Origin of the sequence: Mesorhizobium sp. CA12 (assembly GCF_020165255.1) — a bacterium.
GTDB lineage: Bacteria > Pseudomonadota > Alphaproteobacteria > Rhizobiales > Rhizobiaceae > Mesorhizobium.
On record NZ_JAIUHT010000012.1, the window covers coordinates 1 to 205211 of the forward strand.

The following is a 205211-nucleotide window of genomic DNA, read 5'->3' on the forward strand; positions in this document are numbered from 1 at the left end:
TCGGCATCGAAGAAGGAGCCACCGAAGCCCCACAGATAGGCCGCCCAGACATAGACGCCCTGGATGCCCTGCTGGCCGCGCATGGTGATGCCAGCGATCTGCTTGTTCGTCTTTTCCGAGATGGTTTTCGCGGCGTTCTCAATGTCCTCGAAGGACTTGGGCGCGGCCAGCCCGTATTGCTCGAACAGGTCCGTGCGGTACATGACGAAGGTGCTCTCGCCATAGACCGGCAGGCCATAGACCTTGCCGTCCAGCACATTGGTGTTGAAGTAGCCGGGCACGAAATCGGACTTGTCGAAATTTTCTTTGTGCTTGGCCAGGAAATCGTCGAGCGGCACGATGTAGCCGGATTTCACGAACCCCGGCAGATAGATGATGTTGTTCTGGACGACGTCGTAGCGGCCCGACTTGGAGGAGAACTCGAGCAGCTCCTTGGCGGTGATGTCCTGCTCGGGCACGACCTCGATCGCGACGTCGATGCCAGTCTTGTCCTTAAATTCGGGCACCATCTTCTGGATGGCGTCGGTGGTCGGATGACCCTCGAGCAGCACCGATATCTGAACGCCGTTGAACGGCTTTTCTTCGGCGGAGGCCGGCGCGGCCAGCGACAGCGCGGCGGCGGCCGCGCCAAGCATAAGTAGATTGCGCCTGTTCAGCATGTTTCGTCTCCCATTCTTGGGCCGTCTGGCCTCGTTGCAACAGCGCTGTTCGTTTGATTGTCTTCAACCGAGGCGCACGATTTCGCCGCTCTCCGCCGACTGCATCATGGCAAGGGTGAGTTCGAGCGAACGAAGGGCTTCCCGGCCGGTGGCGATCGGCATCGCCGCGCCGTCCAGCCAGTCGATGAGGCCGCTGAGCTGGCGCGCGAGGTCGCCGTCGACGCGGCCGTTGAGCAAAGGCCAATGCTGGGTGTCGATCTCGCGGGACCCCTCATTGCTAGCGAAATAGAGCCCGCTGTCGCCGCACTGGACCTCGAAGGATCCATCTGTGCCGAGAAGTTCCATGCGCGCGTCGATCATGTGGCGCGCGCCGGACGGCAGCGACCAGGCGCTCTCGAAATTGACGACAGTTCCACCGGAAAAGCGCACGATCGCCGTGATACTGTCCTGCGTGCCGGAGGCGCCAAGCAGCTTGTCGGTCTGCTGCGCATAAACCGAGACCGGCTGCTGGTCCTCCAGAATCCACAGCACCATGTCGACGTCGTGGACGGTGACATGCAGCGCCAGCGGCAGCTTGCCGCCATAGCGCTTCGGGCCTTCGGTGCGGGCGCTGTTGCGCCTAGCATAGATGTGGATTGGCTCACCGATCTTGCCCGATGTCATCAGCTCCTTGGCGGCGCCGTAGCGCGGATCGAAACGCAGCAGGTAGCCGACGCCGAGCTTTACGCCCGCCGCCTCGCAGGCGGCGATGATCGTCTTGGCCTCGTCTATCCTGGACGAGATCGGTTTCTCGACGAAGACGTTGATGCCGGCTTCGGCGACCGCAACCGCCGGCCCCAGATGTAGATTGTCTGGCGTGCAGATAGAGACGAGGTCGAGATCGCGCTCCGAGCCGAGCAATGCCTGATGACTGTCGTAGACTTTGCAGCCCGGCGCCTTGGCTGCCACGGCTTCGGCCAGCGCGCGGTTGGGATCGACGATGGCCGCGAGCTCGGAGCCCACCATGTTGGCAAAGATGCCGGCATGCATAGAGCCCATGAAGCCTGCACCGATGACGGCCACGCGACGGCGCTTGATCATGATGGATTCCTTTTCAGTTGCGGACGGGCGTTCCAGGCGGCGACCTCGTTGGCGAAGCGGCGGGTGATGGCGTCGGGCCGTGTGATCGCGCCGCCGACGACGATGAAACGGGCGCCGAGCTCGAAGCAGCGGGTTGCCTCTTCGGGCGTCCAGATGCGACCCTCGGCGACAAAGGGAAGGCCGGCGCGGGCGAATTCCTCCATCAGGTCGAAGGCGGGGCCGCGCTGCTCCCTAGAGTAATCCGTGTAGCCGGCCATGGTGGTGCTGATGAGGTCGGCGCCGGCATCGAGCGCGCGCCTGCCTTCGTCGAGCGTGGCGACATCGCCCATCGACAGACGCCCTTTCGCGGCGATGGCTGAGAACATCGCCGTCAGCTCGGCCGGTCGCGGCCGACGGGTTGCGTCGATCGCGACGATGTCGGCCCCGGCGTCGATGACGGCGGCGACGTCGTCGAGCGTCGGCGTGATGTAGACCTCGGTGTCGTCGCGCCTGGCCTTGATCAAGCCGATCAGCGGCACCTCGACCGCATCTCGAGCGGCGACGATGTTGGCCGTGCCCTCAATGCGCACGCCGGTGGCGCCGCCCAACAGGACGGAGCGCGCCATGGCGGCGATGTGGCCGGGAGCGTCGAGCGGCAGGCCAGGCTCGGCCTGGCATGACACAACCAGCGTTCCATCGAGTGTGGCGAGCAAATCGCCCTGCTTGGCCTGCACCGGGTCTTCTCCTGGAAGAGCATCACCGCTCTAACCAAGCGCAGATGAAAGTTTTTGTCAATAAGCTATTTTTGATGAAAATTTTCGTCAGAGCTCTTTGGTCGTGCCAGCATAGCTGCGCCAAGCAGGCCGGCATCGGCGCCAGCCCGCGCGGCAACAATGGGGCGCCGATAAACGCGCGGCAGATCGAGCGAGCGCACCTGCAGCGCCTCGATGAAGCCGCCGGCGAGGCCGACTCCACCACCGACAGCAAAGCAGTCGATATCGACGGAGGCCGCCAGGTCGGCAAAGGCGTCGACCAGCGCGACGACCGCGCCGGCGATAATTTCCGCGGCAATGCCGCTGCCTTCTTTCGCCGCCGCAAACAGCTCCGGCGTCGTAACCTTGCGGCCAAGGCGCGCGCTGCCCGCCCGCGCCAGCGCTGTACCCGAGGCGACCGTCTCCAGGCAGCCGCGCCTGCCGCAGCCGCAGAGGATACCGCCGGGCTCGGAGCGTGTGTGCCCGACATGGCCGGCAAGCCCGTTGGCGCCGCTTTGCAGCCGGCCGTCTATCACCAGGCCGCAGCCGATGCCGGTCGATACAGTGAAAAAGGCGAAATTGCGAAAACCCGTGCCGGCGCCGAGCGTGAACTCGGCCCAGGCGGCCGCTTGCGCGTCGTTAATGACGAGCGGCGGCATGCCGAAGGCCCGTTCGATCGCCGAAGCCAGCGGGTAGCCGTCCTCGATCGGGAGGGTCTGAGGGTTGAGCGCGGTCAGTGCGCCGTAGCGCACAATGCCTGTGGTGGCTACGGCGACCGCACCGAAGCCGCCGTCCGGCGCCAGCTCGGCGATGGCTGCGATGAGATCGTCGCCTTTGCCGGTGCGCGGCGTCGGTGCCTGCCGCCGGTTGGCGATCCTGTCGCCGCTCACCTCGGCGATGGCTATCTTGGTACCGCCGACATCGATGGCGAGCACCGGCAAATCAGAAGCTGCGGTCACTCACGACCTCCGCCGTGCGGCTGAGCTGGACCAGCCGCTTCGGATCCTGCCTCGTCATCTCGGCGACCAGTGCGTCAACGATGAGCAATTGACTGATCTTCGACGGGAAGGCGCCGCCGGTGAGCGGCGTCTCCGGCCAGGAGGCTATTAAAGCCAGGTTACAGACGGCGATCAGCGGGCTCTTCGAGCGATTGGAGATACCGATGACGAAGGCGCCCTTGGAGCGGGCAAGCTCTGCCACGCGCACGGCGTCGATGGTCGAGCCAGAGCTGGATATCACCACCTGAACAGTTCCGTGCTGCGCGGTTCCCGCTGCCATCATCGCCAGATGCGCGTCGCCCAAGGCGCGGCTGAATTTGCCGATGCGGGTCATCTTGTAGGCGAGATACTGTGCCGTGACGGCGGAGGCGGCGATCCCGAAACACTCGACCACGGAAGCATCGAGGAGCTTTCGCGAAGCGGTAGCCACGTCTTCCCGGACGATCAGTTGCTCGGTCTCGCGCAGCGAGGTGATCGCGGTATCGACCAGCCGCTGGATGTCGTCGGACGGCGAGCCGTTGTCCCGGGCCCGCTCGTCGGTCGCGAGTTCCTTCGCCAGCGCCAGCTTGAAGTCCTGAAAGCCGGAGAAGCCCTGGTCGCGGCAGAAGCGCATGACGCTCGCCTCGGACGATCCCGATGTCTCGGCAAGCTCGGTGATGCTCTGGCGCAAGGTGGTGTCGGGCTGCGCCAGCACCGCCTCGGCGACGCGCGCCAGCGCCGGCGTCATATCGCCCGCCGCTGCTCTCAGCGAGGCTATCAGCGCGTGTGTCATGCGAGACCCCTCAGAAGATTCTCGGTGCGAGCAGGATCCTGGCCGAACCATGCTCAAAAATGCTCAGCCACCCAGGGCGGCGGTCCAGCGAACAGCTGATCACAGCGACGTATGTCAGCCGAGTCGCCTGCAACGAGGCCATACTGCGCCAATTTCGAGGCACTGCGAAAGCCCGTGAAGAGCTGGACGAAGGCCGGCGCATCCATGCGCACGGCCGGGCCACATAAATCAGCCCCCTCGCGCACTTCGGCGGCGCCTTCGCGAATTTCGATTTCGAGCGATATATCGCCGATGCGCAGCGCGAGCTTTGCCTCGTCGACATGGTAGCCGCGCTGGCGCAAGGCCGTCGCTGGATCGAGCACCCGCAACAACCATTCCTCCTGGCGCGCAAGGCGCCAGCCTTTGTCCGGTATCGCCGCCACTAGATCGTCTTGTGGCGCGCCATGCCAGCGAACCGCCGGATAGACCGAGCGGAAGCGGGCAAGAAAGGAAAGCAAGCCTTGTGCCGCCTCGGGCGAAGCGGCGGACCAGTCCCGTACCGTCAGGCAAGTTTTGTCAGCCATGTCGAGTATCAGATAGGCGGCCTCGCCTTCGGCGAGATAGGCGGCGAGCGAATCTGTTGGGGCACGCCGCAACTCGTTCCAATGCGCGGCAGCGCGTGCAAGCAACCCGGATTCGCCAAGTGTCTTTGCGACATAGGCGCCGGCCAGGCGCGAATCGTCGAGTTCGATGCGATCGAAGGCGAGCCGGCTCGCGGAAGGTAGTGCCGCTGTTGCCGCCTCATAGACGATCTCGTGCCCGGCAAGCTCGAAGCCGGCCTTGCGGTAGACCGGCCGCGTTGAGGCAAAGAGAGTGGCGATCGCGGCGCCCTGGCTCCTCGCCTCATCGCAGAGAGCATCCACAAAAGGCACGGCAAGGCCCTCTCCGCGCCGTTCCGGCGCGATCGCCACGTGTACGATGTTGGCCGCGCGCACGGGCTTGCCGTGGAAAATATGCGCAGTCTGCAGCAGACCCGCGCATAGGACCGGACAACCGTCCTCGCCGCGACTGAGCCGCAGCGCCTCGACCCCAATATTGGCGATGTATTCTTGCGACCTCGCCTTGCTGAAACCGAAGGCCCAACTCAGCAGGCGAGCGACGTCGGCGAGATCCTTGGTGGTCGCCATTTCGGTTGCGAAGTTTTTTTTCATGTCCGTTCCGTCTATGACGCTTTTCATCATAGCGAATAATCGCGGGCGCGCAATGGCGGCGATCCAATAGGCAGATTTGCGTGGTCGGCGGAATCTTTGTTGGCCACCTTTCGACACGAAATGGTGGCCAGCGGTAACGGCTTCCAACAGAAACAAGCACTTACCTTTAAAGGCGGGGTAAGTCGCTCACTGTGCTCAGTGCTTGGGTGTCTTCAACTTGCCGGTCCCGAGCTGATCCGAGCCGATATCAGTCTACCGATCCATGGCTTCCAGCAGATAAGCTCCCAGGATGAATGCGGTTTGGGAATCCGGCGGCCTCGAGCAGGACACGTACTGAAAGCGGACTTTGTCAAGCTAATGCTTGACCTACAGAATGGCGCCTTCCGCCGCTAGAAGCTCAGCGGGCGCTTCTCGACGACGCTGTGGTTGAATTGTCGACAACGACGTCAATGGTGTCGCGCACACGGCGCGCTACAAGTTTGATTGTAGATCCGTCCGGTGCCGGCTTTTAGGCCGAAAGCCGACCGGCAGCTTGAGCCCATGAATCTTCAAGAATGGACATTCAGCTGGCCCGGAGGATCGCCATCTGGACGTTTTCAGGAAGCGGCGCGCAAACTCTCGATATCCCTTACGATTTGACGATCTCCGTCACGCAATGGACGTAGTCCATCCGGTGGCCTTCGGGGGCGCGCGCTACGTCGGCTTCATAAGCGCCGTAAAGATCGTCGACGATTGCGGCACGGTCATTGGCGGGACGCGAGGGATCGAGCGCGTTCGCAAAAACGGTTTCCGACCAGGAGCGGAGCGTCGGCACATAGGCCCTGGCAAAATCCTGCGCGTTGCCATGGACCCGGAAGGCCTCGGCATAGGGGCACGGCGTCACCATGGTGAAGATGTTTTCCAGCCTCAGCCCGGCCTGCGACACCGGCGAAACGGGATCGCGAAAGGGTGCTGCGAACTCGTCCGGCGTCTTGTAGAATTGCTGGAACGTCGCGTTGACATATTCCGTCTCGCTGATCCGCCCCGCCGCAAGCAGATCGCGCCAATGGCGCGCGAAGCTGTCGAACATGTCGACCCCTGTCGTATGCCCGAGATAGCGCCCTTCCTCGTCGACGCAGAAATTGGCCAGCGCCAGCCGGCCGCCGGGCCTCAGCTCGCGGGCCCTCGCCAGCAGGATCATCTCCCAATCGCGCAGCCCCTGGGCGCGAAACTGCGCCCGCTCGGCTTCCGTCGCGCCGACCGCCTGGACATGGTCGGCGATCATGCAGGGCCGCTTGCTGATCCAGTGCATCGCCGTGGCGGAAAAGCCGAACGACAGCGAATTGTCCGGCAGGATCTGGCGGTAGAAGCTGGTGCCGCTGCCGAAGATGTAGAGGCCGGGCGTCTCCGCCAGCGGAACCTCGGTGGAGGTTCCCAACAGTCCTTGGCTCAGCCGGAACAGGGTCGAGAAATCATTATGGGGCAGGTCGGTATAGGTGATCGATATCGCCCGATCCGGTTCCCTCTCCCGAACGGCGCCAACCAGCCGCCGCATCATGTCCATCGAGGTGCCGCCGTCGGCCGCGCCGAAATCGGCGACGGCGAATGGCTGGCCATCGGCCAGCCGAGGCATCCCGGCGACTGCCTTGACGACGAGATCGCCGACCTTGTCGATGACGTATTTGGCGCCGACGGTGTTGGCCGAGTAGTAGCCCGCCCCACGCATGGCGATCTTCTGGCCGTCGGCTGCACTCATTTTCTTCTCCCCTTGTTGTTATTCATCGTCCACCCGGCCTCCGCCAGCTCCGCGCATGCGCGATCGCTCGCTTTCCGGCACATAGGTTCTGACAGCGAAGGAATTGAGCGCGGCAAGCGTCCGCTCGTCGATCGCGCCGCGCCGGCCTGTGGCCGGCCGCTCGATTTCGGCGCGATGTTCGATGACGACGTCGGCGCGCTTCGCCAGCCCCGCAGGTCGCGCGACGCGCATGGCCGAGCGGCGCAGCATGGCGTCGAGCCAGACCGGCAGACCGACACCAATGATCGCCAGCGGCAGCGCGCTCGCCGGAAGCGGATCGTCGAGCAGCAGGGCCGCGGTTCGGATCGGACAGAGTGGCATTTCGGCAGATTTGTCGGCATTGCCTTTTCGCCAGCGCGCAGCGCGGGCAGGGTCGGGCACCGCGAAGGACTGCGTGTTTTCGGCAAGGCTCAGCATGGCCATGCCCCAATTGTCGTCCTCGACCGCGAGCCGGCGCGCCGCGCGCCCGATATCCTCGGCCAGTCCCCAGGAAAATCCCGCACCCCGCGCCGTCTTGGCGCTGAGCGTCTCCACCTCGTTGAGCGACAGGTCGATCACGCGGCTTCTCCAGCCGATGCGGCGCTGGCGACCTCCTCGATCAGGGGCTCGCCGCTGAACAGCGCGATCCGCAGCCAGCGGTCCGAGCGGGGATCGAAGCTGCGCGCGCCGAAGAACGCCAGCTTGGCGCGCAATATGTCGACGGGCCGCAAATCGGCGCCGATCAGATTATCGTGAATCTCGGCATAGGGGAATTTCGCAACGATCTGGGTGCGCCGCACCGCATGGCGCCATTCGGGCCGGCGCAGCAGGAATTCCGCGACACTGGCCGAGGCCGGCTCCTGCGCCAGCGCGGCCGCCAGACCGAGCGCGTCGCGCGCGGTGGCCAAAGGCTGTTCGAACTCGGCGCCGTCCTCCTCGAACCGCTCGCCGAGCCGGGGCTCGAGCTTCTCCGCCGATACATACCAGAAGCGCGCATTAGCGGAGGGCTCTGTGAAGTCGATTGCCCCCGCCCATGAATAGCAGTCGAGAAGCGCCTGGCGCAGCGAGCCGCAGTCCATGGCGCCGTCGATGGCATGGCCGGGCGTCTCGTCGGCTTTCATCGTGTCGCCGAGCTCGTCGACCAAGGCGCCATGCGGCTCGAGGACCAGGGAGACGCAAGCCTCCTGCCCTTCCAGGGAGAACTGCTCTTCCGCGAAGCGATAGACCGCATCCCACGGCCGCGGCTTCGCCAGGAGCCGGTCGAGATTTTCGGCCAGCGTGTCGAGATCGGCGGCTAGGGACCGGGTGGCGGCGGCCTGGCGGTCGTCGTCGCTGTGCCAGCGACCAACGCGCTGCGCCAGGTCGGCGAGCGCCTGCGCGAAAATTCTGCGTTCCGCCACGGCGGCCTGCGGTTCGGCGCGCACCCGCGCCAGAGCGGTTTCGCGGGCCAGAAACCAGCTATGCGTCAGCAGCGGGTGGCGCACGAGGAAGGGCGCCATGCCGAGTCCCGTCGCGTTGCCGACCCCGAGCGCCCGGCGCAATTCCGGCGCCAGTCTTGCCGCGCCGGCCGGATTGCGGCGACGGGCGATGTGATCGACCAGATCGAGCGTGAAGGATCGGATCAACCAGACGGTGAGCATCTCGGCCTGGAAAGACCCGGCAAGTTCCGGACGCGCGGCGATCTCGTCGCGGTCGGCGATGCCGAACTTGCCGTTGCCGTAGACTGCCGTGGTGCGTAGCAGATAGCCGACGCCAAGCAGTTGCTCCTCGTCAGGCTGCCGTCCCTGAGCCAGCGTTGAAGCCACGTCTTCGAACAGCCGCACGCTCTTGTTGGCGCGCGCCAGCACCAGCTCGCTTCTGGTGTATCGGCCCGCCTCCTGCAGCGGAGCGTTCGCCTCCAGCCGCGCGATTTCGGCGGCATCCGGCAATCCGTCGTAAAGAACGTAGCTCGTATCCCAAGCCTGCGCGATCACCCGGTCGGACCGCTTCTCGTCGTCAAGCGGCGTCGAGAACGCGACCAGGCTGTAGGTTCTTGCCGGCGTCTCGACGGCATACACCGCGCGTCCAAATCCGTTGTCGTCGAGGTCGAACAGGTGCTTGCGCACACGCCATTTCTCACTGGTGGCACGGCGGATCAATTGGCGCAGGAAACTGAGACGCGTCGGATGCGCCGCGCCAAGCCGCTGCAGTCGCATGACGATTTCCGGCGGGCGCAGCGGAATCGCCGTCATGCGGCGGTCCCGGCCAGCCTTTCAAGCGCGGCGAGCGCTTCGGCCGCCACCTCGATGCCGTCTCTGCTGTTTTGTTCGCGCGCGCCGAAGCGCCTTGTGCCCGGAAGCCTCGTATCGCCGACGAAGGCGCTGGCGATGGTTTCCAGGTTGCCCGAGAACGCCCCGGCCGACGTTGCGTCGGGCGACACCGCCAAAAAGAACTGCCCGGTTCCGGGCGGACCTCCGGCGGTGCCGGAGAGGGGGCTGGCGACAAGCCCGGGGTTCGCCCCCGTCAGGCATGCGGCGAAGATCTCCACCAAGAGCGCCGAGCCGACGCCCTTGTAGCCACCCGCCGGCGCCATCGTGCCCTTCAACGCTTCGCCGGCATCGGTCGTCGTATCGCCGCTTGCGTCGAAGGCCCAGCCGGGTGGGATCGGCTCACCCGCGCGGGCGCGCTTCATGACTTCGCTCTTGGCGACGACACTGGCGCTCTGGTCGATGACGAAGCGCGCCCCGCCCTGCCCGTCCGGGACAGCTAGCGACCAGGGATTGGTGCCGAGGGCCGCCTTGCGGCCGCCCCAGGGTGCGATTGAGGCCGGCGCGTTGGTGAAGCCTAGCCCGACCAGGCCGGCTTGGGCGATCCGCTCGGTGTGATAGCCGAGCGCGCCGCAATTATAGGAGTTGCGGATGGCGAGCGCCGCCACACCTTGCGATCGCGCCGCTTCGATCAGGGCCGGCAGGCCGAGGGCGATGGCCGCATGCGCAAAGCCGTTGGCGGCATCGACGGCGACGACCGCCGGAGTCGGCCGCGTCAGGCGTGGTTCGGCCTGCCCCAGCACCTTGCCGCAGATCAGGTGTTCGCAATAGGTCGATAGATACATGAGCCCATGCGATTTCAGGCCGTCGCGTTCGGCCGCGGCGATGCCGGCGGCCAGCGCCTCGGCCTGCCGCTCGCTTGCGCCGTGCCGCATCAGCGCAGCGCGCGCGAGCGTTTCGATGCGGGCTTGGGTCAGGCGTGTCATCCCCTCACCCACCGATCATGCCGCGGCATAGCCGAACTCCCCTTCGCTCGCCCGCGTCTGCAGGCGGATGCATTCGATGAAGCGCAGCGACGCCGGCTGCAGGTTCCGGCCCTTCTTGGCGATCCAGCCGACGGTGCGGCTCGAACGCGAATCGGCAAGCGGCAGGAAGCGCACGTCGTGGCTCGATTTCCAGCGGCAGAGCCGGGGCAGGATGGTGACGCCGAGCCCGGCCTCCACCATCGCCAGATTGGAGCTCACATTGGTCGCGGTGAGCTTGGAGCCGGCGGCAAGCGCTTCGGTCTCGGCAAGCCCCAGTGCCGCGGCCGCGCCATTGCGGATGAAGCTCTCGCCGTCGAGCTCAGCCCATTTCAACGGGCGCTTCGATCTTGCCAGGGGATGGTCGGCCGGGCAGACGAAATCGAGCGGCTCATGGAACAGCGGCTCGAAACGAAGCTGTGGCCGCCTGATCGCAAGCACGCACAAGCCCACCTCCACCATGCCGTTCTCGACCGCCTCGACGATAGCGCTGGAATCGCTGTCTCGGACATGAATGTCGAACTGGCCGCCCTCGGCGCGGAGCTTGGCGATGGCGCGAGGCAGCAAGGTCACCGCGACCGAAGGCACGCTGGCCACCTCGCAGCGCCCCTGCCGGTCCGCCGCGTAGCTGGTCATTGCCAGACAGGCGCGGTCGTAGTGGGCGATCATCGCGCGCGCCTCGTCGAGCACCACACGGCCGACAGGCGAGAGCGCGCCCTTGCGTTCGCTCTCGAACAGCGGTGCGCCGATATCGTCCTCCAGTTGCTTCAGGGTCATCGACACGGCCGAGGGCGTGCGGCCGATCTGGTCGGCGGCGGCGCGCACGCCGCCGGTCTCATAGACCGCGACGAAGCTGCGCATGCCGGTCAGGCTGATGGTTTTGGTCACTGTTAAGCTTGCCTGAACATTTGTGCCAAAAATTGAGCTTGATTGAAGTTCACCGCATTGGTTAGGTCGTTGTCAACCCAATTGATGCAGGTCGAACAGGATGCTGAGCGGTCAGAACTTCGTTGCAGGCGAGTGGCGCGACGGTGCCGACTGGGTCGAGGATATCAATCCGTCCGACGTGACCGATGTTGTCGGGCGTTTCGCGCAGGCACGGCCGTCCGACATCCATGACGCCGTCGCGGCGGCGCAAGGCGCGCAACGGAAATGGGCGGCGGCCGGGCTGGAAGCGCGAGCCGCCGTTCTGGACGCCATCGGACGCGAGTTGATGGCGCGCTCGAAGGAGCTTGGCGAGTTGCTGTCGCGCGAGGAGGGCAAGACCCTTCCCGAGGGCGTCGGCGAGGTCTATCGCGCCGGCCAGTTCTTCACCTATTTCGCCGCGGAGGCCTTGCGCAATCTGGGTTCCTCGTCCGATTCCGTCAGGGCCGGCGTCGATGTGCTGATCGAGCGCGAGCCGCTTGGGGTCGTCGCGATCATTTCGCCCTGGAATTTCCCCATCGCCACCGCGTCCTGGAAGATCGCGCCGGCGCTAGCCTTCGGCAATGCCGTTATCTGGAAGCCGGCCAGCGTCACGCCGGCCAGCGCCTGGGCGCTCACCGAGATCATCAGCCGGCAGGCGATCCCGAAGGGCCTGTTCAACCTGGTGATGGGTTCAGGATCGACGATCGGCCGTGAGCTTGCCGCCAATGCCGACATACAAGGGCTGAGCTTCACCGGCTCCGGCGCCATCGGCTCCGGCATCGCCGCGCTCGCCGCCGCGCGCTTCGTGAAGCTGCAGCTCGAAATGGGGTCGAAGAATCCATTTGTGATCATGGACGATGCAGACCTCGATCGCGCCGTCGACCTTGCCGTGAACGGCGCCTTCGGCGGCACCGGTCAGAAATGCACGGCCTCGTCCCGCCTGATCGTCCACCGGCCGGTGCATGACGCCTTCGTCGAGAAGCTGCTGGCGAAAACAAAGGCCCTGAAGGTCGGCCATGCGCTCGAGGCCGGCGTCCAGATGGGGCCGGTCGTCAGCGCCGAGCAGCTCTCGGCCAATCTCGATTATGTGACGCTCGGCATCAGCGAGGGCGCCGAGCTAGCGACCGGCGGCGAGGCGCTCGATCTGGCGCATCGCGGCCACTACATGGCGCCCGCAGTGTTCCTCAACGGCCGTTCGCGCATGCGCATCAACCAGGAGGAGATGTTCGCGCCGATCACCTGCGTGATGACCGCCGACGATCTCGACGAGGCGATCTTTCTTGCCAACGATACGCCCTATGGGCTGACGGCCGGCATCGCCACACGCTCGCTGGCGCGCGCCACGAAGTTCCGCCACGCCTCGCGCTCTGGCTGCGTCATGGTCAACCTGGCGACCGCCGGCACCGACTATCACGTGCCGTTCGGCGGCGTCCGCGCCTCGAGCTACGGGCCGCGCGAGCAAGGCCGCGCCGCGGTCGAGTTCTACACCCAGGTCAAAACGTCCTACATCCACGCGGGCGCGCCCGAATGACCAGCGACGCGCCGCAGGTGCTCATCGACGGGTTGCAACACTGCAAGTGGTCGCGCGCAATCTTCGAGGAGATGCGCCGGGGCGGACTGACCGCGGTCCACGCCACTGTCGGCTATCACGAAGGCTTTCGCGAGACGGTGCGCCATCTCGTCGATTGGCGCACTTGGCTTCGCGATAATGAGGACCTGATCCTCCTGGCGCGCGATGCGGGCGACATCGAGGAGGCGCGGGCCTCGAACCGGACGGCGATCCTGCTTGGCCTGCAGAACCCGATGCCGATCGAGGACGACATCGGCCTGATCGAGATGCTTTTCGATCTCGGCATCCGCTTCATGCAGCTCACCTACAACAACCAGTCGCTGCTCGGCTGCGGCTGGATGGAAAAGGAGGACAGCGGCCTGACGCGGATGGGGCGCGAGGTGATCGCCGAGATGAACCGGCTCGGCATGATCATCGATCTGTCCCACGCCGGCGAGCGGACCGCGCTGGAGACGATCGCGCTCTCCGAGCAGCCGGTGGTCGTCAGCCACGCCAATCCACGCTGGCTGCGCGACAGCAACCGCAATGTCTCCAAGGCCCTCTTGCAGGCATTGCGCGCAAAGGAGGGGCTGCTCGGCCTTTCGCTCTACCCGCTGCACCTTCCGAACGGCTCGGACACGACGTTGGAGCAGTTCGGGAAAATGGCTGCGGAAGCGGCCGGGATCATGGGACCTGACCATCTCGGCATCGGCTCGGATCTCTGCCAGGACCAGCCCGACAGCGTGGTGCGCTGGATGCGCGAAGGCCGCTGGACCCGCGAGACACAGGCGGCGGCAAGTTTCCCGCAGCAGCCATCCTGGTTCAGATCGAGCCTCGATTTCCCGAAGTTGGCGCAAGGCCTTTCCTCGGCGGGGTTCGGTGCGGCCGAAACCGCGCTTGTTCTTGGCGGCGCCTGGCATCGCTTCCTCGAGGCCAGTCTGCCTTCGACCCGAGATTCGCAAGCCACCAGCAGGTAGATTTGCCCCGCATGATGGCGCTGTGGCCTTGAAGATGAAACCGCCTTCAGGTGTCACTGGACGCCGCCATCCTTGCGCAGGCGAAGTCTGCTTTTAAGAAGCGGCAAAAGTCACCTCGATGATCGAGATGGGTCGCAAAACTGCCGTTCGCGTCGCAGGTAGCTTGCGTGTCAGACTCTCCCGGTCCTACCGGTCTTCGCAGCACCAAGACAGACCCATCACGCCCGACACTGTAGAAAACATTGTACGCTCTCCGAGTGGGGGGAAAGGCGGTAGTGCTCTCCCGACTCGAACCCCTGATCACGTTCGTAATGTATGAGGCACTTTGGGCGCCATCCAGTGGCGCATCGGGGCGCAGCGTGGGGCCGGCAAACTCGCTATCGTACTGATGGCCGACCGGGCCCAACATGTGCGGCGGCTTCGGAACCTTGCGATCAGAAAAAGCGCTGTGGGATCGCGTGCGCCGCCGAAGGGTTTGGCAAAGCAAAGGCGGAGTGGCTGGCCCGGTCTGGTCGGCAACGCCGTAATGGTTTGGAACCGGCGGTTCGCCGCGGAGTTAGCTTGTACCCGTCAAGGGTGATTTCACCCAACCGGAAGAACTCCGATGGCAACAAGCAAGAAAGCCGCTGCCGCTGATAAGGGTCTCGCGGACCTTCGGCAAGTTGGCACGGTCAGGCGGGACATAAGCCGCTAGACATGGACAGCTGAGATGGTGGCCGAGCTGACTCCAGAGCAGTCGAAGGCCGCGCGAGCCCTGCTTAACTGGTCACAAGTCCGTCTGAGTGCCAAGTGCAATCTGAGTGAGGGCACGATACGCGATTTTGAGAATGGTATTAGGACGCCGCGCCCGTTGAAGGTCGCAGCCATCCGTCAAGCATTCGAATCGGCGGGCGTGGTATTCGTCTCAGGCGCGAGTCCTATCCTGAGTAAATGACTTCCATGGAAATCCGCGCATTAAAAAACCCGCCGGCCGGAAGTAGCGGGCTTATCCAGTTCGCCTGAGCTTGGATAGATCAGGGCGGAGGCGGCGGCACAGGTGGACCGCGACGATTGCGGAAAGCTTCGCCTTGCGAGCCAGCGTCGGCTGCTCGTAAGTCTTCTTCATGAGAATTCCCCCGGTTTCGATTGATCCCTCAAACACGATGACACTGTCCCGTGCCTTCTCTGGTTGCCAAGCTGCGAGAAACAAAGTTGCACCGGATGGTTTGGGCCTGTCGACCAAGGGCAGAGCATCATCACGACCTATTATTTCGACGTCGACAACAGCTAATTCATCTCCGACGTAGATGGTGTCAATCTCCCGCGGCAAGGAAGGAGCCGTGCGGGTTGCCGGCGAGATGATAAACGAGAGCAAACATTCTTTCTGGAAGTATACGAAGCCTCGGATCATGAAAGTGACGGATGATGAAAATCATCTCCTGTTCACGCTTCAGGTCGCGGCGAAAGTCCCATCGGGGAATGCGCTCTACATACCGCAAACGGAGGCTGTGCACGGCTAGGCCGCCGTCCGACAAAAAGCCCGCCGGCCAGAGCCAGCGGGCAGTACTGGAGTAGCCTGGGGGCGCGAAGTGGCAACCTGCGCGGCAGGCTACTCGGGAACAGCGCAAATGCCCGAGCTGTTCCCCCGACACCTGTGTCTTGCCCGTCAGTCGTAACACGCGTCGGACAGACGTCTTATCGGCCAACTCATAAGTCCCGACGACGCAACATACTCCGCAGATCTTCATTTGGGAGTGCTGGCGAGCATAGTCCCTTCATCGCCAGTTCATGGATGCCCACCATTATCTGCGATGATGGTGGGCATCCATCAGCCTAAAGGTGCCGGATTGCCGATTCCTCAAGAACTTAACGACGAATATCTCACCTTTGAGTGCCCACGGTGCGAACGCCCCATCGTTCGAAAAGGCACGTGGTTTAAAACCATATCCTCATTCAAATGCCCGTCCTGCAACGCGGCGCTGAGGCTTGGATACCCCGAAAAGCTGCACCTGTTTGAGAAGCACAAGCGTCTGACCGGGGGACCTCACGAACCGGCGAACCCGCCTGCCTGAACCAAGCCGTGGCTAGCCGTACGACCTGTATGGATCGCATCGCACGCCAATCTTGCTCCATTGATCGATTATCAAGCTCTCAAATGGGCTGCTTCTTCGAATAGGGCAAAGACCTTAGACTGAGGTAGGGGCGACCGAACAGCCAACCCTGTCGGTACAGCCATTCTCCCTGATCAACTGATACTGTTCCTCAGTTTCGACGCCCTCGGCTGTCGTGGTCATGCCGAGAGTGGCCCCAAGTTCGGCGACGGCCTTGACGATCGCCCGGCTTTCGCTGCTTTCACAAATCAGGCTGACAAAGCTACGATCGATCTTGATGCGGTCGAAAGGGAAAGAGCGCAGATAGGTTAGGCCGAAGCCTATTGTTCGCCTGAAGGCATTCATCCGCGATCCCCTACCAATCGGCAGAGGTTAGTGTTGTCCGGCTTAGGAACCGCTAATGATCCACCGAGATGGATTTCTAATCTAACAAAAATAGGACCTTTACTCGCCGCAGTCACTGGGTGCGAACGGCCGGTAACGGCTGCAAATAGCAGCGCTTATCTTTAAAGGCGGGCTAACTCCCTCCGCCCGCTCGCCGCACTGTCGGAGGCTATCGAACGAAACCGACCGCCGGCTCTAACTATTGATTTCCTGCCCGACAGCTCAATTGGCACCACCGCAGGCGTGAATGATCCGTGTCATGCCACCACCAAGTTTTGGCGCATGCTCCTTCGGCATTTGCGGCAGCGAACCTTCCGCACGAGGGCAGACACAATCCAGAAACATTCAGGAAAAACTGCAGAAATCATTCAAGCGTATCATGCTCTGGAGGGATCAGTTCATCGGCTGCAGCAGTGCTGCACTTGCTCGGGTTTGCGACAAGCGATGCACAGAATCTCGATCAACTTGATGGGTGCGTTGCTCAGCTTGTCGCTCGCTACGGCAGCGACCGGACCCTCCACCTCAAAGGCGGCGCCGCTCACCCGGACCGAGCGTTGCACCATTCTCAGCCGTCAAGTCGACGAAGCCCTCAAAACGCATGCCGCGGCAACGCAGGTCACCGCGGCGAAAGCTCTTCAGAGAAAGGGAAACCGGTACTGCGCCAAGAAGAAGGAGGCGCAGGGAATCCGGATGCTCGCGAAAGCTTTGAAGCTGCTTGGAGTAACACCCATCGATCCTGATGGGTGACGCTCAACCCCCGACTTGCCAAACAAGGAATAGACACATGAAAAAGTCTCTTCTGTCTGCCGTCGGTCTTGCATTCGCGCTCGCCGTCTCGATGCCAGTTCTCAGCCCTAACGACGCCGCCGCGGCTACGAAGCCAGCGCCAGCAGCGACGGCCGCAACTGGCTCTGCACCCGCTTCGGATGCTATGACCATGAAGAAGGCTAAGAAGCACGTAACGAAGGCCTGCAAGGCGACCAAGAAGCACAAATGCCCGGTGAAGCACAGGAGGAGCGCCGCGAAGAAGGCCTATTAAGGTGTGAAGTATTGCAAAGAAGGCCGTCCACCTCCGCATATACCGGGATGGCCTTTTTTGCTCCCGCCTGCGACTGAGTGGGCGCAACGACCGGCTCTTCGTGCCGGCCCGCTCTTTTCGTCATGGACAGCAGCAGGCTCGTTACGCGCCCTTTGCGGCGTCCTCGATCAACCTGACCACGAAGTTGCGGCATCTCTGGCCCGGACTTATCCCCTATATTTCCAACCTCCTCCGCCCCATTGCGGGTACAGAAACGGACACCTCCCCGCTCAACTGCGCGCTGACTGTGAATGTCCCAAAAACGTATCAGAACTACTCCAATTTTTAGGCTGCCATGTTCAGCCTATGTCGTCGCGAATGCATGCCTTCATACGTCCAGGAGCTATCTCCCGTAGCCGTGGCACGGCGCCGGCACAGGCAGCCATCGCTGCGGGACAGCGCGTTCTGAAAACACATCCCGACGGCGGATTGGCGGGACTTGGGATGTCGCCTTTCAGTATCTGCCGTTGCTTCCTGGCGAACGCATCTGGCGATGGGACGGCCGACAGCAATGCCCGTGTGTAGGGATGCCCAGGCCGGACATAGAGATCGGTCGCGGGCGCGACTTCCATGATGCGTCCGAGATAGAGAACGATGACCGTGTCGCAGATATATTCGACAACGGCGAGGTCATGCGAAATGAACAGCATGGTGAGGCCAAGCCGGACCTGGAGATCGCGAAGAAGATTGATCACCTGGGCCTGAATAGACACGTCGAGTGCCGAGACCGGTTCGTCCGCGACGATAAACTCGGGCTCCAGCATAAGGGCTCGCGCGATGCCGATGCGCTGGCGCTGGCCGCCCGAGAATTCATGCGCGTATCGGTCATAGGCATCGACCGGCAGTTCGACGGTGGCGAGCGCCTTTTCGGCGCGGGCGCGGCGCTCGGGCCGACTACCGATGCCCTGGATATCCAGGCCCTCGGTGAGGATCTGGCCGATAGTCATGCGCGGCGACAGGCTGGCGAAGGGATCCTGGAAGATATACTGCATGTTGCGCCGTTGACGTCGAAGCTCCCTTGCCCCGAGCTTGACGATGTCCTTGCCGTCGAAGCGTATCTCGCCTGAGGTCGGCTCGATCAGCCGCAACACGGAACGGCCAATTGTCGTCTTGCCGGAACCGGATTCGCCGACCAGCCCGACCACCTGACCACGTGGAATGTCGAATGAAATATCCTGCAGTGCCTTGACCACAGGTCCGCGCGAGAACGCTGTCGGCGGGAAATGCTTGGTCAGGTTGCGAACGGACAGATAAGGAGCCGGCGCGCTCATAGCTCCTCCCAGCGGATGCAGCGGCTCGTCTGTGTCGGCGATACCTGCAACAGCGGCGGCACGGCGGCGCGGCAGGAGTCGATCGCCATCGGGCACCTTGGAGCAAAAGAACAGCCTCCGGGCAGCATGGCCAGCGAGGGGACATTGCCGGCAATCGTCGGCAGCGGTGTGCCGGCCGCCTTCAGCACCGTTGCTTGGCCAAGTCGCGGTGCCGATCGCATCAGGCCTGTCGTGTAAGGATGGCGCGGCCGGGCAAAGACTTCGCCAACCGGGCCGGTCTCGACGATGCGGCCGGCATACATGACGGCCACGCGGTCGGCGATTTCCGCAACAACGCCAAGATTGTGGGTGACGAAGAGGATGCCCATGCCGCGTTCCGCCTGAAGAGTGGCAAGCAGATCGAGGATCTGCGCCTGGATCGTCACGTCAAGCGCCGTCGTCGGTTCGTCGGCAATCAGCAATGTCGGGTTGCATGCGAGCGCCATGGCAATGGTGGCCCGCTGACGCATGCCGCCCGAGAGTTCGTGCGGGTATTGTTTCGCGCGCCGCGCGGGGTCCGGGATGCCGACCTGCATCAGCAAGCGCACCGCTTCGGCTGCCGCCTCGCGATGCGATTTGCCAAGATGGATGCGCATCGGCTCGGCGATCTGCTCGCCGATAGTGTAAACCGGGTTCAGGCTGGTCATCGGCTCCTGAAACACCATGCCGATATCGTTGCCGCGCACGCGGCGCAGTTGCTCCGCGTCCAGCCCGGTCAGCTCGGTGACGGAACCGTCGCGTCGTCTGATCGAGATATGGCCGTGAGCGATATGGCCGATCTTCGGCGCCAGGAGCCCCATGATGGAGAGGCTGGTGACTGACTTGCCCGAACCGGACTCGCCGACCAGCGCCACGGTCTCGCCGGAGCCGATCTCGAGATCAACGTCCTGTACGGCCGCAATGTCGCGCCCCGCAATGCGAAACACGGCACGCAATCCGGCAATCTGGAGGATCGGCGCTTCCATGATCAGCCAAGCAGGCCGGCGTCGCGCAGGATCGCGTCGACCTTGGCGGTTTCCTCGGCGTTGAGATCGCGCTGCGGGCGGGCCATCCTGTTGGTGGCGATGATGCCGAGGCTGCGCATGGCGGTCTTGAAGGAGCCGACGCCGGCTGAACCGGCACTGGTGCGCCCGAGCGCGATCCAGACGATCTCGAACAGCTTCAGCAGGCGTTCCTGCTCGACGCGGGCCTCGGCATGCTTGCCGGCCTGCATCAGGTTCCACATCTTGACGTAGCCGTGCGGGTCGACATTGGCGATGCCCGGCACAACACCATGCGCACCCATGGCGAGAGCAGTATCGACCATGATCTCGGAGCCGGTCATGCCGAAGAAGCCGGCATCGCCGGCCATGTCTTTCAGTACATAACGCAGATTGCCATCGTCGCCGCTGGAATCTTTCAGGCCGGCCACGGTGCCTTCCTTGGCAAGCGTCACCGTCGTCTTGCGATCGAGCTTGATATGGACGCAGACCGGGATGTCATAGGCAATGATCGGGATGTCGATCGCATCCTTGATATAGCGGAAATGATCGATGATCTCCGGCTGGCTGGTGCGCGTGTAAAAGGGCGCGGTGACCACGATTGCGTCGGCCCCGGCCGATCTGGCGATCTTCGAATGGTTGATGACACGGTCGGTGGTCGGATCGATGACGCCGGCGAAGATCGGAACGCGACCGTTGTTGACCTTCACTGCGTGCTCGATGATCGCCTTGCGCCCGGCTTGGTCGTGGAAAACCACCTCGCTGGTCGAGCCAAGCACGAACAGTCCGTGGACGCCGCCGTCGAGCAGGTTCTCCAGCGTCCGGGTGAACGACGGAAAGTCGATGCTGTAGTCGTTGTTGAGGGGGGTAACGACTGGCGGCACGACGCCGGTAAAAAGTGGCATTTTGAAACCTTCAGTTGAGATCGGATCGGGGATCGAAAGCGTCACGCAGCCCATCGCCAATGAAATTGATGGCGAGGACCGTGAGTACGAGGGCGGCACCGGGGAACATCCACTGCCAGGGGTATTGTTCGAGAACGACGGTGGAGCGGGCAAGATTGAGCATATTGCCCCAGCTCGCTTCGGGTGGTGCGATGCCGAGGCCGAGGAAAGAGAGGCCAGCTTCCAACAGGATCGCGTTGGCGATCTGCAAAGTTGCGTAGACGACGAGGATGTCCATGCAATTGGGCAGGCCGTGGCGAAACAGGAGATGCGGCAGCCCTGCCCCCATGCCGCGCGCGGCAACGACGAAATCGCGCTCGCGCAGTTCGAGGAGGCGGGCCCTGACCATGCGCGACAGAACCGGCCACGATAGCAGCGAGATGACGAGGATTGTCGGCGCGATGCCGGTGCCGGCGATCGAGGCAAGAACCAGCAAGAAGATGACTGGCGGCAAGGTCATGGCGAGATCGACGAAGCGCATCGCGGTTGCATCAACGATGCGGCCGCCGAAGCTCGCGATAGCACCGATGAGGAAGCCAATAACGGTGGAGATCGCGACCGAGCAGACGGCAACCAGCAGCGAGATGCGACCACCCTGCAGAAGCCGCGCGAAAACGTCCCGCCCGACACCGTCGCTGCCGAGCCAATGGGTGGCGGACGGTCCCTTGTTCATGGCCTTCAGGTCGATGGCGTTAGGAGCGTATGGCCACCACCAGTGGTAGGTCATGACCGCTATCAGTACGGGGATCACGATGACCAGACCGGCCCGCGCGGCGCGGTTCTCGATGAAGCGGCCGAGTGCGCGGCGCAATGGACCTTTGGTGCGCTGCATGGGTGGTTCGATCTCGGCAATCGTCATCACCCCACCTGGATGCGCGGGTCGACAAAGGCGTAGACAACATCGGTGAGAATGTTGACCAGAATGACGCAGACACCGATCACCAGCGTGGCACCCATGATGACGGGATAGTCACGCGTGCCGACGGCATTGACCAGCAGCAAGCCCATGCCTGGCCAGTTGAAGACGCTCTCCAGGAAGATCGCGCCGCCGATCGCGATGCCAATGGTCGACCCGATCAGCGTGATGACCGGCAAGAGCGCGTTGCGGGTGGCGTGCTTGATGATCACCCAGAACTCTCGCACGCCTTTGGCCCGGGCGGTTCGGACATAATCCTGGTTGAGCACTTCGAGCAGCGAAGCGCGCATATAACGCATGATCAGCGCCGCGTGGCCGATCGACAGCAGGCATGCCGGCAGAATTAGATGGGCAAGCACATCGGAGATCGAGAATGGCGCGCCCGCGGTCTGCATGCCGCCTGACGGCGCCCAGCGCAGCAGAACCGAGAAAAAATAGAGGCCAAGCAGAGCGGTCAGGAAGGCCGGACTCGATATGCCGATGAACGACAGCACGGACATCGCAATGTCGGGCCAGGCGTTGCGGCGCACTGCGCTGTAGATACCGGTCGTAATACCGACGACAATGGCGATCGCCAGCCCCGTGCCCATCAGGAGAGCCGTGGGTCCGATGCGCTCCATCACCAGCGGCAACACCCGCACGCCGTTGCGCTGGATCGAATAGCCGAAATCCCCCGACAGAGCCGCACGCACCCAGCCGAAATACTGAAGCGGCAGCGGCCGATCGAGACCGAGGCGATCGCGCAGGGTCTCGAGATCGGAAGCCGACATCGGCACGGAAGGATTGATATATGCGTCGATCGGATCGCCAGGCGACAGGCGCAACAAGATGAAGATGAGGAGGCTCAAGGCAACCAGCATCAACAGTCCTGTGGCGCAGCGGCGGGCTATGAAGCTCAGCATTGGCTTTCCGCAAGTGGATGGTGTGGGCCGAATCCCAGAGGAAACCGGCCCTTGTGGCGGGCCGGGAGACCCGCCTGCTCACTGAATGTCCCACGCCTCGGGATGAGCGGCGTAAGGACCGCCGGCGGGCGCAGGCGTCCAGACGAAATCCTTCAGCTTATTGGAGGCAACGCCGTAGCGATTGGCCACCCACAGCGTTGCCCACGGAAGGTCCTTGTTCATGACCTTGCAAACATCCCGCCAAGCGGCATCGAGCTTCGATGCATCGGTTTCACCGAGCGCCTTGTCTAAAGCCGCGCTCAGGTCGTCGAACTTGATGCGCATGGTGTTGAAGCCGGCAGGCGGAATCTGCGACTTGTTCAGGCCCGGATTGATGCCAGCCGGGTTCGGGCCATTCTGCAGGCCGGCATAGACCATGGGAAATGCGTTCCAGTCCGGCGTGCCTCCCTTGTAGACGATGCCATTGTAGGTCGGCGTGTCGACGACGCGCGGCACGACGTTAATGCCGACCTGCGACAGCATGGACTGGATGGCTGCCATGACATTGGCAGCCTGCGGAGAGCCGTAATAGGTCAGCAAAGTAATGGGCTTGTCGCCGTTGACCTTGTCCCAGCCCGCCTCTGCCAACAGCGCTTTGGCCTTGGCCGGGTCGTAGGCGTAGGTTTCCAGCCCTTCGGGCACCAGTTGCGGCGCCACAAAGCCGCAGTTGGCTGGTTTGGCTGCTCCGCCATAGAGGCTCTCTATGATCGCGTTACGGTCGATGGCGTACATGATTGCCTGACGAACCTTGAGATCCTTGAACAGGTCGACCTGCTGGTTGAGACCGATATAGTTGACCACGTAGGAGCCGCCTTCGATCACCTTGAAGTTGGAATCGGTCTTGAACGACGCCGTGTCGTCAGGCTCGACATAGGTGAATTGGATCTCACCAGCACGCAGCGCCGCGACCGCCGCGGCCGGGCTCTCGAAATAGCGGTTAATCAGCACGTCGACTTTCGGCTTGCCGCCACGATAATCGTCATCCGCGGCCAGTTCGACATATTGGTCGGTGACGTATTTCTTGAACTTGAACGGACCTGTGCCGACCGGATTGGTCGACCACCAGGTGCTGGTTGCCAGCGACTCCGGCGGCATTCCGGCAAGAGAATGCTCCGGCAGGATCAGCACCTGCGAAAGAATGGACAGGAAGGAGGCGTTCGGCTTCGACAGCTTGATGATTACGGTGCTGTCGTCGGGCGCCTCGACCGAAGCGATATCGCCGAGACGTGCCGCGAACAGGCTGCCGGAAGCTTTGTTCTTGGCAAGATCGATGGTGAATTTCACGTCCTTCGACGTGAACGGCTTGCCGTCGTGCCAGCTCTCCTTGACCAGGTTGAACGTATAGGTCAGCTGGTCGGCGCTCACCGTGTAGTTCTTGGCCAGGTCGCCTTCGAGTTGGGTCAGCCCTGCATTCCAGATGACCAGCGGTTCAAAATAGGTGCTGAGCCAGGTGAAGCCGCCAGTCGCGACTAGCGGGTTGAAGTTCTTGGGGAAGCCGCCGGGACCGACGTCGAAACCACCCGCAATGGTCTTTGGACTTTGCGCCTGCACGATGGTCGGCAGGCCGGTGCCGAACAGCAACGCGGCAGCGATGGCTATCGTCTTGATGCGCATGGTTTCCTCCCTTGGCATTTTTCAGGTTGTGCGGTTTTTGGCGATAACTTGCTGGATACCTCTGTAGTGATCGTCGAGCCGGCTACGTGCCCGGTCAACATCCTTGGCGGCGACCGCCTCGACGATTTCATGATGATCGCGCCAGGTGGCGAGCGGCGTCGGATTGTCGAGATTGGTGAAATCCGAGGCCTTGTTGAACGCCACCCAAAAGATATCGATCAATGCGCTGAGCATGTGGTTGTTCTGGCAGCGGAACAGCATCTGATGGAATTGCTGGTCCTCTTCGGCAAAGCTCTCGCTGCGCTCCGCGCGCTGGCGCATGCTTTCGGTCAACCGGCGAAGCTCGTCGATGTCTTCGGCGCTGATCATCTCGATGGTCTTGGAGATCAGCCCCGTCTCAAGCACACGCCGAATCTCGCGCAGTTCCTCGACGTCGCGCAGCGAGTCCTGCAGGCCATAAGCCAGATTGTCGAGTAGTGGCTTGAAGGAGAATTCCTTGACGAACACGCCAATGCCACGACGCGTCTCCAGGATGCCGATCGATTCCAGCGCCTTGATCGCTTCGCGGACCGAATTGCGGCCAACGCCGAGCCGCTGCGCCAGGAAGGTCTCCGGGGGCAACGGGTCGCCTGCCTTGAGCCTGTTCGCCTCGATATAATTCCGCAGGCTCTCCTGGACGGTCACATGCAAAAGCGGTGGTCGGCTAAGCGGTTCGATCGACTTCAATACCGGCATCTTGTTTCCCGTTTCCACTGCTGTCCGACGCCGATAACCACTTCGCTTGAGAGGCTGGCGACTTGTCCTATAACGACTTGTAGGATATCCTGCAAGTGCAGGAGGAAATATCAGGAGATGAAAGTCGTTTTGGCCGGCATTAGCCATTGGCACGCCGACTTGCATCTCGATGCGGCGCGCGATGCCGGCGCTGAAATCATCGGCGTGTGGGATGAGGACGAGGCGCATGCAAGGGGCTTTGCAGCGCGCAACTCGCTGAGCGCGATTGCTGCATTCAAAGACGTTCTTGCAACACCTGCGGATCTGATCTTGCTGATGGGACATCCTTCGAACGTGCCGGCCAGGGCGCGCAGGATAATCGAAGCCGGCGTCCCGCTTATCCTCGAGAAGCCGGCAGCGACCGGCACGGCGCCGTTGATGCAACTGAGAGACCTAGCCCATCAACGAAATGCCTTCGTCGGCGTGCCTTTGCCCAATCGCTTTGGCCCGGCGGTGATCGCCTTTGAGAGTCTGCGAAGGGAAGGCCGCGCCGGCCAAGTCGCGCACGGCCATTTCCGCGTCGTCAACGGGCCGCCCGAGCGTTATGCCGCCGATGGTGTCGGCTGGGTGGTCGATCCCGCGATTGGCGGAGGCGGCGCATTGCGCAATCTGGGCATCCACGGTGTCGATGCAGCGCTGAGCCTGGCCAGTGGAGAGCTCCATCTCAAAGCTGTATCGATAGGAAACCGCATCCACAGGGCTTCGGTTGAGGACTACGCATTGCTGGTGCTCGAGGACAATGCCGGCGCGGTGTTCACCATTGAGGCGGGCTATACCTTCGCTTCAATGCTCCCTGGCGGGGATTTCGAATGGCGCATCGTCTCCGCCAACGCCACGCTCATCGACCGTGGCGACAAGGCGACCTGCGCAACTCTCGACGACGCTGCGGTTGTGGACCTGCCGGTCGAACTGCCGGCTACTCGCTACCGCCTCAGCATGCGCGACACATTCGAACGGTTGCGGCGAAACGCTGCGCCGGCAATCTCCATAGACGACTATGTTGCGGCGATGTCGCTGATCGACGCCGCATATCAGAAGGCAGGACGATGATTGCACTAGGCATTATCGGCGCGGGCGATTTTGGCGCCGCGCATGCACGCGCAATCAAGGAGGTCGACGGCATCCGCCTCGTCGCAGCCTGCCGTGGAAACGCGACGGCGCTGGCGGCTTTCACGGCCGAATATGGCGGCAAGGGCTACACCGACTGGCGCGAACTTCTCGAAGACAGCGGCGTCGATGCCGTCGTTATCGCTGCCCCGCACGCGCTGCATGCCGAAATGGCGATCGGCGCGGCCAAGGCCGGCAAGCACATTCTGCTCGAAAAGCCGATGGCGCGAACTGTAGCCGAATGCGATGCAATCAATGCGGCTGTGGCGCAGAGCGGCGTCAAGCTGATGGTCGCCCACCTCCTGCATTTCTCGAAACCTTGCATGGCAGCCAAGAAGGTCATCGAGGCAGGCGAGATCGGACGGCCGCTGATCGCGTCGAGCTGGATGATCAAGCTCTGGATGGAGCACAACCGGCGCGACTGGCACCTGCGCAACGCTACCGGTGGCGGCATGCTGATGACGGCCGGCATTCACGCGCTCGACCGTCTCGTCTGGCTGATGGATGACGAAGTCATCTCGGTGAGCGCCATGCTCGGCGCAAAATTCCATCAACAGGAAGCGGATGACACGTCGATGCTGGCGCTGCGTTTCAAACGTGGCGGCCTGGGCCAGGTGCAGAGTATTGGCTATCGCAACGGTGCGGTCGGCTTTGCGATGGATCTCGTCTGCGAGCGCGGCACGCTACGCATCGACATGGATCGCGGCACGATGATTGGTCGCGATACCGTGTGGACCGACCTGCCGGATTCGTTCGAGCCCGCCTGGATGCACAATGCGGTGAAACGCGAATGGGCAGCGTTGCGCGACGCTATCGTCGACGACAAGCCGGTACCAGTGACGGGCGCCTATGGGCGCAACCTCATCGGCATCATCGAGGCAGCCCACGCCTCGGACAAATCCCGCCGCGAGGAAACAATCGCTGATGCCGGCTGACATAGATACGATTGCCGAGGCCATCGCCGAGGCTCACAGAAACCCGCGTCGACGCGTACCGGGGTCGCGTTTGGTCGACCTGACGCGCGGCGATGCGATGGCCGTTCAAGGCGCGGTGTTGAAGCAGCTCCGGGAGCGCGAGCTCATCGGCTCTCGCATCGACGACCGGACCAAAGCCGGCCCGTTCGGGCCGCTGGCCGACAATATGATCACAGGCGGTTACGTCATCGGCAGGCAGACACCAGTGCAAGCGCCGAAGGTCGACGGGATGGCGATCACGCTTTCCAGCGACGGAGCGATCAGCCAGCGCGAGACCGCCAAATACCCGTTTGGCGACGCCCTTTCTTCCATCATCGCTTTCGCCGGAATGGCCGACGATCATTTCGGCAGCTTCAAAAAAGGCATGGTGATCACCACCGGATCGTTGTCGCCGCTGCTGATCGCTCCAAGGAGGGGTCGCATAGAGGTCAATCTTGGAGACTTCATGCCGCTCTCCTTCACGCTGCGCTAGTCGGACCATGAGTGATCATCTCTCCGCCCTCCCCGAACACGCGCCGCGCGGCATCTGGGGCGCGGTGATGCTGGCCGTGGGCCTGGATGGCAATATCGACTGGAGCGCCACGCAAGAAACCGTCGCGCGGCTCTGCGCATCCGGCGTTCACGGCGTCTATTCCAACGGCACGGCATGTGAATTCCATTGCCAGACTGAAGCAGAATTCGACCGGCTGAGCGAGATGGTGGCGGCAGTCGCCAGTGCCGCGAGAATCCCATTCCAGATCGGCATCAGCCAGTCCAATCCGCGAGTTGCATGCGAGCGATTGAAGCGGGTTGCGGGATTGGGACTCTCGGGAGTGCAATTCACCTTGCCGGACTGGTGGCCACCAAGCGACGAAGAAGTGCTGCGTTTCGTCTCGGGCTTGGCCGAGGCAGCGCCAAGCACTCCTCTGGTGCTCTATAACCCGCCGCACGCCAAGCGGCGGCTGACTCTAGAAAGTATTGCCGCATTGGGCACCGCGGTACCCTCGCTTGTCGGGGCAAAACTCCCCGGCGGTGACGCCAGCTGGTACGCCGGCATGCGGCGCGAACTGTCGGGCCTTTCGGTGTTCGTGCCAGGCCACACGCTGGCAACCGGTTACGCGAACGGTGCGCATGGCAGCTATTCGAACATCGCCTGCCTTAGCCCGAAAGGCGCACTGCAGTGGTGGGCGCAGATACGAGCCGGGGAACAAGCGGCCTTCGAGATACAAGCACGCGTACAGGCCTTTCTCGCGGACCACGTCCTACCATTTCGGGCACGCTACGCCGTCAGCGACGCCGCCCTCGACAAGGCAATGGCGGCAGCCGGCAGTTGGAGTTCGATCAGGGCCCAGCTATTGTGGCCCTATTCTTCGGTCCCCGACGAGGACATCCCACCGCTGGCGACGGCGGCACGCGTTGCCTTCCCTGGATGGTTCTAGCATGGCGCGCTTGCCGAATGGTACTGACGGGGAGACTTTGGCGATATGGGGCAGCTGCGGCTGCTTTTCGTACTCGGGCGCTATGCGCGATCAGGAAAGTCGGCGTGACGATCGCGATGTTTTCCTTGCCGGCCTTCAACGCCACCGACTCTGCGCCGACACGGTTTTGGTCGGCTCGGCTTTCGGTCGCGGTGAAACCGCCGCCTGGCGGCGTCCATCGGGCTGAGCGGTCATGTTCGTGGGGTTCGAGAGTTCACCATGGAATGCACGGAGGAATCGCGCGCGACAACGCCGCGCGCGGCGCTGCCATGGCCCGCGTAGCCGCTAGTTATGCGGAGCGGCCACTTGCATCGGCTCATCAGGCCATGGTCTCGTTGGAATTGCGTCAGCTGACCAGTGTCCCATTTTGTCCATGAGCACCCTCAATTCGGGCTGAGGCGCGACCCAGAAAGTTCGAAAGCTTCCAAGAACCCCAGGCAAATGGATGCCGCCTCGGACATTGATCTCACGGCTATCGCCGTGAACGTCCGCGATGGAGCGGCCAATATCGCCGGCAAAAGAGCGTCCGAATTGGACTATCGGCGGCTCCGTCGTGGGAAACGAAAAAAGAAGAGAAGCAGAACTTTCGCGTGCGATTTGAACAGGACGCTGGGCGACCGAAACCGAGCGCCAGGTCGATCGCGGTGAGACCCCGACCAAGTCCGCATAGCTCGCCTGAAAATGTTCGGCGAACTCATCGACCTTCATATCGACGACATGCGCGATGTGGGCAAGTCCCCTCGCCGCTCCAAGGCCGCAGCCCTGGATATGCGCCGATGTGGATTTCAGCCTCGTCCAACCATACCCGAGGCACGCCATGTGCCAGGAGATCCTTGCGCAACCGGCGCACGAACGGTTTGTCGATACCGGTATGGCGAGAAAAAGACCGTGATAGTTGTCGTTAGCAGGGTCCGCTTTCTCACGCCAGGCTATCGCGCACAAGCTGGGTCTGAGCCTCTTGTGAAGCGGCAGCGTCAGCAGCCAGCCCGTCGTCGCCCCGAAGCTTACCTTGCCGCCCAGGCTTAGCCTTCGGGCGTCGCAGCGATCGAGGCATAGCCTTCGCCAGGAATCCTTCAATTGCAGCCGGCCGATCCTATTCGCGATCGCATGCCGCGCAAGTGATATCGCCCCGCCTCAAGCGATACCGGCAGCAATCGCGATGAAATGCTGTCGATGCCGGTAGCACTGTCCAGCTTACTGCAGCTTGGCCTGCAGGGCATTGACATCGTCGGTGGTCATTTCACCATCGGTGGTCACTTTGCCGTCGACAATCTTCCACAACCGGAACGGACCGGTGATGTCGCCGAATTTGTCGAAGACGACCGGACCGATGACGCCTTCATAGCGGATCGGTTTGCCGTCCTTGATCAGGCCGAGTGCCTTGGCGAACTCCTCCTTCCCGGCAAAGATCGGCGTGCCGGCCGGGTCGACCGCCTTGTATATGGCATCCCTGATCTTGGCCGGATCCTCTGAGCCGGCTATGGCAATGGCAAGGCCAACGATGGCGCCGGCGTCATAGGAGCGGTCGGCCGCCGGATTCGAGGGCTCGATACCGGAGAACGCCTTGTAGTTCTTGGTGAAATACTCGGTCGATGCGGTCGGGCTGGTGCCGGACGATGTGCCATAGGCATCCTTCAAATAGTCGGCACCGACCGACTCGATGAAGTCAGGGCTGTTCATGCCGTCATTGAGCAGAAATTTCTGCACGCCCCCTTGCGATATCCAGGTGCGGGCGATGGTGGCGCCATCGACCGGCGTGCTGACGAGATAAAGTCCGTCCGGCTCGCCTCCCATCGCTGCCGTCACTTCCGAGGCATAGCTCGACTGCTTCTCATTGTAGGGCGTGTCGGAAACGATGGTGCCGCCGAGCGCTTTATAGGCGCGCGAGAATTCGGCCACCATGTTGACGCCGAAATCGTTGTTGACGTGAATGATCGCCAGCTTTTTGAAGCCCCTGTCGAGGGCGTATTTGGCCGCGGCCACGCCCTGCAGCGCGTCCGAGGTGATGGTGCGGAAGAAGATGCCGTTGGTCTTGCCCTCGCGGCCGAGTGCCGTCAGCGTCGGCGAGGACGAAGCCGGCGAGACCTGGACGATCTTGGCCGGCGCGGTGACCGAGGTCAGGATCGGGATCGACACCGAGGAGATGATGCCGCCGATAATGGCCGGCACCTTCTTGACCTGTACCAGCTGGGTCGCGGCATCGACCGCGATGTTGCCCTGGCTCTGGCTGTCGCGCGTGTCGGTGACGAGATCGCAGCCGCGCACGCCACCGGCGTCGTTGATGTCGCGGAAGGCCATTTCGACAGACTTGGCGCCGGCCTGGCCGTATTCGCCGGCGGGACCGGTCAGTTCCATGACGAGGCCGACGGTGATCTTGCAATCGGCGGCCTGCGCGGCGCTGGCAATCGTGACGAGAGCGAGCGCGGTGGTGAGTTGGAGTATCGTCCTTCTCATTGTTGTTCCCCTTTAGTTACACGAACTGGTTTGACGTCTCGAAAGTGTCAGTGTTCCGGCACCTGCAGCCAGGTTTCATGCAGATGCCGCCATTGGACGCCATTGGGCGCCGATGAACTAGCAGTGAAGACGGCACTCGACTGGCGGCGGCTGTGCTTGCCGCCACGCAACTGCGCCTCGACATAGAGGATGACGATCGTGTCGCGGGCCTGCCAGCCGGGCTTGATGTCCTCGATCGAGATGGCGAAGCCATCGTCGCATGTGGCGCGGCTGGAGCGGACATGCTCAACGACGGCCTTACGGTCGAGGATTTGGCCGGTTGGTGCGATCATCGTCAAGCCTTCCCCCATGGCGGCTTCGAAGCGGCCGAAATGCACTCTATCGGCGCGCGCAGCAACGAACCAGTCGGCGAAGAAGCGATGCAGGTCGACGACTTCGGCACTAGCCCGCGAAAACAGCTTTCCGTCCATCGTTTTCAAACCCGGCCCGCGTTGAGATTGTAGTGCATGATCGAGCCGTGGCGGCCGTGGCGGTCACGCTCCAGCGCGTAGACATCGCCCTCGAGGCCGGCGCCTTGCGCGATGACGGCAGCGATCCGTGCGCGGTCGTCGGCATCGAGCTCGATGTCCATGATGTTCGCATTTGCCAATGCATGCGCCTGGTTGCGGGCACCGACGATCACGGCGGCCACTCGCGGCTGCTCCAGCACCCATGCGCTGGCGATGGTGGCAATGTCGGCCCGATGGCGATCAGCGACGGACTTGAGCGCCCGCAGCATTTGCTGGAACAGATCCCAGCCGCCGAAATCATCGATAATCAGCTTGTATTTGACCAGCGAGCGGTTTTCGAGCGGCGTGGTGGGTTCGGCCACGCCAAGCCATTTCTCGCTGAGGAAGCCACCGGCCACCGAGCCGTAGCAGAGGAAGCTGACGCCGTTTGTCTTCGCAACTGCGGCGAGGCTGTGCGCAGGCCGCTGGTCGAGCACCGAATATTGCAGCTGCTGGCTGACCACCGGGATGCCGGCGGCCAGGATTTCAGCGAGCCGGGGCGTGTCGAAATTGGTGGTGCCGAGATTGTGCACCTTACCCTCGCATCGAAGCTCGTCCAGCCAACCCATCGCTTCCAAGTAACGAGGCTGCGCATAGTCCCACCAGTGGAACTGCACGAGATCAAGCCGCTCGGTCTTCAGCCTGAGCAGCGACTGGTCCACGATGCCCCTGATATAGTTGCGGCTGATGGTGGCCAGCCGCTCGAGGTCGGGCACTAGCTTGGTGTGCACCTTCATCCTGGCCGCCGCATCGAGGCCGCGCTCATCGGCCAGCCGCAGGCGGGCGGCGCCGATCAGCTCCTCGACGCCGGTGTAGATGTCGGCGCAGTCATAGGTCCAGATGCCGGCATCGAAGGTAGCGATGAGGTCGGCCACCGCCTGGTTGCCGTCGATGGCGCCATGGCCGCCGGCGAGTTGCCACCCACCGCGAATGACGCGCGAGATCTTGTAGCCTAGGCCGAGCTCGAAGGTCTTAGCACTCATCCCTCGTTATTCTCCTTCGGCAGCGGCTCGGCCGTGGTTTCGGCATGGCTGAATCGCCGCTTGGCCAGCCTGACGATCCTGAGCCGACTGGAGCAATTGGGGTCGGGACAAGCGATCTCGGCGTCCGAGGTCATCCAGTCATTCTTCTGGGTCGGGCGCTGCTTTGCCGCAAGCAGCGGCAGCACGGCGGCAAGCGAATAGATCGAAAAGCCTTGCCCTGCCGGCATCGACAGCGTTTCGCCCTTGAGCTCGAAATAGTCGCCGGCCTTGGCGCCGCAATAAATCGGCTTGCCTTCGGGGACGATCGCCTCGACGCGAAGATCGAAGAGCTCGAAGCTGTCGTCGGTCATGTCAGGCCTCCACCACGGTGAAGCTGATATCGCAGGCGCCGTTGCGGCGGATCGCCCCGCATGCGGCGGCGAACTGATCGCTCTCTTCGGCGCGCACCTGCGCCACCACGCTGCCGGCCAGCCAGCCGATCGGGAACAGAAGCCGCGCCCCTTGCCCGTAAAACAGGCCGATGTCGAAGATGGCATTGGGGTTGCCACCCCACATGTGCGGCGGCACGTAGGACAAGACGATATCGCCGGGCTGCGGCGTCAGCGTCGCGTTCTCCGCCGGCAGCGGCCGGGCATAGGCTTGGCCTTCGAGGTCGGCTGATGGAAGCGGACAGGAAATTTCAGGTCCAGTCCACATGGCGTGGATGCCTGGGACGACGCGTGGCGTGGCGAGATACGCGGTGAGAAAAGCGGCGTTTTCCGGCGCCTTCTCGGGCAGTAACAGCGCCGTGACGGCAAGCTTCGAGCGTGGCTCGGTGATCTGGATAAAGGTCATGTCTGATCTTTCCCAGCCGCGGATTGCAGCTTGCTGCGCAAGAAGGTGAAGGGCCGGCTGATGTCGGCGACCAGCGCGTCGCGCGCCGCCCGTGCGTCCTGCGTGGCCAGCGCCTCGACAATGCGGCGGTGATACTGGGCGGTGTCGACCTCACCGGCTTCCGAAAAGGCGTAGATGGCGACGCGGATGCATGGCCCCGATTGCAGCCACAGGCTCTCGATCATCGGGATCAGTACGGCCGAGCCACAGGAGCGGTAAATCTCGAAATGAAAGCTCTGGTTGAGCGTCACTTCGCGGTCGACATCTTTCTTGTGCTTCAGCGCCCGCATCTCATCCCATTCGCCGAGAATGGTTTCGATTGTGGAGATCTGGCGCGGCACCATGCGAGCGGCGGCAAGCGCTATCGCCTCGCCTTCGATCAGGATGCGGGCTCGCAAGAGATCGTCGAGGCGATCCAGCGTGATCGGCGGCACGCGCACCGAACGGTTGGGCAACGCCTCCAGCGCCTTTTCCGTGATCAGCCGCCCGAGGGCCTCGCGCACCGGCATCGTCGAGGTGACCAGCGCATCGGCCAGACCGCGGATGGTCAGCACCTGGCTTGGTTCGAACAGGCCGCCAATCAAGGCCCGTCGCAGTTCGGAATAGACGCGATCCTGCACCGTTTCGCGGCCCACCGGCGCAAGCTGGGCCGCGATCGCCTCGTTGTTCCTTTCGATGGCAGTCTTGTGCATGGAATTCCGCTCTGGGCCCGGTTTTCGGCTTGCGGAGGAAATTAAAGCCGAATAGCGTGATCAAAGCAAGTGTGATCACAAATCAAAATCGGGGGCGACGACGCGCGTCTTCGGCCAGAGGGTTTGATGAGCGAGGCAACCAGACGGCAGGGGCGGGAGAGCCGTGCGCCGGTCCTGACGGCAAGGAACGTCGTCAGGCGGTTCGGCGGTCTCGTCGCCGTCAACGATGTCTCCTTTAATGTCAACGCCGGAGAAATCCTTGGCCTGATTGGACCGAACGGTGCCGGCAAGACGACCATGTTCGATCTGCTGGCCGGCAGCATATTGCCGAACAGCGGCGATATCTTTCTCAACGGCACGCGCATCTCCGGTGAAGCCGCTCACCTGCGCATCGGGAGAGGGCTCGGCCGCACTTTTCAGATTCCACGACCGCTGCCCAATCTGACGCTGATCGAAAATATCTTGCTGGCAGCGCAGGGACAGACCGGTGAACGGCTGCTCGCCAACTTCGTCACGCCTTGGCGAGTGGCGGCGCAGGAAAGAGCCGCCCGGACAAAGGCGCTCGAACTGCTGGAGCTCGTCGCCCTCACCCACCTCGCGTATGAGCCCGCGCGCGTGCTGTCCGGCGGCCAGCGCAAGCTGCTCGAACTCGCCCGTGTCATGATGGCCGACCCGGCGATCATCCTGCTCGATGAACCGGCGGCCGGCGTCAACGCGACGCTCCTGGAGGTCATCATCGATCGGATCCACGACATCAATGCGCGAGGCATCACCTTCCTGCTGATCGAACACAATATCGACATGGTGGCGCGGCTCTGCCACCGCGTCCTGGTAATGGCGAGCGGTCAGTTGCTCAGCGAGGGCACGGCGGAAGCAGTCGCGCGCGATCCGCGCGTCATCGAAGCCTATCTGGGAGGCGCCGCATGAGCGAGACCGTCCTCGATGTCCGCAATCTCGAAGCCAGCTATGAACCCGGCATGCCGATCGTGCGCGGCGCTTCGCTCACGGTCGGCAAGGGTGAGATCGTCGTCGTCCTCGGGCCCAACGGCGCCGGCAAGTCCACCTTCATCAAGGCGATCGCCGGCCTCGTCCCGATTACCGGCGGCACGGTTTTCCTGGACGGGAAGAACATCACCGCAGCACCCGCCCACACCATGGTGCGGCTTGGCCTTGCCTTCGTGCCGCAGACCGAAAACATCTTTCCGCTGATGTCGGTCGAGGACAATCTCAAAGTAGCCTGCGGCATCCTCGAGCGGCGGGAAATCCCCGCCCGCATCGAGGAGATGTATGCCGCCTTCCCCGACCTCGTCCGCCAGCGCCGCACCGCCGCCGGCAATCTGTCCGGCGGGCAACGGCAGATGCTCGCCGTCGCGAGGGCGCTGATCGTCCACCCCAAGGTACTGGTGCTGGACGAACCGTCGGCCGGCTTGTCGCCAAAATTCGTGTCGGTCGTGTTCGAGATGCTGGCCGGCATCCGCAGATCCGGCGTCACCGTTCTGTTGGTCGAGCAGAACGCCAAGGCAGCGCTTGCCATCGGCGACCGCGCTTATGTCCTAGTCGAGGGCAAGGACCGGCATGAGGGCGTCGCCTCCGAATTGTGGAGCGATCCTGTCGTTGCCGAACTCTATCTCGGCCAGCGCTCCCAACATCACAAGGGAGGCGCGGCATGAGCCTGCAATTCATCGTCGACGGATTGCTGACCGGCTCCATGATCGGCCTCGGCGCCATTGGCGTGACGCTCACCTATTCTATCCTGCGTTTCTCCAACTTCGCCCATGGCGACTTCATGGCCTGGGGAACCTATGCGACGCTGGCCGTGGTCAGCGCCATCGGCGCGACCTTCGGCAAGGTGGCGCCGATCGGGCCACTGTCCTTCGGCTGGTCGCTGCTTGTCGCCCTGGTCGTCGGCATGGCGTTCACTGCCCTGCTGGCGCTCCTGCTCGACAAGGTGCTGTTCTCGCGGCTGCGCTCGCAAGGCCAGGCAATCATCGTCGTGATGGCGAGCTTCGGCGCCTCCATGGCGCTGCGCAGCCTGTTGGAGTTCACCTTCACCTCACGGCCGACCTATTTCAGCCGCGCGATCCAGATCGCCATGCCGATCGGCTTCGGCATCCGCATCACGCCTGACCAGATCGCCTTGCTGCTGCTGACCGCCGTGCTCGTGCTCGGCGTGCATCTGCTGATGACTCGCACGCAGACCGGCCGCTCGATGCAGGCGCTAAGCCAGAACGCGGCGCTGGCCCGCATTGTCGGCATCAACGTCGCCAAGGTGGTGCGCGTCACCTGGATCGTCGGCGGCTCGCTTGCCTGCGTGGCCGGCGTGATGATTGGCATTCTGGTGCAGATCCGACCGTTCATGGGCTTCGACATGCTGCTGCCGATGTTCGCCGCCGCCATTCTTGGCGGCATCGGAAGCATCCCGGGCGCGGTAGTCGGTGGCGTGATCATCGGGCTCGCCGAAGCCGGCGCGGTGCAGTTGATCGGTGCCGAATGGCGCGCCGCCGTCTCCTTCATCATCCTGATGGCGGTGCTGTTCGTGCGGCCGATCGGCCTTTTCGGAGTTGGGGAAAGATGATCGATCTCATCGGCTATGGCGCCTTCTTCCTGAGCACGGCGCTGATCTTCTCGCTGGTCACGCTGGGGCTCAATTTGCAGTGGGGGCTGACGGGCCTATTCAACGTCGGCCTCGCCGGGTTCGTCGCCATCGGCGCCTACACATCGGCGCTGCTGACGACACCGGACGACCCCGCGCGCCTTGGCGGTTTCGGCCTGCCGATCCTTGCCGGCTGGGCCGGCGCCATGGTGGTGGGCGGCGTTGCCGCAGCCCTTACCGGCATAGCGACGCTGCGTCTGCGGTCCGACTATCTAGCGATCACCACGTTCGGTGTCGCGGTGGTCGTGCAACTGGTCGCACTCAACGCGCAGAAGCTGAGCGGCGGGCCGTTCGGCATCGGTTTCATCCCGCGTCCCTTCGGCAGCCTCGCCGAAACTCCGCTGCTGTTCAATCTGTCGAACCTTGCTGTCGTCTCGGCTGTCACGCTGATCACCTATCTGGCCCTGGAGCATCTGTCACGCAGCCCATGGGGCCGTGCGCTCAAGGCGCTGCGGGAGGACGAACGAGCGGCGATTTCGCTCGGCAAGAGCGCGAGCTTCTACCGCGTCCAGGCCTTCGCCGTCGGCGGCGCTATCATGGCGCTGGCCGGCGCACTTCAGGCGCATTTCACCGGCTTCATCGCGCCGGACAATTACCTGCCGATCCTGACCTTCCAGGTCTGGGTGATGCTGATCGTCGGCGGCTCGGGCAGCAATCTCGGTGGCGTCATCGGCAGCATCTTGGTCTGGGCGATCTGGGCTGGATCAGGCACGCTGACCAGCTTTCTCTTTCCGCCGGAGCAGCAGGCTCGCGCCGCCTCGCTGCAGATCGTCGCCATCGGCGTCATGCTCTGCGTCATCTTGCTGGTCCGGCCGAACGGACTGTTCGGCGACAGGCCAAAGCGGCCGCGCTTCGGCAAACGGGCGAAGCTGGCCGCTGCCAAGAGCGGCTCTGGCTCATGAATGCCGCGATCCGGCAGGACGCACGTGGCACTTCGCTCTGGCATGCCGTCAGCCGCAGTCATCGCGAGCGGCCTCCCCTGCATGGCGAGATCGATACCGACCTCGCCATTGTCGGCGGTGGTTTCTCCGGCCTTTCGACTGCGCTGCACGCCGCCGGGAAAGGACTTTCCGTGGCCGTTCTCGAAGCCGAAATCATTGCCTGGGGCGCGACCGGCCGGAATGCCGGTTTCGTCGTGCCGAACTTCGCCAAACTGGATCCGGACAGCATCCTTGCATATCTCGGCCCCAAACGAGGCGAGAGGCTGATCGATTTCGCCGCCAGCAGTGCCGACCTCGTGTTCGGCCTGATCCGACAGCATCGTATCGACTGCGACGCGGTGCAGAACGGATGGATCCAGCCGGCGCATTCGCCGGCCGCCCTGGAGAAGGTTAAATCCCGTGCCGGACAATGGTCGCGGCGCGGCCGACCCGCCGTCACCCTGGACCGGCGGGAAGTCGAAGCGCTGACCGGCGCGCGCGGCTATTTCGGTGGATGGATGGATCATTCAGGCGGTGTGCTCAATCCCGTCGCCTATGCACGCGGATTGGCCGACGCGGCGGGAAGCGCCGGCGCGCGGATTTTCGAACGGACGCGTGTCACGTCGGTTGATCGAAGGGCCGATGGCTGGGCGCTTAAAACGCCAACCGGCACGGTGCGCGCGGCCAGGGTGCTGATCGCCACCAATGCCTATGGCGGATCGCTCAATCCGTCGCTTGAGCGGACTTATTTCCCGCTGAAAGTTTTCCAGATCGCGACGCGGCCCCTGCCGCGCGACATCCGCGCGCGTCTGCTTCCCGGTGGGCAAGGCGTCGGCGACACCAGACGCAATCTCTTCACCTTCCGCTTCGATGCCGACAACCGGCTGATCAGCGGCGGAATGCATATTCTGGGCGCCGGCGCCGATACGCGTGTGCCGCAAACGATCTGGCGGCGGCTCTCTACGCATCTGGATCTGCCCGATCTGCCCCCGCTCGCCTATGGCTGGTCGGGGATAGCTGCCGTCGAACCGGATTTCCTGCCGCACCTCCTGGACCTCGGCCCCGGCCTGATCGCCGGCCGTGCCTGCAACGGACGCGGCATCGCCATGACGACGGCGATGGGCAAGGTACTGGCCGATTGGGGCGCTGGAACCGACGCCCGCGACCTGCAGCTGCCTTTCGCGCCGCCGGCGCGGATCCCGTTCCACGCCCTGCTGCGGCATGCGCCCAAAATGCTGCTCGGCTGGAGCATGCTGCGCGACCGGATGGACGAGAAGGCCTAGACCGAACCGTGCCTGCCGCGGGACCAATGCGCTTGCCGCGGTCGTGTGTTGCGCCGGCACGCCCTTGGCCGCGACCGCCGCTGGCGACAGCTGCGCGGTCGAAGGAAGGCGAACGCGCCAAAAGTTTGATGCCTCATAAATTATCCAAAAGCCGTGTCTATTATCCCATACTGTCCCTAAGCACCCGCAATTCGGGCCGAGGCGCGACCCAGAAAGCTCGAAAAGCTTCCAAGAACCCAGGAAAATTGGACGCCGCATCGGACACTAAGGCCCACGGATACCGCAGCGAACGTCCGCGATAGTGCGGCCAACATCGTCAGCAGAAGGGCGTCCTAATAGGGCTGTCGGCGGCTCCGTCGTGAGAACGAAAAAAGAAGAGAAGCAGAACTTTCGTGTGCGATTTTTGCACACGACCTCCGGTAACTACTTGATATTAAGTGTTTATCTGCCCAATCCATCATGGGCGCAACGGCCATCCTATGCTCTTGATTTTTCAGCATTTTTCTTTAGTATCAAACCGTTAGATGGTGCCGAGTGCACACGAATTTACGCCAGAATACGACCCTTTTCGCCAGGTTTCGATCTCTCAGTGCACAGGGAGCGCACACGAAAAAATGGCCACCTACACAAAGCTCTCGTCCGGTTCCTGGCGCGTGCAAGTCCGTCGCAAAGGTCGCTACGCGAGCGAGACATTCCTGCGCCGTGACGACGCACGGCGCTGGGCAACCGAAACCGAGCGCCAAGTTGATCGCGGTGAGACGCCGACCAAGTCCCGTATAGCGCGCCTGAAAACTTTCGGCGAACTCATTGACCTTCATATCGACGACATGTGCGATGTAGGCAAGTCCCCTCGCCGCTCCAAGGCTGCGGCCCTCGCGATGCTGAAAAGAGATCTGGGGAAGTGCCACGTCGCGGCGCTCGATCGCGAACGGCTCATTCGTTTTGGTCGTGACCGGGCCGCGCAAGGTGCTGGACCGATGACTCTCGGCATTGACATCGGCTTTATAAAGCTTGTCCTGTCTCATGCTGCGGCCGTCCATGGCCTACCGGTCAAGGTCGAACCCGTGGATCTCGCGCGCATCGCACTTAAGCGCCTCGGCCTTGTCGGCAAGGGATGTGAGCGCGACAGGCGGCCTACCCAGGATGAACTCGACAGGCTCATCGCCCACTTCAATTCAAACCCTTTGCAGATAGCGCCCGTCGGTCGCATCATACGTTTTGCCGTCGCTACGGCCATGCGGCAGGAGGAGATCTGCAAAGCGCGTTGGTCTGACGTCGATTCTCGCACGCGGATGCTTCTCATCCGCGACCGGAAAGACCCGCGCAACAAGAATGGCAATAATCAGCGCATACCGCTATTCGCGGCAACTGGGTACGACGCATGGGCCATCCTTGAGGAACAGCGCGCAAAGCGAAGCAATGACGATGATCGAATTTTCCCATTCAATCACAAATCAGTCGGGACCGCCTTCCGTCGGGGATGCGCTGTCCTGAGCATCCACGACCTCCATTTCCATGACTTGCGTCATGAGGGCACAAGCCGCCTTTTCGAGGCGGGTTTCACGATTGAACAAGTAGCACTGGTTACCGGGCACAAGGACTGGAAGATGTTGAAACGATACACCCATTTGAAGCCTGAAATGCTTCACAATATTCCCACAGCGAGGATGGCGTAGCCCGCGAGACCTGGTCACCTTTTATGGTGTTCGGACGTTGTTGTAAGCAAGCCTGTCGGCGTCCAGGACCGTTTCCGAGGCCGGCGTCAAATGATACCCGGCTAGCAAATCTTCGCCGCAAGCCGGGGAGTTAAGCCGGCGAAGGACACGGGTAAAAAGCGTTCTCCGCGATAACGCTGAGCGGCCTCCTTGACTGTTAGGCCCCGACTCGTCCTGGCCCACCGAGCAGAGTGTCGCAGCCGCTCCCGCTGTTCATTTACTCATAGCGCCAGATCACTCGCTCCCCCTAACGGATATCCACCAGGCGACGGAAACTGAAGGTTGATCTCAGATTCATGCAGGACGCGGAACCAATTTCGCTTATCGAAGTTAGCAAGCGCTGCTTACGGGGACTCACGCGATGCTCCTTGCCCTGGACGATGCGATCTCGATGGCTGTTTTGGCCGGCAGAGCCACGGATGCGGAAATCTTCGGAGTGATCGACCTCACCAGCAAAATTGAAGCCCGGATCGGCGCCATCAGCTTAGGGCGCGCCATCCAGTTTGTCGCCAATGCCTCGGTGCTTGGATACGACGTTCGCGGTGCAATGGTCTTATATGGGGAACCAGGAGCGCCAAGCTTGAGGATATGGGACTGCGAACACCTTTGGGCGCAATATGGTGGCGCACTTCTCCAGCCATAGCGCGAGGCGGCCTGGAGGACTGGCAACAGCTCTCGCAGAGCTGATCTTACGATCAATGGGAACGAGCGCCAGGGAGGTCTTTAGAAGCGTTATCTCGGCCTGTGCGCCCGGCTGGCCAACGCGCGGTCCTTGGGATCTCAGCCCATAAGCAGCCCGAAGTACCCCCTTGCAAAGCAGTGCTGCTGCTACCGTCCAAAAGCCGGCAATCCACACTGATCTCGTGGCAGCGAAAACCCACGCTGCCACAACTCTGGGTGTCGCGAGCACGTCATTACAAAATACGCAAAAAAATATCTTCACTACCTATTTGGCGGCCGCCCCTGTGGGCTCGCAGCCGCCACCGATCGAAACCCGACGGTGCGCGCTTGGAGCTGTCGCATCATCGAGTGGTTCCAAAGACAGGGTCGGCAACGCTCGCGAGAGCCGCAATGTTATCAATCATGGCTAGAACCGCCTGCGGCTTGCTTTGATGCACCATATGTCCGGCATCCAGGACGATATCCAGCAGCGAGTGGCTTATCTCGGCGTGTAGCCGCAGCGCTTCGGCCTTAGCATCGAACGTCCGAGCGGGCGTCCAGCCAATTCCCGTCTCGCAACGAGATTGTTGTAGAGCGCCAACCCAGCGGTTGCCGCCGGCTTGTTCTGGTCACATCGCGGGTTGACATTCGTGGCTCGCTCGCCATGCTGCATTGCAGCATGAATAATAGCCTTACCGCGTCATCACGCATCGAGTGCCTGGATGGCCTTCGCGCCGCCGCCGCGCTGTGGGTGCTGGTCGGTCACTGTCTGCTGTTGACCGGCTGGCATATTCCGGTGCTTGGCGACCCTGCGCTCGGCGTCGATCTCTTCATCATGCTGTCCGGATTTCTGATGGTGTTTCACTATCAGTTGCGCCAGGCCAAGGAGCCCTGGCAACGGCCTGAGACCTGGCTGAAATTCTGGACGCGGCGTTATTTTCGTATCGCGCCGCTGTTCTACGTCATGTTGCTCTTCGCGCTGGCGCTGGGGCCTTATCTCTATGAATCGCGAATAGTCATCGATGCCTTCCTGCAGCGCGCGCCACAGGCGCCCGAGCGGTTTCTCGACGGCAGCCTGAAGAACATCGCCGCCCACCTGACATTTCTGTTCGGCCTGTCACCGAACTTTGCCTACCGGACGCCGCTGCCGGATTGGAGCCTTGGCCTGGAAATGCAGTTCTACGCAGTCTTCCCGGCGCTGATGCTTTTGGTGCGCCGCTTCGACTGGATATGGAGCGCCATACTCGTGGCGGCGATCGGCAGCCTGGCTGTGATGATCCTCAAGTCGCTGTCGATCCATTTCCCGATGCCGTCCTTCCTGCCGCTGAAGATCCAGGTGTTTCTTTGCGGCATGCTGCTGGCGGGCGTCCTGGCACAAAGCCGACCGAGGCCACTGCTGCATCTGGCCCTGGCCATGGCGCTTGCTGCGATTCCCTTTGGCGACGGCTACGGGCTTTCGAAATTCCTGATACGCGAAGTGCTGGTGCTGGGCTTCTTTGCCCTTGTCCTCTACCGCATGCTGCCCGGCTTGGCGGGCGTCGTGGCGAAAAAGGTCGCCGTGGCGCTGGGCCGCGGTGTCTTTCATGTTCTGGGCGAGCTGTCCTACAGCATTTATCTCATCCACCTGCTGGTGCTGCAGCCCGTCGCGGCATTCGTCATTGCCCGCTATGGCGATGGCCTTGCCGCGCCGTTGCGCCTCGCCATCGTGCTGGCGATCGTGCTGCCGGTGGTCTGCCTTCTGTCCTTCGTCACCTACAGGGTCATCGAAATGCCTGGCCAGCAACTCGGGCGCACGGTCTTGCGCTGGTTCCCCCGGAGGAAGCCGGTGCTGAAGCCGAGCCCCGCTGAATGATCAAGCCCGGCATTCGGGTGGACTTCCTCCCGCCGATCGAAGTCAGCGGGAAGAATCCAGATAATCAATAATTGCCGTTGTAGTACCGGTCGTCGCAGGGCGCGGTATAGATGCGGCCGTAGCGGTCCTGATAGCGGCAGAGCTGGCCGCCGCGCGGCTCGGTCGGCGTGGTGGCGCTGCCGACAACCGCCCCGAGCAGGGCACCGCTTGCAGCACCGATGACAGTGCTCTTGGTGTTGCCGCCGATCGCCTGGCCGACCAGCGCGCCGCCGGCGCCGCCGAGCAATGCGCCGGTGGTGGCACGCTGCTGGCCTTCGGTCTGCGTCTCGCAGCCAGCGAGCGCCGCGGCCATTAGTACCGCGAGAATGGCCTTCTTGATAAACATCACTCGAACTCCTCTGAAGCCCCGAGGACTGACAGGCTGGGGCGAACAAAACCCCGAGTGCGGTCGCATTGCGGCGGAACGGCGGCAGACCCCGCTCACGAAGTGAATCACAGTTTCCCGCCGGTTGAACGCCATGGTTGCCAAATGGGAAAGTTATGCGGGCGATGGTGACCAGCCGCGCGTTCAGTGGATCTTCAAGCGCACCAATATGGAAGCTTGGCTGCGATGGTCCGGATTTGCCTCGATGTGCTCGAGCGACGTAGGTTGCGGAACCGCTATGCCGTCCTCGATCATTCCTACGACGTGAAAGGCCAGGGCTTCCTCGGCCAGCTCGCGCGCCTCGTCAACAGTGGCGCCGGCCGTGATCAGCCCGGGAAAGTCGGGAAATGACACGCCGTAGTCGCTGTCGCCTTCCTGATGGACCAGCCCGACATGTTGCTGCATCTCAGTTTCCCTTGCTCGAGGGCGATCGACCGCTAGTTTAAATTGCCGGCACCAAGGTGCAAGGCGATGGACAAGTTTGCAGAGGGTGGCAATCCGCCTGCGGGGAGGCGAAGGGTTCGCGCTGCGCAATACCTGCGTATGTCGACTGAGTATCAGGCCTACTCGATCGAAAATCAGCGGGATGCCATCCGCGACTATGCGGACCTCATGGGCTACGACATCGTCGCCACCTACGAGGACGCAGGCCGCAGTGGGCTCAACCTCGAAGGCCGTCCCGGCCTTCAGCAGTTGCTGGCCGATGTCGAAATCGGGAGAGCCGATTTCGAGACCATCGTGGTGTACGACGTAAGCCGATGGGGACGATTCCAGAATATCGATGAGAGCGCTGCATACGAGTATCGATGTCAAATGGCAGGTGTGCGGATCGAGTTCTGCGCCGAACAGTTCGCAAATGACGGCAGCATCGGATCCGATGTGCTCAAGGCGATCAAGCGCAGCATGGCTGCTGAGCACAGTAGAATGCTGTCGCAGAAAGTCTTCATTGGCCAGGCGAGGCTAATCCGGATGGGCTTTCGACAGGGCGGCAAGGCAGGGTTTGGCCTGCGGCGCCTGCTTGTCGATCAACATGGGCGTCCCAAAGGCGTCCTGTCGTCCTACGAGTACAAGAACCTGCAGACGGATCGCATCGTTCTGATCCACGGACCGCCTGACGAGGTCGCGACTGTACGATGGATCTTCAACCACTTTGTCAGAACAAAAAAATCACAGCTGGAGATTGCCCGAACGCTCAACAAGCGCGGCCTGCTGACCGACCTGGAGCGCCCCTGGACGCGAGAATCTGTCCACTCGCTGCTGACCAACGAGAACTACATTGGCAACAGCGTCTGGAACAGGGGCTCGACCAGGCTCAAGAGCCATCGGGTCCACAATCCTCCCGAACAGTGGCTTCGGGTGGAGAACGTCCTAGAGCCGATCGTCGATCGCAAGCTATTCAGGCGCGCACAGATTTTGCTCAAGACTATCCACCGCCACATGTCCGATCAGGAGATGTTGGTCGCCCTCGAGGCGCTGCTGGCACGCCGTGGTGCCCTATCCACCTTCATCATCGACGCCGCACCCGATTGCCCGCCCGCCCAACGATACTCGTGGCGTTTTGGAACCCTCGTCAAAGCCTATGAGCTGATCGGATACCAGGCGCCCAAGAACTACCGCTACATCTACGTCAACCGACGACTGGACACAGTGAAGCTGCAGGCGATTCAGGAGTTCTTGGCCGCAGTCGAGGCGCGAGGCGCGGTTGCGGCCTATGACGCGGAGACAGGCGTCGTGCAGATCAACGAGGAGCTTATTGTGGCGATCGCAATAGCGCGCTGCAGAGCCTCCTACTTCGGTTATCCAAGATGGTTTGTGAAGGCTGATCGGCAACCGTTGCCGGACATCTATGTCCTGATCCGGATGAATCCCGGCGACCTCACCATTCGAGACTACCTGATTGCTCCGGCCCGTGAGATCGCCGGCAAGCGTGATCTGCACGCCCACAACGGAGCGCTTCTGGATTCCTATGTTTTCCCCACATTGATGCCGCTGCTTGCTCTGGCGGAGCGGGTCGCTGTCGAGAGCGCAACATGAGGTCGAAGCGGCTGAGCCGGGAAGCTGCCCACAAGATTCTCCTCAACAACGGCCGCCGACATGTCGGGGCGTTGGCCTCCGATCAGCTACGCCCGAAGATGCGCCGTTCCACTCCCGAGTTCCTTAGGATTTACGACGCCGAGTGCAGGCGCAAGCGTGCCTTCATCGCAGAGGTGGAAGAACTGGAGCAACGTTTGGACAGGATCGCCGTGGCGGTACGCCTGATAGCAGGCGACGGGCAGTTCCGCGACCTGTTGGCATCCGAAGGCCTTGCTACGATGCCAAATACATTGGCGCGGAGAATCAGCGGCACGCCGCCTGCGCAGACCTCATCGCAACTCATCTCTTCCGACGCCAATCCGATTTCAGCCGGCGAGATCTGCCCGGAGGTCCTCGATCTGCTGAGGGACTGCAGCGGGCCGGCAGGGCTTTTCGCGTTGCTGCGGACGGTGCTTCCGGTCCGGCAAATAGAGATTGCGCGCTCAATGATTGCCAGGGGGCCGGTCAGTCTCAACTACGTGAAGATGCTCGTCGCCCTCACGCAACGGTCGCTCCTGGTTGAAGATTTCCGTCCGCAACCTGAGCTCGCCAGCCTTTCCGAAGACCGGAGGGGAGAAATGGAGTGCGAGTTGGCCAACCTTAGCCGCGCATTTTTGAATGCGCTCGACCGGCGCGGGCCAGCGAGCCTGGAACTCGTCGCCGCCTGCCGCTATTTTGACCGGCTGATGGATAATTCCAGAGTGGTGCGGTATCTGGCACGCAATTTCCCTGGTCGTTTCGAAGAGTTTCATAACTTGACGGTTCTCAAATAGATTTTACTCGTCGCGCCAAATCACACGCCTTTCCCATCGTATTTCCTTCAGGCGCCGGAAACGGATGCTCACAAGCTCCTGTCGGTAGGGATGGAAGAGTTCCGCCGACATCCACTCCCGCTTGCCGCAGGCCTGACAACGTACCCTTTCTCGCACCTGGTTTATGGTGACATTGCCGATCACCTCGCGGAGCTCGATCGGTTTGTAATGGCGTGTGATATGGCAATGGCCGCAGGAGATGCGCGCGATCTGCCCTGCCTCATGGGCATGCATCAGCGTCCAAGCCTGGCCTCGTGGCCACTTTTCGGGTTGTTCCGGCATCCTCTGAAATGAGGAACATATTCCCATGCAGTCAAGGTGCGTCTTGACTCTTTGTTCTCTTTTCGTTCACTGTTTGCGAAAGGAGACAGAACCATGAAACCGATACGTGCGACCGAAGCCGAGCAGCCCGAAATCTACGCAACCGTCAGGCGCGAAATGCCTGCCATCCACCGAGCAGCTCAAAAGATGGCAAAGCACCTGCGTGGACTGTCAGATGTCAGCCAGAAGCAGGCGATTACAGAACTCACGGCCGCCTGGATCATGGCGATCTACCCCGACAGCCTTAACCTGGCGATATCGCTTTCGGATGCGATGCGCGACCAGACCGACATCGATTTGCAGCAAGCCTTTGAAACCAGGCGACGGAAATTGAGCAATTAATGGTTGCCCGCAGCCGTAGCATTCCGCCGCCAACGATGATCGATCGCGATATGCCGCACCAGGTGGCGCTGCCCGACGACATGTGCACGGCACACAACTTCACGCTGATCCGGCGGTTTCTTGAGGAGCAAGGGCTATCTTGCCGGACGCGATCCGTGATCGCGATCTGGAAGACGGCAAGCAGGAGCAATGGCGACTGCATTGTTTCGCTGATCGCGATGCCGCCGCCGCATTCCTTGACCACTTCGGCGGGATCATGTTCGATCCCAAGCGCGACAGGGAGAATGGACGCGCACGTGGCGCCTGGCGTCGCAAGGGCGTCTATCAGCGGATTTTCGACATTGGACCGCTCAGTGTGCCGGAGCCTCTCCGCAACTGAACTCAGGCGCGCTCTGGCCGTACCGTTTCAACGGACAACGATCCCGCCGGCGAGGGTCGCAACAACTCTCTCTCCGGTCTCGACAAATCAAGCCACGCTGACCAGTTTTCGGGCTGAAGAACGACCACCTGGCGATTGTGATATGGCGAGACATCCGGCCCGGGATCGGTCGTCAACATGGTGAAGGTGGGCGGCTTGTTGCCGGCCGCTTCCCGCCAGAGCCCGGCGATAGCCAGGAAAGGAGCGCCGTTCAGAGTGAAGCGGTGTTTCGCCTTCGGGTATTTGGTGCCAGTGAATTCGAAGAACGCCGAGGCCGGGACCAGACAGCGTTTGCTGTCGGCGAAACGACGTCCTTCCGATCGGAAGTTGAACACCGGTCCTCCCTTCGGGCCGGCCGGCGGAAACCCAAACGTCATCGACGCAAGTTCAACTCCGTCTCCGGCAGCGAGCATGATCGGCGCCGGATCATTGATGCGGATATCATCAGCTTGGGGAAGATCGAGTTCAGTTTGATGAGCCGGGATCTTCAGCGCCAGCGAAGCCATCGTCCGGCAATATTCGGCCCAAGCGACATGCTGCTCATAGTCGTTGCACATGCTGTCCCCACAAAAGCAATACGAACGGGGCCGTCCGTTGCCATGCTAGGCGGATTTTCGCGCGGGCTTTGCGTTTGCCCGCCCCTTGATACCCTCCGCAGCGAGGCTCTTCTTCAGCACTGCAGCCAGGTCCACCACGTTCTCCCTGGGTTTCGGCGCCGGCTTGGGCGGCTTCTTGCCCTTGCGCTTGGCGTCGATCATGGCGATCAGCGCATCCTCATAGGTATCTTCGAATTTCGAGGGGTCGAACTTTGTTGCCTTCTTGTCGATCAGCAGCCCGGCAATTTCGAGCAGATCCTTGTCGTATTTGGGGCTTTTCACGTCGTCGAAGATGCTCTTTTCTGAAATCATCTCGTTGTGGGTTCGTAACTCGGTCAAAAGCATTCCTTTGCCGAAGGGCTGGATAATGACTTCCCTGCCCCGCTGGTACAGCACAACACAAGATCGCGCCGCGACCCGCTTCTTGGCCATTGCTTCTCGCAGCACCGAAAACGTCTCAACAGCGGCGCCATCGGCCGGGATGACGTAATAGGGCTTTTCCAGATACCTCGTGTCGATCTCATCGATCGCGACGAAGCCCTCAATGTCGAGCGTATGCTGCGACGTGAGCTTCAGCTTTTTGATCTCGTCCGGCTCGATTTCGAGGAAGTCGCCCTTCTCAACCTCGTAGCCCTTGATCTGATCTTCTGAAGGAACGACGTCGCCGGTACCTTCATCGATATAGGCGCTCTTGACCGGCAGGCCGTTTTCGCGGTTCAGAATCTTGAAATGGACCTTCCCCGCCTCAGTGGTTGCTCCCACCAGCTTTACGCTGCATGCGACCGATCCGAATTTCAGGAAACCTTTCCAAACCGCGCGCGGCGCTGCCATGTTTCATCCTCCGTTAGGTGAAGAAACACTGGCACCCGCGGGGGGGTTCCGACTTCGTTCAGTTTCCTAGAAATCGATAAGCTTTTTGAGCCTGCCACCCGCGAGGGACGAAGGGCAAGCTCTCGGACTGTGGGCAGCCCGAGAATAACGCGCCATCTGGCGAGGGTGCGTCACCCGACAAGGAAGGCTGCCAGACGCCTTACGTTCCATCATCGCGTAAGCCCTGTAATGGCGCCTGTCGCAGGTAGTCTTCGCCGCGCATGTGTTTCACTCGCCCTATTAGGACCGGCCGAACTTATTGCGTGGCGGGCCGGTTCGGCGAATCGTACTCGTCGACAGCGCTTGGTCGGTTCCCGGAGGTCCCTGTACTTGCCCCGCAACGCCAGCAAGATTGAAGACGCGTGCGCGATGACGATCGGCGGTGATATACAGCAGCAGGAAGAAGATCGGTCGCCAAAGCTCTCACGGCTAGTGCTTTGCAGTCACTCAGGTTGGCTGTGGCGCGCGAGGAATTGGTGCACGAGTTTCGGCAGGTGGGTTTCAGCCACTCCGCCATCGCCTCTTCTTCCCGCAAGATGCCCTCGCAGACCCGCTGCGTCTCGATATCGCCCGCCTCCTCGGCCGTCGCACTCAGGATTCGATAGCTCGCGATCTCCATGTGCTCGAACGTGTAGCTTGCGAGAGCGCCTTTCAGGACTTCGTCGCCGACAAAGAAGCCGCTCAGTCCCTGGGCGGTCGCGAGCATCTTGGCGCCTGCGTCCTTCGCAACGATGTGCTTTCGCCCATACGTTCGAGGCACTCGCTGACGCGTTTGGCCTGCCGACGGGTTTCCTCCAGATGAAGCGAGAACCTGTCACGCAATTCGGGGTAGTTTTGGAGCCGGCTAACCTGGGTGCTGATCATCGTTTCGGCCTGCTCTTCCATGACGCTGACCTGCGGGAACTGGGGCGTCAGACCTATCGCGATTGGGACATCACGGACGCCGATCTGCGACAGAAATGGAAGAAGGGCGACAAATCGGAGTTCTATCCATACGGGGACAATTCAATCTCAATGGACGAGCTCATGCTACAGATGGCGGGAGCAGTCGATCAATTCGCGGGCAGAGCTGAGACTGAGTGAGCATCCGATTGTGCCGCCCGCCCGGAGGGCGATTCATCGTCGGTGGGTAGGCCCGTGGGCCGGTAAAGCTCATTTGGCAGGATTCGCGATCGCCAGTCCCCCAATGCACAAAAGATCCGCGGCCTCCTGTGAACGGCGGATCGCCCTCTCTCAGCGAATTTGCAGAACTCTCAAGCACACTACCAATGCACGCGCTTCGGTGATCGGCCTGCCCCCGCGCGTTGCCACTGCGCACCCAGGCTACTCCAGCACCTGCCCATCGGCTTTGACCGGCGGGCTTTTTCTTTTGTTGACATGGGACGCAACCAAAGGCGAGTTTGACGGCGTTTGAGGGATCATCCGATTTTGAGAGGGTCTCGTGCCAATTCATCAAAGAGCCCGAGAAGCTGGCATCTTCAGTTCTTCGGACCTAGCGCTGCTCGGTCGCGTGTTCGACAAATTGAAGGTCGAACATCAGTCCCCCGAGCGACGCGAAGCCCTCGCATCTCGCCTTCTGGCCAACTACCTGGCAGGGATCAGGGACGAGGCGGAACTGCTGTCAGTGTCAAAACAGCCGCTCGGTCGCTAGATGATACTCCTCACGTTACGGCCGGACAGGTATTGGCGATGAATCTTCTGCTTTTTCTCAAGCAAATGTACGCTGGGACCGGCTCGCATAATCCTGTGTCATGCGCGAGCCGGGCTTTTGGAATTCCTAAGGACGCCAGCTAGAGCCGCCCACCCGGGAAATTCCCCTCGTTAATGCTCCCGAGCTACAGCCCATTAGTCAAAACTGCATTAGAAAGAGCTTTGTGCGGGGTTCCTGGGCTCGGGCGGACCATCCGGGAAAGGAGAGCGTAAGCAGTTTGAGGGAAGATGGCCTCGGCTTCGGTCGGCGGGCTTTTTTCACTTTCTGTTACGCATAATCTAAACCCGAAACCTTGCCGCTCACAATCAGTTCGGCGCGATGCATGGGGTCTCCCATGGGTCATGGAAGAGCGACAAGAAAGATCTTGGTCCGGCGGCTAGTTAAGGAGACGGGGGTTCCGAAGAACAAACCCGAGAGCTCATCAAGATGATCGGCACTGGCTGGGCATCGCTCCTGCGAGAAGCGCGCGCTTTCTGCAGCGAAAGTAGCGATCCCGCGGAACATTCCCGCCAACTCGATGTTCGATAGCCGCGGCGCATGCCCCTCCCAGCATTTTACCGCGTCGCGTCGGGTTTCGGCAATTTTCCCGACATGAGCCCGCATCGCCCTCCCCCCGGTGCGGGCTCTTTCATTGCTGCACACGCAGTTCCGTCACGAGCGCTTCAAGAGCTTTAATGTTCTCTGCGTAGGATGTCGCCTGGCCAGGATACCATCTGCTGGCGATAGAAAGACACCCACTTCGGCAGGTCGGCATCGGGAACGTTCCTCGCCAGACGCCCTTCTCCAGCGTGAAGGTGCCGGCAACGAATCGTAAGTCGCTATTGTCTTCGTGGTGCAAGTCCACGTCGCGTCGTCCATCGTCGCGTTATAAGTTCGCGCCCCTGAAACAAAAGCCGCATTCCGATCGTTTGCCATTAGCAAGCCAGCGCGGTGCGCCATTCCATCCACCTGGATCAGGAAAAGCGAATACGATCCCGCAACCAGGAGCTCTCCGGCTGGTTCGTGGCCAGCGGCAAGCACGCCTCGCACGGTTCTATTACGAATACGGCGACGACGGGGAGAGACTCCTATGATTGAGGTGCTTTATGTCGACGATGACCGCCAGGACGAGCTGATCGCCAACGTCAGACATGAGCCTGTTCAGTATTTTGCAGGCCTTCTTGACTGCCTTCTGGATTCGAGGCGGTCGCGTTTGAGAGGCTGCTTTGGTCGCGCGAAATCCCAGCTGGCATCCTTGCCGCAGCCGGCATTCACATGCCCACGCGGGCCGCGCGGACGCTGCCGCATGGCGTCGCCGGGGCGTGTCGTTTCGTCGCTCGCTCGAAATACTCCAGGTTGCTCACATACCCGGTTTCGACCCTCACGCGCGGGTCATAGTCAGGGCGGTGATCGATTGCATGATGCTTCGGCTGCCAGGTGGCGTTCAACACGCGGCCGCCATTTTCAGCGACCTCGTTCAGCAGAAGGCGCTGCCTGTGCTTAGTGAATGTGTCTGACGAGCTCCTGTGAAACTGGCAGCTCAACCGCGCCATTGATCGGGATGTCCAGCATGATAAGGCCTCCCGAATGCTCGTCATCGCGGACCCAGGAGCGCAGTTCGTTCAGGCCGGGCCGTCCCTCGAGCCGCCGACCGCGTCCGCCGAGACTCTCTGCGAGCTTGGCGAAGTCAGGCGAGGCATAACGTGCATGGCGTTCCGGGAGACCCTTGTGTCCCAGCGTATGACGCTCCTGTCCGAAGCCTTCATCATTGAGAATGATGATCGTAAGCGGCAGATCGTACCGGACGGCTGTATCTAGATCGGCCATGTTCATCATAAGCGAGCCGTCGCCGGTCACCAGTGTCACACGCTGTCCGGGCCGCGCGAAGCAGGCGCCGATCGCAAGACCGAGCCCTTGGCCGATGCAGGCGAAATCGAAGGAATAGGCCCAATCGCGTGGATTTCGGACAGTCAGTTTTTGGCAGATCGCCTGGGCCGAGTGGCCGCCGTCCGCCACGATGATGCGGTCAGGGGGAAGTACATCTTGAAGAACATCAAGCGCGCGCCGCGGATCGACGTGTCCGTTCTCGGCATCTGCGTAGTCCTGGCGCCGGCTGAGGCCCGGCAGTCGCGGTTGCGCATGCGCCTTGCCGCCACGGCGGCGTACCGCCCCGCAAAGCCGTTGGGTGGTGAGACGCGCATCTCCCAATAGCGCCAATGTAGGCGACGCATACGCCCCGAAAGCGGTCGGATCGGCGTCGATCTGAATGATCTTCCTGTTACGAACGAGCTCTCCGTGGTTCGTGGTCCACTGGTTGAGGCTCGCGCCAACCGCGAGCAAAATATCGCAATCGCTGAGAGCTTCCTCGGCGATGCCTTGGCCGAGGCCACCGCTGACCCAGACTGCGAATGGATGGTCGCTGCATATTCCCTTTGCAACGAGAGAGCTTGCGATAGGCGCGCCGAGTGCCGTTGCGAGCTCTCCGATCACGGCATCCGCCCCGGCGAGCACCGCACCGCGTCCGGCGAGGATAGCTGGGCGTTCGGCTTGAAGGAGAAGGTCGGCGGCGCGGTCGACCGCAGCTTCCTCCGGCTCACTCGCCATGGGAGCTGAAGGACGCGCGTACGACCAATCATCGCTGAGGTCTGTCGTCTGAACATTGTAAGGCAGGTTCAGCACAAATGGTCCGAGACCGGCGTGTAGATGCCTGAATACCGCGTCGAGCGCGGGGGCAACCATTTTCTCGTTCTCTATCACCACTCCGGCGCCTGCCGTCGCGGTCGTGAAAGCGCCCTGATCCAGCCGCTGCGGATTGTGCATGTCGCCGAGTGAGGTCTGCCCCGCGAGCAGCAGAACGGGCGACCGATGATGGCGCGCGACTGTCAGCGACGTCGCGGTGTTGGTCAAGCCGGGGCCTTGCGTCACGGAACCGAGGCCCGGCCGGCCGGAGAAACGGGCATAGCCATCGGCCATCGCCACGGCGTTCTGCTCGTGCCGCGCATGCACGAGCGTGCGGCGATGACGTTCCGCGAACTCCACCATGAGGTCCATGTTGCCATCGCCCATGAGACCGAAGATTGGACTGTCGGTTGCGTCCGATATTGCCCGCGCGACAGCTTCGTAGACTTTCATGTGAAAACCTCCATGGAAAACACTTGAATGCCGCTTCCGCCGAACGGCACCGTGCAAGGCAGTTCTCATTGCGGCCGCGTTTGACGAAGTAACTCCTTGGCCGGCGGGGCGTTGCAAGTCTGCCCTACTAATCTCAATCAGGATGGTTCACCTTGAGATTGCTTCAGAAATGGAAAGGACCGCGATGCCGGTTCGCGACTAGAGGTCTCGACCAGAGGCGCTGTTCGCTAACTCCTCGAAATATGCCCTGAGGGCGCGAGCAACATGACGGCCGAATCTGCCGGCTGCACCGATCACAAGGATCATTATCGAACTGCACTCAGCCCGGTCGCGGCAAGCCTTGGCGCGCAGGCACCTGCACTTCCAAGTCCAGCGTCGTCAGCGCCTTTCGGAGCGGCTTTCGCCGTCGCGCAGTTGTTTCGTCCTGGCGGTCGGAGTTGTCCTTTCAGTGCAGCCCTAACGCTTAAGATTAGGCCTGATCGCCTCGACCTCTTCTCGCGTGTTCGTATCGGGTAATTCGCCCGCGCTCTCCGGATTTGGTGCGGGATTCTCACGCGTATCTCTTGGCGGCTTTCTCTTAGGCTTGACGCCGGGCGGATTGGATTCGCCCCCTTTTTTCTGCTTCAGCTTTTTCGGCACCTTCTTGACCTCGCACAAGCATCGAGACGCTGCAGCGATATCATTGAATGCCGCTGCGGACGCTTTGGCGGAACGTTACATGCGAGCAGTTGGTTCCTACCTAGATAAGATGCAGCGGCGGGGGCTGGAACCGATCGGAGGCATGTTGAAGATCAGCGGCTATATGACACGTGTGTCAAGGTGGCCAACCCCGACCAGTCAGTCTGCGACGGCACGCAGATAACGGACAGGTTTGACGTCGAAGCTGTTCCAGGAGGCGAGAAGGACCGAGCGGTCGGCAGCGATAAACCGATCGCGACGTGGTGCTTCGCATGTGGCGTCTCCGCGCAAGACCCGCTCACGTCGTTCCACCGACAGATTGACCACCTGTTCGATGACTTCTTCGCGCCGATAGCCGAAGCGACTACGGCCGGCGATCTTTGGCCGAGCGTCGATGCCAACGTGGTGGAGAAAAGACACGCCGCCTTCTTTTCGACGCCTCAGGATCGAAGCAAGGAACCTAATCAACTCGGCGCGGTTCGGGCGCTTCACGCGCCTCGGAGAAGCCGAATGACGAAAATTCACCCGCAATCATTGTCCCGACGTGAAGTTATGGCCGCGGCGGGGGTGGGCATAGCCGCCGGCGTGGCGGGGGACGCCCGTGCACAGCAGACAAGCACCAAACCTTTAGAGAACGGTACCGCGATGCAAGACCCCCGCTCCAAATACCCGAAGCCGCCATTCGAAGCACAGAACCAGCCCTGGCCGGGTCTGGCACGCGACATGAAACCCAAACCCGACCATGGAGAGACGAGCTACAAGGGGCCAGGCCGGCTTGCGGGCCGCAAAGCCTTGATCACGGGCGGCGATTCCGGCATGGGCCGGGCCGCTGCAATTGCCTATGCACGCGAAGGAGCGGATGTCGCTATCAATTACTATCCGACCGAAGAACCCGACGCCAACGAAGTGATCCAGCTCATACGCGATGCCGGCAGGACCGGCGTTGCTCTGCCCGGCGATTTGCGGGAGGAGGCGTTTTGTCAGAAACTGGTGGCCGACGCCGTGCAGCAGCTCGGGGGTCTCGACATTGTCGTTTGCAATGCCGCCAGGCAGCAGGCGAAGCCCACGATCCTTGACATCACGAGCGAGGATTTTGACGCCACGATAAAGACGAACATCTACGCACCGTTCTGGATCATCAAGGCTGCGCTGCCGCATCTGAAGCCAGGATCCTGCTTAATCGGCACGACGTCGGAACAGGCCTACGACCCTTCGCCCGACCTCTACGACTACGCCCAAACCAAGGCCGCGACGATGAACTCCGTGAAGTCCTTGGCAAAGCAACTCGGCCCCAAAGGTATTCGCGTCAACGGCGTGGCGCCCGGGCCGATCTGGACCCCGCTGCAGATAAGCGGCGGCGCGTCAGAGGAAAAGTACAAGAAATTCGGCAGCACGACCGTGCTGGAACGGCCGGGGCAGCCGGCCGAACTGGCCTCCATCTACGTGCAGTTGGCGGCCGACGACGCGAGCTTCACAACCGGAAACATCTACGGGTCCGGCGGAGGACAGGGACAACCGTGACAAAAAGATAGCGGCGGCGCCAAGTTCGGCGCCGCCCTGTCACGCTTGAGCGTTCTTAGCGACCCAGAGGCTCTCAACAATTGCCGTTGCATATCGGTCATCGCAAGGCGCAGTGTAGATGCGGCCGTAGCGATCCTGATATCGGCAGGGCTGATCACCGCGGCGCTCGGCGTGATGGCTGAGCCGGCCACGGCGCCGACCAGTGCGCCGATCACCGTGCTCTTGGTGTTGCAGCTGGCGTCCAGTGATTGTGGTCGTGCGGGCGGGCATTGCGACCGCAGTGCCTACACCCACTACCTCGAAGCCAGCTTCAAACCCGACTTGATGTCGAGCAGTATTATAGTTTCGTCTTCAACAACGCGAACCGCGCTGTCGATCATGAAGTATCCCAAATTGGTGCGCACTCAACTGCGGAGGAGATATTTCAGTTCCAGTTAGAATGACCATAGAGACGCGAACGCGGAGTTGTTGCTGCCAGGGATGGTTGCAACTGAGCGGTGGCGACGAAATGACCCCCGATCGCTAAGCACAGCGGTACCCTATTGAGCTGAAAGTGCGCGCTCTTTCCGTCAGACTTGAGTTCCCGGCTCCCTGTCGAAGGCAGCATAGTTGGCAACGCGGGCAGCGGCCAGCGAGATCAACCGAGCCGTTGCTCGTCGTCGATCAGCTCGAGCCTGGATGGGGCAGCGTCACCCCATCGCCACAGAACGAGATTCAAGTCGCCGATTGCGGCGCCCTTGGCAAAGCTCGGCACGAGCAGGCCATTATAGTCTTGCGCGACCAGCTCGCGGGCAAATCGCTGCGTATGCGCCTCGCCATGGCCTCTCATCTGATCGCGCCATGTCGGGTCGGCGAGGGCCGCCGCATCGAGACCCATTGCTGCAAGAGCAGTGCCGTCACCTGCGTCGAAGACGGCCTCGATCTCGGCACGATAAGCGACCAGCGTCGTCGGCTGCAGATCGCCTACCTGGTTGGCTTCGTGCAAAGCCGTCAGGACCGAGGTCGACGCATAGAGCGCCGGCATGCCTTTGGGGTTGAAACGTCCTCCATAAAGCTCGGCACCGCGTCCCGACATAGGCTCGCGGGCATACACCGGATTGAGAGCGCGGTAGAGCCGGCCTGAATAGGTGATGGCGGCGATCGTCAGGCGTAGATCCCCGCATCGACCGCGTCGATGAAGTCGAGGATCTCATCGGCTCGACCCTCCCGCACGAGCTGCATGGCCGTCTGCCCCGAAAATCCCGGCAGCGGCTCGGACCGATACCAGGCATAGGCCATGAGCGCGGAGCCAAATCGCGGCTCGACCTTGTTCACGATTTCCACCATCTCGCGCAGGCGGCGCTGCGTCTTGGCTGAGCGCACCCGCTCCCGGCGCTGGACCGCGTCTTTCCCCAGACCAGCCGTACGCGCGATCTCCTCGCTCGTGGTGCGGAAAGCGTCCGCCATCTTCTTCGGTGCGAACAAACCGTTATCCGCATATCGTGCCAAGCCCATTGCAGCACCTCCGTGCACTGCCAAAAATTATGACGCAATATAGCGTCAGTTAGGTCGACATTTCAAGATCTGCCCGGCTTCTCCCCGCAACGATGGCCGTTCCAGCGATCAGGCCTCCACGACCCCACGGCGGACTGCGCAGGGTGTTCGGCAAGATCGACCAAATCTAGACGCAAGCGGGAGCAACAGAGACAGCTCAATGATGACATTTGGAATCTTTCCGTTCAGCGATTCCGCCAGCGGAACGCACGCGCTTCTTCCTCGTTTTTGGCTCTGAGGGAACCATGAAACGGAGACAGAACGATGAGAAGGCTTTTGTTACCTGTTGTGACAGGCGCGCTTGTCGCCTTGTCTGGCGCAGCTTTCGCCGACACTCCCGTATCCGCCGCTACAAACCTTAACGTTCGAGCCGGTCCCGGCTCGCAATATCCGGTCATCGGCGTGCTGCGGGCGGGCCAGACGGCCACACTGAACGGCTGTCTGCAAAACTCGAAATGGTGCACCATCGCCGAGGCCGGTGGTCAAGGCTGGGTCTATTCCGATTTCGTCACCGCAGAATTTGGCGGCAATCGGGTCGTCTTAACCGAGCGGCCGGCCAATTCAGGCATCGCGGTGGTGAAAGCTCCTCGCGATCAGGCTAATGCCGGAGCCGTCGCCGGCGGCGCTACCGGAGCGATCGCCGGCGCTATCATCGGTGGTCCAGTTGGCGCTGCCGTGGGCGGCGCGGCGGGGATCGTGGGCGGCGGTGCGGCTGGTACCGTGATCACTCCCCCCGAACAGGTGCGCACCTACATCACCGAGCACCGGGTCAAGCCTGTTTACCTTCAAGGCAAGGTTGTGACAGGCGCGACCCTGCCTGCGACGGTAGCCCTGCAGAAGATCCCGAACTACCGGTACCGGTATGTCTATGTGAACAACCGACCGGTGCTGGTTGAGCCGTCGACGCGCCGCATCGTCTATGTGGAAGGCTGAACGTGCCATTCGACAGTGAATACCGACCGCCGGGCGAGTTGCACGGCGGTCAAGCCGAGGCGGGCTCGACGGCAACACACGACTGCGAACAACGACACCGTCGATTTATGGTGAACATCTCCGGCGTTAGCGTGGGCTGGCCTGCGTCGTTCACGCAATGCCGCCGAGACAGACATGTTTGATCTCGGTAAACTCCTCGATTCCATGGCGCGACCCTTCCCGGCCCAAACCCGAAGATTTGACGCCGCCGAATGGAGCTTCGAGGTGAGACCGGTGTTGAGACCGACCATGCCGTATTCCAGGGCCTCCGCGACGCGAAACACGTGCGACAGGTCCTTGGCATAGACGTAGGAGGCAAGGCCAAATTCGGTATCATTGGCCTGAGCAATAACATCTGCCCCATCCTTGAACTGAAACAGTGGTGTCCGGCCGGTTGAATGCCGGCGCGGCGACACCATTGTCTCAGACTTCGGTCCTTAGGAGCCATACGCATCGCTTTTCGCCGTTAGATCCGCAGCTTGAGTGCAGCTGGCCTATGCGAAACGCGCAAACCAGCAGTTAATCCGGTGATTGGGTTGCCATGGTCGTCAACGCCTTCATAACCGCCAGCCCGTAAACCAGCGTCTTCCTTTTCACGAGTGTCGCCGACGGCGAAGCCTTCCTGTCCCCGTGGCGGATAGTGTTCGATTACCCAGCGCTTTTCGCGCGCCGAGGAGCTGGCGCCGCCGAAGCTGGTGTCGGTCGATCTCGGAGCCTGCCTTCTATCGGAGATCAGGGCCAAGTCGCATCTGGTCGTCAACGACAGCGCCTTCTTGCGCAGCTTCGATCCCGATTCGATCAAGATCTTGCTGCAACTCGAGGCCACAGCCGCTTCGATCAGCGACAGGTCAACACCGCGACATAGTCGCGAAACCCGCCGTCGCGATGGACGCCCATCACTCCCAAGTTGGCGCAGACGCTGGAGCGGCCGATCTGGCAGGCATAACAATGGCCGCAGGACACGACGGGATCGACGACCACGTAGTCGCCGACGGCGAGGCTGCCGACGTCCTCACCTTCGCGCATCAGCTGCTGACCGCCGGATTCGAGCTGCGCCTGATCTCGTCGCGCGCCCTGATGCGAACGCGAGAGGCTCTTCACAACGGCTGGGACAAGAACGTTCCGAAGGACGCGCATCTCATCCTGCACACACTGCGAATCGCTAGGCTATGTCGATCCACCGGCAGCCGGTCGCTTCAATCATTTTCGCCCAACAAATCACGTCCTTCTGCCCAGCGAATGCACCTTGCGACCTACCCAGTTCAGGACCGCGCGGCTCAGTTGCTGGACGGGCAATTTTGTGTTCCCGTGGTCAAGGCATCGTGCTGCCGCTGACCGGAGTGCCCCGCGAAGGAATATCCGTTTCCTTGTCAGCCGGCGAAGCGCGGCTCCGGCACGCCGCGCACGCCGACGTCGAGCGCCAGCAGCGAGCCGGCCAGCGGCTGAGCCCGCAGATCGGCCTCGTTGGAATCCCAGATGGCTGTGGTGACATAGAGCGTCGCAAGATCCGGGCCGCCGAACATGCAGCTCGATGGACGCTGCACCGGCAGTTCTACGATCCGGTCGATCGAGCCGTCCGGCGCGTAACGTACCAGGCGCCAGCCGCCCCATTGCGCGTTCCACAGATAGCCATGCTCGTCGATCGTCGAACCGTCAGGCGTTCCCGGCTGCTCGGCGGTCGAGGCGAAGAGCCGGCGATTGGCGATGGTCCCAGCGTTGTGATCGTAATCGTAAGCGTAGATCGCGTTCTCCGGAGTATCGGCGAAATAGAAAATGCTGTTGTCGAGGCTCCAGACCAACGAATTGGAGATGCAGATTCCGCCCACCAGGCGCGTCACCTGCAAGTCGGGATCGAGCCGATAAAGCGACGCGCTGTGGTCCTTGAGGTTGTCGTCCATCGTGCCGGCCCAGAATCGGCCCTTGCGGTCGCATTTGCCGTCGTTGAAGCGGTTGGTGGGGATGTGCGCTTCGGGTCTGGCGATCCAGTCGATCTTTTCGGTAGCTGGATCGAAGAAGGCCAGCCCGCTTTCGAAGGCACAGACCAGCCCGCCTCTTTCGCGCAGTGCGAAAGAGCCAATGCGCTCGGGGAAGTGCCATTCGCGAACCTGACCGGTGGCATGGTCGAAGCGGCGCAGCCGCTTGCTCTCGATATCGACCCAATAGAGCGCCTGCTCGGCCACATCCCAGACCGGAACCTCGCCAAGCTTGTCGCGCGAGCGGAAGACTTCCGTGACGCTGCTCATCCCCCATCCTCTGCCGCGCCACACAAAAATGCCATGGAAGTCTCGGTCCCCTGCCCCGGCGCAAGCACCGTCAGGCCACCCAAATCCGGCAGGTTGTGGCCGTTAGCCGAGTGGCTCATCGGTTCGAAGCAGAAGAAGTCCTCGCGGTAGTGCGGATCGAACATCGTGTCGGAGATGAAAAGGAAATAGCGCGACAGCATCGGAGCGGTCTCGATGCACAGCCGCATATGCCGTTCGGGCCAGACGATGGAGGCCGCGCCGTCCCAGCCTTCAAAACCGTTGTTGACCCAATGGCGCGGCAGCGCTCTCGGGTGGTTGAAATCAAGTGCCTCGGGCACTGAGGTGCGGGCGTCCGGAAGCCAGCCCGCTTTTTCCGTCCAATAAGCCTTCGCCGGTGCTTCAAGCGTGGTTGCCGGCGTCAGCGGAAAATAGGGATGCCAGCCGAGCCCGAACGGCATCGGCCGCTGGCAGAGATTTGTCACGCCAAGAATCGCCCTGAAGCTCACCCCTTCGCATTTGAAGCGTTGCGTGGCGCGATAGCGATAAGGTTCTCCCTGAAATTCGAACGACAGCGATGCCTCGGCGTCGCCGCGATCCTCGACGGTCCAGTCGCCAAGCCAGCCATCGCCGTGCAGGTAGTGCTTGTCCCAAGGCGTGTTGGGCTTCAGACGATATTCGGTCCGATCGAACAGAAAACGATTGCCTTCGACCCTGTTGCCGAACGGGACGAGCGGAAAACAACCGGCGTTCAGCGGATCGCGATCCGAACCTTCTGGTGGAGGGCGCAGCAGCGCTTGCCAGCCGTCGCCAAGATCGACCTCCAGCCGCCAGATACTCCCGCCTTGCGTCGAGAGCACGCAGCGAAGTCGGTCGCTGGCGATCTCGATATCGGTCATGGTCAGCCCTTGATGCCGGTCGCGGCGATGCCGCGCACGAAGTGTCGCTGCAAGGCGAGAAAGAAGAGTGCCGTCGGCAGCGTCGCCACGACGGCAGAGGCCATCAACACGCTCTGCTTCATCGACATGCCGGCGCCGCCGACCAATGTCGCCAGCCCGACCGGAAGCGTGCGGGTCTCGTCGGAATTGGTGGCGATCAGCGGCCAGAAGAAATTGTTCCAGCTGGCGACGAAGGTGAAGATCGCGACGGTGGCAAGGCCGGGCTTGGTAAGCGGCAAGAGGATGCGCCAGAAGAAGCCGAAGCGGCCGCAGCCATCCATGATGGCGGCATCCTCCAGTTCGCGCGGCACGGCCTGGAAGAACTGGGTCAGCAGGAAGACACCGAAGGCGTTGGCCGATGCCGGCACGGTCAGGCTGAAGATGCTGTCGACCAGGCCGTAGCTATTCAGGCCAAGGAACAGCGGCACGAAGAGGAGTTCATAGGGCAGCAGGAAGGTCGCGAAGATCACGCCCATGACGACGCGGCGGCCAGGGAACTGCATGCGCGCCAGCGGATAGGCCGCCAAGGCATCGACGGCCAGGGTCAGCGCGGTGGTGAGAATGCCGACAACGGCCGAGTTGCGAAACCAGGTCAGCATGGGGAAGCGCTGAAACAGCGCGCCATAAGCTTCCAGCGTCGGCGTATCCGGGATCCAGGTGGGCGGATAAGCGTAGATCTCGCTTTCCGGCTTGACCGAAGTGACCAGCATCCACAGGATCGGCGCGCCCCAGAGCGCCGTCACGACGATCATCAGCACATAGGCGAGCGAGCGCCCGCCAAGCGATTTTCCGGCACGATTGGAGCGCTGGTCCTGCATCAGATCGCCTTCATCAGCTTCATCTGGGCGAGCGAGAAGAGCAGCGTGATTAAAAGCAGCACCACGCCCGCGGCGGCGGCCGGACCCATCTCGAAATTCTGGAACGCGGTGAGATAGATATATTGCACGATGACGAAGGTGCTCGCCTCCGGCCCGCCCTGCGTCATCACATAAGCCTGGCCGAAGACGCGCCAGCCATTGATTATGGTGAGCGCGGTGACCAGCGCCATGGCCGGCCGCAGCAAAGGCAAGGTGATGTAGACGAAACGCTGCCAGGGGCCGGCGCCGTCGAGCGTGGCGGCATCATGCAATTCCTCGGAAATATCCTGCAGCGCCGCCAGGAAAATGATCATGTTGGTGTTGACGGTCCACCAGATGGTCGTGATGGCCAAAGCCGGCATGGACCAGTGCGGGTCCTTGAGCCAGGCGATCGGCTCGATGCCGATGGTGGTGATGTAATAGTTGACGAGGCCGGTGCCCTTGTCGAACAGCCAACCCCACAGGATGCCGACGGTCGAGACCATGACGACATAGGGAAGGAACACCACCGTCCTCACGAAAGCGGTGCCCTTGAGCTTCTGGTCGAGCAGCATAGCCAAAGCCAGGCCGAGCACGACCATCGGGATCGCCGTCAGGAAGACAAAGTAGAAGGTGTTCCTGATCGCGGTCAGGAACAGCGGATCGGCGAAGATCTGCCGGTAATTGTCGAGCCCGATGAATTCCGGCGCGCCGAGGATATCCCAGCGCATGAAGCTGATGCCGATGGCGGCCAGCGTCGGCAAAAGCATGAAGGCGATGAACAGCGCCAGATAGGGCGACAGGAAGAGATAGGCGGCAAGCGTCATGCCGCTGCGCACCGCCCCTCCCTCCTGCGCCGATGCGCGGCGTGCCCTGGAGCGGCCCGCCGGGTGTGATGCCAGCGATGTCATCAGCCCTTCTTCAGCTGCGCGTCGAGACCTTCCTTCATCGCCTTCAAGGCGTCCGGAACTGGCTTGGAGCCGCTGAGCGCGGCCTGCAGGTTGGTGACCAGCGGCGTCGGCTTGTCGAAAGAGAAGACCGAGAGATATTGCGGGATCAGCGGCTCGTAGACGATGTTGGGCAGGTCGTCGACGAAGGACTTGAAATATTTGTACTGCTCGGTGCCTGTGAAGGCAGCGCTTTCACGCACCGCCTTGCTCTGCGGGATGATGCCGACGGTGGTGGCGGGCGCGGCAAAGTTGTCGAAGAACCACTTCATGAAAGTGCCATCGGCGGCGAGCTTGTCGTCGCTTTTCTGCTTCGACACCGCCATGCAATGCGAGTTCGCCCAGACGGCCGCCTTCCGGCCAAACACCGGCAATTGCGCGGTCATGAAATTCATCTTCTGCGCCATGCGCAGATTGACCTCCCAGGGGCCGATGAACTTCATCGCGACCTGCTTGGAAGCAAAGGCGTCCTCGCCCTTGTTGCCGCCGACCTCGGGATTGGTCACGCCATGCACGTTGATCAGGTCGACGAGATATTGCAACGCCTTCTGCGAGGCCTCGCTGTCAACCGCGGCCAGGCCCTTGTCGTCAAGGAAGGTGCCGCCGAACTGGTACATCAGGCTGAACCAGATCCAGCGCGCTGTCGCCCAGGTGTTCGGCAATTCGAAGCCGTAACGCGTGACCTTGCCGCTGCCGTCCTTGACCGTCAGCTTCTTTGCCCATTCGAGGAATTCCTCGCCGGTCTTCGGCGGCTTGGCCGGATCAAGGCCCGCCTCCTGCACCATGTCGACATTGTAATAGAAGCCGAGCGGATGCACGTCGAGCGGCGCGGCATAGACCTTGCCGTCGAAGGTCACGCCGGTGCGGCCGGCATCCGGAACCTGCGACAGGTCGAGACCGGACGAAGCGACGACGTCGTCGATCGGCCGGATGACCTTGCGCGTGGCGAATTCCGGCAGCTCGGTGATGTGGAAGAGCACCAGGTCCGGCGCACGACCGCCGGCCGAGGAGACCACCCATTTGGAAAATAAGGTGTCCCAGTCATAGCCGGTCGGCTCGACGATGACGCCCTTGCCGCCCTTGTTGAAGGTGTCGATGACGCCGTTGAGCGCGGTGGTGTTGTCGGCGCCGGTCCAGCCATGCCAGAGCGTCACCTTCTCGTCCGCGGCGAAGGCGCCGCGCGGCAACGCGCCCGCCAGCGCAGCACTTGCACCAAGCGCAAGCGCTTGCCGGCGTGTCAGCAGGGATTTCGCGAAGACATCATTTGCCATGGTTTCCTCCCATTATGGCTTGTGTGTCAGGGGTGGTGAAGCACGCTTAGGCCGCCATCCGCGACAAGGCAGGCGGCGTTGATGAAGGGGCATTCGTCGGAGACGAGAAAGACCGCCGCCATGGCGATCTCCTCAGGCGTGGCGATCCGCCCGCCCGGATGCAGCGCCAGCGTCTTGGCGCGCGCGGCCCCCGGATCGTCGAAGCTGTTCCAGTAGTCGATGACCTTCTGGGTGGCGACATAACCGGGCGCCAGCGCGTTCACGCGGATATTGCCGCCGGCATATTCGATCGCCAGCGATTTGGTCAGGCCAAGCAGAGCATGCTTGGCGACGGGATAGGGAAAGGTGTGCGGGATGATGGTGAAGGCGTGCGTCGAGGCGATGTTGAGGATCACGCCGCCGCCCTGCCCGATTATCCCCGGCAGCGCCGCCTTGGCGCAGTGCCAGGCGCCTTTCACATTGACGTCAAGATTGCGCGTCCAGTCGTCCTCGGTGGCTTCAAGCGGCGTCGAGAACACGTTCATGCCGGCATTGTTGATGACGGTGTTGATCGGGCCGATGGCCTTCGTCGCCGCCGCCATGGCGGCCTCGATTGCCTTGGCATCAGCGATATCGGCTGCGGCATGCGCGACGTCGCCCAAGCGTGCAGCGCTTTCGACGAGAATGTCCGCGTCGCGATCGACCAGGAACAGCCCGGCCTGCTCCCGCAGACAGGCCTCGGCGATGGCGTAGCCGATGCCTTGCGCGGCGCCGGTGAGGAAGATCCGTTTTCCCTTAAGACGTCCCATCAGCGCCGCCCCAATGCCGAAGAACGCAGATTGTCGAGGAGCACGGCCAGAAGCAGGATCACGCCTCTGACGATGTATTGGTAGAAGGCCGGGATGTTGAGCAGGTTCATGGCGTTTTCGGCGATGCCCATGATCAGCACGCCGACGATGACGCCCGACATCGTCGCCCTGCCGCCGGCAAGCGAGACGCCGCCGAGCACGCAGGCCGAGATCACCGACAGTTCCAAGCCCACCGCGGCGTTGGGCTGGCCGGAGGTGATGCGCGAGGCAAGCAGGATGCCGGCGATGCCGCAGACCACGCCCTGGAGCGTGAAGATCCAGATGCGCGTCCGGTCGACATTGACGCCGGCAAGTCGCGAAGCTTCCGGGTTGCCGCCAATGGCGAGCGTGTTCTTGCCAAAGACGGTGCTGTTGAGCACAAAGCCGAAAATGGCGAAGAGCACCGCCAGCACCCAGATCGGCGTCGGTATGCCGAGCAGCTTCGAGAGGGCCAGCTGGTAGAAGTCAGGGCTGTTGATGCCGACGGCGCGGCCATCCGACGAGATCAGCGCGAAACCGCGTACGATCTGCATGGTGGCGAGAGTGGTGATCAGGGCGTTGATGCGGAATTTGGCGATGACGACGCCATTGACCCAGCCGACGACCGCGCCGCAGGCGATGGCTGCGACGAGGCCAAGCAGGATCGAGCCGGTTGTGTTCGAGGCCATCACCGCGACCATGCCGGCAAAGGCGACGATGGAGCCGACCGACAGGTCGAAGTCGCGCGCAGCGAGGCAGAACATCATCGTGCAGGCAACGATGCCGACGGTGACCACGGACTGAAGCAGGCCGAGCATGTTGCGGTCGGTGAGGAAGTTCGGCACGAGCAGCGACACCAGCGCGAAGGCGACGATGAAGATGACGACGAGGCCTTGTTCGCCGAGCAGGATCTTCTTCAGCCGACTGGTCATTGGAAGCCTCAGGATGCGATCGCGTCGGGGGTTTTCTTGTCGGGGAGCGCCGCGGCCAGGATCGCCTTTTCGGCGAATTGGTCGCGCGCGAGCTCGGCGCTGATGCGCCCGCCGCACATCACCAGGATGCGGTCGCAAATGCCCATCACTTCCGGCAGCTCGGAGGAGACGACGACGATCGCCATGCCCTCCTCGGCCAGTTGATAGAGCAGCTCGTAGATCTCCGATTTGGCGCCGACATCGATGCCGCGTGTCGGCTCGTCGACGATCAGCACGCGGATGTCCTGCTCCGACAGCCAGCGGCCGAGGATGACTTTCTGCTGGTTGCCGCCTGAGAGATTGACGATGTCCTGCTTGCGCGACGGCGTGCGCACCTTGAGCTTCTTGATGAAGGTTTCGGCGGTCGTGATCTCGCTAGTCCGGCTAAGCACGCCGAAGCGCGTGTGATGGCGCCTGGACGAGATGTTGATGTTCTCCTCGATCGAGCGACCTTGGATGATGCCGTCATGCTTGCGGTCCTCCGAGCACAGCACGATGCCGGCCCTGATTGCGTCATGCGGGCTGGCGGCGGCAACCGTCTTGCCGTCGACCATGATCGTGCCGCCCGAACGCGGATCGGCGCCGAAGACCAGCCGCATCAGTTCGGATCGGCCGGCGCCGATGAGGCCGAAGAAGCCGACGATCTCGCCGGCGCGGGCTTCGAAGCTTGCCGGCGTGCGCAGCCTGGTGCCGCTCAGATTGTCGACCTTGAGGCGAACCTCTCCCGCCTTGCGCGACCGAAAACCCCAGATGTCGGAAATCTCGCGGCCGACCATTTCGGCCACGACCTGATCGCGGGTGACATCCTTCAGCGATTGATGATGTGCGGCGAGCTTGCCGTCGCGCAGCACCGTCAGGCTGTCGCAGAGCCGGAACACCTCGTCGAGGCGGTGCGAGACATAGATGATGACCTTGCCCTCGCCGCGCAGCCGGCCGATCAGCTTAAACAGGATCTCGCTTTCGCGCGAGGACAGCGACGAGGTCGGCTCGTCGAGCGCAATCACCCGGGCATCGAGCATCACGGCCTTGGCGATCTCGACCATCTGGCGCTCGCCGATCGAGAGCGTCTTGACCTTGCGGCGCATGTCGATATCGATGCCGGCCGATTTCAACTTGGCGCCGACGTCGTCGAGCATGCGGCGGCGGGCGATGACGCCGGCGCTTGCCGGAAAGCGTCCGAGGCTGAGATTCTCGGCGACGCTCAACTCGGGCACCAGCTGCAATTCCTGGTGGATGACGATGACGCCATTGTCGAAGGCATTTCTGGTCGAGGCATAGGCCTGGACCTTGCCGTCGATGCTTATCTCGCCGGCATCGGCATGCTGGTCGCCGGACAGGATCTTGATGAGCGTCGATTTGCCGGCGCCGTTCTCACCCATCAATCCGTGCACGGCGCCCTTTTCGACGCCGAACGACACATCCGACAAGGCTTTGACGCCCGGATAGGTCTTGGTGATGTTGGAGAATTCGAGAAAGGACACGGGGCTTCAATCCTTCTTGAGCATGCCAAACAGGCGGCGGCATCAAGCCGCCGCCTGTTTGTACAGGGAGGACTATTCGATACCGAGGTCCTTGCGCACCTTCTGGTAATCGTCGCGCTTGGCCAGCGCGCCGGCGGTCAGCGTCAGCTTCGCCGGCTCCTTGTTGTTGGCGATCCAGTCATACATGTTGAGCGCCGTCTCGTAGCCGTGGCGCTTGGGCGAGATGATCACCGTGCCGACGAAGCCGGTGGCGGCGGGTTTCTTGAACTCGTTGATCGCCGATTCCGCGCCGCCGATGCCGACGCCGATCATGCCGTCCGCCGGAATGCCGACGCTTTCAGAAGCGCGCACTGCGCCCAGCACCGCCTCGTCATTGAGGCCGAAGGCAATCCACTTCTTGATGTCGGCATGGGCGTTGAGCACCACGGTCGCGGCATTGAGCGCGGCTTCCGTGTCGGTCTTGGCCTGCGGCGCGTCGAAGATGTTTTCGGCTTTGAAGCCGGCGGCCTTCAGCACCGAGATCGCGCCCTCGACACGATCGACGGCGGTCGGCAGCTGGTCGTAGGAAACGCGGATCGCGCCGACCTCGTCCATCTTCCAGCCGCGCGCCTTCATCTCGTCGACGATGGCCTGACCCACGGCCTCGCCGATCTTGGTGGCGGAAATGCCCATATGCGGCACGTCTTCCAGCGGCTTGCCGTCGGCGCCGACGAGGCGGTCGTCCACCGTCATCAGCTTGAGATTGTTGGCGGCGGCCTTGGCGACGATGCCGGGGCCGAGCTTCACATCCGGCGTGCAGACGACGAAGCCTTGCGCTCCTTGAGCGCCCAGATTGTCGATCGCCGACATCAGCTTCTCGCCGTCCTCGGCGCCGATCTTGATAAGAGTAAAACCCTTTTCCTTGGCGGCCTGATCGGCGAACTTCCATTCGTCCTGGAACCAGGGCTCCTCCGGCTGTTTGACGATGAAGCCGATCTTGGTGTCCTGAGCGTAGGCCGACGCGATCGTGGTGACCGACAAGACGGCGAGAGCACCCGCGACGAGCGCGGTTTTCAAAAGTCGCATGATTACCTCCCAGCAAACAGCCGGGCGCTCAGCCCGGATTGGTCGTGTGTAATCAATTTTATCATACCCGTCAATTGATCTGGTATGATAAATGAGATAGGTAGTCCGATAAGTAGTCGCTGGCGCAAATCACTCGCATCCGCTAAGGCCGGACCAATTGCGCGCAAACCGAACGGTTCGCTGCCTTGGAGGAGGGGCTGAGGTGAACGAAACACCGAAGAAGGCTGACGAAGACACGCAAACGCGCGAGACGGCGCGCCGGCCGCGCGTCATGCCCGACGTGACCAAGGCGATCGCCTCCGACATATTCTCCGGACGCTATCCGGCCGGGTCGTCGCTGCCCACCGAGAACGATCTCGGCATCGAATATGGCGTCAGCCGCACCGTCATCCGCGAAGCGCTGAAAGTGCTGGCAGCCAAGGGGCTGGTGCTGTCGCGGCCACGCGTCGGCACGGTGGTGTGCGACCAGGACAACTGGAACATCATCGACCCGCAGGTGCTGGCCTGGCATGCGCCGCATGCGCTGGACGACAAGCTGTTCGACGCGATCCTGGAAACCCGCCGCGCCATCGAGCCGCTGGTCGCCGAACTTGCGGCAACGCGCGCGACGCTGCAGGAAATCGCCGATCTTGAAGCGGCCTGGCAAGGCATGGCGGGTGCCGGCGAGGACCTGACGCAGTTCTCGCGCTCCGACATCGTCTTCCATCAGATCGTCTATGGCGCGAGCCACAACCCTATCTTCCGCCAGATCGGCAAGCTGATCGATACGGCGCTGCTGTTTTCGCTGGAGGCCACCGCGACGATCTCCCCGGTCAGGCGCAGGGAAGCGGCGGCGGCGCATGGCGAGGTGGTCGAGGCCTTGCGCATGCGCGACGCCGCCGCCGCGCGCAATGCAGCCAATAAGATACTCGACCTGGCCGCGCGCGATCTCGTCAGCGCCAAGAAACTGAAAAGCAACTGAGACCGGCCGACCGCATGAAGATCACCGCTCTGACCACCTATATCGTTCCGCCGCGCTGGCTCTTCCTCAAGATCGAGACCGATGCCGGCATCAGCGGCTGGGGCGAGCCGGTGGTCGAAGGCAAGGCGCTGACGGTCGAAGCGGCGGTCAGGGAACTGGCCGATTATCTGATCGGCAAGGATCCGCGTTTGATAGAGGATCATTGGACGGTGATGCATCGCGGCGGCTTCTATCGCGGCGGGCCGATCCTGATGAGCGCTATCGCCGGCATCGACCAGGCGCTGTGGGACATCAAGGGCAAGGCGCTCGGCGTGCCGGTCCATGAATTGCTCGGCGGCAGGCTGCGCGAAACGATCAAGGTCTATTCCTGGATCGGCGGCGACCGGCCGGCGGAAGTGGCGGCCGGCGCCAGGGATATGGTGGCGCGCGGATTCCTAGCGCTCAAGATGAACGGCACCGAGGAACTGCAGATCGTCGACAGCCACGACAAGATAGACGCGGCTATAGAGCGCGTCGCCATGGTGCGCGAGGCGGTCGGGCCGAATATCGGCATCGCCGTCGATTTCCACGGCCGCGTGCACCGCCCGATGGCGCGCATCCTGGTCAAGGAGCTTGAGCCCTACCGGCTGATGTTCATCGAAGAGCCGGTGCTCAGCGAAAACCGCGAGGCGCTGAAGGAGATCGCCGCACTCGGCTCGACGCCGATCGCGCTTGGCGAACGGCTCTACAGCCGCTGGGATTTCAAATCGGTGTTCGAGGATGCGGTCGTCGACATCATCCAGCCGGATCTCTCGCACGCCGGCGGCATCACCGAATGCCGCAAGATCGCGGCGATGGCTGAGGCCTATGACGTGGCTGTGGCGCCGCACTGTCCGCTCGGGCCGATCGCGCTCGCCGCATGCCTGCAGCTCGACGCCGTGAGCTACAATTGCTTCATCCAGGAGCAGAGCCTAGGCATCCACTACAATGCCGGCAACGACCTGCTCGACTACGCCGCCAACAAGGACGTATTCCGCTACCAGGATGGCTATGTCGCCATTCCCGATGGCCCGGGCCTCGGCGTCGAGATCGACGAAGAGTATGTGAAGGAGCGCGCCCGGGAGGGACACCGCTGGCGCAACCCGGTCTGGCGCCACAAGGACGGTTCGTTCGCCGAGTGGTAAGCCGGCAAGATTCCGACGGATTGTTTTGCGAGACGACCGGTGCGGCAGGAAAGTGCAAGTAGGATCCCGAGCGGCGCGCGCGTGGCGCCGGAGCACCTTCAGTTAGGTGGGATCGATCCACAGGTATGGCCAGTCGCCTTCGATCGGCCGATCGAGGAACGAGGGCAACGCCGCGGAAGTGTGGGTCGGGATCAACAGAACGGCGGAGGCACGTCACGCTTCGTACCGCTACAAGCGATGTTCTAACTGAAGCGAACGTCGGCGGAAGAAGTCGCCACCGGAAGAGGCAATCGAGCTCCTCAAGGCGAAGCTCCCCCGCCTGTTGGTCGGCAGCATCTGTTGGCTGATACCTGCTAGAAATACGCGCTCCGCTTGCGGGCAGAATAGAGTGGAAGGGAAGTTGCGGCTCCCCTCTTCTATCCTATTGCACCGCCAGCGCCGTCACTTCGCGTCGAAATGGCAGCGCGTCACCGATATCGGGTTCGTCCAGCTCGCGGGCGAAGCGGTGGCCGGCATAGGTTGCCCAGGCGATCGGCCCCGGCGCTTCCGCATCGCCAATGACCTTGATCGAACGAATGCCGTTGCCGGCCCACTCGTTTTCCCGGGCTTTCAGCGCGCGCCAAACGGCATCGTCCTGATTGCGTGACGTGACCAGGACGACGGCATCGGCGGCCAGCTCCTGTTTCGCGCCGGTATAGACGCAGGCTGTCACGACGCCGCCTGAAGCGATATTCGTGACGGTCCTGTTAAGGACGATACCCACTCCCAATCCCGCCAGGCGGCGGTGGATGGCCCCCTGCTCCAGCGTGTTTCGCGTCCAGTCCGAGACAAAGGCCGACGGCATCCTTGAAGAGAGCGATTGTAAAGGATGGTGACGCCGGTTTCGCGATGGATGCGTCGGATCTCGGTCTGGATCTCCTCGCGCAGCTTCTTGTCCAGAGCCGACAGCGGTTCGTCCATCAAAAGGATCGGCGGATCGTAGGCCAGCGCGCCGGGTTTGCCCATCCGGCAGTTTATGGCCATGTGGCGCGCCCTTTCCCAGTTTGTGTAATACCACGGCGAAGTGATTGATACCGGGAACAAATTAGCAGTTCGAAAGTTCGCGATAACAGCGAATCGGGAGAAGAACTAACCGCTGCCGAGCCGGTTCGTTGAAGGCTGACTTTCTTTTCCAGGATGCCCGCATATGAAGATTGCCCAGATCGCCCCCCTGATGGAGTCCGTGCCACCGAAGCTCTATGGCGGGACCGAGCGCATCGTCTCATATTTAACGGAAGAGCTGGTTCGAAGGGGCCATGACGTGACGCTGTTCGCCAGCGGCGATTCACGCACATCGGCCGAACTCGTGCCATGTTGCGAGGTTGCGCTACGCTTCAATTCGAAAGCAAAGAATCCGATTCCTTACCACGTCATGATGCTTGAAGAGGTCCGCAGGCGAGCGGACCAATTCGACGTGCTGCATTTCCACGTCGATGTTCTTCATTTTCCGATAATTAGACAGTTCGCGCAGCGAACCGTTACCACGCTTCATGGCCGGCTCGACCTTCCGGACCTGGCGCAGCTTTACGCGATGTTCAACGACATTCCACTGGTCTCGATCTCGGATGACCAGCGCCGGCCCATGCCGCCGGTCAACTGGCTTGGAACGGTGTATCACGGCCTGCCGAACGACATCCTCCCATCCCGGCCGAAAGCCTCTGGATACCTCGCGTTCCTCGGTCGCATCTCACCCGAAAAAGGCCCGGAAGCCGCGATAGAAATCGCCGCGCGCGTCGGGATGCCGCTCAAGATCGCGGCCAAAATCGACGCAGTGGACCAATCATTCTGGAGCGGTAAGGTCGAACCCCAGGTGCTTCGACATTCGAATGTCGAGTTCATTGGCGAGATTGATGAGCGTGCGAAGGCGGAATTTTTGGGCAATGCGACGGCGCTGCTGTTCCCGATCGATTGGCCGGAGCCGTTCGGCCTCGTGACCATCGAGGCGATGGCCTGCGGCACCCCGGTGGTTGCCTTCAACCGCGGAGCCGTTCCGGAGGTCATCGATCATGGCGTGTCCGGACTGATAGTGGAAAGCATTGACGAAGCCGTCGAAGCTGTGCGGCGGATAGGCAGTCTCGATCGCGCACGAGTGCGGAAAACTTTTGAAACGCGATTCACGGTCGGGCGCATGTGCAGCGACTATTTGGGGATCTACAGCTTGCTGGCGTGCGACGAGCAATTTCCACTCGGCCCGCGAAACGGTTTCGCCGAAAACGCAGCTGAGATAGCCAGCACGGCTTGAAACGAGTTGGCGGTTACAATCGCCGGCTTCCGCCGCATGCGATCGGGATCGAGCAGCGGAAGCTTCGTCGAATATCCGCCAAAATTTCAATGACGCTCTCGGGATCACGGGCATCGCAGCATCGATGCGCAATACTGTTGAGAGGGGATGGTCGGGCGCAGGCATATTGGATGAGCGCCAAACATCGGCATCTGAACAGGAGGGATGAGATGAGCATCGAAGTCGAAGAACGCAAGCTTAATCCAGCGGTCGCTCTCCCAGCACTCGATGAATCGGCACCGCGGGAGCCGCATCGGCAATTTGCGCTGAAGCATGAGGACTGCTTCGTCGTCGCGGACAGCTATGGCGACATACGCGGCAGCGGCGACGGGCTTTTCTGCGACGATACGCGAGTGCTGTCGCGTTTTCGGCTGTTCGTAGGTGGCCGCATGCCGTCGCTGCTCGGAGCCTCTTTGTCTCAGGACAACATCCTATTCACCGCCAATCTCACAAATTTGGCTACCAACGCGCCCGACGGTAGTGAAACGCTGCCTGGGGTCGTGCATATCGAGCGGACCAGATTCATCTGGCACGACCGCATGTACGAGCGAGTCACTTTCGCGAACTACTCCGCGCGTGAGGTGTTGCTGCCGGTCCGGTTCGACTTCGATGCCGATTTCCGCGACATGTTCGAGGTGCGCGGCACCACGCGCAGCCGGCGCGGTCGCGCACATGACGCCTTGGTCGGCGAGTCAGGCGTGACATTTTGCTACGAGGGCCTCGACAATGTGGCGCGCCAATCCGTCATCGCGTTTTCGATGAGGCCCGACCAGATCCATCCCCATCATGCAGAGTTTCTCATTCTGGTGGGGAGGCACGACAAAAAGGCGCTGTATCTGGAAGTCGGTCAGAACGAAGAAATCCCGTCCAGTGATCGGTTCCGCGCCGCCGCGGCGCGAGCGCGATTTGCAATGCGCTCAAAGCGTCGACAGGGCGCCACTGTTTTCAGCTCCGGCCGCGTGTTCAATGACTGGCTCACGCGCACACGTGCCGACATCGCCCTGCTGACCACCGATCTGGAGACCGGGCCATATCCGTATGCCGGTATTCCCTGGTTTTCGACTGCCTTTGGCCGCGACGGCGTCATTTCCGCCCTGCAAATGTTGTGGCTTAACCCCGAGCTTGCCCGCGGAGTGCTGGCGTTCCTTGCCCGCTATCAATCAACAGAGACCTCTGTGTTCGACGATGCCGAGCCAGGCAAGATCATGCATGAAACGCGCAAGGGGGAAATGGCTGTGCTGCGCGAGCTGCCGTTCGGCCGCTACTACGGCGGCGTCGACACCACTCCACTCTATGTCTACCTGGCTTGGTCCTATGCCGATCGCACCGGCGATGACGAGTTCGTCGAACGCATGTGGGATTCACTGTGCGCAGCAATCGGGTGGATGGAGGAAGTCGGCGCCCGCAACAGCGACGGTTTCGTGACCTATAACAGGGCGGCGGACACGGGTCTCTTCAACCAGGGCTGGAAGGACAGCGCCGACGCCATCTTTCATGACGATGGCAAAATACCTAGAGGTCCGATCGCACTGGTCGAGGTGCAAGGCTACGTCTTCGCAGCCTATCAAGGCATGGCCGCGTTGGCAGCCAAGCGCGGAGACGTTGCCAAGGCGGCGCACTGGAGCGCTATGGCAGAAAGAATACGCAGCGCAGTGGAGGCCCGGTTCTGGATGCCGGATCGCAATTTCTACGCTTTGGCGATCGATGGAGAAGGCAGGCAATGCGCGGTGCGCGCCTCCAACGCGGGTCACCTGCTCTATGTTGGGCTGCCCTCGGCAGAACGGGCGAAATCAATCGCCGAGCAGTTGCTGTCGGGGCATCTGCACAGCGGTTGGGGCGTTCGCACCTTGGCCGACGACGAGATTCCGTTCAATCCGATGTCTTATCATAACGGCTCGATCTGGCCGCATGACACGGCGATCTGTGCCGCCGGGCTAGCCCGTTACCAGGAGCGCACCAGCGTCGTGAAGCTTATGAGCAGCATGTTCGAGGCGGCGGTCCGGTTCAATATGCGGCTTCCGGAGCTGTTCTGCGGCTTTACGCGGGCGATCGGTGATGCGCCGATTGCCTATCCCGTCGCTTGTCTGCCGCAGGCATGGTCGGCCGGTTCCGCGTTTATGATGCTGCAGGCCTGCCTGGGGATCCGCATCGACGGTTGGAAGCGCGAAATCAATGTCGATCGCCCGCGGTTGCCGATAGGCATCGACAACATCGTCATCCGGCACTTAGCCGTGGGCGAGGCGAAGGTCGACCTGAATTTCCAGCGCGTCGGCGACCGCGTCGTCTGCTATCTAGGCGAACGGCACGAGGGCCTGGTGCCGCTGGTCGTTCGCTCTTAGCAACCGGGACAGCAGGGCCTGCCATCGATGCTCGCTGTGGCATTCAGGTGCTGCTGGTGAGGCTCGCAGCTCCTCTTGAACCGAAAAGAACTGCTTCCAATCTTTTCTCTTGGTCTCCAGCCGAGGGTGCAGGTGTTCGAATATTACTGTTGCATCTGCGGAAACGACCAATGGGGTCAGTTGTTGACTGGAGGTGACTATGGACGGTGGTGTTTTCAAGCAGCCAGTTTTCGTAGGGGAGAATGGCTATATCCAAAAGATCGACTGCCTAATGGATGCCATTGAGTTTTTGGAAGAATGGCCTGTGGAGAGACGTGGTCTGCTTCACGCGGCGGCCTGCGAAGCGTGCTACTCGGCTTATGACGGTCGGAAACCAGTCGAGGCCGCACACAAGACCTTTACGACTTGGGCCCGCAAGGTTGGCGTGATCGAGGACGTGCCTACAGCACCGCAGTGGATGACTGGACCAAAGATCAGCAACGCAGACCTCTTGTGAAGGGCGAAAGGCCACATCGTCAGACGCGGCTTGCGATCAAACCTGCCGGAGCGAAACGCCGCGTCAGGGTCGCGTATGTGGGACCTCGGCCCCCCTCGTCCTATCCCATAGAACCGGGGTTGACTGATGGAGGCCGCGCCGCTGCGAACGCTGTCTGTTCGGCCGGACGACTTCGCCGCTCTCATGGAAGTTCGATCTCGCCGTCCACCACGTGGGTGAGGCCAGGCAAAGCATCGAGGAAGCAGGACAGTGACGTGTGTCCCCATAGCACTAGATCCGGAGCCCGAAGGAGCCTGGTTCGGCGATTGGAAGCTATGGAACCGATCGGAATCTAGAACGCTCGGGATGTTTATTCAACGATCCCTCTGGAAGGGACATGAGCAAGACCTTGCCACGAAACGGTCGCGCAGTGCATCTTCCCAACGGCCCCATCATCACCAACGGCAAGGCATCGATGAAGGAGGTGGCCGCAGATCGCTGGCGGGTTCGGCGGGTACCCTACGAGGCGCCGGCATTCAGGCAGGCGGCCGAACCATTCATCGCCGCACCAGCGCCGGGTCGAGGAATTCCCTTTGGGTTGCTTGGGAGCCTTCCGCGGCGAAGCCGGAGATTGACCAATCCCGCGCCGAATTCGATGCGTTTGCTCGCCATTTCGAAACGCTGGCGAACGCCCTAGCTGCGGAAGCAAAACGACTGCCGAGGGCATTCCTAAGGTATCAGAATGCAACCGGGCATCCCGATGGTGGCAGTCTCCTCGGCAAGAGAGCCGGCTTTGCCGAGAATGCCGACCTCCAAACTGTCTGTCGAACATGTCCTTTGCCTGATCCTTCAGACGAGACATCTTATGTCGGTGAAGTCGGACTTGATGCCGGCCCTCGTTTCCACAAATCGCTGAATGCCCAAAAGCATCTGTTCCGCGGGGTCCACGAGCGAGGCAGAGTCGGCGCCAGCGCGGGCAGCCGCCGGCTAGATCAACCGAGCCGGGCTCGTCGTCGATCAGCTCGAGACTGATGGGCAGCATCACCCATCGCCCCACACGAGTTTCAGGTCGCCGATTGCTGCGCCCTTGGCGAAGCTCGGCACAAGCAGGCATTGTAGCCTCGCGCGACCAGCTCACGGGCAAATCGCTGCGTATGCGCCTCACCATGGCCTCTCATCTGATCGCGCTACGTCGGGTCCGCGAGGGCCGCGTATGGAGACCCACGCTACAAGAGCAGTGGCGTCGCCCGCTCGAAGACGGCCTCGAGCGACCAGTGTCGTCGGCTGCAGATCACCCACCTCGTTGGCCTCGCGCAAAGCCGTCACGACCGCGGTCGATGCATAGAGCGCCGGCATGCCTTTGGGATTGAAGCGCCCTCCATAAAGCTCGGCACCGCATCCCGACATAGGCTTGCGGGGCATACACCGGATTGAGAGCGCGGTAGAGCCGGCCCGAATAGGTGATGGCGGGGCGATGCAGCCAATTACTCACACGATGTGGAAGCGTTCGAAGCATTGGCGGCCGAACTCCGCAGTCGGTCGGCCTGTGGATAGTAACCGCCTGTTCACCATATCGCGGCAACCTGATTGAAGGTGCCCCCAACGCGCCTAGTCTACCCCTTGCGTCATTTGAGACGCACCCTCCCGCCCAAAACTGGCGGCCGACGCTTTCATGTGCGGACCCCAAATCCAGGTATGCGTCGGCCGCCGGTATCTTTTGACGGATCAGGCACCAATGACTTCTAAGCCGGCCACCGGCATGATCGTTGTGCCTCCTCGCATGTGCGCGGTCACCCCCAAGCTTGTTGACGATCTGACTAAGGATCTCCACGCAGCGCTCCCTGCCTACCGGTTTCAAATCGTGCCCGATTACATAGGCCGGCAGAGCCATGAATTCTTCGTCTTGCCGGATGGCAAGGTGCCGGATGAAGCGATCGAAGCGCTTCAGGCCGTGCTGGCTCGATATGGTGACAACTCGCCACGGTGCGCTAGTCCGCCTTTGCCGCTTCCCTAAAGGGCATGCAAAAGAAGCTCCGATCATGCGGGCAAAGTGGGCCGGTGCCCATGGCGACCTGTTAACGCCGTTCAACCGGCCGCAAATGCTCGAGCGCTTCCGCGTCCTGCAAATCGCGGCATGATCCGCTGGCCAGATATCGCCAGATTGAAAAACCGAATGAAGCCAGGTGCAGCAACCTTTCTCGCTAGAAGATAGCTTGCGTGTGGAAGTCCACGGCCGGGAGCGAAGACGTTTTTGTTACTGACGGTGATCTCTCATTTCTGGTGAAGTGTGTGGTCGTCTCGACCTCAGTTGAGCAATTTGACGATATCCTCGGCGGCGACCGGCTTGCTGAAATGATAGCCTTGTATTTCGTCGCAATTGTTCTTGCGCAGGAACGCTAGCTGCTCGTCCGTTTCGACGCCCTCGGCAATGACTCTGAGGTTCAGTTTCTGGCCGAGCGAGATCATGGCGCTGGCCACGGCCTGGTCATTCGCATCGGTGGCGAGGTCGTTGATGAATGACTTGTCGATCTTCAGGCGCGCCACCGGGAAAGTCTTGAGCGCGCTCAGGCTCGAATATCCCGTTCCGAAATCGTCGATCGAGATCTGGACACCCAGATTTTGCAGCGCGTTCATCGTGGCGACCGCCGTCTCGACATTCTGCATGATCAGACTCTCGGTCAGTTCGAGCTCAAGGTATTTCGGCTCCAGGCTGCTATTTTCCAGCGCCGCAACGACACCATTGATCAGGTTGCTCTCCTTGAATTGTCGCGCCGACACATTGACGCACATCACCATCGGCGGCAGCCCCGCGTCCTGCCAGGCCTTGTTCTGTCGGCAGGCCTCGTGCAGCACCCAGTCGCCGATTGGCACGATCAAGCCCGTCTCCTCGGCCATCGGAATGAACTTCATCGGCGAGATCAGGCCCAGCGCCGGATGCTTCCAGCGGATCAGCGCCTCGACCGCGAATACACGACCTGAGCGAAGATCGACTTGCGGCTGGTACAGGAGCGTGAATTCGGCACGCAACAACGCGTTGCGCAACTCCTCCTGCAGCAGGAATTTTTCGTGGCTGCTGGCGTTGAATTCGGGCGCGTAGAACTGAAAATTGTCGCGGCCGAGTTCCTTGGCCCGGTACATGGCCACATCGGCATTGGCCAGCAGCGCATCGGCATTCGCCCCGTCCTTGGGGTAGTTCGCCACGCCCATGCTGGCTGTCGTCCTGAGATGATGCTCGCCCAGTTGAACCGGCTCCGCGATCGCCGCACGGATCTTCTGCACCGTCGCGGCAACAAGCTCACCATCCGGGTCCTGGTCGAAAAGCACGACGACGAACTCATCGCCGCCGAGCCGCACGACGGTGTCGGTCGCCCCCACGCATTCGACCATCCGGTCGGCAACAGTTTTCAGCAGCGTGTCTCCGGCATTGTGGCCCAGCGTGTCATTAACGAGCTTGAAATTGTCGAGATCGATGAACACCACGCTCACCCAACGGTGATAGCGCTGCGCATACAGGATCGCTTGCGAAAGCCGGTCCCCGAGCAAGGCGCGATTGGGAAGCCCGGTCAGCGTGTCATGGTTGGCCATGAAGTGGATGCGGTCTTCGGCAAGCTTGCGCTCGATGGCGATGCCGGCGATACGGGTGGTGAAGTCGATGAGGCTGGTCTCGCTCTGGTCCGGCTCGCGCACTGTCATCGAATACATGGCAAAGACCCCCAGCACCGCGCCGGTATGCGACAGGATCGGCGTCGACCAGCACGAGCGGTAGCCGTACGGGGCTGCGATGTCGCGATAATCGTCCCAGAGTGGATCGCTCATCACATCGGTCACGATGACGGGTTCGCGGCGATAAGCGGCGGTGCCGCAAGACCCCACATTGGGGCCAATCTGAATGCCGTCAATGGCGCTTGCATAGTCCTTTGCCAGGCTCGGCGCCGCGCCATGGCGCAAGTGACTGCTATCCTTGTCGAGCAGGAGCACGGAGCCGAATATGCCATGCAACTGCGACTCGATGAGGCGCATGAGTCGGTCGAGCACATCCTCGAGCGTTGCGCTTGCGGCGATCATTTCCAGAATTTTCGCCTGGCCGTTTCGCAAATCGTCCGCCCGCTTGCGCTGTGTGATGTCGCGGGCGATGCCGACCAGGCCGAAGATCTCATTCTGGTCGTTGCGCAACGGCACTTTGGTCGAGGACAGCCACTTGCCGGCGCCGGCGGCATCGACAACGAATTCTTCCTCGTCGACCATCGGCTGGCCACGGCGCAAGAGGTCCAGCTCGCAGGCGCGAAACTGCCGGGCGAGCTCTGGAGCATGCAGGTCGAAATCGGTCAGGCCGATCATTTCGGCCGTTTGCCGGCCACTGTCCGCGGCAAGCGCCCGGTTAACCACGACGAAACGGCTTTCGGTATCCTTGACCCACAGATAGTCGGGAACCCAGTCGATAAGCGCCTGCAGCGAAACGCGCTCATTGGCGACCATGCGGCTGGCGGCGAGTTCGGTGAGATCTTCATGTGTCGCCACCCATCCGCCGTCGGGCATCGGCTGATGGCAGACCCGGATCGTGCGGCCGTCCTTGAGGCCGGCAGTCCAGGTTTTCGAACGGCTGCCCGCATTGATCGAGCGCGCGAAAGCGAGATAGTCCTCGCCGGTCATTGGCGATGTTCCTGCAGCGAGCCTCAGCTCGACGATTTCGCTTAGCATTGCGCCGGCATGCAGTTTTTCGGGCGCGACACGATAGATTTCCGCGTAGCGGCGGTTGCACATGATCAGCCGCTCGTCGGCGTCGAAGAAACAAATGCCTTGCGAGATGTTGTCGAGCGCCGCCTCGAAACACCGTGTCTGTGCTTGGAGCGTCGCGTTCGTGGCCCGAAGCTCGCTCTCCAGGTTCTCGTATGAGACGACTGCCAGTTTCGACAGTACAACCAGGCCCGATTCGTCCGCCGGCTCGGCAATGCGACTGGGTGATTTCGGGGCCAAACAGAGTTCCTCCGCTTCGGCCTGCGCTGCAAATACAATTGGCCGCGTGCGAGCAAAAATCCCGCACAAGTTAGTTGTGATCTACTAATTGTCTGTGAACGTCCGCAGCGAAGCCGATCGCCAGCCGGAGCCTGACGTGACGACTAACGGCATCCATGTAATTACCGACTTTGAACAAGTCTTTTACTGGTGGATAGGAAGCGAAAAGAACCTGAAACCGAAAAATCTGAGCAAAGTCGAATCGCCGCAGTCCTCCGCCAATAGGATGATTGTCTGTTGGAGTGCACCCCAAATTGGAAAAAGGATAAGGGAAGTCCTGAGAGAGGGACTGATGCAAGACGGAGATTTAGCCGGGAGGTGAAGCTAGCAGCCGCTGAGCGAATGCTGGCGGGAGAGAATGTGGCGGCCCTGACCAGAGAGCTGGGGTGGCGGGCACACAAGTTGCTGTATCACTGGCGGGCCAGTATCTGAGCGGCGGTGCAGCCGAGTTGCGATCATCTGGGCAACCCCAGAACAGCCGCGGTTGGGCGGCACCGCCGCCTGCTGATCTTCTAAGACTGCTCCTTCTTCGCTTTCGCAAAGCCGCGGTCCGTTGCGATGAACCGTTCAAGCATCGGCGCAATCAGGCGCGATGGATCGGCAGATGGCCGCCCGGGCTCGCGCCCGAGGATCTCTGCGTATTTCACCAATTCGCGATGCAGGGGCGCCGGCAGTTCCAGCGTAATCTTCACTGGCTTGTCGTCGGCGATCGCTGCGAGTTTCAACTTGGCCATGTCAACCTCCGTATGGTTCAAGGGCGAGGTCGCGGGTGACGAAGACGCGAACGGGAAACCCCGGCCGGATCGTGAGCGTCGGCGCGATAGCGAGTTGCCGCTGAACGACCTGCTGGCCTACCTGGCTGGCGCTATCGGAAGCGCCGCTTCGCACAGCACGCACGATATCGCTGTCTTGGTCAGAAGAACCGGCCTGCGCGCCAACGCTCAGAATGGTCGACAACGCCGCAGCCTTGAACAATTCGCCCCAGTGATAGTCGACGGCATCCTCCAGGCCGGCATAGCCCTGAGCGTCGGCGCCAGGCTGCCGCTCCAGCACGATGGAGCGTCCGTCGGGAAAGATCAGCCTGTTCCAGACAAGCAGCACGCGGCGCTGCCCGGAACCAATTCCGCTATCGTACTGTCCAATGATACGAGTACCTTGCGGGATGAGCAGGGAGCGGCCGGTGGGACTGTCATAGACATTTTCGGTCACCTGAGCGCTGATCTGCCCGGGAAGGTCCGAGCGGATGCCGGTAATGAGCGCGGCCGGGATCACGGCACCGGCTTGAAGCACATAGGGTGACGCGGGCGGCGTGATGTGATCCGGGGCCACGGTCCGCCGGTCAGCGGCGGCGGACAGGAAGGAAAGCTGGCGATCCTGCGCACTTGGCTGACCGTACTGACCGGCAAAGTCGTTAACAGCAGGAGCGGACGCTTCGGCGGGCCTGGGATCTCCTTGCGCTGCCTGGAAGAAGACGCGCGAGGTTCTGGCCGCTTCCTCATCGGCTCGCCGGCGCTGCTCGGCTTCGTCAATCGCGGGGCTTGCGATTGAGGGCGGCACGACCGCCTGCCCCTTGTTCTGAGCGTCGAGGATCGGCCTGCCGAGATCGCCAGGCAGCGGCGGCCCAAGGATCGGGCCGGCATAGTCGCGCGGCAGTCTTGCCAGTCCGTCGGCGGGCGGCCGATTGGCGGTTGGGTAGAGCTCCTCGCCCTGCTTGAGAGTGTTGGCATCCTGCAGAGCGTAAATCAGCGCACCGCCGACACCGAGCGAGGCGACGAGGCCGATGCCTGCGAGCATCTTGCGCGACAGACGCGTCACACGCGGCGGGTCGGCGCGAAGCCGCATGGGTTCGACGGCCATGTTCTTCTCGTTCATGGCTGCAGCGCTCCCCTCAGCGTTGCGTTCGGCAGCTTCGACGCGGCGCTGTCGCTTGGGCCCCGCCGCAGCCCATCGGTTCTTCTATCGACACGCACGATCCTGACCGCCTGCTGCCGCTTGCCGGCGCCAAGACGCAGTTCGGCCGCACCAAAAAGGCGGTCGACGATGAGCATGTTTTGATAGACGCGGCTGTTGGTGATTTCAGCCTCGCCGTCCGCGCCGATGACGAAAATCGGCGGCATCTCGCCTTGCACGATGCCGCGCGGAAACTCGATGTATACCCTGCGGCCGTCGTCGTAGGCGTTTACCGGCTTCCAAGGCGGGCTGTCGCCGGTGAGGCCATAGCGATAGTTGCGCGCCGTGACCTCCGGGATGACCGGCGTTGTGGCGACCGTCTGCAGCAGGCTCGCTTTCAGAGCCGGATAGGACCACGCAACGGCGGGCATGTAGGGCTTCGCGCCTGCCCGCAGCTCAAGCATATAGCTGCGCCGGTCCGTGGCGATGATAAGGTTCGTTGTGATGTCCGCCCGCGAGGGTTTCACCAGGACGTGGACGCGTCGGGCAATGCCGGACCCGCTTTCGGTGTCGCCGATGATCCAGCGCGCGGTGTCGCCAGCCGCGATCGGACCGTCTCCGGTCAGGCTCTCGCCCGGCTCAAGCGCGATGTCCGTTATCTGGCCAGGTGAGGCGTAGACCTGATAGAGCGCTCCTTCGCTCCATGGGTAGATCTGAATTGCGTTGTAGTAGCCCTCACGGCGCGGCTCCACGCGCGCCGCGGCGTTTGCGTTCTCGACACGGGCTGCTGGCGTTTGCCCGATGGCTCCGCCCCGCGCGGGCGCCCAGCCTGGTGGCACGCGAAGGGGTTTCGGCCTTTGGTCGGTCGCGGCGGCCGGAGCCGGCGGCAAGGGCGGAACATGGGTATCGTAGCTGATCTTCGGCGGCTTCTTCGCAGGCGTGGCGCAAGCCGCAAGCAGCGTCGTCCCCGAGACCAGCATGGCCGATAGCAGATATCTTGAGAAAGTCGTGCCGGCAACAAGACGCGATGTCCGGCTCATTGGCTCATCTCCCGCGACCAGTTGATGGCGTTGATGTAAATGCCGAGGGGATTGGCGCGAAGCCGTTCGGCGTCGCTTGGCATCTGCGTCACGATCGTCACGATCGCGGTCCAGCGCTCGGTGCCCGAACGCTGACCGTTTTCGTAGTGATGCTCCATCCAGGCGACACGAAAGGAGCCCGGCGAGGCTCTGATGACCGAAGAAACGTCCACCGCGACCTGCTGCTTGCCGACCTTGGAGAAAGGATCCGCAGCGCGAGCATAGTCGTTGAGCGCCGCAGCACCCTGATTGGTGGTCCACTCATAGGCCCGCAGCCAGTCCTGGCGGAGGATGATTGGGTCAGCGGGGATGGAGCGTACCTGCTCGACAAAGCGGGCGAGATGCCACGCGATCTGCGGATCGGTCGGCTTATAGTCGGCGGTTGCGGGCTCGATCGCTTGAGCCTGCCCCAGCTTATCGACCTGCACGACCCAAGGCACGACAGTGCCGCGGCCCGACTGCCAGACCAGTGAAGTGGCGAGCCCCGCCGACAGGATAAGCGACCCGAACGCCATGGCGCGCCAGTTGCGTGCCTGCACGCGTGCGGAGCCGATTCGTTCATCCCATATCTGCTCCGCCTTTTGATAGGGAGTTTCCGGTCGAGGGCTCTTGCCGTAGTGGACGGCGGGGCGCCTAAAGATGTTCATGGGTCATTCGCCTTCTGAAAGAGAAATCGAGGCTCCGCCGCCATGGCTGTCGCCGGCGCGCACCGCGTGGGCGGCGGTCTGGGCGCCGTGGGCGAGCCGCTGGGAACGATGCAAGCGTCTGGCCCATTCGGGCTCTCCTTGGGCGCTGGATGGCTTGCCCGCGCCGGAAGCAGCCGCCGCCGTTGACGCAGCAGCGCCGCCGATCGTTCCCATGGTCGACGAACCGCCGGTGATTTCAGCGGCCGAACCGGCGCCAGAGGCAAAGTTTGACTTGAGCGATTGACCGGTGTTTGCGGCGGCGCGCTTGAGCGGAGAGGCTGCCGCCGAAGCACCAGCGCGCGCAATGCCGCCCAAGCCGGAGGCGACGCCTGCCACGCCCGACTGGCCGGCGGCGCCAAGCATATAGGCGGCCGAACCGCCCCCAGCGAGTGACGTCCCGCCACGCACGGTTGAGGCTGCTCCCGCGAATGCGGCTGTCGCGCCTCGCGCCGCGAGGCTGGCTGCTCCGTAGCCTGCAACTGCGATGCCGCCGGCGGCAAGGCCAGTCCCGACAGCCGCACCGGCGCCGAGCTGCGGTCCACCCGCGACGAGGCCGTTGGCAATGCCGGGACCGAAGATGCCGAGGCCAAGCAGCGACAGCGCAGCCAGCACGATCGCCATGGCCTGGTCAATGGTGGGGTTCTCGCCGCCGAAGCCTTGGGTGAATTCGCCGAAGAGCGTGGATCCGATGCCGATGACCACGGCAAGCACCAGAACCTTGATGCCGGACGAGATGACGTTGCCTAGCACGCGTTCGGCCATGAAGGCCGTCTTGCCGAAGAGGCCGAAGGGGATCAGCACGAAGCCGGCCAGCGTCGCCAGCTTGAACTCGATCAGCGTCACAAAGAGCTGCACCGCCAGGATGAAGAAGGCGAGCAGGACGAGCGCCCAGGCAAAGAGCAGGCAAGCGATCTGGATGAAGTTTTCAAAAAAGGAGATGTAGCCCATCAAACCGGAGATCGCCTCAAGCAATGGTCGTCCGGCGTCGAGGCCGGTTTGCGCCACCTTGCCCGGGTGCAGCAGGTCCTGTGCCGAGAAGCCGGTTCCACTCGCCTTGAGACCAAGACCCGAGAAACTCTCGAAGACGATTTGGGCGACGCCGTTCCAATTCGAAATCAGATAGGCGAAGACACCGACGAAGAGCGTCTTCTTGACGAGCCGCGCAAGGATGTCGTCATCGGCGCCCCAGCTCCAGAAGAGCGCGGCAAGTGTCACGTCAATGACGATCAGCGTGGTGGCGACGAAGGCGACCTCGCCGCCGAGCAGGCCGAAGCCGCTATCGATATAGCGGGTGAAGGTGGCCAGGAATTGGTCGATGACGCCGGTGTTGCCCATGTCTACCGGGCCCCGTGCAGGGCAGCATCCGGCGATTGCGAAGCGGCCGCCTCGCTTGTCGAACTGCCCGACGCATTTTCGAGACCGAGGAAGCGATCACGCTGTTCGGCCCACAGCCGCGCACATCCTTCGTCACGCAGGGCAGCCTCGCCGAGGGCCTGGCAGCGGCGCAGGCCATCGCGGAGCGGATGCGGCGCCGAGGCCGCCGGTATATGCGGGCCCTCCCCCACCGACTTGTCTTCCTTACGGCTCATCTCGAGCGCCGTCGCCGTCATGGCGACGGCGACGAAGACGACCGCCACGATGCGAGCGAGGGTTTTGCCGTCCATGGCGATCGACCTCAGCGGTTGAACATCTGGACCGAGCCGGCCTGGTAGCCGGAGCCTGGGGTCAGGAAGCGGCGGCGTTGCTCACGGCCCTGATCGACCGCGGCAGCGCGTTCGGCTTCGGTCAGCGCCTGGGCGCGACCATTGGCGGCCACCAGGGCTGTCAGGTCCGCAAGCTGCTGACCCTGAAGCGCAAGCAACTGGTTGCCAGCTTGCGTCGCCTGCAGCGCACCGGTCGCCGATTGGCTGGCGCCGACCAACGCCGACATCTGCGCGCGGCCGGTGTCGATGTTTGAGACGACACCCGCCTGGACGCGCATTGCGTCCTGGAGGCCGCCCACTGTGTTTTGCCAGCGCGAGCGCGCATCAGCGACGAGTTGCTGGTCGGAAGCAGAAAGCGAGGCGCTGCTGTATTGCTGCTGAAATGCCTTGTCGATCTGCTGGACGTCGAAGGCGATGTTCTTTGCTTCACCGAGAAGCTGTTGCGTGCGCTGCACCGACTGTTGCAGTTGCTGCAGTGAGGACAAAGGCAGGCTCGCCAGGTTGCGCGCCTGGTTGATCAGCATCTGGGCCTGGTTCTGAAGTGAGGTGATCTGGTTCGTGATCTGCTGCAGCGAGCGCGCGGCCGTCAGGACATTCTGCGAATAGTTCGATGGATCAAACACGATGAAGGCATGCGCTGGCGCAGTCATCATCGGCGAGATCGCGATCGGCGTGGCGAGCGTCGCCGCGACCAGAAGAAGGACACGCCGGCGGCTTTGATGAACAGTCATGGTCTGGGATCCTTTTCAGGTTCGTGAACGGTGAGGTTGGGAATGAGGTCGGCGGCCCAGCCGACGTCGCGGGCACGCAGCCAGGCCGACAGGAAGCCGTCGCGGCCATGCTCGGCGATGATGCTGCCGATCAGGGTCTGATCGCTCTTGGAGGACGCGGCGCAAAGCGCAAGCCCGACCTCGGACAGGCCGAGCTCGAAGAGACGGTTGCCGCGACGGGACTGGCAGTAATAATCGCGCTTGGGTGTGGCTCGCGCCAGGATCTCGATCTGGCGGTCGTTCAGGCCGAAGCGGCGATAGATCGCGGTAATTTGCGGCTCAATCGCCCGTTCATTGGGCAACAGCAGCCGGGTTGGACAGCTTTCGATGATCGCCGGCGCGATAGCCGAATTGTCGATGTCGGAGAGTGACTGGGTGGCGAAGACGACGCTGGCATTCTTCTTGCGAAGCGTCTTCAGCCATTCGCGCAACTGCCCGGCGAACGCGTCATCGTCGAGCGCAAGCCAGCCTTCGTCGATGATGAGCAGTGTCGGACGACCGTCGAGCCGGTCGCCGATGCGATGAAACAGATAGGACAGGACGGCCGGCGCGGCCGGCGTGCCCACCAGGCCTTCGATTTCGAACGCCTGCACGGATGCCTGGCCGAGGTGTTCGGCCTCTGCGTCGAGCAGCCGGCCGTTCGGGCCACCAACACAGTAAGGGCGAAGCGCCTGTTTCAGGTCATTGGCCTGCAGAAGCACGCTGAGCCCCGTGATGGTGCGCTCCTCGACCGGGGCCGAGGCCAGCGAGGTCAGCGCCGCCCAGATATGCTCCTTTGCGTCCGGCGTGATCTGGATGCCCTCTCGCGTCAGGATCGCGACGATCCAGTCGGCCGCCCAGGCGCGCTCGTACGTGTCGTGAACGCGGGCGAGCGGCTGCAGCGCAACGGAAGCCTCCATGCCTTCGGTGAGATGACCCCCGAGATCGTGCCAGTCGCCGCCCATGGCGAGCGTCGCCGCGCGGATCGAGCCGCCGAAGTCGAAGGCGAAGATCTGAGCCTTGCGGTAGCGGCAGAATTGCAGCGCCATCAACGCCAGCAGCACCGACTTGCCGGCACCGGTCGGGCCGACGACCAGCGTGTGACCGACGTCGCCGACATGAAGAACCAACCGGAACGGGGTCGAGCCTTCGGTCTTGCCGTAAAGCAAGGGAGGACTGACCAGATGCTCGTCCCGTTCCGGCCCCGCCCACACGGCAGAAAGGGGGATCATGTGGGCGAGATTGAGCGTCGAGATAGGCGGCTGACGGACATTGGCATAGGCGTGCCCGGGCAACGAGCCGAGCCAGGCGTCGACGGCGTTGACGGTCTCGACAATGGCCGTGAAGTCGCGGCCCTGGATGATTTTCTCGACAAGCCGCAGTTTCTCGTCGGCCACGCGCGGGTCGCAATCCCATATGGCGACGGTGGCGGTGACATAGGCCATGCCAGCCATGTCGGCGCCGAGCTCCTGCAACGCCGTGTCGGCATCGGCCGCCTTGTTGGCGGCGTCAGTGTCGAGGAGTGCTGATGCCTCGTTGGTCATCACCTCCTTCAGGATCGAGGCGATGCTCTTGCGCTTGGCGAACCATTGCCGCCGTATCCTGGTCAAAAGGCGGACAGCGTCGACCTTGTCGAGCAGGATCGCGCGGGTCGACCAACGGTACGGGAAGGCCAGCCTGTTGAGGTCATCAAGCAGGCCGGGTGTCGTGGCGGTCGGGAAGCCGACGATGGTGAGCACGCGAAGATGCTTGTCGCCAAGCCGCGGTTCGAGCCCGCCGGCAAGCGGCTCGTCGGCCAGCAGCGCATCGAGATAGATCGGGGTCTCGGGGACGCGCACCCGATGGCGCCTGGTCGAGATGGTCGAATGCAGGTAGGTCAGCGTTTGGCCGTCATCGAGCCAGTGGCATTCAGGCATGAAGCCGTCGAGCAGGGACAGCACACGCTCAGTGCGATCGACAAAGGCGCGGACGATCTCGCCCGGATCCGCGCCCGACTGGTCGCGACCCTCATAAAGCCAGCCCTCGGCGCGCGTGGCGTCTTCGGGCGGCGGCAGGAACAGGAATGTGAGAAAGTAGCTCGATACGAAATGAACCCCCTCCTCGTCGAAGTCGGCTTTGCGCTCGGCATCGAGCAGGCCAGAGGCCGCATTGGGAAACTGGCTCTCGGGATAAGAAGCCGCTTCGTGCCGCTGCGCTTCGACGAAGATGCTCCAGCCAGAGCCGAGGCGACGAAAGGCATTGTTGATGCGCGATGTCACCGCAACAAGTTCCGCCGCTACGGCGGAGTCGAGATCGGGTCCGCGAAACCTCGCGGTGCGCTGAAAGCTGCCGTCCTTGTTGAGCACGACCCCGGGAGCGACGAGTGCCGCCCAAGGCAGAAAGTCGGCAAGGCGAGCAGCAGTCCGGCGGTATTCGGCAAGGCTCATCATAGCGGCGCCCTCAAACCGACAGATGCCCGGGCAGCCGCAGGTGCCGGCGTCCGACTTCGAAAAAAAGCGGATCGCGCCTGGCAGCCCATACCGCCGTAAAATGTCCGATTGCCCATATGAGAAGACCGACCAGCCAGAGCCGCAGCCCAAGACCGACGGCGCCCGCCAGCGTGCCATTCAGGATCGCGATTGCACGCGGCGCGCCCCCGAGCAGTATCTGCTCGGTCAACGCCCGGTGCACGGGCACCGTCCACCCCGGCACTGCGTCGAGCTGTTCAAAAGCGGTTGTCATCAGATCAACGCTCCGCCGCCGAACGAGAAGAACGATAGGAAAAAGCTCGACGCAGCGAAGGCGATCGAAAGCCCGAAAACGATCTGGATCAGCCGCCTGAAGCCACCCGAACTGTCGCCGAAGGCCAGCGTCAGGCCGGTGACGATGATGATGATGACGGCGATGATCTTGGATACCGGTCCCTCGACCGACTGCAGGATCTTCTCGAGTGGCTGTTCCCACGGCATCGAGGAGCCCGACGCGAGGGCGACCGGCGCGACCATGAGGTTGAAGGCAATGGCGGCGCCGACCGCGGCCAGGCTGGCCTGGCAGCGCGAAAGCAGGCGGATCATGAAATGTCTCCTGTGTTGATCGGTGTGGCTTCAGCGATGCGATAGTCGCCATCGGGGCCAAGACCCTCGACCCTGACCAGTTCGACAAGCCGTCGCGCGGCGCCGCGTCCGGCGAGCACGGCGACGAGACCGATGGTGTCGGCGATCAGCGCACGCGGCACAGTGACGACGACCTCCTGGATCAGCTGTTCAAGTCGGCGCAGAGCGCCAATACCAGAGCCCGCATGAAGGGTGCCGATGCCACCGGGATGCCCGGTGCCCCATGCCTTCAAGAGGTCCAGCGCTTCGGCGCCGCGAACCTCGCCGATCGGAATGCGATCGGGCCGCAGGCGCAGCGAGGAACGAACCAGGTCCGAAAGCGTGGCTACGCCATCCTTGGTGCGCATCGCGACGAGGTTGGGGGCGGCACATTGCAGTTCGCGGGTGTCCTCGATGATGACGACCCGGTCCGTCCCTTTCGCCACTTCGGCAAGCAGCGCGTTGGTCAAAGTCGTCTTGCCCGTCGACGTGCCGCCGGCAACAAGGATGTTTGCCCGGCCAGCAACCGCGGCGCGCAACACAGCGGCGTGGCCACAAGTCATGATGCCCGCCGCGACATAGTCATCGAGCGTGAACACGGCGACCGCGGGCTTGCGGATCGCGAAGGCCGGGGCGGCGACCACGGGCGGCAGCAGGCCCTCGAAACGCTCGCCGGTTTGCGGCAACTCGGCCGAGACGCGCGGGGAACGGGAATGGACCTCGGCGCCGACATGATGGGCGACCAGGCGCACGATCCGCTCGCCAGCGGCAGGCGCGAGCATCTCCCCCGTATCGGCAAGGCCCTCCGTGAGCCGATCCACCCAGATGCGGCCATCCGGATTCAGCATGACCTCGACGATCGCGGGATCGTCCAGGAACCGGGCGATGGCGGGCCCGAGCGCGGTGCGCAGCATACGCGAGCTGCGCGAACGTGCTTCGGTGTCGTTGTGCAAGATAGCCATCCTGTCCCCGTTTGGGTGCGGGAACTCATCGAGCAGTTCCCGGTCGGGATGAGCAAAAGAGGCCTGAAGCAGCCCGATTCAACAGCTTTCGACCGCCGTCGTAGCGCAGCGAGCAAAAACCGGCGAACGGCGGCGCAGAGCTCAGGAAGTTTTATGCCGGCGTATCGCGGCGTTCCAACATCGGCAGAATGTGAACTGACGCAATGATACGTACATGTTTATTGACACACGACTCTCACCGGGATTATGAAATCTCCTGGCAGGGGCGGCGATCGCCCTTTCCACGGCGCGGAGGATTGTCATGCGGTTTGGTCCGGAAGGCTCGGTTTCGCGGCGCCAGACAGCCGCTTCCAAATATGCTCGAAGCGCTCCGAGAGTCGCTACGCCGCGCCCCTTGATGGCAAGGGGCGGCGAAGCTTCATGAGCATGCTCGACATCTGGCTTGGGATCCTGCAAGGGCTGCGTATAACGGCAGCGGTCACCGCCTATGGCTTGCTCTTCGCGGTGCCCTTCGCGCTTGTTTTCGGTGTCGCTCAGTTTGTGACGACCGGCTTGACGCGCTTCCTGGTCACGGCAGTAATTGAATTCTGGCGCAGTTCGGCGGTCGTCGTCCTGCTCTTCGTCTTCTACTACGTTCTGCCGGTCATGGGGGTCACCCTGTCGGCGATGACCGTCAGTGCGTTGGTGCTCGGCCTCAATAGCGGCGGCTACGCCAGCCAAGCGGTGCGGGCCGGGCTCCAATCTCTTCCTGCCGGCCAACGCGAGGCTGGAATGGCGCTCGGCCTCTCGCGCCCGGCGATCCTGCTTCTGATCGAGCTGCCCCAGGCGTTGGTCGCCATGAGTCCCACATTCGTCAACAACCTTATTCAGCTCGTCAAGGCGACTTCCCTTGTCTCGTTGGTCACTTTGACGGACATGACCTTCCGCGCCAAGGAAATCTCGCAGACCGAATACGACCCGGTCGCGATATATTCGGCGTTGCTGCTAGCCTTCTTCGTCGTCTGTTATCCGATCGCGCTCGCCGGCCGCTGGCTCGAGGCGCGGGTCAATCCCGAAAGAGGAGCGCCTCGTGGGATTTAACCTCGACTTCGCGCTCTCGACCATCCCGATCATAATCGGTGCGATCGGGACTACCTTGCTCGCAACGGTCTTGAGTTGCCTCGGTGCGTCGGCGCTTGGCTTCACTTTCGAAATGATCCGGCGCGGGGGCGGCGCGCCCGGCCTCGCCGTGCGCTTCCTGATCGACTTCATCCGCTCGACGCCGGTCTTGGCCTGGCTTTATTTCCTGTATTTCGTCCTGCCCTTCTACGGGATCAGGCTTGGCGCCATGACGGTGGGCGTATTGGGGCTAAGCCTGTACTACAGCGGTTATCTGGCGGAGGTGTTCAAGGCGGGCATCGACGCTATTCCGAGGGGCCAGCAGGAAGCAGCCAGAGCCCTGTCGCTCACCCGCCGCGACACGGTCATCTTCGTCATCGCACCCCAGATGCTGCGCAACATCGCCGCGCCCCTGGGCAACTACCTGGTTTCGATCCTTAAGGCGACGCCTTATCTCGCGATCCTGGCGGTGCCGGAAATGCTCGGGCGCGCCTTCGATATCGCTTCCGAGACCTATCGCTACGCGGAGCCGCTGACCGTCGCCGGCGTTCTGTTTCTCGCCCTGGCGCTGATCGTTTCTTATGGGGTGAAGCGCATGGAGAAGCTCCTGCTTGCGAGCGGGCTCCGCTGATGCTCGACCGACGCGCGCCTGCGACCTCGACGCTTCAATCCTCCCCGCTCGTGCGGATCGACGGTCTCAACAAGTGGTTCGGTGCCCTGCACGTTTTGAAAGACATCGACCTGACCTTACGGCCGGGTGCGCGCGTCGTCGTCTGCGGACCCTCCGGGTCCGGCAAGTCGACATTGATACGCTGCATCAACGGTCTTGAGCGTTTCCAAAAGGGGACGATAGAGTTTGAAGGCGGAAGTCTGGGAAAAAGCGATCGCGATGCCGCGATGGCGCGCCGCCTGACAGGCATGGTGTTCCAAAGCTTCAATCTCTTCCCTCACCTCACCGTGCTTGCCAACTGCACGCTGGCGCTGCGCCGGGTCCTCTTGAAGTCGGCGCATGAGGCCGAAGAGATCGCCATGCGGCATCTGACGGCGGTGCACATCCCCGAAAAGGCGCGCGCCTATCCGGCCCAGCTGTCGGGCGGCCAACAGCAGCGAGCGGCGATCGCGCGCGCTCTGTGCCTAGATCCCCGTATCATGCTGTTCGATGAACCCACCTCCGCGCTCGACCCGGAAATGATCAAGGAAGTGCTCGACGTCATGATCGCGCTCGCGAAAACCGGCGTGACCATGGTCTGCGTGACGCACGAAATGGGATTTGCCCGCGAAGTCGCGGATGAGATCGTTTTCATGGACGAAGGCCGCATCGTCGAGCACGCGTCTTCCAGTGATTTCTTCTCTAGCGCCGCTCATCCGCGCGCCAAGCTGTTCCTGGATACCATCCTAAGCCATTGAGAGCCGATGCCTGCGAACGTGGCGCACGCAACCGCGGCGCGATCAGCAACATGACAATCGCATCGGTGCCGGAACCGCCGCGCGGACTACCAGTCCGGCGCGAAGGCGTAACCAGCAGAGCGAACGGTCCGGATCACATCGCTTCCCACAGATGCCCGAAGCCTTTTGCGCAACCTGGCAATATGAACGTCAACACCGCGTATATCGGTTGCGGCGGCGTGTTCAGGCCATGCAGTCGCGACCAGTTCTTCCCGGCTGAACACCTTGCCAGGTTGCGCCAGAAGGCTGCGCAAAAGCTTGAACTCAATCGGTGGCATCACGATTTCTTTTTGCTTGAAGAATGTCCGGTGGGTCTGTCGCTCCAACCGGAAATCGCCCTGCACCAGATCGCCTGTCTTGGTTTCGCGCGAACGCTTCGCAACACGCGCCTTGCCATGCAGCCAACTCAGAAGCTGTTCGGGCGCAAACGGCCGCGAAAATATCTCATCGACGCCAGCCTTGATAAGGTCCAGGTGCAGCTTGCCGGAACGAGGCGCGACCAAGCCTGCAAGGGGCGTCCCTTTTGTCGCTTCGGCCGACTTCAGCGCCAGGCATTGCTTGACGATTGCGCGGTCGCCCGGATGACAGTCCAGGACGATGGCAAGCGGCGCAGCGGCCTTGATGGCGCGCGCAATCTCCGTGTCTGCCGTGATCAGCCGGGTTTCGAAGCCGGCTGCTGAAAGGATGTGCCCGAAAACCAGAAAGAAATCCGGGTCCTTCGAAGAAATCAGGACCAGCGGCGTCATGAGTCCATCAACCGAATGCGGTGCATCATGGGCGCCATGCCGATTCCATGCCCTTGGTTTTCCAACATTTTGTTTAGCCAACCCGAATTCACGCCAGAGTACGATCCTTTTCGTCACGTTTCGATCTCAGTGCACACGGAGCGCACACGAAAATGGCAACCTACACAAAGCTCTCGTCCGGTTCCTGGCGCGTGCAAATCCGTCGCGAAGGTCGCTCCACGCCAGCGAGACTTTCCTGCGCCGTGACTACGCACGCCGCTGGGCGACCGGGACCGAGCGCCAAGTGGATCGTGGAGAGACGCAGACCAAGTCACGTATAGCGCGCCTGAAAACTTCCGGCGAACTATCGACGTCCATATCGACGACATATGCGACGTAGGCAAGTCCCCTCGCCGCTCCAAGGCCGCGGCCCTCTCTGAAGAAGGACCGGTCTTTCGTGTCGAGCGAGATCAAGTGGCGGAGCTACGCAAACGCTGATGGCGACCGCCGATTATTCGAGTCGCATTTTGGGGAGCGCGATGTCCCGCAACCTGGCCACCTCATGGGTGAAGGAAACACAGTTCCGTCCACGTTGTTTCGCCTCAAAAAGGCAGCGACCGGCAACACGAAGGATATCCTCAGCATCAGCAGCGCGAGGTATTTCCGCTCCGCCGATACTGACAGTCACCCTTACGCCATCCTGTCGCCCTTTGACCCAGGGACCTCCCTCGACATGCCGGCGGATGTTCTCCGCTATGGTGATCGCCTGCTCTTTGCGCACATCACTTAGCAGGACCCCGAACTCTTCCCCGCCAAGCCGGCCAATCGAGTCCCCTGGGCGCGTCGTATAGACAAGCGCCTTGGCGATCCGCACCAATGTCTCGTCGCCTTTGGAATGTCCGTGCTTGTCATTGATCAAGGAGAAATGATCCGGATCGATCAGAAGAAGCGTGTCGCATTCCCCTTCATCACGCTTTCTGTTCATCCTTGCGATGAATTCACCGCGGCTAAGGAGTCCCGTCATGGGATCATGGCTTGTCACGAAGGTGAACCTGTCGTGCGCCTCTTTCAGGTCTGCGTACGACTTCTCCAGCTTGTCACATGTGTCCTGGATCGTTTCGGACTGGGCAAAGATATAGGCACCGACAGGCATTCCGATCAGAATGGGGATGACGGTGCATTCCACCCAACTCAACCAATCGATCGGCATCTGCAAGGCAATTCTGGCTGTGAACGACAGACCGAAAGTCGCGACGACTGCAATTATCGTCACGACGATCGATTTGCCCAGAATACGCTTGGTGCGCGGCGTCATACCGTCTTTATAACCGCTGGCGCTGAACGCGACGTTATCGGTTCGACTAAGATTATTCGGACCTCGCGAGCGCAGATCCGGCACGGGCAACGGGATTTTCAGTTTCGTCCTGCAATTGCCGATCGGGGACATTCGATGCGCGGGCCCTAAGGTGGCGCCCTGCAGAAGAGAACCTCTGATACTCCGTGCCTTCCGGTTTTGTGACATGTTCCTCTCGCAGCCATGGCCTCTTTCGAAGGGAGGCGCGCTGCCAACTCCGAAGCAGAAACGTAGCGATCATGAATTTTCACTGAATGGAGCCTTCAGCCACCGTTCCGGGCCATCCTCTTACAAAGAGACCGTTCAACCCGCGGTACCCTACCGCACCCAAGGAGAAGCACCCATGACCCGCACATCAGTCGTCGCTGCAGCCTTTGCCGCCTTGGTCGGCCTCACAACCATCGCGCCCGCCAAGGCCAACGATGTGAATATCGAACAATACGGCTGGCGCAATTCCGCCGGCGGCGGCCAGCACGGCTCCCGTAACCGCATCCATGTCTACCAGGATGGCCGCTTCAACACCGCGATCGGCCAGCAATATGGTCATCGCAACCGGTCGGTGATCGGACAGCAAGGCGTCAACAATTACGGCGCGACGTACCAGTATGGCAACCGCAATGCCGCGGGGATTGCCCAGTTCGGTTCGAACCACACCGCAATTATGACGCAGGACGGCAACGGCAACATCGCAGCCGGTGTCCAGGTCGGCCACGGGTGCAATGCCGATGTCAGCCAGGGCGGCAGCGGCAATGTCGCCGCCTTCGTCCAGGACTGCCCCTGAACCATGGACGGCCCGCAATCGCTAGGAGATCATTCATGACCAGACTGGAAAAGCGAGCAGCAGCGGTGTCGGCCGCGCTCGTGGCTGTCATGGTCGCCGCCGCGACCGCCGCGACGGCCGACAAGGACGGCTCGAGTCACGAGCCGCTGCGATGCGAGATCCGGGACACAGTGCAAGGCGACGCTATCCTGCTGGAGCCCGTGGTTTATGCCGACAGGAAAATCACCGGCACTTACACGGTCAGCGTCTCCGGGGGCGGAACGTCCGGCTCCGCCAAAATCAGCCAGGGCGGCGCCTTCGAGGCCGGTCCCGGCAATCCGGCGTCAGTGGGCCGGATGAGCGTGGGAGCCAATGGCGCTGCCTACGACGTTAAGCTGAAGGTGACTGCAGGCGGGGCCAGCGTCAACTGCCTCAAACAGGTGTCCGGCGCGAACTGAGCGCCGTCTGTCTTCGATAATCGAAAGAAGGGCTCCGGGCGACCGGAGCCCTTTCTTCTTACACGATGGGTTTTTTCCTTCCGGAGTGATGCAACAAAACAATTTGGGCTTTGACGGTGCGCCGAAGCTCACGCCGCTCCATGTCTTGAACCGCGGCTGAACGAAACCTTCCGTCACGGTTCAGCTTCGCTGTGCGACTGTGGCTCATCAGATGATGAAACCACAAAGAGAGGCATCATGAACCGCCAGGTCACAAAACTTATAGCAGCCATCGCGCTCGCGACAGCCGTCGGTCTGCCCCTTGTCTCCGCTCCGGCGAGGGCGGGCGGCGCGATCGGGTTCTATTACTCGCCTCCGACGGCCCGCGATGCGCGGGCGCTGGATTTCGGTCTGCGCGCCTATTCGGCCTACAAAGGGCTGCGCAGCGGCGCCCACATACGGCAGCGCGGCTGGAACAACCGTGCCGGCATAGATCAGGACGGGGCCCGCAATCTTGGCATAGTTCGACAGGAGGGCAGCGGACACTCGGCCACCCTGCGGCAGGACGGCAACGACAGTTCCTACGGTATCTTCCAGTTTGGCCGAAACACCGAAGCAAACGTCGTGCAGGCCGGCGACAGGCAGAGCGGCGCGGCTCTCCTGTTCGGGTGGTAGGAACGAAACTGCGCGGTTGCGGATGCGTGACAACTGTCCGCCACGCATCCGCCGCCGTCGATCTGGGGCCGCAGGCGCAAACGGACCACCGGCATCAGACTGCCTCAATCGTCCGAGTCGTCCCAGTCATCTTCATCCTGCGGCGGGTAGTTTGGTACGACGCGGATAATTGGCCGCGGATGTTCATAACGCCACTGATACTCGTCTGACGGCTGCGACTCATAGGTGCGGTAGATTTGCCGGTAATGGTGCTTAGGCTTCCAATACTTCTGCTTCCTGTGCGGCCGCACGCAGTAGCCGTCTTCCGTGAGATAGGCGCATGTCACATGCGCCTCTTGCACCAGCCTATTTATATCTGGCGCCGCGATCATCTGCGCCGCCTGGACCGAAGGCATCATTGGCAGCATGCCGCCGGCAAGAGCAAGAACAGGCAATTTCATCGACCTCTCCATCGTCTCAGAGTTAAGGCCGGAAAACCCGCTGATTGGGGCAATTTGGGGCGGCAGTGATCACTTTGATTTTCGGCTGAACATATGAGCGTTGAAGTTGACCCAGCTGTGAGCTTTCAGGGGGTTGTCCATTGGACCAGACCGAGCCCTCAGGTCCGGATTGCACTACCCGATTTCTCTCCCACTAGATTTCTTTGATCCAGTACGCTATATGACCATCTACATGGTCAGGAGCATGACATGCACGCTATCAATCTGGCGGACGCCAAGGCACATCTGAGCGAACTCGTTGACCGAGTTGAGGCTGGTGATTCGATCGACATTACTCGACGCGGCAAGCCAGTCGCCCGCCTCACAGCGGCGGCCAGGCCACGCATGCGGATCGATGCCGCCCTGCTCCGATCCTTGACGGCAAGCATGCCGCCGGAGGCTCAAAGTGCCGCCGATCTGGTGCGGTCGATGCGCGATGGCGATCGCTACTGATGCTCTATCTCGACACGTCGCTGATCGTGGCGGCGCTCTCCAACGAAGCGATGACCCCACGCGCCCAAATATGGCTCGCTCAGCAGGATCCTGCTCAGCTTCTGATCAGCGACTGGACGATCACCGAGATGTCCTCTGCCATGGCGGTCAAGCTACGGACCGGGCAGATCAACCTGGAGCAGCGTGCCGCAGCGCTGGCAATGTTCAACAAGCTGGTCGCCGAGAGCTTCACCGTGCTTTCGGTCACAAGCGGGCAGTTTCGAGCGGCGGCGAAGTTCGTCGATCAGCATACGCTGGGGCTTCGTGCCGGTGATGCATTGCATCTCGCGACGGCGTCGGAGCATGGAACGACGGTGTACACCCTTGACCAACGGCTTGCCACAGCCGGGCCAGTGCTCGGTGTGCCGACACAACTGCTGGCATGATCATGCCCCTCCTGGCCCATTGACCTTGCCTGGGGCGCCGATGGGCGGTGCGCCAGATGGTGGCGATCCGCAAGGGCGGCGCGATCGTCAACGTCTCCAGCTAGGCGGCGCTGGTTGCGCTCGAGGGGCACATTTCCTGCGGCTCGTCCAGGGCAGCGCTCGAAAACATCACCCGCTGCTCGGCGCTGGAGTTGGGCAAATACAACATCCTCGTCAACAGCGTGAACCCGACCGTGGTGATGACGCCGATCTCGTCCGGCCACTGGAGCCAGCCGCATGTCGCTGAGCCATTCTTGAAGCAGATGCCGCTCGGGCGCTGGGCGACCGAGGATGAGGTCGCCGGCCCGATCGTGTTCCTGCTCAGCGACGCAGCCTCGATGATCACCGGGGTCCACCTGCCCATCGACGGCGGATGCACTTGCCGGTGAAATAGATGCCGCGGCTCAGATCTTCACCATCGCTCTAATTAATGATCACCTGCGGAGGCCCTCAGCGGAGTTTTTGCTTCCGTTGCTCAAGGCTGTCGCTGCAGGCCGAGACAGGTTCAACATGGCGACTTGAAACGACGCTGGACTCTCGTTCGATGCTACAAGGAAAGGCCCGAACAGCCAGGGTTTTCTGATGCCCCTGCGCTTCATCTGAGATGACAGCCCGATGTTCAATGCTGCAGCGAGTGCATTGCTCACATTGTGAGATCCGCCCAACTCGAAAGCTCAAGCCTCGACGCAGGAGCAGGTCAGGAACCGAGCTTCCTAGTGCAGTCTAGGAGCGCTGAGATATGTGTCTATGGTTCCTATGCATCGTAGCGCTGACTACCGCGCAAATGGGCGCGATGACAATATCCTCTGGCGAGCGAACCTTCAGCTGCCGGTGGCAATCAGCCTAGATTTTATCCGCAAGTATGACGCCGCTGATGCCATAAGCGCGGCGCGTCTGCTCAATAGCCTCAGGCGTGACATCGATCAGCAGCGCGATAATGTCGCCATCCGGATGCTCGAGAGCGTTGCCGAGTTCGAAAAGCGTCCAGCCAAGCGCACGCAGGCGTTTCGGCCAGAATGTTTCGCACACCACGCTGATCTGTCGAATCCCCAGACTTTGCGCCGTCTCAAGAAGGCCGCACAGAACAAAGCCGGCGATCGGCGACGACGCTCCGTGCGTGCGAAGCGATGGGACGACAAAAAAACGCGTCCATTCGAAAATTTCAGCCGCTCTCGGAGGCGTGCCGCCGGCGAGAACTGGGAAGACCTCGCTCATCAGATGCGGCTCCAGCGTCGGTACAAGACGGGAGCCGCCGACGATCTTGCCGTTGGTGTCGAGCGCCAGAACATAAAGCGCATGCTCGTTGTCGAATGCGTCGATCTCGATGTTGATGGGCCGGGCGACGGCGCGCCATCGTCTATGCTTGACGTAAATGTCGTACCGGATACGAAAATAGCGCTCCAGCACTTTTCTATACCGCTTCCTGTTTTCCCAGGTGACCAGATGAATACGGACCATGACGCCTCCAAAAGTGGAGGTCGTAGGAAAACACGCTTCATGCCCGTATGATGGTATTCAGGTATTGCTAAATCTGGATTTCCTGTCGCCGCAGAGCTTTGACGATGGCATGCGAGACGTTGGCTGCATCGAGCTTGCCTCGAATGTTGCGCTGATGGCTCTCAACCGTGTTCCTTGTGACGCCCAGGATGCAGGCGATGTCTTCGTTCGACTTGCCTTCGGCGCTCCACTCCAGGAGTTCGCGCTCGCGCGGCGTCAAGGGCGCGGCCTCAACGGACTGGCCGGATTCTTCCAGCCCTGACAGGCGTCGGAACGTATGCACGCAAAGCGTCTCGATGAACGGCACGACGCTCGGCGCTATTTCAATCCGATCGCCCGCTGCCGTGACGACGCCTGGGCCCGCCAGCGGCACGTGGACGGGAACACAGAGGCCTTGGCCCATTCCGAAATCCGCCGCTTCGTCCATCACCAGCTTTGCGCGCGCAACAAGCTTTGCCGGCGGCAGTTCCTCCCACAGGAACGGCTTCGGCGAATGCCGGCACTGCGCGACGCAGGGATCATGCGAAAAGTAATCCTCTGACATGTAGCGAAGATACCATTCGGGCGGCCAACCATCGACCAGGATCTCTCGCTTCCAGTCGGTGTCGTGCGGCACCGGCAGGCCGGTGATCAGAAAATAACGCAGGCCATAACGCTCGATGGCAGAGCGGAACTCTTGGAGGACACCATCCACCGAGCACGCGGCATCGATCCTTGAGATCGCTGCAAACAACCCGACAAGACTATCGATCTCCATCGGCAGACCTCGACAAGAGTCAGGCCCCGTCCCGGCCAGAAACTTACGGTCACAGATGCGATATATTCAATGGGACTTGCGCCGAATGTACACTTCAGGAGTCAATTAGCTGGCACAAAGATACAGAGCCTGAAAGCCGTATCAATGCTGGCTGAACAGACCGCGCTTCATTCCGCTGACTTTGGGGTCGTCTGCTTTGTCCCGCGGACTGCTCGCCGATTCGATGGAACGGCCGCGATCAACTCTTGCGGCTCCACATCCAAAGCCTTCGCCAGGATCTCGACTGTATCCAGCGTGGCGTTTCGCCGACCGGCCTCGACGCTGCTGATATAGGCTCGCGTGCGGCCCGAAACGAAAGACAACTGCTCCTGAGACAGTTTTCTTTCTCTCCGTAGCCGCTGCACGTTCAAACCAAAAACGCCGCGAAGCTTCATCAAACAACGGATGCTACGACGCGCACTATGGTGCGACACACTATAGTGCACATTCCGCATTGACAGCGGTGCTGTTGGCTGTTTGAAACAACCAGCGAATTCATCGTTTCCTGACACAGGAATAGCCATGCCGAGCCGGCCGTTTCGCGACCTCGCGCACAACAGTTCCGTGCATTCCTCAGGCGACATTAGCCGACCCGGAAGGGAAGAAAGCCGGGTTCTGGAATTCGTCTGCATCCGATGCGGTGCCGCCTACCCCGCCGATATCACCATCGACTCCAAAGGGTGCGCGCGGTGTCAGGAGACCGCACCCGCAAATCTTCGGCCGGTTTATTCGGGTCCTCCCCCTCATCCTCTGGACGGCGCCACCGCCTCGCGCTCGCTATGGCGTTTTGCGCATATGCTGCCTTGCACAGCCGCGGATGCAGTGAGCCTTGGCGAGGGTTTGACACCGTTGCTTGCCGCGCCTCGCATCGGCGCGCTTCTCGGCGTGCCCAACCTCGCAATCAAGGACGAAGGCCGGAACCCGACCTGGTCGCATAAGGACCGCTTCTCGACCGTCGCGGTCAGCGTGGCGCGCGCACGTGGCGCGAAGACCGTCGCGACCGCGTCTTCTGGCAACGCCGGCGCCTCGCTGGCGGCCTACGCTTCCAGAGCCGGGCTGAAGTGCGTTGTCACTACTTTCGCCGGGTCGGCCGGCGCGATGCTGGCGCAGATCCGAAAATATGGCGCGACGGTGCTGCCCTTGGTCAACAAAATGGACCGATGGTCACTGCTGGAACAGGCGGCTGCCCGCTATGACTGGTTCATCGCCTCGCCCTATCACGGTCCGGTCGTCGGCAGCCATCCGCTCGGCATAGAGGGCTACAAGACGATCGCCTACGAGATCGTCGAGCAATCGGATGGCGCGGCGCCGGACTGGTGCGTCCTGCCGGTCTGCTATGGCGATGCGTTGTCCGGCCTGTGGGCTGGCTTTTGCGAATTGTACGCGCAAGGGACCATCACGCAGCTGCCCCGTCTCGTCGCGGCGGAGGTGCACGGGTCGTTGGCGGACGCCCTTGCCAGCGGCGCCGATGCCTTGAGTGAACGCAAGATGCTCTTCGACAGCCTTGCCGTATCGATCGGCACCCCGCGCAGCACCTTTCAGGCTCTGAAGGCTCTGCGCGAATCGGGCGGGCACGCGGTCCCCGTCGACAATCATGGCCTGATCGCGATGCAGGAACGCCTTGCGCGCGACGAAGGGATCTTTGCGGAACTGGCATCGGTTACGCCGCTGATCGCCATATCGACGTTGAGGGATCGAGGGGTCGTCGCGGCCACAGACCGCGTCGTGGCCGTCGTGACCGCCAGCGGACTCAAGGACCTCGATCGGTCCGCCGGATCGAATGAACACGGCCAGATCTTCCAGACGACGCAAGATGCCTGGCGCTGGCTCGACAAAAGCGGGCTGGATCTCGTCTCATAGATTCTCCACCGCACCAATAGCCGAGGGCACTGCACTTGCTGCCTGGGTTTGGAGCACATCGTCGAGACTGCGCCGCAGCCAAAGAAAGCGCGTCCATTGCGTCTCTGCGGCTGGTGCGATTGTCGTCAGCGTCCTCGGCTCAGACGGTTCCTTGCAGGGCCAGCCAGGCAAGGTCGCAAGCCAGTCGTCATTGTAGACGGTCTCGGCATGGCGATGACCTTCGTCAGGCATGATGACCGCGACCTGTGCGTCCGGAAGGGTCTTTGCGACCCACCGCGCCACCAACGCGGCGGCGCCGCTGGTTGGCCCCATGAAAATCCCGTGCTCGCGCAGCAAACGGTGCGCGCTCAGATACGCCGGATAGGCACCGACCCAATGAATCTCGTCGACAAGCTCATGCCTGACGTTTTTCGGCAGAACGCTGTTGCCCAGGCCCCGCAGCATGCGTTTGCCGATGGGCTGCCCAAACAGAATGCTGCAATGGGTATCGACGGCAAACACCGTCAGATGGGGAAAGACCGTTCGCAGAAAGGACGCGGTGCCGCATAGCGAACCGCCCGTCCCGACGCAGCCGACCAGACAATCGACCTTTCCCATTGCCCGGATGAAAAGTTCAGCCAGCCGCGCATAGGCAAGCCAGTTCCCCGGACTGTCGTATTGGCGGGTCCAGAAGCCGTCCGGCTCCTTGGCCAGGATTTCCTGCAGGCGCTCAAGCCGGCCAGGCTGATTGCCGTCACCGCGGGGATCGTCAAGTGCGATGACCGTGGCGCCGATGCGCTCCAGCCGGGCTTTGTATTTGGCGTCGATAAGGGTCGAAGCGGTGACGAGGGTAAGGCGATAGCCACGCGCCGCCGCGAGCAGCGCCACCGCCATGCCGAACGTGCCGGACGTCGTCTCGACGATGTGGGAGCCTGCCTTCAATTCGCCATTCGACGCTGCCCGATCCAGAATGTAGCGGGCCGGCATCAGCTTCATCAACGGAAAAGCCGCCGCCACCAGATTTGGCGCCAGGCGAGCAAGGCGTGGGGTCTCAAGGTCCCTGAAATAGTCGACTGCGAGGGTCACCATGTCCAGCCCTCCGCATTGACCAGATGGACCTCGACGTCCTTGAAGCCGGCGCGTCTTATCTGTTGTGCGGTCAAAGCTGCCCGTCGCTTCAGGTTCGATGCGAAAAGATCGAAAATCAGACCAAACAACGAGCCGCTATGGGCGACTTGCACCCCGCAGGCCCCGGCTCGCCTGGCGATTTCGGCGATCTCGTCGAACCCTTGTTTCGGCAAGTGCCGTTGACTGATCACCGCGCTGGCCGAGGCGGCGCGTCCGAGAAGATTTGGGTCCTGACGGTAAACCGCGCGCGCCACCAGCGCCCGAAGCACGCCGAATTCCTGGATTTCGGCACTGTCGTAGCGCGCCGGCGGCAGCTGCAATGTGTCGACCGGGACGCCGCCATTCGCCTTGAACCCGACCAGTAGCAGCGGCGGCAGCGAGCCGCCGAAATTCTCGATCACCGTGCCCTCGCGTTGCGCGAACAGGACCGCATGCTCATCGAATGCGATCGCGTCGCTGGCGCGCTCGGCGGCAACGGCGAGACGCCCGATGCTCGAGGGCCGCAACTGGATCTTGAGGGCTGCGGCCACAGCGCGAATGGAAGCGACGACGTCCGCGGTCGATGAGCCGTAGCCGTGCCCCACGGGAATCGAGCTTTGAAGTGTCAGCACGCCACCACCGGTTACATTCAAGAAATCGAGTGTGAGCCGCGCGGCTGCCGAAGCCTTGATCTTATGATCGGGGTGGACAATGACCGCATCGCCGTCGGTTCTGGCAAAGGTCGCCTCGGACCTCAAAGCGGCGATCGGCAGGGTGACCAGCCCGCGATGAAGGCGCCCGCCATCATCCTTGAAGACGCCCTGGATGAGCTCGCCGTGATGCGCGATCGCCGCTCCCGTCCCGATCGCAGAGCGCAGCGTTTCACGGCTCATAAGATCGCCGCCAGCCATTTCCATTCCCCCCATGGTTTTCTCGCAGCGGAGGAGAATGGCGCCGGCGGCTGATGCCCGCCCTCAAGGAATTCCGGTATTGACGGCTTGCTATCGAACGAGCCGGCCGGGAGGCGGGTGATCGATGGTCAGGCGGCGGAGCCGAGGTGCCTCAGCGGCCGGCCAACCGAAACCGCCTGCGCTGCAGCCATGATACCTTGCGCATCGATCCCGTAATGCCGGTAGAGATCGGCGATCGTACCAGTCTGGCCGAAATGCTCGACGCCCAAAGCGCGTGTACGGTGGCCATGGACCGACCCCAGCCAGGCGAGCGTCGCGGGGTGCCCGTCCAACACCGTCACGATGGCGCAGGACGCCGGAAGACCGGCAAAAAGGCGCTCGACATGACTTGAAGCGCGCTGATGGCCGTACTGGCGCGCCCGGGCTGCGGCTGACCAGCCGGCGTTCAGCCGATCGGCCGAGGTCACGGCCAGAAGCCCGACATCGCGCCGATCGCCGGCCATCAATCCCAGCGCCTGTACCGCTTCCGGCCCGACTGCGCCGGAATAAGCTATCACCAGGTCGGCGTTTGGCCCGGGCGGGCGCAGCCAGTAGGCGCCATCGACGATGTCGCGCGCCAGCTTACTTTCCATCGGGCGTGTCGGCTGCTCGATCAAGCGCGTCGAGAGCCTCAAGTAGACCGAACCTCCGGTCTGATCTCGCAGCCAGGTATGGTCGTCAGGCTCGGCTTCGCCGGTACGCTGCATGTAGTCGAATGCCCAACGCAGGATGATTGCCAGTTCGTCGACATAGGCAGGCTCGAAAGTCGCCAGACCGTCCTGCGCCATGCCGATCAGCGGCGTGGCGATCGACTGATGCGCTCCGCCTTCTGGAGCCAGCGTCACGCCGGAGGGCGTCGCCGCCAGGATAAAGCGGGCGTCCTGGTAACAGGCATAGTTGAGCGCATCGAGACCGCGCTCGATGAAGGGATCGTAGAGCGTGCCGACGGGAAGCAGGCGCTCGCCGTGAAGCGAGTGCGATAGCCCGAGCGCCGAAAGCATCGTGAAAAGGTTCATCTCCGAAATGCCCAGTTCGATATGCTGTCCCGACGGCGCAAACGTCCAGTTGAAGGTGGAGGGAATGCGCTCCTGGCGGAAAATGTCCGCCTGGTCGCCGCGCGCGAACAGACCCCGCTTGTTTACCCAGGCGCCGAGATTGGTCGAGACGGTGACATCGGGGGATGTCGTGACGACACGGCTTGCAAACTCGCTGTCCGATTTTGCGATCTCGTGCATCAAAAGCCCGAAACCTTGTTGTGTCGACATGGCCGGCTGAGCGCCGAAGCCGATGCGCGCTGGCACCGGAACAGCTGGGGCTTTGTGACGACGCGGGGCTGGCTGCGCAAAAGGCGACGACGCGAGGAAGGATCGTATCGCAGCCTCGTCATAGGCAAGGCCCTCGAAAATGTCCCATTCGCGGCCCTCGCGGACTCCCATGCCTTGCCGCAGCACGTCGACCTGCGTCGGTGTCATCAGTCCGGCGTGATTGTCTTTGTGGCCGGCGAGCGGCAGGCCGAAGCCCTTGATCGTATAGGCGATGAAGCAGGTCGGACGATCATGTCCGCGCGCTTGCTCGAAGGCATCGATGATGCTCGCCAGATCGTGGCCGCCGAGATTTGCCATCAGGGCCGCAAGCTCATCGTCGCTGCGCTTCTCGATCAGACGGCTGACCGGTCCTTGATCGCCCAGATCGTCCAGCAGGCGCCTGCGCCAGGCAGCACCGCCCTGGAAGGTCAGCGCGGAATAGAGCTGATTGGGGCATGCATCGATCCAGGTCCGCAGCTTTTCGCCGCCCTCTTCCTCGAAGGCGGCCTGTTGCAACGTCCCATGTTTCAGGATCACCACATCCCAGCCGAAGTTGCGAAAGATGGATTCGAAACGCTGCCACAGGCCTTCGCGCACTACCGCGTCGAGGCTCTGCCTGTTGTAATCGACGACCCACCACGTGTTGCGCAGGCCGTGCTTCCAGCCCTCGAGAAGCGCCTCGAAGATATTGCCTTCATCCATTTCGGCGTCGCCGAGCAGGGCCACCATCCGGCCTTCCGGCCGATCGGTCTTCCAGCCTTTTGCCGTGACATAATCCTGGACCAGGGACGAGAACAGGGTCTGCGCCACGCCCAGTCCAACCGACCCGGTCGAGAAATCGACGTCGTCGATATCCTTGGTTCGGGACGGATAAGACTGCGCGCCGCGATAGCCACGAAAATTCTGCAGCTGCTCAACCGTCTGCTTGCCGAACAGATATTGGATGGCATGGAATACCGGGCTGGCATGCGGCTTGACGGCGACGCGGTCCTGCGGCCTCAGGATCTGGAAATAGAGCGCCGTCATCAAGGTCGACGCGGACGCCGACGACGCCTGGTGGCCGCCGACCTTGAGGCCGTCCGTCGACGCCCGAAGATGATTGGCGTGATGGATCATCCAGACGGCCAGCCAGAGGACCTTGCGCTCAAGCTCGGAAAGGATCGTCATCGTCGGCTCCTGTGAAATCGCGGCTCAACGATACCTGCGTCGCTCTTCCAAATGTGACTATTCTTGCCCAAACCGATCGATCATATTGGCTGCTCCAGCCAATAACGACGCCCAAACGAGGGAACGATGCCAAATCCAGCGCTTGACGCAATCGACCTGAAGATCATCGCCGCGCTGCAGAAGAACGCCAAGGCGACTTCGAACGACCTCGCCGAAGCCGTCGGTCTGTCGCCCTCGCCTTGCGCGCGGCGCGTCAGACTCCTGGAGAGCGCCGGCGTCATCAAGGGCTACACCGTGGTCGTCGACCAGAAGAAGCTCGGCCTGCCGATCAGCGCTTTCGCGTCGATCAAGCTTGAACGGCAACGCGAGGACGATCTCGACCGTTTCTCGCAGGCCGTGCTGCGCTGGCCGGAGGTCGTCGACTGTTACCTGATGACCGGCCAGCGCGACTACCTGATGCGCATCGTGGTGCGCGACCTCGAGGCCTATGAGCGGTTCATAAAGGACAAGCTGACGCGGCTGGACAACATCGCTTCGATCGAAAGCAGCTTTGCCCTGGGCCAGGTCAAGCGCTCGGAAGTGCTGCCCATTTGAACGAGCAAGTATTCTGCGACGGCCGTGGCGGCGGCAACTGAAGCGAGGCTGGGCACCCGTCACCTACCCCGATAGTATTTCACCGACAGATGTATGCCCGCTCGTGCAGCCCGCGAGAGCTGCGGCAACCCCTATTTCGGCCTTGCCGACACATGTCAAACAAATTTGCCAAGTGCCGACAGGTACTCCGTTATCCGATGTTCAAGCCACGCTGGGCACCATCAAGATTCCGGCTGCCGTGGCTGTAAGGGACGTCGGCCAAGCAGGCTTTATTTCGCTGCTCGATAAGAACGGGAAAGCGCTTCTTCACTTGGACGTAGGCTTCCAATCGACTCACGTTTCCGAAACTCTTCCGATCTGATTCATCGGAGAAGCCGGTGCAAGTGTTGTCCCACAGGGACTGGGATCATGTCCACGCCGCTTTGTTCTCCGCCACCGCGGGTTGTACAGGAATGCAAAGCAATCCAAGCGCTTTCCAAATTGACAAGCGGTCGAATTGCTTTGCTTGCGGTGATGCCGACTGTCAATTTCTGGCGTCGCGATATGCTCATTACGGGCGACATAGGCGGTCAGCGATCATCAAGGGTGGTCTGCGTCCAAGCGGCAAAGACCGCCGCCAGTCACGGAAACCCCTAACCTTCATTGAGCGCTCGGTTGCGCATGCAGAGATAGGCTCAACCTTGCCAGCTTTTCTCCATGCTCGTTGCGGATTTCGATGAACAACTCCTGGCCATTGAGGTCCTTAAGGAATTCTCTCGTCAGGTCTACCAGACCTTCTATGGCCTGACGACGCGCGCTCCCGATCCCATCGCATTCGATGCCTACCTCATCCTTGAGGACAACGTCGCGATCACCGCTATCAAAGAAGTATCTCGCCATCGCACCAGCTCGCCATCAGAATGTTGTTGCGGTCCTTTGATGCAAGTAGGTGGCGTCAAAATCTCCGGCTCGGACGAGCCCGGCCCAATCAACAGCATGAAATCGGGTGCCCTCGGTAAATATAAGCCCGTTGCGTCGCAGCTCCTGAAGCACTCGGTTCACGTGGACAGTTGACAGGCCCAACGCGTCGGCAAGGGCTGCCTGCGTGACCGGGAGATTGGCTACATGATCTTTGATAACCCCCATCGAGTGAAGGCGGACGATCAGTTCGCACAATATGTGAGCCATACGGGTATAGGCGTCGCGCCTTCCAACGTTGGTAACCCATTCTCGGTATATCGCTGCGTCGATCAGCGTCGAGCGCCAAAATATAGCGGCTATGGAGGCATGTCGGTCGCAGATGGCTCGCATAGCATCATGCCGCATGAAGCCCAGACTGGCGCGCGCGAGCGATGAGAAGGTGCAGTCCAGAACCGAGAGATGCATACCGTGCAGATCGGGAATATCTCCCGGAACAAAGAAGGACGTGATCTGCCGTTTGCCGTCGCCGGTAAGCTTGGTGGATCCCACCAAGCCCTCCAAGACCACAAATGAATGAGTAGGTCGATCGCCCTCGCGTACAATATCCTCGTTTGCATGATAGTCCCTCTTTGAAAGCGGAATGCCTTCTAAAATAGCTATATCTGACTGGGTCAGATCGGAGATGTTCTGAAGCTTACGGATCAAAACGTTCGGGGAAAGGACATGTGCCAAGTTGGGTGACCGGGTTGAGTTGCGTACCGAACCTGGATTAGGCGGTAATGTTCCATTTGGCGGGCGGCTTTGCTGCCAAGCGCGAGCTTGGAAATGTCTTACGAGCGCAGTCCCGGCCTCGGTTTTTTGGTGATGGCTTTGGCCTCTCGGACGAGCGAAGACCAATTCGTGCCGAGTAGAGAGACCAACTCTCGCGCTTGTGCCTCGGTAATGATTTCTCCAGAAGCCTCTGCACGAGGTCGCGCCCCGAGGTAATCGGCATAAGCGTGGTTCCAAAGAGATATGATTCGCAACGCCCGGTAACGACGCCGTTCGATGTCGTTCCGCTCATCCGATGATTTCTAAGCGGCGTTCGCGCTTGCACCGCCCCCGGCGGCTGCCAATCCATGTGGGCGGGTGCCGGAGCGCACAGACGCGATCCTTCACGTCCTGATCTTCTTTGATTGTGCGGGTGGGATCGAGCTGTTGCGTTGGCGTGACTGGCGGGCATTCGTGATCTGACGATGAACGGACGGAGGGAAATTCAGTAAATCCCTAGGACAATGACGAGTATGATTCCGATCGCCGCTAAGGTCATGACCGCGACCATGGCGGCCTCAAACGGACCGACGCCATTTCTCACGAAATTCATGGTGCCTCCCCGCATGCCACTGGGCCTTTCCTGAACCTCCAAGCTAGGCCGTGACCTGTTCCCGCTGAATAACACATGTTATCGGGGCATGAAGAAACCGTTCTAAGCTTGCGCACCACTGAAATTGCTGAACTCGAGTCTTGGCGAGAGCTGCGACGCCTCCCTGCTCAAGGGAGTTTTCGTGAGCTCTAGAAGGCATCATCGTCTCGTCACCGATAGTTTGTGCACCCGGAACCTTTGCATCGCGGTTTGCGTGCATGGACAGAATTGTTCCTGCTCCAACGGCCTCTCGCCCGGAACAGGAGTCTTGGCGGCATTAGATCGGAAAAAAAAGAATGAGACTATCATAGGTAATCGCGTGCCGTACCTGACGTCGCGTAAACGCCCGATCAACGGGCTTTTCGGGAGCGGACGTCATGCTGTATCCAGGTCGGTTTTTGGAGGCGAGCGAAATCGAGATGCTAGCTCGGGTTCTTCGGGCGATCTGCGCTGAGCGCGGCATTTTATCGGCTTCGGAACAAGGGGAACGCTTAGCGTCCCATTTGCTCAAGCTTTTTATGAACGGCTTGACTGGGGAGCACGAGTTGCTTGACGCCGAGAGGAACCTGGCTCGACGGCATGGCCAGTCGCTCCAGCGGCTTTCTGGCGGTCACGCGTGGACGAAGGAGGCCGCGTGAATTCAACGTGGATCATTCAACTCGCTGAAGATACGCAATTTTGGCGCAACGCTGGAATCAGGCCCAATACGCCACGAGATCGATGCCGCAATCGCCAGAGCGGCTGAGCGCAACAAAAGCATGCTCTCGGGTCCAGATTTGGAGCGGTTCCGATAGGCGGCAGAAGGGCCAAATATCGCCACTCGTTCGGATTACGCGGCATGCGATTACTAGCGCCCAAGTTTGGCACGGAGCGCGATCATACAGTTCAGTTTGCTCGGGTCCGGGGGGACAGAAGCGCAGTGGGCTTCAAGAAATACAGCGGCGTATACGCGCCTTGCGATCTCGACATCCTTCAGAGGGTATTCGACCAACTGTGCAGAGAGCGACGTCTGGCCCTCAAAGACGAGGAGCAGAGGGAACATCTTGCGTGCGAAGTTATTGCAGCCTTCGATAGGGGAATAACTGACGAGACGGAATTGTGGAAATTGCTTTCAAAGCTCCGCATTGCCAAGAAGGCCTAGTCTAGGCACCTGCCAATATTTGGCCGCCTAGGTATGGACATTAGCGTCCGAGCGGCAGCTTTGAGGCCGATGCCAATTCTTCCTCGTCTCTAATTCCTGCCTGACAGTTTGCTACAACGCGAGACACGAGCGCTTCACGTCGCTGAAGCGATTGACCATCGGTTTCAATCTTCGAGCACGCGTGCCAACAAGGCGATCTCGGCCGAACTGAACACGCCAGCTTGGTTAGCTCCTTGAGAAATCGGTATGCAGAGCTCCCTGAGCGGAATACATGAGAAACTAATCTCATTTGATGTTTTGACGCAAAGCAAAAAACCGCTGCGGAAACCTAAGGCGCGGCGACGCGCCATCTCAGAACACGAACGACCGAAGGACTCTCGAACGCGAGACACCAGAATCCAAGAGTTGATCTCGCGCAGAGCACGGTGCGCCGGTAAGGCGGATGCCCACGTCCTTGGCTGCAGCCTAGGATCTTGGAACACACCACGCCTGGAAATGAAATCTTCAGGATAGTTTGACACGCTTGGGCTTTACGGAACTCCGGGTGGGGTCCGAATGGATGATCAGGAGAAAGCGTAAGGCCTCTCGACTGTGTCAGATCTTACGCACATCGATGTGCAGGATGATCCTGCCTTAATTGCTGAAGTCGACCGGCTTCTGGCGCGCCGAACGCGCGACATCCGCCTCAAAGGTGAGGTCAGGCGGCTGTTTCGGGCACGTGTCTGGCCGCAAACGGCGAAGATCATCCGCGCCTGGATGATCTGGGTGGCCGTGTTGGATATGCTAACGCTGGCGCTCAACATGCTGATGCTCCCAACCGCAATCGCGCAATCTATGCTGCTGCCTGCAGGTATCATCCCGCCCGTCGTCGTCGCAGTGGTTCTAGCATGGCGAAAGCCGCGCCCTTCCTGGCTCGAAGGGGGTTCGCTGATTACAGGTATGTTCCTGATTTTGCTGTCGGTGGCCTTGGTCGGCGTAGCCGCTGGCGGCGAGTTCTATGAACGGCAATTGAACGTCATGCTGTTCGTAGCCATTACAGCCATCATCATCTTCGGCATCCCGCTGGCCTGGACGGTCGCGATCGCGGCGCTGGCGCTCGGACTGTATCTCGTGTTTCAGGTGCAGAATCCGGCCATTGAGCATGGCAGCGCGATCGATGGAACGCTGTTCTTCGCCAGCGGCATCTTCGCGACGGTTGCAGCCCGTCGCATCATGACAATTCTCGCTCAAAAGACTTTCCTGTTTGAGTTGCGCGACCGGCGCAGGGTCGCCGAATTGGCTAAAGCGAACAATCGACTGGAATTGCTGGCGAAGACCGATCCGCTCACGGGCATCGCCAACCGGCGCTGGATGACTGAAACACTCGAGCACTTGTGGGGAAATGACAAACGTTGCCTCGACGGTGCGGCGATGCTGATGTGCGACATTGATCACTTCAAGAAGCTGAACGATCATCTCGGCCATTCCGACGGCGATCGCTGTCTGGTGGAGGTCGCCAATATTATCCAGGAAAACGTCAGGCGCGATCGAGATCATGTTGCCCGCTACGGTGGGGAAGAGTTCCTCGTGCTGCTGCCCGGGGTGACAGAGGAAGAGGCTGTCTCAGTGGCTGAACGGGTTCGTAAGAGCGTTGAGGCCGCCGCTTTGCCCAACCCAGGATCGCGCGTCTCGCGCAGCGTCACTCTCAGCATTGGAGTTGCAGTTCAGACCGCTGACGAAGCCATTTCACCGGAGCAGCTACAGGGTAAAGCGGACGCCGCACTCTATTTGGCCAAGCAAACCGGCCGGAACCGGGTGCTGCTCCACACACCCGACCCAGCGGGACGTAAACATATTCGCTCGACACGGTGATGCTCTCGAGCGGGTCCGCAGTGGGCCGTTCCGGAATATGTTGGCATTTCAATCTACGTGAGTTGAATGTGCGTATTCATCATGGCTAAGCCAAGCGCCGCTCGACCTGCAACGCGCGGCTCGCAGCATTGGCGAACATGACTCGCCATTCGAAGGTTAGCGATTCCCCTGATCTCCACGCCGTCGGCCGCCGCAGTTTGGGTTCGTCAGGCTCGCAATCTCACCAACCCTCCCCGCCATGCCGCCAAGCCAACATCGGAGGACAACGGCTTGGCAGCGGTAGCACGACGAGGACATTAAAATTCCGAGTATATTAACCGCTGAGAAACCATATCTTGCGGCTCATGCTTCTGCGCGGAAACCCTCCGTACCTCGGGGCGTACTAATTTGAGTAACGGCAAATGGCTTGTTGCAGGTGCTCAAAGCAACGACAGGAGAATGTTACGGCCAGCGTCTTCGGAAAACTTGCTAAAACTTTCGCGGGTGGTGCTGTCATCGCGATTATGTGCGTGTCCGCAAATGCAGCCGGAATTGGCGTCAGCGCATCAGTCGGCGGCAGTGGAGGTGTTAATGCCGGGGCTGGGGCCTCCTTGGGCGGCTCCAACGGGGTGAACGCCGGGTTCGGTGCCTCCATTGGCGGATCAAATGGCGCCAACGCCGGGGCTGGAGCTTCTTTGGGCGGCTCCAATGGGGTGAACGCCGGGCTCGGTGCCTCCATTGGCGGATCAAGTGGTGCCAATGCCGGAGCTGGTGCTTCCCTAGGCGGCTCTAACGGGGTGAACGCAGGCGCTGGGGTGACAGTGGGCGGTGCGAGCGGCGTCACGGCTGGCTTAGGCGCTACGGTAGGCGGCACCAGTGGGACGGGCATCGGAGTTGGTGTTGGGGTCGGCAACGGCGTTACTGCCGGGGTCGGGGTAGGAACCAATCCGAGCGGCCTGACAAGCCCGGTTAACCCGACGAGTCCCAAGGTGGCCAGCGCTGTCTCTGGCTTGTCTGGCACTCAATTGGCTCGGATGAAAAATCGTTGTGTCGATGTGCTGGGCAGTCAGGACAGCTACGATCGGGACCTGCGCCAACTGTGCCTGATGATTTCGCGCCGATAGTCTGGCCTGCAGGACGGAAGTGTGAACAGGCAGGAGGCCCGTTGTGACACTCTCCGGCCTCCAGCCGGTTGGAAGTCCGCTGCGACAACGCGGCGGGCTTTTCGCCGTCCGCGGTTCGTTCGTGATAAGAAGGGGCGGCTTCGGGGTCGATCGGCGCTGATTATGCCCGGAGGAATCCACGTTGTCGGAAAAGGACCACCGTCGCGAACATCGGAAGCGTGTTCTCAAGGGCGCGACGATCATCACCAGCATTACTAACTCGGAAACCACGTGCACGATCCGCAATCAACACGCGGCTGGAGCAGAATTGAAAGTGCCGGCCGACACTAGGGTCCCGGCAGAATTTCTACTCTATGTCCCGGTCGATGGGATCGCTTACCGGTGCGTGATACGCTGGCGGAAGAACGACAGGATCGGCGTTCAATTTACCGGCACCGAAAGCAAGCCGAAGCTTCACTATGGCTGACGGATCGATAATGTTCGGCGTGGCCTTCAACGGATATCGGAATGAACAAAGCCATCCTATGGGTATGTGGGATCGGAATGGTCCTGATCCTTCCGTATGTCCTCCAGCACAATGGGCTGATCAGATTCTAAGCCTCTACGTGACCGGCGGACTGGTGGTCAGGAAAAATATTTCGGTTCCTAGCGCGTCAATTCTCGACAGGCGGCCCGTCCTGGGCGACCTCGGCCCTTGCCGCAGCGCGAATGAGCTTCGCCTCTCGCACGAGCGAGTTCCAATTCATACCAATTAGGAGGGCAAGCTCGTAGGCCTGCGCCTCAGCAATACCGGTTTCTTGAACGAGCTTTTGGACGATCGGTATCGTCTGGTTTTTGTCTGACATTGGCTGGGAATCTCTTTTCCCCCAGCGGCCGCAACTTTCAAACTCGGATTTGGTTCCCAAGGCATCGAACAAAAAAGTGTCCCATCATAGAACGCATTCACGATTTGATGATTTAAGCGAAGCAGTCGATCCGCCGAGGTGTAGCTGCTCTTTCGTCCCGGAAAGCCCGTCGCTTACGCTCATTAGCTGCGACGGGCTTTTCTTTCGATCGAAAACCATCCCTTCCTAGCGCGCCGCAGCCTCGAATGCGACGCGGACGTCATCGACAGGACCCTGCCGTGCTCTTTCTTACAGTCAAGCCGCCGTTTGAGCAGCGGCTCTAAACGGATGGCTCATGGTGAAAACGTCCGGCCTAATGCCGACTTCAACCTGTTTCCATGTAACTGGATGCGCAATCGGAAAGCCGGGCCGCGATCGAGGTGAGAACGCACCAACTGCGGTATTGCCTCGGCCGTTGCGAAGGTAATCTAGAAAAATGTGGCCTCTCCGCGCTGCCGGGTCGGCTGACAACAGGTACCGGTCAGGATCGGCATCAACGAGACATTGGGCCAGCGATTTGGCCAGTTGCCGCGCCCTGTCATGAGTCATCTTCGCGGCGAGCGGTGCCATTAAGTGAATACCTTTGCCGCCGGTGAGCTTCGGCCAGCTGTCCAAGCCAGTTGCTTCCAAGATCGCGCGTAGCGACAGCGCGGCTTCGATCACCGCATCCCAGGAGACGCCCTCGCCAGGGTCGAGGTCCAGGACAAGCCGGTCGGCATGTTCAATGTCGTCAATCGTGGCATTCCAAGGATGAAGCTCGATGACATCCATTTCGATCAAGCCGAGCAGTCCGTCAAGGTCATCCACCCAAACCCGGACACCTTCGCCACCTTCGCGTTTTTGCACCCGCAGCTGGTGCACCGACGCAGGGATCGGCGGCAGCGGCCCCTTGTGATAGAAGGTGGCCCCGTACGCATGGCGAACCAGCTTCAATGGTCTTCGGCCCAGATGAATCAACGCTCGGTCGGCCACCCGCCGCCAGTAGCCCAAAAGCTCTTCCCTGGAAGGTGCAACCGCATCGGGTAGCAGCTGGAGAATGTTCTCGCCAGGAACGCCATGTTGGCTCTCCAACCTGCGCTTGGAGAGCGACGGCGGCTTCGCTGGGATCACAGCGAGATCCTCGCGCAATCCCTTGAACACCGCCTCGCGCAAGATACCCCGGTCGGTCACGCCACTGAATTGCACCTCAGCCGGCACCTCCGGCCGCACCCAAGTTGCTTTAGGCTTTTTGATGGGTTCCGAAAGAGGCGATTTGCTGATGATGAGCGGATCGAGCCGCTCGCGAACTCGCCGGGCTGCCTCCAGCGTATAGCCGCTTTGCGCTTTTCCAGCATAAAGCAGCCGCTCGCCCTCCCATCTGCCGATATACAGGGAAGCAACGCGGCGCGGCTGCGCGCCAAGCTTTTCGACGAAAGCCACAATCGGGAACGTGTCGCTCTTGACGCACTTCACCTTGAGCCAGCTCGTTTGGACACCGGAACGGTAGGGAGAGTCAGCCCGCTTTGAGACCACCCCCTCCAGGCCCATGCGGCAGGCATGGTCGAACACGTCCTTGCCGCTAATGTCCAGGTGTTCGACAAAGGTCAGCGTTGGAGCCGTTTCCTGCAGGAGCCTGTGCAGAGCAGCTTTGCGCTCAATCAGCGGCTGCTGTCGAATGTCTCGGCCGTTGAGGTACAAAAGATCGAACGCAAAGAACATGAGCTTCGGCGAGCTCGGGTTTGCCAGCTCCCGCTCGAGAGCCTGGAAATCCGGCAAGCCAGTCTTGCCGAGGACGACCGCTTCGCCGTCGAGGATTGCGGATTTGACCGATAGGTTCGCCGCCGCCTGGACGATCCGTTTGTACCGATGCGAGCAGTCATAGCCCCGACGGGTGAAGGCACGTGCCGCGCCACCTTCAACGATAAGCTCGGTCCGGTAGCCATCGTATTTGATTTCGTGCAGCCAGTCCGTATCGGCAGGAGCGCTCTCGACCAGCGTCGGTGATTGGAACTCGATGAAGGCGAGGTGACCGGTCAATTTACGCATGCACTCGAACTCCTGAACCGGGATTCAAACCGGGCCGGAGCAATCGGTTCCGAAGATTTTAGCAAAATTGAATATGATCCCCGCCGCCGGCGCGGGTTCGCTGCTACCTCTGGAAGTTCTTAGAAACCCTATAGCGATGATCGTGCGCTGAGCCTTATCCGCTCAACGGCCAATCCAGCGGTGAGCCGCCTCTCGCTGCCTCGCGTCGGCAATATTTTGTACATAGCTTGTATATCTATATTGACGCATTGGCGGCCCTCAACGTAGCGTTGAAGGGCTGGGCGGAACGCCTGTGCGCAACTCAATCTTACGGGAGGACTGCACGATGAATTTTCGAGCCCGATCGGCCGCCATCGGCCTGGCCTGCATCGCCTATGCCGCGATTGTTGGAACTGTGCTGCCGGCCACGGCGGAAACGACAAAGGAACGCGTCTTGAGAGAGGGCAAGATCGTGATCGGCATCCACAACCGCGCGCCATGGGGCTACAAGAAGGAAGAAACCGGCGAGTTGCTCGGCTGGCATCCGGACCTGCTCAGAGCTGCGTTCGCCGACCTCGGCGTCAAGCAGGTCGACTTCCAGGTCACCGAGTTCGGCGCTTTGATCCCTGGCTTGATGGCCGGGCGTTTCGATGCCGTGGCGTCCGGCTTGTCGATAACGCCGCCGCGATGCCAGCAGGTCGCCTTCGGCGCTCCCGACCTGAGGCAGGACGACGCGGCGATCGTACTCGCCGGCAACCCCAAGGCGATCCATAGCTATGCTGATCTTGCTAAGAGATCCGACACGATCATGGGCGGCGGCCGCGGCAGCAACGTCATCCAGAACGCCATCGCCGAGGGCGTCCCTGCAGATCGCATCCTGCAGTTTCCCGACATCGAGACCAACATCGCGGCACTGCGCGCCGGCCGCATCGACGCCGCGGTATTTTCGTCCCCGACGGTGATCGGGCTGCTGGCCGGCAAAAAGAACCCCGATCTGGAGCGCGCCAACCCATTCACGACCGACGAGAAGTCGATCAGCTACGTCGCGATCGCGTTCAGGAAGGATGATGGCGACCTGCGCGACCTTTACAATCAGGGGTTGGCCAAGGTCATGTCGAACGGCACGATTGCCTCCATCATGGCGAGGTACGGATTTGGCCCCACCGAAAACGTGCCGCCAGGATTGACGACCTCGCAGTTGTGCGGAGCCGCCAACTGACCGGATTGGCAACGGGAAGCCGCCCAGCAATCAACAGGACCTGGCGGCGCCGCGCGAGCCCGGGCGGCGCCTTCGCCCGCAGGCCCTCGCATCACTGCCGCTCAGGATCGCTGGATGGCACGATGTCTTCGGGGATTTCCTGCCGCAAGCTCGGCCCCTTGGCCAGCCGCCTGCCAAGCGCGGAAACGAAAGCTTCATAACGCTCGCTTGCCTTCGCGCGCGCTGCCTGGGCCATCGGCTCAGGCAAGGCCGGAGTGGTGGCAAGCCAGAAGCGGATGAAGACCGCGAGGGTTTCAACCGAGATGCCGACGTCGCGCTCCAACCGCGCGATCCGGCGATCGATCCGGTCGAGACGTTTGGAGATCGCCGCCTCGCGTTGCGCGTCGGCATCCGGAGAAAGGAAGGAGGCGATCGCCGCCTCAGCGACGAGCGACTGCGAGCGATCGCGCCGGGCGGCATAATCGACCAGCAAGGCCATCACGGCAGGGTCGAGATAGACAGAAATTTGGACCTTCTTCTTTCTTGCTGTCATGACCTTCACAGCTCCATGCCGTCGTCCGGATCGAGCGCGATCTGACGCGCCACGCCCCGAGCAAGGCGAGCCATCCGGCTGCTGCTCAATGCGAGATCATCCGTCTCGTCAGGCGCTTCGATCTCGAATTCGTTGACGGGCGGCAGCTCCGCCGCAGCCGGGAGAAGTCGATCGAGCTCGGGCTGACGTCGCAATTCGGACTCGGTCGATTCCTCCTGAACTTTCGCCACGGCAGTTGCGGCTGCCGTACCAGATGGCGGGAGCGGCAACGGAAGCGCCGTCCAATCGTCAGGCTCCGGCTCGGCTCGAGCTGTGACAGCCGGTGGCGGCAGAATGCGCTCCCGCAACCGCGGGTCTTCGAAATAGCGCGCCTTCTTCGCCCGGATCGGCGGCGTGCCGGCCAGCATGACGATCTCGTCGCCTGCCGGCAATTGCATGATCTCGCCGGGCGTCAGCAAAGGTCGCGCCGTCTCCGAGCGCGACACCATGAGATGACCGAGCCAGGGCGAGAGCCGGTGACCGGCATAGTTCTTCATCGCCTTCAGCTCGGTTGCCGTGCCCAAGGCATCGGAAACACGCTTGGCGGTCCGCTCGTCGTTGGTCGCAAAGCTGACGCGCGCATGACAGTTGTCCAGAATTGAATTGTTCGGCCCGTAGGCCTTCTCGATCTGGTTGAGGGACTGCGCGATCAGGAAGCTTTTCAAACCATAGCCGGCCATGAAAGCGAGCGCGGATTCGAAGAAGTCGAGCCGTCCGAGCGCCGGGAACTCGTCCAGCATCAGGAGCAATCGATGGCGATCCGTCCTGGCCTGCAGATCCTCGGTCAGACGGCGGCCGATCTGGTTGAGAATGAGACGGATCAGCGGCTTGGTGCGGCTGATGTCGGAGGGTGGAACGACAAGATAGAGCGTTGCCGGACGAGGATTGGCGACAAGGTCGGCGATGCGCCAGCCGCATGCGCGCGTCACCTGTGCCACCACCGGATCGCGATAGAGTCCAAGGAAGGACATCGCGGTCGAGAGCACGCCGGAGCGTTCGTTGTCGGACTTGTTCAACAACTCACGGGCAGCGCTGGCGATGACCGGGTGCGGACCGCCCTCCCCCAGATGCGGCGTCGTCATCATCGCGGCCAAGGTCGATTCGATCGGCCGCTTGGGATCGGACAGGAAGGCGGCTACGCCGGCAAGCGTCTTGTCCGGTCCGGCATAGAGCACATGCAGGATCGCGCCGACCAGGAGCGCGTGGCTCGTCTTTTCCCAGTGGTTGCGCCTTTCCAGCGAGCCCTCGGGGTCGACCAGGATGTCGGCGATGTTTTGCACATCGCGGACCTCCCATTCACCCCGGCGAACCTCGAGCAGAGGATTGTATGCGTCCGATCTTGCATTGGTCGGATCAAACAGCAGCACCCGGCCGTGGCGGGCGCGGAAGCCGGCGGTCAGATCCCAATTCTCGCCCTTGATGTCATGGACGATCGCCGAGCCAGGCCAGGTCAGCAGCGAAGGCACAACAAGCCCGACACCCTTTCCCGAACGCGTTGGTGCAAAGCAAAGCACATGCTCAGGCCCGTCGTGGCGCAGATAGTGAGTTCCATAGCGCCCCAGCACCACGCCGTCGGGGGCAAGCAGGCCTGCCGCGTGCACCTCGCTTCTTTCGGCCCAGCGTGCGGAGCCATAGGTCGCGACCTCCCTCGCCTCGCGGGCACGCCACAGCGACATGCCGATCGCTACAGCGATCGCGATGAAGCCGCCCGAGGCGGCAATCAGACCGCCGCGCGCGAAGATGGCTGGTGCGTATGCGTCGTAGAAATACCACCACCAGAAAATAGCAGGCGGATAGTAGACTGGAATGCCGCCGATGACGAACCAAGGCGCGCCCAGCCGCTCCTGATAGCCCAGCTGCCAGGCGGACCATTGCGTGGCGGCCCAGATCGTGAGGAGCACGATCAGGAAGACCACGACAATCTGTCCCCAAAGGACTTTCGTTCCCGACATTCGCTTCTCCTTGTGGCGAGAGGTCAGCAAGGTGACGCGAGATGCAACAGCCGTCTGACGCCGATCGCATCGCGTCGTGCCGTCGGCAAGGAAGACAGGGAATCGGGAAGCCCAAGAGCCCGGGGCGCGAGCGAGGGCGCCGTCCTCTTGGACTGCGCATTTGAGTAGCAGACATCATACGCGATTGCGTATATCCGATCTCTATACGCATTTGCGTGTGCGACAGATTTATACGCGATCACGTATATTGCAAAGCCATACGCGATCGCGTATATAAGCTCAGGAGGCTATCATGTCCGACCAGATCGCTCGTAACGAAAAGCAGCTCGGCGCCATTCTGCGTCGCGCCCGCAGGCAAGCCGATCTCACGCAAGAGACGCTTGGCAGCCGGATCCACCTGCGTCAGGCCACGGTGTCCCGCCTTGAAGCCGGCGAGCCGGCAGTCCAGCTCAGTACGTTGATGGCAGCCCTCTCCGCCCTCGACCTTGAACTCGTCGTTCGCCCGCGCAGCAAAAGCAGCGCCACCGAGATCGCGGACCTGTTCTGATGGCGCGGCGATCGGCTCACACGCCGCACAATGTCTTCGTGAACGGTCGGCTGGTGGGCGTGCTGCGCAGGCAATCCACCGGCGCCGTGGACTTTCGATATGCCCGCGAATGGCTGGACTGGCACGGCACCTTCCCTGTCTCGCTTTCGCTTCCCTTGCGGGAGGACCGCTATATCGGCGCGCCGGTTATCAATGTCTTCGACAACCTGCTTCCCGACAATGACGCCATCCGCAAGCGGATTGCCGAACGTGTCGGCGCAGATGGCACCGACACCTACAGCATGCTTGCCGCCCTCGGCCATGACTGCGTCGGCGCACTGCAATTCCTGCCTGATGGCGCCGATCCCGGCAGTCCTGGTAGCAGCGAAGGCAAGCCGATCAGCAAAAAGGATATCGCCGGGCTGATCGCAAACCTCGCTGTCGCCCCGCTTGGCCTCGGCGAGGATGAGGATTTCCGCATCTCGATCGCCGGCGCCCAGGAAAAGACGGCGCTGCTACGCAAGGACGGACGCTGGTACAAGCCGGTCGGCACGGCGGCGACCACCCACATCCTGAAACCGCAGATCGGCAGGTTGCCGAATGGCATCGATCTCTCCAACAGCGTTGAGAACGAATATCTTTGCCTTAAGCTGATCGACGCGTTCGGCGTTCCCGCCGCCAGAACTGAGATCGCCGACTTCGGGGAGCGCCGTACGCTGATCGTCGAGCGGTTCGACCGGTTGTGGGCCAGGGATGGCCGTCTCATGCGCCTACCACAGGAGGATATGTGTCAAGCACTGTCGGTCCCGCCAACACGCAAGTACCAGTCGGAGGGCGGTCCCGGCATGCCGTCGATTATCGAGCTTCTTAAGGGCAGTGACAGGCCCGAAGACGACATCTCGCTGTTTTTGCGTGCTTGCATAATATTCTGGCTCATTGGCGCGACCGACGGTCACGCGAAGAACTTCAGCATTTTTCTCGGGCCCGGCGGGCGGTTTCGGATGACGCCGCTCTATGACGTGCTGACCGCGCAGCCCAGCCTTGATGCTGGACAGATCCCGCGCAAGAAATTCAAGCTGGCGATGTCTGCCGGCAACAGCCGGCATTATTCCATACATGAAATTGTACCCCGCCATTTCATGCAGACCGCCGAGGTTTCCGGCGTGGGGAGGTCCCTGATGCGCAAGGTCCTCGAAGACATCTCCGAAAATGCCGAGAGGCGGACCGAGGCCGTGATTTCTTCGTTGCCACGTCACTTTCCCGCGCAGCTCGTCGAGTCGGTCAGATCGGCGATAATCAGGCGCGCGATCATCCTCGCCGAGACACGCTGATCAAGCTCAGAGGGCGGCCGGACAAGAATTCTGGGCTGCCCGACCGCACATTCGATAGCGACATACCCTACGGCGCAGCTAAGACTGCCTGTTCTCGGTACACCGGATCGTATCTTCCCAAATCTCTTGGCGCAGCTTCGCCCCTTTCGCCAGACCGTCTCGCGCCGTGACGAAGGCCTCATAGCGTTCGCCCGCCTCCTGCACGCGCGCAGGCGCACAAGTTGACGGGCAAGCCGGCGCGACCAGTGCGGCCCGAGGTGCGGCCGAACGCCAAGTCTCCATGCCGCGATTGTGTCGCCGTCCAAGTCGTCAACACCACGCTCAGGAAAACCGTGAGTATCTGCTCCCAAAGGATTTCGCGGCGGACATGGCAGGATCCATCTTTCAGCTGCTAGAGGCCTAGCCCGCGCTTGCGGGCAAAGCTCCAATCGACACCGCCGTCGCCGCGAGTGCTGCCGCTGATATGCTGGCCAAGGTGCCTTTCGAGCGAAGGCGTCCAGGGCACGAGCTGGAAGCCGAGGCCATCATCGATCATCGCGAAGCGGCCGGACGCAAGCGCAAAGCGCTGGCTGTAGGTACCGGACACGGACTCGCCAGGTGCGGCACGGTTGAACGAACGGCCGGTCTGGGCCGCGATCCTGCCGCCCAGCGCCTCGATCTCCCTTCGGCGCAGCGTGTCGATCAAGTTGCGGGCAAAGACGGTCCCGCCCGGCCGCCGCTCCACCAGCCCCAGTCCGACCAGGTGCTCGACGCGCCGATCGAGCGCCTGGCGCGCCTCGGCGCCGAAGCCGCCATCGGAGAGAGCCGCCGCAGGACGGGCAAGCGCCTGCCGGTCGAGCCAGGTCGCCCCCTCCGCAACCACCTGTCTGTCAATGTCGAGATCGGAGCGCACGGCAAGCGCCAGCCGCGGGCGTCCCGTGGCGTCCTCGAATTTGCGCAGTTCGACGATCGCGCCCGGTGGGGCGTCGCCCGCCGCCTCGAGATCGGCGAGCCGCACGTGATGAGAACGGCCGTCGACGCCATCGATGACCGCATAGGCCGTGCCTTTGAGCTCGTCGTCCAAGCCGCGCTCGATCAGACGGCCGACAATCCTGTCGTCGATGGTCTCAGCGGCCAGCACATAGCTGGCGCTCGCACGTTCGATGTCGCGGGCTGAGAATGCGCGATGCACGCGTTTGATGATATCGGCGCGCTCAGCCATCGCGCGCAGCGTCGCCTCGGCTTTGTCGCTGAGGATCCATTGGCCAGGACCGACCTGCTCGGCGAGGCCCAGCGTTTCCAGCCTGCGCAGCCGCCCGATCTTTGGCGCGATGAATTCGTCAGGCTGGCGATCGGCACGTGGCGCGAGATCGATGACACCGCTTTCGCCTGTGTCGCGGAGCAACTGGCGGTCGAGCCCGGTCCACCGCTCGGCCTCGACCTGGCGCTCGACATGCCGTCGGATCTCAAGTTCCGACCGGGGGCCAAGCTCCTGCGTGACGAGTTCGCTGGCGCGATCGCGCATGCCGCGGCTGATGTAGTCGCGCGAGATCACCAGGTCCTGGCCGTCGTCGGCCCGGCCACGCAGGATGACGTGGACATGCGGATTGTCGGTGTTCCAATGATCGACCGCGATCCAGTCGAGGGACGTGCCGAGATCCTTCTGCACGCGACCCATGAGATCACGGGTGAAGGATTTCAGGTCGGCGATGTCGGCGGCATCCTCGGGCGAGACGATGAAGCGGAAATGATGCCGGTCGTCCTTGCAGCGATCGACGAAATCCGTGGTCGACGCATCGTCGACCTCCGGTCCGAACATTCGGGCTTTCGCGTCGTCGCGTGTGACTCCTTCGCGGCGCAGATAATTGAGGTGGGTCGCCAGCGGCGCGCTACGTTTCGAATGGCGAACCACGCGGGTCTTGATCGTGGCGAGGCGGGAGCGGCCGGTGAGGAAGCGGTTGGCTTGAACGCTCGCTGCCCTGCCGCGTCCGAACTGCGAGCGCTTGCCTGTCCTGATCCGGCCTGACCGGGACACGCTGCCGCCAGCCTTTTGCGCTGCCGCAAGCGCTTGGGCGATGAAGGGCCGCGACGATTGAGCTCGCGTCGAGCGAATGCGGCCTGGACGGATACGGAACTCGTGCTCATCAGACACGGCGCCCGCCCTCACCTTGCCATAAGTACAGCAAATACAATAATTTGCATGTTCTCAGCACATTGCGCCGAGGCGCCGCAATGTGCGAGAAACGGCAAAAAACCCAATAAATGCAACCAACCGACCGCAGCACAATGTGCGCCCTTTTATCTTGCCATCCTTCGGTTGTTGCCTTGTACCCTATGCGCCTCAAAGGCCACGACTCCCAAAGAGGCGCCGGGGCGCGATTTGGCGGAGACTTCATCATCGCCGCGATGTCCGGACGTAAGACCCGGTGAACAGTCGGCGCGGCTGCGAACTGGCCGCAAAAAGTTTGCGCACCAACAGTGACGATGAGACCTCGACAGAAGCGTGCTCGCCGGACGAGAGACCGGAATCGGTCAAGGACCCGGACCGCACTATGAACAGCGGCGCGAGCTTCCAAGTGATGGCCTTGGCATGACCGGCGGTGAGCGCGCCGGGCGCATCGCCGCCGCGCCACAAAGGGCGAAGCTTCGCAACATAGGCCCGGGTTTCTGCCGGCAGCGGGAGGCCCTTCAAGGAGGCTTCGTAGCGCCCCGGCCCCGCATTGTAGGCGGCCAGGAAGCCCGGTGAACCGTATCGATCATAGAGCTCGCGAAGATAGGCGGTGCCGGCAAGGATGTTGGCGTGCGGATCGTAGGGATCGCGGCCCAGTTGGTGACGAAGACGCAGTTCGGCCCAGGTTGCGGGCATGATCTGCATCAGACCCACTGCACCCTTGCGCGACACGGCGCGTGGGTCGCGGGCGCTCTCGATGTGCATGACTGCCCGTATCCAGAGCTCAGGAATACGGAAGCGATGCGACGCCTCGGCGATATGGGTGGCATATGGATCGTCCGCAGGCATACGTGGCCCCGGGGCGCTCTGTGCGACGGCCTCCGTCATCGCGTGACAAAAAATCAGCATGCCAGCGATAAGCCGACGTGCTTGCCTCCGACCAGGCAACCAACTGACGGGGCGGCTTACGTGCGCATAGTTCGGCGCCGATGGCGCACTCATCGAGCACGCTCCGGCCGCGATTTCGGCCGGATCCAGCGCAGCGACCAGGAACCGTCATCGGAGCGGAAGAGACCGGCGCGGAAGCGTCGACCAAACAGCGGATCCTCCAGTCGGCAGGACAGATAGTCGCCAGCCGTCTGCCCGTTTTCCTTCCAGGCCGCGCCGACCTCGGGGCCGCTGCCATCGCCGATGTGGATGCGAAAATCCGGCGCATTGCCGTTGGACGTCCTGATCGGGACAAGCACCAGCTCGACGTCCACAAGCAGCGTTCGAATGCGTCCGGAGTAACCCGATTCCGTTTCCTGGAAGACGCCGATCTCGGCCATGGACAATCTCCTTCCTCTTGTTGGCTGGGCTGAATTTCAGTTCGCGGGAGCAAGCCAGGTGTAATGGCCATCGCCCCTCTCGTCGGTCCAAAGCGGCATCGCGCGCCCAACGATCGAGTCCATCGGGAACGGGCCGAAATAGCGGCCGTCGAGACTGTCCTGGACATTCCGGTTCATGACGAAGATTTCGGCGGCGACAATGGTGCGGCAGCCCTGCCAGTCAGGCAGCGCGCGTCCTTTGCGATCGCGCTCCAGCGCGGTGCCAACGGCAAGCCCGTTCACCGTGACGACGCGGCCGACGCGACAGACTTCCTGTCCAGGAAGCCCTTCGATGTGCTTCAGCATTGGCACACCGAGCGGAAGGTAGCCGCGTTCGCCGGCGAACCGAGCGACGGTCTCCGGCGGTTCGATGACGGCGAGCGCGCCAGCCGTAGGGACGGCCATTTTCCTGAGTGAATAGAGCCCGATCGGCGCGCTGGCCGACGCGTTCCATAGCAGCAGCGGCGGCATTTCCACAGCAGCTGGAGCGACGATCGCGGCAACGGCCGCAAGCGTCACGGCCATGCAAGCGGCGCGGCTCATGAAGTCGCTCGCTTGCGCAACAGAAAGGCCCGGTGCTGCTCGAGCGAATAGGCGCGCGGCGTTCCGCCGGCAACCAGCCGGTTGTGGGTCTGACGCCAATAGTCAGGGGCGGCATCGACCGGATCGAGGCCGATCGCCTCGATTGCATCGATCAGTTGAAGAACCCGCTCAACCTTGTCCCAGCCTGCGATCTTGAGCAGGATCTCGGCGCCTGGCCGGATGTAAGGCAGCGTCTGATAGGGTTCAACGGGCAAGACGGCGCGCACGATGTCGATGCGCGAAACGATGGTGCCAAAGTCATTCGCCGCCCAGCGGACGAACGCAAAAACGCTGCCCGGCGCAAATCCCACGACGCGACGCCGCGTGTCGATGATCGTCTGATCGGCAGGGCGTCCGAAGCGGATGCGGTGCTCGATCCGTTTCTCGATCCAGATCAACTCCACCGTCGTGAGGCCGGTGCGCGGCGTCGATTGAGGAGGCCGCGTCATGCGTCGCCTCCACCGCGTCGGCCGACAAATCGCGGCTTCTGCTCCCCGCCGTCGATGCGCGGCTGCTCCGCAAGAATGTTAGATTGAGAGTTAGACTCCAAGTTAAGAGCGCGATTTTTCGTTTCGGGTCCGTTCCTTAAGGCCGATTGCGGTTCCCGAAAGCACGAGGAAGCGGTTCCCGATGGCACGATAGTTCGGGTTCCCGATGGCACGATCCTATCAACAGGCGTCGGCGCCGGTTCGAAAGCCAACAACACGCGGCCGCTGGCTTCGACCTCGGTGAACAGCAGATATCCCGGCAAAGGCTGACGACGCACGATGTCACGCAGCTCGAAGGCGAAGCGCTTGAGTGGCGAGAGACTGCCGGATTTCCGATGCAGGTGGCTGATGTCGAAACGCCAGCCGGCGCGCTGGCGCCCGCCATGCTTTCGCACCAGGCGATAGAGCCAACGCTCCAGGCCGCCGGTCAGCCCGAAATAGGCCCGGTCTATCGTCAGGATCAGCGTGTCGTCCATGACGGCGCGATAGAACCAATCAGGCAGGATCATTTCGACGCCAAGCGGGCGGCCGTTTCGACCCGAACGTTCCTGCCATTCATTGATCCACGAGAAGCGATGACGCCGTCCCTCGGCGGGTTGGCGGATGGAGGTGACGACGCTTGTCGACTGCAGGCGGTCGAGCGCCGCCTTGAGGCGCAGGTAGTCTCGCTTGGAGACGCCGCGGCCGATGAAGGTAAGCATCTCGTATGGCGTCGCGGCCATCAGGCGGGATGTGCGCAATCCGGCGTCCCGCGCGCTGACGATCTGGCTAGCGGCCCAGATCAGAATATCGGCATCCCAGATCGTCGCCATGCCGTGATCGGGCATCGCTTCGACACGGATCGCGATATCGCCGGCGTGAAAGTCGATCGGTGCGATGCGCCTGGATTTGGCGAGGGAGAAGAAGGGATAGGCCATGAGGTCCTGCGCATCGCGTGGCGCGACGACGCCCGGCAGAGCCTGGAACAGGTCGAGCTGTTCGCGCTCCAATGGTGGGCGTAGTCGTGCCGACAAGGGGGAAATCAGCGGGCTCAGCGCCTTTCGCGCCCGGCATAAGGGATCAGGCGGGCGGCCTGAGGCTTGGCGGGCAGCACCGACCCATGCGGATCGGACGTCGATGTCATCGCGCCGCGCTGAACCCAGAGCTGGAGGTCATCGACGGCGTAGACCACGCGGCCGCCAAGTTTGCGATAGGCAGGCCCGGTGCCGTAGGTGCGATGTTTCTCAAGCGTGCGCGCCGAGAGACTGAGGAAATGCGCGGCTTCCGAAGTGCGCAGGTAGCGCGGCGGCAGTGGCGCGGCGTCGGCGTTCATGAGGTTTCTCCTTCCGGCCGTTGCGGTTGAACGGCGATCGATGGCCAGGATGGAGGAGCAAGGGCACGATGATCAGGTGCGCAATTGAGGGGCACTATTTCGCACCGCTGAGAGACCTTAGGCGGTGGCTCGGGCGCGTGCGTCGATCGGAGGTATCGCGCATCAAGCCGCGCACCCGGTAACCGGAACCTCGGTCAGATACCGGCGCCGCGGAACGTTTCCGCGCCATCAGGAGACGCCCCGCCCGGTGCCGGGCGGGGCGTCTTCCAGGTCACTCGCTATTGCGGCGGTTGGGTCGGGACCAGATGAGGCTGTGGCCCTCGCCTTCCTCGTCGGCGAAGAGGTTGGCGTAGATGGGAGCGGTGAAGCTCGGATCGTCTAGCTTGAGCCCGAGATAATCGCGGCCCTCGTTGGAGCGCTTGGACCAGGCGGCGCCGATCTCGGCCTTGCCGACCACCACGCGGTGGCTTGGAGCGTTCTCGCCGCTGGCCCGGGTGTCGGGGACGATGCGCACGCCCTTGGCCTGGACGCTGAGGGTGACGATCTCGCCGGTGAACTCGTTCGCATTGGTCTTCTTGAAGCTGCCGATGGTAGCCATTTTCAGTCTCCGTTCTTGTTTCCGAGCCCGCACCATGCGGCCTCGATGGCGATCGTGAGGCCGGAGGCGACCGCTGCCGCATCGCTTGCGACCGCAGCAAAGCGCAGGATGGCGCAGGCGCGCGTTTCTTGGTTGCGCGAGGAATGGGCTTCGCCCAGGGGAAGAAACGCGCGTCGCGCCATTGCGGCATAGGCGATCAAGGCTTCCGCCGTCCTTCGGCCAGATCAGCCCGTCCGAGAGGTCGTTTGGTGCCCGCCGTGAAATGGAAGACGGGACGATGCGATCATCTGCGGGTAAATGACCTGATGTGGACCATTTCGCCGGTGCTGATGTCACCAGGGCCTGACATGTGCTGCATCAGAGCCTGATCCATCTGGCGATCGCGCATGGGATCGGCCTCGGCTTCGCGTGATGACTGGTAATGCCGTTGCTGGATGCTATCGAAGCTGGTCCAGACACGCGCTCCAAGTACCGGCTTTTGCTATTGAGCGGCCGTATATTGCGGACGTCTCGTTGCGGCCGATAACGGAACGTCCTCTTCGGACAATTAGGCTAGGTCCCCGGCATCGACGGCAGTTGTAATCCTGTTTGCAGGTCGGGTCATTTGACTCGTTGGTGGCGGGGGGCGGTAAACCCGTGCAGGTTCTGCATGAGCCTTCAGTCCGGCGCCCGTTGCGACCATTGGCCTCCTCCCGGAACGCAAGGCAGTTCCTTCCGTTGGATGAATTGGCGTTGGCAGCTGCCGACGTCAATCGACCAGGCAACAGGAGGAATTTCACAATGATCCGCAAGATACTAGCTGCGGCCGCGACGGCAGCTCTCATGTCGACGGCGCTCTGCACGGCGGGTGCTCACGCCGCAAATCCCAGCAACCCCGCTACCCAGACGGAGGTTGTTGCCGCGGTCACCGATGGCAAGCTCGTCTCCAAGATCATGGGAGCCGCGGTCTATGACAGTACCGCCGACGACGCGACGAAGATAGGCGATGTCAATGACATCGTCCTGGACAAGGACGGGAACGCCAAGCTCGTCGTCATTGGCGTCGGCGGATTCCTTGGCGTGGGGGAAAAGAACGTAGCCTATGATTTCAGCAAGCTTCAATGGGTCAACAAGAAGGGCGATCGCTGGTTAGTCGCAAAGACGACGAAGGATGAGCTCAAAGCTCAACCCAATTTTGATACGAAGGCTTATGATACCGCGGCAGCACCCACGGCGCAGACGACTAACGGCCAAGCGGCTAACGGCAAAACCGATACGACTTCGACAGCCTCGATCGACAAGTCGTCCCTGACCGAAATGCCGTCAGACAAAATCAGTGCGGCAAATCTGATCGGAACCAACGTCTATGGCGCAGATGATGCGAAGGTCGGCGAGATCGGCGACGTCATCCTGACTGGTGACAAGAAGGTCGACGCAATAATCGTTGATGTAGGCGGCTTTCTGGGCATTGGCGAAAAGAAGGTCGCGGTCGCTATGGAGAACCTCAAGTTCATGACCGACAAGAACGGCAACCGTTACCTCTACACGAACTTCACCAAGGACCAGTTGGAGGCGCAGACTGCCTACGACAAGGCCACTTACGCCCAAAACCGGGACAAGCAGCGCATCATCGTCAACAAGTAAAAAATCATCGCGCAGCGCTCGCCCGTGTGGCGGGCGCTTCGACTGGAAAACGCAGGAGCGGACTTGAAACTAGCCGACGAGGTCCGTCATAGCTCTGAAGATATCAGCGACCTGGTCCTGTCCGATGTCGTGTCTGCACTTCATCGACGAGTTAAGGTCAGCCACGAGTTCGATATTCCCTACATTGCTGGGTACAGCACGGATGCAAGGACGATTTACATCGACCGACATCTGCCGCGCACCATCAGGTGGAGAGGCAAGGACGTGCGGCTCGAACCATTTCTGGTGTGCCACGAAATTGTTGAAAAAGCTCTCTTGGACGAGTTGCGGCTTCATTATCTGCACGCCCACCAAATTGCCTCGCGCATCGAAAGAGATGCGGTGAGAGGGGCTGGCCTGACCTGGCGGCACTACCAAAGCGTCATCAAGGGGCACGAGAAAGCGATCGATGAAGAACAGCTTCAGTGCGTGCCAGGGGAGTTAGATCTCACGCCTTACAAGGACCTGAAGGATTACCCATTGCTCCGACGGCTGGTCGAAGCATCGCAGTAGCTCGTTGCGCGGGATGGTCCAAGGCACACAGACAGCGGAGATTGAAGCAGGCACACTGTCAAATTTTCTCGCCATTGGAACTTCCCGACGCACTGCTGGTTCGCCTGCATAGGGACGACTGAGGCCCATTCCGACCTGTGCATTCTGCAGGCAGAGCGCCTCGCCAACAGGAGACGGCCATGAAACATCAGACACTGGAAGAACTACATGAGGTCGCGGAAGTCGAAGTATCCTTTCCGGCTATGACGCGAGGGCAGCGTTTGGAACATTGGGCCATGCTGCTCGAGCGAAATCCCGAGCGGCGCCTCGCCGCTTTCCCTGGGACGGAATACATGACCTTGGACGTGCGTGACAAGGCGCGGTCCCTGGACTCCGCGCTCAGCGTCGCTTTCGCTGATCCGATATTGCGCGCGCAAGGATTGAAGAACGATACCTATGGCGAAGCGAAACGCTTTTTCGAGCTTACGGATTGGCAGTTGCACGCTATCGTCTGCCATTGCCATGTCGGCGGGACCATGAAAGCCGGATGGGCTGCCGTTCAAGTTCGGTCTGCCATCGGCATGGAAGGGAAGCTTTTCAGCAGACTACGTGAAGCGATTGCTCATTGGCCGGTATTTCGCATTTTGACCCATGCGAGGGAGTAACGTCTCCTCGGAAAGCTGAAAAGGCAGCGTGCGAAAAGTCCAGCAGATGCATTTGGGGCTAACATCGCTAATTATGAGAATACGGGCGAGTGTCGCCCGTATTCTTTTTGCATCCGGTGGCCGCGATCACTCTCCTCAAAGGTAAACCGACCAACGGTGTCCACCGAGGTTCGGCACTAGGTGCGATCAGTCGGCCTGATTTTTCAGCAATTCCTGATTTTCACCAACCTATGTGAAGTTCATAAGAAAGCTCAAGGGGGCCTAACCGGCTCTTCACCATAATGACAACGGCTTCGGAACCTTCATGATCGCAGCGGACTTCTCGGCTTCATCATGAATTCGAATGAAGGGGCCCTTGCATGAAAGTCACCGCAGCAGGAATCGACCGCATCAAGATCGGCAATGCGGACGCAAGCGGCCAGGGCGCGCATTTCGTCGTCTGGCTTTATCTTCAGGTTGATGAAGGCGGCACACAGACCGGCCAGGAACTGGTGGTATCGGTGCCATATGATGCGCGGATGACATTCGATGAACTCGCCACCCAGGCTTTCGAGAAGGCGCACGCCATGCTTCGCGCCTGCTGTGAGATCGATGAGACCATGTGGTGGAAGCAGTTCAACCGCAGCCTGGCGCCGCTGCCCGAATGGACGCCCGGCGCTCAATAGTTGGTCGGCGGCGAACCAGGCGTGGGGACTGACAGGACGCCGAACCCTAGCAATGCGGATGGGGATCCACTTCGCATCGGGTGCTTCAGGCGCATGACGAACCTCCAGCATGTCACCCGGGATGTCCGCGTTTGGGCAGAAGCTAAGTTTATCTCAATGGCCGAGATGAAGGCGCAAAGCTCCCGTTCACTTCAGAATCGTATGCCTGGGCCTGCAGGCAACGCGTGGACCAGGCGGCGCCGGAGCGGTCTCACGAATGAGGCCGTCGCGCACGAAGCAATTGGCGATAGCCGCGCTCGACCATCTTCAAGCCGTCGCGCACTAAGCGAAGCGTCTGATACCGAAAAGCCGAGTCGTGCCAGTCGGCGGTGCTGAGCAGTCGCCGACCGAACAAGGCGATCGCGACTTCAAAATGGGATGCATGCTCTTCCCGGCCATCGAGGCATCGCAGCATGTGGCCAAGGCGCCGGCGCTGCGCCGCGGTCAAGCGGGCGTCGGGAAGGTGCTGCCTGTGAGCAATTGTGAATGCGCTCGAGAAGGCTGGAATTGAAGTACTGCCCGACAATGGAATTCTGTTGCGAAAGAGCAGTTGATCGCGGCTTCACCGCTGAAACCCGGTATCAGGCGCCGAAGCCGTCCGGCCGAAGCCGAACGGGCTGGCTACCTGTTACTCGCCGTTGCGGCGGTTGGGGCGGGACCAGATGAGGCTGTGGCCCTCGCCTTCCTCGTCGGCGAAGAGGTTGGCGTAGATGGGAGCGGTGAAGCTCGGGTCGTCGAGCTTGAGCCCGAGATAATCGCGGCCCTCGTTGGAGCGCTTGGACCAGGCGGCGCCGATCTCGGCCTTGCCGACCACGACACGGTGGCTTGGAGCGTTCTCGCCGCTGGCCCGGGTGTCGGGGACGATGCGCACGCTCTTGGCCTGGACGCTGAGGGTGACGATCTCGCCGGTGAACTCGTTCGCATTGGTCTTCTTGAAGCTGCCGATGGTAGCCATTTTCAGTCTCCGTTCTCGTTTCCGAGCCCGCACCATGCGGCCTCGATGGCGATCATGAGGCCGGAGGCGACCGCTGCCGCATCGCTTGCGACCGCAGCAAAGCGCAGGACGGCGCAGGCGCGCGTTTCTTGGTTGCGCGAGGAATGGCTTCGCCCAGAGGAAGAAACGCGCGACGCGCCATTGCGGCATAGGCTGTCGAGACTTCAGCCGTCCTTCGGCCAGATCAGTCCGTTCGAGAGGTCGTTGGTGCCCGCCGTGAAATGGAGAGACGGGGACGATTGGATCATCTGCGCCGAAAGGATGATGTGGGACCGTTTCGCCGTGCAGATGTTACCGGGGCCCGACATGTGCAGCATCAGAGCCTGGATCCATCTGGCGCTCGCGGATGGGATCGGCCTCGGCTTCGCGTGATGACCGGTAATGCCGTTGCTGGATGCTATCGAAGCTGGTCCAGACACGCGCTCCAAATACCGGCTTTTGCTATTGAGCGCCCCTGTATAGCGGACATGTCATATGGGGCCGACGCCAGACGGTCTCGCCTTGCTGGTGGCCTTGAGAAAGCGGACCGGCTTATTGCCTGGCTCATGGCTTGCGGCTTCTCCGGCGGAGGAGACGGACGGCTCCAACGTTCTCCAGGTGAAGCCACCGAACATGCTCAATCATTTACTTCGAAAGCCATGTGCAGACCCAAGTTGGCCTTCGACTGCAGTTCCTGGAAGCGACGGCCGGCCAAACGATGTCGGAACTTTCTTGGGGCGAAGTGGTTAGTTTTCTTTGGGGGCAATGGGACGTGCGTTCACTTGAAAATCGAAAACCACGAATCCTCGTGATCGAGGACGACCTCTTCATCGCAATGGATCTCGAGTACATGGTCGGCGAGTGCGGCTGCGTGCCTGTCGGGCCGGTCTCCAACGTCGAGGCAGGGCTGTTGGCAGTGCGGCAGAACAACCTTGACGGCGCGGTCCTCGACGTGAACCTCGGCGATGAGCGCGTCTGGCCGGTCGCCGATCTGCTTCACGAGCATGGCGTTCCTTTCATCCTCGCGACCGGTTATTCCAGGGTGGAAGTGCCCGAGCGCTTCAAAGAGTGCCAGGTTCTGCACAAACCGCTGACGGAGGCCGCTCTCTTTGCTGCGCTCGACGCGCTCGGTCTCGCGCGGCGATGAGAGGGCCTCAGCGATTTTTATCGCGATCCATCAACATGGCCTTCGCAGGCGCGACTATAACGCAGCGGTAGCCAGCGGAGGGAAACTCATGCTGGCAGGTGCCACGAAGTTCGTGCTGGGTAGACCGCGAGACGAAGTTGAGGCCGAAACCATTGCTCTTCGGCGGCGCAACGGGCGGCCCGCCACTTTCCGCCCATTCGATCCTCAGCTCGTCGCCGTCGGTCGTGACCCGAGTCCAGTTCAGCGAAACGCGTCCCGCCCCGGTGGACCACGCGCCGTACTTCGACGCGTTCGTGGCGAGCTCATGCAGGATCACCCCGAGCCCGACCACGACCTGAGGCTTCAGGTGGACCTCGGGTCCTTGGAGGCTCAGCCCGTCGAGCCCCTCGCCCACGAAGGGGGACAGGACGGCGCCGACAAGGTCATGCAGCCTGGCGCCCTTCCAGTCGCCGCGCGAGAGGATGTCGTGCGACGCGGCCATCGCGTGTAGCTGGCCTGTGAGCACCTTGTATATCTCATCCTTCGTCTCTGTGTGTTGGGCCGCCTGACGGATCATGGACTGCACACTGGCCAGATTGTTCTTCACCCGATGGTTCAGCTCGGACACCATGTCCGAGAGCCGCTCTTCAGACCGCTTGCGCGCGGTGATGTCGATGAATGTGAGAACAGCACCCTGAATCACGTCGTTCTCGTCGCGATAGGGCAGCATGCGCATGATGAGCGTCTGGGGCTCGCCGTTTTGCGCCTCGACCTCCTTCTCAATCTGCTCCCCACTGCGGATGACTTCCGCCACCTGCTCCTTCAGGGATCCGAGCTCGACGCGGCCGGCGAGTTCGTCCAGCGGCCGCCCCATGTCGTGGTCGCGCAGCCGGAAGAGCGGCTTGGCGGGCGGGGTGAAGTTGCGGATGCGAAACTCCGCATCGAGAAAGAGCATCGCTATACGGGTGTTGGAGAAAAGGTTTTTCAGGTCGCTGTTGGCGCGGCTCTGCTCCTCGACCCGCGTCGAAAGTTCATTGTTGACCGTGCGAAGCTCCTCATTGATCGATTGCAGTTCCTCCTTTGAGGTTTCCAGTTCCTCGTTCGAGGACTGCAGTTCTTCGTTTACCGACGAGAGTTCTTCGTTAGAGGCGCGAAGTTCCTCGTTCGAGGTTTCCAACTCCTCCAGCGTGCTCTGCAGCCGTTCCTTCGTCGTCTGAAGCTCCAGCTCCAGTGCACGCACGAGTTCCTCGTCGCCTCCTCGCTGCCTTGCCCGCTCGGTGGTCTGCGCCATCGCGGCGGCTCCCGCCTGAAAGACGACGAGACAACGGCGTTCGCTCGCGTCGGCCCCGGTCAGCGGCTCCACGATCAGCGTGAGGTAACGGCGCTCGTCGTCATGGCCCACGATTAGATCGTCGCGCACGAACCGCTCGCCCGAGGTCAGCACCTTCGCGACGGCCGCCTTGATGTCCACGGCCAGTTCGGTGCGCGCCATCGCGGCCAGGTTCGCCTTCGGCCGGCCGCGCGGCAGCTCGAGGAAACCGCCGGTGCCCGTCGAAGCATCGAGGATCTCGAAATCGCCATCGACGATAACATAGGCTGGCGTATAGCGCTCAAGCAGTTTTTGCGCAGTGCGGAATGCCGGATCGGTTACGGCAGGTTTCGTGGCCGCATCCTGCCGTTGCATCTCCTGACGATTCTTGCCGTCACCGCCGGCGATAGGAAATTCGGGCAGCCGCGCGGTCTCGCCCATCCGGCGGAAGATACGGTGCTTCCGGTCGAATTCACCGAAGAGCTTGTCATGCCCCGCGTTCTCGGCAGGGCCGAGGAACAGGAAGCCACCGGGCCGGAGCGCGTAATGGAACACCGGCATCAGCCGCTCCTGCAATCCCGGGTTCATGTAGATCAGCACATTCCGGCATGAGAGCAGGTCGATGCGCGAGAACGGTGGATCGCGCAGCAGGTTGTGCTGGGCGAACAGGCACATCTCGCGCAATAGCGGACGGATGGTGTAGTGGCCATCCTCCTTCTCGAAGAACCGCTCCAGCCGCTCCTCGTTGACATCGGCGGCGATGCTGTGCGGATAGCGGCCGATACGGGCGAAATGCAGGGCGGCCTCGTCGATATCGCTGCCGAAGATTTTCACCTCCGGCGGGCTCTCCATCCGCGCCCGGGCCTCCTGAAACAGGATCGCCAAGCTGTAGGCCTCCTCGCCTGTGGCGCAACCCGCAACCCAGACGCGCACCTCGTCGTCCTCGGTCTTTTTCTCCATGATCGGGCCGAGTACCTTCGCGGCCAGCGCCGCGAACAAGTCGGTATCGCGGAAAAACTGGGTGACCCCGATCAGCAGATCGCGGAACAGGCGCTCGGGCTCCCGGCGGTCGTTGCGCATCAGGTCGACGTAAGCGGACAGCGTGTCGATGCCCTGCATCTGCATTCGCCGGCGGATGCGCCGGTCGATCGTGCTCGACTTGTAGTCGGTGAAATCATGACCGGTGGCGCGGCGAAGCACATCACAGATCTCGCGCCTTTCGCCATCTTCGACCTCGACATCGCGCGTGATGGGCTTGCGCCGTACGAGGAAGTCGGCGAAGAGCCCGGGCATGTCGGCGACGTCGGCCTCGCGATCGACGAGGCCAGTGCGCGTGGCGCTCAGCAGCATGCTGTCGTATTCGGCCGTCTGAAGTGTCTGGGTCAGCGTCAGCCCGCCCGCCTCCTTCACCGCCTTGAGGCCGAGAGTCCCGTCTGTGCCCGCCCCTGACAGAAGCGCGCAGCCGCTATGCTCCCCCTGGTCCTCAGCGAGCGAGACAAGGAAGGCGTCGATGCTGGTGCGCCGCGCGAGCGGGTCGCCGTCCTGCGCTGGCCGCAGCACGCCCTCTCGGATCGTCATCACTTGCCCCGGCGCGATCAGATAGATCCTGTCAGCTTCGATGCGCGTGTCGTGCGTAACCTCCTCCACTGGTAAGTCTGCCTTGCGCGCAAGAATGCTCGCGAGTTCGCTCGGCCGATCCGGCGCCATGTGCTGGATAAGCACCCAGGCGATGCCGCTGTCCGCCGGTATGTTGCTGACAAGGTTCTGCAGAGCGGCCACGCCTCCGGCCGATGATCCGATCCCCACGATGGGGGGCGTGTTGTTCGTCGCTTTCCCTTCAGCGTTATCGTCGGCAGGCCTGTCGCCGTCCTTGAGGAGTGCCCCTGCCATGTTCTTGCCGTCCTTGTTGGCGTCGTTTCTAGCCTATAGATGTTTCCCTTCGGCTGCGACCCCCCGGCCCGACAGCGGCTGTCGGCCAGCACCTCGTGCACGGACGGGGTTTCCGCGGCGAAGGCTGTCTCCCGGACCGGGAAACAGTCGCCCCGCGGGCGGCCTGGCCAAACTCCTGGCAATAAGTGGACAAGGCGGCGGGGGGAAGCCTCAGGAGCGGCGCCGTCGCGCGCGAAGCAATTGGCGATGGCCGCGCTCGACCATCTTCAGGCCGTCGCGCACGAGACGATGCGTCTGATATCGAAAAGCCGAGTCGTGCCAGTCGGCGGTGCGCCGCAGTCAACCGCGCGTCGGGAACGTGTTGCCTGTGGATCGAGCCGATGAACCGCTCGATGACCTGCAGCCGGTCGTGTGCCACCGTCGAACGGAATGATGGCGGTAAGCGGTTCGCTTGGCTTGGCTTCGCCAAAAAGCGCCAGTTGCATGCCGCCCGACCGCATATGAAGGCCGACCTAGTGACGCCGGCTTAGGTCCAGCGGTATGTCGAAGGCGCTGTCCTCCCGCGTTCTCTCGCTACAATCAAGCGATCCTAGGCGAGCTTGCGCAATCACCGGCAGGAGACGCCTCACCCGGTACCGGGCGAGGCGTCTACCGATTCACTCGCCGTTGCGGCGGTTGGGGCGGGACCAGATGAGGCTATGGCCCTCGCCTTCCTCGTCGGCGAAGAGGTTGGCGTAGATGGGAGCGGTGAAGCTCGGGTCGTCGAGCTTGAGCCCGAGATAATCGCGGCCCTCGTTGGAGCGCTTGGACCAGGCGGCGCCGATCTCGGCCTTGCCGACCACGACACGGTGGCTTGGAGCGTTCTCGCCGCTGGCCCGGGTGTCGGGGACGATGCGCACGCCCTTGGCCTGGACGCTGAGGGTGACGATCTCGCCGGTGAACTCGTTCGCATTGGTCTTCTTGAAGCTGCCGATGGTAGCCATTTTCAGTCTCCGTTCTCGTTTCCGAGCCCGCACCATGCGGCCTCGATGGCGATCGTGAGCCCGGAGGCGACCGCTGCCGCATCGCTTGCGACCGCAGCACAGCGCAGGACGGCGCAGGCGCGCGTTTCTTGGTTTCGCGAGGAATGGGCTTCGCCCAGGGGAAGAAACCCGCGTCGCGCCATTGCGGCATAGGCGGTCGAGGCTTCAGCCGTCCTTCGGCCAGATCAGCCCGTTCGAGAGGTCGTCGGTGCGCACTGAAAAATGCATCACGGAGACGATAGCGTCATCTGCGACGAAAAGAGATGATGTGGACCGTCTCGCCGGTGCTGATGTTGCCGCGGCCTGACATGTGCTGCATCAGAGCCTGGATCCATCTGGCGATCGCGGACGGGATCGGGATTCGCCTTCGCGTGCACGACCGGATAATGCTGACTGCTCTCGAAGCTGGTCCAGACACGCGCTCCAATGGCGGCCTTTGCGCTGGAGCGGCCGTATGCTGCGGACGTCTCACTTGGGCCGACAGCGGACCGGCAGTCTGCAGAGGGACAGTGAGGATCAGTCATGGATGAGCGGGCTTGCTATCTCGAAAGCACTTACAACCAGCTTGGGCGAGCCTTGCTGCGCTCCAGATTGTCACTCGTAAACGCCACTCGCCGCAATGAGGCGCACCAGCTCCGCCTGCCGCCGCGTCTCCGTCTTTTCGAACACGTGCTGCAGGTGGGTGCGCACCGTGGTCAGGCTGATGCCGAGCTCGTCTGCGGCCGCCTGAAGTCCTTCGCCGCGGGCGACTGCAATGGCCACGGCGGCCTCGGCCGGGGTCAGCCGATAGAGATTGCGCACCTGGGCCTGCATGGTCCGCGGCGCGCTGTCCGGATCGGCCACGAACACGATTGCGGCGGGGCGGCCGGTCACGAACCAAGTCGACTCGATCTTCAGCGGCGCCACCAACACGCTCAGCGGTCGCCGCGGCGCCGGCCGCGCCAGCGCCATCACGCCGCCCGCGGTGTCCGACCGCTCCGCAGCCGCGACGATCAACCGTTGAAATTGCGCGGCATCCGAGCGCCTGGTTGCGCGCAGCGCCGATTTCTCTGTCTTGATTCCATCGGCTTCACTGAGCAGCGCTTCGGCCGTTCGGTTGGCGAACAGGATCTCGCCGCTTGCCGCCACGATCAGCACGCCTTGGGCGATGCGGTCGAGCGCCTCGACATTGGCACTCCTGGCGATCTCCGAACGCGAGAGGCGCAATCCCACGCTCGCCGCGCGAACCAGATGCGGCCCGACGCGGCGCAGCCGCTCGAGATGCTCGGGCTCGAACTCGCCGGCTGTCCTGGCGCGTCCGCAGGTGAACACGACGCGCATGTCCGGTTCGTTGGCCAGCACGACCCCGATCGGGTGGCACATGTCGCCGGGTCGGCAGAAGTCGTTATAGAACTCGGAGCGCTGGTAGACTTCGCGCGGCACGAGGTCCCACACCGGAATCAACGCGCCGGCGCGCAGCTTGGCGATACGCGGCAGGAACACATTGGTCTTGTGGTAATACTGTGCGTAGGTGAGGTCCGCCTCGGGCGGCATGCGCACCGAACTCGCTTCGCTGCGCAACGTCCTTGCGTTCTGGAACGTCAGCTTGGTGGCAGCGCCTTCGAGGAAATCCGACAGCGTCTCGAGAACCTGCGGCCAGCGGCCGGGTTCGACCGCCGCATCGTAGATCTGCCCGACCATGCCGTCGAAGTCGTGCATGCGTGCCGGATTCACCGCTCCCTCACCTGAAGGGATCTGCAGTTTGCCGGAAGCCGGCTTCACTGACAACCATTCCCCGGCGCATCTCGTATGTTCATACGAGGCGACCGCCTGAGGCCAGCGTGTAGCTATCGTGACGCCATCAAGCTTCACTCCAACCCCATGTGGCGAAGATGCAAATGCGGGCAGCACCTGGCACTCAGACCGATTGGAACGGTACGCACTACGAAACGCTTCTGACGGCGCGCGAGACCGGCGGCAAGCTCGGGGCATTTGCATCCGATGCTGGTCCGGGCGACGGACCGCCACGCCATCGCCATCTCGAGGCCGACGAAATATTCGTCATTCTCCAAGGGCGGCTGCGCTTCTGGCGCGCCGGGGAAATTTCCGAGCGTACCACCGGGGCAGTGTTCTACATTCCCGCTGGCGTCGAGCACACATTCGTCGTCGTTGAGCGTGCGCGATGGATCGCCATCCTGTCCCCGGGTGGTCTCGAGAGCTTTTTCCCGGCGGTTGCCGCGCAGGGACTGGAAATTCCGCGCGACCTTGTGGCAATCAAGGCCGTCGCGGCCCAGTTCGATATGGAGATTACCGGGCCACCCCTCACGATCGCTGGGCCATAACCGCACTGGGCGTGTCACCGCATTTGGCTTCATCGGATCGCGAGGCAGCACCGGTCGAGATTATTGCCCGAAGACGGTGATGCCTGAGTTCGATCGTTGGCTCACGCTGCTTCGGGTCAGACTTGCAACGAACGAGCCCTGCCCTGGCGCTCTCCGCTTAGCTGAGCAGCAGAGCTGACCTCAACGGCCGCAAGGCAGCGCAAAAACGCTATTCAGTTCAGGATGGTAACCCTGGACTTGCACACACCGCATTAAGTGAACCTGGCGTCAGGCCCCCTTCAGGAATGACGCCGTCGCGCACGTAGCAGTTGGCGATAGCCGCGCTCGACCATCTTCAGGCCGTCGCGAACTAAGCGATACGTCTGGTACCGAAAAGCCGAGTCGTGCCAGTCGGCGGCGCTGACCAGCCGTCGGCCGAACAAAGCGGTCGCAACTTCAAAATGGGATGCCTGCTCTTCCCGCCCATCGAGGCATCGCAGCATGTGGACAAGGCGCCGGCGCCGGCCCGCGGTCAAGCGGGCGTCGGGAAGGTGCTGCCTGTGGATCGAGCGGATGAACCGCTCGATGGCTTGCAGCCGGTCGTGCGCCATTTCGTCCAGCGGTATGATGGCGGCGAGCGGTTCGTCTGGCTTCGTGTCGCCAAGAAGTGCCAGTTGCATACCCCCCGGCGACGAACGCACGTGAAGGCCGACCTCGTCATGCCGGCCCGCCGCGGCCAGCTGGACGTCGGAGGCGCTGCCTTGACCCGTGCGCAGGCCCCGCGGAAGCGCGACAAGGTTGACGACCCCAGGGTTGATCTGAGGCGCCCAATAGACGGGTTGCTCCACCGCGGACTGGTCAGGCCGGGCGGCGAAACTGCAAACCCCAGCGTTTGCGTAATGCGCGCATCGCCTGAGCCGAGCGTGAGGTCGCGAAGTCCTGCTGATATTGCGGATTGCGTCGCAGGAATTCCCAGGCAATCTCATCGGCGGTTGCGCCTTTGACGAATGCATATGCCTGTGGGTCACGCCACTGCGATGTATCCGGCTTCATCCGCATCCTTCCCTTCTCGAGAATTTGATAGGGGGACGCGGCGTTAAGCGAAATCCTTGGATTCCGTCATTGACGAATGGACGAGGAGGGAACCCGGCGACGAGCGATCAGGCCCGGGGGCCTAGCGAGGCCTATTGGCTTGCGCCGCCCTGCAGTATTTTGAATGTGTTCGTCCAGCTGCGATAGGCCTCGTCATCGCCTTGGCTCCACGCACCGAATGCGCGCCAGGCCGCGAAGGATGATGCGGACAGCTCGAACAGCGAGCCGATCGATTGGTCGCCGGCGGGCCAGCCGGCCGGCTGGTCGCTTGTCGCTTCATGCGTGAGCCGCCGCAAATCGGCCAAGGCCGAGCGGATCTGCGGCAGCGGAAATTCGAAGATGTCGGTGTTGTCAGTCGCCTCTCGAAGGATGACCGCGAGCTTGGCGATCACGCCTGTCAACGATTGAGCAGGCGTCGAAGCAAGCTCAGCCAGCAAGGCGTCGGCCTTCTCGGCATCATGCTGTTCCCGGGGATCGAGACCGTCGCAGTCGGCGCTAGCCCCATCCCCGCGCCCAATAACTGCGCCGGTGGGCAAGAGCGCGCCGCGCTCCAGGACTCTCTCCTCCTCCTGCTGCTGCCGGACGCAGGAAGCCAGCATCGCAACATGGGCGTCGATCCAGGCAAGGGACAGGAGAAGTGCGGGATCGGGTGACAACGGGGCTTCGGCTGAAGGGACGGTACGGTCGTTGGTCAACGGAGACCGCGTCTCCCGTCCAAGCGTGACGGAAGGCAAAGTCGTGGTATTGTCGGAATCAGCCATGATCCGAGCTCCCACACAGCTTGGCTTTGGTCAGGTCGAAAAGGGTGTTCGCGCACCCTCTTCGACCGCTAGTTCGGTCAGGGATAATATACAAATTGATTGACGTCAATCATAATGTTGGCAACAGGGCTGCGAATTTCAGCCCCGAACAGTGTCGCGGCGCGCGTGCAATGTTGGGATGGAGCCAAGATGATTTGGCCCGTGCGGCAAACGTCGCACGGCAGACAATCGCTGATTTCGAACGCCGGGCGCGGATTCCGATCGCAAACAATATATTAGCGATTGTGGATGCGCTCGAGAAGGCTGGAATTGAAGTACTGCCCGACAATGGAATTCTGTTGCGAAAGAGCAGTTGATCGCGGCTTCACCGCTGAAACCCGGTATCAGGCGCCGAAGCCGTCCGGCCGAAGCCGAACGGGCTGGCTACCTGTTACTCGCCGTTGCGGCGGTTGGGGCGGGACCAGATGAGGCTGTGGCCCTCGCCTTCCTCGTCGGCGAAGAGGTTGGCGTAGATGGGAGCGGTGAAGCTCGGGTCGTCGAGCTTGAGCCCGAGATAATCGCGGCCCTCGTTGGAGCGCTTGGACCAGGCGGCGCCGATCTCGGCCTTGCCGACCACGACACGGTGGCTTGGAGCGTTCTCGCCGCTGGCCCGGGTGTCGGGGACGATGCGCACGCCCTTGGCCTGGACGCTGAGGGTGACGATCTCGCCGGTGAACTCGTTCGCATTGGTCTTCTTGAAGCTGCCGATGGTAGCCATTTTCAGTCTCCGTTCTCGTTTCCGAGCCCGCACCATGCGGCCTTGTGGTGCTGACGCGGCAGGCGTGATGGCTGCCGCAAGCTACGAGGCTCGCGCCTTCGGCGGTCGCTCCGCGATGCCTTTCATCACGGCAATGGCCGGGGCCGGACGATCGCGCTTTGGGTCAAATTTGCCGATTGCCACCAGACCACGCGCAGTCGCACCGTTTCGGTGCCAATCGAGTTCTCTGATTCAAATGTTTCGCAGCCGATCTCCTGGGGTCGGTGTTTTCCGGTACAGAAGGCAATCCGGCTCTTGGGTGTCAGGCTTTCGTCGCTAGTCGATGTGTTGCCGCCGGAACAACGGCAACTTCGGTTCGAACTTTAGGATGGCCGCGAGAAGGAAATCGGCCGCCCGGATCTGTCGATCAGCCAGAGCGGGAATCGGTTTCGCGATTGTCTGGGAAGCATCTCCGGCTTAGCCATCGGCCGGCACGGCCGAGCGAAACAGAGGGGAGGCACATGACCTCCCCTTCCAAAGTTGATGCGTGAAACATTAGGCAGCATTGCGTTCTTCTGCGGTCTCCAGCTGAAGTCCATGCAGGAAACCGACGGCGCGCTGCGCATGGGCTGTGGCCGAGAAGATCGCGCGCTTGTCGTCGGCGAGGATTTTCAACCACGAGCCGAGGTAGCTCGCATGGTCCGGCCGGGGCTCGAGTTCGGGCGCGATACCAAGATCGGCGCAGAGGAAGCAGCTTCCGAGCTCGGCAATCAGTTCCTCGCGCGCTCGCTCGCTGCGATCCTTGGCATAGCGGCTAAGGTCGCGGTTCACGCGATGCGGCGCCGAAGTCCAATGGATGACCTCGTGACTGAGTGTGGCAACGTATGACGCGGCGTCCCGGAACGTCTGGAAAGGCGGCATCTGGATGTGGTCCGTCACCGGGGCGAAGTAGGCGCGATCCCCGCCGTGCTGGATTAGCGCCCCAGTATTGGCGAAGAACTGGTCGGCATGCCCGATCCGGGCGATCGGATTGCGCACCGGCTCCGCCTGCCGTCGATAAAACTGGTCCGGCAGGCCATCGATTTGCGCAATGTTGAAAACAGAATACGCCTTGAGGAACGGGATCTCGCGGTCGATTTCCTCGCCCCTGGTGTTCGTCTCCGTCCTGGTGAAGCGGCTGGCGAAGACCACTGTAGAGCCGGTCTCGCCCTTGCGAACCCCGCCGCCAAGGTCGAGCGCCTGCTTGAATGTCATCCACATCGGGCTGGAAAAGCCGCGTGCGACAGCCTCCGACCAAAGCAGCAGCACATTAATGCCGTTATAGGGCAGACCATTGTGTCTGAGCGGCCGGGTGACGCGGCCGGAGGCATTGCTCGGTTGCCACGGCTGCATCCAAGGACGGATACCCTTCTCCAGCTCGGCTACGATGCGGTCCGTGATCTGCGCATAGACGTCCATGCGCTCTGCATTTTCTTTCCTGGTCATTTTCATGAACCTCCGGTTGTAGGCCGCGCCGATCGCGGCCCCGTCACGGGGTCCGCTTGGGCGGAGCAGGAAGGCGGGCCGCGCACCCTACCGGGTCCCATCGTGCTTGCACGATGGGGTGGGCCGCAGCGACAGCGGAGGACGGCGAAGCCGTTGCGCTGACTGCCTGGCTCCGCCAGGACCTCGGGAAGGACGGGGGCGCGAGCGGCCGTCAGAAAATAGGAAAGCGGCGCTGGGCGCCGCCTGAATGCCGTCGAGAGAATGTCGGTTCAATGAACCGACCGGCCACCGCCATATGGATCGTATTCGAAGAGGATTTCGACATCGGCGTCGTCGAGTTCATCGGCGGGCATGACACCAAATTTGTTGTCGACCTGGAAGAGGATAACCGGGACCATGAGAGTGCGGGCGAGAGACCATGCGGCCTTTTGGGCGAGTATGAGATCGTGGGACATCTGAGGGCTCCATCTTGGAGCGGGCCAATTCCCGCTCGATGGCTCCGTCAGTGTGCGGAGGCGGGCGCGATCACCCGAAGGCGCCAGCCGAGCGGCCGCAGCATGCTAGCGGACCCCTTGCGGGTTGATCGGGGAAGATCCGCAGCCGCACCAGGAAAGCCATCACCAGAGAGCCGGAGTTGGGCCGTGAAGGAGCCCAGCAATGCCGATCGGGCCGAGGCTGGCGAACGAGCTGGCGTCGGCGGCCGTCCCCGGAACGTCGTGCACCGGAAGCGACATCCGAACCTGGGTGCAAAGTCGCACACATGAAATCGCTGGAACAAGAACTTGCCGTCGACGTGGTCGCCACGGGCGGGAAATTGGGAGACGATGCGGCCCTATTTGCTCCGGCGCACTGCATGGCAGCAGGTTGTCTCTCTTCGTCCGCCAGGAGACGGCGCTCGCAACGAAAGGTTCACTTAGCCACGATCGAAAGCGGCATGTTCGGCATATGAAAATCGGCTGGGCCCCGTGCAGTCGATGCGACGGACGGATGAGCCGGACGTGCTCAACATGGAAGGAGGGCGGGACCGGAGCCCCGCCCTCGACGTTCATCCGAGGGCCGCCATCTGCAATTCGGCCGCCTTGCGGTCGACGGATTGGCCGGGGTTTTCGACTGGACGCTCGAAGGGCTTCCAGACCTCGCCTACGACCTGCTCGTAGGCCGCGATAGCCCCCTCGGCGGCCATGCGCAGCGCATGGGCCTGTAGTGCCATATCGGCGGCGAACTCACGCTTGCGCTGGGCAGCGCTGTCGAAGCCGACCGGACCTGCGACGTCTTCGTTCCGATCGTCGCAGGCCGACTTGGCCGTCGCGTCCCGAGCTTCGGATACCGACCGGCTGTAGAACTGGCCGGCCCCGTAGGCGGACCCGACAAAAGCACCGGCGACGCGTTGCAGGTGTATCTGCATGGCGCGTTCCCCAAGCCCCTCGTCGAGCGCTGCGGCCGTGTCCACGACGAGCTTTTCGTGCAAGTCGCGAATGCCGTCGCTGTCGAGCACCGGGAGGCCAAAGCTCTCCGAGACGAGCGCGCACTGTGCGGCGTCGGGACACACGAGACGGACCATTTGGAAGGTAGTGCCCTTGCGCAGCGGAGCGACGCGGGCGGTTGCGCGGGGATTGGCGGCTTTCCTGGTCATTGGCATATCCTTTCTTCTGGTTCTCGAGGCCAGGACCGGCTCCGTGCCGGCCCTCCCTCGGGCGCGGACCAAAAAGAACCGGCGGAATGACGGGCGCTTCAGGGCCCGGGCGGACCGAGACGAGCATGGAAGGTTTGCGGCCAAGCAGGGCTTTCTTCAGCCCTCGCGCGGGGCGCGGGCCTGCCATGCCGAGACCGGACCGATCCGGCCGCCTCGCGGCGCGGAACGCGGCCTTGAAGCGGACGGCCGCAGGTTCAGGACCGCATGAAGCCCGAGTGAGGACCGGCACGGGCCTCGACTTCGACATTGGAACCGAAGGACGGGTGATCATGGCCACCTGCCTATTCATCGACCGAAGGTGTCTCGGCACGCACAACAGGGTCACACCATCATGGCCGTGGGCCCACGCCGGAGTTCCATTGTATCGCCAGCGCTCGCTGCCGCGGCCGTGCACCTGCAGCCGCCAAGCGAACCTGGCGGCGGCAGAGCGATCAAAAGGACGCGAGGTCTATTCGGCGGCCTCGCGATAGCCTTCCCCGAGCTCGCCTTTCTCGGAATGTTGGTCCTCTCCACTCAGACCGTCGACCTCAGGCCCAACGTCGTCCTCGGCCTCGGGGACGGTGCTCTTGGACAGCCACTCGGTCAGGCTTGCCGCATCGGCAGCGAACAGCGCAGCCGGGTGGACGAAGTGCCCCTCCTTGAAGTGCTCGACGAGCGCGGCCCGCGTGTCCTTTACGCGCGCCCGCGGCAGAACCGGCGTACCGGCGCAGGAGCCCTCGAGCGCTGGACGCGACAGACAGGACAGGAAGTCCTCGGTGCCCATATTGGCGAGGAAGCTGTCTGCCCCGATCGCGCCCGCTGCGACGAGCGCCACCACGCCCGACTTGCTCATGCCCTCGCGGCAGGAGAGCGCATCGATGAGGACGCCCCGGGCCGCGATACGCAAAGTCTCGGCGTCGAAAGCGAACTTGCCCTCGGCATCGAAGAGGGTGGCGGCGTGCCGAGGCATGCGGCGACCGAACCCATGGTCGCCGCCGGCACCGGAATCAACGCGCACGTTCTGGCCAGCGAAGGCGAGAACGAGCAACGCCAACAACGTGTCGTCCTCGATCGGCGCCCGTGACAGCGCCTCATGGAGAGCATCGGTGCGCAGGTCGCCGATCATCTCGATGCCCTTACGGGTCACATCGGGACGCGATTTCGGCATGACGACCGCCTCGGCGGCTTCCGTCGCGTTGGCCTTCTTCTTGGCCTCGGGCAGACGGAAGTGAACGGTCTTCACCTTTCCCTCGCGGTCGAGATACATCGCGGCGTGATCCGACTTCTTCGGCGTGCCATAAACGCGTTCCGCCTTTGGCGGCAGCTTCACCTCTCCATACGTGTTCGGTTCGGTGATGATGCCTTTCTTGGGCAGGTTCTGAGTCATCCATTCCTGCTGGGCGCCGAGGAAGGCGTCGATGTCGGTGGTGTACCGGCTGTCCTGGTCGGCCGGTGCGAACAGATCCTCCACCCAGGCGATGCCATAGGCCTCGCGCAGCTCGTCGCCAAAGCTTGCGTCGCGCGCGTACATCCGGCGCTTGGTGAGACCGTTGGCGATGCTCCACCACGGCACCTGCGGATCGCCCTTATTCGGCTTTTTGGCCTTCCAGACCTCCTTCTGCTCCTCAAGCGAAGCGGCCGCGATAGTGCGGAGCTGCTGCTCGTTCGGCATATCGCCCTTGGCCATGGCGTCGAGCATCGCCGGCAGTACATTGGCGAGCAGGCGCAGCTTCTTGACCTGGCGCACCGACTGCGCGAGGGCGATCGCAATGGCCTCTTCGGTCCAGTTCAGCGCAACGAGACGCTCGATCGCACGCCACAGATCGACCGGGTTAAGCTGCTCGTGCGTGATCGAGGTGGCCAGCGAGCGCATCGCGCCGCCGTCCTCGGCTCGAGGCACGACCAGAACGGCGATCTCTTCGAGACCTGCAGCGATCGCCTGCTTCGCCCGGCGATGACCCTGATCGATGACGAAGCCATTTCCGCCATCGGCCTCAGCGAAGACGATCAGCGGCTCGACAACGCCGATGGCCTTGATCGTTGCCAGCAGCAAGGCGTCGGCCTGAGGGCTGGACTTGGAGCGCCGCGCCTTGTCGGGATTGTCCTTGAGCGAGCGCGGATCGACAAATTTCAGTTCCATTGGAATGCTCCTTGGTGGGTTATGGACAGGCCCCGTCGCCGGGCCTTTTTTCGTCTTCTTTCCGAAGACATCCCCCGGCCCGCGGAGCGGGCGGGACGGGGCAATTGCGCTGGAGCATCCCTGCCCGGCTGGCCAAGCGGGGCTCCTTCAGCCCTGCGCAGGATGACGGGCCGGGATGCGACGGGCGCGATTGAGCGTCAGCGTCGGCGGACCACCCGATCTGCGAGCAGTCCTCCTTGCTTTTCACTTCCCTACCTCGTTCGGGAAGGCCCCTCCACCGGGCCGGCGAAGGCTGCTCAGAACGTGGGGGCGGGTTACGCCGCCTGCACCTCAGCGGGGCGTACACCATCGATCTCCTGCGACAGCGATCTTTCGATTTCGGAGAGCTGGCGGCGCTTGTCGGCCAGTTCGTCCGAGAAGGCGAAGGTACTGCCCGCGCGTGAGCGATAGGACGCGAGCCGCCGCTCGGCCTCCGCGAGCCTGTGGCGTGCGCGCTCCTGCTCCTCCTCGAGATTGCCAAGCATATGTTCGAGCTTTGCAATCGCGCGAAGCGGCGGGGTGGTCACAGGTAACTCGACTTCCGTCGCCGCGCCGGCGCGCAGCAACGTGGTGATGTAGCCATAGCTGTCCTGGCCAAAGCGCTCGCCGCAATATTGGAGTTCGAACCCACCGATCGCGGCGATGGTGCGGGTACCGGCATGCTGGAGCTGGATCAAGGTCAGGATCTCGGTCATCAGGGCGCGGCCAGCGAGCTTGCGCTCCACATATGTCGTGTTGCCCACGCTCATGCGGAACGCCTCGCCCGTCGTCGGAACCAGCCGCGCGAGGTCCTGGCCGATCTCGCCAATGCGACGTGTCGAGTATTCGATGTCGCGCTCGGCATCGCGGATCTGTCGGCGGATGGCGAACTGATCGTCCTGATGCGCCGCCCTCAGGCGTTCGAGCCGGGCGATATCGACCTCGAGCCCGGCCTTCTGCATCAGGCGCGGGTCGCCCGAGGCAATCGCCTTGGCCATGGCGAACTGGTTGGCCTGCCCTTCGCCGAGGTCGTCGAGGCGGCGCACCGAGGTGTCGCCCGAGAGTGCAGCGGCGATGAAGCGAGCCTTGCGCTCGTTGTTCTGCCACATCTGGGCGTCCATCGAGCCTTCGGTGGCATAGGCGAAGATGTCGACGATGTGGTGCTGGTTGCCCTGCCGCAAGATGCGTCCCTCGCGCTGCTCGATTTGCGAGGGGAGCCATGGCACGTCGAGATGATGCAGCGCCTTGAGCCGGAGCTGGGTATTGACGCCGGTGCCCATGGTGTCGGACGAGCCGATGAGAAAGCGGACTTTGCCCGCGCGGACGTCGCCGAACAGCCGCTGCTTGGCCTCCGACTTCTTGAAGTCCTGCATGAAGGCGATTTCGGCCGCCGGCACGCCCATGCGCACCAGCTCGTCGCGGATCCAGCGATAGGCCGAGAAGCCCCGCGTCAGCTCAACATTGAGCGTGCCGAGATCGGAAAAGATCATCTGCGCAGCGCCAGTCAGTTCGAACGGCGTGCCGTCCGGCCGGACGTAGGCTGCGTCTGCGGTGTCGCGCCAGATGCGGTAAGCATTGGCGATGAGGTCGTTGAGCTTATTGCCCGGCTCATTGTCATTGTCCGGATCGACGAGGCGGAGGTCGATCGCGGCATGGCGGCCATCGGTGATGACCGAGAGCAGGATATCGTCGCCGGGCTAGGGTGGCGCTTCGCGCCCTTCGATCGCCTTGATCCGGGCGTCGAGGAGAGCCTGGTAGCGCTTGAACGCGACAGATGGTTTGCAGGTCCTGATCTGCCGCGTGCCGGTCGAGAGCGCCGGCACCTTGACGTAGTCGCGCAGATCCTCGGGCGTGATCACATCCGCAAAGGTGCGGAACATGGCGATCAGCTCAGGGACATTGACGAAGGTGGCGAAGCGGGTGACCGGTTTGTATTTGCCGTTGGGCTGCAGCTCGAGTTCGGTAGTGACGTCGCCGAAGGTCGAAGCCCAGGCATCGAACTCGTGGAGGCCCCGCTCGGACAAAGCCGCGTAGCCGAGGTAGCGCTGCACCGAGAACATCTCGCCCAACGTATTGGTGATCGGTGTACCGGAGGCGAGGACGAGCGCCCTGCCCGGGTTCCTGGTCTCGATGAAGCGGGATTTTACATAGAGGTCCCAGGCGCGCTGCGAGCCGTTCGGATCGATCCCCTTCAAGCTCGACATGTTGGTCGCGAAGCTGAGCTTCCTGAACTCCTGCGCCTCGTCGACGATGATCTGGTCGACGCCGATCTCGGAGATGGTGAGCAGGTCGTCCTTGCGGGTTGCGAGGGCCTCCAGACGTTCCTTGAGGCCTTCCTTCAGCCGCTCGAGGCGCTTGCGCGAAACGCGATCGCCGCTTTCGACCTTGGTGAGCAGGACCTCATAGAGCGCGAGCTCGTCGTGAATCATCTGCTGTTCGAAGGAGGACGCAACGCCGATGAAGCGGAAGGCCGAATGAGTGATGATGATGGCGTCCCAATTCGCCATGGCCGCGCGGCTGAGGAAGCGGCGCCGCTTGTCCTTGCTGAAATTGGTCTCGTCGGCGACGAGGATGCGGGCCATCGGGTAGAGCGCCAGGAATTCGCGCGCGGCCTGCGCCAGGCAATGTCCTGGGACGACCATCATGGCCTTGGCGATGAGACCGAGCCGTTTCTGCTCCATGACGGCGGCCGCCATGGTCATGGTCTTGCCGGCGCCTACGGCGTGCGCGAGATATGTCGAACCGGCCGAGATGATGCGCCAGATGCCGCGCTTCTGGTGTCCATAAAGAGAAACCGCGCCTGAGGCGCCCGCAAGTTGCAGATGGTCCCCGTTGAACCTTCGCGGGGCGATGTTGTTGAACCGGTCATTATAGACCCGCGCCAGCCGGTCGATGCGGTCGGGATCGGACCAGATCCAGTTTTGGAAGGCCGTTTTGATCTTGGTGAGTTTCTCCTTGGCCGCCTCGGTGTCGACGACATTGAGCACGCGCCGCTCGCTGTCGCCATCCTTGATCGTGTCAAAGATCTGCGGCATGCGGCTGTTGAGCGCGTCGGTGACGAGCTCGCCGGCATGCCGGCGCTCGGTGCCCCACTCTGACGTGCCGGACGCCATGTAACCGAGCTGGCGGGCATCGACCGTCCACGAAGCGAGCTCGGGCATGTGGTGAATGCGGATCTCGGCGCCCATCGTCTCCTTGACGAAGGCGACGACATCGGCCGCCGGAATCCAGGGCGCGCCGAGACGCGCGGTGATGTCGGATGGGCCGAGATCGGCGGGCTGGACAGCTACGAGGGCGCTAACGTTGCGCCCGAAGGCGGGATCGAGAGCCGCGGCGGCTTCAGCGGCCTTGAGCTTGCCGCGGACCTGGCCGGAGAGATAGTCGTCGGCGGTCCGCCAGGCGCCGCTCTCCGGATCGCGGTAGATGGCGTCGCCCAGATCGGCGATGACCAGGTCGGGATCGACATGCGACAGCTCGGCGATCTGATCGATATCGACAAGGCCGCGCTCGTTGAGCACGACCGCGAGAGCGTCTGCTGGCGAATTGATGATCGGGGCCGCGGGGGGTGCGATCACCCGCTCGGTGAAGATCGGACCGGGCCGGGCGGTGTCCGTCTCGAGCTCGTAGTCCTCGATCGAAGCCACGAGCCAGCAATCAGGATCATCGAGGAACGGGGCGAGGTTCGGGCGGCGATGCGTCTCGCGCACCTCGCCGGTCTTCGGGTCCTCGCTGGTCGACACGACGGTGGTGTTGATCGGACCGAAGGCACGGACGAAGTTTGACCAGGCGATGCGCAGCTTGACCTGTGCCGCCTTCCACGGCCGATCCAGCTCCTGCGCCTTGAGGACCTCGCGCACCGCGTCGCGGATCGGGATCAGCTTGCGGATAATGCGGGCGTGCTTGTCGAGCACTCCATCGCTCGACCGGCCCTTGCGAACGGTGAGGGTCACTGGCGCGCCGTCGACCATCTGCATCAGCGCCGTGTTCGAGGCGACGAAGAAGCTGCCCTCGCGGATAGAGGGACCTGCGGGGAGGTCTTCACCGAAGTGCCCGGTGTGCCCCCCGTTGAGATCGATCCTCTCGGGCTCGCCGTCATAGATGGCTTCCGGAAGAAGGGTGATCGCATCCGACAGGGCCTGTGCAAGATCGATGCCCTGACACGGGAGGCAGGTATACGTCTCGTCAAACCGTCCCGACGTGGTCGCGTGCGTGCCGAGCACGGAATCCGGTTGCCGGGCGAGCCAGCGGTTGATGCGGATCGCAGCATTGTCGCCATCTGCGGGGCTGACCTCGTCGGTATCGAGCCACGACAGATCGCCTTCGGCCTCGCTGTGCCCACGCTTGCGGAAGAAGAGGACGTCCACCACCACATCGGTGCCGGCGTCGGCCCGGAAACTGCCCTGCGGAAGGCGGATGGCGGCGACCAGATCGGCGGCCTTGCCGATGTGCTCGCGCACCGAACGATCCGTCTTGTCCATGGTGCCCGAGCTGGTGACGAACGCCGCGAGACCGCCGGGCTTCAACAGATCGATCGAGCGGGCGATGAAGTAATCATGCAGGCGCAGCCCCATCGACCGATAGACGCGATCCGAGCGGACGATACGGTCCGAGAAGGGTGGGTTGCCGATGGCGAGATCGAATTCAGCCGGCAAGTCGGTGCGGGCGAAGTCGGCGTTGACAATGCGTGCCCGAGGCTGGAGTAGCCTAACAATTCGCGCGGTCACCGGATCGAGCTCGACGCCGGTGACGTGCACCTGGTCGCGCAGTTTTGCCGGCATCAGTGCCACAAACAATCCCGTGCCGATACCGGGCTCAAGCACCCTGCCCCCACGCCAGCCGAGACGCACCAGGCCTGCCCACATCGCGCGAACGATGAACTCTGGCGTGAAGTGCGCATATTGCGTGCAGCGCGCGAGCGAGGCGTAGTCGGTGCTCGACACCATCTCCTCGAGCTCGGCGCCCATCGCGGTCCAGCCGGCGCGGAAAGCACGGTCGCCGGGACGGCGAAACACCGCATTGGCGAGCTCGGACGCACCGAAACCGGTGAAGCGGATCAGCCGCGCCTGTTCTTCGCGCGTCGCCGGCCGATCGGCGCGCTCGATTTCGGCGGCGAGTCGTATCGCATCGAGATTATCGCGGGCTCGCTGCTTCCAGCCCTGGCCAAGACCGCGATCGGTCTCGAGGACGAAGTCATCGCCACCCAGCCCGGCCTCGGCCGCGCAGCGCGGCGAGTGGACTGGCGAGGAGGCCGGCTGTGACTCCGGCACGGCGGGCGTCGTAATCTCTTTAGGTTTGGGCTCGCCAGCGCCGAAGTCGTTGCCGAAGGCGGTGACGCCGAGACCGAGGCCCGACGATTGCGTGGTGGTGTTGAACAGATCGAGCGTGAATGGATCGTCGTTGGACATCTGGAGAATCCTCGTCTTGAAGGCGCGCGCGAGCCCCCGGCCGAGCGGGTCGGCCAGGCGATCGATGTCGCGGCTTGGGAAGTCAGCGGGTGATCAGCGAGAGCGCGATTTCAGTCTCGGTGAGTTCGACATTGAGGTGAGTAGCCCGCAGGTTGCGGTCGAACAGCGGAAGCAGACGCTCGGCCTCGATGAACTCGAGGCCGTCATCGGCGCCGAAGTGGCGGCGCTTGTAGTCCCACCAGTCAACGTCGCCCCTGGGGTGGCATTGCTCGGAATAGATGACGAGCGCGCGTGTCCCTTCGACGAGCCTGCCGTTGGACATGATGTAGACGCCCTCGTCGCCGACCAGCCACAGACCCGGACTCTCGCCTTCGCCGGGGCGGGTGCCGTAGTAGGGATTGCGGAAACCGTCATTGGCCGCGGCATCCTCGATGCCGCGCTCTATGACCTTGCGGACCGCTACGATCGGAAAGGTAAACATCGCCGCCTCCCTCACGCCGCTGCGCGGACGGGAAGGTTCCTGAGATGCACCGGGAGCTTGGCCGCGATCTCGTCGTCGGTCAGGTCGTCGAGCAACTTCTGCTCGGGCGTCCCCAGGCCATAGACGAGGATGGTGCGTTTGCCGCGATGCTCGGCTCCGAAGCGCTCCCCGGCGTAGCCGCGGTACTCGTCGTGGGTCGCGCTCCCGACATGCTCGAGGCGCTCCGCACGCGTCATCGCCTTCACTGGCCAGGATTCGCGTTCGACGATGGCGTCGCGCATCTCGACCGGCGAGCGGGGCCGCGCGAGGTCGCATGTCGTCATTCTCCCAGCGATCGGGCCGCTGGGCGTGGCGGTCGAAGAGGCGGAACATCTGCCGGCGATCGGCGAAGCCGAAGTAGATCTTGCGGATGAAGGATTGGGTCATGGGAGACTCCTGGCCTTGTGCGGAGCCGGAGCGCGGTTCATCCCCTATGGATCACCATCTTCTTCGGCCCTTCCGGACCCTCCCCCCGCGGCCGCCTCTCCGCCCGGGCGGGTCAAGGGCCGGCGCGAGCCGGGCGAAGCTTCACCCTTGAGGCGACCGGCGGGCATGCGGCAGCTTCCTCCTTCCTCCCCTCCTGCTTCCGCTTTCATTCTCAGATCGGCGTTCCAATCATCCGCTATAGGTCGAAGGCGATCACCGCCGCACTGAGCTTGCTCCCCCAGTCCGAGCAGGCGGTCGGCATAGACCTCGCCCTGCTTGTTGTTGTCGGTAGCCGCGACGAGCTCAATACCCGGCCTGGCGGCAAGCGCGCGGAGCGCCGCATCGGTTGCCGGCGACCAGCCGCCACCGGTGCTGAGATAGAGCGTGTCGGCGCGGAAGCCCTCAAGCGCGGCAAGGCTCATAGCGTCGATCGCGGCTTCGGTCACGCAAAGGCGCAACGCATCGGGACTGCCGAGGCGGAACAGCACCTTGGCGCCGCCCGTGGCAAAGCCGCGCCAGTCCGGTCCGCGTTCTTCCCAGCCCGTAACGGTGCCGTTGGTGTCAATATGGGCAGCCCACATCGAGCCGTGCGGGCCTTCGCGCAGGACGCCGGCGCTGATTGCGGCGCGGACGATGCGGTCGGGAAGATGGCGGGCCTTGGTGAGATAGCGCCAGGTCGCCGATCCGCACCACGGCCTGCGCCGTGCGTGCCAGCGCTCCGGTATCGACAGGTCAGGCTCCCGCTGGCGGGACACCCGCTGCCAGACCGGCTCGGACGGCACGAACCCGACAAGGTTGGCGACGTCGTTCATGGCTTCGACGAACGGCACCTTCTCAAGATGTTCGACCAGGCGAAAGACATCGCCCTTGTCGTCGCCAAGCGGGTCGAACCAGCCCTTGCCGTCATGGATGACGATGATGATCGACGCCTCACGGCGATACTTCATCGCCTTGCGCGTGCTCTGCTTGACGTCGAGGGCGAACCCCGCGCGCTCCAGCACCGCAGCGCAGGGTACCTTGTCCTTCAGCCCTTCAATTTCTGCTTTTTCCATTTCCGCCCGCGCACCTTCGCAGCGCCTCCCTTCTATTCGGTCCTCGCCCAAACAATCAGGCAGGAACAGGAGGCCGCGAAGCGCAAGGCGGGCAAGGGCGCGGCATGCAACGCGATGATAGTGACGGGTTGCGCCGCGGCGCAGCTTCCCTTGCCGGCCTTGGCGCGCAAGCGGCACGGTGCGCCGCCGTCAGTTTCGGTGATGCTCTTCCTCCGCGACCACTGCACGCACCGCGTCGATGTCCATTTCCGCAAACTGAGCGATTCGGGCGACTTCGCAGCCCATCTTGACCCAATGGTAGTCGGCACGGGCAGCCTGGCGCTGCGCGCGGTCTTGTCTGAAACTTGTAGCATTCTACGGACTGCGAACCTTGCTGACGCTCGCCCGCGACTATGTAAACACGACCGCCATGATTTTCGGCGCGGCACCGAGCTTTGATGATGTTCTGGCCTCGGCCCGGCAGAATCGAGAAAGCCCTGAACGCCGGAAGCCAGATGCGGCGGCCCCGATGCCAAATCAATCGCCTCCTTGCTCGACAGGCTGGCGGCGCAGGTTCTGCCTTGCCGGGCCGAAGCGATGTAATGTCTTTAGAGCTATGATTTTTCGCGCCGAGAGATCGCCACGCCATACGCCTCCTGAGCGCGAGACCCGATAGGTTAACCACCCTTTGAGTTGGAAATCCGCTTTCCGCGACGGCACCCCGCGATAAGCACGTTGGTTTCGCTGTAGGTGCGATCCGTACTGGCATTCTTCGGCAGGAGAGCAAGGCCTTTGCTCCTCGCTTTCTGTTATCAACCCGTCGCTAAAAATCCAGCCCTTCTAGGCCTCTCCGTCGGGAGAGCCCACTGCTCTCCTGACCAATGTGAAAAGGGCGTACAAGGTGAAGGCACCGAAATGTCCGTAAGCGCAAACAAGTCAGTTCGGTGCTGGAGCAGGTTCGTGGCCATGAGACCGGTTCAACAGGGCGGCCGAAGGAGCATCAGCATAGCGCCGCCGTCAAGGCGGGATGCGGGACCGACAGCCCCCGGCGAAGGGCACCATATGAAACGACCAGTCCCGGTTCCAGCAATCCTGGTTTCGATGTCACCGATACCCAAATGAAATCGGGTGAGAAATGCCGCGGAGTCGTGCGTCGCCAAGGCAATTTCTGGATGCTGATGGCATCCAAAGCCAAATACGCCACCGCCATATAGCCGCGTAAAACTCTCCTATGACTGACGCCATGCCGCTCAGCGGAACATCGAGCCGCCATCCACGTCGAGCGCCGCGCCGTAGACGAACCTCGCGGCGTCGGAGCACAGGAACAGGATCGCGGCAGCCATATCCTCGGGCCGGCCCATGCGGCGTATCGGCAGGTTGGCCGCGATGCGGTCCTTGAGGGCCGGGTCGATATGGGAGTGCATCGGTGAGTCGGTCGGCCCCGGATTGAGGGCGTTGATGCGCACCTTCTTTCCAGCCAGTTCGCGCGCAACCGACCAATTGGTAAATCAGCCATTCAGCTCACGACGCCTTGCTGTCATTGGAATCGGACACGATAAACGGCTCGATCCAGCCCTTTGCCGCATGTGGGCAGACCCCACCATTCAGACAGGTTCTGCCGGCGAAGCGGAAGATTCGCGACACCGGCAAAGTGTTCCGCCGCCTGACCCGAAGTGCCGGAGCCCCAGCATTCCTGCCGTCATGCGGCAAGAGCCATGGCATCAGCGCCTGCGGCCTGGCGCAACGGACAGTCCGGCTTGGTCACTGCCCGCCAAATGGCCGCAATCACGTCCGCCGGCTCGGTGATCTTCGTGGTCGCCGCCGCCGCGTGAGCGGCAAAGACCTGCTTGGCAATGGGGCCATAGGCTTCGGGAATGCCCCCCGCTTCTGCCATCTTGCCGCGTGCGTTTGCCCCGAAACGGGTCCCTGGAGCTTGGCCGGGCAGGACCAGCCGCGTGCGGATGCCGAAGGGCTCGAGCTCCAGCGCGAGACATTCGGTAAAGGCATTCACCGCAGCCTTGCTGGCCGTGTAGATCGGTAGCAGCGGCAGCGCCTTCAGCGTTGTACTGGAGGAAACATTGACGATCGTCCCCGCTCCGCGTTGCCGGAACTGCGGCAGCACGGCGCGGACCATCTCGATCGTGCCGAAAGTGTTGGTCTCAAAAATTTCGCGGATTATCTCTTCCGGCGTGCCCTCCAGCGGTCCCATCCAGCCGATGCCCGCATTGTTTACGAGCGCATCGATCGGACCTGCTGCCTCGACCGCGCGGCCGATCGCATCGCGCTCGGTCACGTCGAGTTGCAGGATGCGCAGTCGATCGGAGGCGGGCAAGACATCCTCGCGCGGGCTGCGCATCGTGGCGACGACCGACCAGCCCTTGTCGATGAAGTGGCGCGCGGTCTCCAGCCCGAAGCCAGAGGAGCATCCGGTGATCATCACGGTATTCATGGGGTGTCTCCGTTGTTGGATGCTTTGGATATCGACCTTGCGGAGCGAACTTTCTATAATCGCATGTCCGTGATTGTTTATCGAAAGTCCGAAATGTCAGATCCGCTTTCAGAAGTGATCGCCCTTTTGCGTCCGCGCGCGCCCTTTTCGAAGCTGGTGGACGCTTCCGGCCCCTGGCGCGTACGGCGGACCGAGGTTGGACAGGTCTACTATTGTCTGCTCCTTGCCGGTCAGGCGCGTCTCGAGGTGGACGGCAAGCCGCCGATGAACCTTTGCCAAGGCGATTTCGTGCTGGTGCCGGCGGTGCAGAGCTTTTCCATGTCGAGCGCCGATCCCGAACCGCCGCCTGGGCTGGAAAGCCGCCCTTTGATCCGTCCGGACGGATCAGTGCGGATCGGGCCAGAGGATGCCCCTGTCGAGGTGCAGCAGCTCATCGGGTATTGCAGCTTCGGCGCCCCGGATGCGGAGCTGCTGGTGTCGCTGCTTCCCGATATGGCCATGGTGCGGGGCGAGCAGCGTCTTGGCGACCTGGCGCGACTGGTGCGGGACGAGGCGAGAGCGGATCGCCCGGCACGCGACGTGGTTCTGGAACATCTGCTGCAGGTGCTACTGATCGAAGCTCTGCGTTCTGCGACCGAGACGAGTGCCACGCCAGGCCTGCTGCGCGGGCTGGCGGACGACCGGTTGACCGGCCCGCTGCGCGCCATCCACGCGGCGCCAGATCGCGCATGGAGCGTCGCCGAGATGGCACGTGAGGCGGGGCTGTCCCGCTCGGCCTTCTTCACGCGATTCAACCGAGTGGTGGGCATGGCGCCGATGGAATACCTGCAAAGCTGGAGGATGACGCTGGCCAAGCACATGCTTAGAGCGCGGCAGCACAGCATCGCGCAGATTGCGGCGAAGACCGGATATGGCTCGACGAGTGCCTTCAGCTCAGCCTTCTCGCGGTGCGTGGGGGCGCCGCCAGCGCAATACGCCCGCGGTGCTTGAAGCGGCGAAATCAGGTATTCATAGCTGTGCCAGTGGGGGCCGACTGCTGACTGTCCGGTCCTGGAGCGGACCCTGCAGATAGCTGCCGTTCGGTAACCGACCTTAGTTCCTGCCACCACTAAACAGGCCGCGCAGCCACTTGCCAAATCGGACCCACCATTTGCGATTGTGCGGGCGAGCGGCATAGTAGGTCTCGCCTCGGTGCTGTTCCGCGATGCGGCCCGCGTTGATGTTCTATTCACTCCACTGGCCTGCCCACAGGACTTTTCCGCCTGTGATGACGGAGTGCGAGCGGCGCGGCAACTGCCAGTTCCCGATTGAGGGAACGACCGTAGGCCCACCGTTCGCATAGGTCACTCGCCATTCAGGAGGGCCGAGCGGCGTCGTAACTTCGTACCGCAACCGCAGGCGCAAAGATGCACAGCGATGTCGAACTCATCGGCCACGTATAGCTCGCGAGCTACACCCCGAAGTTCGCCTACGGTCGCTAGTATCCTCAGGTCCTGGCGCAGCCGAACTGCGCGATACCGACGAGCATCGCTGTGCCGTCCTTCCGGTCCGCCCCGCAAAACGTCCGCTTAGGCGCTTATCTGCCGTTCGTGGCAGCCACCGGAACGACCACGCCACCCAGATGACGGTGCGACATGATCCCGGTGCGATTGAAGGGAAAGTCGATTTTTTCTCATTCGGGGCCGGATGCCGAAAGGGAGCTTCAGGTCTTCGGATGCGCGATAGCGGACGTTTACCGTGAGCGCCTTGAAGTCTCGACCTGATCCAAAGCCGACGTAGGCGCATTAAAGCAGGCGGTTGCTTTCAGCAAGGTGACGCGCCCACCGCATCGTGCCGTCGGTGTCGGCGATCTTTCGTCTTGCGGCTTCGTCGCTTCTGGTCGTCAGCCGCTTCGATAGGACTTTTGCGGCCTCGACGATTGGCTCGATCGTTACGACCGGAGCATCCGGGGTTTCAAGTATCTCGTTATCCTTTCAGGCAAAAAATGAAAGCGAGCGCGGAGCAGCTGCCCGCTCCGGCAAGTTATGCACGGCGACAAGGTTACTTTCGTACGATCCAGGCCAGCAGTGCCGAATCAAAATCGGAGTTGCCGGCCTAATCGCGGATCAGAAGCGCGGCGTTTCCCTGCCATTGATTCTCAGGGATGTGATTTTCGATGACCGATGTTCTGAAGGCGTCGCGCACGATATTGCAGTCAAAAGTCGAAATCACATCGGCGGAATGATCGTTGTCCATAATCCGGCTCCCATCGAGGGGCGGGAGTATGATGGACGCTCTCAAGCGCCGGTGCCCATGTTCTGGCCAGCGACAATGGCACTGTAGGCCCCCGACATTCCGGCGGATTTATTCGTTGGTACATCGGTACAAGTCAGCGGCCGGCCTCTTCCCGCCGCTTGGCGTCTTGATCGCTCAGCCGGCTACCATCTCGTACGCTTGGCCGGCATTGATGCCGACCATGATCTTGTGATCGGACTCGGCGGCCTGGCCGGTGAAGACGTCGAAAACGGTCCAGCTGTCCGGATGGTCCATACGAAGCCCGTGGCGGTTTACCAAATTCCGCGTCCTTTCGTTTTCGCCCGCCGCCGATCGGTTCAGGTTTGCAGAATGAAAAATACCGCCGCCAGGACAAGTACTGTCCACAGCGCCACGCCGAGGTTCAAAGCCAGGCCCCTGCGCGACGAGAGACCTTCTCGCATACGGGCCGCCAGGTTCGTCATATTGCTGGATGTGGCCGAAGCCGCCACGATGGCGACCGGCGACTTGACCCCAAGCCTGCCGAACGCTGGGGGTAGCGTCGGTTCACGCACGGCCGTCTCCTGGCGCCAAGGTCTCAGTATCCCATTCCGCCCATGCCGCCGCCGCTAGGTGAAGGTGCGGCATCCTTGGCCGGAATGTCGGTGATCATGGCTTCGGCGGTGATCAAAAGCGCTGCGATCGAGCCGGCATCCTGCAGTGCCGTGCGCACCACCTTTGCCGGATCGACGATGCCTGCCTTGATCATGTCGACATATACCTCGTTCTGGGCGTCAAAGCCCTGATTGTGGTCCTTGCTGTCGGCAAGCTTGCCGACGATGATCGACCCTTCGACGCCGGAATTCTCAGCGATCTGGCGCATCGGCGCTTCGAGCGCCCGGAGCACGATCGAGATGCCTGCGGTGACATCGACATTGGCGCTGGTCAGGCCCTTGAGCGCCGACCTGGCGCGCAGCAGCGCCACACCACCGCCGGGCACGATGCCTTCCTCGACAGCCGCGCGCGTGGCGTTCAGCGCATCGTCGATCCGGTCCTTCTTTTCCTTGACTTCCGACTCCGTAGCACCGCCGACGCGGATCACCGCAACGCCACCGGAGAGCTTGGCCAGCCGCTCCTGCAGCTTTTCCTTGTCGTAGTCGGACGTGGTTTCCTCGATCTGACCCCTGATCTGGGCGACGCGCGCCTGGATGGTGGCCTTGGCGCCGGCGCCGTCGATGATCGTGGTGGTGTCCTTGTCGATCAGCACGCGCTTGGCGCGACCGAGCATGTCGATGGTGACGTTTTCGAGCTTGATGCCGAGATCCTCCGAGATCATCTGGCCGGCGGTGAGCACGGCGATGTCTTCCAGCATCGCCTTGCGGCGATCGCCGAAGCCCGGCGCCTTGACGGCCGCGACCTTGAGGCCGCCGCGCAGCTTGTTGACGACCAGCGTGGCCAGCGCCTCGCCTTCGACGTCCTCGGAGATGATCAGCAGCGGCCTACCGCCCTGCACCACTGCTTCGAGGATCGGCAGCATCGCCTGCAGGTTGCCGAGCTTCTTTTCGTGGATAAGCACATAGGGCTCTTCCAGTTCGACGCGCATCTTGTCGGCATTGGTGACGAAATACGGGCTGAGATAGCCGCGGTCGAACTGCATGCCCTCCACGACGTCGAGCTCGGTCTCGGCGGTCTTGGCTTCCTCGACAGTGATGACGCCGTCATTGCCGACCTTGTCCATGGCCTTGGCGATCATCTCACCGACGCTGGCATCGCCATTGGCGGCAATGGTGCCGACCTGCGCGATCTCGGCCGACGACTTGACCTTCTTGGCCCGCGCCTTGATTTCCTCAACCACGGCGGTGACCGCCTGGTCGATGCCGCGCTTGAGGTCCATCGGGTTCATGCCGGCAGCGACCAGCTTGGCGCCTTCGCGCAGGATCGAGGCGGCCAGCACCGTGGCGGTGGTCGTGCCGTCCCCGGCAAGGTCGTTGGTCTTCGAGGCCACTTCGCGCACCATCTGGGCGCCCATGTTTTCGAACTTGTCGGTAAGCTCGATTTCCTTGGCCACCGTCACACCGTCCTTGGTGATGCGCGGCGCGCCATAAGCCTTGTCGATGATGACGTTGCGGCCCTTGGGGCCGAGCGTCACCTTGACGGCGTTGTTCAGGAGCTCGACGCCGCGCAGCATGCGGTCGCGCGCGTCGGTGGAGAATTTGATTTCCTTGGCAGACATGATCGTTGATCCCGTTCGAAAATTGGAGTGCGCGGCTTGCCGTGAAGACTGCCCGGTCAGGCGGCGTTCTTGACGGCCATTGTCTTGTCGACGATGCCGGTCTCGCTCTTGTCGATGATGCCCATGATGTCGGCTTCCTTCATGATCAGAAGGTCCTCGCCATCGATCTTGACCTCGGTGCCGGACCATTTGCCGAACAGGATGAAGTCGGCGGCTTTCACATCGGGCACGATCAAGGCGCCGCTTTCGTCGCGTGCTCCCGGGCCGACGGCGATCACTTCGCCTTCCTGCGGTTTCTCCCTGGCATTGTCGGGAATGATGATGCCGCCCTTGGATTTGGTATCGCCTTCGGCGCGGCGAACGACGACGCGGTCGTGGAGTGGCCGGAATTTCATGGGAACTTCTTTCTGTGGCCGGCATTGGGCGGCCCCTGCCTCTGTATAGGCGGGTTGGCACTCGATAGATAGGAGTGCCAGAATTATTTCTCGCCGATGGCCAAGAATTCGAATGAAATAATTCGAGCCGCGCAGAAATTCATCCGTACTTGTGGGAAATTTTCTGCCGGCTTGAATTCTGCGGGCGTGCGTCTGTTATTTCAAGGGACAAATAAAAAGCGTCTCGACCTTGTTTAGAACTCAAATGAGGCGCATAGGTAAAACTCGTTGATTTGGTCGAGTTGGCTTTGTGTCAGAGCCCCGCCATTCACCACCGAATTCTCGAAAACGAGTGCAGCGCCGGTCCGGCGCACATTTCGTTCCGTTCGAACCCCTGGAATGACATCGACGCTGACCACGAATGTACTGGCAGCGTCGGGCATCATTCCGGTGGTTCGAGTGGGAATGATAGGGAAACGCGCAGGCGCGGGTTTCCGCTGAAAGCCGCAACAAATGACCAGCCGCACCACACCAACTATCGTTCGCTTCAAGTCGGCGTTTTCGCTGCCCGGCTTTGATGCACCGCAACCACCCGGGGATTACCGCGTCGATCACGACGAGGAAGCCCTCGAAGGAGCTTCCCTGATCGCGTGGCGCCGCGTCGCCACCTTCATTCACCTGCCGGCGATCTCCGCAAGCGGTGCTACGCGGCAGATGGTGCCGATCGAACCGGCATCGCTCAAAGCCGCACTGGAGCAGGACCAGAGACAATGATGAGAACCACGATGATGCAACGCAACCCACACCCGGTCCGCCGCGAAGCCGCAACGCATCTATTTGCTCTCGGACAGGCTGTCCGGCTGAAGGGCGGCTTCGGCACGTTTCCAAAGACTTCGGAAATCTACCGGATCACAGCCAGACTCCCGCCGAGGGAAGATTCGGCGCAGTACCGCATCCGCAACGACGGCGAACCTCATGAACGGGTGGCGACGCAAGACAGTCTCGAACCGGTCGCCACATCGCCGGGTGACACCATAACGCTCATCGAAAGGACGTTCGCACATGGCAAAGGGACCGAAACGCTCGAGCCGGGAAATCAGGAAGCCGAAGCAGGAAAAGGCCCTGCCCAAGCCTAAAAGCGTGTTCGGCGCCCACACCAGACTTCCTGACATCAGTACCCCTCGCGGCTAAGGCGAGAACTGACACAGCGAGATGGATGATGATGAAGATCATGATCGAATTCTATCGCACCCGAGAAGCGGACGATGCGCATGCCGTGCTCGGCCGCGAGGCCGCGGAAGCCGCCGACCTCGACGATGCGATCGAAATCGCCAGGCTTTTGGCTGGGACCCTGAACATGCCGCAGCGGCCGGACGCCATGACGATCGCCGATGCGAATGGCGCAACGCTCTATTCGGGCGTTCTCGCCGGGGAAGGCGAGTAATGAGGATCGGCTAACATCATGAGTGGCCATAACGACGAAAGCTGTCGGACCCGCAACGTCGCCGCGCTTGCGGTCTGGGAAAATGAGGGCGGCGCGTCCGGGCGCAATTTCTATGGACCATCAAATGGCCGTCGAGTGGAAGTTGGTCGCTCCTGGACCGACTTCCACGTTTTCAGCGCGCAACGCCGTCGGCCTCACCGATCATGACGGCTTGCTTCTTGGTCGATGTCAGGCGCTCGCGAAATCGGATATCGCCTTGGCCGAGACCGGGCCTGCTGAAACAAGATACCTTTCAGCATTCGAGGCCTTGCTGATGTCCATCCATGATGTTGCTTGCCAAGCCTACTCCCGCAACCGTCGCGAATCCTGCACTCTGACCCCCGCTGATTTCCGGCAGGAAAGATCCACATGCTGATCCGCTACGGCTATGAGATCACGCTGACCTGCCAGCAACCGACCGCATTGGTATGCCTGCTATCGGTCCACGACGACCGCGCGGCCGACATCAGGATCCCCGAAACGGTCTTCACCACGCCCGATGTTCCGACATCGACCTACCATGATCTCTTTGGCAACCGATGCCGCCGGCTTGTCGCGCCCGCGGGCGACCTGACGATATGGGGCGATGCAACGATCGAGGATGACGGCAAGATAGACAGGCTGCTGCCAGCTGCCCGCGAAGTAGCGGTGTGGGATTTGCCGGACGGCTGCCTTGTCTACCTAATGGGCAGCCGCTACTGCGAAACCGATCGTCTCAGCCAGGCGGCGTGGGACATGTTTGGCGCCACTGCCCCAGGTTGGGGCCGCGTGCAAGCAATCTGCGACTTCGTCCACGGTCATATTCAATTCGACTACATGCAGGCCAGATCGACGCGAACGGCCTTCGAGGCGTACCAGGAACGCATAGGCGTCTGCCGCGACTTCGCCCATCTCGCGCTGACTTTGTGCCGCTGCCTCAATATTCCTGCACGCTACGTCAACGGACATCTCGGCGACATCGGGGTCCCGGTCGTCGACCCCATGGACTTCAGCGCCTGGATCGAGGTCTTCCTGGACGGTGCTTGGCATACTTTTGATCCCCGAAACAACACGCCCAGGATTGGCAGGATCGTCGTCGCCCGCGGCCGCGATGCGGCCGACATTCCGCTCATCAACTCCTTCGGCCCGCATGTTCTCAAAGGGTTTCGGGTCTGGACCTACGAAGTGCAGAACCTTCATCTCACATGAACAATTTGCAGGCGGGGCGCGGCCTCTCGACCTGTTGAAGTAGGGGCCGTTTCTGGCGCCAAGCGGATCGTCTGCTAGTGGCGCTATGATGACTTCCAGCGCGGTCGCCTGCGACGTCCGCTTTTAGGCAGGGGCACAGCTAACTTTAATGACCAAAGTGAGGCGCAAAGCTGCCGTTCACGTCTCGATAGCTTTCGGCTCAGACTCTCCCGTTCCTTACCGGTCTTTGCGGCACCGAGACAGGCCCATCACGCCCGACACTGTAAGAAGTATCGCACGCTCTCCGAGTGGGGGGAAAGGCGGTAGCCCTCTCCGCTGCCACTTCAAACCCTCACATATCCTGAATGGGCGCTGGATTAAGAGCTAACCTCTTTCCTTCCGAATAAGTGCTCGATGCGGGAAGGAGCGCGAGGGCGGGGCTTCGGGGCACCCTCGCTGCCCAAAAAGCAAGCCCGGATCGATTTCGGTCCGGGCTTGCCGTGAATGTGCCGAGGTTATTCGGCGGCCATGGCCAAGCTATCTGGCGCTTCGGTTACTGCCGAACGCAGAATACCCGGCAACCATCCCTTGCCTGCCAGTTCCTCTCGGCCAACCGCCTCGCCCTTGGGCGAGCGTTCCACCGCCTTGGCGACGGCTTCACTGCAACCGGCCGCGCGGAGCACGTCGGCGATGCGATAACCTCGTCCATTGGATGCATCGCTACGTGGTGGGTGTTCTCGACCAGCGAGATTCGTGTCGCTCCCCTCCCGCTTCTCCATCACCCGCATTGCGGGAGCGATGGTTTCGTCTTGTGCCTCGACGACGTACCAGTTTCGCCTTGAGCGCCACTTCGCCGTGCTGATCTTGTCGCCGAGCACCTTTCTGCCAACGGACCTGGGTCGCCTATCCTCCTCGCCGCGCAAGTGCTTCACACGGCGATGACCACCTCACGCCCTTCGGCGCTGGGCCGGCATGCTCTTGAAACGATTCCATAGGCGCTCCCGGATGGCCCGCTTGAACTGATGAAGGCCGAGCCGACATATTGCCCCCTCGTCCGGTCGGCCGTCAGCGCGAAAGCCGGCTTTCCGGGCTCCCGTTCGACCCCAAGCAACTCCTATTCCTCGACCGTGGAGCCTTCACTTTCACCACTCATTGGAAAAGCAGGCCGCCAAAGGCCAACACCAATCTAGGGACGTTCTCAAAAACCGGAGGGAAGCGGCTCATGTCTAACATCTCTGTCGGCCAGGAACACAATGATCTCGTGGTCGATCGCTTCCATATTGGCTTCGCGAAAGTTTTCGTGCGCGCCTGGCAAGACAACGGTTTTTATCCTGGTTTCTTCAGACGCCCAGCCCTTGTATTGCTCGACGGTTGCGGCGCCCCATTCTGAACTGGCAAGAACCAGGATGTCACAAGGATAGGATGAGGGCGAGAAGCCGGCAGCGGCGTGGATGAGCATACTTTTGAACGCCTTCTGGCGCGTATGGCGCCCAATCCATGTCTGCCCCATCCCGACTGCCTTCAAACCGTCGCGAAGCGTGCGCCAGTAGACGACCTTGCGCGTGATCTGACGCCGCCTCTGAGCGGTCATGCGATTGTCGGCCATCGGTTTCAGCCAAGCCGAACCGAGCGGCGGTGGATCTATGAGCAGTAGCGCCGGTCGCTCGCCGGTTGCATCATAGGTGAGGCGTCCAACCTCGATGGCCAGCAGACCGCCAAAACATATGCCGCCGACCACATGCGGATGTCGGCCGGTGGCCGAGGTCAGACCGTCGAAATAATTGGCGCTTATCTCGGCGACGCTAGAGTATGGCGTCTCTCCGGGTTCGAGCCCCATGCCACGCACCGCCATCACCGCGTATTTTTCCTTGAGGCGCTTGCCAAAACGGTTGGCAAACAGGGCGGATCCCGAAATGCCGTGTATCATGGCGATCGGCTCATGGCCGGCGCTGCCGGACACGCGCACGATGAGCTGAAGGGCCGGATGAACCTGATTCAAGGACGCGACCAGGCTACCGAATTCGCGCGGCGTCGGCGCCGCGAGCAAGACCGAGGTCTGGAGCTTGATGCCGAAGCGGCTCTGAACGGCAAGAACGACAGTTTCCGCGGTCAGTGAATCGCCACCCAGATCGAAGAAATTATCGTCGATGTCTGCACTCGGAATTTGCAGTTCCGCAGCAAAGATGCCTGCGATCAGATGCGCCGGCCCAATGCTTGGCGCTGCCTGAGCAGCGCGGATAATTTTCTGCACGTTCATCGGCAAGCCCCTGAACCGATTGATTTTCCGCCGATTGCAAGCAGGGCGGTACATCGAATGCCTTTGCTTTTAACGTACAGCCTGTGCGACTAACAGGGATTCTTACCCAGGGAGACCAAACACCCTGAGCCGGTCTGAATTGTCATTCGCATTCAGCGAATGACAGTCCTGGCAAAAAGCCCTTTCCAGATCTTGATCAGTTTTGCAGACGGCGCGTTCTCTTTCTTGTCGGACGATTGCACGGTCTGGCCATCCCCAACGGGGCCGCCACGTGCCTGAAGAAACTGCTGGAGAAGTGGCTTGTCTATCTTGCCTGTCGGCGTCAAAGGCAATGACTCGACCGCTTGGATTCGGCCTGGAATTTTCCATTGAGGGAGGATCGACCTCAACCCGGCTCTTAAGGCGCCAGTCTCAAACAACGCTCCCTGCCTCATCACGACGAAGGCAGCAAGGGAGTGCGCATCCTGCCGAAGCTCGGTGACGACCGCTGCTTCGTTCACGGTTGGAAGCAGCATGAAAGCCTGCTCGATTTCCCGCGTTTCGACGCGATACCCGCGAATCTTGACCTGTTCGTCGCGCCGCCCGAGGAATTCAAGACTGTCGTCGCTCGATAGCCGCCCGATGTCGCCGGTATGGAACAGAAGCTGGCCGGGAAAATTGGAGTCGGTGCCGAAATGCCTTGCCGTTTCGGAGGACTGCCGCCAATAACCATCTGCCAGGAAAGCGCTGCGGATGACGAGTTCGCCCACACCTCCCGGTTCGACTGGCTGGCCATCTTCATCGATGACCAGAAGAGATTTGTCGGTGACCGGGCGCGGCGCCGGTACCGTACCTGCCGCAGGTGTCTCGCCTGGGGCCACCGATGCCAGCGCGATGTGACCAGCTTCGGTGGAAGAGAAACGGTGGCGCAAGGCACAGGACGTGGTGAAGCGAAGGCGCCATTGCTCAACGTCCGAGGCAATGACCGTTTGGCCCGCAAGCGCCACGAGGCGTACCGACGGATGCAGGCCCGAGCCCTCGAGCATCGACAGATACTTGCGAAACAGCATGACGGGCGGATGCAGCAGGGTGATGCGGCGCTCGTCGATCCACGCCTTCAGATCGGCGAGACCACGCGATGCCGCGTCATAGAGTTCCAGCGTGGCGCCGTTCAGAAGCGCGCCGAAGACGTCCGCTTCCGATGAGGCGAAACTGCAATATGTCAGAAGAGACTGACGGTCCGAGAAGGTTACCCCGTCATATCGGGCACAAAGCCAGGCCCGATGCAGTACGGTGCGATGGCTTTTCACCACGCCCTTCGGCCGCCCGGTGCTCCCGGAGGTATAGAAGATTGCGGCCGGGTCGCCTGGGTTGACCGGGACATGCAGCGCATCCGCGGAATATCGCGCGTCGATGTCCTCGATCAGGCGAACCCGCCTATGGTCATCGACAAGGCTAAGCGCGGTCATTGCGTGAGACGCGCCGGCGAGCAGCAGATCCGGCGCAGCATCGCTGATGATGTCGCGCTGCGCTGCAAGCGGCATTCCAGGATGAACGCAAAGGAAGGCCTTTGCCGCCTTGAGCGTCGCCAGCGCACAGATCACCATGTCCGGCGAATGGTCGACAAGATAGGCGACGCATCCTTGCCCTGGCTGCGTGCGCTCAAGGATTGCGCGAGCCAGTTGATTGGAACGCCGGTCGACCTCCCCGTAAGTCCATTGTTGCCGCTCGCCGCCGATCGCCACGTGTGAGGCATGACTGCGGACAACTCTGTCGAAACGCGCCGGGATGGTCTCCTCCAGCTCGGCCCGGTCGAACGTCATCATGTGATCGTTCTGATTTGGCGCAAGATCGTGCAACTGATCAGCCATGACCCTCTGCAAGCCGGATTTCGGTCACGACATCCAGTTCAGCTTCGAGCTTTGCCTTGCGTCCATAGGCGATGAGCGCACTATAGGTGGATGAGCGCAACCACACACCTTCCTTCAGGCTCTGCCGGCGGGCGCGCAATTCCATTTCACCGGGGATCAGGATTTCGTTGGCGCCTTCGGCGCGTTCCCCGTTCCTGGTCTGCTCGATCAGGCGATCGACGCGCTCGATAAAGTCCCCAACCGGCATGAACCGCTCGGGGTCAAGTGCCATGAAGAAGTGGCCGTAGTCCGGTGCGTGGCGGCTGTCGTGCAGCGTGTCTCGCTGATGATCACGGCCGAAACCCGCGCCGCTGAGCACGCCCGCAAGCACTTCCATCACCAGTGCCAGCCCATAGCCCTTGTATCCGCCGATCGGCACGCCAAGTCCTGCGGCGAGATCGCCCAGATCGGTAGAAGGACGCCCCGACTGGTCAAGAATCCACCCAGCTGGCAACGGACTGCCTTCCGCCACGGACAAGCCGATCTTGCCGCGCGGGGCGACGCTCATGGCGATGTCGAGAAGGATGGGGAAATGCCGTCCTGCCGGAATGCCTACACCAAGCGGATTGTTGCCAAATGTTGGCGTGACGCCGCCTGTCGGCGCCAGGATCAGCGGTCCGTTGGTTGTGCAGAGTCCGATGAAACCGTGCTTCGTTGCTTGCCATGCATAATGGCCGGCGGCGCCGAAATGGTTGGAGCGGCGGACGCCGACGATTCCGACGCCGTGCCTGCTCGCCTTTTCAATGGCAAGGTCCATTGCCACCATGCTCACCCACTGGCCCGGTCCGTTGTCGCCGTCAATCCGCGCGATGGTGGCGCTCTCGTGTTCGACCCGGATTTGCGGACGAGCTTTGATCTTGCCCGAAGCAATCCTTGAGGCATAACGCGGAATGCTGACCATGTCATGTGTCGGCTGTCCGCGCAGGCTTGCCTCAAGCTGCACTTCGGTGACAATCGCCGCACCCTCGGAGCTCAGTCCGGCCCGTGTCAGCGCATCGCGGCCATAGGCGCGAAGGCTCTCGATCGTCACCAAAACTTTCGTGCCATTTTCGCTCGATACCGGTGCGGCGGCCACGATTGGCCCGATATCGTGCCGTGCCACGGCAACAGCGCGCGCCAGATCGGCGATCGTCTGGTGCCGGTAAAGCTGACGCAAATCGAGGATCAGGCCGGCCTTGCCGGCTTCGACAACGATATTGATGCTCAGGATGGAATTGCCACCCAGGTCGAAGAAGTTGTCGTGGAGCCCGATCTCATCGAGCCGCAACACCCTTTTCCAGATCTCCACCAAGATCGTCTCGACGTCGGTAGGTGCGACCCCGTGCGGATCGACCCGGATCGAGGGATGCGCGACAGCATTGGAACGAACCGACGGCTGCGGCTCCCTGGTGAGCAGAGCCCCCCGGTCGATCTTGCCGTTCGGGGTGCGGGGCAGGCGCTGCAGAATCACGATGCGTTGCGGCAGCATGTATTCCGGAAGCTGCCGCTTCAGAAGCTCGCGCAACCGTAGCGACAGGGCAACCGTATCCGCATCACGCGGCTCGTTGGCCGCAACGAAGGCGACCAGGCGTTTTCGATCGCCGAGATCATCGTCCTCGCCAGCATCCTCCACAACACCGACGACACATTCGCGTACTTCAGGGTAAGCAAAGATCGCAGCCTCGATCTCGCCCGGTTCGATGCGGAAGCCACGAATTTTGACCTGTTCGTCGGCGCGGCCGAGAATTTCGAGCGTCCCGTCGGGCCGGTAGCGGGCGAGGTCGCCGGTTCGATGCAGCTCGCCCTTATGCGGGCTGAACGGATTGGGCCCGAAGTTGCAGACGGTCTGCTCCGAACGATCGAGGTAACCGAGTCCGATTCCTGCCCCGCCAATGTACAAGTGGCCTCCGATGCCGATCGGAACCGGATGGCCGGACGTGTCCAGCACGTACGCCTGCGTGTTGGCGATCGGCCGCCCGATTGGGACGATCCCCGCCACGCCGCCCTCCGCCGGAATGGGGTAGACCGTCACGATCCCCGTCGTTTCGGTCAGGCCGAACATGTTGATGAATTCTGTCGCGGGTTTGCAGAGCCGCCGCCATTTTTCGACCAAGGCGCTGGGCAAGGGCTCGCTGGCGGAAAGCACGAGCCGCACATGACTGTCGAGCAAGCTTATCCGCACGGATTGGTCGAGCGACGTCAGAACCTGCAGGCAGCTGGCCGAGAAGGATGGAACGAGGTCCAGCACCGAGACGCGCTGACGGCGCACCGTCTCGAACAGCAGATACGGATCGCGCAACTCCTCGGCCGATGCTATTGCCACGGCAGCGCCGCAGGAAAGCGGGACGGCAAACTGCCGTATCGAGGAGGAGAACGAGAATGAAGCGGTGTGCAGATAGATGTCGTCCGGACGGATAGCGAGTGCGCGGATCATCGCCTGCGCATAGTGGCCGACATTGGCCTGCGTGATCATAGCGCCCTTGGGTTTGCCGGTGGAGCCCGACGTGTAGATCACATAGGCAAGTGCATCGGGTGCGCAGAGGCCTATGGGATTGCGCGGATCCTCTTGCGCCACGGAAGCCCTGCAGGCGTCCAGGCAGATCGTCCGGCCGGACTCCGCAAGATCGCCCGCAATCTGGAACGCGGCCGGGAACTTTGCCAGCAGCGACGTTTCTGTGACGAGCAGGCTCACGCCGGCATCATGCAGCATGAGGGCGATGCGCTCGGACGGATGATCGGAGTCGACCGGCAGGAATGCGCCGCCGGCCTTCCACACTCCCAGCAGCACCGCCAGCATCTCGCCTGATCTTGGCAGGCAGATCGCGGTCAATGTCTCGCGGGCAACCCCGCGGCTGCGAAAGTACCGCGCGAACCGGTTGGCCCATTCATTGAGCTCGCGGTAGGTGAACTGCCGGTCCTTGCCCAACACGGCGGCGGCCTCGGGTGTTCGTTCCACCTGCGCCTCGAACAGCTGGACACAATCCTGACCAAGCAATTCTCCGACTTCGGTGCGGTTCCAGTCGACTTCGATCTGGCGGCGGTCGGCGTCGGGCAACAGGGGCAATTCCGACAGTCTTTGCCCGGGATCGGTTGCTATGCCTTCGAGCAAGGTCTGGAAATGCCGGGCCAGCCGGTCGATGGTGGCCGGCTCGTACAGATCGGCGTTAAATTGCCAGGTTGCGGACATCCCTTCCGGGCTTTCCGACAGGTACAAAGCGAGGTCGAACTTCGCCGTCGCCTTGTCGATGCTCAAAGGCTGTGCCGCGAGGCCCGGCGCGAGATTGAAGCAAGGTCCTGTCGCGTGGCCGGTCGCCGATCGTGCAGGCAAGCCTGGCAATTCCGGGACGTTCTGAAACGCGAACATCACCTGAAACAACGGCGTGTGGCCGGGATCGCGCCGAATCTTCAGCTGTTCCACGATGCGTTCGAGCGCAACATCCTGGTGTGCATAGGCATCGAGCGCCGTCGACCGGATGCGGCCGAGCAACGCCAGCAAGGGCGGGTCGCCGGCAAGCGATGTCCGCAGGACCAGCGTGTTGGCGAAAAACCCGATCAGCGGCTCCAGCTCCTTCCTCGGGCGGTTTGCGATCGGCACGCCGACGACGCAATCGTCCTGCCCGTTGTAGCGGAAGAGCAACGTCTTGAAGGCCGCCAGGAAGATCATGAACAGGGTCGCGTCCTGGCTTCGGCCGAGGACCTTCAAGCGATCCGTGGTTTGACGGTCGATCACGGCCTGCAGAGTTCCGCCGCGATAGGATTGAATGGCGGGGCGCGGGCGGTCAGTCGGAAGCGTGAAGGCTTGCGACAGTCCTTCGAGCCGGCGGACCCAGTAACCGGTCTGGCGCTCGAGTTCCCCGGCCTCGACGCCGCGCCACTGCCAGTCCGCGAAATCGCCATACTGGAGCGGCAAGTCTTCGAGCGGCGACGTCGTGTCGTGATGAAAGGCGTCGTAGAGTTGCTTCAGTTCGGCATGGAGGACAGCGACCGACCAGCCGTCGGAAACGATATGGTGCATCGTCAGCAGCAGGAAGTGCTCGTCGAATGCCAGCCGGATCAGCCTGGCGCGAAAAAGCGGGCCCTGTGCCAGATCGAACGGTTCCGCGACATCCTGGCTGGCAAGGCGCATTGCCTCGGCGGCGCGCACCTGCGCATTGTGGCCGGTCAGATCGATCACCATCAGACTGGTTTCCTGAAATTCGGAAACCACCTGCACCGGTTCGCCGTCGCGCATGTGAAAGGTCGTGCGCAGGATGTCGTGACGCCGACGAATCTCATCGAGGGCCGCTGCCAGTGCGCGCTCGTCGAGCGAGCCTGTCAACCGCAGCGAGGCCGACATGTTGTAAGCGCCGCCGGCGCCCATTCCGTCGAGAAAATAGACGCGCTGCTGGGCGGACGAGAGTGGTGCGGGCGTCGCCACTTGCCGCCGCGGGATGCGTGTCGTGCCGGGCTCAGATACCGGTCCATGCTCCAGCCGCACCGTGCCCTCGGCCACGAGATTGGCCATATGCTCGCCGATGCGTTCCGAAAGTCGCGCAACGGTGGGGCGTTCAAACATGCTGTCGATCGGCAATCCGACCTGAAATATGTCCTGCAGCCTGGCGAGAAGCTGCATGGCGATCAGCGAATGACCGCCGAGATCGAAGAAGTCGTCATGAATGCCGGGCGGTTCGGTCCCCAGCACTTCGGCAAACACCGCCGCCACCCGGCGCTCGGTGGCGGTTCGGGCAACCACCTTGCCGGTCCGTGGCGCATCGACTTGCGCGAGCTGTCGTTGCGGATCGAGCGTCAGGGCCAGATGTCTGCGATTGACCTTTCCGCCGGAATCGACAGGGATTGCCTCCACCACAATGATCTTCTGCGGTACCTTCGAGCGCGCCAGCCGTTCGGCCACGAAGCCGCGTATCTGCTGATCCGACACCAATTGCTCGTACCCTGGCTTGAGCACGACCGATGCGGCGACCGCCTCGCCGAGCACCGGATGTGGAACGCCGAAGGCAGCCGCCTGCGCGATCGCGGGGTGTTGGAGCAGGACCTGCTCGACCAACAGCGGCGATATCTTTTCGCCGCCGCGATTGATGATGTCATTCAGGCGCCCGGTGACGAACAGATAGCCGTCGGCGTCGATATGGCCCATGTCACCCGTCCGCAGCCAGCCATCGATGAATGCGGCTTGGTTGGCGGCGGGGTCACCGTCGTAGCCCTGCATGACATTGGCGCCGCGAATGACCACCTCGCCATTTGCGCCGGGCGGCAGGAGACGCCCGGTTTCGTCCATGATGGCGATTTCCGGCCCCGCGGCTTTGCCCACGGAGCCTAGCTTGCGTTCGAACGGCGGAAGCCGGTTGCTCGCAATCTGCGGCGCTGCCTCGGTCATTCCGTAGGCCTCGACAAACGGCACGCCGAATATTCTTTCAGTATCCGCGATCAGCTGAGGCGGCATTGGTGCCGAAGCCGAGCGAATGAAGCGCAGTCCACTCTGGCGAGGGTCATCCGGGCAGAGACGGATCTGATCGAGAATGGTGCGATGTATGGCGGGCGACGCCGAATACCAGGTCGGCCTGAACTCGCTGAGACAGCTGAAGAAGCTGTCGGCGGAAAAACCCTCCATACTGATGTAGGAGCCCCCAGATACCACCGACGATAGAAGGCTGCTTATGCCGTGAATATGAAACAGTGGCATCACGCCCAGACACCGGTCGGTATGCCGGAGATCCAGCGCCGAGCAGATGTTGTGCGCCGCAACGCAAAGGTTTCGATGTGTCAGCGAGACTAGCTTCGGCCGCGCCGACGTGCCCGACGTGAAAAGTAGCAGCGCGGCATCGTCTGGCGTGGCCCTGGGCTGGTCATCGCGACGTGCCCCGCTGGCGCCGGCTAACAAGAATTGCTCGAGAGCCGCGTCGCGCGCCACATGCAGTCGCAGGATGCGTATGTTCAACGAAATCGCCACGGCGAGCACTGGCGATTGCCAGCCATCCGACACGATCAGCGCCTTGGGCTGCACCGCGCTTAGTTGCGATTCAAGCTCGTCGGCAGGCCATGCGGGATTTAGGGGAGCGCAAGCCGCGTTGGCTGCGACCGCCACGATCACAGCAGCAGCTTCCGTGCACTCGGGCAGAAGAAGCGCTACGCGGTTGGCTGGTCCGATGCCTTCCAGCGCCAGCCATTCACCGATGCGGCGAATCTTGAGCGCCAACCCTTGATAGGTAAGAGGCGCGCGTCCCGCAGCCAGAAGGGCCACCGTTCGCGAATTCTGTCCCGCATGCCGATCCACATGGCCACGTATCGTGTCCATCAGATCATGCTCCAAGATCGGACGTTATTCAGCAACAGCACCGTTCAATCCAATGGAGCACCAGGCTCGGATCACTGAGTGCTTGCTGGCCGCGTGGCTGTCAAGGCGCGGAGAGAGCAAAACACGAGAACAACGTGCCATGGCTGCTGCCGAACCGGCCGTCGAAAGTATCGGCCGCTACAAAGCGGCTTGACGAAACGATCACGGCTTTCGCTGCGTGTCTCTCCACGTCAAGTTCCACGCGAACATCCCGAAACGCCAAAAAGCGCCGGTTGAGCGGGAAATGCATTTTGTAGAAAGCTTCCTTTATGACGAACAGAAGCTTTGGAAGATCGTAGCCCAGCCGCGCTTCGATCACGTCCCGCTCGTTCAGTTCCGAAGTGTGCGTCACCAGTTTCGCCAGTTCGCCGGAAAGCGAAGAATTTTCTTCGATGTCGATGCCGATGCCAAGATAATCGGCGGACAATCCGACTGCGACAGCGCACAGGCTTCTGGTGTGAGAGATTGAACCGACGGCACCTGTCGGCCAGATCGGCGCTCGATCGGGCCCTATCGGAATCACGGTTTCAGGAATGCCTAGGCCCCGGAGGGCCTTCCTTGCATAAAGGCGTCCAGCCCGAAACTCACGCCGTCGCGCCGGTACAACATTGCCCAGATGTGCTTCCTCTTTGAGCGGCAGGTCCCGATCGGCTGGTTTGAAATCACCACCCTCGATGCCGATATCATCGGCCACCAACTCCCGAAAAGATGCCACGAACTGGGCGGCCGAACAGTCGCTGCGGATGTCCGACCCAACAGGCAATACCATTTCTTTGCCGGCCCCAACCGCAGTCCTTTATGCTGTCTAGCCTTATACCAGAACGTCGACGCAAAGTCGCCAACGACATTCATTTAGCAGAGGTCACCCGGCCGTTCGCTGGGCCATGGTGGGTCGGGACGAGAGCTCGGCTGGCGCGGCGACGTTAAGAATCTGGCGCGGAGCCGAATGGATAGCCAGTCGCAGCGGACGGCAATAGTTGCCGGGTAGTGCGTAATGAACCGGCCTTCAAACCGGAAGCAGCTTTATATCGACACATCCACCTCCCGTCCGCTTGCGGCTGACTTTGTGCGATCGACCCGGCAGGGACAGCTTCTGGCGCAAACTCGCCTGTTTGCCCCGAGACCAGCAATGGCTTCGCCGCTTGACGCGACGAGCCATCGGCGTAAGCTTAGTGCGTAACTAAACTATATATTCCATAAAAATGGAACCTGGAGGAGAACGAATGAAGCGCGTACTGCAAGTCGTCGCGTCGTTCGCCGCATTGCTGCCGGCGCTGGCATGGGCTGAACCGCAGAAGGGGGGAGTGATCGACGTCGCCACCGTCGGCGAGCCTCCGACATTGGATCCAATGGCATCGACCGCCGATCTGGTCGGCATCATCACCCAGCACATTTACGAGACGCTTTATACGTTCGACAACAAGTGGGGCATCACGCCGCTCCTGGCCGCCGACATGCCCACGATATCGCCGGACGGCCTGACTTACACGATCCCGCTAAGGACGGGCGTCAAGTTCCACGACGGTTCGGATATGAGATCGGCCGATGTCATGGCCTCGCTGAAACGCTGGATGAAGGTGGCGACGCGCGGCAAGCAGGCGGCGGACGTCATAAGCTCACTCGACGCCCTCGACGAGAAGACGGTCAAGATTACACTGAAGAAACCCTACGCGCCGCTGCTGTCGCTGCTGTCGTTGAACAATGCGGCGGCCATCATCATCCCCTCTGAGAATGCCGACGAAGATCCGCTGACAAAGTTCATCGGAACCGGGCCTTACATGCTCAAGGACCGTAAGCCGGATCAGTTCATCCAACTCGCCCGCTTCGATGGCTACAGGTCCCGCGACGGAGAGCCGGATGGCTATGGTGGGGCGAGGAAACAATATCTGGACGAAATTCGCTTCGTGCCGGTTCCGGATCCCAATACGCGCGTCGAGGGCGCCGTCGCCGGCCAGTTCGCCTATGCCGATTCTCTTCCTGTCGAATCCTACGACAAGATTTCCGGCGGCAAGACAAAGCCGCTTATCCTGAAGCCGTTCGGCTGGCCCGTGTTCGTGATGAACACCAAACAGGGGCTGAATTCCGACATCCGTATCCGCAAGGCCATCCAGGCGGCGCTGGCGCCTGAGGATATGCTGCTCGCCGCCTTCGGGTCCAAGGATTTCTATGCGGTCGATGGCGCCATGTATCCGGAAGGCTTCGCCTGGCATTCGAACACAGGTACCGAGGCCTACAAGCCCCAGGGCGACACCGAGAAAGCCGCCGCACTGCTCAAGGACGCCGGCTATGACGGCAAGCCGCTGCGCATCCTGACCAGCCGCCAGTACGAGTTCCACTACAAGATGGCACAAGTGGCTCAGGCCTATCTGGAGCAGGCCGGCTTCAAGGTCGAGCTCGATGTCGTCGAATGGGCGACACTGACCAAGAACCGCACCGATCCGGCGCTGTGGGACATCTACATCACCCACAGTCCGTTTCTCGCCGAACCGTCGCTCAACGGCTTCATGTCCGACAACACGCCTGGCTGGTGGTCGAGCGATGCGAAGCACAAGGTGCTCGATGCCTTCAACTCCGAGACCGACCCGGCCAAGCGCGCCAAGCTCTACGAAGACGTGCAGAAGGTGATCTACGACGAAGCGGCGGTTTACAAGGTCGGCGATTTCAACGCGCTCGCTGCCGAGGCGCCGAACCTCAAGGGCGTCACGCCGGCGCCCTGGCCCTATTTCTGGAACGCTTACCTGGAAGGCAAATAGCCAATCCCCTGCCTTCCCGCTCCGTCGCGGGAAGGCAGCCTGGCATGATCCGGGAGGCGCCGCGGTCCGGCGGCCATTCCCGCAAAACCGGCCCCGGAGATATCAACGCGGATGCTGCGCTCGGTTCTCAACAGGCTCCTCGGCATGATCGTGGTGATGGCGCTGGTTGCCACCATCGTCTTCGTGATCGTGCGGGTGACGCCGGGCGACCCGGCCGCGGTCATGCTCGGTCCCGACGCTACGGCCGCCGACATCGCTACCCTTCGCACCAAACTGGGACTTGATGGTTCAATCCCGCAACAGTTCTTGCACTACCTCGCCGGGGTTATGCAGGGAGATTTCGGCCAGTCAATCTTCCTCAAAGAGCCGGTCACCACGGCACTCCTCCAGCGCGCCGAACCAACTTTCTTTCTGACCGTGTTCTCGCTCATGATCGCGACTGTGATCGCCCTGCCCGTCGGCATCCTATCCGCCTACAGGCGCGGCTCGCTTTTCGACCAGGCGGCCACCACGATCGCCATGTTCGCGGCCAGCGTGCCGAGCTTCTGGCTCGGCCTGCTGTTCATCCAGGTCTTTGCCGTCAGGCTCGGCTGGTTCGACACGTCGGGATATGGCGGACCCGGCGCCTCGTTCGGCGATCGCATCGCTCATCTCATGCTGCCGGCGCTGGCGCTCGGCCTTGTCAGTTCGGCCCTGATCACGCGCTTCACGCGCGCCTCGATGCTGGACGTTCTCAACGACGATTACGTCCGCACCGCGCGCTCCAAGGGCATGAGCGAGTGGCGCGTGGTGCTCAAACACGCGCTGAAGAATGCGCTTATCCCTATCCTCACCGTGATCGGCCTGACGGCGGCGCTGCTAATTTCGGGAGCCGTCGTCACCGAGACCGTGTTCGGCCTGCCGGGGGTCGGCAGCCTCGTCGTCTCGGCGGTGCTGCGGCGCGACTATCCGGTCATCCAGGGCGCGCTGCTGGTCATCGCTGGCCTTTACGTGCTGGTCAATTTCGTCATCGACATGCTCTACATCCTCATCGATCCGCGGGTGCGCTACTGATGGCCGCGATCGCAACCCCGCTGCAGCAGGAGCCCAACCTTCTGTCACGGCTGCTCGGCCGCCCGACGGCGGCGGTGGGGCTGGCCCTGCTCGTCGTCATCGCACTGGCGGCGATCCTGGCGCCGATCATCGCGCCCTATGCGCCGACCAAGCTTTCGATCGCCAGCCGGCTGCATCCGCCAAGCCTCGAGCATCTGTTCGGCACCGACGATCTCGGCCGCGACGTGTTCACGCGCATGCTCTATGCCGCGCGCACCTCCCTCTCCGTCGGCTTCTCAGTCGTCGTCTTTTCATCGGCGATCGGCATCGTCCTTGGTCTGATGGCCGGCTTCTTCAGGAAGCTCGACACCCCGCTTTCGCGGCTGATCGACGCCATGATGGCGTTTCCCGATATTCTGCTTGCCATCGCCCTGGTGGCGGCACTCGGCGCCACGGCAGTCAACGTAGTTGTCGCGCTCGGCATCGTCTACGCGCCGAGGCTGGCGCGGGTCGTGCGCGCCTCAACGCTGGTGATCCGCGAATTGCCCTATGTCGAAGCGGCGCGCGCGCTCGGCGTGCCGACGCCGGTCATCCTGGTGCGTCACGTGCTGCGCAACGTCGCCTCGCCGATCCTGGTGCAGGGAACCTTCATCTTCGCCAACGCCATCCTGGCCGAAGCCGGGCTATCGTTTCTCGGTGTCGGCATCTCTCCCGACATCCCGACCTGGGGCACGATGATTGCGGTCGGCCGTCAGTACATGGACCAGGCCGGCTGGATCATGATGTTCCCCGGCGCTGCCATCGTCATCACCGTGCTGGCCCTGCAACTGGTTGGCGACGGCCTGCGCGACCTTCTCGATCCCCGTCTGGCAAAGGACATCTGATGTTCGGCAATCGTTTTCTCGAAATGAAGCAGCCGCTGCTGATTAGGGGCGCCAGGCCCGTGGCGTTCGGCGATCGTTTCGGTCCCGCCATCGACGTGCTCGTCGACAAGGACGGGCGCATCGCGGAGATCGGCTCGATGATTGGCGCCGGCGACGACGTCAAGGTGGTGGAGGCGAACGGCGCCTTCCTGTCGCCCGGCTGGACCGATCTGCATGTCCATGTTTGGTATGGCGGCACTGATATCTCCATTCGGCCCCAGCAATGTGGTGCCGCGAGCGGCGTCACCACCATGGTTGACGCAGGCTCTGCCGGCGAGGCGAATTTCCACGGCTTTCGCGAATTCATCGTCGAGCCGGCACAGGAGAACATCTACGCATTCTTGAACATCGGCTCGATCGGGCTTGTCGCCTGCAACCGGGTGAGCGAACTGATCGACATGCGCTCGATCGACATCGACCGAACCATCGCCACCATCGAAGCCAACCGCGACGTCATCGTCGGGTTGAAGGTGCGGGCAAGCCACGTCATCACCGGCGGCTGGGATCTGACGCCGGTCAGGCTGGCCAAGAAGCTCGGCCGCATCGTCAAGCTGCCGGTGATGGTGCATGTTGGCGAGCCGCCGCCGCTCTATGACGACATTCTCGGCCTGCTGACCGAAGGCGACATCGTCACCCATTGCTTCAATGGCAAGGCCGGCGGCTCGATCCTCGAGGATGACGATCTCTACCGTCTGGCCGAGGACGCGGCGTCGCGCGGCATCGTGCTTGATGTCGGCCATGGCGGGGCATCCTTCTCGTTTGATGTCGCCAAGGCCGCTCTGGAACGCGGCCTGCCGCCGAAGACGATCTCGACCGATCTGCACAACCGCTCGCTCGACGGTTCCGTGTGGGACATGGCGACGACCATGTCGAAGCTTCTGCCGCTGGGCATGGCGTTCGAGGACGTAGTGACAGCGTCGACTGTGGCACCACGCCGGGCCATCCGACTGCCAGCCGACAGCTTGCTGGAAAAGGGCAAGCCGGCGGAATTCACATTGTTCGAACTGGCCGATGCCGAACTGACGGTGAAAGACTCCCAGGGTGCGACGAGCGTGCTGCACCAGCTGTTCGAACCGCGCTACGCAATATTGGGCGCGAACGCGATACCTGCCCACCGGCATGTGCCCGCCACGGATGCCGGTGACGGCGCTTGTCCTCATTGCGGATGGAAAGCTTGAGCGAGGCGCTGGCCCAGAACACGATCCTTTCGGTCCAGGACCTCAAGGCCTGGTTCGTGACCCGGCGCGTCACCGCCAAGGCGGTCGACGGCGTCACCTTCGAGCTAAAGCGCGGCGAGACGCTGGCCGTGGTCGGCGAATCCGGTTCGGGAAAATCGGTCACCAGCTTGTCGATCATGGGGCTGCTGTCGAAGCCGGGCCGTATTGCCGGCGGCAAAATCCTGTTTCGCAACCGGGCCGGCAAAGTCGACGATCTCGCAGGCTTCACGGCGAAGGATTTCCGCCGCATCCGCGGCAAGGAGGTCGCGATGATCTTCCAGGAGCCGATGACCAGCCTCAACCCGCTCTATAGCGTCGGCGACCAGATCGGCGAGATGATCGCGCTGCATGAACCGGTCGGCCGGCAGGAAGCGCGCAAGCGGGCGCTGGAGATGCTGCGGCATGTGGAAATTCCCGATGCCGCATCGCGTCTCGATGATTATCCGCATCAGATGTCAGGAGGCATGCGCCAGCGCGTGATGATTGCGATGGCGCTTGCCTGCAATCCTTCGCTGCTGATTGCCGATGAGCCGACGACGGCGCTCGACGTGACGATCCAGGCTCAAATTCTTGATCTCTTGCGACGGCTGCAGCAGCAGTTCGGCATGTCGATCCTGTTCATCACTCACAATCTCGGTGTCGTCGCCGAGATCGCGCACAACGTCGTGGTCATGTATGCCGGCCGCGTCGTCGAGCAGGCGCCCGTCAACGATCTGTTCGCGCATCAGCGCCATCCCTATACGCGCGGCCTGCTCGCCTGCACTCCCAATGCGGCGCGCGACGTCGATGCGGCCGGCGAGCGCAAAATACTCTATTCCATTCCCGGCAGCGTGCCGGCGATCACCGCCCTGCCGCCCGGCTGCGCCTTCGAGCCGCGCTGCGATTACGCAATCGCCCCGTGCCGGGCCGCCCCGCCACCGTTGATGCCGGCGGGCTCGGCAGGGTTCTCCCGCTGCATCCGGAGCGCCGAACTATGATTGCCGACGCTGAAACCAACGACACGACACAAGCAGCCCCCCTGCTCAGCGTCCAGGCACTGACAAAGCGGTTTCCCGCGCGCAACGGCCGTGTCGTGCACGCCGTGGAGGACGTCAGTTTCGAGGTCAAGCGCGGCTCGACGGTCGGTCTGGTCGGTGAATCCGGATCCGGCAAGACCACCGCCGGTCGCGCCATTTTGCGTCTGATCGAGCCGACCAGCGGCAAAGCCCTGTTCAATGGCGTCGATCTCTTCTCGCTGTCGGCGCGCGAGATGCGCGCTTATCGGCAAAAGCTGCAGATCGTCTTTCAGGACCCTTTCTCCAGCCTCAATCCGCGCCTGCGTGTCAGCGCGATACTCGGCGAAGCTCTCGACGCGCGCGGCTATTTGCGTGGCAAGGCGCGGCAGGACCGCATTGCCGAGCTTCTTGCGCTTGTCGGCCTCTCACCCGATCATGCCTCTCGCTACCCGCATGAATTTTCAGGTGGCCAGCGCCAACGGATCGGCATTGCCCGGGCACTTGCGGTGGAACCAGAATTCATTGTTGCCGACGAGCCGGTTTCGGCGCTCGACGTCTCGGTGCAGGCCCAAGTGCTCAACCTGATTGGCGATCTGCAAAAGCAGCTTGGCCTGACGCTGCTGTTCATCGCGCATGACCTGTCGGTGGTTGAATATTTGTGCGACGAAGTCGTCGTCATGTATCTCGGCCGGGTGATGGAGCGTGGTCCAAGCAGGCTGGTCTATGCGGCGCCACGGCATCCCTACACCAGGGCGTTACTGGCAACCGCACCGGTGCCGGATCCAACGCGCATGCGCGTTCGGGTCCCGCTCCTGGGCGATATTCCCAGCCCGATTGATCCGCCATCGGGCTGTGTCTTTCGCACTCGCTGTCCGGAAGCGATCGAAGCCTGCGCCGCGGCAATCCCGCCGGTCTCGCCCATCGGCGGCGGACATCATGTGGCCTGCATTCGCCACGACCAAAGAAATGACTGACTGGAGTTCGCTTACATGACTTTTTCCGAGCCGATGAAGCGATCGGAAAGCTCGCCCAATGACCGCCTGAAGGCGCTGGGCATCACCCTGCCCCAGGCACCACCTCCAATCGCCAATTTTGTCACCCACGTTCAGGAAGGCAAGCTTCTGTTCCTGTCCGGTCAGGGGCCGACCGAGGCTGACGGCATGCAGCACACCGGCAAGGTCGGCGGCAACGTGACGGTGGAGCAGGCCTATGCACATGCACGGCTGACCGGTATCAACCTGCTTGCCGTGATGCGATCCGCGCTCCACGACTTGAGCCGTGTGCGGCGTGTGGTGAAACTGCTCGGCATGGTCAATGCCGTGCCCGATTTCGCCGACCATCCTGCCGTCATCAATGGCTGCTCGGATCTGTTCATCGACGTCTTCGGTCCGGCCGGAATTCACGCGCGATCGGCCGTCGGGCACGGTTCGCTGCCTGGCCAAATCACCGTCGAGATCGAAGCCATCATCGCCATCGATTGAATTCCCACTAAGGAGAGCACCGCCATGCCGATTGAGGACATTCGTCGCCGCCTTGGCTTGAGACCGGTCATCAATGTTTCCGGCACGATGACTGGGCTCGGCGCCTCCATCGTGGTGCCGGATGCCGTCGAAGCAGTGGCGGCGATCCTGAGCGAATTCGTCGAAATGAGTGACTTACAACGTCGCGCCAGCGCCGTGATCGCCGACCTGACCGGCGCCGAAGCCGGCTTTGTCACGGCGTCCTGCTCGGCGGCGATCAGCCTGGCGGTGGCAGCCTGCATGACCGGACCTGATCTGGTCGCGATCGAACGCCTGCCCGACGCGGCCGGGCTGAAGGACGAGGTGGTCATCCAGTCCGGCCATATGGTGAGCTACGGCGCGCCTATCGAGCAGGCGATCCGCATTGCCGGAGCCAAGGTCGTGCCGGTCGGCCAGGCGACAAGTGCCGCGGCCTATCAACTCGCCGGCGCCCTTACCGAAAACACCGCGGCCGCCGTCTACGTCGTGTCACACCACGTGGTGGGCTACGCGCAAATCCCCTTGAACATTTTCGCCGAAGTGGCCCACGCGCGCAACGTACCGGTGATCGTCGATGCGGCGTCGGAATACGACCTGAAGGGCTTCCTGGCCGATGGAGCCGACCTGGTTCTTTATTCCGGTCACAAGTTTCTCGGCGGCCCAACCTCGGGCATCGTTGCCGGATCCAAGGCAAGGGTGCGCGACGTCTATCTGCAAAATCGCGGCATTGGCCGCGGCATGAAGGTGGGCAAGGAAGGCATCGTCGGCGCTGTGGCGGCACTTCAGGCATGGAAAACACGTGACCATGACGGCATCCGCGCCCGCGAACGCAAGGCGCTCGACTGCTGGGTCGAGGCGCTCGATGGCCGACCGGGTATAATCGCCGAAATCGCCCCGGATCCGACCAAAAATCCGCTCGATCGCCTGAAAGTTTCCGTCAACCCTGCTGAAGCCCGCATTGCCGCCTGGGATCTGGCCGACCGCCTGGCTGCCGGCGACCCTCCGGTCGTCGTGCGCGACCATGAGGTCGAGCACGGCTATTTCTTCCTCGACCCCTGCAATCTGCATCCGGGTGAGGAGCTTGTCGTGGCAAAGCGGCTGGCCGTGGAACTGGATCAGGCGCGCAAGTCGAACGTGATGGCCGCCATGTCCTTTGAGGAGCGCCTGCGCGCACGGGAAGCGGCGATCCTGAAATGGCCGGATTGATGTATCAGGTATCGCAAACAGCCATCCCGTTCTACACTCGCCTTGAGAAAGATGTCCGAACCAATGACCAGGATAGTGGCCCAAATCGAAGCGGCGCCAATTGCGGCGCCTGAGCCGCGCCGCTCGCGCACCAGCGGCATCGACCGGGCGCTGCAGATCCTCGATTATCTGCAGAAGGTGGAGCGACCGGCGACCGCCTACGAGATCGCCCGCGACATAGGCGCGCCGCTGTCGACCATCTATGTGATCGTTGACGACCTGGTGGAGAAGGAGTTGCTTGACCGGCAGGACAACGGGCTCCTGTGGCTCGGGCCTCGCCTCTACCACTATGGTTTGACCTATGCCCGCACCCTTGATCTTCTCAACGTCGCGATCCAGGAGATGCACGAGCTCGCCCAGAACTCGGGCGAGACCATCCAGATTTGCGGGCGCGATGGCGATCACATGGTGGTGCTCGCCATGAAGGAGGGCAAGGACCACTTCCAGGTGACCTCGCGCGTAGGCACTCGCAGCCCCCTCAACTGGACCGCCTCCGGCCGCATGCTGGTCGGCCACTTGCCGGAAGAGGAACGCCGCGCCATTTTTGCGCGCTCCGCAACGGCTTCCCCGACCGGCCGAGCCGAAACGGATGAGAAGGTGCTGGCGAGCACGGCCGCCGCGGCGCTCGAACAACGCCTCTCGATCCAGGCCGGTGAATCCGACTTCTCTGTGGCCTGCATCGCCGCCCCCATATGCGACGGCGAGGGGGCTTGCAGGGCGACGATCTCTATCGTGGTTCCCGATATCAAGCTGAAACAGAAGAACCCGGATCTGATCCATCTGGTCAAAGCTAGCGCCTCGCGCATCGAATCACGGTTGGGCTGGCGCAGTGTAAGGTGACCAACAACGGCGACCGATCGGCATCGCACGCGCGTCCGTCATTGCTGGCAACCGCGCCTCGACCTGGACTAGACGCCAAGACAGCGCTGCAGCAGGTCCAGTTGACTCCTGAGCTCGGCGGCCGGCACTTCGTGGGCGATATGGCCGCTGCTTTTAATATAGACGCGGCTCGCGAGCGCGAGCGTCGCGGCTAGGTCCTGCTCCACCACACGATCGTCTGCCCTGCCAGCGCCGGTTTGAGGCCGAGCGCACCCTGTCCCTGGTGCCACTTCCGGTTCACCGAGCCGCCTTGGTTCAACGCGCCGCGAGCATTTTCACGCCGCTCTTGCGGAACGCTTACCCTTTGCCCTTGTGAGCAAAGAGATACTCCCCGCTCAACAGGTGTGCGCGATGGCGCGTACTCTCCTGGACGCTAGGGCAATCCGCTACATATTTAAAGATCGGGCAGCTGTCGGAGGAGACCGCGTCGATACACGATTGTTGACCAAGGCATGACCCGCTGATTTCGGGATGGAGGAAGGCCGTGGAAGATCCCGCAGGCTCTGCGCCCAATATAGCTGAGTTCGTCATTCACAAGGTTCTGGACACGTTCGAATACTCCGACGGCGGCGCGGTGGTCACGATGGTTGATCCGCAGGGTGCATGCATCCGTCTCCACGTCACCATCGTCACCGGAGACCTGCTTTGCGAACACATTGCCGAAGCCCTGGAGCAGCGATACGGGAAATAGAAACGTCTACTTCAACAGTGCCACCGTCCTGTCGACCGCGCTGGGGAAGCCGTTCAGCGAGAGCGCCAGATTGGTCTCCTTGCCGCCGTCGGCGACCACCTTGACTTTGAGGCTTTTGCCTTCACGAAGGGTCGCCAACGTATCGGTATCAAAATTCAGATCCACCAGGCAGCCGCCGGGAAGGCAGGTGCGGAAGCGCAGCGGCGGCAGGGTCGGGCCGTCATCGATCTGCAGCGTCACGCCCTGGTCGAGCGCCAGGCCGAACGGCAGCACCAGCGTTCCCTGGACGGCCTCTGCGGCCGGGCGCAACTCCATCGCCACCACGCGCTGACGCGACTGACTGTCGGTCTGCTCCTGCGACAGCGCGCAGACTTTCACGTTGGTGCCGTTCTGGGCGGCAAGATTGCAAGAGACGGCCCAGTCGCCATGCCCTTCCCTGAGTGAGGTCGCCCCTCCGGGCAGAGCCGCGGTTTCTTGCGCGAATGCGGCTGCCATTGAGAGCAGGCTTGCCGCTACCAGAGTGACACGTCCAATTCGTCTGTTTCGTTTCATCTCGTTTCCATCTCTCAAAAAGTCGGACCGCCGGGAATGCGAACTACAGAGAATGCGCACAACAGCGCGCATTGTATTGCTTAACCAAGCTATGCCGGTGCCTCGTCGATGCCGCTACCAGCGCACGCTGAAGCCGAGCTTGCCGCTGATGACATTGCTCTCGCCAAAGCTCGCCAGGCTGGTCCTGGCCAGCGCCTCGCCATAGACCGAGTATTTGCCGTCGCCGAAGTCGAGCGAGCCGCCGAGACCGACGCCGCCCCAGAATTTCTGGTTCTGGCTGGAAAGCTTGACGCCTGAGACATCGACATCGGTTCCGCCGAGGAAGTCGTAATAGAGGTTGGCGATGCCGTAGACATGCGCCCGGCTCACCTGGCCGGCGCTGTCGGCCCACTGGTCCTCATAGTCGGCCGAGATGCCGAGGCGGCCGATCAGGCTGTCGCCGCTGCCGGGCGACACGATCGTGCCGAACGGATCGGTGAACTTGTCGAAGTCGACGGCCGAGTAGGAAAGCTGCGCCTGCGGGGTCAGCGACCAGTTGGAGCGCAGCGCGATCTTCTGCCCGCTCTCGATGCTCAAGCCATAGCCGAAGCCCTTGTTGCCGTCGGCAAGCTTACCCAGCACGGCCGAGTTGATGTCGCTGTCATACCAGGTCGCTTGGGCCTGGCTGTCGACATAGAAGCCGCTGTTGCCAAACCAGGTCAGCGTGCCGCCGACACCGTAGCCGGTTGCCGAGATCGAGCCGGTGCCGAAGGTCGACGACACGTCCGACGAGACGGTGCCGTAATGGACGGTGATGCCGCCCAACAGGATGCCGGCCTCGCTCTCATGCAGCAGGCCGTCGACGCCGGCATTGAGCTTCCAGGTCGTCACGTCGTAGTCGGTGCCGGTGGTCGAGGTCTTCGGCTCGAACTTGCCATGGGCGGCATCGATACGCGCCCAGATGGCGTTGCCGTCGACCGGACCCTGGCCGGGCACATCAGCGCCCTGCGGCGTCGCGCCCTCGCCCCAGGCCCGGTTGCCGATGCGCTCCTGCAGCGTGCCCAGCTCGTTGAAGCTCTGCAGCACGCCTTCATAGGCCTCGTAGAGCGGCGTGCTGGGCGCATAGAGCGGACCGCTCTGGTTGATCAACGTCGAGCGCAGATACCAGTCGCCGTCGGCCGGCGTGCTGACGCCGTTCTTGTAGAGCCGGTAGGCGTAAGCGCCGCCGACCACCGCCTGGTCCCCCTCAAAGACATAGTCGCCGGCAAGCGTGAAGGTGCCGGCCGAGCTGCCGTCGATGTCGACGATCTTGATGCCTTCGCTGGTCTGCGCGCCCGCGCCGCCGACATTGGTGACCGCCAGGATGCCGGTGCCCGACGTGCTGCCATGCATCACCAGCCTGTCGGTCGTGGAAGCATCGCCGTCCAGCGCAGCATTGATGAGGATTTTGCCGCCATTGCCGACATAGTCGCCGCTCACCGTCAGCACCGTGCCGGGTGCCGCAGCACCAAGCCGCACCGCGCCGCTGTTGTTGAGCGAGGCCACCGTCTGGTCGAAGCCGGCAAGGTCAAGCGTGCCACTGGAGGCGACGGTGAAGGCGGACAAAGGGCTCAGGACGTCCGCAGCGCCCGCCGCGAGCGTGCCCTGCTGGACGGAGGTGGATCCCGAGAAGGTCGAGCCAGCGGGCGCCAGGACAAGCGTTCCATCTCCCGTTTTGTTGAACGCGCCCGATCCGGTCAATGCCCCGTTCAGGGTCAAGGTGGTACCGGCGTCGGTCGAGATAGTGCCTTGGCCGAGAACGTCGATGGCGCGGTCGCTGGCGAAGCTGGCGGTGGAGTTGAGCGTGCCGCCGTTAAAGGAGAGCCCGCCCGCCGCATCGCCGAGGTTGGCATCGGCCGAGATCCGCAGCGTGCCGCCATTGATCGCGGTGCCGCCGGTGTAGCTATTGGTGCCGGCCAGCACCAGCGTTCCGGCATCCGTCTTCACCAGCTGGGCACTGCCGGTGAACGCCGAAGCGATCGTGGCCGTGTAGCCTGTGCCCGCGCTGCTGCCGTCACCGACCCGGATCGTCGACTGCGGCCCGAGGAGACCGATGTCGCCGCCCTGGATGACATAACCGTCGGTCGAGAACTGCATGCCGGCCGCCGTTGCCTGGCCGAGCCCGTTGTCCACCGTCACCGTGCCGGCCTGCCCGGCGAAGATGGCGAAGGCGCCGTCGGAATAGCCCGCGTTGATCGAGCCGGTGTCTTCAGTCCAGTTGTCGTTGCCCGAGGAGCTTTGCCAGGTGCCGTTGCCGCCGTTGATGGTGCCGTCGAACTTCGGACCGGCATCGCCGTCCCAATAGTTCAGGTTCAGCCCGTTTGCATTGACCAGATTGACCTGATGATCGACGGAGGTTTGCACGAAATAGTTCGAGGACGGGATGGAGCCGACGGACAGGCCGTTGTTGGTCAAGGTCCCGCTGTAATCGAACACGCGGTAGATACCGGGGCTGAAGGTGCCGCCTGGCGAGACAGTCACGTTGAGCGTGCCGTCGAGAACGAGATTGCCGCCGACGGTGGTCAGATCGTTGAGAGCTCCTCCAGCGACATTCGCCCGGCCAAAGCTGTAGTTGAGGATCGAGCCGCCGGCGAGCGTCAGATCGCCGGCGATGGCCAGCGTGCCCGGCGTGCCGTCGGCAGATCCTGGCGACAGCGTCGCGCCGTCGGCCACCGTGACATTGCCGCCGATCGTGCCCTTGCCGCCAAGCGTGGCGCCGATCCCGACCGAGGTAAGCCCTGTGGCCAGGCTGTTGTCGCCATCGACATAGAGCCCGCCTGCCGCAACGGTAGTCGGCCCGGCATAGGCATTGGTACCGGTCAGCGTCAGCGCCGCGCCGCCCGTCTTGGTGAAGCGGCCCGCGCCGCTGATCGGACCGGACAGCGTGAGAGCGGCGTCTGTCTGGAACGTGCCGCCGCCCGTGTTGAGGGTGACGTCGCGCGCCGAGCCGAACGCGGCAGTGTTTTGCAGCGTCGCGCCATTGTCGAACGACAGCGCTCCCGCCGCGTCGCCGAGATTGGCATCGGCCGAGACCTGTAGCGTGCCGCCATGAATGGCGGTGCCGCCGGTGTAGTTGTTCGTGCCGCCAAGCACCAGAGTTCCGAGGTCGGTCTTCACCAGCTGGCTGGCGCCGGTGAGGGTCGCGGCGATCGTTGCCGTGTAGCCCGCGCTCGGCAGGGTGCCGTCGCCGACGCGGATCGTCGCCTGCGATCCAACCAGCTCGATGTCCTGTCCTTGGACCAAGTAGCCGTCGGTAGCGAACTGCATGCCCGCGGCCTGCACCTGGCCATTGGTGTTGTCGACCGTCACCGTGCCAGCGCTACCTGCGAAAATTGCGAAGCTGCCGTTCGAGAAGGCGGCGTTTATGTCGCCGTCGGAGCCGGTCCAGTTGTCGTCGCCGGCCGCCCGCCAGGTGCCATTGCCGCCGTCAATGCCATCATTGGCCTTCGGCCCGGCATCGCCGTCCCAGAAGTTGAGCGTCATCGCGCTGATATCGACCAGGTTCACCTGACCTGCAACGGAGGTCTGCACGACGTGATCGCTCGACGTGGTATCAAGCCCGTTGTCAGTCAGAGCGCCGTCATAGCTGATGACGCGATAGATGCCCGGGCCGAAATTGCCGCCGGGCGCCTCCGTCACGTTGATCGTGCCGTCGAGCGTCAGATTGCCGTGCACGACCGTGAGGTCGTTATAGGCGCCACCGACGACGCCAGCCTGGCCGAACGAATAGTCGAGGTTCGAGCCGTCAGCCAGTTCGAGCTTGCCGTTGATGGTAAGGGTGCCGGGCGTTGAGCCCGGGCCACCGGGTGCCAGTCGGCCCGCAACGTCGACGAAGACATCGCCGCCGATGGTGCCGTTGCCGCCCAGCGTGCCGAAATTGACGTTGGTCAACCCAGTCCCGGCGCTCTGGTCGCCATCGATGTAGAGCCCGCCACCGCCGACAATCAGCGTGTTGCCGGCGTAGCTATTGTCGGCCGTGAGCACGGTGTTGCCAGTTCCGTCCTGGGTGACGCCGCCGCTGCCGGAGATCGTGCCGCCAAAAGCATAGAGATTGGAGCGGTTGAAGCTGAGCGTACCGTTGTCGACCACATCGCCGAGGATCGACCCGGTCGTGCCGCCGGTGCCCAGCATCAGGAGGCCGCTCGCAACAGTCGTGCCGCCGGCATAGGTGTTGTCGGCGCCGAGGATCAGCGCGCCGGTTCCCGTCTTGGTGAGCGCCCCTGCCCCGTCGACCGCGCCTTCCCACTGCACAGTGCTGTCGACCTGGAACGTTCCTCCGCCCACCAGAAGCGTCGCGTTGCGGCTGGCGACGATGCTGGCTGCACCTTGCTGGAAGAGCGTGCCGCCATCAAAGGTGACCTTGCCGGCAGCGTTGCCGAGATTGGCATCGGCGGTGATCTGCACCGTGCCGCCATTGATGACGGTGCCACCCTGGTAGCTGTTGGCGCCGCTGAGAACCAGCGTGCCGGCGCCGTCCTTGGTCAGCGCGCCGGTGCCGCTCACGGTGCCGTCCAATGCCAAGCTGGTCGCCCCATCGGTGTCGAAGGTGCCGCCACCGACATTGAGCGTCACGGCGCGCCCGGAAACGATATCGGCCGTCGTGTGCAGCGTGCCGCCATCGAGCGAAAGCCCTCCGGAAGCATCGCCGAGATTGCCGTCAGTCGAAACCTGCAGCGTGCCGCCATAGATCGCCGTGCCGCCGCTGTAGCTGTTGGCGCCCGACAGCACCAGCGTGCCCAGGTCGGTCTTCACCAGCTGGGTCGCGCCCGTCAGTTTGGAGGCGATGGTCGCGACATATCCGGAACCCGACGCCGACCCATCGCCGACGCGTATGATCGATTGCGGGCCGACCAAGCCGATGTCGCCGCCCTGGACGAGGTAGCCGTCGGTGGCGAACTGCATGCCCGAGGCCCGCACCTGGCCATTCGTGTTGTCGACCGTCACCGTGCCGGCAGCACCCTGGAAGATGGCGAAGCTGGCGTTAGCGAAGGGCGCGGCGAAGTTGCCGCTGGCATCGGTCCAGTTCTGGTCGCCGGCGGCCCGCCAGGTGCCATTGCCGCCATTGACGATGCTGTTGGAATGGGGGCCGGCATCGCCATCCCAGTAGCTGAGCTGCAGCCCCGCCGAGTTGACGAGGTTGACCTGGTTGGCCACGGAAGTCTGCACGAAATAGTTCGGGTCCGTGACATTGAGCCCATTGTCGGTCAACGAGCCGTTGTAGCTGATGATGCGATAGGTGCCGGGTCCGAAATTGCCGCCAGGGCTCTGCGTCACGTTGAGCGTGCCGTCGAGGGTGAGGTTGCCGCCGACATTGATCAGGTCGTTGAGCGGACCGCCGACGACATCCGCCTGGCCGAAGTTGACGTTGAGGTTGGAGTTCCCCAGCGCGAGGTTGCCGTTGATGCTCAGCGTGCCTGGAGCGTTGCCGGCCCCGCCCGGGCTTAGCGTGGCGCCGTCGACGACGGTGACGCTGCCGCCGATCGTGCCGGTGCCGCCCAGCGTCGCCCCGTTCGCGACCGTCGTCGGTCCTGTGGCGCCGGATTGATTGCCGTCGATGAGCAGCGTGCCGGCATTGACGTTCGTCGCGCCGGTATAAGTATTGGTTCCGGTGAGCGTGGTGGTTCCGGTGCCGAGCTTGTTGACCGCGCCGGTGCCGGAGATGGCGCTACCGAAGGTGTAGTTATTGTTCAGGTTGAAGGCGAGCGTGCCGTTGTTGGTCACGTTCGGCGTCGTCAGCGCGCCGGCGACAGCGCCATTGCCGATCTGCAGCGTGCCGGCGGCGATCGTCGTGCCGGCGCTGTAGCTGTGATTGCCGGTCAGCGTCAGCGTGGCTGCGCCTTGCTTGTTCAGGCTTTCGAAACCGGTGATCTGAGCGCCGTCGAGCGTGCGGCTGAGGGTGGTGGTCACCTGCAGCGTGTCGGAGCCGCTACCGCCGTCCACGCCGACTCCGGCGATCGTCGCAAGACCGCTCAACAGGAAAGTGTCGTTGCCGCTGCCAAGATTCAATGCGGCTGCGCCGGTATTCAGCGAACCGGCGGTAAGATTGAGGCTGTTGCCGCCTCCGCCAAGGGTGCCGTTGCCGAGCAACGTGCCGCCAGTGATGTTGATCGTGGCGCCGCCGGTCCCGCCGGCGAACAATGTCTGCGTGCCGCCGGCGGCCTGGACCGTGCCGCCGCCGACGTTGAGCTTCGAGCCGGAGTTCATCGTGATCGTCGGCGTGGTTATGGAGGCGCCCCCTCCGTTGCTCTGCAGCGTGCCAGCGTTGATCGTGATCCCCCCGGCGCTCGTGAGGCCGCCATTCACCTGCAGCGTGCCGGCGTCGATGCGCGTGTTGCCGCCGATCGCGTTGGTTGCCGAGGTGAGGATCGTCGTGCCGGTGCCGATCTGGGCGATGTTGCCGGAACCGCTCAGCGTGCCCGTGAAGCTGAAGGTGTCGGAGCGGTTGAAGGAAAGCGTGGAGGTCGCATTGGCGACGATGACGTTGCCGGCGCCGGCATTGCCGCTGGTGCCGCCATTGCCGATGATCAGGTTGCCGTCATTGATGACCGTGTTGCCGGTGAAGGTGTTGTTGCCGGTGAGCACCCAGGTGCCGCTGTCGTTCTTGGCGAGCGTGGTCGTGCCGCCGGGGCCATCGATGATGGTGCCGCCCATCGTGTTGAGCCCGGTATTGGTGCCGCCCAGCGCCAGCGTGCGGTTTCCGCTGCCGGTATAGGCGGCCGAACCGGTGTTCTTGAAGACGATCGCGCCGGTGCCCGAGGATTCGATGAAGCTGATGCCGGTCTGCAATGTGAACAGGCGATCCGTCTCGTCACCCGCGCCCGTATAGCGCAACGTCGAGCCACTGCCGATCACCAAATTCGTCGCGGCATTGGTTGACTTTCCGATCGAGCTCGCCTGATCGCCGTCGGCGAGCTTGCTTACCGCAAGCACCCCGCCGCTGATCGTGGTGACGCCGGTATAGGTGCTGGTCGTGTTGTTCAAGACCCACGTGCCGGCACCGGACTTCGTCAGCGACGTGGCGCCCACGGAGGGATCGTCGATGCGCGCTGAAAGCGAGTTGTTGGCCGTGTTGCTGCCGGCGAGCGTGAGCGTGCGGTTGCCCGTTCCCGACAGTGTTACCGCCGTGCTGGTGAAATTGATCGCGCCCGAGCCGGAGGCATCGAGAGTGCCGCCGCTCGTTCCGAGCGTGAACTGGCGATCCGTGCTGCCGGCGGCGCCGATATATTGCAGCGTGCCGCCGTTAAGCACCAGGTTGGTTGCCGCGGCGCTGGAATCGCCTATCGAGCTTGCGAACCCGCCATTGGCGAGACAGCTCACGGCAAGCGTGCCGCCGGTGATCGTGGTGACGCTATCGTAGGTGCTGCTGCAGCCGGAGAGCGTCTGCGTGCCGGAGACGCTTTTCGTGAGGCCACCAGTACCCGTGATCGCTCCACTGAAATTGAAGCCACTGCTAAGGGTAAGCGTGGCCGTTCCGAGAGCCACGCTGCCGCCCCCGTTGAGCCCGCCCACTGTGTTGTTGTTGTCGGCGAGATCAAGTGTCGCGCCACTGTTCACCGTCACGGCGCCCGTGCCGAAGGCGCTTGTCGAACCGGCCCGCAAGATGCCGCCGGTAATCGTCGTTCCACCGCTGTAATTGTTGGTCCCGGACAATATCAGCGTGCCGGGTCCGTCCTTACGGAGCGCACCGAGACCTGTGGCCTGCCCGCTGAAGGTCAGCGTGGTGGCCGCGTTCGCCACACCAATGGCGCCCGTTCCTCCCTGGAGCGTGAAGCCGCGATTCGTCGCGACCGTCCCGCCGGTATAGTTCAATGCGCCGTTGCTAAAAACGAGATTGGTCGACGCACTGCCGGACATGCCAATGTCACTGAGCTCGCCGCCATTGGCCAGGCAGCTGACGTTGAGGGTGCTGTTGCCAGTCAGCGTGGTGGCCCCGGAATAGGTGTTGCCGCAGCCGCTGAAGGTTTGGGTGCCGGCCGCGAGGGTGACCCCGCCCGTGCCGCCAATCACGCCCGTGAAGTTGCCGTTGCTATTGATCTTGAGGGTGCCCGAGCCCAGCGTGACATTGCCACCGCCATTGAGCCCACCGACGAAGACACTGTTGCCGGCGAGGTCCACTGTCGCGCCGCTAGCCACGGTCATAGCGCCAGCGCCCGCGCCGGCAGCGTCGCCGCCAAAGGCTTGAGCAGACCCTGCCCGCAGGATGCCGGCGTTGACGGTGGTGCCACCGGTGTAGGTGTTCGTGCCCGACAGCACCAAGCTTCCGGCGCCGGTCTTGGTGAGGCTTCCCGCGCCGGCCGCCGTGCCGCTCATCGTCAGCGCAGTGCCGCCGATCACGTCAATGCCGCCGCCGCCCGCACCGAGTGTGAAGCCGCGGTTGGTGCTGGCGGTTGCGCCGATATAGCCCAGCTTGCCACCATTCTGCAGGACCAGGCTGGTCGAGGCATTGCTGGAAGCGCCAATGGAGCTGTTGATGCCTCCATTGGCGAGCGTGGTCACCGCAAGCGTGCCGCCGTTGACAGTGGTGGTGCCGGTATAGTTGTTGTTGCCCCCGGCAAGCGTCAGCGTGCCGGCGCCGTCTTTGATGAAATTGGCACCGTCGGGGCTCACCACCTGCCCGGAGAAGGACAGGTTGGCGGCGGCATTCGTCACGTTGATCGTGCCCGAGGTGGTGGCGCCCGAGCGGGCCAGGGTGAAGCCGCGGTCGGTGGAGGCGCTCGGCCCGGTATATTCGAGCGTGGCGCCTTGGATCATCAGGTTCGATGAAGCGGAGGTCGAAGCACCGATGGCGCTGGCGACACCGCCATTGGCGACCGAATTGATCGAGAGCGTCCCCTGGCTCACGGTCGTGGCGCCAGTGTAGGTATTGCTGCCGGACAGCACCACCTTGCCCGTCCCGGCCTTGCTGAAGCCGACGATGCCGGTGTTGTCGACAATGGTCGAGGCGATGGTGAAGGTGCCGGTGCCGTTCTGCTGGACGCCCAGCACGCCGCCGCCCAGCGTGCCCGTCATCGAACCGCCGGTGATCGTCTGGTTCGCCGCGCCCACTGATGGTGCGACGATGATGGTGCCGTCAACGCCGAGGGTTTGGCCGCTCGCTACGGTCACCGTCGAGTTTGCGGCCGCGGTATATTGCAGCCCGCCGATCTGGATGCTGGCGCCGACCGTGTTGAAGAAGGGCGTGTTCGCCGCTCCGCCGGCGTCGCTCAGGATCTGGTTGGCCTGCCATAGGCTGGCATTGTCCTGGTTGACGTAATCGGCCGCGGTAAAGGCAACGATATTGCCGCCCACCACCTTGGCATAATCCGAGCCGTTGACCGTCGCCCAGCCGCCGAGCGCGCCGGCGGCATTGCTGGTCGCAATCGCGCCGGCGGTGGGCAGAACGAAATTGGCGAGGCCGCCGGTGCGGGTGATGGCGCCAAGACTGACGGTGGTGCTGCCGCCGGCGCCGGAGGTGGCGCTCACCGTGTTGTTGCCCGTGGTGATCGTGAGGCCGCCGAAGCTCTGCAGATTCGTCTCGCCTGCGGCACCCTTGACGGTCAACGTTCCGCCATTCATGACGAGCGGCGACGAGCCAGAGATAATGCCGCTGGTCGGCCCTCCGGCCGGCGAGAAGTCGAGCGCCAGCGTGCCGCCGCCGATCGTCGTTGCGCCCGTATAGGTGCTGGCGCCCGTCAACGTCAGCGTGCCTGCGCCGAGCTTGGTCAGACTGCCGCCGGTGCCGGTGATGCTGCCACCATAGGTGTTGGTGACCCCGGTGCCCAGATTGAGGGTAAGGTTGCCGCTCCCCATCGCGACGGTGCCGCCCGTGCCGTTTAGCGAGGTGGGCGCAAGATTGTTGCCATTGAGGTCCAGTATGCCGCCGTTGACCGTGACATTGGTCACGGTGCCGAAGGCCGAGGCGCTGCCGGCGCGCAGCGTGCCACCGTTCACGGTGATGGCGCCCGTGCGCGTGTTCGCGCCTGTAAGCACCCAGGTGGCCGCGCCAGAGCTGGCGAGGGTGCCCGTTCCGGAGATCACGCCGGATAAGGCGTTGTCCGCGCCGGCATAGCTGCCGCCGAAAGTCAGTGTTGAGCCGGCATTGAGCGTGGTGGTGCCGCTGAGCGTCAGCGCTCCTGAACCATCGTTGCTGACAGTGCTCGCGCCGCTGACCGACAATGCACGGTTGCTGCTTGCGCCGGCGCCGGTGTAGCTGAGGGTTCCACTGGTGAACGCTATGCTCGTGCCCGCGCCGAGAGAGCTGTTCACCCCGCCATTGGCGAGCGTGCCGACCTTCACGACACCGCTTTCGATCGAAGCCGATCCGGTAAAGCTATTGGCATCCCCGAGCGTGATGGCGCCGCTGGCGCCGGCGATGAACCTGAACGGGTTGGCCGTTGAGCTGCTGAGAACGCCCAACAGCTGCAAATCGGCGTTGGCCGCCGAAAATGCGACAGCCGTGCCCCCCGTGACCGAAACATTGCCAGTCAGCTTCAGGAGGCCGCTGCCGGAGTTCTGGATAAGAGCGGTCGGTGCGCCGATACCGGTGTTGATCTGCCAGTTCCGGTTGGATGTATTCCCGGTTCCGGTATAATAGAGCCCCGACACACCTGAGTTGGCCGACAAGCTGATCGTGTCCCCGGCGCCCAGGGCGCTGGCCTCGCCGATATTGCCTATCGAGGTGAACGAGGCCGCAGCCGCGCTGTTCACAAAAAAATTCACCGGACCGGCAAAGTCGTTCGTGTTGTCGCTCAGAGTGATCGAGCCGGTGCTGCCGACAGCGGTGACGTTCAACCCGCCGGTTCCGGTGTAGTGGGCGGATCCGGCGCCTGCTACCTGCACGGTGCCTTGGCCCGTGAGGCTGACGGTTCGCCCACTCAGCGAACCACTGGCACTTAAAGTCGTTCCCGCGGACAAGTTTACGACGTTGGTTGCGTTGCCCAGCGCGGCGTTCGAACTGACAGACAGAATGCCCGTATTGACGTTGATTGCACCGGTGAAGGTGTTTGTGCCGGTCAGGCTCAAGGTGCCGGCGTTGATATTTACATTTCCCGAAAACGTGTTGTTGCCGGACAAAGTCAAAGTGCCGCCACCGGCCTTGGTCAGCCCTGCCGTACCGGCGACGATTGAACTGATGGTGGCGTTCCCGGCTGCCGTGATCGTTGGCGTCGTGCCGCCGAGTGTCAGCGTACCGCCTGCAATGGTATAGCCGCTGACGTTGAACGTAAGGCTGCCAGCCGTGATCGGCACACCAAGCGTGACCGTCCCCGCCGTGCCGGCGAAGATGGCGTTGTCCGGGGTGCCGTTGTTCCAGGTGACGAACGGGCCCGCCGTGGCATTGCCGGTGGTGTTCCAGAGCGCCGGCGCCGCGGTGTTCCAGGTTCCGGTGCCGCCAAGCTGAAGTCCCGAACCGTCGGCGTCCCAGTAGAGATCCGCGGCGCCCGCCTGGTTGGCCGCCAGGCCCGTGAGAAGCGCGAGCAGGACAGCGGCGCTACGCGGACGAGAGACAGATGCGATCATGTGGGCAAGGTTCGGCGCAAAGCTCGCCGCCTCGCCCTTCCACTTGGTCATGCGCCCGCCGCGCAGCAACTGCGAGAAGATCGGCCTGTCAGCTTGCTTCGCCGCCCGTCCCCTGGAACCCCGACGCGCTTGGGAGGATGCGCGCCCGGGATGTAGGTCGCCGGTTTTCGACCTCGGGTCGTGGCCGCCGTCGTCGGCGGCCTTCTGGTCGTGGATCGTCCCGCCGCAGGCCAACCCAGCCATGTATTCCCCCTAAATTAGCAAGCAGTAATGCATTGTGTTCCGATGAATCAGAGCACAAATTGAAAACAAGGCATGGAAACGCTGCCGCGTATTTCAAGAAAAAGCGAAATTTTGCAGAAAACGGCGATCCATATCGCGGCCCGGGCGTGCTTGAATGAAAGTGTTACTCCAAAGGCACAAGCTGTTGTTGTACAATGCTAATATAGGATTAACGGGATGCGGCCCGTTTCAGGACGAGGAGCGTAACCGGGTCGGTGTGGTGCCTCGGTATTTCTTCATCGCCGCAGTCAAATGGCTCTGGCTGGAGAACCCGCTGAGATAGGCCACATCGGCTATTGTCAATTGCTGCTCCGCGAGCACTCCGGCAGCGTGGTCAAGCCGCAGATCGAGCAGATAGCGGTGCGGCGATTTTCCGAAAGTTTTGGTGAATGCGTGGGTAAATTGACGGGGCGACAGGTTCGCTAGCGCCGCAAGCTCGTTGACGGAGATCTTCTGTGCAAGATTGACCTTCAGGAAGTCCTGAAGGCTGCGCGTTGCTTTCCGCGTAAGACCGCCCTTGAAAGGTTGGGGCACGACGTCGTCGCGCGCGGAATAGGCTTGAAGGAGATGCACGCCCAGGATTGCAATGAGGCGCTCGACGTAGAACTCGCTGGGGCCGTGCTCCTTTGTCAGTTCAGCTTTGAGCAATTGCGCGATGCGCAAGGCCGTGTGATCCACAGCACCGAAAGGCGGGGGCCCTAGTTCGGCTTGGCCCGAGCCGAATTGCTGCCGGGCAAGCTCTTTTAGGCTGTCATCCGGATAGACGATGATCGCGCTTTCCCGGGCCTTCGCCAGGTAGAGGCGAGCTTCGAGATGCGCCGGCTTGACAATGATGTCGCCCGCAGGAGCGTCATAGCGCTCGGCTTTGCTGTCGCCCAGTCCGGCGCACGTGCCCGGCGCGGATTCGAGGCCGACACAAACGACATGGTGACCGGCCGGCAAGGTGTGCGATCCGGACGGCGTCACCGAATATGCCGCCGCCCCTCGCTCTGTGGATATCGTCGAAGCGTCGGCCATAGAAAGGATCGAATCCAAACCAACTGAGTGAGGACCGGCATCTTGATCATGCTTCGAAGGAGCCATGCTAGTTTGGCCGGCAGTACGGGTCATGCGTTAGCATTGCCTAAAATGTATCCGCCTTGTGGGTTTGAGGACCCAACGTTAGTTACACGCTCACGTTCCGATGGAACGGCATTTTGTGATGTTGGCTACTTTGGGCCACCTGTCGGCATCCGACCAAGAACGCAATAACATTTGATGTTACTGGCTGGCGCAACAAGAAGCCGCTGCGCCAGGCTCGATGGCGCTCGTGCGTGACCTTTGCCCAAACCTTCATGGTTGGGATCCACAAGAGCAGTTGAGCTATTGTCGCAGTTATTGCTGCAGGGCCATGCGCAATGGACGACGACAGCAGGCCGCAGACCTGTTATTGCTACTTGTCAAACGACCGCTCGCCGCAGCACTCTTCCCCACTCCTCGATTCTCAGCCTCACTGATGACATTAGGCGGGCGCTTCAATCCATAAAAGAGCGCGTCATCGAACCCTTCGTTCGGAATTTTGAACATGGAAAGCCACCTGCCTTACGAACTGAAAGACATAAGCTGTTTCGTTCAGGTCGCCCGCGCCGGAAGCATATCCCGTGCCGCGGACACTTATAGCATTCCCAAATCGACGCTCAGCCACCACCTGCAGAGATTGGAGGATGCGCTTCAGGTGCAATTGTTCGTGCGAAAGCGCCGAGGGCTGGAGCTTACGGACGCCGGGAGGGAGTATCTCGACAATTGCGTGGCCATCTTCGACAGTTGCGAGAACGCCGCCAGCGCTGCGCAGCGTGCTCACTCGTCCATCAGCGGGAGTGTCCGTGTTATAGCCAGTTCCGAATTTGGGACGGCAATCATCGGCGCTGCGGCGCACTTCCTCCTGCGCGATAACCCCGACATCGATATAGACGTGAAGATCATCCCAAACGACAAGCTTATCGTGGGTGACTTCGATTTCGACTGCATGATCTATGTTGGCGAGCCGCCAAACTCGGCCCTGATGCGTCGAACCCTGGGCGCCATCTCCTACGGACTGTATGCCAGCCCCGACTTTCTGGCTCGGCATGGAACACCGGAAACAATCGCCGACATCGAACGGCTGAACGGCGTGGTCTACATGCGCAACAGCGTGGTCGAACGGTGGCGGCTGCGCAAAGACAAGACCCTCGCCGAGGCCAAACCGATCGGCAAGTTCAAAGTCAACGACTATTGGATGACGAAATACTTCACGGCAATAGGATCAGCGATCAGCTACCTGCCCGATTTCTTCGTCGAGTACGAAGTAGAGGCCGGCGCGCTGGTGCCCGTCTTGCCCGCCTGGCGCTCCGAGAAGCGATCCATCTATGCGCTCTACCCGGCGCAAAGACACCGCAGCCCGCGCGTCATGAAGTTCGTGGAGACCGTCTCTCGCGAGTTCGACGGGGTCATCCGCTATCCAGGCTATCTGCTGGTCAAGCTGCAGGAAGGCTCGGGCGATGAAACTCACCGTGGAGGATCGGCACCATCCACGGACGGCAAGGACATTGCGAGGCTCCGAACTGCGCCCGATCGATTTCCATCAGACCAATCTCCGCCTCCGAAGCTTTGAATAGAGCATTCTGAGCGTACGAGGTCCGCATAGCGGGCGAATCGTTTCGGCACAGTGACGTCAGCCGCGCTGCCAAGGGAGCGGATAACTGCAGGGTTGGGGGGCAGCGCGCCTCATCGACCGTGCCAGAGAGATCTGCTTTTCGGTAGTTCGCCTGAATGGCCCATACGGGACGCATAGCTGCCTTTTTCCGACATCGGGCCGTGGTGGCTGACAATACCCCAACTCAACCAACCGGCAGGCCATCGGCGCGCTGCTGAGGCTGAGGTCGTCATCAACGTCCGCGACGTGCGTATCCTCGACCAGACCATCGCGCCGACTAGCTGCTGGCCACAACCGCGCAATGAACGTCGAATCGGCGATTGCCTTCCCCGAAACGCAATAACCGTCCCGGTTGGACCGGGACGGTTATTGATTTATGATAAAATTGGTTGCGGGGACTGGATCAAGCCCGCCGTCACGATGTAGCGGTCCTGTGCCACCGCAAGTATCGGCCTCTGGTTCCGCCGCATCTGCCGGTCACATGTTCCGCAACTTCCATCAACTCAAATCGTGCCGGGCGTCAGCGAATGCGACTACCGTCCCCATCGAAGATGCAGGTGCGCGTGGGTTGGAAGCGTAGTGTGATAGTCTCGCCGAAGCGCGGCTGATCCTCGCGTCGTTCTGCGACGATCGTTTCGCCAGAGGGCAGCGCGCCATGGACATATGAGGTCGAACCCAGCCGCTCGGTGACGTCGACGGCGAGCGAAAGCACCACACCTTCGTCCTCATCGAGATGTTCCGGCCGGATGCCGAGCGTAACGTTGCGGCCGTTCTCGAGCCGGGCTTTCAAATGCGTGATGTCCATCCTCGCCTCGCCGGCCGTGAGCGCCTTGCCGTCATCGACCACCGTCGCCTTGAGAAAGTTCATGCGCGGAGTGCCGATGAAACCGGCAACGAAGGCATTGTCCGGATCGTCGTAGAGCGACAGCGGCGTGCCGGTCTGCTCGATGCGGCCCGCCTTCAAGACGACGATCTTGTCGGCGAGTGTCAGCGCCTCTGTCTGGTCATGCGTGACATAGACCATGGTTCGGCGGATCGACTGGTGCAAGCGCTTGATCTCGGCGCGAAGCTCGGTACGCAGCGCGGCATCCAGATTGGAGAGTGGCTCGTCGAACAGAAAGAGCCGCGGGTCGCGCACCAGCGCCCGGCCGATGGCGACGCGCTGGCGCTGGCCACC

Annotated in this window: 186 protein-coding genes and 8 pseudogenes; 73 read left to right on the forward strand and 121 right to left on the reverse strand. The window is 62.3% G+C overall.

Annotation, left to right across the window (positions count from 1 at the left end):
* The 11 genes from LB520_RS19615 to LB520_RS19665 all read right to left on the reverse strand — a co-directional run.
* Nucleotides 1–659 (reverse strand): ABC transporter substrate-binding protein (locus tag LB520_RS19615; RefSeq protein WP_224638557.1); only part of this gene is annotated, 659 nt, incomplete at its 3' end.
* Nucleotides 660–722: 63 nt separating this feature from the next.
* Nucleotides 723–1739, reverse strand: coding sequence for a Gfo/Idh/MocA family protein (locus tag LB520_RS19620; RefSeq protein WP_224638558.1), 1017 nt, complete (start codon nt 1737–1739; stop codon nt 723–725).
* Complete coding sequence (locus tag LB520_RS19625) at nt 1736–2452, reverse strand: N-acetylmannosamine-6-phosphate 2-epimerase (RefSeq protein ID WP_224638559.1); 717 nt, start codon at nt 2450–2452, stop codon at nt 1736–1738. Before LB520_RS19625 ends, LB520_RS19620 begins: the two co-directional genes overlap by 4 nt.
* Before the next feature lie 65 nt (nt 2453–2517).
* Entirely contained in the window at nt 2518–3429 is a 912-nt protein-coding gene (locus LB520_RS19630) for an N-acetylmannosamine kinase (RefSeq protein ID WP_224638560.1), read from the reverse strand.
* Nucleotides 3413–4240: a MurR/RpiR family transcriptional regulator gene (locus tag LB520_RS19635; RefSeq protein WP_224601154.1), complete on the reverse strand. Its 828-nt coding sequence runs from the start codon at nt 4238–4240 to the stop codon at nt 3413–3415. The genes LB520_RS19630 and LB520_RS19635 overlap by 17 nt, the downstream gene beginning before the upstream one ends.
* A gap of 53 nt (nt 4241–4293) precedes the next feature.
* Nucleotides 4294–5430 carry an enhanced intracellular survival protein Eis gene (gene eis, locus LB520_RS19640; protein ID WP_224638561.1) on the reverse strand — a complete coding sequence of 379 codons (1137 nt, stop codon included), beginning with the start codon at nt 5428–5430 and terminating at the stop codon, nt 4294–4296.
* A gap of 628 nt (nt 5431–6058) precedes the next feature.
* Complete coding sequence (locus LB520_RS19645; RefSeq protein WP_224638562.1) at nt 6059–7165, reverse strand: class I SAM-dependent methyltransferase; 1107 nt, start codon at nt 7163–7165, stop codon at nt 6059–6061.
* Nucleotides 7166–7183: 18 nt separating this feature from the next.
* The gene (locus LB520_RS19650) at nt 7184–7762 is read right to left on the reverse strand and encodes a DUF3726 domain-containing protein (protein WP_224528467.1); all 579 of its coding nucleotides are present in this window, start codon (nt 7760–7762) and stop codon (nt 7184–7186) included.
* Nucleotides 7759–9414: a hypothetical protein gene (locus LB520_RS19655; RefSeq protein ID WP_224638563.1), complete on the reverse strand. Its 1656-nt coding sequence runs from the start codon at nt 9412–9414 to the stop codon at nt 7759–7761. Before LB520_RS19655 ends, LB520_RS19650 begins: the two co-directional genes overlap by 4 nt.
* Complete coding sequence (locus LB520_RS19660; RefSeq protein WP_224638564.1) at nt 9411–10415, reverse strand: Ldh family oxidoreductase; 1005 nt, start codon at nt 10413–10415, stop codon at nt 9411–9413. The genes LB520_RS19655 and LB520_RS19660 overlap by 4 nt, the downstream gene beginning before the upstream one ends.
* 15 nt (nt 10416–10430) lie before the next feature.
* Nucleotides 10431–11339 carry a LysR family transcriptional regulator gene (locus LB520_RS19665; RefSeq protein ID WP_224528478.1) on the reverse strand — a complete coding sequence of 303 codons (909 nt, stop codon included), beginning with the start codon at nt 11337–11339 and terminating at the stop codon, nt 10431–10433.
* 100 nt (nt 11340–11439) lie between these two features.
* Between LB520_RS19665 and LB520_RS19670 the strand changes: the two genes are divergently transcribed.
* The 3 genes from LB520_RS19670 to LB520_RS19680 all read left to right on the forward strand — a co-directional run bounded on the left by LB520_RS19670 (nt 11440) and on the right by LB520_RS19680 (nt 14817).
* Nucleotides 11440–12888, forward strand: a complete 1449-nt coding sequence (locus LB520_RS19670; RefSeq protein WP_224638565.1) for an aldehyde dehydrogenase family protein — start codon at nt 11440–11442, stop codon at nt 12886–12888.
* Complete coding sequence (locus tag LB520_RS19675) at nt 12885–13883, forward strand: membrane dipeptidase (RefSeq protein ID WP_224638566.1); 999 nt, start codon at nt 12885–12887, stop codon at nt 13881–13883. Before LB520_RS19670 ends, LB520_RS19675 begins: the two co-directional genes overlap by 4 nt.
* Before the next feature lie 709 nt (nt 13884–14592).
* Complete coding sequence (locus tag LB520_RS19680; RefSeq protein WP_224528491.1) at nt 14593–14817, forward strand: multiprotein-bridging factor 1 family protein; 225 nt, start codon at nt 14593–14595, stop codon at nt 14815–14817.
* A 1270-nt stretch (nt 14818–16087) separates the two neighbouring features.
* Here the strand turns inward: LB520_RS19680 and LB520_RS19685 are convergent.
* Nucleotides 16088–16285: pseudogene (locus tag LB520_RS19685) on the reverse strand (EAL domain-containing protein); the annotation flags it as partial.
* A 516-nt stretch (nt 16286–16801) separates the two neighbouring features.
* Here LB520_RS19685 and LB520_RS19690 point away from each other — a divergent pair.
* Together LB520_RS19690 and LB520_RS19695 are read left to right on the forward strand one after the other, a co-directional pair.
* Entirely contained in the window at nt 16802–17104 is a 303-nt protein-coding gene (locus LB520_RS19690; protein WP_224528505.1) for a hypothetical protein, read from the forward strand.
* Between the two features lie 37 nt (nt 17105–17141).
* Complete coding sequence (locus tag LB520_RS19695; RefSeq protein ID WP_224528509.1) at nt 17142–17396, forward strand: hypothetical protein; 255 nt, start codon at nt 17142–17144, stop codon at nt 17394–17396.
* A gap of 338 nt (nt 17397–17734) precedes the next feature.
* On the opposite strand, the gene LB520_RS19700 is transcribed toward LB520_RS19695, so the two are convergent.
* The 7 genes from LB520_RS19700 to LB520_RS19730 form a co-directional block, all read right to left on the reverse strand.
* Entirely contained in the window at nt 17735–18706 is a 972-nt protein-coding gene (locus tag LB520_RS19700) for an ABC transporter ATP-binding protein (protein ID WP_224528511.1), read from the reverse strand.
* Complete coding sequence (locus LB520_RS19705; protein ID WP_140541243.1) at nt 18703–19713, reverse strand: ABC transporter ATP-binding protein; 1011 nt, start codon at nt 19711–19713, stop codon at nt 18703–18705. The genes LB520_RS19700 and LB520_RS19705 overlap by 4 nt, the downstream gene beginning before the upstream one ends.
* A complete protein-coding gene (locus LB520_RS19710; protein WP_224638567.1) occupies nt 19713–20630 on the reverse strand; it encodes a dihydrodipicolinate synthase family protein in 918 nt (305 codons plus the stop codon). Before LB520_RS19710 ends, LB520_RS19705 begins: the two co-directional genes overlap by 1 nt.
* 10 nt (nt 20631–20640) lie before the next feature.
* Complete coding sequence (locus tag LB520_RS19715) at nt 20641–21501, reverse strand: ABC transporter permease (RefSeq protein ID WP_411962585.1); 861 nt, start codon at nt 21499–21501, stop codon at nt 20641–20643.
* Nucleotides 21502–21527: 26 nt separating this feature from the next.
* A complete protein-coding gene (locus LB520_RS19720; RefSeq protein WP_224638570.1) occupies nt 21528–22487 on the reverse strand; it encodes an ABC transporter permease in 960 nt (319 codons plus the stop codon).
* 78 nt (nt 22488–22565) lie between these two features.
* Nucleotides 22566–24140: an ABC transporter substrate-binding protein gene (locus LB520_RS19725; protein ID WP_224638571.1), complete on the reverse strand. Its 1575-nt coding sequence runs from the start codon at nt 24138–24140 to the stop codon at nt 22566–22568.
* A 21-nt stretch (nt 24141–24161) separates the two neighbouring features.
* Entirely contained in the window at nt 24162–24875 is a 714-nt protein-coding gene (locus tag LB520_RS19730) for a FadR/GntR family transcriptional regulator (protein ID WP_140542389.1), read from the reverse strand.
* Nucleotides 24876–24992: 117 nt separating this feature from the next.
* On the opposite strand from LB520_RS19730, the gene LB520_RS19735 reads away from it, so the two are divergent.
* From LB520_RS19735 to LB520_RS19750, 4 genes are read left to right on the forward strand one after another with little or no spacing between them, the layout of a single operon-like run.
* Nucleotides 24993–25964 (forward strand): Gfo/Idh/MocA family protein, encoded by a 972-nt coding sequence (locus LB520_RS19735; protein WP_224638573.1) that lies wholly within the window; start codon nt 24993–24995, stop codon nt 25962–25964.
* Nucleotides 25961–26956, forward strand: coding sequence for a Gfo/Idh/MocA family protein (locus LB520_RS19740; protein WP_224638575.1), 996 nt, complete (start codon nt 25961–25963; stop codon nt 26954–26956). Before LB520_RS19735 ends, LB520_RS19740 begins: the two co-directional genes overlap by 4 nt.
* On the forward strand, nt 26946–27467 hold the full coding sequence (locus tag LB520_RS19745; RefSeq protein WP_224638584.1) for a hypothetical protein: 522 nt from the start codon (nt 26946–26948) through the stop codon (nt 27465–27467). Before LB520_RS19740 ends, LB520_RS19745 begins: the two co-directional genes overlap by 11 nt.
* A gap of 7 nt (nt 27468–27474) precedes the next feature.
* Nucleotides 27475–28413, forward strand: coding sequence for a dihydrodipicolinate synthase family protein (locus tag LB520_RS19750; RefSeq protein WP_224638586.1), 939 nt, complete (start codon nt 27475–27477; stop codon nt 28411–28413).
* Nucleotides 28414–29646: 1233 nt separating this feature from the next.
* On the opposite strand, the gene LB520_RS19755 is transcribed toward LB520_RS19750, so the two are convergent.
* From LB520_RS19755 to LB520_RS19780, 6 genes are read right to left on the reverse strand one after another with little or no spacing between them, the layout of a single operon-like run.
* Nucleotides 29647–30906, reverse strand: coding sequence for an ABC transporter substrate-binding protein (locus tag LB520_RS19755; protein WP_224638588.1), 1260 nt, complete (start codon nt 30904–30906; stop codon nt 29647–29649).
* 47 nt (nt 30907–30953) lie between these two features.
* Nucleotides 30954–31376 (reverse strand): hypothetical protein, encoded by a 423-nt coding sequence (locus LB520_RS19760; protein ID WP_224638590.1) that lies wholly within the window; start codon nt 31374–31376, stop codon nt 30954–30956.
* 5 nt (nt 31377–31381) lie between these two features.
* Nucleotides 31382–32437, reverse strand: a complete 1056-nt coding sequence (locus LB520_RS19765; RefSeq protein WP_224638600.1) for an aldo/keto reductase — start codon at nt 32435–32437, stop codon at nt 31382–31384.
* Nucleotides 32434–32787, reverse strand: a complete 354-nt coding sequence (locus tag LB520_RS19770; protein WP_140542327.1) for a TIGR04076 family protein — start codon at nt 32785–32787, stop codon at nt 32434–32436. Before LB520_RS19770 ends, LB520_RS19765 begins: the two co-directional genes overlap by 4 nt.
* Before the next feature lies 1 nt (nt 32788).
* Complete coding sequence (locus tag LB520_RS19775) at nt 32789–33271, reverse strand: DUF3830 family protein (protein ID WP_224638603.1); 483 nt, start codon at nt 33269–33271, stop codon at nt 32789–32791.
* Nucleotides 33268–34002 carry a GntR family transcriptional regulator gene (locus LB520_RS19780; RefSeq protein ID WP_224629229.1) on the reverse strand — a complete coding sequence of 245 codons (735 nt, stop codon included), beginning with the start codon at nt 34000–34002 and terminating at the stop codon, nt 33268–33270. Before LB520_RS19780 ends, LB520_RS19775 begins: the two co-directional genes overlap by 4 nt.
* A 126-nt stretch (nt 34003–34128) precedes the next feature.
* Between LB520_RS19780 and LB520_RS19785 the strand changes: the two genes are divergently transcribed.
* From LB520_RS19785 to LB520_RS19820, 8 genes are all read left to right on the forward strand, one after another.
* On the forward strand, nt 34129–34929 hold the full coding sequence (locus LB520_RS19785; RefSeq protein WP_224638604.1) for an ABC transporter ATP-binding protein: 801 nt from the start codon (nt 34129–34131) through the stop codon (nt 34927–34929).
* Complete coding sequence (locus LB520_RS19790; protein WP_224638605.1) at nt 34926–35672, forward strand: ABC transporter ATP-binding protein; 747 nt, start codon at nt 34926–34928, stop codon at nt 35670–35672. The genes LB520_RS19785 and LB520_RS19790 overlap by 4 nt, the downstream gene beginning before the upstream one ends.
* A complete protein-coding gene (locus LB520_RS19795) occupies nt 35669–36577 on the forward strand; it encodes a branched-chain amino acid ABC transporter permease (protein ID WP_224638606.1) in 909 nt (302 codons plus the stop codon). The genes LB520_RS19790 and LB520_RS19795 overlap by 4 nt, the downstream gene beginning before the upstream one ends.
* On the forward strand, nt 36574–37557 hold the full coding sequence (locus LB520_RS19800; RefSeq protein ID WP_224638609.1) for a branched-chain amino acid ABC transporter permease: 984 nt from the start codon (nt 36574–36576) through the stop codon (nt 37555–37557). The genes LB520_RS19795 and LB520_RS19800 overlap by 4 nt, the downstream gene beginning before the upstream one ends.
* Complete coding sequence (locus LB520_RS19805; protein ID WP_224638611.1) at nt 37554–38858, forward strand: NAD(P)/FAD-dependent oxidoreductase; 1305 nt, start codon at nt 37554–37556, stop codon at nt 38856–38858. The genes LB520_RS19800 and LB520_RS19805 overlap by 4 nt, the downstream gene beginning before the upstream one ends.
* A gap of 614 nt (nt 38859–39472) precedes the next feature.
* Nucleotides 39473–40534 carry a site-specific integrase gene (locus LB520_RS19810; protein ID WP_224638613.1) on the forward strand — a complete coding sequence of 354 codons (1062 nt, stop codon included), beginning with the start codon at nt 39473–39475 and terminating at the stop codon, nt 40532–40534.
* A gap of 400 nt (nt 40535–40934) precedes the next feature.
* The gene (locus LB520_RS19815; RefSeq protein ID WP_224607887.1) at nt 40935–41216 is read left to right on the forward strand and encodes a hypothetical protein; all 282 of its coding nucleotides are present in this window, start codon (nt 40935–40937) and stop codon (nt 41214–41216) included.
* A gap of 696 nt (nt 41217–41912) precedes the next feature.
* A complete protein-coding gene (locus LB520_RS19820; protein ID WP_224638614.1) occupies nt 41913–43085 on the forward strand; it encodes an acyltransferase family protein in 1173 nt (390 codons plus the stop codon).
* A 64-nt stretch (nt 43086–43149) separates the two neighbouring features.
* Here the strand turns inward: LB520_RS19820 and LB520_RS19825 are convergent, their stop codons facing one another.
* Together LB520_RS19825 and LB520_RS19830 are read right to left on the reverse strand one after the other, a co-directional pair.
* On the reverse strand, nt 43150–43470 hold the full coding sequence (locus LB520_RS19825; protein WP_224638615.1) for a YMGG-like glycine zipper-containing protein: 321 nt from the start codon (nt 43468–43470) through the stop codon (nt 43150–43152).
* Between the two features lie 183 nt (nt 43471–43653).
* On the reverse strand, nt 43654–43914 hold the full coding sequence (locus tag LB520_RS19830) for a type II toxin-antitoxin system HicB family antitoxin (RefSeq protein WP_224638622.1): 261 nt from the start codon (nt 43912–43914) through the stop codon (nt 43654–43656).
* 66 nt (nt 43915–43980) lie between these two features.
* Between LB520_RS19830 and LB520_RS19835 the strand changes: the two genes are divergently transcribed.
* Both LB520_RS19835 and LB520_RS19840 read left to right on the forward strand, forming a co-directional pair.
* The gene (locus tag LB520_RS19835) at nt 43981–45543 is read left to right on the forward strand and encodes a recombinase family protein (protein ID WP_224638623.1); all 1563 of its coding nucleotides are present in this window, start codon (nt 43981–43983) and stop codon (nt 45541–45543) included.
* Entirely contained in the window at nt 45540–46355 is an 816-nt protein-coding gene (locus LB520_RS19840; RefSeq protein WP_224638624.1) for a plasmid partitioning protein RepB C-terminal domain-containing protein, read from the forward strand. The genes LB520_RS19835 and LB520_RS19840 overlap by 4 nt, the downstream gene beginning before the upstream one ends.
* A 3-nt stretch (nt 46356–46358) precedes the next feature.
* On the opposite strand, the gene LB520_RS19845 is transcribed toward LB520_RS19840, so the two are convergent.
* Complete coding sequence (locus LB520_RS19845) at nt 46359–46628, reverse strand: hypothetical protein (protein ID WP_224638626.1); 270 nt, start codon at nt 46626–46628, stop codon at nt 46359–46361.
* A 141-nt stretch (nt 46629–46769) separates the two neighbouring features.
* On the opposite strand from LB520_RS19845, the gene LB520_RS19850 reads away from it, so the two are divergent.
* A complete protein-coding gene (locus LB520_RS19850; protein WP_224638628.1) occupies nt 46770–47057 on the forward strand; it encodes a hypothetical protein in 288 nt (95 codons plus the stop codon).
* A gap of 139 nt (nt 47058–47196) precedes the next feature.
* The gene (locus tag LB520_RS19855) at nt 47197–47436 is read left to right on the forward strand and encodes a hypothetical protein (RefSeq protein WP_224638629.1); all 240 of its coding nucleotides are present in this window, start codon (nt 47197–47199) and stop codon (nt 47434–47436) included.
* A gap of 2 nt (nt 47437–47438) precedes the next feature.
* On the opposite strand, the gene LB520_RS19860 is transcribed toward LB520_RS19855, so the two are convergent.
* The 3 genes and pseudogenes from LB520_RS19860 to LB520_RS19870 form a co-directional block, all read right to left on the reverse strand.
* A complete protein-coding gene (locus LB520_RS19860; RefSeq protein WP_224638630.1) occupies nt 47439–48032 on the reverse strand; it encodes an SOS response-associated peptidase in 594 nt (197 codons plus the stop codon).
* Nucleotides 48033–48077: 45 nt separating this feature from the next.
* Nucleotides 48078–48902, reverse strand: a complete 825-nt coding sequence (locus LB520_RS19865) for a Ku protein (protein ID WP_224638632.1) — start codon at nt 48900–48902, stop codon at nt 48078–48080.
* A 482-nt stretch (nt 48903–49384) separates the two neighbouring features.
* A pseudogene (locus LB520_RS19870) lies at nt 49385–49826 on the reverse strand (ferritin-like domain-containing protein).
* On the opposite strand from LB520_RS19870, the gene LB520_RS19875 reads away from it, so the two are divergent.
* Entirely contained in the window at nt 49740–50024 is a 285-nt protein-coding gene (locus LB520_RS19875) for a hypothetical protein (protein ID WP_224638845.1), read from the forward strand. The pseudogene LB520_RS19870 and the gene LB520_RS19875 sit on opposite strands and share 87 nt — an antisense overlap.
* 2107 nt (nt 50025–52131) lie before the next feature.
* Here LB520_RS19875 and LB520_RS19885 read toward each other — a convergent pair.
* Complete coding sequence (locus LB520_RS19885) at nt 52132–53763, reverse strand: thiamine pyrophosphate-binding protein (protein ID WP_224638648.1); 1632 nt, start codon at nt 53761–53763, stop codon at nt 52132–52134.
* Nucleotides 53764–55086: 1323 nt separating this feature from the next.
* Between LB520_RS19885 and LB520_RS19890 the strand changes: the two genes are divergently transcribed.
* A complete protein-coding gene (locus tag LB520_RS19890) occupies nt 55087–55962 on the forward strand; it encodes an SDR family oxidoreductase (protein ID WP_224638831.1) in 876 nt (291 codons plus the stop codon).
* Nucleotides 55963–56001: 39 nt separating this feature from the next.
* Here the strand turns inward: LB520_RS19890 and LB520_RS19895 are convergent.
* From LB520_RS19895 to LB520_RS19905, 3 genes and pseudogenes are all read right to left on the reverse strand, one after another.
* Nucleotides 56002–56192: pseudogene (locus LB520_RS19895) on the reverse strand (hypothetical protein); the annotation flags it as partial.
* A gap of 407 nt (nt 56193–56599) precedes the next feature.
* On the reverse strand, nt 56600–57094 hold the full coding sequence (locus LB520_RS19900) for an RES family NAD+ phosphorylase (protein WP_224638833.1): 495 nt from the start codon (nt 57092–57094) through the stop codon (nt 56600–56602).
* An 11-nt stretch (nt 57095–57105) separates the two neighbouring features.
* Nucleotides 57106–57456, reverse strand: a complete 351-nt coding sequence (locus LB520_RS19905) for an antitoxin Xre/MbcA/ParS toxin-binding domain-containing protein (RefSeq protein ID WP_140541390.1) — start codon at nt 57454–57456, stop codon at nt 57106–57108.
* 303 nt (nt 57457–57759) lie between these two features.
* Between LB520_RS19905 and LB520_RS19910 the strand changes: the two genes are divergently transcribed.
* Nucleotides 57760–58428, forward strand: a complete 669-nt coding sequence (locus LB520_RS19910) for a DUF1236 domain-containing protein (RefSeq protein ID WP_224638650.1) — start codon at nt 57760–57762, stop codon at nt 58426–58428.
* 150 nt (nt 58429–58578) lie between these two features.
* Here LB520_RS19910 and LB520_RS19915 read toward each other — a convergent pair.
* The 3 genes and pseudogenes from LB520_RS19915 to LB520_RS19925 form a co-directional block, all read right to left on the reverse strand.
* Nucleotides 58579–58850: pseudogene (locus LB520_RS19915) on the reverse strand (aldehyde dehydrogenase family protein); the annotation flags it as partial.
* 83 nt (nt 58851–58933) lie between these two features.
* Nucleotides 58934–59269: a hypothetical protein gene (locus tag LB520_RS19920; RefSeq protein ID WP_224638652.1), complete on the reverse strand. Its 336-nt coding sequence runs from the start codon at nt 59267–59269 to the stop codon at nt 58934–58936.
* 35 nt (nt 59270–59304) lie between these two features.
* Entirely contained in the window at nt 59305–59493 is a 189-nt protein-coding gene (locus tag LB520_RS19925) for an alcohol dehydrogenase catalytic domain-containing protein (RefSeq protein ID WP_224638653.1), read from the reverse strand.
* Between LB520_RS19925 and LB520_RS19930 the strand changes: the two are divergent.
* Nucleotides 59488–59628 (forward strand): annotated as a pseudogene (locus LB520_RS19930) (IS110 family transposase); the annotation flags it as partial. The gene LB520_RS19925 and the pseudogene LB520_RS19930 overlap by 6 nt on opposite strands.
* Before the next feature lie 209 nt (nt 59629–59837).
* Here the strand turns inward: LB520_RS19930 and LB520_RS19935 are convergent.
* From LB520_RS19935 to LB520_RS19975, 9 genes are all read right to left on the reverse strand, one after another.
* Nucleotides 59838–60710, reverse strand: a complete 873-nt coding sequence (locus LB520_RS19935) for an SMP-30/gluconolactonase/LRE family protein (protein ID WP_224638663.1) — start codon at nt 60708–60710, stop codon at nt 59838–59840.
* Entirely contained in the window at nt 60707–61606 is a 900-nt protein-coding gene (locus LB520_RS19940) for an aldose 1-epimerase (RefSeq protein WP_224638666.1), read from the reverse strand. The genes LB520_RS19935 and LB520_RS19940 overlap by 4 nt, the downstream gene beginning before the upstream one ends.
* Nucleotides 61607–61608: 2 nt before the next feature.
* Nucleotides 61609–62463 (reverse strand): carbohydrate ABC transporter permease, encoded by an 855-nt coding sequence (locus tag LB520_RS19945; protein WP_224634306.1) that lies wholly within the window; start codon nt 62461–62463, stop codon nt 61609–61611.
* Nucleotides 62463–63392, reverse strand: coding sequence for a carbohydrate ABC transporter permease (locus LB520_RS19950; protein ID WP_224638669.1), 930 nt, complete (start codon nt 63390–63392; stop codon nt 62463–62465). Before LB520_RS19950 ends, LB520_RS19945 begins: the two co-directional genes overlap by 1 nt.
* Nucleotides 63392–64699: an ABC transporter substrate-binding protein gene (locus LB520_RS19955; RefSeq protein ID WP_224532725.1), complete on the reverse strand. Its 1308-nt coding sequence runs from the start codon at nt 64697–64699 to the stop codon at nt 63392–63394. Before LB520_RS19955 ends, LB520_RS19950 begins: the two co-directional genes overlap by 1 nt.
* 26 nt (nt 64700–64725) lie before the next feature.
* Nucleotides 64726–65490: an SDR family oxidoreductase gene (locus tag LB520_RS19960; RefSeq protein ID WP_224638835.1), complete on the reverse strand. Its 765-nt coding sequence runs from the start codon at nt 65488–65490 to the stop codon at nt 64726–64728.
* A complete protein-coding gene (gene araH, locus LB520_RS19965; protein WP_224532726.1) occupies nt 65487–66437 on the reverse strand; it encodes an L-arabinose ABC transporter permease AraH in 951 nt (316 codons plus the stop codon). Before araH ends, LB520_RS19960 begins: the two co-directional genes overlap by 4 nt.
* Nucleotides 66438–66445: 8 nt before the next feature.
* A complete protein-coding gene (gene araG / locus LB520_RS19970; RefSeq protein ID WP_224638671.1) occupies nt 66446–67957 on the reverse strand; it encodes an L-arabinose ABC transporter ATP-binding protein AraG in 1512 nt (503 codons plus the stop codon).
* 72 nt (nt 67958–68029) lie between these two features.
* Nucleotides 68030–69022, reverse strand: a complete 993-nt coding sequence (locus LB520_RS19975; RefSeq protein WP_224638678.1) for an arabinose ABC transporter substrate-binding protein — start codon at nt 69020–69022, stop codon at nt 68030–68032.
* Between the two features lie 271 nt (nt 69023–69293).
* Here LB520_RS19975 and LB520_RS19980 point away from each other — a divergent pair, with 271 nt between their 5' ends.
* Both LB520_RS19980 and dgoD read left to right on the forward strand, forming a co-directional pair.
* Nucleotides 69294–69983 carry a FadR/GntR family transcriptional regulator gene (locus LB520_RS19980; RefSeq protein WP_224638837.1) on the forward strand — a complete coding sequence of 230 codons (690 nt, stop codon included), beginning with the start codon at nt 69294–69296 and terminating at the stop codon, nt 69981–69983.
* A gap of 14 nt (nt 69984–69997) precedes the next feature.
* The gene (gene dgoD, locus LB520_RS19985) at nt 69998–71146 is read left to right on the forward strand and encodes a galactonate dehydratase (RefSeq protein ID WP_224638679.1); all 1149 of its coding nucleotides are present in this window, start codon (nt 69998–70000) and stop codon (nt 71144–71146) included.
* Nucleotides 71147–71567: 421 nt separating this feature from the next.
* Here the strand turns inward: dgoD and LB520_RS19990 are convergent, their stop codons facing one another.
* Together LB520_RS19990 and LB520_RS19995 are read right to left on the reverse strand one after the other, a co-directional pair.
* A complete protein-coding gene (locus LB520_RS19990; RefSeq protein WP_224638847.1) occupies nt 71568–71990 on the reverse strand; it encodes a hypothetical protein in 423 nt (140 codons plus the stop codon).
* 17 nt (nt 71991–72007) lie between these two features.
* A pseudogene (locus tag LB520_RS19995) lies at nt 72008–72139 on the reverse strand (polyamine ABC transporter ATP-binding protein); the annotation flags it as partial.
* A gap of 193 nt (nt 72140–72332) precedes the next feature.
* Between LB520_RS19995 and LB520_RS20000 the strand changes: the two are divergent.
* The 4 genes from LB520_RS20000 to LB520_RS20015 all read left to right on the forward strand — a co-directional run bounded on the left by LB520_RS20000 (nt 72333) and on the right by LB520_RS20015 (nt 76977).
* Entirely contained in the window at nt 72333–73427 is a 1095-nt protein-coding gene (locus tag LB520_RS20000; RefSeq protein WP_224638681.1) for a glycosyltransferase family 4 protein, read from the forward strand.
* Nucleotides 73428–73636: 209 nt separating this feature from the next.
* Nucleotides 73637–75805, forward strand: a complete 2169-nt coding sequence (locus LB520_RS20005; protein WP_224638683.1) for an amylo-alpha-1,6-glucosidase — start codon at nt 73637–73639, stop codon at nt 75803–75805.
* A gap of 199 nt (nt 75806–76004) precedes the next feature.
* Nucleotides 76005–76301 (forward strand): DUF982 domain-containing protein, encoded by a 297-nt coding sequence (locus LB520_RS20010; RefSeq protein ID WP_224638685.1) that lies wholly within the window; start codon nt 76005–76007, stop codon nt 76299–76301.
* 376 nt (nt 76302–76677) lie between these two features.
* Nucleotides 76678–76977 (forward strand): hypothetical protein, encoded by a 300-nt coding sequence (locus LB520_RS20015; RefSeq protein ID WP_224634394.1) that lies wholly within the window; start codon nt 76678–76680, stop codon nt 76975–76977.
* Between the two features lie 464 nt (nt 76978–77441).
* Here LB520_RS20015 and LB520_RS29165 read toward each other — a convergent pair whose 3' ends face one another.
* Nucleotides 77442–77702 (reverse strand): RES domain-containing protein, encoded by a 261-nt coding sequence (locus LB520_RS29165; protein ID WP_318012114.1) that lies wholly within the window; start codon nt 77700–77702, stop codon nt 77442–77444.
* Between the two features lie 882 nt (nt 77703–78584).
* Nucleotides 78585–81254, reverse strand: a complete 2670-nt coding sequence (locus tag LB520_RS20030; protein WP_224638688.1) for an EAL domain-containing protein — start codon at nt 81252–81254, stop codon at nt 78585–78587.
* 276 nt (nt 81255–81530) lie between these two features.
* Here LB520_RS20030 and LB520_RS29400 point away from each other — a divergent pair, with 276 nt between their 5' ends.
* Nucleotides 81531–81725 (forward strand): transposase, encoded by a 195-nt coding sequence (locus LB520_RS29400; RefSeq protein ID WP_224638690.1) that lies wholly within the window; start codon nt 81531–81533, stop codon nt 81723–81725.
* Between the two features lie 80 nt (nt 81726–81805).
* Here LB520_RS29400 and LB520_RS20040 read toward each other — a convergent pair whose 3' ends face one another.
* The 11 genes from LB520_RS20040 to trbB are packed head-to-tail and all read right to left on the reverse strand — an operon-like array spanning nt 81806 to nt 91433.
* A complete protein-coding gene (locus LB520_RS20040) occupies nt 81806–82027 on the reverse strand; it encodes a DUF2274 domain-containing protein (RefSeq protein WP_224638692.1) in 222 nt (73 codons plus the stop codon).
* Nucleotide 82028: 1 nt separating this feature from the next.
* A complete protein-coding gene (locus LB520_RS20045) occupies nt 82029–83165 on the reverse strand; it encodes a TrbI/VirB10 family protein (protein WP_224638695.1) in 1137 nt (378 codons plus the stop codon).
* Nucleotides 83162–84223 (reverse strand): P-type conjugative transfer protein TrbG, encoded by a 1062-nt coding sequence (trbG, locus tag LB520_RS20050; protein ID WP_224638697.1) that lies wholly within the window; start codon nt 84221–84223, stop codon nt 83162–83164. The genes LB520_RS20045 and trbG overlap by 4 nt, the downstream gene beginning before the upstream one ends.
* Complete coding sequence (gene trbF, locus LB520_RS20055) at nt 84220–84909, reverse strand: conjugal transfer protein TrbF (RefSeq protein WP_224638698.1); 690 nt, start codon at nt 84907–84909, stop codon at nt 84220–84222. The genes trbG and trbF overlap by 4 nt, the downstream gene beginning before the upstream one ends.
* Before the next feature lie 3 nt (nt 84910–84912).
* A complete protein-coding gene (gene trbL, locus LB520_RS20060) occupies nt 84913–86283 on the reverse strand; it encodes a P-type conjugative transfer protein TrbL (RefSeq protein WP_224638700.1) in 1371 nt (456 codons plus the stop codon).
* Between the two features lie 2 nt (nt 86284–86285).
* Complete coding sequence (gene trbK-alt / locus LB520_RS20065; RefSeq protein ID WP_224638702.1) at nt 86286–86612, reverse strand: putative entry exclusion protein TrbK-alt; 327 nt, start codon at nt 86610–86612, stop codon at nt 86286–86288.
* A gap of 11 nt (nt 86613–86623) precedes the next feature.
* Nucleotides 86624–87382 (reverse strand): P-type conjugative transfer protein TrbJ, encoded by a 759-nt coding sequence (gene trbJ, locus LB520_RS20070; RefSeq protein WP_224638703.1) that lies wholly within the window; start codon nt 87380–87382, stop codon nt 86624–86626.
* The gene (gene trbE, locus LB520_RS20075) at nt 87379–89829 is read right to left on the reverse strand and encodes a conjugal transfer protein TrbE (RefSeq protein WP_224638715.1); all 2451 of its coding nucleotides are present in this window, start codon (nt 89827–89829) and stop codon (nt 87379–87381) included. The genes trbJ and trbE overlap by 4 nt, the downstream gene beginning before the upstream one ends.
* Before the next feature lie 10 nt (nt 89830–89839).
* Complete coding sequence (locus LB520_RS20080) at nt 89840–90121, reverse strand: VirB3 family type IV secretion system protein (RefSeq protein WP_019863699.1); 282 nt, start codon at nt 90119–90121, stop codon at nt 89840–89842.
* The gene (locus LB520_RS20085) at nt 90121–90453 is read right to left on the reverse strand and encodes a TrbC/VirB2 family protein (RefSeq protein ID WP_140845533.1); all 333 of its coding nucleotides are present in this window, start codon (nt 90451–90453) and stop codon (nt 90121–90123) included. Before LB520_RS20085 ends, LB520_RS20080 begins: the two co-directional genes overlap by 1 nt.
* Nucleotides 90450–91433: a P-type conjugative transfer ATPase TrbB gene (trbB, locus tag LB520_RS20090; protein WP_224638717.1), complete on the reverse strand. Its 984-nt coding sequence runs from the start codon at nt 91431–91433 to the stop codon at nt 90450–90452. The genes LB520_RS20085 and trbB overlap by 4 nt, the downstream gene beginning before the upstream one ends.
* Before the next feature lie 420 nt (nt 91434–91853).
* Here trbB and LB520_RS20095 point away from each other — a divergent pair, with 420 nt between their 5' ends.
* Genes LB520_RS20095 through LB520_RS20105 form a run of 3 tightly spaced genes read left to right on the forward strand, consistent with a single transcriptional unit; the run spans nt 91854 to nt 93938 of the window.
* Nucleotides 91854–92513 carry an amino acid ABC transporter permease gene (locus LB520_RS20095; protein ID WP_224532325.1) on the forward strand — a complete coding sequence of 220 codons (660 nt, stop codon included), beginning with the start codon at nt 91854–91856 and terminating at the stop codon, nt 92511–92513.
* On the forward strand, nt 92503–93162 hold the full coding sequence (gene ehuD / locus LB520_RS20100; protein WP_224638719.1) for an ectoine/hydroxyectoine ABC transporter permease subunit EhuD: 660 nt from the start codon (nt 92503–92505) through the stop codon (nt 93160–93162). The genes LB520_RS20095 and ehuD overlap by 11 nt, the downstream gene beginning before the upstream one ends.
* A complete protein-coding gene (locus tag LB520_RS20105; protein ID WP_224638721.1) occupies nt 93162–93938 on the forward strand; it encodes an amino acid ABC transporter ATP-binding protein in 777 nt (258 codons plus the stop codon). Before ehuD ends, LB520_RS20105 begins: the two co-directional genes overlap by 1 nt.
* Before the next feature lie 86 nt (nt 93939–94024).
* Here the strand turns inward: LB520_RS20105 and LB520_RS20110 are convergent, their stop codons facing one another.
* Both LB520_RS20110 and LB520_RS20115 read right to left on the reverse strand, forming a co-directional pair.
* On the reverse strand, nt 94025–94840 hold the full coding sequence (locus LB520_RS20110; protein WP_224638723.1) for a winged-helix domain-containing protein: 816 nt from the start codon (nt 94838–94840) through the stop codon (nt 94025–94027).
* A 373-nt stretch (nt 94841–95213) separates the two neighbouring features.
* Nucleotides 95214–96149: a GGDEF domain-containing protein gene (locus tag LB520_RS20115; RefSeq protein WP_224638725.1), complete on the reverse strand. Its 936-nt coding sequence runs from the start codon at nt 96147–96149 to the stop codon at nt 95214–95216.
* A 250-nt stretch (nt 96150–96399) separates the two neighbouring features.
* On the opposite strand from LB520_RS20115, the gene LB520_RS20120 reads away from it, so the two are divergent.
* The 3 genes from LB520_RS20120 to LB520_RS20130 all read left to right on the forward strand — a co-directional run bounded on the left by LB520_RS20120 (nt 96400) and on the right by LB520_RS20130 (nt 97928).
* Complete coding sequence (locus LB520_RS20120; protein ID WP_224532320.1) at nt 96400–96837, forward strand: curlin; 438 nt, start codon at nt 96400–96402, stop codon at nt 96835–96837.
* Between the two features lie 35 nt (nt 96838–96872).
* Nucleotides 96873–97274: a curli-like amyloid fiber formation chaperone CsgH gene (csgH, locus tag LB520_RS20125; RefSeq protein WP_224608001.1), complete on the forward strand. Its 402-nt coding sequence runs from the start codon at nt 96873–96875 to the stop codon at nt 97272–97274.
* A gap of 237 nt (nt 97275–97511) precedes the next feature.
* Nucleotides 97512–97928, forward strand: coding sequence for a curlin (locus LB520_RS20130; protein WP_224608004.1), 417 nt, complete (start codon nt 97512–97514; stop codon nt 97926–97928).
* A 104-nt stretch (nt 97929–98032) separates the two neighbouring features.
* Here the strand turns inward: LB520_RS20130 and LB520_RS20135 are convergent, their stop codons facing one another.
* On the reverse strand, nt 98033–98368 hold the full coding sequence (locus tag LB520_RS20135; protein WP_224638727.1) for a hypothetical protein: 336 nt from the start codon (nt 98366–98368) through the stop codon (nt 98033–98035).
* 249 nt (nt 98369–98617) lie between these two features.
* Here LB520_RS20135 and LB520_RS20140 point away from each other — a divergent pair, with 249 nt between their 5' ends.
* The 3 genes from LB520_RS20140 to LB520_RS20150 all read left to right on the forward strand — a co-directional run bounded on the left by LB520_RS20140 (nt 98618) and on the right by LB520_RS20150 (nt 99713).
* Entirely contained in the window at nt 98618–98860 is a 243-nt protein-coding gene (locus LB520_RS20140) for a type II toxin-antitoxin system Phd/YefM family antitoxin (RefSeq protein WP_224608009.1), read from the forward strand.
* The gene (locus LB520_RS20145) at nt 98860–99285 is read left to right on the forward strand and encodes a type II toxin-antitoxin system VapC family toxin (RefSeq protein WP_224608012.1); all 426 of its coding nucleotides are present in this window, start codon (nt 98860–98862) and stop codon (nt 99283–99285) included. The genes LB520_RS20140 and LB520_RS20145 overlap by 1 nt, the downstream gene beginning before the upstream one ends.
* A gap of 110 nt (nt 99286–99395) precedes the next feature.
* A complete protein-coding gene (locus tag LB520_RS20150) occupies nt 99396–99713 on the forward strand; it encodes an SDR family oxidoreductase (RefSeq protein ID WP_224712369.1) in 318 nt (105 codons plus the stop codon).
* 454 nt (nt 99714–100167) lie between these two features.
* On the opposite strand, the gene LB520_RS20155 is transcribed toward LB520_RS20150, so the two are convergent.
* From LB520_RS20155 to LB520_RS29305, 3 genes are all read right to left on the reverse strand, one after another.
* Nucleotides 100168–100782: an acyl-homoserine-lactone synthase gene (locus LB520_RS20155; protein WP_224638741.1), complete on the reverse strand. Its 615-nt coding sequence runs from the start codon at nt 100780–100782 to the stop codon at nt 100168–100170.
* 67 nt (nt 100783–100849) lie between these two features.
* Nucleotides 100850–101554 carry a LuxR family transcriptional regulator gene (locus tag LB520_RS20160; protein ID WP_224638742.1) on the reverse strand — a complete coding sequence of 235 codons (705 nt, stop codon included), beginning with the start codon at nt 101552–101554 and terminating at the stop codon, nt 100850–100852.
* A gap of 191 nt (nt 101555–101745) precedes the next feature.
* A complete protein-coding gene (locus LB520_RS29305) occupies nt 101746–102249 on the reverse strand; it encodes a helix-turn-helix transcriptional regulator (protein ID WP_318011969.1) in 504 nt (167 codons plus the stop codon).
* 190 nt (nt 102250–102439) lie between these two features.
* Between LB520_RS29305 and LB520_RS20170 the strand changes: the two genes are divergently transcribed.
* Entirely contained in the window at nt 102440–103477 is a 1038-nt protein-coding gene (locus LB520_RS20170) for a threonine synthase (RefSeq protein ID WP_318012115.1), read from the forward strand.
* Here LB520_RS20170 and LB520_RS20175 read toward each other — a convergent pair.
* The 3 genes from LB520_RS20175 to LB520_RS20185 form a co-directional block, all read right to left on the reverse strand.
* Nucleotides 103472–104545 (reverse strand): PLP-dependent cysteine synthase family protein, encoded by a 1074-nt coding sequence (locus LB520_RS20175; RefSeq protein ID WP_224638747.1) that lies wholly within the window; start codon nt 104543–104545, stop codon nt 103472–103474. The genes LB520_RS20170 and LB520_RS20175 overlap by 6 nt on opposite strands.
* Nucleotides 104539–105474, reverse strand: coding sequence for a kinase (locus tag LB520_RS20180; RefSeq protein WP_224638750.1), 936 nt, complete (start codon nt 105472–105474; stop codon nt 104539–104541). Before LB520_RS20180 ends, LB520_RS20175 begins: the two co-directional genes overlap by 7 nt.
* A 128-nt stretch (nt 105475–105602) precedes the next feature.
* On the reverse strand, nt 105603–107984 hold the full coding sequence (locus LB520_RS20185; RefSeq protein ID WP_224638753.1) for a transketolase: 2382 nt from the start codon (nt 107982–107984) through the stop codon (nt 105603–105605).
* Nucleotides 107985–108110: 126 nt separating this feature from the next.
* On the opposite strand from LB520_RS20185, the gene LB520_RS20190 reads away from it, so the two are divergent.
* Nucleotides 108111–108578, forward strand: a complete 468-nt coding sequence (locus LB520_RS20190) for an Lrp/AsnC family transcriptional regulator (protein WP_140721070.1) — start codon at nt 108111–108113, stop codon at nt 108576–108578.
* A 639-nt stretch (nt 108579–109217) separates the two neighbouring features.
* Here LB520_RS20190 and LB520_RS20195 read toward each other — a convergent pair.
* Together LB520_RS20195 and LB520_RS20200 are read right to left on the reverse strand one after the other, a co-directional pair.
* Nucleotides 109218–109457 (reverse strand): DUF6894 family protein, encoded by a 240-nt coding sequence (locus tag LB520_RS20195; RefSeq protein ID WP_224608034.1) that lies wholly within the window; start codon nt 109455–109457, stop codon nt 109218–109220.
* 15 nt (nt 109458–109472) lie between these two features.
* Nucleotides 109473–110210 (reverse strand): Crp/Fnr family transcriptional regulator, encoded by a 738-nt coding sequence (locus LB520_RS20200; RefSeq protein ID WP_224608037.1) that lies wholly within the window; start codon nt 110208–110210, stop codon nt 109473–109475.
* Between the two features lie 2402 nt (nt 110211–112612).
* On the opposite strand from LB520_RS20200, the gene LB520_RS20205 reads away from it, so the two are divergent.
* Both LB520_RS20205 and LB520_RS20210 read left to right on the forward strand, forming a co-directional pair.
* Nucleotides 112613–113872 (forward strand): GGDEF domain-containing protein, encoded by a 1260-nt coding sequence (locus tag LB520_RS20205; protein ID WP_224638755.1) that lies wholly within the window; start codon nt 112613–112615, stop codon nt 113870–113872.
* A gap of 1284 nt (nt 113873–115156) precedes the next feature.
* Nucleotides 115157–115441, forward strand: coding sequence for a PilZ domain-containing protein (locus LB520_RS20210; protein WP_224547915.1), 285 nt, complete (start codon nt 115157–115159; stop codon nt 115439–115441).
* 187 nt (nt 115442–115628) lie between these two features.
* Here LB520_RS20210 and LB520_RS20215 read toward each other — a convergent pair whose 3' ends face one another.
* Entirely contained in the window at nt 115629–115892 is a 264-nt protein-coding gene (locus tag LB520_RS20215; protein ID WP_224547917.1) for a hypothetical protein, read from the reverse strand.
* A 222-nt stretch (nt 115893–116114) separates the two neighbouring features.
* Entirely contained in the window at nt 116115–117884 is a 1770-nt protein-coding gene (gene ligD / locus LB520_RS20220; RefSeq protein WP_224638757.1) for a DNA ligase D, read from the reverse strand.
* Between the two features lie 325 nt (nt 117885–118209).
* Between ligD and ehuB the strand changes: the two genes are divergently transcribed.
* Nucleotides 118210–119082 (forward strand): ectoine/hydroxyectoine ABC transporter substrate-binding protein EhuB, encoded by an 873-nt coding sequence (gene ehuB, locus LB520_RS20225; RefSeq protein WP_224638760.1) that lies wholly within the window; start codon nt 118210–118212, stop codon nt 119080–119082.
* A gap of 91 nt (nt 119083–119173) precedes the next feature.
* Here ehuB and LB520_RS20230 read toward each other — a convergent pair whose 3' ends face one another.
* Together LB520_RS20230 and LB520_RS20235 are read right to left on the reverse strand one after the other, a co-directional pair.
* Nucleotides 119174–119614, reverse strand: coding sequence for a CopG family transcriptional regulator (locus LB520_RS20230; RefSeq protein ID WP_224638763.1), 441 nt, complete (start codon nt 119612–119614; stop codon nt 119174–119176).
* Between the two features lie 5 nt (nt 119615–119619).
* Entirely contained in the window at nt 119620–121605 is a 1986-nt protein-coding gene (locus tag LB520_RS20235; RefSeq protein WP_224638765.1) for a conjugal transfer protein TraG, read from the reverse strand.
* Between the two features lie 292 nt (nt 121606–121897).
* Here LB520_RS20235 and LB520_RS20240 point away from each other — a divergent pair, with 292 nt between their 5' ends.
* Together LB520_RS20240 and LB520_RS20245 are read left to right on the forward strand one after the other, a co-directional pair.
* Nucleotides 121898–122152: a helix-turn-helix domain-containing protein gene (locus tag LB520_RS20240; RefSeq protein WP_224547933.1), complete on the forward strand. Its 255-nt coding sequence runs from the start codon at nt 121898–121900 to the stop codon at nt 122150–122152.
* Entirely contained in the window at nt 122152–123462 is a 1311-nt protein-coding gene (locus LB520_RS20245; protein WP_224638770.1) for a type II toxin-antitoxin system HipA family toxin, read from the forward strand. Before LB520_RS20240 ends, LB520_RS20245 begins: the two co-directional genes overlap by 1 nt.
* Before the next feature lie 391 nt (nt 123463–123853).
* On the opposite strand, the gene LB520_RS20255 is transcribed toward LB520_RS20245, so the two are convergent.
* The 9 genes from LB520_RS20255 to LB520_RS20295 all read right to left on the reverse strand — a co-directional run bounded on the left by LB520_RS20255 (nt 123854) and on the right by LB520_RS20295 (nt 130158).
* Entirely contained in the window at nt 123854–125593 is a 1740-nt protein-coding gene (locus LB520_RS20255; RefSeq protein ID WP_224638788.1) for a relaxase/mobilization nuclease domain-containing protein, read from the reverse strand.
* Nucleotides 125594–125836: 243 nt separating this feature from the next.
* Nucleotides 125837–126613: a lytic transglycosylase domain-containing protein gene (locus LB520_RS20260; RefSeq protein ID WP_411962571.1), complete on the reverse strand. Its 777-nt coding sequence runs from the start codon at nt 126611–126613 to the stop codon at nt 125837–125839.
* Nucleotides 126610–126939 carry a DUF736 domain-containing protein gene (locus LB520_RS20265; RefSeq protein ID WP_224638790.1) on the reverse strand — a complete coding sequence of 110 codons (330 nt, stop codon included), beginning with the start codon at nt 126937–126939 and terminating at the stop codon, nt 126610–126612. The genes LB520_RS20260 and LB520_RS20265 overlap by 4 nt, the downstream gene beginning before the upstream one ends.
* A 36-nt stretch (nt 126940–126975) precedes the next feature.
* Nucleotides 126976–127521, reverse strand: a complete 546-nt coding sequence (locus tag LB520_RS20270) for a S26 family signal peptidase (RefSeq protein WP_224532296.1) — start codon at nt 127519–127521, stop codon at nt 126976–126978.
* Nucleotides 127518–128009, reverse strand: coding sequence for a DUF2840 domain-containing protein (locus LB520_RS20275; protein ID WP_224532295.1), 492 nt, complete (start codon nt 128007–128009; stop codon nt 127518–127520). Before LB520_RS20275 ends, LB520_RS20270 begins: the two co-directional genes overlap by 4 nt.
* Entirely contained in the window at nt 128006–129061 is a 1056-nt protein-coding gene (locus tag LB520_RS20280; protein WP_224638792.1) for a replication initiator protein A, read from the reverse strand. Before LB520_RS20280 ends, LB520_RS20275 begins: the two co-directional genes overlap by 4 nt.
* A 17-nt stretch (nt 129062–129078) precedes the next feature.
* Nucleotides 129079–129360 carry a helix-turn-helix transcriptional regulator gene (locus LB520_RS20285; RefSeq protein WP_041002472.1) on the reverse strand — a complete coding sequence of 94 codons (282 nt, stop codon included), beginning with the start codon at nt 129358–129360 and terminating at the stop codon, nt 129079–129081.
* Nucleotides 129361–129631: 271 nt separating this feature from the next.
* Nucleotides 129632–129958, reverse strand: a complete 327-nt coding sequence (locus LB520_RS20290) for a DUF736 domain-containing protein (RefSeq protein WP_224560579.1) — start codon at nt 129956–129958, stop codon at nt 129632–129634.
* A gap of 2 nt (nt 129959–129960) precedes the next feature.
* Nucleotides 129961–130158 (reverse strand): hypothetical protein, encoded by a 198-nt coding sequence (locus LB520_RS20295; RefSeq protein WP_224532373.1) that lies wholly within the window; start codon nt 130156–130158, stop codon nt 129961–129963.
* 580 nt (nt 130159–130738) lie between these two features.
* On the opposite strand from LB520_RS20295, the gene LB520_RS20300 reads away from it, so the two are divergent.
* The 4 genes from LB520_RS20300 to LB520_RS20315 all read left to right on the forward strand — a co-directional run bounded on the left by LB520_RS20300 (nt 130739) and on the right by LB520_RS20315 (nt 133442).
* Nucleotides 130739–131581 (forward strand): PRC-barrel domain-containing protein, encoded by an 843-nt coding sequence (locus LB520_RS20300; RefSeq protein ID WP_318011914.1) that lies wholly within the window; start codon nt 130739–130741, stop codon nt 131579–131581.
* Between the two features lie 63 nt (nt 131582–131644).
* On the forward strand, nt 131645–132133 hold the full coding sequence (locus LB520_RS20305; protein ID WP_224532374.1) for a hypothetical protein: 489 nt from the start codon (nt 131645–131647) through the stop codon (nt 132131–132133).
* Between the two features lie 179 nt (nt 132134–132312).
* Complete coding sequence (locus LB520_RS20310; protein WP_140848042.1) at nt 132313–132777, forward strand: hypothetical protein; 465 nt, start codon at nt 132313–132315, stop codon at nt 132775–132777.
* Nucleotides 132778–133136: 359 nt separating this feature from the next.
* Entirely contained in the window at nt 133137–133442 is a 306-nt protein-coding gene (locus LB520_RS20315) for a hypothetical protein (protein ID WP_224532376.1), read from the forward strand.
* Between the two features lie 250 nt (nt 133443–133692).
* Here LB520_RS20315 and LB520_RS20320 read toward each other — a convergent pair whose 3' ends face one another.
* Both LB520_RS20320 and LB520_RS20325 read right to left on the reverse strand, forming a co-directional pair.
* A complete protein-coding gene (locus LB520_RS20320; protein ID WP_224638793.1) occupies nt 133693–134007 on the reverse strand; it encodes a DUF2285 domain-containing protein in 315 nt (104 codons plus the stop codon).
* 102 nt (nt 134008–134109) lie between these two features.
* Complete coding sequence (locus LB520_RS20325; protein ID WP_224638795.1) at nt 134110–134436, reverse strand: DUF736 domain-containing protein; 327 nt, start codon at nt 134434–134436, stop codon at nt 134110–134112.
* A gap of 679 nt (nt 134437–135115) precedes the next feature.
* Between LB520_RS20325 and LB520_RS20330 the strand changes: the two genes are divergently transcribed.
* A complete protein-coding gene (locus LB520_RS20330) occupies nt 135116–135601 on the forward strand; it encodes a response regulator (RefSeq protein ID WP_224532377.1) in 486 nt (161 codons plus the stop codon).
* 7 nt (nt 135602–135608) lie between these two features.
* On the opposite strand, the gene LB520_RS20335 is transcribed toward LB520_RS20330, so the two are convergent.
* From LB520_RS20335 to LB520_RS29310, 4 genes are all read right to left on the reverse strand, one after another.
* The gene (locus LB520_RS20335) at nt 135609–138779 is read right to left on the reverse strand and encodes a CheR family methyltransferase (protein WP_224608088.1); all 3171 of its coding nucleotides are present in this window, start codon (nt 138777–138779) and stop codon (nt 135609–135611) included.
* A 210-nt stretch (nt 138780–138989) separates the two neighbouring features.
* The gene (locus LB520_RS29405; protein WP_224608191.1) at nt 138990–139118 is read right to left on the reverse strand and encodes a DNA -binding domain-containing protein; all 129 of its coding nucleotides are present in this window, start codon (nt 139116–139118) and stop codon (nt 138990–138992) included.
* 317 nt (nt 139119–139435) lie between these two features.
* Nucleotides 139436–139762 carry a DUF736 domain-containing protein gene (locus tag LB520_RS20345; RefSeq protein ID WP_224608085.1) on the reverse strand — a complete coding sequence of 109 codons (327 nt, stop codon included), beginning with the start codon at nt 139760–139762 and terminating at the stop codon, nt 139436–139438.
* 633 nt (nt 139763–140395) lie between these two features.
* Nucleotides 140396–141514 carry a helix-turn-helix transcriptional regulator gene (locus LB520_RS29310; RefSeq protein ID WP_224608091.1) on the reverse strand — a complete coding sequence of 373 codons (1119 nt, stop codon included), beginning with the start codon at nt 141512–141514 and terminating at the stop codon, nt 140396–140398.
* Nucleotides 141515–141678: 164 nt separating this feature from the next.
* Between LB520_RS29310 and LB520_RS20355 the strand changes: the two genes are divergently transcribed.
* Nucleotides 141679–142122 carry a cupin domain-containing protein gene (locus LB520_RS20355; RefSeq protein ID WP_224638797.1) on the forward strand — a complete coding sequence of 148 codons (444 nt, stop codon included), beginning with the start codon at nt 141679–141681 and terminating at the stop codon, nt 142120–142122.
* 278 nt (nt 142123–142400) lie between these two features.
* Here LB520_RS20355 and LB520_RS20360 read toward each other — a convergent pair whose 3' ends face one another.
* The 3 genes from LB520_RS20360 to LB520_RS20370 form a co-directional block, all read right to left on the reverse strand.
* Entirely contained in the window at nt 142401–142781 is a 381-nt protein-coding gene (locus LB520_RS20360) for a DUF2285 domain-containing protein (protein WP_224608097.1), read from the reverse strand.
* Nucleotides 142782–142959: 178 nt separating this feature from the next.
* Nucleotides 142960–143154 (reverse strand): transcriptional regulator domain-containing protein, encoded by a 195-nt coding sequence (locus LB520_RS20365; RefSeq protein ID WP_224544569.1) that lies wholly within the window; start codon nt 143152–143154, stop codon nt 142960–142962.
* Between the two features lie 131 nt (nt 143155–143285).
* Entirely contained in the window at nt 143286–143954 is a 669-nt protein-coding gene (locus LB520_RS20370; protein WP_224638799.1) for a hypothetical protein, read from the reverse strand.
* A gap of 95 nt (nt 143955–144049) precedes the next feature.
* Between LB520_RS20370 and LB520_RS20375 the strand changes: the two genes are divergently transcribed.
* Nucleotides 144050–144310: a helix-turn-helix transcriptional regulator gene (locus LB520_RS20375; RefSeq protein ID WP_224638814.1), complete on the forward strand. Its 261-nt coding sequence runs from the start codon at nt 144050–144052 to the stop codon at nt 144308–144310.
* A gap of 74 nt (nt 144311–144384) precedes the next feature.
* Here LB520_RS20375 and LB520_RS20380 read toward each other — a convergent pair whose 3' ends face one another.
* Nucleotides 144385–144711: a DUF736 domain-containing protein gene (locus LB520_RS20380; protein WP_224608085.1), complete on the reverse strand. Its 327-nt coding sequence runs from the start codon at nt 144709–144711 to the stop codon at nt 144385–144387.
* A 150-nt stretch (nt 144712–144861) separates the two neighbouring features.
* On the opposite strand from LB520_RS20380, the gene LB520_RS29410 reads away from it, so the two are divergent.
* Nucleotides 144862–145077 (forward strand): hypothetical protein, encoded by a 216-nt coding sequence (locus LB520_RS29410; RefSeq protein ID WP_411962572.1) that lies wholly within the window; start codon nt 144862–144864, stop codon nt 145075–145077.
* 168 nt (nt 145078–145245) lie between these two features.
* On the opposite strand, the gene LB520_RS20385 is transcribed toward LB520_RS29410, so the two are convergent.
* The 11 genes and pseudogenes from LB520_RS20385 to LB520_RS20430 form a co-directional block, all read right to left on the reverse strand.
* On the reverse strand, nt 145246–146175 hold the full coding sequence (locus LB520_RS20385; RefSeq protein ID WP_224608194.1) for an ArdC family protein: 930 nt from the start codon (nt 146173–146175) through the stop codon (nt 145246–145248).
* A gap of 269 nt (nt 146176–146444) precedes the next feature.
* Nucleotides 146445–146630, reverse strand: a complete 186-nt coding sequence (locus LB520_RS20390) for a hypothetical protein (protein WP_224608108.1) — start codon at nt 146628–146630, stop codon at nt 146445–146447.
* Between the two features lie 590 nt (nt 146631–147220).
* On the reverse strand, nt 147221–147808 hold the full coding sequence (locus LB520_RS20395; RefSeq protein WP_224608111.1) for a hypothetical protein: 588 nt from the start codon (nt 147806–147808) through the stop codon (nt 147221–147223).
* Nucleotides 147809–148316: 508 nt separating this feature from the next.
* The gene (locus LB520_RS20400; protein ID WP_224638816.1) at nt 148317–149987 is read right to left on the reverse strand and encodes a ParB N-terminal domain-containing protein; all 1671 of its coding nucleotides are present in this window, start codon (nt 149985–149987) and stop codon (nt 148317–148319) included.
* A gap of 314 nt (nt 149988–150301) precedes the next feature.
* Nucleotides 150302–151495, reverse strand: a complete 1194-nt coding sequence (locus tag LB520_RS29415; protein WP_411969910.1) for a helicase-related protein — start codon at nt 151493–151495, stop codon at nt 150302–150304.
* Nucleotides 151496–151702: 207 nt separating this feature from the next.
* A complete protein-coding gene (locus LB520_RS20405; protein WP_411969912.1) occupies nt 151703–155410 on the reverse strand; it encodes an N-6 DNA methylase in 3708 nt (1235 codons plus the stop codon).
* An 82-nt stretch (nt 155411–155492) separates the two neighbouring features.
* Nucleotides 155493–155891: a DUF3085 domain-containing protein gene (locus LB520_RS20410; RefSeq protein ID WP_224638818.1), complete on the reverse strand. Its 399-nt coding sequence runs from the start codon at nt 155889–155891 to the stop codon at nt 155493–155495.
* Between the two features lie 11 nt (nt 155892–155902).
* A pseudogene (locus tag LB520_RS20415) lies at nt 155903–156317 on the reverse strand (DUF1419 domain-containing protein).
* A gap of 44 nt (nt 156318–156361) precedes the next feature.
* Nucleotides 156362–157585, reverse strand: a complete 1224-nt coding sequence (locus LB520_RS20420; RefSeq protein WP_318012117.1) for a DUF3991 and TOPRIM domain-containing protein — start codon at nt 157583–157585, stop codon at nt 156362–156364.
* Between the two features lie 1052 nt (nt 157586–158637).
* Nucleotides 158638–158883 (reverse strand): annotated as a pseudogene (locus tag LB520_RS20425) (SDR family NAD(P)-dependent oxidoreductase); the annotation flags it as partial.
* Nucleotides 158884–159086: 203 nt separating this feature from the next.
* Nucleotides 159087–159836: an SDR family oxidoreductase gene (locus LB520_RS20430; protein WP_224638820.1), complete on the reverse strand. Its 750-nt coding sequence runs from the start codon at nt 159834–159836 to the stop codon at nt 159087–159089.
* Nucleotides 159837–159848: 12 nt separating this feature from the next.
* Here LB520_RS20430 and LB520_RS20435 point away from each other — a divergent pair, with 12 nt between their 5' ends.
* On the forward strand, nt 159849–160826 hold the full coding sequence (locus LB520_RS20435; RefSeq protein WP_318012048.1) for an AraC family transcriptional regulator: 978 nt from the start codon (nt 159849–159851) through the stop codon (nt 160824–160826).
* Nucleotides 160827–161060: 234 nt separating this feature from the next.
* Here the strand turns inward: LB520_RS20435 and LB520_RS29420 are convergent, their stop codons facing one another.
* The 5 genes from LB520_RS29420 to LB520_RS20460 all read right to left on the reverse strand — a co-directional run bounded on the left by LB520_RS29420 (nt 161061) and on the right by LB520_RS20460 (nt 164696).
* Nucleotides 161061–161183: a DUF6527 family protein gene (locus LB520_RS29420; protein ID WP_411962570.1), complete on the reverse strand. Its 123-nt coding sequence runs from the start codon at nt 161181–161183 to the stop codon at nt 161061–161063.
* 747 nt (nt 161184–161930) lie between these two features.
* Nucleotides 161931–162071 (reverse strand): hypothetical protein, encoded by a 141-nt coding sequence (locus tag LB520_RS20445; protein WP_224601168.1) that lies wholly within the window; start codon nt 162069–162071, stop codon nt 161931–161933.
* Nucleotides 162072–162427: 356 nt separating this feature from the next.
* Nucleotides 162428–162643 carry a hypothetical protein gene (locus LB520_RS20450; RefSeq protein WP_224601169.1) on the reverse strand — a complete coding sequence of 72 codons (216 nt, stop codon included), beginning with the start codon at nt 162641–162643 and terminating at the stop codon, nt 162428–162430.
* Between the two features lie 23 nt (nt 162644–162666).
* Nucleotides 162667–164301 carry a chaperonin GroEL gene (gene groL / locus LB520_RS20455; RefSeq protein ID WP_224544548.1) on the reverse strand — a complete coding sequence of 545 codons (1635 nt, stop codon included), beginning with the start codon at nt 164299–164301 and terminating at the stop codon, nt 162667–162669.
* A 56-nt stretch (nt 164302–164357) separates the two neighbouring features.
* The gene (locus LB520_RS20460; protein ID WP_224544547.1) at nt 164358–164696 is read right to left on the reverse strand and encodes a co-chaperone GroES; all 339 of its coding nucleotides are present in this window, start codon (nt 164694–164696) and stop codon (nt 164358–164360) included.
* Nucleotides 164697–165188: 492 nt separating this feature from the next.
* Between LB520_RS20460 and LB520_RS20465 the strand changes: the two genes are divergently transcribed.
* From LB520_RS20465 to LB520_RS20485, 5 genes are all read left to right on the forward strand, one after another.
* Nucleotides 165189–165449 carry a hypothetical protein gene (locus LB520_RS20465; protein WP_140721212.1) on the forward strand — a complete coding sequence of 87 codons (261 nt, stop codon included), beginning with the start codon at nt 165189–165191 and terminating at the stop codon, nt 165447–165449.
* A gap of 11 nt (nt 165450–165460) precedes the next feature.
* A complete protein-coding gene (locus LB520_RS20470; RefSeq protein WP_411962569.1) occupies nt 165461–165811 on the forward strand; it encodes a hypothetical protein in 351 nt (116 codons plus the stop codon).
* An 83-nt stretch (nt 165812–165894) separates the two neighbouring features.
* On the forward strand, nt 165895–166119 hold the full coding sequence (locus tag LB520_RS20475; RefSeq protein WP_318012005.1) for a hypothetical protein: 225 nt from the start codon (nt 165895–165897) through the stop codon (nt 166117–166119).
* 124 nt (nt 166120–166243) lie between these two features.
* Nucleotides 166244–166534 carry a DUF1488 domain-containing protein gene (locus LB520_RS20480; RefSeq protein ID WP_224601174.1) on the forward strand — a complete coding sequence of 97 codons (291 nt, stop codon included), beginning with the start codon at nt 166244–166246 and terminating at the stop codon, nt 166532–166534.
* Nucleotides 166528–167346, forward strand: coding sequence for a transglutaminase-like domain-containing protein (locus LB520_RS20485; RefSeq protein ID WP_224601177.1), 819 nt, complete (start codon nt 166528–166530; stop codon nt 167344–167346). The genes LB520_RS20480 and LB520_RS20485 overlap by 7 nt, the downstream gene beginning before the upstream one ends.
* A 494-nt stretch (nt 167347–167840) precedes the next feature.
* Here the strand turns inward: LB520_RS20485 and LB520_RS20490 are convergent, their stop codons facing one another.
* The 5 genes from LB520_RS20490 to LB520_RS20510 form a co-directional block, all read right to left on the reverse strand.
* Nucleotides 167841–168203, reverse strand: a complete 363-nt coding sequence (locus tag LB520_RS20490) for a hypothetical protein (RefSeq protein ID WP_224608129.1) — start codon at nt 168201–168203, stop codon at nt 167841–167843.
* Between the two features lie 320 nt (nt 168204–168523).
* Complete coding sequence (locus LB520_RS20495; RefSeq protein WP_224608132.1) at nt 168524–169582, reverse strand: alpha/beta fold hydrolase; 1059 nt, start codon at nt 169580–169582, stop codon at nt 168524–168526.
* Nucleotides 169583–169734: 152 nt separating this feature from the next.
* Complete coding sequence (locus tag LB520_RS20500) at nt 169735–171432, reverse strand: AMP-binding protein (protein ID WP_224638822.1); 1698 nt, start codon at nt 171430–171432, stop codon at nt 169735–169737.
* Nucleotides 171425–177742 carry a non-ribosomal peptide synthetase gene (locus LB520_RS20505; protein ID WP_224638823.1) on the reverse strand — a complete coding sequence of 2106 codons (6318 nt, stop codon included), beginning with the start codon at nt 177740–177742 and terminating at the stop codon, nt 171425–171427. Before LB520_RS20505 ends, LB520_RS20500 begins: the two co-directional genes overlap by 8 nt.
* Before the next feature lie 100 nt (nt 177743–177842).
* Complete coding sequence (locus LB520_RS20510) at nt 177843–178550, reverse strand: 4'-phosphopantetheinyl transferase (RefSeq protein ID WP_224608140.1); 708 nt, start codon at nt 178548–178550, stop codon at nt 177843–177845.
* Between the two features lie 454 nt (nt 178551–179004).
* On the opposite strand from LB520_RS20510, the gene LB520_RS20515 reads away from it, so the two are divergent.
* From LB520_RS20515 to LB520_RS20560, 10 genes are all read left to right on the forward strand, one after another.
* Nucleotides 179005–180534: an ABC transporter substrate-binding protein gene (locus LB520_RS20515; protein WP_224608142.1), complete on the forward strand. Its 1530-nt coding sequence runs from the start codon at nt 179005–179007 to the stop codon at nt 180532–180534.
* Nucleotides 180535–180645: 111 nt separating this feature from the next.
* The gene (locus LB520_RS20520; protein ID WP_224608144.1) at nt 180646–181587 is read left to right on the forward strand and encodes an ABC transporter permease; all 942 of its coding nucleotides are present in this window, start codon (nt 180646–180648) and stop codon (nt 181585–181587) included.
* Nucleotides 181587–182450: an ABC transporter permease gene (locus LB520_RS20525; protein WP_224608147.1), complete on the forward strand. Its 864-nt coding sequence runs from the start codon at nt 181587–181589 to the stop codon at nt 182448–182450. The genes LB520_RS20520 and LB520_RS20525 overlap by 1 nt, the downstream gene beginning before the upstream one ends.
* On the forward strand, nt 182450–183667 hold the full coding sequence (locus tag LB520_RS20530; RefSeq protein ID WP_224608150.1) for an amidohydrolase/deacetylase family metallohydrolase: 1218 nt from the start codon (nt 182450–182452) through the stop codon (nt 183665–183667). Before LB520_RS20525 ends, LB520_RS20530 begins: the two co-directional genes overlap by 1 nt.
* Nucleotides 183668–183675: 8 nt before the next feature.
* Nucleotides 183676–184683, forward strand: coding sequence for an ABC transporter ATP-binding protein (locus LB520_RS20535; protein WP_224608206.1), 1008 nt, complete (start codon nt 183676–183678; stop codon nt 184681–184683).
* Nucleotides 184680–185675, forward strand: a complete 996-nt coding sequence (locus tag LB520_RS20540) for an ABC transporter ATP-binding protein (protein WP_224608153.1) — start codon at nt 184680–184682, stop codon at nt 185673–185675. The genes LB520_RS20535 and LB520_RS20540 overlap by 4 nt, the downstream gene beginning before the upstream one ends.
* 15 nt (nt 185676–185690) lie before the next feature.
* Entirely contained in the window at nt 185691–186182 is a 492-nt protein-coding gene (locus LB520_RS20545; RefSeq protein WP_224544535.1) for a RidA family protein, read from the forward strand.
* Between the two features lie 24 nt (nt 186183–186206).
* Nucleotides 186207–187406, forward strand: coding sequence for an aminotransferase class V-fold PLP-dependent enzyme (locus tag LB520_RS20550; protein ID WP_224608160.1), 1200 nt, complete (start codon nt 186207–186209; stop codon nt 187404–187406).
* A 63-nt stretch (nt 187407–187469) separates the two neighbouring features.
* Nucleotides 187470–188285, forward strand: a complete 816-nt coding sequence (locus tag LB520_RS20555; RefSeq protein WP_224608208.1) for an IclR family transcriptional regulator — start codon at nt 187470–187472, stop codon at nt 188283–188285.
* Between the two features lie 523 nt (nt 188286–188808).
* A complete protein-coding gene (locus LB520_RS20560) occupies nt 188809–189015 on the forward strand; it encodes a hypothetical protein (RefSeq protein WP_224638825.1) in 207 nt (68 codons plus the stop codon).
* A 6-nt stretch (nt 189016–189021) separates the two neighbouring features.
* On the opposite strand, the gene LB520_RS20565 is transcribed toward LB520_RS20560, so the two are convergent.
* From LB520_RS20565 to LB520_RS20575, 3 genes are all read right to left on the reverse strand, one after another.
* Nucleotides 189022–189510, reverse strand: a complete 489-nt coding sequence (locus LB520_RS20565; protein ID WP_224608165.1) for an invasion associated locus B family protein — start codon at nt 189508–189510, stop codon at nt 189022–189024.
* 171 nt (nt 189511–189681) lie between these two features.
* Complete coding sequence (locus LB520_RS20570; RefSeq protein WP_224638826.1) at nt 189682–201324, reverse strand: autotransporter-associated beta strand repeat-containing protein; 11643 nt, start codon at nt 201322–201324, stop codon at nt 189682–189684.
* A gap of 228 nt (nt 201325–201552) precedes the next feature.
* Complete coding sequence (locus LB520_RS20575) at nt 201553–202473, reverse strand: helix-turn-helix transcriptional regulator (RefSeq protein ID WP_224601136.1); 921 nt, start codon at nt 202471–202473, stop codon at nt 201553–201555.
* A 454-nt stretch (nt 202474–202927) separates the two neighbouring features.
* Between LB520_RS20575 and LB520_RS20580 the strand changes: the two genes are divergently transcribed.
* The gene (locus LB520_RS20580; RefSeq protein ID WP_224601138.1) at nt 202928–203992 is read left to right on the forward strand and encodes a LysR family transcriptional regulator; all 1065 of its coding nucleotides are present in this window, start codon (nt 202928–202930) and stop codon (nt 203990–203992) included.
* Between the two features lie 562 nt (nt 203993–204554).
* Here the strand turns inward: LB520_RS20580 and LB520_RS20585 are convergent.
* On the reverse strand, nt 204555–205211 hold a 657-nt coding region (locus tag LB520_RS20585), incomplete at its 5' end, for an ABC transporter ATP-binding protein (protein WP_224638829.1).

Bases quoted from the DNA above. Each gene is read 5' to 3' on its own strand.
- ehuB (WP_224638760.1), top strand. From the start codon at position 118,210: ATGAATTTTCGAGCCCGATCGGCCGCCATCGGCCTGGCCTGCATCGCC.
- LB520_RS19690 (WP_224528505.1), top strand. From the start codon at position 16,802: ATGCACAGAATCTCGATCAACTTGATGGGTGCGTTGCTCAGCTTGTCG.
- LB520_RS19835 (WP_224638623.1), top strand. From the start codon at position 43,981: ATGGACAAGTTTGCAGAGGGTGGCAATCCGCCTGCGGGGAGGCGAAGG.
- LB520_RS19740 (WP_224638575.1), top strand. From the start codon at position 25,961: ATGATTGCACTAGGCATTATCGGCGCGGGCGATTTTGGCGCCGCGCAT.
- LB520_RS20370 (WP_224638799.1), bottom strand. From the start codon at position 143,954: ATGGCTGATTCCGACAATACCACGACTTTGCCTTCCGTCACGCTTGGA.
- LB520_RS20180 (WP_224638750.1), bottom strand. From the start codon at position 105,474: ATGGCTGGCGGCGATCTTATGAGCCGTGAAACGCTGCGCTCTGCGATC.
- LB520_RS19655 (WP_224638563.1), bottom strand. From the start codon at position 9,414: ATGACGGCGATTCCGCTGCGCCCGCCGGAAATCGTCATGCGACTGCAG.
- LB520_RS20555 (WP_224608208.1), top strand. From the start codon at position 187,470: ATGACCAGGATAGTGGCCCAAATCGAAGCGGCGCCAATTGCGGCGCCT.
- trbJ (WP_224638703.1), bottom strand. From the start codon at position 87,382: ATGACTGTTCATCAAAGCCGCCGGCGTGTCCTTCTTCTGGTCGCGGCG.
- LB520_RS19660 (WP_224638564.1), bottom strand. From the start codon at position 10,415: ATGACACGCCTGACCCAAGCCCGCATCGAAACGCTCGCGCGCGCTGCG.
- LB520_RS20275 (WP_224532295.1), bottom strand. From the start codon at position 128,009: ATGACGCGGCCTCCTCAATCGACGCCGCGCACCGGCCTCACGACGGTG.
- LB520_RS20310 (WP_140848042.1), top strand. From the start codon at position 132,313: ATGAAACATCAGACACTGGAAGAACTACATGAGGTCGCGGAAGTCGAA.
- LB520_RS20005 (WP_224638683.1), top strand. From the start codon at position 73,637: ATGAGCATCGAAGTCGAAGAACGCAAGCTTAATCCAGCGGTCGCTCTC.
- LB520_RS20245 (WP_224638770.1), top strand. From the start codon at position 122,152: ATGGCGCGGCGATCGGCTCACACGCCGCACAATGTCTTCGTGAACGGT.
- trbF (WP_224638698.1), bottom strand. From the start codon at position 84,909: ATGAACATCTTTAGGCGCCCCGCCGTCCACTACGGCAAGAGCCCTCGA.
- LB520_RS20270 (WP_224532296.1), bottom strand. From the start codon at position 127,521: ATGAGCCGCGCCGCTTGCATGGCCGTGACGCTTGCGGCCGTTGCCGCG.
- LB520_RS19750 (WP_224638586.1), top strand. From the start codon at position 27,475: ATGAGTGATCATCTCTCCGCCCTCCCCGAACACGCGCCGCGCGGCATC.
- LB520_RS20115 (WP_224638725.1), bottom strand. From the start codon at position 96,149: ATGTCCCCGATCGGCAATTGCAGGACGAAACTGAAAATCCCGTTGCCC.
- LB520_RS20495 (WP_224608132.1), bottom strand. From the start codon at position 169,582: ATGAACGTGCAGAAAATTATCCGCGCTGCTCAGGCAGCGCCAAGCATT.
- LB520_RS20190 (WP_140721070.1), top strand. From the start codon at position 108,111: ATGCCAAATCCAGCGCTTGACGCAATCGACCTGAAGATCATCGCCGCG.
- LB520_RS20500 (WP_224638822.1), bottom strand. From the start codon at position 171,432: ATGGCTGATCAGTTGCACGATCTTGCGCCAAATCAGAACGATCACATG.
- LB520_RS20345 (WP_224608085.1), bottom strand. From the start codon at position 139,762: ATGGCTACCATCGGCAGCTTCAAGAAGACCAATGCGAACGAGTTCACC.
- LB520_RS19850 (WP_224638628.1), top strand. From the start codon at position 46,770: ATGAAACCGATACGTGCGACCGAAGCCGAGCAGCCCGAAATCTACGCA.
- LB520_RS19910 (WP_224638650.1), top strand. From the start codon at position 57,760: ATGAGAAGGCTTTTGTTACCTGTTGTGACAGGCGCGCTTGTCGCCTTG.
- LB520_RS20300 (WP_318011914.1), top strand. From the start codon at position 130,739: ATGATCCGCAAGATACTAGCTGCGGCCGCGACGGCAGCTCTCATGTCG.
- trbB (WP_224638717.1), bottom strand. From the start codon at position 91,433: ATGGCTATCTTGCACAACGACACCGAAGCACGTTCGCGCAGCTCGCGT.
- LB520_RS19840 (WP_224638624.1), top strand. From the start codon at position 45,540: ATGAGGTCGAAGCGGCTGAGCCGGGAAGCTGCCCACAAGATTCTCCTC.
- LB520_RS20335 (WP_224608088.1), bottom strand. From the start codon at position 138,779: ATGGCAGGGGCACTCCTCAAGGACGGCGACAGGCCTGCCGACGATAAC.
- LB520_RS19885 (WP_224638648.1), bottom strand. From the start codon at position 53,763: ATGAAAGTCTACGAAGCTGTCGCGCGGGCAATATCGGACGCAACCGAC.
- LB520_RS29415 (WP_411969910.1), bottom strand. From the start codon at position 151,495: ATGATCTTTTCCGATCTCGGCACGCTCAATGTTGAGCTGACGCGGGGC.
- LB520_RS20145 (WP_224608012.1), top strand. From the start codon at position 98,860: ATGCTCTATCTCGACACGTCGCTGATCGTGGCGGCGCTCTCCAACGAA.
- LB520_RS20260 (WP_411962571.1), bottom strand. From the start codon at position 126,613: ATGAGTGCGCCATCGGCGCCGAACTATGCGCACGTAAGCCGCCCCGTC.
- LB520_RS19675 (WP_224638566.1), top strand. From the start codon at position 12,885: ATGACCAGCGACGCGCCGCAGGTGCTCATCGACGGGTTGCAACACTGC.
- LB520_RS19890 (WP_224638831.1), top strand. From the start codon at position 55,087: ATGCAAGACCCCCGCTCCAAATACCCGAAGCCGCCATTCGAAGCACAG.
- LB520_RS20040 (WP_224638692.1), bottom strand. From the start codon at position 82,027: ATGGCCAAGTTGAAACTCGCAGCGATCGCCGACGACAAGCCAGTGAAG.
- LB520_RS19815 (WP_224607887.1), top strand. From the start codon at position 40,935: ATGCTCCTTGCCCTGGACGATGCGATCTCGATGGCTGTTTTGGCCGGC.
- LB520_RS19905 (WP_140541390.1), bottom strand. From the start codon at position 57,456: ATGGGCTTGGCACGATATGCGGATAACGGTTTGTTCGCACCGAAGAAG.
- LB520_RS19620 (WP_224638558.1), bottom strand. From the start codon at position 1,739: ATGATCAAGCGCCGTCGCGTGGCCGTCATCGGTGCAGGCTTCATGGGC.
- LB520_RS19770 (WP_140542327.1), bottom strand. From the start codon at position 32,787: ATGACCGACGACAGCTTCGAGCTCTTCGATCTTCGCGTCGAGGCGATC.
- LB520_RS19715 (WP_411962585.1), bottom strand. From the start codon at position 21,501: ATGCAGCGCACCAAAGGTCCATTGCGCCGCGCACTCGGCCGCTTCATC.
- LB520_RS19695 (WP_224528509.1), top strand. From the start codon at position 17,142: ATGAAAAAGTCTCTTCTGTCTGCCGTCGGTCTTGCATTCGCGCTCGCC.
- LB520_RS20540 (WP_224608153.1), top strand. From the start codon at position 184,680: ATGATTGCCGACGCTGAAACCAACGACACGACACAAGCAGCCCCCCTG.
- LB520_RS19980 (WP_224638837.1), top strand. From the start codon at position 69,294: ATGCCCGACGTGACCAAGGCGATCGCCTCCGACATATTCTCCGGACGC.
- LB520_RS19955 (WP_224532725.1), bottom strand. From the start codon at position 64,699: ATGGCAAATGATGTCTTCGCGAAATCCCTGCTGACACGCCGGCAAGCG.
- LB520_RS19925 (WP_224638653.1), bottom strand. From the start codon at position 59,493: ATGCGCGAAGGTGAGGACGTCGGCAGCCTCGCCGTCGGCGACTACGTG.
- LB520_RS19680 (WP_224528491.1), top strand. From the start codon at position 14,593: ATGGTGGCCGAGCTGACTCCAGAGCAGTCGAAGGCCGCGCGAGCCCTG.
- LB520_RS20135 (WP_224638727.1), bottom strand. From the start codon at position 98,368: ATGAAATTGCCTGTTCTTGCTCTTGCCGGCGGCATGCTGCCAATGATG.
- trbL (WP_224638700.1), bottom strand. From the start codon at position 86,283: ATGGGCAACACCGGCGTCATCGACCAATTCCTGGCCACCTTCACCCGC.
- LB520_RS19825 (WP_224638615.1), bottom strand. From the start codon at position 43,470: ATGTTTATCAAGAAGGCCATTCTCGCGGTACTAATGGCCGCGGCGCTC.
- LB520_RS19845 (WP_224638626.1), bottom strand. From the start codon at position 46,628: ATGCATGCCCATGAGGCAGGGCAGATCGCGCGCATCTCCTGCGGCCAT.
- csgH (WP_224608001.1), top strand. From the start codon at position 96,873: ATGACCAGACTGGAAAAGCGAGCAGCAGCGGTGTCGGCCGCGCTCGTG.
- LB520_RS19725 (WP_224638571.1), bottom strand. From the start codon at position 24,140: ATGCGCATCAAGACGATAGCCATCGCTGCCGCGTTGCTGTTCGGCACC.
- LB520_RS20575 (WP_224601136.1), bottom strand. From the start codon at position 202,473: ATGACCCGTACTGCCGGCCAAACTAGCATGGCTCCTTCGAAGCATGAT.
- LB520_RS20095 (WP_224532325.1), top strand. From the start codon at position 91,854: ATGAGCATGCTCGACATCTGGCTTGGGATCCTGCAAGGGCTGCGTATA.
- LB520_RS19935 (WP_224638663.1), bottom strand. From the start codon at position 60,710: ATGAGCAGCGTCACGGAAGTCTTCCGCTCGCGCGACAAGCTTGGCGAG.
- LB520_RS20530 (WP_224608150.1), top strand. From the start codon at position 182,450: ATGTTCGGCAATCGTTTTCTCGAAATGAAGCAGCCGCTGCTGATTAGG.
- LB520_RS20315 (WP_224532376.1), top strand. From the start codon at position 133,137: ATGAAAGTCACCGCAGCAGGAATCGACCGCATCAAGATCGGCAATGCG.
- LB520_RS20400 (WP_224638816.1), bottom strand. From the start codon at position 149,987: ATGGAACTGAAATTTGTCGATCCGCGCTCGCTCAAGGACAATCCCGAC.
- LB520_RS20410 (WP_224638818.1), bottom strand. From the start codon at position 155,891: ATGTTTACCTTTCCGATCGTAGCGGTCCGCAAGGTCATAGAGCGCGGC.
- LB520_RS19805 (WP_224638611.1), top strand. From the start codon at position 37,554: ATGAATGCCGCGATCCGGCAGGACGCACGTGGCACTTCGCTCTGGCAT.
- trbE (WP_224638715.1), bottom strand. From the start codon at position 89,829: ATGATGAGCCTTGCCGAATACCGCCGGACTGCTGCTCGCCTTGCCGAC.
- LB520_RS20175 (WP_224638747.1), bottom strand. From the start codon at position 104,545: ATGGTGACCCTCGCAGTCGACTATTTCAGGGACCTTGAGACCCCACGC.
- LB520_RS19865 (WP_224638632.1), bottom strand. From the start codon at position 48,902: ATGGCAGCGCCGCGCGCGGTTTGGAAAGGTTTCCTGAAATTCGGATCG.
- LB520_RS20380 (WP_224608085.1), bottom strand. From the start codon at position 144,711: ATGGCTACCATCGGCAGCTTCAAGAAGACCAATGCGAACGAGTTCACC.
- LB520_RS19820 (WP_224638614.1), top strand. From the start codon at position 41,913: ATGAATAATAGCCTTACCGCGTCATCACGCATCGAGTGCCTGGATGGC.
- LB520_RS20120 (WP_224532320.1), top strand. From the start codon at position 96,400: ATGACCCGCACATCAGTCGTCGCTGCAGCCTTTGCCGCCTTGGTCGGC.
- LB520_RS19775 (WP_224638603.1), bottom strand. From the start codon at position 33,271: ATGACCTTTATCCAGATCACCGAGCCACGCTCGAAGCTTGCCGTCACG.
- LB520_RS19710 (WP_224638567.1), bottom strand. From the start codon at position 20,630: ATGCCACTTTTTACCGGCGTCGTGCCGCCAGTCGTTACCCCCCTCAAC.
- LB520_RS19755 (WP_224638588.1), bottom strand. From the start codon at position 30,906: ATGAGAAGGACGATACTCCAACTCACCACCGCGCTCGCTCTCGTCACG.
- LB520_RS19760 (WP_224638590.1), bottom strand. From the start codon at position 31,376: ATGGACGGAAAGCTGTTTTCGCGGGCTAGTGCCGAAGTCGTCGACCTG.
- LB520_RS20550 (WP_224608160.1), top strand. From the start codon at position 186,207: ATGCCGATTGAGGACATTCGTCGCCGCCTTGGCTTGAGACCGGTCATC.
- LB520_RS19860 (WP_224638630.1), bottom strand. From the start codon at position 48,032: ATGTGCAACGACTATGAGCAGCATGTCGCTTGGGCCGAATATTGCCGG.
- LB520_RS19730 (WP_140542389.1), bottom strand. From the start codon at position 24,875: ATGCCGGTATTGAAGTCGATCGAACCGCTTAGCCGACCACCGCTTTTG.
- LB520_RS20385 (WP_224608194.1), bottom strand. From the start codon at position 146,175: ATGACCAGGAAAGAAAATGCAGAGCGCATGGACGTCTATGCGCAGATC.
- LB520_RS20130 (WP_224608004.1), top strand. From the start codon at position 97,512: ATGAACCGCCAGGTCACAAAACTTATAGCAGCCATCGCGCTCGCGACA.
- LB520_RS19795 (WP_224638606.1), top strand. From the start codon at position 35,669: ATGAGCCTGCAATTCATCGTCGACGGATTGCTGACCGGCTCCATGATC.
- LB520_RS20460 (WP_224544547.1), bottom strand. From the start codon at position 164,696: ATGAAATTCCGGCCACTCCACGACCGCGTCGTCGTTCGCCGCGCCGAA.
- LB520_RS19875 (WP_224638845.1), top strand. From the start codon at position 49,740: ATGAAGCGAGAACCTGTCACGCAATTCGGGGTAGTTTTGGAGCCGGCT.
- LB520_RS19700 (WP_224528511.1), bottom strand. From the start codon at position 18,706: ATGAGCGCGCCGGCTCCTTATCTGTCCGTTCGCAACCTGACCAAGCAT.
- LB520_RS20185 (WP_224638753.1), bottom strand. From the start codon at position 107,984: ATGACGATCCTTTCCGAGCTTGAGCGCAAGGTCCTCTGGCTGGCCGTC.
- LB520_RS20140 (WP_224608009.1), top strand. From the start codon at position 98,618: ATGCACGCTATCAATCTGGCGGACGCCAAGGCACATCTGAGCGAACTC.
- LB520_RS20565 (WP_224608165.1), bottom strand. From the start codon at position 189,510: ATGGCAGCCGCATTCGCGCAAGAAACCGCGGCTCTGCCCGGAGGGGCG.
- LB520_RS20405 (WP_411969912.1), bottom strand. From the start codon at position 155,410: ATGTCCAACGACGATCCATTCACGCTCGATCTGTTCAACACCACCACG.
- LB520_RS20525 (WP_224608147.1), top strand. From the start codon at position 181,587: ATGGCCGCGATCGCAACCCCGCTGCAGCAGGAGCCCAACCTTCTGTCA.
- LB520_RS20010 (WP_224638685.1), top strand. From the start codon at position 76,005: ATGGACGGTGGTGTTTTCAAGCAGCCAGTTTTCGTAGGGGAGAATGGC.
- LB520_RS20510 (WP_224608140.1), bottom strand. From the start codon at position 178,550: ATGGTATTGCCTGTTGGGTCGGACATCCGCAGCGACTGTTCGGCCGCC.
- LB520_RS20000 (WP_224638681.1), top strand. From the start codon at position 72,333: ATGAAGATTGCCCAGATCGCCCCCCTGATGGAGTCCGTGCCACCGAAG.
- LB520_RS19790 (WP_224638605.1), top strand. From the start codon at position 34,926: ATGAGCGAGACCGTCCTCGATGTCCGCAATCTCGAAGCCAGCTATGAA.
- LB520_RS20520 (WP_224608144.1), top strand. From the start codon at position 180,646: ATGCTGCGCTCGGTTCTCAACAGGCTCCTCGGCATGATCGTGGTGATG.
- trbK-alt (WP_224638702.1), bottom strand. From the start codon at position 86,612: ATGGACGGCAAAACCCTCGCTCGCATCGTGGCGGTCGTCTTCGTCGCC.
- LB520_RS20480 (WP_224601174.1), top strand. From the start codon at position 166,244: ATGGCCGTCGAGTGGAAGTTGGTCGCTCCTGGACCGACTTCCACGTTT.
- LB520_RS20470 (WP_411962569.1), top strand. From the start codon at position 165,461: ATGATGCAACGCAACCCACACCCGGTCCGCCGCGAAGCCGCAACGCAT.
- LB520_RS20085 (WP_140845533.1), bottom strand. From the start codon at position 90,453: ATGATCCGCCTGCTTTCGCGCTGCCAGGCCAGCCTGGCCGCGGTCGGC.
- LB520_RS19645 (WP_224638562.1), bottom strand. From the start codon at position 7,165: ATGAGTGCAGCCGACGGCCAGAAGATCGCCATGCGTGGGGCGGGCTAC.
- LB520_RS19975 (WP_224638678.1), bottom strand. From the start codon at position 69,022: ATGCGACTTTTGAAAACCGCGCTCGTCGCGGGTGCTCTCGCCGTCTTG.
- LB520_RS19670 (WP_224638565.1), top strand. From the start codon at position 11,440: ATGCTGAGCGGTCAGAACTTCGTTGCAGGCGAGTGGCGCGACGGTGCC.
- LB520_RS20485 (WP_224601177.1), top strand. From the start codon at position 166,528: ATGCTGATCCGCTACGGCTATGAGATCACGCTGACCTGCCAGCAACCG.
- LB520_RS20285 (WP_041002472.1), bottom strand. From the start codon at position 129,360: ATGAACGCCGACGCCGCGCCACTGCCGCCGCGCTACCTGCGCACTTCG.
- LB520_RS20155 (WP_224638741.1), bottom strand. From the start codon at position 100,782: ATGGTCCGTATTCATCTGGTCACCTGGGAAAACAGGAAGCGGTATAGA.
- LB520_RS20570 (WP_224638826.1), bottom strand. From the start codon at position 201,324: ATGGCTGGGTTGGCCTGCGGCGGGACGATCCACGACCAGAAGGCCGCC.
- LB520_RS19720 (WP_224638570.1), bottom strand. From the start codon at position 22,487: ATGCTGAGCTTCATAGCCCGCCGCTGCGCCACAGGACTGTTGATGCTG.
- LB520_RS20365 (WP_224544569.1), bottom strand. From the start codon at position 143,154: ATGAAGCCGGATACATCGCAGTGGCGTGACCCACAGGCATATGCATTC.
- LB520_RS19810 (WP_224638613.1), top strand. From the start codon at position 39,473: ATGGCCACCTACACAAAGCTCTCGTCCGGTTCCTGGCGCGTGCAAGTC.
- LB520_RS19950 (WP_224638669.1), bottom strand. From the start codon at position 63,392: ATGACATCGCTGGCATCACACCCGGCGGGCCGCTCCAGGGCACGCCGC.
- LB520_RS20195 (WP_224608034.1), bottom strand. From the start codon at position 109,457: ATGGCGAGATACTTCTTTGATAGCGGTGATCGCGACGTTGTCCTCAAG.
- LB520_RS19785 (WP_224638604.1), top strand. From the start codon at position 34,129: ATGAGCGAGGCAACCAGACGGCAGGGGCGGGAGAGCCGTGCGCCGGTC.
- LB520_RS20325 (WP_224638795.1), bottom strand. From the start codon at position 134,436: ATGGCTACCATCGGCAGCTTCAAGAAGACCAATGCGAACGAGTTCACC.
- LB520_RS20390 (WP_224608108.1), bottom strand. From the start codon at position 146,630: ATGTCCCACGATCTCATACTCGCCCAAAAGGCCGCATGGTCTCTCGCC.
- LB520_RS19990 (WP_224638847.1), bottom strand. From the start codon at position 71,990: ATGCCGTCGGCCTTTGTCTCGGACTGGACGCGAAACACGCTGGAGCAG.
- LB520_RS20445 (WP_224601168.1), bottom strand. From the start codon at position 162,071: ATGGACAACGATCATTCCGCCGATGTGATTTCGACTTTTGACTGCAAT.
- LB520_RS20475 (WP_318012005.1), top strand. From the start codon at position 165,895: ATGATGAAGATCATGATCGAATTCTATCGCACCCGAGAAGCGGACGAT.
- LB520_RS20505 (WP_224638823.1), bottom strand. From the start codon at position 177,742: ATGGACACGATACGTGGCCATGTGGATCGGCATGCGGGACAGAATTCG.
- ligD (WP_224638757.1), bottom strand. From the start codon at position 117,884: ATGCGTAAATTGACCGGTCACCTCGCCTTCATCGAGTTCCAATCACCG.
- LB520_RS20080 (WP_019863699.1), bottom strand. From the start codon at position 90,121: ATGACAACCGCTTTTGAACAGCTCGACGCAGTGCCGGGGTGGACGGTG.
- LB520_RS19635 (WP_224601154.1), bottom strand. From the start codon at position 4,240: ATGACACACGCGCTGATAGCCTCGCTGAGAGCAGCGGCGGGCGATATG.
- LB520_RS20465 (WP_140721212.1), top strand. From the start codon at position 165,189: ATGACCAGCCGCACCACACCAACTATCGTTCGCTTCAAGTCGGCGTTT.
- LB520_RS19945 (WP_224634306.1), bottom strand. From the start codon at position 62,463: ATGCAGGACCAGCGCTCCAATCGTGCCGGAAAATCGCTTGGCGGGCGC.
- trbG (WP_224638697.1), bottom strand. From the start codon at position 84,223: ATGAGCCGGACATCGCGTCTTGTTGCCGGCACGACTTTCTCAAGATAT.
- LB520_RS20265 (WP_224638790.1), bottom strand. From the start codon at position 126,939: ATGGCCGAGATCGGCGTCTTCCAGGAAACGGAATCGGGTTACTCCGGA.
- LB520_RS20230 (WP_224638763.1), bottom strand. From the start codon at position 119,614: ATGACAGCAAGAAAGAAGAAGGTCCAAATTTCTGTCTATCTCGACCCT.
- LB520_RS19940 (WP_224638666.1), bottom strand. From the start codon at position 61,606: ATGACCGATATCGAGATCGCCAGCGACCGACTTCGCTGCGTGCTCTCG.
- LB520_RS29305 (WP_318011969.1), bottom strand. From the start codon at position 102,249: ATGCAGACGAATTCCAGAACCCGGCTTTCTTCCCTTCCGGGTCGGCTA.
- LB520_RS20515 (WP_224608142.1), top strand. From the start codon at position 179,005: ATGAAGCGCGTACTGCAAGTCGTCGCGTCGTTCGCCGCATTGCTGCCG.
- LB520_RS20235 (WP_224638765.1), bottom strand. From the start codon at position 121,605: ATGTCGGGAACGAAAGTCCTTTGGGGACAGATTGTCGTGGTCTTCCTG.
- LB520_RS20545 (WP_224544535.1), top strand. From the start codon at position 185,691: ATGACTTTTTCCGAGCCGATGAAGCGATCGGAAAGCTCGCCCAATGAC.
- groL (WP_224544548.1), bottom strand. From the start codon at position 164,301: ATGTCTGCCAAGGAAATCAAATTCTCCACCGACGCGCGCGACCGCATG.
- LB520_RS19745 (WP_224638584.1), top strand. From the start codon at position 26,946: ATGCCGGCTGACATAGATACGATTGCCGAGGCCATCGCCGAGGCTCAC.
- LB520_RS20045 (WP_224638695.1), bottom strand. From the start codon at position 83,165: ATGAACGAGAAGAACATGGCCGTCGAACCCATGCGGCTTCGCGCCGAC.
- LB520_RS19765 (WP_224638600.1), bottom strand. From the start codon at position 32,437: ATGAGTGCTAAGACCTTCGAGCTCGGCCTAGGCTACAAGATCTCGCGC.
- LB520_RS19735 (WP_224638573.1), top strand. From the start codon at position 24,993: ATGAAAGTCGTTTTGGCCGGCATTAGCCATTGGCACGCCGACTTGCAT.
- LB520_RS20105 (WP_224638721.1), top strand. From the start codon at position 93,162: ATGCTCGACCGACGCGCGCCTGCGACCTCGACGCTTCAATCCTCCCCG.
- LB520_RS19800 (WP_224638609.1), top strand. From the start codon at position 36,574: ATGATCGATCTCATCGGCTATGGCGCCTTCTTCCTGAGCACGGCGCTG.
- LB520_RS19780 (WP_224629229.1), bottom strand. From the start codon at position 34,002: ATGCACAAGACTGCCATCGAAAGGAACAACGAGGCGATCGCGGCCCAG.
- LB520_RS20290 (WP_224560579.1), bottom strand. From the start codon at position 129,958: ATGGCTACCATCGGCAGCTTCAAGAAGACCAATGCGAACGAGTTCACC.
- LB520_RS20395 (WP_224608111.1), bottom strand. From the start codon at position 147,808: ATGACCAGGAAAGCCGCCAATCCCCGCGCAACCGCCCGCGTCGCTCCG.
- araH (WP_224532726.1), bottom strand. From the start codon at position 66,437: ATGACCAGTCGGCTGAAGAAGATCCTGCTCGGCGAACAAGGCCTCGTC.
- LB520_RS20430 (WP_224638820.1), bottom strand. From the start codon at position 159,836: ATGAATACCGTGATGATCACCGGATGCTCCTCTGGCTTCGGGCTGGAG.
- dgoD (WP_224638679.1), top strand. From the start codon at position 69,998: ATGAAGATCACCGCTCTGACCACCTATATCGTTCCGCCGCGCTGGCTC.
- LB520_RS20360 (WP_224608097.1), bottom strand. From the start codon at position 142,781: ATGCAACTGGCACTTCTTGGCGACACGAAGCCAGACGAACCGCTCGCC.
- LB520_RS20240 (WP_224547933.1), top strand. From the start codon at position 121,898: ATGTCCGACCAGATCGCTCGTAACGAAAAGCAGCTCGGCGCCATTCTG.
- LB520_RS20015 (WP_224634394.1), top strand. From the start codon at position 76,678: ATGAGCAAGACCTTGCCACGAAACGGTCGCGCAGTGCATCTTCCCAAC.
- LB520_RS19830 (WP_224638622.1), bottom strand. From the start codon at position 43,914: ATGCAGCAACATGTCGGGCTGGTCCATCAGGAAGGCGACAGCGACTAC.
- LB520_RS20580 (WP_224601138.1), top strand. From the start codon at position 202,928: ATGGAAAGCCACCTGCCTTACGAACTGAAAGACATAAGCTGTTTCGTT.
- LB520_RS20355 (WP_224638797.1), top strand. From the start codon at position 141,679: ATGCGGGCAGCACCTGGCACTCAGACCGATTGGAACGGTACGCACTAC.
- LB520_RS29165 (WP_318012114.1), bottom strand. From the start codon at position 77,702: ATGCCCCGCAAGCCTATGTCGGGATGCGGTGCCGAGCTTTATGGAGGG.
- eis (WP_224638561.1), bottom strand. From the start codon at position 5,430: ATGAAAAAAAACTTCGCAACCGAAATGGCGACCACCAAGGATCTCGCC.